This window comes from Streptomyces sp. NPDC053426 (assembly GCF_055585405.1).
Map to the genome: position 1 here is coordinate 230,687 of NZ_JBVJKE010000001.1, position 230,686 is coordinate 461,372.

Annotated in this window: 175 protein-coding genes, 3 tRNA genes and 4 pseudogenes (1 of these 182 only partly in view); 88 read left to right on the forward strand and 94 right to left on the reverse strand. The window is 72.6% G+C overall.

The genetic code is table 11. The annotated features are described in order from the left end of the window. The 4 genes from ACZ62B_RS00900 to ACZ62B_RS00915 all read right to left on the reverse strand — a co-directional run. A protein-coding gene (locus ACZ62B_RS00900; RefSeq protein WP_344559970.1) for a GH1 family beta-glucosidase crosses the window boundary here: on the reverse strand, positions 1–6 show its beginning. 1,431 nt of this gene lie to the left of the window's left edge; only the first 6 of its 1,437 coding nucleotides appear in the window; the start codon lies at positions 4–6; its stop codon lies beyond the left edge, outside the window. Between the two features lie 59 nt (positions 7–65). Next, positions 66–989, reverse strand: coding sequence for a carbohydrate ABC transporter permease (locus ACZ62B_RS00905; RefSeq protein ID WP_344559971.1), 924 nt, complete (start codon positions 987–989; stop codon positions 66–68). Positions 990–1,001: 12 nt separating this feature from the next. Beyond that, positions 1,002–1,997: a carbohydrate ABC transporter permease gene (locus ACZ62B_RS00910; RefSeq protein ID WP_468726114.1), complete on the reverse strand. Its 996-nt coding sequence runs from the start codon at positions 1,995–1,997 to the stop codon at positions 1,002–1,004. Between the two features lie 298 nt (positions 1,998–2,295). Next, positions 2,296–3,603: an ABC transporter substrate-binding protein gene (locus ACZ62B_RS00915; protein ID WP_344559973.1), complete on the reverse strand. Its 1,308-nt coding sequence runs from the start codon at positions 3,601–3,603 to the stop codon at positions 2,296–2,298. A 302-nt stretch (positions 3,604–3,905) separates the two neighbouring features. On the opposite strand from ACZ62B_RS00915, the gene ACZ62B_RS00920 reads away from it, so the two are divergent. The 3 genes from ACZ62B_RS00920 to qcrB all read left to right on the forward strand — a co-directional run bounded on the left by ACZ62B_RS00920 (position 3,906) and on the right by qcrB (position 7,116). Next, the gene (locus tag ACZ62B_RS00920; RefSeq protein WP_344559974.1) at positions 3,906–4,919 is read left to right on the forward strand and encodes a LacI family DNA-binding transcriptional regulator; all 1,014 of its coding nucleotides are present in this window, start codon (positions 3,906–3,908) and stop codon (positions 4,917–4,919) included. A 79-nt stretch (positions 4,920–4,998) separates the two neighbouring features. After that, complete coding sequence (locus ACZ62B_RS00925) at positions 4,999–5,319, forward strand: DUF2795 domain-containing protein (protein ID WP_073936819.1); 321 nt, start codon at positions 4,999–5,001, stop codon at positions 5,317–5,319. A 138-nt stretch (positions 5,320–5,457) separates the two neighbouring features. Continuing rightward, positions 5,458–7,116, forward strand: a complete 1,659-nt coding sequence (gene qcrB, locus ACZ62B_RS00930) for a cytochrome bc1 complex cytochrome b subunit (RefSeq protein WP_468882176.1) — start codon at positions 5,458–5,460, stop codon at positions 7,114–7,116. Here the strand turns inward: qcrB and ctaF are convergent. The 3 genes from ctaF to ACZ62B_RS00945 all read right to left on the reverse strand — a co-directional run bounded on the left by ctaF (position 7,077) and on the right by ACZ62B_RS00945 (position 9,640). Further along, a complete protein-coding gene (gene ctaF / locus ACZ62B_RS00935) occupies positions 7,077–7,496 on the reverse strand; it encodes an aa3-type cytochrome oxidase subunit IV (protein ID WP_344559976.1) in 420 nt (139 codons plus the stop codon). The genes qcrB and ctaF overlap by 40 nt on opposite strands. Next, positions 7,493–9,100, reverse strand: coding sequence for an aa3-type cytochrome oxidase subunit I (gene ctaD / locus ACZ62B_RS00940; RefSeq protein WP_468882469.1), 1,608 nt, complete (start codon positions 9,098–9,100; stop codon positions 7,493–7,495). Before ctaD ends, ctaF begins: the two co-directional genes overlap by 4 nt. Before the next feature lie 204 nt (positions 9,101–9,304). Further along, positions 9,305–9,640: a DUF6343 family protein gene (locus ACZ62B_RS00945; protein ID WP_468882172.1), complete on the reverse strand. Its 336-nt coding sequence runs from the start codon at positions 9,638–9,640 to the stop codon at positions 9,305–9,307. 146 nt (positions 9,641–9,786) lie between these two features. On the opposite strand from ACZ62B_RS00945, the gene ACZ62B_RS00950 reads away from it, so the two are divergent. Continuing rightward, positions 9,787–10,182 (forward strand): DUF2267 domain-containing protein, encoded by a 396-nt coding sequence (locus ACZ62B_RS00950; protein WP_344559978.1) that lies wholly within the window; start codon positions 9,787–9,789, stop codon positions 10,180–10,182. A gap of 14 nt (positions 10,183–10,196) precedes the next feature. Further along, complete coding sequence (locus ACZ62B_RS00955; protein WP_468726121.1) at positions 10,197–10,838, forward strand: dienelactone hydrolase family protein; 642 nt, start codon at positions 10,197–10,199, stop codon at positions 10,836–10,838. A gap of 51 nt (positions 10,839–10,889) precedes the next feature. Here the strand turns inward: ACZ62B_RS00955 and ACZ62B_RS00960 are convergent, their stop codons facing one another. From ACZ62B_RS00960 to ACZ62B_RS00985, 6 genes are all read right to left on the reverse strand, one after another. Further along, positions 10,890–11,882: a polysaccharide deacetylase family protein gene (locus tag ACZ62B_RS00960; RefSeq protein ID WP_468882486.1), complete on the reverse strand. Its 993-nt coding sequence runs from the start codon at positions 11,880–11,882 to the stop codon at positions 10,890–10,892. Positions 11,883–11,909: 27 nt separating this feature from the next. Then, the gene (locus tag ACZ62B_RS00965; RefSeq protein WP_344559981.1) at positions 11,910–12,917 is read right to left on the reverse strand and encodes a glycoside hydrolase family 11 protein; all 1,008 of its coding nucleotides are present in this window, start codon (positions 12,915–12,917) and stop codon (positions 11,910–11,912) included. Positions 12,918–13,250: 333 nt separating this feature from the next. Next, positions 13,251–13,874, reverse strand: a complete 624-nt coding sequence (locus ACZ62B_RS00970) for an Rv1733c family protein (protein ID WP_344559982.1) — start codon at positions 13,872–13,874, stop codon at positions 13,251–13,253. A 44-nt stretch (positions 13,875–13,918) separates the two neighbouring features. Next, positions 13,919–14,722: a rod shape-determining protein gene (locus ACZ62B_RS00975; protein ID WP_382054088.1), complete on the reverse strand. Its 804-nt coding sequence runs from the start codon at positions 14,720–14,722 to the stop codon at positions 13,919–13,921. Then, positions 14,719–15,090, reverse strand: a complete 372-nt coding sequence (locus ACZ62B_RS00980) for a TraR/DksA family transcriptional regulator (protein WP_201263131.1) — start codon at positions 15,088–15,090, stop codon at positions 14,719–14,721. The genes ACZ62B_RS00975 and ACZ62B_RS00980 overlap by 4 nt, the downstream gene beginning before the upstream one ends. Positions 15,091–15,133: 43 nt before the next feature. Next, on the reverse strand, positions 15,134–15,457 hold the full coding sequence (locus ACZ62B_RS00985) for a TraR/DksA family transcriptional regulator (RefSeq protein ID WP_344559984.1): 324 nt from the start codon (positions 15,455–15,457) through the stop codon (positions 15,134–15,136). Between the two features lie 303 nt (positions 15,458–15,760). Between ACZ62B_RS00985 and ACZ62B_RS00990 the strand changes: the two genes are divergently transcribed. The 4 genes from ACZ62B_RS00990 to secD are packed head-to-tail and all read left to right on the forward strand — an operon-like array spanning position 15,761 to position 20,183. Continuing rightward, on the forward strand, positions 15,761–16,738 hold the full coding sequence (locus ACZ62B_RS00990) for a HAMP domain-containing sensor histidine kinase (RefSeq protein WP_344559985.1): 978 nt from the start codon (positions 15,761–15,763) through the stop codon (positions 16,736–16,738). Continuing rightward, complete coding sequence (locus ACZ62B_RS00995; RefSeq protein WP_344559986.1) at positions 16,735–17,430, forward strand: response regulator transcription factor; 696 nt, start codon at positions 16,735–16,737, stop codon at positions 17,428–17,430. Before ACZ62B_RS00990 ends, ACZ62B_RS00995 begins: the two co-directional genes overlap by 4 nt. Further along, positions 17,427–17,825, forward strand: a complete 399-nt coding sequence (locus ACZ62B_RS01000) for a hypothetical protein (protein WP_469689072.1) — start codon at positions 17,427–17,429, stop codon at positions 17,823–17,825. Before ACZ62B_RS00995 ends, ACZ62B_RS01000 begins: the two co-directional genes overlap by 4 nt. A 42-nt stretch (positions 17,826–17,867) precedes the next feature. Further along, a complete protein-coding gene (gene secD, locus ACZ62B_RS01005) occupies positions 17,868–20,183 on the forward strand; it encodes a protein translocase subunit SecD (RefSeq protein WP_344559988.1) in 2,316 nt (771 codons plus the stop codon). Between the two features lie 76 nt (positions 20,184–20,259). Here the strand turns inward: secD and ACZ62B_RS01010 are convergent, their stop codons facing one another. After that, a complete protein-coding gene (locus tag ACZ62B_RS01010; RefSeq protein ID WP_344559989.1) occupies positions 20,260–22,143 on the reverse strand; it encodes an ABC transporter ATP-binding protein in 1,884 nt (627 codons plus the stop codon). Between the two features lie 156 nt (positions 22,144–22,299). Between ACZ62B_RS01010 and ACZ62B_RS01015 the strand changes: the two genes are divergently transcribed. The 3 genes from ACZ62B_RS01015 to ACZ62B_RS01025 all read left to right on the forward strand — a co-directional run bounded on the left by ACZ62B_RS01015 (position 22,300) and on the right by ACZ62B_RS01025 (position 26,847). Next, positions 22,300–23,199, forward strand: a complete 900-nt coding sequence (locus ACZ62B_RS01015; protein ID WP_344560071.1) for a lysylphosphatidylglycerol synthase transmembrane domain-containing protein — start codon at positions 22,300–22,302, stop codon at positions 23,197–23,199. Between the two features lie 183 nt (positions 23,200–23,382). After that, a complete protein-coding gene (locus tag ACZ62B_RS01020) occupies positions 23,383–24,480 on the forward strand; it encodes a mechanosensitive ion channel family protein (protein ID WP_344559990.1) in 1,098 nt (365 codons plus the stop codon). A gap of 147 nt (positions 24,481–24,627) precedes the next feature. Further along, positions 24,628–26,847 (forward strand): NADP-dependent isocitrate dehydrogenase, encoded by a 2,220-nt coding sequence (locus ACZ62B_RS01025; RefSeq protein ID WP_344559991.1) that lies wholly within the window; start codon positions 24,628–24,630, stop codon positions 26,845–26,847. 78 nt (positions 26,848–26,925) lie between these two features. On the opposite strand, the gene ACZ62B_RS01030 is transcribed toward ACZ62B_RS01025, so the two are convergent. Then, entirely contained in the window at positions 26,926–27,267 is a 342-nt protein-coding gene (locus ACZ62B_RS01030) for a DUF5713 family protein (RefSeq protein WP_344559992.1), read from the reverse strand. A 95-nt stretch (positions 27,268–27,362) separates the two neighbouring features. On the opposite strand from ACZ62B_RS01030, the gene ACZ62B_RS01035 reads away from it, so the two are divergent. Next, complete coding sequence (locus ACZ62B_RS01035; protein ID WP_344559993.1) at positions 27,363–28,184, forward strand: N-formylglutamate amidohydrolase; 822 nt, start codon at positions 27,363–27,365, stop codon at positions 28,182–28,184. Between the two features lie 133 nt (positions 28,185–28,317). Here the strand turns inward: ACZ62B_RS01035 and ACZ62B_RS01040 are convergent, their stop codons facing one another. Genes ACZ62B_RS01040 through ACZ62B_RS01050 form a run of 3 tightly spaced genes read right to left on the reverse strand, consistent with a single transcriptional unit; the run spans position 28,318 to position 30,847 of the window. Then, entirely contained in the window at positions 28,318–28,773 is a 456-nt protein-coding gene (locus ACZ62B_RS01040; RefSeq protein WP_468882792.1) for a hypothetical protein, read from the reverse strand. An 8-nt stretch (positions 28,774–28,781) separates the two neighbouring features. Next, the gene (locus tag ACZ62B_RS01045; RefSeq protein WP_344559994.1) at positions 28,782–29,357 is read right to left on the reverse strand and encodes an RNA polymerase sigma factor; all 576 of its coding nucleotides are present in this window, start codon (positions 29,355–29,357) and stop codon (positions 28,782–28,784) included. A 59-nt stretch (positions 29,358–29,416) separates the two neighbouring features. Next, entirely contained in the window at positions 29,417–30,847 is a 1,431-nt protein-coding gene (locus ACZ62B_RS01050; protein ID WP_344559995.1) for a S8/S53 family peptidase, read from the reverse strand. Between the two features lie 165 nt (positions 30,848–31,012). Between ACZ62B_RS01050 and ACZ62B_RS01055 the strand changes: the two genes are divergently transcribed. After that, positions 31,013–33,586, forward strand: coding sequence for a CHAT domain-containing protein (locus ACZ62B_RS01055; RefSeq protein ID WP_344560073.1), 2,574 nt, complete (start codon positions 31,013–31,015; stop codon positions 33,584–33,586). 895 nt (positions 33,587–34,481) lie between these two features. On the opposite strand, the gene ACZ62B_RS01060 is transcribed toward ACZ62B_RS01055, so the two are convergent. Together ACZ62B_RS01060 and ACZ62B_RS01065 are read right to left on the reverse strand one after the other, a co-directional pair. Beyond that, positions 34,482–35,711: an NADH:flavin oxidoreductase/NADH oxidase family protein gene (locus ACZ62B_RS01060; RefSeq protein ID WP_468727093.1), complete on the reverse strand. Its 1,230-nt coding sequence runs from the start codon at positions 35,709–35,711 to the stop codon at positions 34,482–34,484. An 82-nt stretch (positions 35,712–35,793) separates the two neighbouring features. Next, complete coding sequence (locus tag ACZ62B_RS01065) at positions 35,794–36,615, reverse strand: SDR family NAD(P)-dependent oxidoreductase (RefSeq protein ID WP_344559997.1); 822 nt, start codon at positions 36,613–36,615, stop codon at positions 35,794–35,796. A 191-nt stretch (positions 36,616–36,806) separates the two neighbouring features. On the opposite strand from ACZ62B_RS01065, the gene ACZ62B_RS01070 reads away from it, so the two are divergent. Beyond that, positions 36,807–37,238: a MarR family winged helix-turn-helix transcriptional regulator gene (locus tag ACZ62B_RS01070; protein WP_468727091.1), complete on the forward strand. Its 432-nt coding sequence runs from the start codon at positions 36,807–36,809 to the stop codon at positions 37,236–37,238. 733 nt (positions 37,239–37,971) lie between these two features. On the opposite strand, the gene ACZ62B_RS01075 is transcribed toward ACZ62B_RS01070, so the two are convergent. Further along, a complete protein-coding gene (locus ACZ62B_RS01075) occupies positions 37,972–39,663 on the reverse strand; it encodes a LuxR family transcriptional regulator AbsR2 (protein WP_469689073.1) in 1,692 nt (563 codons plus the stop codon). Positions 39,664–39,761: 98 nt separating this feature from the next. On the opposite strand from ACZ62B_RS01075, the gene absR1 reads away from it, so the two are divergent. Continuing rightward, positions 39,762–40,847 carry a beta-glucuronidase AbsR1 gene (gene absR1 / locus ACZ62B_RS01080; protein WP_469689074.1) on the forward strand — a complete coding sequence of 362 codons (1,086 nt, stop codon included), beginning with the start codon at positions 39,762–39,764 and terminating at the stop codon, positions 40,845–40,847. Between the two features lie 623 nt (positions 40,848–41,470). Here absR1 and ACZ62B_RS01085 read toward each other — a convergent pair. The 6 genes from ACZ62B_RS01085 to panD are packed head-to-tail and all read right to left on the reverse strand — an operon-like array spanning position 41,471 to position 62,429. Next, entirely contained in the window at positions 41,471–41,683 is a 213-nt protein-coding gene (locus ACZ62B_RS01085; RefSeq protein ID WP_344560001.1) for an MbtH family protein, read from the reverse strand. 23 nt (positions 41,684–41,706) lie between these two features. Beyond that, positions 41,707–56,274, reverse strand: coding sequence for an amino acid adenylation domain-containing protein (locus ACZ62B_RS01090; protein ID WP_469689075.1), 14,568 nt, complete (start codon positions 56,272–56,274; stop codon positions 41,707–41,709). A 9-nt stretch (positions 56,275–56,283) separates the two neighbouring features. Next, positions 56,284–59,457: an amino acid adenylation domain-containing protein gene (locus ACZ62B_RS01095; protein ID WP_469689076.1), complete on the reverse strand. Its 3,174-nt coding sequence runs from the start codon at positions 59,455–59,457 to the stop codon at positions 56,284–56,286. Between the two features lie 57 nt (positions 59,458–59,514). Next, the gene (locus ACZ62B_RS01100; RefSeq protein WP_344560004.1) at positions 59,515–60,681 is read right to left on the reverse strand and encodes a nucleotide disphospho-sugar-binding domain-containing protein; all 1,167 of its coding nucleotides are present in this window, start codon (positions 60,679–60,681) and stop codon (positions 59,515–59,517) included. Beyond that, positions 60,681–61,910, reverse strand: a complete 1,230-nt coding sequence (locus ACZ62B_RS01105) for a cytochrome P450 (RefSeq protein WP_344560005.1) — start codon at positions 61,908–61,910, stop codon at positions 60,681–60,683. The genes ACZ62B_RS01100 and ACZ62B_RS01105 overlap by 1 nt, the downstream gene beginning before the upstream one ends. 51 nt (positions 61,911–61,961) lie before the next feature. Beyond that, positions 61,962–62,429 (reverse strand): aspartate 1-decarboxylase, encoded by a 468-nt coding sequence (gene panD / locus ACZ62B_RS01110; protein WP_344560006.1) that lies wholly within the window; start codon positions 62,427–62,429, stop codon positions 61,962–61,964. Positions 62,430–62,601: 172 nt separating this feature from the next. Between panD and hppD the strand changes: the two genes are divergently transcribed. The 7 genes from hppD to ACZ62B_RS01145 all read left to right on the forward strand — a co-directional run bounded on the left by hppD (position 62,602) and on the right by ACZ62B_RS01145 (position 69,909). Then, entirely contained in the window at positions 62,602–63,702 is a 1,101-nt protein-coding gene (hppD, locus tag ACZ62B_RS01115) for a 4-hydroxyphenylpyruvate dioxygenase (protein WP_344560007.1), read from the forward strand. A 5-nt stretch (positions 63,703–63,707) separates the two neighbouring features. Continuing rightward, entirely contained in the window at positions 63,708–64,802 is a 1,095-nt protein-coding gene (locus ACZ62B_RS01120; RefSeq protein ID WP_344560008.1) for an alpha-hydroxy acid oxidase, read from the forward strand. Then, positions 64,802–66,124 carry an aminotransferase-like domain-containing protein gene (locus ACZ62B_RS01125; protein ID WP_469689077.1) on the forward strand — a complete coding sequence of 441 codons (1,323 nt, stop codon included), beginning with the start codon at positions 64,802–64,804 and terminating at the stop codon, positions 66,122–66,124. Before ACZ62B_RS01120 ends, ACZ62B_RS01125 begins: the two co-directional genes overlap by 1 nt. A gap of 77 nt (positions 66,125–66,201) precedes the next feature. Continuing rightward, positions 66,202–67,074 (forward strand): ATP-binding cassette domain-containing protein, encoded by an 873-nt coding sequence (locus tag ACZ62B_RS01130; protein ID WP_469689078.1) that lies wholly within the window; start codon positions 66,202–66,204, stop codon positions 67,072–67,074. Further along, positions 67,071–67,727, forward strand: a complete 657-nt coding sequence (locus ACZ62B_RS01135; protein WP_469689079.1) for a hypothetical protein — start codon at positions 67,071–67,073, stop codon at positions 67,725–67,727. The genes ACZ62B_RS01130 and ACZ62B_RS01135 overlap by 4 nt, the downstream gene beginning before the upstream one ends. Before the next feature lie 8 nt (positions 67,728–67,735). Beyond that, a complete protein-coding gene (locus ACZ62B_RS01140; protein ID WP_344560012.1) occupies positions 67,736–68,995 on the forward strand; it encodes a cysteate synthase in 1,260 nt (419 codons plus the stop codon). Positions 68,996–69,015: 20 nt separating this feature from the next. Continuing rightward, on the forward strand, positions 69,016–69,909 hold the full coding sequence (locus tag ACZ62B_RS01145) for a TIGR01777 family oxidoreductase (protein WP_469689080.1): 894 nt from the start codon (positions 69,016–69,018) through the stop codon (positions 69,907–69,909). Here the strand turns inward: ACZ62B_RS01145 and ACZ62B_RS01150 are convergent. The 3 genes from ACZ62B_RS01150 to ACZ62B_RS01160 all read right to left on the reverse strand — a co-directional run bounded on the left by ACZ62B_RS01150 (position 69,893) and on the right by ACZ62B_RS01160 (position 72,516). After that, positions 69,893–71,167, reverse strand: a complete 1,275-nt coding sequence (locus ACZ62B_RS01150) for an MFS transporter (RefSeq protein ID WP_344560014.1) — start codon at positions 71,165–71,167, stop codon at positions 69,893–69,895. The two genes, ACZ62B_RS01145 and ACZ62B_RS01150, sit on opposite strands and share 17 nt — an antisense overlap. Positions 71,168–71,179: 12 nt before the next feature. Then, on the reverse strand, positions 71,180–71,893 hold the full coding sequence (locus ACZ62B_RS01155) for a helix-turn-helix transcriptional regulator (RefSeq protein ID WP_469689081.1): 714 nt from the start codon (positions 71,891–71,893) through the stop codon (positions 71,180–71,182). Positions 71,894–72,442: 549 nt separating this feature from the next. Continuing rightward, positions 72,443–72,516 (reverse strand) — tRNA-Pro (locus ACZ62B_RS01160). Between the two features lie 270 nt (positions 72,517–72,786). Here ACZ62B_RS01160 and ACZ62B_RS01165 point away from each other — a divergent pair. Then, positions 72,787–72,948, forward strand: a pseudogene (locus tag ACZ62B_RS01165) (transposase); the annotation flags it as partial. A 204-nt stretch (positions 72,949–73,152) separates the two neighbouring features. Here the strand turns inward: ACZ62B_RS01165 and ACZ62B_RS01170 are convergent. The 6 genes from ACZ62B_RS01170 to ACZ62B_RS01195 all read right to left on the reverse strand — a co-directional run bounded on the left by ACZ62B_RS01170 (position 73,153) and on the right by ACZ62B_RS01195 (position 78,849). Continuing rightward, a complete protein-coding gene (locus tag ACZ62B_RS01170) occupies positions 73,153–74,478 on the reverse strand; it encodes an MFS transporter (protein ID WP_469689082.1) in 1,326 nt (441 codons plus the stop codon). Positions 74,479–74,650: 172 nt separating this feature from the next. Further along, positions 74,651–75,601, reverse strand: a complete 951-nt coding sequence (locus tag ACZ62B_RS01175) for a VOC family protein (protein WP_344560017.1) — start codon at positions 75,599–75,601, stop codon at positions 74,651–74,653. Then, positions 75,582–76,697, reverse strand: coding sequence for a 4-oxalomesaconate tautomerase (locus ACZ62B_RS01180; protein ID WP_344560018.1), 1,116 nt, complete (start codon positions 76,695–76,697; stop codon positions 75,582–75,584). Before ACZ62B_RS01180 ends, ACZ62B_RS01175 begins: the two co-directional genes overlap by 20 nt. After that, entirely contained in the window at positions 76,694–77,401 is a 708-nt protein-coding gene (locus ACZ62B_RS01185) for a 4-carboxy-4-hydroxy-2-oxoadipate aldolase/oxaloacetate decarboxylase (protein ID WP_344560019.1), read from the reverse strand. Before ACZ62B_RS01185 ends, ACZ62B_RS01180 begins: the two co-directional genes overlap by 4 nt. Further along, positions 77,398–78,150 (reverse strand): PIG-L deacetylase family protein, encoded by a 753-nt coding sequence (locus tag ACZ62B_RS01190; protein ID WP_344560020.1) that lies wholly within the window; start codon positions 78,148–78,150, stop codon positions 77,398–77,400. Before ACZ62B_RS01190 ends, ACZ62B_RS01185 begins: the two co-directional genes overlap by 4 nt. A 48-nt stretch (positions 78,151–78,198) precedes the next feature. Then, positions 78,199–78,849, reverse strand: a complete 651-nt coding sequence (locus tag ACZ62B_RS01195; RefSeq protein WP_344560021.1) for a GntR family transcriptional regulator — start codon at positions 78,847–78,849, stop codon at positions 78,199–78,201. Between the two features lie 188 nt (positions 78,850–79,037). On the opposite strand from ACZ62B_RS01195, the gene ACZ62B_RS01200 reads away from it, so the two are divergent. Next, positions 79,038–80,198: a Gfo/Idh/MocA family protein gene (locus ACZ62B_RS01200; protein WP_469689083.1), complete on the forward strand. Its 1,161-nt coding sequence runs from the start codon at positions 79,038–79,040 to the stop codon at positions 80,196–80,198. Positions 80,199–80,402: 204 nt separating this feature from the next. Here ACZ62B_RS01200 and ACZ62B_RS01205 read toward each other — a convergent pair whose 3' ends face one another. Next, a complete protein-coding gene (locus ACZ62B_RS01205) occupies positions 80,403–81,437 on the reverse strand; it encodes a LacI family DNA-binding transcriptional regulator (RefSeq protein ID WP_469689084.1) in 1,035 nt (344 codons plus the stop codon). Between the two features lie 107 nt (positions 81,438–81,544). On the opposite strand from ACZ62B_RS01205, the gene ACZ62B_RS01210 reads away from it, so the two are divergent. From ACZ62B_RS01210 to ACZ62B_RS01225, 4 genes are read left to right on the forward strand one after another with little or no spacing between them, the layout of a single operon-like run. Continuing rightward, positions 81,545–82,720: a phytanoyl-CoA dioxygenase family protein gene (locus ACZ62B_RS01210; protein WP_344560024.1), complete on the forward strand. Its 1,176-nt coding sequence runs from the start codon at positions 81,545–81,547 to the stop codon at positions 82,718–82,720. A gap of 18 nt (positions 82,721–82,738) precedes the next feature. Beyond that, positions 82,739–83,515, forward strand: coding sequence for an SDR family oxidoreductase (locus tag ACZ62B_RS01215; protein ID WP_468727431.1), 777 nt, complete (start codon positions 82,739–82,741; stop codon positions 83,513–83,515). Positions 83,516–83,567: 52 nt separating this feature from the next. Further along, on the forward strand, positions 83,568–84,572 hold the full coding sequence (locus ACZ62B_RS01220; protein WP_344560026.1) for a Gfo/Idh/MocA family protein: 1,005 nt from the start codon (positions 83,568–83,570) through the stop codon (positions 84,570–84,572). Next, positions 84,569–85,588 carry a Gfo/Idh/MocA family protein gene (locus tag ACZ62B_RS01225; protein ID WP_469689085.1) on the forward strand — a complete coding sequence of 340 codons (1,020 nt, stop codon included), beginning with the start codon at positions 84,569–84,571 and terminating at the stop codon, positions 85,586–85,588. The genes ACZ62B_RS01220 and ACZ62B_RS01225 overlap by 4 nt, the downstream gene beginning before the upstream one ends. Positions 85,589–85,724: 136 nt before the next feature. On the opposite strand, the gene ACZ62B_RS01230 is transcribed toward ACZ62B_RS01225, so the two are convergent. Genes ACZ62B_RS01230 through ACZ62B_RS01250 form a run of 5 tightly spaced genes read right to left on the reverse strand, consistent with a single transcriptional unit; the run spans position 85,725 to position 90,686 of the window. Further along, a complete protein-coding gene (locus ACZ62B_RS01230) occupies positions 85,725–86,744 on the reverse strand; it encodes a Gfo/Idh/MocA family protein (protein ID WP_382054115.1) in 1,020 nt (339 codons plus the stop codon). 28 nt (positions 86,745–86,772) lie between these two features. Beyond that, complete coding sequence (locus ACZ62B_RS01235) at positions 86,773–87,675, reverse strand: sugar phosphate isomerase/epimerase family protein (RefSeq protein WP_344560029.1); 903 nt, start codon at positions 87,673–87,675, stop codon at positions 86,773–86,775. Between the two features lies 1 nt (position 87,676). Further along, positions 87,677–88,588, reverse strand: a complete 912-nt coding sequence (locus ACZ62B_RS01240; RefSeq protein ID WP_344560030.1) for an ATP-binding cassette domain-containing protein — start codon at positions 88,586–88,588, stop codon at positions 87,677–87,679. A 5-nt stretch (positions 88,589–88,593) separates the two neighbouring features. Further along, entirely contained in the window at positions 88,594–89,670 is a 1,077-nt protein-coding gene (locus ACZ62B_RS01245) for an ABC transporter permease (protein ID WP_468882553.1), read from the reverse strand. Then, entirely contained in the window at positions 89,670–90,686 is a 1,017-nt protein-coding gene (locus tag ACZ62B_RS01250) for a sugar ABC transporter substrate-binding protein (RefSeq protein WP_344560032.1), read from the reverse strand. The genes ACZ62B_RS01245 and ACZ62B_RS01250 overlap by 1 nt, the downstream gene beginning before the upstream one ends. A 317-nt stretch (positions 90,687–91,003) precedes the next feature. On the opposite strand from ACZ62B_RS01250, the gene ACZ62B_RS01255 reads away from it, so the two are divergent. Genes ACZ62B_RS01255 through ACZ62B_RS01275 form a run of 5 tightly spaced genes read left to right on the forward strand, consistent with a single transcriptional unit; the run spans position 91,004 to position 96,103 of the window. Next, positions 91,004–91,606: a PfkB family carbohydrate kinase gene (locus tag ACZ62B_RS01255; protein WP_344560033.1), complete on the forward strand. Its 603-nt coding sequence runs from the start codon at positions 91,004–91,006 to the stop codon at positions 91,604–91,606. Between the two features lie 13 nt (positions 91,607–91,619). Next, on the forward strand, positions 91,620–92,495 hold the full coding sequence (locus ACZ62B_RS01260; RefSeq protein WP_469689086.1) for a Cgl0159 family (beta/alpha)8-fold protein: 876 nt from the start codon (positions 91,620–91,622) through the stop codon (positions 92,493–92,495). 28 nt (positions 92,496–92,523) lie between these two features. Beyond that, positions 92,524–93,417: a 5-deoxy-glucuronate isomerase gene (gene iolB, locus ACZ62B_RS01265; protein WP_468727419.1), complete on the forward strand. Its 894-nt coding sequence runs from the start codon at positions 92,524–92,526 to the stop codon at positions 93,415–93,417. After that, entirely contained in the window at positions 93,414–95,285 is a 1,872-nt protein-coding gene (gene iolD / locus ACZ62B_RS01270) for a 3D-(3,5/4)-trihydroxycyclohexane-1,2-dione acylhydrolase (decyclizing) (RefSeq protein WP_344560036.1), read from the forward strand. The genes iolB and iolD overlap by 4 nt, the downstream gene beginning before the upstream one ends. A 32-nt stretch (positions 95,286–95,317) precedes the next feature. Continuing rightward, a complete protein-coding gene (locus ACZ62B_RS01275) occupies positions 95,318–96,103 on the forward strand; it encodes a GntR family transcriptional regulator (RefSeq protein ID WP_344560037.1) in 786 nt (261 codons plus the stop codon). Between the two features lie 15 nt (positions 96,104–96,118). Here ACZ62B_RS01275 and ACZ62B_RS01280 read toward each other — a convergent pair whose 3' ends face one another. Beyond that, on the reverse strand, positions 96,119–97,099 hold the full coding sequence (locus ACZ62B_RS01280) for an aldo/keto reductase (RefSeq protein WP_469689087.1): 981 nt from the start codon (positions 97,097–97,099) through the stop codon (positions 96,119–96,121). A gap of 135 nt (positions 97,100–97,234) precedes the next feature. Here ACZ62B_RS01280 and ACZ62B_RS01285 point away from each other — a divergent pair, with 135 nt between their 5' ends. The 7 genes from ACZ62B_RS01285 (at position 97,235) to fxsT (ending at position 108,098) form a co-directional block, all read left to right on the forward strand. Then, on the forward strand, positions 97,235–97,957 hold the full coding sequence (locus ACZ62B_RS01285; protein ID WP_469689088.1) for an SMI1/KNR4 family protein: 723 nt from the start codon (positions 97,235–97,237) through the stop codon (positions 97,955–97,957). Between the two features lie 172 nt (positions 97,958–98,129). Continuing rightward, positions 98,130–98,504: a hypothetical protein gene (locus tag ACZ62B_RS01290; protein WP_468727410.1), complete on the forward strand. Its 375-nt coding sequence runs from the start codon at positions 98,130–98,132 to the stop codon at positions 98,502–98,504. Positions 98,505–98,617: 113 nt separating this feature from the next. Continuing rightward, a complete protein-coding gene (locus tag ACZ62B_RS01295; protein WP_382054124.1) occupies positions 98,618–99,607 on the forward strand; it encodes an endonuclease/exonuclease/phosphatase family protein in 990 nt (329 codons plus the stop codon). A 352-nt stretch (positions 99,608–99,959) separates the two neighbouring features. Next, positions 99,960–100,928, forward strand: coding sequence for an effector-associated domain 2-containing protein (locus tag ACZ62B_RS01300; protein ID WP_469689212.1), 969 nt, complete (start codon positions 99,960–99,962; stop codon positions 100,926–100,928). Next, positions 100,925–102,457: a VMAP-C domain-containing protein gene (locus tag ACZ62B_RS01305; RefSeq protein WP_344560041.1), complete on the forward strand. Its 1,533-nt coding sequence runs from the start codon at positions 100,925–100,927 to the stop codon at positions 102,455–102,457. Before ACZ62B_RS01300 ends, ACZ62B_RS01305 begins: the two co-directional genes overlap by 4 nt. Further along, on the forward strand, positions 102,454–103,560 hold the full coding sequence (locus ACZ62B_RS01310) for an AAA family ATPase (protein ID WP_344560042.1): 1,107 nt from the start codon (positions 102,454–102,456) through the stop codon (positions 103,558–103,560). The genes ACZ62B_RS01305 and ACZ62B_RS01310 overlap by 4 nt, the downstream gene beginning before the upstream one ends. After that, positions 103,557–108,098 (forward strand): FxSxx-COOH system tetratricopeptide repeat protein, encoded by a 4,542-nt coding sequence (gene fxsT, locus ACZ62B_RS01315; RefSeq protein ID WP_469689089.1) that lies wholly within the window; start codon positions 103,557–103,559, stop codon positions 108,096–108,098. Before ACZ62B_RS01310 ends, fxsT begins: the two co-directional genes overlap by 4 nt. Before the next feature lie 30 nt (positions 108,099–108,128). On the opposite strand, the gene ACZ62B_RS01320 is transcribed toward fxsT, so the two are convergent. Genes ACZ62B_RS01320 through fxsA form a run of 3 tightly spaced genes read right to left on the reverse strand, consistent with a single transcriptional unit; the run spans position 108,129 to position 110,937 of the window. Next, on the reverse strand, positions 108,129–109,394 hold the full coding sequence (locus ACZ62B_RS01320; RefSeq protein WP_469689090.1) for an aKG-HExxH-type peptide beta-hydroxylase: 1,266 nt from the start codon (positions 109,392–109,394) through the stop codon (positions 108,129–108,131). Further along, positions 109,391–110,641 (reverse strand): FxsB family cyclophane-forming radical SAM/SPASM peptide maturase, encoded by a 1,251-nt coding sequence (locus ACZ62B_RS01325; protein ID WP_469689091.1) that lies wholly within the window; start codon positions 110,639–110,641, stop codon positions 109,391–109,393. The genes ACZ62B_RS01320 and ACZ62B_RS01325 overlap by 4 nt, the downstream gene beginning before the upstream one ends. Before the next feature lie 2 nt (positions 110,642–110,643). Continuing rightward, entirely contained in the window at positions 110,644–110,937 is a 294-nt protein-coding gene (fxsA, locus tag ACZ62B_RS01330) for an FxSxx-COOH cyclophane-containing RiPP peptide (RefSeq protein WP_344560046.1), read from the reverse strand. A gap of 232 nt (positions 110,938–111,169) precedes the next feature. Between fxsA and ACZ62B_RS01335 the strand changes: the two genes are divergently transcribed. Next, on the forward strand, positions 111,170–112,858 hold the full coding sequence (locus ACZ62B_RS01335; protein ID WP_469689092.1) for a chloride channel protein: 1,689 nt from the start codon (positions 111,170–111,172) through the stop codon (positions 112,856–112,858). Here ACZ62B_RS01335 and ACZ62B_RS01340 read toward each other — a convergent pair. After that, positions 112,819–113,265, reverse strand: a complete 447-nt coding sequence (locus ACZ62B_RS01340) for a CU044_2847 family protein (RefSeq protein ID WP_344560048.1) — start codon at positions 113,263–113,265, stop codon at positions 112,819–112,821. The two genes, ACZ62B_RS01335 and ACZ62B_RS01340, sit on opposite strands and share 40 nt — an antisense overlap. Before the next feature lie 338 nt (positions 113,266–113,603). Here ACZ62B_RS01340 and ACZ62B_RS01345 point away from each other — a divergent pair, with 338 nt between their 5' ends. Both ACZ62B_RS01345 and ACZ62B_RS01350 read left to right on the forward strand, forming a co-directional pair. Next, on the forward strand, positions 113,604–113,987 hold the full coding sequence (locus ACZ62B_RS01345) for a peptidoglycan-binding domain-containing protein (RefSeq protein ID WP_469689093.1): 384 nt from the start codon (positions 113,604–113,606) through the stop codon (positions 113,985–113,987). A gap of 158 nt (positions 113,988–114,145) precedes the next feature. After that, a complete protein-coding gene (locus tag ACZ62B_RS01350; RefSeq protein WP_468727394.1) occupies positions 114,146–114,421 on the forward strand; it encodes a hypothetical protein in 276 nt (91 codons plus the stop codon). Positions 114,422–114,431: 10 nt separating this feature from the next. On the opposite strand, the gene ACZ62B_RS01355 is transcribed toward ACZ62B_RS01350, so the two are convergent. Next, positions 114,432–114,671 carry a hypothetical protein gene (locus tag ACZ62B_RS01355; protein ID WP_469689217.1) on the reverse strand — a complete coding sequence of 80 codons (240 nt, stop codon included), beginning with the start codon at positions 114,669–114,671 and terminating at the stop codon, positions 114,432–114,434. A 254-nt stretch (positions 114,672–114,925) separates the two neighbouring features. On the opposite strand from ACZ62B_RS01355, the gene ACZ62B_RS01360 reads away from it, so the two are divergent. Both ACZ62B_RS01360 and ACZ62B_RS01365 read left to right on the forward strand, forming a co-directional pair. Further along, a complete protein-coding gene (locus ACZ62B_RS01360; protein ID WP_469689094.1) occupies positions 114,926–117,706 on the forward strand; it encodes a DUF6603 domain-containing protein in 2,781 nt (926 codons plus the stop codon). Continuing rightward, positions 117,703–120,603, forward strand: coding sequence for a hypothetical protein (locus ACZ62B_RS01365; RefSeq protein ID WP_469689095.1), 2,901 nt, complete (start codon positions 117,703–117,705; stop codon positions 120,601–120,603). The genes ACZ62B_RS01360 and ACZ62B_RS01365 overlap by 4 nt, the downstream gene beginning before the upstream one ends. Before the next feature lie 52 nt (positions 120,604–120,655). On the opposite strand, the gene ACZ62B_RS01370 is transcribed toward ACZ62B_RS01365, so the two are convergent. From ACZ62B_RS01370 to ACZ62B_RS01400, 7 genes and pseudogenes are all read right to left on the reverse strand, one after another. Then, positions 120,656–122,269 (reverse strand): hypothetical protein, encoded by a 1,614-nt coding sequence (locus tag ACZ62B_RS01370; protein ID WP_469689096.1) that lies wholly within the window; start codon positions 122,267–122,269, stop codon positions 120,656–120,658. A gap of 3 nt (positions 122,270–122,272) precedes the next feature. Then, positions 122,273–129,076, reverse strand: a complete 6,804-nt coding sequence (locus ACZ62B_RS01375) for a hypothetical protein (protein WP_469689097.1) — start codon at positions 129,074–129,076, stop codon at positions 122,273–122,275. A gap of 303 nt (positions 129,077–129,379) precedes the next feature. Continuing rightward, entirely contained in the window at positions 129,380–130,168 is a 789-nt protein-coding gene (locus ACZ62B_RS01380) for a hypothetical protein (protein WP_468728975.1), read from the reverse strand. 157 nt (positions 130,169–130,325) lie between these two features. Next, complete coding sequence (locus ACZ62B_RS01385; RefSeq protein ID WP_469689098.1) at positions 130,326–130,826, reverse strand: carboxypeptidase regulatory-like domain-containing protein; 501 nt, start codon at positions 130,824–130,826, stop codon at positions 130,326–130,328. 889 nt (positions 130,827–131,715) lie between these two features. Continuing rightward, a pseudogene (locus tag ACZ62B_RS01390) lies at positions 131,716–132,680 on the reverse strand (alkaline phosphatase PhoX); the annotation flags it as partial. Positions 132,681–132,752: 72 nt separating this feature from the next. Then, a pseudogene (locus ACZ62B_RS01395) lies at positions 132,753–132,934 on the reverse strand (transposase family protein); the annotation flags it as partial. Between the two features lie 178 nt (positions 132,935–133,112). After that, positions 133,113–133,186, reverse strand: a tRNA-Pro gene (locus ACZ62B_RS01400). A 100-nt stretch (positions 133,187–133,286) separates the two neighbouring features. Here ACZ62B_RS01400 and ACZ62B_RS01405 point away from each other — a divergent pair. Together ACZ62B_RS01405 and cobF are read left to right on the forward strand one after the other, a co-directional pair. Then, entirely contained in the window at positions 133,287–133,811 is a 525-nt protein-coding gene (locus ACZ62B_RS01405; RefSeq protein ID WP_468882598.1) for a DUF309 domain-containing protein, read from the forward strand. 55 nt (positions 133,812–133,866) lie between these two features. Then, positions 133,867–134,640: a precorrin-6A synthase (deacetylating) gene (gene cobF, locus ACZ62B_RS01410; protein ID WP_344560059.1), complete on the forward strand. Its 774-nt coding sequence runs from the start codon at positions 133,867–133,869 to the stop codon at positions 134,638–134,640. A 149-nt stretch (positions 134,641–134,789) separates the two neighbouring features. Here the strand turns inward: cobF and ACZ62B_RS01415 are convergent, their stop codons facing one another. Further along, entirely contained in the window at positions 134,790–135,539 is a 750-nt protein-coding gene (locus tag ACZ62B_RS01415; RefSeq protein ID WP_468885974.1) for a cobalt-precorrin-6A reductase, read from the reverse strand. Between the two features lie 121 nt (positions 135,540–135,660). Between ACZ62B_RS01415 and ACZ62B_RS01420 the strand changes: the two genes are divergently transcribed. Then, positions 135,661–137,112 (forward strand): diacylglycerol/lipid kinase family protein, encoded by a 1,452-nt coding sequence (locus ACZ62B_RS01420; protein ID WP_469689213.1) that lies wholly within the window; start codon positions 135,661–135,663, stop codon positions 137,110–137,112. Here the strand turns inward: ACZ62B_RS01420 and ACZ62B_RS01425 are convergent. Together ACZ62B_RS01425 and ACZ62B_RS01430 are read right to left on the reverse strand one after the other, a co-directional pair. Further along, positions 137,098–137,871: a sulfite exporter TauE/SafE family protein gene (locus ACZ62B_RS01425; protein WP_468728966.1), complete on the reverse strand. Its 774-nt coding sequence runs from the start codon at positions 137,869–137,871 to the stop codon at positions 137,098–137,100. The genes ACZ62B_RS01420 and ACZ62B_RS01425 overlap by 15 nt on opposite strands. 75 nt (positions 137,872–137,946) lie before the next feature. After that, on the reverse strand, positions 137,947–139,134 hold the full coding sequence (locus tag ACZ62B_RS01430; RefSeq protein WP_344560062.1) for a thiolase family protein: 1,188 nt from the start codon (positions 139,132–139,134) through the stop codon (positions 137,947–137,949). A 417-nt stretch (positions 139,135–139,551) separates the two neighbouring features. On the opposite strand from ACZ62B_RS01430, the gene ACZ62B_RS01435 reads away from it, so the two are divergent. The 5 genes from ACZ62B_RS01435 (at position 139,552) to ACZ62B_RS01455 (ending at position 142,557) form a co-directional block, all read left to right on the forward strand. Beyond that, positions 139,552–140,034 carry a Dps family protein gene (locus ACZ62B_RS01435; RefSeq protein WP_344560064.1) on the forward strand — a complete coding sequence of 161 codons (483 nt, stop codon included), beginning with the start codon at positions 139,552–139,554 and terminating at the stop codon, positions 140,032–140,034. 40 nt (positions 140,035–140,074) lie between these two features. Further along, a complete protein-coding gene (locus ACZ62B_RS01440; protein WP_073936883.1) occupies positions 140,075–140,407 on the forward strand; it encodes a DUF3140 domain-containing protein in 333 nt (110 codons plus the stop codon). 5 nt (positions 140,408–140,412) lie between these two features. Further along, positions 140,413–141,069 (forward strand): HhH-GDP family DNA glycosylase, encoded by a 657-nt coding sequence (locus ACZ62B_RS01445; protein WP_344560065.1) that lies wholly within the window; start codon positions 140,413–140,415, stop codon positions 141,067–141,069. A gap of 116 nt (positions 141,070–141,185) precedes the next feature. Next, positions 141,186–141,998, forward strand: coding sequence for an SAM-dependent methyltransferase (locus tag ACZ62B_RS01450; protein WP_469689099.1), 813 nt, complete (start codon positions 141,186–141,188; stop codon positions 141,996–141,998). A gap of 31 nt (positions 141,999–142,029) precedes the next feature. Beyond that, a complete protein-coding gene (locus tag ACZ62B_RS01455; protein ID WP_344560077.1) occupies positions 142,030–142,557 on the forward strand; it encodes an NUDIX hydrolase family protein in 528 nt (175 codons plus the stop codon). Positions 142,558–142,567: 10 nt separating this feature from the next. Here ACZ62B_RS01455 and ACZ62B_RS01460 read toward each other — a convergent pair whose 3' ends face one another. The 10 genes from ACZ62B_RS01460 to ACZ62B_RS01505 form a co-directional block, all read right to left on the reverse strand. Next, positions 142,568–143,746: an ABC transporter ATP-binding protein gene (locus ACZ62B_RS01460; RefSeq protein WP_344560429.1), complete on the reverse strand. Its 1,179-nt coding sequence runs from the start codon at positions 143,744–143,746 to the stop codon at positions 142,568–142,570. A 25-nt stretch (positions 143,747–143,771) separates the two neighbouring features. Continuing rightward, positions 143,772–144,605 carry a carbohydrate ABC transporter permease gene (locus ACZ62B_RS01465; protein ID WP_344560428.1) on the reverse strand — a complete coding sequence of 278 codons (834 nt, stop codon included), beginning with the start codon at positions 144,603–144,605 and terminating at the stop codon, positions 143,772–143,774. After that, a complete protein-coding gene (locus ACZ62B_RS01470; protein ID WP_344560427.1) occupies positions 144,605–145,525 on the reverse strand; it encodes a carbohydrate ABC transporter permease in 921 nt (306 codons plus the stop codon). Before ACZ62B_RS01470 ends, ACZ62B_RS01465 begins: the two co-directional genes overlap by 1 nt. Before the next feature lie 5 nt (positions 145,526–145,530). Continuing rightward, positions 145,531–146,814 carry an ABC transporter substrate-binding protein gene (locus ACZ62B_RS01475; protein ID WP_344560426.1) on the reverse strand — a complete coding sequence of 428 codons (1,284 nt, stop codon included), beginning with the start codon at positions 146,812–146,814 and terminating at the stop codon, positions 145,531–145,533. A gap of 254 nt (positions 146,815–147,068) precedes the next feature. Next, positions 147,069–147,142, reverse strand: a tRNA-Pro gene (locus ACZ62B_RS01480). Between the two features lie 81 nt (positions 147,143–147,223). Next, a complete protein-coding gene (locus ACZ62B_RS01485; protein ID WP_468885968.1) occupies positions 147,224–147,610 on the reverse strand; it encodes an MmcQ/YjbR family DNA-binding protein in 387 nt (128 codons plus the stop codon). 30 nt (positions 147,611–147,640) lie between these two features. Continuing rightward, positions 147,641–148,186: a GNAT family N-acetyltransferase gene (locus tag ACZ62B_RS01490; protein WP_469689100.1), complete on the reverse strand. Its 546-nt coding sequence runs from the start codon at positions 148,184–148,186 to the stop codon at positions 147,641–147,643. After that, positions 148,183–148,770 carry a helix-turn-helix domain-containing protein gene (locus tag ACZ62B_RS01495; RefSeq protein ID WP_344560423.1) on the reverse strand — a complete coding sequence of 196 codons (588 nt, stop codon included), beginning with the start codon at positions 148,768–148,770 and terminating at the stop codon, positions 148,183–148,185. The genes ACZ62B_RS01490 and ACZ62B_RS01495 overlap by 4 nt, the downstream gene beginning before the upstream one ends. Positions 148,771–149,119: 349 nt before the next feature. Continuing rightward, positions 149,120–150,205 (reverse strand): FecCD family ABC transporter permease, encoded by a 1,086-nt coding sequence (locus ACZ62B_RS01500; protein ID WP_469689101.1) that lies wholly within the window; start codon positions 150,203–150,205, stop codon positions 149,120–149,122. After that, entirely contained in the window at positions 150,202–151,254 is a 1,053-nt protein-coding gene (locus ACZ62B_RS01505) for a FecCD family ABC transporter permease (RefSeq protein ID WP_344560421.1), read from the reverse strand. Before ACZ62B_RS01505 ends, ACZ62B_RS01500 begins: the two co-directional genes overlap by 4 nt. 177 nt (positions 151,255–151,431) lie before the next feature. Between ACZ62B_RS01505 and fes (ACZ62B_RS01510) the strand changes: the two genes are divergently transcribed. The 8 genes and pseudogenes from fes (ACZ62B_RS01510) to ACZ62B_RS01545 all read left to right on the forward strand — a co-directional run bounded on the left by fes (ACZ62B_RS01510) (position 151,432) and on the right by ACZ62B_RS01545 (position 162,391). After that, positions 151,432–153,006, forward strand: coding sequence for an enterochelin esterase (fes, locus tag ACZ62B_RS01510; RefSeq protein WP_469689102.1), 1,575 nt, complete (start codon positions 151,432–151,434; stop codon positions 153,004–153,006). Positions 153,007–153,028: 22 nt separating this feature from the next. Beyond that, entirely contained in the window at positions 153,029–154,015 is a 987-nt protein-coding gene (locus ACZ62B_RS01515) for an ABC transporter substrate-binding protein (RefSeq protein WP_469689103.1), read from the forward strand. Beyond that, a complete protein-coding gene (locus ACZ62B_RS01520; protein WP_468728864.1) occupies positions 154,012–154,794 on the forward strand; it encodes a 2,3-dihydro-2,3-dihydroxybenzoate dehydrogenase in 783 nt (260 codons plus the stop codon). Before ACZ62B_RS01515 ends, ACZ62B_RS01520 begins: the two co-directional genes overlap by 4 nt. A gap of 38 nt (positions 154,795–154,832) precedes the next feature. After that, positions 154,833–156,026 carry an isochorismate synthase gene (locus ACZ62B_RS01525; protein ID WP_469689104.1) on the forward strand — a complete coding sequence of 398 codons (1,194 nt, stop codon included), beginning with the start codon at positions 154,833–154,835 and terminating at the stop codon, positions 156,024–156,026. Beyond that, entirely contained in the window at positions 156,023–157,663 is a 1,641-nt protein-coding gene (locus ACZ62B_RS01530) for a (2,3-dihydroxybenzoyl)adenylate synthase (RefSeq protein ID WP_469689105.1), read from the forward strand. The genes ACZ62B_RS01525 and ACZ62B_RS01530 overlap by 4 nt, the downstream gene beginning before the upstream one ends. Positions 157,664–157,676: 13 nt before the next feature. Further along, positions 157,677–158,306, forward strand: a pseudogene (locus ACZ62B_RS01535) (isochorismatase family protein); the annotation flags it as partial. A 6-nt stretch (positions 158,307–158,312) separates the two neighbouring features. After that, positions 158,313–158,540, forward strand: coding sequence for a phosphopantetheine-binding protein (locus tag ACZ62B_RS01540; RefSeq protein ID WP_344560455.1), 228 nt, complete (start codon positions 158,313–158,315; stop codon positions 158,538–158,540). After that, positions 158,537–162,391, forward strand: a complete 3,855-nt coding sequence (locus tag ACZ62B_RS01545; protein WP_469689106.1) for an amino acid adenylation domain-containing protein — start codon at positions 158,537–158,539, stop codon at positions 162,389–162,391. Before ACZ62B_RS01540 ends, ACZ62B_RS01545 begins: the two co-directional genes overlap by 4 nt. A 23-nt stretch (positions 162,392–162,414) precedes the next feature. Here the strand turns inward: ACZ62B_RS01545 and fes (ACZ62B_RS01550) are convergent, their stop codons facing one another. Continuing rightward, positions 162,415–163,701 carry an enterochelin esterase gene (gene fes / locus ACZ62B_RS01550; RefSeq protein WP_469689107.1) on the reverse strand — a complete coding sequence of 429 codons (1,287 nt, stop codon included), beginning with the start codon at positions 163,699–163,701 and terminating at the stop codon, positions 162,415–162,417. Positions 163,702–163,916: 215 nt separating this feature from the next. On the opposite strand from fes (ACZ62B_RS01550), the gene ACZ62B_RS01555 reads away from it, so the two are divergent. Then, entirely contained in the window at positions 163,917–164,972 is a 1,056-nt protein-coding gene (locus tag ACZ62B_RS01555; RefSeq protein WP_469689108.1) for a YncE family protein, read from the forward strand. Between the two features lie 67 nt (positions 164,973–165,039). Here the strand turns inward: ACZ62B_RS01555 and ACZ62B_RS01560 are convergent, their stop codons facing one another. The 13 genes from ACZ62B_RS01560 to ACZ62B_RS01620 all read right to left on the reverse strand — a co-directional run bounded on the left by ACZ62B_RS01560 (position 165,040) and on the right by ACZ62B_RS01620 (position 182,482). Continuing rightward, positions 165,040–167,172 carry a cellulose binding domain-containing protein gene (locus ACZ62B_RS01560; protein WP_469689109.1) on the reverse strand — a complete coding sequence of 711 codons (2,133 nt, stop codon included), beginning with the start codon at positions 167,170–167,172 and terminating at the stop codon, positions 165,040–165,042. A 344-nt stretch (positions 167,173–167,516) separates the two neighbouring features. Further along, positions 167,517–168,206 (reverse strand): IMP cyclohydrolase, encoded by a 690-nt coding sequence (locus tag ACZ62B_RS01565; RefSeq protein ID WP_344560411.1) that lies wholly within the window; start codon positions 168,204–168,206, stop codon positions 167,517–167,519. Between the two features lie 230 nt (positions 168,207–168,436). Further along, complete coding sequence (locus ACZ62B_RS01570; RefSeq protein ID WP_468722670.1) at positions 168,437–170,356, reverse strand: ABC transporter ATP-binding protein; 1,920 nt, start codon at positions 170,354–170,356, stop codon at positions 168,437–168,439. Positions 170,357–170,852: 496 nt separating this feature from the next. Further along, positions 170,853–172,283, reverse strand: a complete 1,431-nt coding sequence (locus tag ACZ62B_RS01575; RefSeq protein WP_468722667.1) for an NADH-quinone oxidoreductase subunit N — start codon at positions 172,281–172,283, stop codon at positions 170,853–170,855. Then, complete coding sequence (locus tag ACZ62B_RS01580) at positions 172,280–173,788, reverse strand: complex I subunit 4 family protein (protein ID WP_468885950.1); 1,509 nt, start codon at positions 173,786–173,788, stop codon at positions 172,280–172,282. Before ACZ62B_RS01580 ends, ACZ62B_RS01575 begins: the two co-directional genes overlap by 4 nt. Before the next feature lie 5 nt (positions 173,789–173,793). Beyond that, positions 173,794–175,644, reverse strand: coding sequence for a proton-conducting transporter transmembrane domain-containing protein (locus ACZ62B_RS01585; RefSeq protein ID WP_469689110.1), 1,851 nt, complete (start codon positions 175,642–175,644; stop codon positions 173,794–173,796). Then, a complete protein-coding gene (locus tag ACZ62B_RS01590) occupies positions 175,641–175,946 on the reverse strand; it encodes an NADH-quinone oxidoreductase subunit NuoK (protein WP_344560406.1) in 306 nt (101 codons plus the stop codon). The genes ACZ62B_RS01585 and ACZ62B_RS01590 overlap by 4 nt, the downstream gene beginning before the upstream one ends. Further along, positions 175,943–176,506 (reverse strand): NADH-quinone oxidoreductase subunit J, encoded by a 564-nt coding sequence (locus ACZ62B_RS01595; RefSeq protein WP_344560405.1) that lies wholly within the window; start codon positions 176,504–176,506, stop codon positions 175,943–175,945. The genes ACZ62B_RS01590 and ACZ62B_RS01595 overlap by 4 nt, the downstream gene beginning before the upstream one ends. A 10-nt stretch (positions 176,507–176,516) precedes the next feature. Continuing rightward, positions 176,517–177,461, reverse strand: a complete 945-nt coding sequence (locus ACZ62B_RS01600; protein ID WP_469689111.1) for an NADH-quinone oxidoreductase subunit H — start codon at positions 177,459–177,461, stop codon at positions 176,517–176,519. Further along, a complete protein-coding gene (locus ACZ62B_RS01605) occupies positions 177,454–178,734 on the reverse strand; it encodes a hypothetical protein (RefSeq protein ID WP_469689112.1) in 1,281 nt (426 codons plus the stop codon). The genes ACZ62B_RS01600 and ACZ62B_RS01605 overlap by 8 nt, the downstream gene beginning before the upstream one ends. Further along, positions 178,725–179,075: an NADH-quinone oxidoreductase subunit A gene (locus tag ACZ62B_RS01610; protein WP_344560402.1), complete on the reverse strand. Its 351-nt coding sequence runs from the start codon at positions 179,073–179,075 to the stop codon at positions 178,725–178,727. Before ACZ62B_RS01610 ends, ACZ62B_RS01605 begins: the two co-directional genes overlap by 10 nt. Positions 179,076–179,495: 420 nt before the next feature. Then, positions 179,496–180,932 carry an MFS transporter gene (locus ACZ62B_RS01615; RefSeq protein WP_469689113.1) on the reverse strand — a complete coding sequence of 479 codons (1,437 nt, stop codon included), beginning with the start codon at positions 180,930–180,932 and terminating at the stop codon, positions 179,496–179,498. Continuing rightward, positions 180,929–182,482, reverse strand: coding sequence for a DHA2 family efflux MFS transporter permease subunit (locus ACZ62B_RS01620; protein ID WP_469689114.1), 1,554 nt, complete (start codon positions 182,480–182,482; stop codon positions 180,929–180,931). Before ACZ62B_RS01620 ends, ACZ62B_RS01615 begins: the two co-directional genes overlap by 4 nt. A gap of 133 nt (positions 182,483–182,615) precedes the next feature. Between ACZ62B_RS01620 and ACZ62B_RS01625 the strand changes: the two genes are divergently transcribed. Next, the gene (locus tag ACZ62B_RS01625) at positions 182,616–183,263 is read left to right on the forward strand and encodes a TetR/AcrR family transcriptional regulator (RefSeq protein ID WP_344560398.1); all 648 of its coding nucleotides are present in this window, start codon (positions 182,616–182,618) and stop codon (positions 183,261–183,263) included. A 754-nt stretch (positions 183,264–184,017) separates the two neighbouring features. Further along, positions 184,018–185,157 (forward strand): ABC transporter substrate-binding protein, encoded by a 1,140-nt coding sequence (locus ACZ62B_RS01630; RefSeq protein ID WP_382053475.1) that lies wholly within the window; start codon positions 184,018–184,020, stop codon positions 185,155–185,157. A gap of 150 nt (positions 185,158–185,307) precedes the next feature. Here ACZ62B_RS01630 and ACZ62B_RS01635 read toward each other — a convergent pair whose 3' ends face one another. Beyond that, positions 185,308–186,921, reverse strand: a complete 1,614-nt coding sequence (locus ACZ62B_RS01635) for a carbohydrate binding domain-containing protein (protein WP_469689115.1) — start codon at positions 186,919–186,921, stop codon at positions 185,308–185,310. Positions 186,922–187,032: 111 nt separating this feature from the next. Beyond that, positions 187,033–187,761 carry a lytic polysaccharide monooxygenase gene (locus ACZ62B_RS01640; RefSeq protein ID WP_469689116.1) on the reverse strand — a complete coding sequence of 243 codons (729 nt, stop codon included), beginning with the start codon at positions 187,759–187,761 and terminating at the stop codon, positions 187,033–187,035. A gap of 530 nt (positions 187,762–188,291) precedes the next feature. On the opposite strand from ACZ62B_RS01640, the gene ACZ62B_RS01645 reads away from it, so the two are divergent. Beyond that, entirely contained in the window at positions 188,292–190,016 is a 1,725-nt protein-coding gene (locus tag ACZ62B_RS01645) for a VanW family protein (RefSeq protein WP_469689117.1), read from the forward strand. A gap of 564 nt (positions 190,017–190,580) precedes the next feature. On the opposite strand, the gene ACZ62B_RS01650 is transcribed toward ACZ62B_RS01645, so the two are convergent. Continuing rightward, entirely contained in the window at positions 190,581–191,132 is a 552-nt protein-coding gene (locus ACZ62B_RS01650; protein ID WP_469689118.1) for a GNAT family N-acetyltransferase, read from the reverse strand. Between ACZ62B_RS01650 and ACZ62B_RS01655 the strand changes: the two genes are divergently transcribed. Further along, complete coding sequence (locus ACZ62B_RS01655) at positions 191,131–191,274, forward strand: hypothetical protein (RefSeq protein WP_344560391.1); 144 nt, start codon at positions 191,131–191,133, stop codon at positions 191,272–191,274. The genes ACZ62B_RS01650 and ACZ62B_RS01655 overlap by 2 nt on opposite strands. On the opposite strand, the gene ACZ62B_RS01660 is transcribed toward ACZ62B_RS01655, so the two are convergent. Further along, a complete protein-coding gene (locus ACZ62B_RS01660; RefSeq protein WP_469689119.1) occupies positions 191,261–192,259 on the reverse strand; it encodes an NADP-dependent oxidoreductase in 999 nt (332 codons plus the stop codon). The genes ACZ62B_RS01655 and ACZ62B_RS01660 overlap by 14 nt on opposite strands. Before the next feature lie 70 nt (positions 192,260–192,329). Between ACZ62B_RS01660 and ACZ62B_RS01665 the strand changes: the two genes are divergently transcribed. After that, positions 192,330–193,481, forward strand: coding sequence for a GlxA family transcriptional regulator (locus ACZ62B_RS01665; RefSeq protein ID WP_468882669.1), 1,152 nt, complete (start codon positions 192,330–192,332; stop codon positions 193,479–193,481). Between the two features lie 75 nt (positions 193,482–193,556). Here ACZ62B_RS01665 and ACZ62B_RS01670 read toward each other — a convergent pair whose 3' ends face one another. Next, a complete protein-coding gene (locus tag ACZ62B_RS01670; protein ID WP_469689120.1) occupies positions 193,557–194,195 on the reverse strand; it encodes a TetR/AcrR family transcriptional regulator in 639 nt (212 codons plus the stop codon). Positions 194,196–194,371: 176 nt separating this feature from the next. Between ACZ62B_RS01670 and ACZ62B_RS01675 the strand changes: the two genes are divergently transcribed. Then, on the forward strand, positions 194,372–195,145 hold the full coding sequence (locus ACZ62B_RS01675) for an ABC transporter ATP-binding protein (RefSeq protein ID WP_382053466.1): 774 nt from the start codon (positions 194,372–194,374) through the stop codon (positions 195,143–195,145). Continuing rightward, on the forward strand, positions 195,139–197,619 hold the full coding sequence (locus ACZ62B_RS01680) for an ABC transporter permease (RefSeq protein WP_469689121.1): 2,481 nt from the start codon (positions 195,139–195,141) through the stop codon (positions 197,617–197,619). Before ACZ62B_RS01675 ends, ACZ62B_RS01680 begins: the two co-directional genes overlap by 7 nt. Positions 197,620–197,680: 61 nt before the next feature. Here ACZ62B_RS01680 and ACZ62B_RS01685 read toward each other — a convergent pair whose 3' ends face one another. Both ACZ62B_RS01685 and ACZ62B_RS01690 read right to left on the reverse strand, forming a co-directional pair. Continuing rightward, positions 197,681–199,306 carry an alpha/beta hydrolase gene (locus ACZ62B_RS01685; protein ID WP_468885936.1) on the reverse strand — a complete coding sequence of 542 codons (1,626 nt, stop codon included), beginning with the start codon at positions 199,304–199,306 and terminating at the stop codon, positions 197,681–197,683. A gap of 209 nt (positions 199,307–199,515) precedes the next feature. Next, entirely contained in the window at positions 199,516–200,283 is a 768-nt protein-coding gene (locus ACZ62B_RS01690) for a class I SAM-dependent methyltransferase (protein WP_468722621.1), read from the reverse strand. A 457-nt stretch (positions 200,284–200,740) separates the two neighbouring features. On the opposite strand from ACZ62B_RS01690, the gene ACZ62B_RS01695 reads away from it, so the two are divergent. The 14 genes from ACZ62B_RS01695 to ACZ62B_RS01760 all read left to right on the forward strand — a co-directional run bounded on the left by ACZ62B_RS01695 (position 200,741) and on the right by ACZ62B_RS01760 (position 221,723). After that, entirely contained in the window at positions 200,741–202,618 is a 1,878-nt protein-coding gene (locus ACZ62B_RS01695; RefSeq protein ID WP_469689122.1) for a LamG-like jellyroll fold domain-containing protein, read from the forward strand. Positions 202,619–202,786: 168 nt separating this feature from the next. Continuing rightward, positions 202,787–203,425 (forward strand): HD domain-containing protein, encoded by a 639-nt coding sequence (locus ACZ62B_RS01700; protein ID WP_469689123.1) that lies wholly within the window; start codon positions 202,787–202,789, stop codon positions 203,423–203,425. A gap of 144 nt (positions 203,426–203,569) precedes the next feature. Beyond that, positions 203,570–204,658 carry a GlxA family transcriptional regulator gene (locus tag ACZ62B_RS01705; RefSeq protein ID WP_469689124.1) on the forward strand — a complete coding sequence of 363 codons (1,089 nt, stop codon included), beginning with the start codon at positions 203,570–203,572 and terminating at the stop codon, positions 204,656–204,658. A gap of 308 nt (positions 204,659–204,966) precedes the next feature. Next, positions 204,967–205,566 carry an EF-hand domain-containing protein gene (locus ACZ62B_RS01710; RefSeq protein ID WP_344560381.1) on the forward strand — a complete coding sequence of 200 codons (600 nt, stop codon included), beginning with the start codon at positions 204,967–204,969 and terminating at the stop codon, positions 205,564–205,566. 127 nt (positions 205,567–205,693) lie between these two features. Beyond that, entirely contained in the window at positions 205,694–210,958 is a 5,265-nt protein-coding gene (locus ACZ62B_RS01715) for a type I polyketide synthase (RefSeq protein ID WP_469689125.1), read from the forward strand. A gap of 7 nt (positions 210,959–210,965) precedes the next feature. Further along, positions 210,966–212,381 carry a hypothetical protein gene (locus ACZ62B_RS01720; protein ID WP_469689126.1) on the forward strand — a complete coding sequence of 472 codons (1,416 nt, stop codon included), beginning with the start codon at positions 210,966–210,968 and terminating at the stop codon, positions 212,379–212,381. A 27-nt stretch (positions 212,382–212,408) separates the two neighbouring features. Continuing rightward, on the forward strand, positions 212,409–213,890 hold the full coding sequence (locus tag ACZ62B_RS01725) for an acyl-CoA reductase (protein ID WP_469689127.1): 1,482 nt from the start codon (positions 212,409–212,411) through the stop codon (positions 213,888–213,890). Continuing rightward, entirely contained in the window at positions 213,887–215,146 is a 1,260-nt protein-coding gene (locus tag ACZ62B_RS01730; RefSeq protein WP_469689128.1) for a cytochrome P450, read from the forward strand. The genes ACZ62B_RS01725 and ACZ62B_RS01730 overlap by 4 nt, the downstream gene beginning before the upstream one ends. A 235-nt stretch (positions 215,147–215,381) precedes the next feature. Continuing rightward, positions 215,382–215,528 carry a hypothetical protein gene (locus ACZ62B_RS01735; RefSeq protein WP_468722606.1) on the forward strand — a complete coding sequence of 49 codons (147 nt, stop codon included), beginning with the start codon at positions 215,382–215,384 and terminating at the stop codon, positions 215,526–215,528. Positions 215,529–215,551: 23 nt separating this feature from the next. Further along, entirely contained in the window at positions 215,552–217,525 is a 1,974-nt protein-coding gene (locus ACZ62B_RS01740; protein ID WP_468885928.1) for an ABC transporter ATP-binding protein, read from the forward strand. 994 nt (positions 217,526–218,519) lie between these two features. Continuing rightward, positions 218,520–219,932 (forward strand): amino acid permease, encoded by a 1,413-nt coding sequence (locus tag ACZ62B_RS01745; protein ID WP_344560375.1) that lies wholly within the window; start codon positions 218,520–218,522, stop codon positions 219,930–219,932. A gap of 304 nt (positions 219,933–220,236) precedes the next feature. Beyond that, the gene (locus ACZ62B_RS01750) at positions 220,237–220,746 is read left to right on the forward strand and encodes a hypothetical protein (protein WP_468722603.1); all 510 of its coding nucleotides are present in this window, start codon (positions 220,237–220,239) and stop codon (positions 220,744–220,746) included. 89 nt (positions 220,747–220,835) lie between these two features. Next, positions 220,836–221,393: a pyridoxamine 5'-phosphate oxidase family protein gene (locus tag ACZ62B_RS01755; protein ID WP_344560373.1), complete on the forward strand. Its 558-nt coding sequence runs from the start codon at positions 220,836–220,838 to the stop codon at positions 221,391–221,393. Between the two features lie 138 nt (positions 221,394–221,531). Then, on the forward strand, positions 221,532–221,723 hold the full coding sequence (locus ACZ62B_RS01760) for a hypothetical protein (RefSeq protein WP_344560372.1): 192 nt from the start codon (positions 221,532–221,534) through the stop codon (positions 221,721–221,723). On the opposite strand, the gene ACZ62B_RS01765 is transcribed toward ACZ62B_RS01760, so the two are convergent. After that, the gene (locus ACZ62B_RS01765; RefSeq protein WP_468885927.1) at positions 221,684–221,986 is read right to left on the reverse strand and encodes a VOC family protein; all 303 of its coding nucleotides are present in this window, start codon (positions 221,984–221,986) and stop codon (positions 221,684–221,686) included. The two genes, ACZ62B_RS01760 and ACZ62B_RS01765, sit on opposite strands and share 40 nt — an antisense overlap. A gap of 249 nt (positions 221,987–222,235) precedes the next feature. On the opposite strand from ACZ62B_RS01765, the gene ACZ62B_RS01770 reads away from it, so the two are divergent. Next, entirely contained in the window at positions 222,236–222,535 is a 300-nt protein-coding gene (locus ACZ62B_RS01770) for a hypothetical protein (RefSeq protein ID WP_344560370.1), read from the forward strand. Positions 222,536–222,645: 110 nt separating this feature from the next. On the opposite strand, the gene ACZ62B_RS01775 is transcribed toward ACZ62B_RS01770, so the two are convergent. The 3 genes from ACZ62B_RS01775 to ACZ62B_RS01785 form a co-directional block, all read right to left on the reverse strand. After that, the gene (locus tag ACZ62B_RS01775; protein ID WP_468722596.1) at positions 222,646–225,018 is read right to left on the reverse strand and encodes an ATP-binding protein; all 2,373 of its coding nucleotides are present in this window, start codon (positions 225,016–225,018) and stop codon (positions 222,646–222,648) included. 175 nt (positions 225,019–225,193) lie between these two features. Next, positions 225,194–225,373, reverse strand: coding sequence for a hypothetical protein (locus tag ACZ62B_RS01780; protein ID WP_468722594.1), 180 nt, complete (start codon positions 225,371–225,373; stop codon positions 225,194–225,196). A gap of 40 nt (positions 225,374–225,413) precedes the next feature. Then, positions 225,414–225,884 (reverse strand): SsgA family sporulation/cell division regulator, encoded by a 471-nt coding sequence (locus ACZ62B_RS01785; protein WP_468722591.1) that lies wholly within the window; start codon positions 225,882–225,884, stop codon positions 225,414–225,416. A 375-nt stretch (positions 225,885–226,259) separates the two neighbouring features. Here ACZ62B_RS01785 and ACZ62B_RS01790 point away from each other — a divergent pair, with 375 nt between their 5' ends. The 3 genes from ACZ62B_RS01790 to ACZ62B_RS01800 all read left to right on the forward strand — a co-directional run bounded on the left by ACZ62B_RS01790 (position 226,260) and on the right by ACZ62B_RS01800 (position 229,783). Then, on the forward strand, positions 226,260–226,565 hold the full coding sequence (locus ACZ62B_RS01790; protein WP_468722589.1) for a hypothetical protein: 306 nt from the start codon (positions 226,260–226,262) through the stop codon (positions 226,563–226,565). Positions 226,566–226,658: 93 nt separating this feature from the next. Then, positions 226,659–226,784 carry a hypothetical protein gene (locus ACZ62B_RS01795; RefSeq protein WP_468722588.1) on the forward strand — a complete coding sequence of 42 codons (126 nt, stop codon included), beginning with the start codon at positions 226,659–226,661 and terminating at the stop codon, positions 226,782–226,784. A gap of 116 nt (positions 226,785–226,900) precedes the next feature. Further along, positions 226,901–229,783 carry an erythromycin esterase family protein gene (locus ACZ62B_RS01800; RefSeq protein WP_469689129.1) on the forward strand — a complete coding sequence of 961 codons (2,883 nt, stop codon included), beginning with the start codon at positions 226,901–226,903 and terminating at the stop codon, positions 229,781–229,783. A 101-nt stretch (positions 229,784–229,884) separates the two neighbouring features. On the opposite strand, the gene ACZ62B_RS01805 is transcribed toward ACZ62B_RS01800, so the two are convergent. Beyond that, on the reverse strand, positions 229,885–230,568 hold the full coding sequence (locus ACZ62B_RS01805; RefSeq protein ID WP_468885920.1) for a hypothetical protein: 684 nt from the start codon (positions 230,566–230,568) through the stop codon (positions 229,885–229,887). Positions 230,569–230,686: the final 118 nt, after the last annotated feature.

Sequence of the window (230,686 nt, forward strand, 5' to 3'; positions counted from 1 at the left end):
GACCACGTAAGTCCTTTCGGGGTGAGGGGATTCCGCAGGCGAAGGCCTGGCGGAGCGGGTGCGGGTCAGCCCTTGACGGCGCCGGCCATGATGCCGCTGACGATCTGGCGGCCGAAGACGATGAACATCGCCAGCAGCGGCAGCGTGCCGAGCAGCGCGCCCGCCATGATCAGCGACTGGTCGCGGACGTAGCCCGCGCTGAGCTGGGTGAGGGCGACGGGAACGGTCGGGTTGGTCATGTCGAGCACCACGAACGGCCAGAAGAAGTCGTTCCAGGCGTGCACGAACGTGATCATGAACAGGACGGCCATCGCGGGCCGCGCCACGGGCAGCACGATGCTCCAGAAGATGCGCAGCGAGTGCGCCCCGTCCACGCGTCCGGCCTCGACGAGTTCGTCGGGCAGCGCCTCGGACAGGTACTGCCGCATGAAGAACACGCCGACGGCGCTCACCAGCGTGGGGAAGATGACGGCGGGCAGCTGCTGCGACCAGCCCAGCTCGGACATCATCATGAACAGCGGTACGACGCCGAGCTGCGGCGGCACCATCATGGTGCCGATGACGAGCATCAGCAGGATGTTGCGGCCCTTGAACCGCAGTTTGGCGAAGGCGAATCCGGCCAGCGTCGCGAACATCACCGTGGACAGGGCGATCACGCCGGCCACGATCAGGCTGTTGACCATGGCCTTGCCCATCGCCGCCTCGTCCCAGGCCCGGGCGAGGTTGCTGAACAGGTTCGGGCCGGGCAGGAACGGCGGCGGGGTCTGGCTGACCCGGGTGTTGTCGGTGGAGGCCGCCACCATCGTCCAGTACAGCGGGAAGATCGACAGTACCGCCATGACGACGAGCAGGACGTAGGCGAGCGGGCCGGCGTGGTGCTGGCGGCCGGCGCCCTGGCGCAGCAGCCGGCGGGCGCCGCGGCCGGACGGCTTCTCGACGGGGGTCCGGACCGGGGGCTCCGTCCGGACCGGGAGGCTGTTGGTGGTCATGGTGACTCCAGGTCAGGACGTACGGGAACGCAGGCGCTTGATCAGGCGCTGCACCACGAAGGCGAGGACGAGCAGCATGAACATCGCCCAGGCGACGGTCGCCGAGCGGCCCATCTGGTAGTTCTTCCAGCCCTCCTCGTACAGCAGCAGGCCCAGCGTCTGGTACTGGTTGTCGGCGCCGCCGGTGACGCCGTTGGGGCCCTGGCCGAAGATCAGCGGCTCGCCGAACAGCTGGGTGGCGCCGATGGTGGAGAGCACGATGGTGAAGACGATGGTGGAGCGGATGCCGGGGACGGTGACGTGGGTGAACTGCTTCCACCGGGACGCTCCGTCGATGGACGCCGCCTCGTACCGCTCGGCCGGGATGGCCTGCATGGCGGCCAGGTAGAGCAGCGCGTTGTAGCCGGTCCAGCGCCAGATGACGATGGTGGAGATCGCCACCTGGGCGGGCCACTTGTCGGACTCCCAGTGCACCGGGTCGATGCCGACCGTGCCGAGCGCCCAGTTGATCATGCCGAAGTCACGCTCGAAGATCATGGTGAAGACGAGCGCGGCGGCGGCGACCGAGGTGGCGTACGGGACCAGCGAGGCGACGCGGAAGAACAGCGAGGCGCGCATCCGGTAGTTGAGCAGGTGCGCCAGGCCGAGCGCCATCATCAGCTGCGGCACCGTGGAGATGACGCCGATGGTGATGGTGTTCTGCAGCGCGTTCCAGAACCGTGAGTCGCCCCAGAGTTCGACGTAGTTGTCGAACGCCACCCACTCCATGACGTCGAGGGTGGCCAGCTCCACGTCGTGCAGGGAGATCCACGAGGTGTAGACGAGGGGGTAGAAGCTGAACGCGGCGAAGACGACGAAGAACGGCGCGACGAACGCGTACGGCGCGCCCTTGACGTCCAGCCGGTGCAGCCATGAGCCGCGCCGGCGGGCGGTCTTCCCGTCGCCCGTGGTGCCGGGCGGGGCCGGCGGCTCCTCGCCGGTCATGGCCTTGGTGGTGGAGGTGGCCACCGGACTTTTCCTTCCTGAGAGCGGATGTGTGAGGCGGGGCCCGGGCCCGTCGGCGGGAGGCCGGGGCCGTGGTCGGGCTGTCGTCGGGCTTCCGCCGGCCGCCCGTGGGGCGGGCCTTGCGGCGTCAGGTGCGCGCTCTCGGCGCGCCGGGCCCTGATCCCTGTACCGGACGTACTCGGGTCAGGGCCCGGTGCGGCGAGTGGGGGTACCTCTCCGGGGGGCGCGCACGGCGTCGTGAGACGGACGGGAGTCCGACGACAGGGCCCGACGGGCCCGGGTGGCCGCGGAAGGCGTCGGGTCAGCCGACGGCCTTCTCGATGCGCTCCGTGGTGGTCTTCCACGCCTCGTCGCGCGCGGTACCCTGCTCGATCAGGGCCAGGCCCTGGGAGAAGGTGTCCTTGATCGTGCCGTCCTTGCGGCCGAGGACCTGCTTGTCCGGGATCTCCTGCGCGGCGGCACCGAAGATCTGGCCGATCGGCGCGTTGTCGAAGTACTCCGACTTGGCGTTCTTCACGTCGTCGGCCTGGAGCGCCTTCTCGGAGGACGGGATGTTGCCGATCTCCTTGAAGATGTGGGCCTGCTGCTCCGGCGCGGTCAGCCAGGCGACGAGCTTCTTGGCCTCCTCCTTCACCGGGCTCTGCTCGATCACACCGAGGAAGGAGCCGCCCCAGTTGGCACCCTTGGGTGCCCTGGCGACGTCCCACTTGCCCTTGTTGGCCTCACCGGCCTTCTCGCTGATGTGGCTGAGCATCCAGGCCGGGCACACGGCGGTCGCGAACGTGCCGTTGGCCAGGCCCGGGTCCCAACCCGGCTGGAACTGCCGGAGCTTGGCGGTCAGTCCCTCCTCCGCGGCATCGGCGGCCAGCGCCCAGGCCTCCTTGACGGCCGGGTTCTTGTCGTAGATCAGGTCGCCCTTCTCGTCGTAGTACTGCTCGGGGTAGCCGTAGACCATGGCGTTGAACAGGCCGCTGGCCGAGTCCGTGAACGCCACCTTGTCGCCCTTGAAGTCCTTCTTGAAGGTGCGGCCGGCCTCGACGTACTTGCTCCAGTCGCCCTCCCACAGCTTGCCGACCTCTTCGCGGTCGGTGGGCAGGCCGGCCTGCTCGAAGTAGTCCTTGCGGTAACAGACGGCCATCGGGCCGATGTCGGTGCCCAGGCCCAGCACCTTGCCGTCCGCGGTGCTGATCTGGGACTCCTTCCAGGGCAGGAAGTGGTCGGTGCCGGCCACGTCGGAGAAGTCCGCGAACTTGTCCGCCTGGGTCTCGGTGATCTCCTTGGCCCGGCCGATCTCGATGCCCTGGATGTCCTTCAGGCCGTTGCCGGCGGCGAGGTGGGTCTGCAGCGCGGTGTAGTACGTCTGCTCGTCACCGGCGATGTCGGCCTTGATGTCGACATTCGGGTTCTCCTTCTCGTACTGCTCGAGAAGGCCGGTCTCCTTGAGGCCCATCACGCCGTACAGGCCCATGGTGATGGTGACCTTGCCGTCCTTCTTGCCACCACCGGTGACCGAGTCGTCGCTGCCGCCGCAGCCGACGACGAGTGCCAGCGCGCCGACGGCCGCGGCCGACGCCACCGCCTTCCTGCGCGACGAACCGTAAGTGCCCATGGATCTCCTCCTAGCGACGGCGCTGACACACCGAGGTGACGAGTTCTGCGATGACTACAGCGGCTCTGATAGGGATGGGTACGTACCCATTCCGGGGTGGGCACGTTCCCACCGCGCAACGAAGACTCATGGCTAGCGGATAGGTCTGTCAATAACTTGAAACCAACTTGTCGTTTCGTAACGGACCCCGTGTCCGCCGTCCCGCCCCCGGGGGGTGCTGGGCCGACGGCGGCGTCTGCAAGAATTGCCGCAGGTCATCTCCGCGGCGGGCATCGCCGCCGCGGCCGCCCAGGGGGGAGCACATGAGCGGCAACCGCCGTCCGACCATCAAAACGGTCGCGGCCCGCGCAGGCGTGGGCCGCACCACGGTCTCCCGCGTCGTCAACGGCTCGGACCTGGTCAGTGCCGACGCCCGTGCGAGGGTCCTGGCCGCGATCAAGGAGCTGAACTACGTTCCCAACTCGGTCGCCCGCGGCCTGGTGACCAACCGCACCAACGCGGTGGCCCTGGTGATCCCGGAGTCGGAGAGCCGGCTCGGTTCGGAACCGTTCTTCGCCGCGCTGATCCGCGGTGTCAGCGGCGCCCTCGCGGAGAGCCGGACCCAGCTTCAGCTCATGCTCGTCCGCGACCAGGCCGAACGCGACCAGCTCACCGAGACGGTGGCGACGCACCGCGTGGACGGCGTCCTGCTGGTCTCCGTGCACGCCGACGACCGGCTGCCGGGCATGCTGGAGGAGATGGGCCTGCCGACCGTGCTGGCCGGCCGCCGCGACGCGGGCGAACGGCTGAGCTACGTCGACTCCGACAACGCCGGGGGCGCGACCGCCGCGGTACGGCACCTGCTGCACCGCGGCCGGACCCGGATCGCCACGATCACCGGCCCGCTGGACATGGACGTCGGCCGCAGCCGGCTCGCCGGCTGGCACACCGCGCACCGGGAGGCGGGGGTGCCCGCGGACGAACTCCTGGTCGAGGAGGGTGACTTCACGGAGGAGGGCGCCTGCCGGGCCATGCGTTCGCTACTTGAACGCGCCCCGGATCTGGACGCCGTCTTCGCCGCCTCCGACCTCATGGCGGTCGGCGCCCTGGCCGAATTGCGCCGGCGGGGACTGCGGGTCCCCGACGACGTCGCCGTCGTCGGCTACGAGGACTCCGTCCTCGCCCGCCACACCGCCCCGCCGCTGACGACCGTGCGCCAGCCGGTGGAGGAGATCGGCCGCACCATGGCCCGGATCCTCACCGGCATCACCCAGCAGGGCGGGCCCCGGCAGCAGCGGACGCTGCCCACGGAGCTGGTGGTGCGGGAGTCCTCGTAGCGGGGCTTTCGCGGAGGTGAGGGACGGGCGACGGCGGTTACCCGGGAGGTTCCAGTACCGCGATGAGGGAGAAGGAGCCATGGCCCACAGGACGAGCGCCCGGGACGTGGTGAGCGCCATCAAGGACGTCGATTTCCCGGCCGGCAAGGACGACCTGGTCCAGGCGGCCAGTCGGTCGGGTGCCGCGCCGGACGTGGTCAAGGCGTTGCGCGGCATTCCCGCCGAGCAGTACGCCAATCGTGAGGAGGTGGCCCGGTCGGTGCGCGTGGACCCCGACTCCGACCTCGGCCTGAGCCCCGCGCAGCAGGCGGAGCAGGCCCGTGCGGGCGGCAGGCGGGGACAGTCCCAGCACCTGCGTGACGTGCCGAAACCGCCGGTGGAGGACGAACTGGACCGCTGACCCCGGCGGACGGCGCGGGTGAGCCGTTCGGGGGTGTGAGAGGAGGGCGGGTGTCCTCCGGCCGTTTCCGGCTGTTTCGGAGCGGCCGCTTCGGACTACCCATGCTTTGACTCCATCCCCCCATGGACGGCTCTCGACATGATCTTTTTTCCGGGTGGTCGGCGGAAGGCTCAGGCGGTCGCCGGGAAGGCACGGGGTGCCGCCGAGCGCGGTACCGGGGCGCTGGACGGGCGGCTGCCGGTCAGTGAGGGCGGGCGGCTGCTGCGGAAGGCGTTCCCGGACCACTGGTCGTTCTACCTGGGCGAACTGGCGCTCTACAGCCTGATCGTCCTGCTCGTCACGGGCGTCTACCTCACGCTCTTCTTCAAGCCGTCCATGGCGGAGGTCGTCTACGAGGGGTCGTACGTCCCGTTGCGGGGCATCCGGATGTCCGAGGCCTTCGCGTCCACCGTCGACATCAGCTTCGACGTGCGGGGCGGGCTGCTGATCCGGCAGGTCCACCACTGGGCGGCCCTGGTGTTCGCCGCCGCGATCGGGGCACACCTGCTGCGGATCTTCTTCACCGGCGCGTTCCGCAAGCCGCGCGAGGCGAACTGGATCATCGGGGTCACCCTGTTCATGCTGGCCCTGGCCGAGGGCTTCGCCGGTTACTCGCTCCCCGACGACCTGCTCTCCGGGACCGGGCTGCGGATCGCGCAGGGCATCATGCTGTCGATCCCGGTCGTCGGCACGTACGCGCAGATGTTCGCCTTCGGCGGCGAGTTCCCGGGGGACGACATCATCAGCCGGCTGTACTCGCTGCACATCCTGCTGCTCCCCGGGCTGATCGTCGCGCTCGTCGTCGTCCACCTGATCCTGGTCTTCTACCTCAAGCACACCCAATGGGCGGCGCCCGGACGGACGAATCGCAACGCCGTCGGCAAACCGATGTTCCCGCAGTTCATGACCACGTCCACGGGCCTGATGTTCATGGTGTCCGGGGTGCTGGCGTTCCTCGGTGCCGTCGCCCAGATCAACCCCGTGTGGACCTACGGGCCCTACCGCCCGGACCATGTGTCGACCGGTTCGCAGCCGGACTGGTACGTCGGCTTCCTGGAGGGATCGCTCCGGCTGATCCCGCGCTGGGAGACGGAGGTCGCCGGGCACACCGTGATGTGGAACGTGTTCCTGCCCGCCGTGGCGCTGCCGGCCGCCCTGTTCACGGTGCTGTACGCCTATCCGTTCCTGGAGGCGTGGGCGACGGGTGACCGGCGGGAGCACCATCTGTGCGACCGGCCGCGCGACCGGCCCGTGCGCACCGGCTTCGGTGTCGCCGGCACCTCCTTCTACGCCGTCCTGCTGCTGGCCGGCGGCAACGACATCATCTCCCTCGTCTTCGACGTCTCCCTCAACCTCCTGACGTGGATCTTCCGGATCTCCGCCCTCGTCGTGCCCGTGGCCGCCTTCATGGTCACCAAGCGGGTGTGCCTGGCCCTTCAGGAGGCCGAGTACGAGCGGATGGAGGAGGGCGAGGAGACGGGAGACGTACGCCAGTCGGTCGAGGGGGGATACGTGGAGAGCCGCCGGCCGCTGGAGGCGGCCGAGCGTCACACCGTGCTGCGCGGGAGCCTGCCGGTGCCGGCGCCGGCCGCCGACGGGCGGGGCGGACGTCTCGCGCGGCTGCGCGGGGTGCTGGGCACATGGGTCACCGGCCCGTCACGGCCGCGTCAGGCACCGCCCGGGGAGGACACGTCCGAGGTCACGGCCGGGGAACCCGCTCAGCGCGGCTCCTCTGCGGACGGCTCGCCCGGCTCCTGACGTCCCGCGTGCTCGAAGACCATGCCGAAGACACCCATTCCGAGCAGGCCGACCCCGATGAGCAGCAGCCACACGCCGTAGACCACGCCCACCGCCGCGACGCCGAAACCGCCGGCCAGTGTGATCGGCCAGGGGCTGTCGGGCGGGAAGAACTCCACCGGTCCGGCGGTGTCGGCCACCTCCGCGTCCCTCGTGTCCTGGGGCCGGCGCCCGCGCCGCCGGTACTGCACGGTGAGGAAGAAGGACACCAGTGCCGCCATCAGGAAGGCCACGATCAGGACGGCCGTACCGGCGGGGTCCCGGGCCCACGCCCCGTAGACGCTCGCCGTGACCCCGAAGAAGACGGCCACGCCGGCGAAGAGCACCGCCTCGGTCTTCATGAGCGCCACTCCTTCTCCGGGTGGTGCAGGTCGAAGGCGGGTGACTCGGAGCGGATGCGGGGCAGGGCGGTGAAGTTGTGGCGCGGCGGCGGGCAGCTCGTCGCCCACTCCAGGGACCTGCCGTACCCCCAGGGGTCGTCGGTGTCGGCCTTCCTGCCGTGCCGGGCGGTCTTCCACACGTTGTAGAGGAAGGGCAGGGTCGAGGCGCCGAGCAGCAGGGCACCGAGGGACGAGACGGTGTTGAGGGCGGTGAAGCCGTCGGCCGTCAGGTAGTCGGCGTAGCGGCGGGGCATGCCCATCTCGCCCAGCCAGTGCTGGACCAGGAAGGTGAGCTGGAAACCGATGAAGAGCGACCAGAAGTGGATCTTCCCGAGGCGTTCGTCGAGCATCCTCCCGGTGAATTTCGGCCACCAGAAGTAGAAGCCCGCGAACATCGCGAACACCACGGTGCCGAACAGCACGTAGTGCAGGTGGGCGACGATGAAGTAGCTGTCGGTGAGGTGGAAGTCGAGCGGCGGGGAGGCGATGATCACCCCGCTCAGACCGCCCAGCAGGAACGTCACCAGGAAGCCGACGGACCACAGCATCGGTGTCTCGAACGAGAGCGAGCCGTGGCGCATGATGCCGATCCAGTTGAAGAACTTCACCCCCGTGGGCACCGCGATCAGGAACGACATCAGGGAGAAGAAGGGCAGGAGCACCGCCCCGGTGGCGAACATGTGGTGCGCCCACACCACCGCCGACAACATGGTGATCGCGATCGTCGCGCCGACGAGACCGAGGTAGCCGAAGACCGGTTTGCGGGAGAAGACCGGCAGCACCTCGGTGATGATGCCGAAGAACGGCAGGGCGACGATGTAGACCTCGGGGTGTCCGAAGAACCAGAACAGGTGCTGCCACAGGATCGCCCCGCCGCTCGCGGGGTCGTAGATGTGCGCGCCGAGTTTGCGGTCGGCCTCCAGTGCGAACAGCGCGGCGGTGAGGACGGGGAAGGACGGCAGCACCAGGATCGACGTGAACAGCACGTTCCAGGTGAAGATCGGCATCCGGAACATCGTCATGCCGGGGGCGCGCAGACACAGGATGGTGGCGATGAGGTTGACCGCGGTCAGGGTCGTGGACACTCCGGTCACCACCAGGCCCATGGTCCACAGGTCCCCGCCCGCGCCGGGGCTGCGCACCTCGTCGGTGAGCGGCGCGTAGGCGAACCACCCGAACGAGGCGGCGCCGCCCGGTACGAGGAACCCGCTGACCACGATCAGCGCGCCGAACAGGTACAGCCAGTAGGAGAGGGCGTTGAGGCGGGGGAAGGCGACGTCGGGGGCGCCGATCTGCAGCGGCATGATCGCGTTGGCGAAACCGGCGAACATGGGTGTCGCGAACAGCAGCATCATGATCGTGCCGTGGATGGTGAAGAGCTGGTTGTACTCGTGCTCGGTGACGATCTGCAGCCCCGGACGGGCCAGCTCGCTCCGCATCAGCAGGGCGAGCACCCCGCCGAACAGGAAGAAGCAGAACGAGGTCACCATGTACAGGTTGCCGATGACCTTGTGGTCGGTGGTGCGGGTGAGCCGCACCAGTGCCCGTCCCAGGGGCGGGGCCACGGGACGGGCCGCCTGTACGCGGCCTTCCTGCAACTCGGTCACTTGCGACCGCCTCTCCGGTCGGCACGCCGTCGGCCGGTGACGGCCCTGTCACGGACGGCTGGGTCCCCTTCGTCCTCGGATCCGAAACGTGAGACTAGTCCGGTACGCCCACAACCGGCGTCCACGACACCGAAGGGACCGGGGGACGTGTGCGGGGGCCGCTCAGTGGGGGGTGCCGCGTTCCCGTCGCAGACGGCGCAGTACGACCGTCAGGTCCAGGAGGGCCGTCAGCGCGAGCACGCCGCAGACGACGGCGAGCAGGATCAGCGGGCCCCGGCCGGGGCTGTCGCCGGCGTCGGACCACGCGGCCCAGGTGCCGAACAGCGCGGTGCCCGCGAGGAAGAGGGGCAGGAAGACCGCGACGAGCAGCAGGCGCAGCCGCAGCGGGCTCCGCGCGGTGACCGGTTCGGTGCCGGTCCGCGGGAAGCGGCGGCCGATCGTTCCGGAGCGGGCCCGGGGGACCGGCTCGCGGGTGGGACCGGTACGGGGGTCACGCACGCCGGACACCTCCTCCCTCACGTTCGCGTCTGCCGGGTAGCCGCCGTCCCCGGTGACAAACCGGCGTTCGTTGGTGCGGACCCGTTCCGGGTACTCGTCCCCTGCCCGACCGCCGACCACCGCACCATGAGGAAGGACAGCGCCTCATGCAGCACGACGAGTTCATCGGAAAAGTGCAGGCTCTCACCCGGTTGCCGGACCGGGGAACGTCCGAGCGGGCGACCCGGGCCGTGCTGAGCACGCTGGCCGAGCGGCTGCCGTCCGGGCTGGCGGGCCATGTGGCCGCCCAGCTGCCGCCGACCCTGGCCGCGCCCATGCGGCAGACCACCTCGGGTGAGCGCTTCGACCTGACGACGTTCGCCGGGCGGATCGCCGGACGCGCGGAGACGGACGAGGACGCGGCCGTGCGCGAGGCCGCCGCCGTACTGGAGGTGCTCGACGCGGCCCTCACCCCGGAGCTGACGGAGAAGCTGGTCGCCGCGCTGCCCAGGGACATCGGCGGCCTGCTGCCCGTCGGCCGTGCCACCGACGACACCGACTGAGGAGGTGACCGGGCATGGTCTCCGAGTCCGTGACGGTTCCCTCGGGTGCGGCGGCCCTGTCCGGGGACCTCGTGGTCCCCGCCGGGGCGCGCGGGGTGGTGCTGTTCGCGCACGGCAGCGGCAGCTCACGGCTCAGCCCCCGCAACCGGGCGGTCGCCACCGCGTTGCAGGGGGCGGGGTTCGGCACGCTGCTGCTGGATCTGCTGACCCCGGAGGAGGAGCGCGAGGACGACGCGACGGGGCGGCACCGCTTCGACATCGGCCTGCTGGCCCGGCGGCTGGCGCATGCCGTCGACTGGCTGGAGCAGCGCCCGGACGGCATGGACCTTCCCGTGGGCCTGTTCGGGGCCAGTACGGGAGCGGCGGCGGCGCTGGTGGCCGCCACCGAGCGGCCGGGGCGGGTGTCGGCGGTCGTGTCGCGGGGCGGGCGCCCGGACCTGGCGGGCGACGCGCTCGGTCTGGTGGCGTGCCCGGTGCTGCTCGTGGTGGGCGGCGACGACGAGACGGTGCTCGGCCTCAACCGTGAGGCCGCCGTCCGGCTGTCCGCGACGCACCGCGTCCATGTGGTGCCCGGCGCGACCCACCTCTTTCCCGAACCCGGCGCGCTGGAGCAGGTCGCCGAACTCGCCGCCGGCTGGTTCCGCGACCATCTGTGACCGGGCGCGGGGCGGGCCGCGGCACGGTGTGTGCCGCGGCCCGCCCCGGTCTCAGCCCGTGCTGCAGGAGACGGTCGGCCAGTTCCAGTTGCCGTTGGCCATGATCGTCACCCCCCAGTTGTCGCCGCTGCCGTTGGGCTTGGCGACGAGGGTCTGGCTGTCGGGGTAGGACGCGCTGACGTTCCAGGTCGAGGAGACCTTCGCCGGGGACGGCACGTTCATGGTCACCGTCCAGTCGCTGCCGCCGCTGACCGAGACGTTGAGGTTGTAGCGGTCGCCCCAGCGGCTGCCCGCGGACAGGGTCGCGGTGCACGCGGTGCCGCCGCCACCGCCTCCTCCCCCGCCGCCGGAACCGTCGGGGGCGACGGCGCGGCCGGTCTGCGGGGAGATCATGCCCGCGCACAGGCCCCGGGAGGCCAGGTTCTGCGCGATGCGCGGGATCGCGGCGATGGTGTTGGCCGGCCAGTCGTGCATCAGGATGACCTGGCCGTTGGTGAGCCGGGAGGCGGCCTGCACGATGGCGTCGGTGCTCGCGTTGTTCCAGTCCTGCGAGTCGACGTCCCAGATGACCTCGGTCAGACCGTACTTGGCCTCGACCGCGCGCAGCGTCGAGTTGGTCTCGCCGTACGGCGGTCGGAACAGCTTCGGTGTGCCGCCGCCGGCGTTGGCGATCGCCTGCTGGGTGCGGGCGATCTCCGAGTCCATCTGGGACTGGCTCAGCTGGGTCATGTGGGGGTGGGTGTAGCTGTGGTTGGCGACCCACATGCCGGCGTCGACCTGGGCCTTGACCAGGGAGGGATTGGCGGCGGCGTACTGGCCCTGGTTGAACATCGTGGCCCGCAGCCCGTTCTGCTTGAGCGCGTTGAGCAGGTTCATGGTGCTGCCGGTCGACGGGCCGTCGTCGAAGGTGAGTCCGACGTAGCCGTTGCAGGCGGCGGCGTGCGCCGGTGCGGCGTCGAGGGTCGCGGTGGCGGTGCCGGCCAGGGTCAGCGCGGCGACGGCCAGCCCCGACACCAGGGACCGGGGGGCTTTTCCGGTGGTCATCTGCGGTGGTCCTCCTCGTGGTGGGGGTCAGCCTGCGCTGCAGGAGACCGTCGGCCAGGTCCAGTTGCCGTTGGCCATGATCGTCGCGCCCCAGTTGTTGCCGCTGCCGTTGGACTTGGCGACGAGGGTCTGGCTGTCGGGGTAGGAGGCGCTGACGTTCCAGGTCGAGGAGACCTTCGCCGGGGAGGGGACCCGCATCGTGACGGTCCAGTTGCTGGAGCCGCTCACCGAGACGTTGAGGTTGTAGCGGTCGCCCCACTTCTCGCCGGCCGACAGGGTCGCGGTGCAGCCACCGGTGTTGCCACCGCCACCACCGCCGCCACCGCCGCCACCGCCGCCGGAACTGCCTTCACTCACGGTGATGTTGGAGCTGCCGCTGCTCTGGTAGCCCTCGGTGGCCATGATCATGTAGTTGTGGTTGCCCAGGTTCATCCCCTTGCCGGCCCACGCGTCGAAGTGGTTGCCGCTGGTGATGGTGCCGCCCGTGCGCTTCGACTGCCGGACGCTCCAGTACTGGTCGAAGGTCCTGGTGCCCTCGATGGAGGGGGCGTTGTACCGGGTCGTCTTGTAGATGTCGTACGTGCCGCCGTCACTGGTGACGGTGCCCTTGTACTCGCCGGTGGGCCGGTAGGTGCCCCAGTTGTCGACGATGTAGTACTCGATGAGCGGGCTGGTGGTCCATCCGTAGAGCGTGAGGTACGCGTTGCCGGACGGGTTGAAGGAACCGGAGTAGTTGACGGTCTTGCGGCCGCCGGTGCTCCAGCCCTTGCCGGCCACGAAGTTGCCGGTGTTGCTCCACCGGGTGCTGTAGTTGCCGCCGGAGCCCAGGTCCATGGAGACGGTCCCCTGGGAGTCGGTCCAGAACGAGTACCACCAGCCGTTGTTGGTGCCGGTCTGGTTCGTGGTGACGGCGGTGGCGGTGGTGGCGGTCAGGAGCAGTGCGGTGACGGCGGCCAGCGCGATGGTCCAGGCGCTCCTGACGCTGAGCAGCAGGCGGCCGCGTCTGCGGCCCTTCGGATGTGCGGACACGTGCATGTGGTGCGCCTCCTGTGCGGCTCGGTGGGGGTTCGATGCCGGACAGTGTTGGTCTGCACGCGTCAACCGTCAACAGTTTCGGTGAATGTTTCGAAATCTTCGCTTGATCAAAAACTGGGCATGATTCACGTAAGCCCAGCTCAGCGGATGTACTTAACCGGTCAAATTCAGGGGTCCCGTACCGAGCGGCGGAGAGATGTCGAACTCTGATGCGAGGCAAGCGAAAGTTTCGTTCTCCCGGACGCGACCGGCGATGTCACCTGCCGGTCGCGGGCTCACGAGGGGATGCCGGGTCACGAGGGAATGCCGGGTCCGGAGGACGGTGGCCACGCCTCACGTGGGTGTCGTCCAGCGCGGGGCCGTCTTCGCCCAGGCCGTGTCCCAGTCGGCGAGGTTGCGGCGGCGCAGGGCCAGGCCGGTCAGGGCGTGGGCGGCGGCGCCGGTGAGGGCGACGCCGATGGCGGCGAGGAGGGCCCAGCCCATGGTGCGGCTGCGGACCTCCTCGCGGTTCAGCGGCCGGTCCGTCGCCTCGCCGTCGGCGGTGACCCAGATGCGTACGGTGCTGTCGGCGGTCAGCCCCGGCCGGACCTCCGCCCGGGTGGTGCGGGTCCGCCCCTCGCGGGTGACCACGCGGACCTCGACCGGGTAGCGGGTCTCCCTCTCCTCGTCCGAGCCCGGTTCGGGGTGGCGCGGGGCATCGTGGACGAGGGTCGCGTCCGTCTCGTACCGGGTCTGGTTCTGGTGGCGGGCGGTGTCCTCGTAATGCCGGCGGGCGGCGTCGCCGGCGAGGACGGCGGCCACGGGTGCCACGGCCAGTACGGCGATCAGCGCCCCGAGGCCGAGCCAGGCGTGGAGCGTGTCGGTGCGCCGGCGCAGGGGGTTGCGCCGCCAGCGCCACAGCAGGGGGCGCGGGGGCGGGCCCGGGGGCGGCTGTGCCGGAGGTATCTCGCCGGCCACGTCAAGGACTCCTTCCGGGGGCGGGGCGCGGGCGGTCGGGCCGGTCAGACGGTTCCGGTGACCGAGGGGTGGTGGTGCGCCGAGGCGAGGAGGCCGGCGGCGCCCCGGACGGCGGCGGTGTGCGGCGACGGGACCTGCTGGACCGCGCAGCCGAGGCCGGCGGGGAGGTCGCGGGTGATGTCGGGGCGCAGCGCGCCGCCGCCGGCCAGCAGGACGCCCCGGCGCAGGGCGGCACGGGTCAGCCCGGTGCGGTCCTGCCGCAGCATCGCGGTCACCATGTCGACCACCGCCGCGGTGATGTCGCCGGGCGACGTGCCGTCGGCCAGGTCGGCGGTGCCCAGCGCGGTGCGGCGGGCGTCGGTGACCGCGCCGTCCACGAGCAGCACCACCTCGGTGAGGTGGGCGCCGATGTCCACGACGAGCAGCGGCCGGACGTGGTCGGCGCCCGCCGCCAGGGCCACCGCGCGGGCGCCGGGGACGGTCAGTACGGCGCGCGGGCGGAGGATCTCGACGGCGGTGCGGGCGGCGGTCCGGAAGGCGAGCCCGTCCAGGACCGGCGCCGTGACGACGACCAGCGGGCGGCCGATCCGGGGCAGCCGGTGCCCGAGCAGCCGCTCCAGCATCCGTGCCGTACCGGGAGTGTCGACGATGGTGCCGCGCTGGATGGGGTGGATCGCGCCGGTGCCCGGGAAGGTCACGGTGGGCACGTCGAGGACCATGCCCCGTCCGGCGATCCACGCGCGTGTGCGGGCGCTGCCCAGGTCGAGAGCGATACCCGAGCAGCGCCGGCACAGCGGCCAGTGCCGGTGCCGTACCGGTGCCGGAAGGGAGCGCCGGATCACGGTCACCGGCCGGCCTCCCGCACCTGCTGGCAGCGCCCGCAGTAGCGGGCCTGGGGGACGATCAGCAGGCGGTGGCGTTCGACGGCGCGGCGGCACAGGTGGCAGGTGCCGTACTGCCCGGAGTCCATCCGGGCGAGCGCCGCCTCGACGTCGGCGAGCACCATGCGGGCGGACGCCGCGAGCTTGACGCCGACCTCGATCTGGGCGGCGTCCGCCTCCCGGCGCCGGTCGTCGGCACGGTTCGAGGAGTGGACGGCGAACTGCCGCAGCTGCTCCTGCCGGAACAGCCGCTGCTCGTGCAGGTTCTCGCGCAGCGCGGCGAGGTCCTCGTCGTCGAGGACCGTGTCGCGCTCGCCGATGGTCTGGTGGGTCACCACTGCACCCCTTGGGCAGAGCGGGAGAGAAGGACGACAGGATCTAGGAGCGGCCCTGGCAGGCGACGCAGTACCGGGTGTGCGGGAGGATTTCCAGCCGCTCCGGCGGTACGGCCTTGGAGCAGCCCAGGCAGGTGCCGTAGGTGCCGTCGTCGACGCGCGTGAAGGCCTCGTCGATCTCCTTCAGGACACGCTTGATGGCGTCCTTCTGGTTGGACATCAGGTGGTCGCCGGGACTCTGCCCCGTTTCGTCGAGGGCCTTGAGCTGTGCGAGCCGGGTCGTACGGGCGTGTTCGAGGCGCTGGCGGACCTCGTCGGCGGCCGGATGGGCGGTGCGGGTTTCGGTGCGGGGCAGGTCGAGCGACATGGCCGGTCCTCCTCGGGGACGGTGACGTACGGGGGTGACGTACGGGAGTGACGTACGGGTGTTGTCCCCACCCTCGCCCGTTCCCGTCCCGGTGCCCATCGGGCGCGGTACCCATCTGAGCGGGGTCCGAGGACCCACCCCGCCCGGTGTGGGTCGGGCGGGCCGGCGGAAATGGGTCGCGGGGCCCATCGACCGGGGGCCGCTCCTGGTGCAGGCTGGCCGGTGTCCGCCGGGACAAGGGGGCCGCAGCCGCACGGGATGGCGCGGTGACCGACAGTAGAGGCAGACGAGAAAGAGGAAGGCGTGACCTCCGTGTCCCTGTACTGGCGGATCTTCGGGCTCAACGCGGTGGTGCTGGGCAGTGCCACCGCGCTGCTGCTGTGGGCTCCGGTGACCGTGTCCGTTCCGGTGCTGCTGACCGAGGCGGTGATCCTGGTGGGCGGCCTCGGCGTCATGCTCGTCGCCAACGCGGCCCTGCTGCGCATCGGCCTCGCCCCGCTGGACCGGGTGACGCGGCTGATGACCACCGTGGACCTGCTGCGCCCCGGTCAGCGGCTGCCCGTGCGCGGTGGCGGCGAGGTCGCCGAACTGGTCAGCACGTTCAATTCGATGCTGGAGCGGCTGGAGGGGGAACGCGTCGCGAGCAGTGCCCGCGCCATCCTCGCCCAGGAGGGCGAGCGGCGCCGTATCGCCCAGGAGCTGCACGACGAGGTCGGACAGAGCATGACCGCCGTGCTGCTGGCGCTGAAGCGGGCGGCCGACGAGGCGTCCCAGCCGCTGCGCGGTGAACTCCAGCAGGCGCAGGAGATCACCCGGGAGAGCCTCGACGAGGTCCGCCGGCTGGTGCGCAGGCTGCGTCCGGGCGTCCTGGACGATCTGGGCCTGGTCAGTGCGGTCACCTCGCTGGCCACCGAGTTCGCCACGCACACCGGGCTGCGCGTGCTGCGCCGCTTCGACTCCGATCTGCCCGCTCTCGACCACGAGGCGGAGCTGGTGATCTACCGTGTGGCGCAGGAGAGCCTGACCAACGCCGCGCGGCACGCCGAGGCGCGGTGCGTGGAGGTGAGCCTGCGTGCCGCCGACGGGTGCGTCGTTCTGGAGGTGGGTGACGACGGCCGCGGCATCGGTGCCGCCCGCGAGGGCGCCGGGCTCCGCGGGATGCGGGAGCGGGCCCTGCTGATCGGGGCCGGGCTGGACATCTCCGGCCCCGGCGAGACCTCCGCGACACCGGCCGGTACCCGGGTCCGGCTGACCGTGCCCACTCTCAGGAAGCAGTCATGAACCACCAGGACACCCAGGACACCCACGACGACCGCCGGACGGACACCACGATCCGGATCCTGCTCGCCGACGACCACGCGCTGGTGCGGCGCGGTGTGCGGCTCATCCTCGACCGGGAGCCGGACCTGGAAGTGGTCGCCGAGGCGGGTGACGGCGCGGAGGCGATCGCCATGGCCCGCACCCACGACGTCGACCTGGCCGTCCTGGACATCGCCATGCCGCGGCTGACCGGTCTGCAGGCCGCCCGCGAGCTGACCGCGCTGAGGCCGGGGCTGCGCATCCTGATGCTGACGATGCACGACAACGAGCAGTACCTGTTCCAGGCGCTCAAGGCCGGGGCCGGCGGTTATGTGCTCAAGTCCGTCGCGGACCGGGACCTGGTCGCCGCCTGCCGGGCCGCGATGCGGGACGAGCCGTTCCTGTACCCGGGTGCGGTGACCGCCCTGATCCGCAACTACCTCGACCGGGTCCGGCACGGCGAGGAGGCGCCGGAGCAGTTGCTGACTCCGCGCGAGGAGGAGGTGCTCAAGCTCGTCGCCGAGGGGCATTCGTCGAAGGAGATCGCCGAGCTGCTGTTCATCAGCGTCAAGACGGTCCAGCGGCACCGCGAGAACCTGCTGCACAAGCTGGGGCTGCGGGACCGCCTCGAACTGACCCGTTACGCGATCCGCGCCGGGCTCGTCGAGCCTTGACCGCCGACCGGCGGGGACGCTCCGCCCGCCTTCCGTCCCGGGCCGCCGCGGCGGCCCTCGCCGCGTTCGCGGCCGTCCTGCTGACCCTCGGGTTCACCCACGGCGCGGAACTCTCCCCCGCCGCCTCCTCCTCCGCCGCCTCGGCGTACCAGTCCGACACCCGTCCTTACGGCGACGACGCCTACGTCGGCGCCCGCACCCCGCTCACCAGGCCGGAACGGGACGCCGGTGAGCGGACGGTGCCCGCCGGTCATCTGCTCTTCACCGCGGCGCACACGCCGCCGGTCCCGCCCCGGCCGGCCCGGCCCGCTCCGGCGGCCGGGCACGCGCCGCCCGCCGCCGCGCACATGCCGTCGGACCTGGGGCGCGCCCCGCCCACGGCCTCCAGCACCTGAGATCCCCTCTTCCTCTTTTCCGCGTGCCTGCTGGAGGCATCTGTGAAACGTCCCGCCCGCGTCAGGGCGTTGTTCGCGCTCGCCGTGATCGCCCTGTCCGTGTTCGTCGCCGTCACCGTCCCGGTCCGTCTGGGCCTGGATCTGCGGGGCGGCACCCAGATCGTGCTGGAGACCCGTTCCACCGAGACCGTGAAGGCCGACGCCGAGGCCACCGACCGCACCCTGGAGGTGCTGCGCGGCCGGGTCGACGCGCTCGGCGTCGCCGAACCGAGCATCGTCCGCTCCGGGGACGACCGGATCATCGTCGAGCTGCCCGGCGTACAGGATCCGCGCAAGGCCGCCGACGTCCTCGGCCGTACCGCGCAGCTCTCCGTGCACCCGGTGCTCGGCACCGCCACCGGGTCCGACAAGGCGCAGAAGGAGGGCGAACGCGTCCTGCCCGACGAGCAGTCCGGTGAACGACTCCGGCTGGCCGCCGCGGCGCTCACCGGCCAGGACGTCAAGGACGCCGAGGCCCGCTTCGACCAGCAGGGCGGCGCCGGCTGGCACGTCACCGTGGACTTCAAGGACGACAAGGGCTGGGCGAAGCTGACCGGTGAGGCCGCCTGCCACCCGGCGGGCGACCCGCAGCGCCGGGTGGCGATCGTGCTGGACGGCAAGATCATCTCCTCGCCGCAGGTCGATCCGTCCGTCGCCTGCAACACGGGTATCACCGGCGGGTCCACCCAGATCACCGGCTCCTTCACCAGCGACGATTCCAAGGAGCTCGCCCTGCTGGTCAAGGGCGGCGCCCTGCCGGTGCCGGTCGAGACGGTCGAGCAGCGGACCGTGGGCCCGACGCTGGGCGCCGAGGCCATCGAGGCCAGCGCCTGGGCGGCCGTCGTCGGCACCGCGCTGACCGCGCTCTTCATCATCGTCGTCTACCGGCTGATGGGCGTTCTGGCCACCCTGGCCCTGCTCTGCTACGGCCTGATCTCCTACGCCGGTCTGGCGGCCCTCGGCGCGACCCTCACCCTGCCCGGTCTGGCCGGTTTCGTCCTGGCCATCGGTATGGCCGTGGACGCCAACGTGCTGGTCTTCGAACGGGCCCGGGAGGAGTACGGCAAGCGCAACCGGCCCAGCGGCCGCTCGGCCCTGACCGCCGGTTTCAAGGGCGCGTTCAGCGCCATCGCGGACTCCAACGTCACCACGCTGATCGCGGCGGTGCTGCTGTTCCTGCTGGCGTCCGGTCCGGTGAAGGGCTTCGGTGTCACGCTGGGCATCGGTGTCATCGCCTCCATGATCAGCGCCCTGGTGATCACCCGGGTGCTCGCGGAGTTCGCGGTGGCCCGCCGCTGGGTGCACCGGCGTCCGAAGTTCACCGGTCTGGCCTCCATCGGCCGGGTCCGTACGTACCTGACCCGCCGCGACCCGCAGCTCATGCGGCGCCCGCGCCGCTGGCTGGCGGTGTCCGCCGTGGTGCTCGTCGTCGCCGGCGCGGGCATCGTGGTGCGCGGGCTGAACTTCGGGGTGGAGTTCACCGGCGGCCGTCTCATCGAGTACTCCACCGGTGAGACCGTCGACCCGGACCGGGCCCGGGAGGCGCTGGCCGACGCCGGCTTCCCGCAGGCGGTCGTGCAGTCCTCCGGGGACGACAAGCTGACGGTGCGCATCGAGGAGCTGACCAACGCGGAGGCGGTCGAGGTGGCCGACGCCATCGCGGAGGTCGGCGGCGGGGCGGAGAAGGTCCGCGACGAGCTGATCGGCCCGAGTCTCGGCGACGAGCTGCGGCGCAACGCGCTGATCGCGCTCGGTCTGGCGCTCGGCGCCCAGCTGCTGTACCTGGCGTTCCGGTTCCGCTGGATGTTCGGTACCGGGGCGGTGGCCGCCCTGGCGCACGACGTGGTGATCCTCGCCGGCATCTTCGCCTGGCTGGGCAAGCCGATCGACGGCGTGTTCCTGGCCGCGCTGCTCACCGTGATCGGTTACTCGGTGAACGACTCCGTCGTGGTCTTCGACCGGATCCGCGAGCTGTGGCGCAAGGACGGCAAGGCGCCGCTGGCCCAGGTCACCAACCAGGCGATCCTGCAGACGGTGCCCCGGACGGTCAACACCGGTATCGGTGTGATCTTCATCCTGGCCGCGCTGGCCCTGCTGGGCGGCGACTCGCTCACCGACTTCGCGCTCGCGCTGCTGATCGGCATGCTCGTGGGCACGTACTCGTCGGTCCTGACCGCCTCGCCGCTCGCCGTCGTGCTCGACGCGTACTCCGGTGGCGGCAAGGGCGGCCGGGGCCGTGGCCGGAGCCGTTCCGGACGGGCGAAGTCCGGCGCCGCGGAGCGCCCGGACCGGACCGAGGCCGCCGCGCGGGCACGGTAGGAACGGGCAGGAGCGGACGGAAGGGGCGGGCCACCCGGAGGCGGCCCGCCCCTTCCGTTTCCGTCCGGCGGCGCCGCTACGCCACCGCCGCCTCCCCCGGCTGCCGTTCGAACTGGGTGCGGTACAGCTCGGCGTAGCGGCCGTCGGCCGCCAGCAACCGCTCGTGCGTGCCGCGTTCCACGATCCGGCCGGCCTCGACGACCAGGATGAGGTCGGCGGCGCGGACGGTGGACAGCCGGTGCGCGATCACCACCGCCGTCCTGCCCTCCAGCGCCTCCGCGAGCGCCTCCTGCACGGCCGCCTCGGAGGTGTTGTCCAGGTGGGCGGTGGCCTCGTCGAGGATGACGACGCGCTGGCGGGCCAGCAGCAGCCGGGCGATGGTCATGCGCTGGCGTTCGCCGCCGGAGAGCCGGTAGCCGCGTTCGCCGACCACCGTGTCCGGGCCGTCGGGCAGGGACCGTACGAGGGCGTCGAGGCGGGCCCGGCGCAGGGCTTCCCACAGGTCGGACTCGCTCGCGTCCGGCCGGGCCAGGAGCAGGTTGGCGCGCACCGTGTCGTGGAAGAGATGACCGTCCTGGGTAACCATCCCGACAGTGGCGCGCAGGGAGGCGGCGCTCAGGTCGCGGACGTCGACGCCGCCCACGCGTACGGCGCCGGAGTCGACGTCGTACAGCCGTGGCAGGAGCTGGGCGACGGTCGACTTGCCCGCGCCGGAAGAGCCGACGAGGGCGACGGTCTGCCCGGGTTCGGCGCGGAAGGAGATGCCGTGCAGGACCATGTCACCGCCGCGCTGGTCGAGGGTGGCGACCTCCTCCAGGGAGGCCAGGGAGACCTTGTCGGCGGACGGGTAGCCGAAGCGGACGTCGTCGAACTCGACGGCGACCGGGCCCTCGGGCACCTCGCGCGCGTCCGGCCTCTCCCGGATCAGCGGTTCGAGGTCCAGGATCTCGAAGACCCGCTCGAAGCTGACCAGCGCGCTCATCACCTCCACCCGTGCCCCGGCGAGCGAGGTGAGCGGCGCGTACAGCCGGGTCAGCAGCAGCGCCAGCGCCACGACGGCGCCCGGCTCCAGGGTGCCGCCCAGGGCGAGCCGGCCGCCGAGGCCGTAGACCAGGGCGAGGGCGAGGGCGGAGACGAGGGTCAGCGCGGTGATGAACACCGTCTGCGCCGTGGCCGTACGCACCCCGATGTCCCGCACCCGGCGGGCGCGGACCGCGAACTCCTCCGACTCCTCCTCGGGGCGTCCGAACAGCTTGACCAGGGTGGCGCCGGGTGCGGAGAACCGCTCGGTCATCCGGGTGCCCATGGCCGCGTTCAGGGCGGCGGCCTCGCGCTGCATCCCGGCCATGCGGCGGCCCATGCGGCGGGCCGGGATCACGAACACCGGCAGCAGGACCAGCGCGAGCAGGGTGATCTGCCAGGACAGGGTGAGCATCACGGCGAGGGCGAGGACCAGGGTGACCAGGTTGCCGACCACGGTGGACAGGGTGTTGCTGAAGGCGCGCTGGGCGCCGATGACGTCGTTGTTGAGACGGGAGACGAGCGCTCCCGTACGCGTGCGTGTGAAGAACGCGACCGGCATCCGCTGTACGTGGTCGAAGACCGCTGTCCGCAGGTCGAGGATGAGTTCCTCGCCGAGGGCCGCCGAGAGTCTGCGGCCGAGTACGCCGAGGGCCGCCTCCACGACCGCGATCAGCGCGATGAGCAGGGCCAGCCGGACCACCGTGGCCTCGTCGCCCGCGGAGACGATGGTGTCCATGACGCGCCCGGCGAGTACGGGGGTGGCGACGGCGAGCGCCGCGGTCGCCGTGCCGAGGAGCACGAACAGGATCAGACGGCGGCGGTGCGGGCGGGCGAAGGCGCCGATGCGGCGCAGCGTCGCCCTGCTGAGGGGGCGGTGCTCGTCCTCGGCGGTCATGACGCTGCGCAGTTGTGTCCACGCTGTGGTCTCCATGCTCATGCGGACGAAGGTAGGACCTCGAGCATGATTGAGGTCAAGGGCGATCCGGCCTCGCCGCCCGGCCGTCAGCGGGCGTCCGGGCCGCCGCAACCCGCCGTTGGTGCCCGGCGGGCATCCTCGGTGGCCGTGACGGGGACGATCCGCCGGGTCCTGTGCGTGCTGCCGCTGCTGCTCGTGACCGTGGTCGCGGTGCGGCACCGGTCGGTGCTGGCCGAGGGGTTCGCCCAGCTGGCGACCGCCCGGTGGCCCTGGCTGCTGGCCGCGGCGGGCGTGACCTGTCTGACCTGGGTGGCGGCCGCGTGCACCCGGCAGGGCGCGGTGCTCGAACGGCTGCCCCAGAAGCGGTTGTTGGCCACCCAGTTCGCGGCGGGCGCGGCGAACCACCTGCTGCCGACGGGGCTGGGGGCGAGCGCGGTCAATCTGCGGTTCATGACGGTGTGCGGGCTGCCGCCGGCCCGCTCCTCGGCCGCGCTGGCGCTGTATCTGCTGGCGGAGTCCGTCGGCCGGGTGGGGCTGCTGGCGGCCCTGCTCGTGGCGTTCCCCGGCGCGCTGCGGTTCGGTTCCCTGCTGCCCGAGGGGGCGTTCGGCCCGCTGCTGCTCGCGGTCGGCGCGGTGCTGGTCGTCGCGGCGGGCGCGCTCGTGGCCGTACGGCGGCTGCGGCGGGCGGTGGGGGCGTTCCTGCGGACGGCGCTGGGCGAGGCGCGGTCGGTGCACGCGCTGCCCTCCCGGGCGCTGGCGCTGTGGGGCGGGGCGCTGGCCTTCCCCGCGCTGCAGGCGACCGTGCTGGTTCTGGTGGGCCTGGCGTTCGGGCTGTCGGTGCCGCCGGCGCACATGGCGGTGGCGTATCTGGCGGCGACGGTCGCGGTGGCGCTGGTGCCGACTCCGGGCGGGATCGGCTCGGTGGAGGCGGCGCTGGTCGTGGCGCTGGTGGCGGTGGGCGGGGCCGCCGCGCCGGCCACGGCGGTGGTGCTGGCCTTCCGGGTCATCACGGTGTGGCTGCCGCTGCTGCCGGGGGCGTTGACGCTGGGCGTGCTGGTGCGGCTGAAGGTGATCTGACCAGCGGGGAGAGGCCGTGGCCGGTACGAACTGCCCTGCGGGATACGGCAGGATGAGCGATCGCGCCGACCGCCGGTCAGGGACGGCCGGCGCGACGTACATCCCGTAGAAATCGAGCAGGTGACGACACGTGACACGACTTCGCATACGGCCGTCGGCCAGGGCGTTCGCCGGAGGTGAGCGGTGACCCGCGCGCTCACCGGGCACGACCTGCTGTACGCCGGCATCGCCCTCGCGGCCGGTCTGCTGGCCGCCTTCCTGCTGCGGATGCTGCTGCGCTGGCTCGGCCGGCACGCGGACCGCACCCGCTGGCGCGGGGACGACGTCCTCGTCGACGCGCTGCGCATGATCGTGCCGTGGGCGGCGATCGCGGGCGGTGCGGCCTCCGCGGCGGCGGCGCTGCCGCTGACCCGGACCGTGCAGCACAACGTCAACCAGACGCTGACGCTGATGGTCATCTTCGCCGCGACCATCTCGGCGGCCCGGGTGGTGGCGGGGCTGGTGCGCTCGGTCACCCAGTCCCGCTCCGGGGTCGCCGGGTCGGCGACCATCTTCATGAACATCACCCGGATCCTGGTCCTGGCGATCGGTTTCCTGGTGGGGCTGCAGACGCTGGGCATCTCGATCGCCCCGCTGCTCACCGCCCTCGGCGTCGGCGGTCTGGCGGTCGCGCTGGCGCTGCAGGACACGCTCGCCAACCTGTTCGCGGGCATCCACATCCTCGCCTCCAAGACCGTGCAGCCCGGGGACTACATCCAGCTGAGCAGCGGCGAGGAGGGCTACGTCGAGGACATCAACTGGCGCCAGACGACCGTCCGCAACCTGTCCAACAACCTGGTGGTCATCCCGAACGCGCAGCTCGCCAAGACGAACATGACCAACTTCATGCGTCCCGAGCAGCGGCTGACCATCCTGGTGCAGGCCGGGGTGTCGTACGACAGCGACCTGGAGCAGGTGGAGCGGGTCACCATGGAGGTCGTCGCCGAGGTGATGACGGAGATCACCGGCGCCGTGCCGGAGCACGAGCCCGCGGTGCGTTTCCACACCTTCGGGGACTCCCGCATCGGCTTCACCGTCATCCTGGGCGTCGGCGAGTTCAGCGACCAGTACCGGATCAAGCACGAGTTCATCAAGCGCCTGCACCGCCGCTACCGCGAGGAGGGCATCCGCATCCCGTCGCCGGCGCGGACGGTGGCGCTCCAGCAGGGCTCCGTGGTCTTCCCCCAGCAGCGCGACGCGGACGCCGCACCGGACGACATGACCGCCACCCGGCCGATCTGAGCGCACCGGCCGGGTGATCTCCCGCCACGCCGACGAGGATCGTGGCGGGAGGTCGGCCGGAACTCGGCGCGGACCCCTGTCGAGCCCCGGTCGATCACGAGATATCTTGATGTCGAGCAATGTTGCAGACGTGGAGCGGAGCACCCGGTGACTGACTCGACCATCATCTATACGCACACTGACGAGGCCCCGGCCCTGGCGACGTATTCCTTCCTGCCGGTGGTCCAGGCGTACGCCTCGCAGGCGGGTGTCGCCGTGGAGACGCGTGACATCTCGCTGGCCGGGCGCATCATCGCCCTGTTCCCGGAGTACCTGGCCGAGGACCAGCGCATCCCGGACGCCCTCTCGGAACTCGGTGAGCTGGCCAAGACGCCGGCGGCCAACATCATCAAGCTGCCGAACATCTCGGCGTCGATCCCGCAGCTCAAGGCCGCGATCGCCGAGCTGCAGGGCCAGGGCTACGCGCTGCCGGCCTACCCGGACGACCCGAAGACCGACGAGGAGCGCGACATCCGCGCCCGCTACGACAAGGTCAAGGGTTCGGCCGTCAACCCGGTGCTGCGCGAGGGCAACTCCGACCGTCGCGCCCCCGCCTCGGTGAAGAACTACGCCAAGACCCACCCGCACCGCATGGGCGCCTGGACCGCCGAGTCCAAGACCAACGTGGCGACCATGGGCGAGAACGACTTCCGCTCCACCGAGAAGTCGGTCGTCATCGCCGAGGACGGCGCGCTGCGCATCGAGCTGGTCGGCGACGACGGCACCACCACCGTGCTGCGCGAGTCCGTGCCGGTGAAGAAGGACGAGGTCGTCGACGCCTCCGTGATGCGCGTCGCCGCGCTGCGCGAGTTCCTGACCGCGCAGGTCGCCCGCGCCAAGCAGGAGGGCGTGCTGTTCTCCGTGCACCTGAAGGCCACGATGATGAAGGTCTCCGACCCGATCGTCTTCGGCCACGTGGTGCGCGCCTTCTTCCCGAAGACGTTCGCCCGGTACGGCGAGCAGCTCGCCGCGGCCGGCCTCACCCCGAACGACGGCCTGGGCGGCATCTACAAGGGCCTGGAGTCCCTGCCCGAGGGCGCCGAGATCAAGGCGTCCTTCGACGCCGAGCTCGCCGAGGGCCCGGAGCTGGCGATGGTCGACTCCGACAAGGGCATCACCAACCTGCACGTCCCCTCGGACGTCATCGTCGACGCCTCCATGCCGGCCATGATCCGCACCTCCGGCCACATGTGGGGCCCCGACGGCCAGGAGGCCGACACCCTCGCGGTGCTGCCGGACTCCAGCTACGCCGGCGTCTACCAGGCCGTGATCGAGGACTGCCGTGCCAACGGCGCCTACGACCCGTCCACCATGGGCTCGGTGCCGAACGTCGGTCTGATGGCGCAGAAGGCCGAGGAGTACGGCAGCCACGACAAGACCTTCGAGATCCCCACCACGGGTACGGTCCGCCTGGTCGACGGCAACGGCGACGCGGTCCTCGAGCAGACGGTCTCCGCCGGTGACATCTTCCGTGCCTGCCAGACCAAGGACGCGCCGATCCGCGACTGGGTGAAGCTGGCCGTCACCCGTGCCCGCGCCACCGGCGACCCGGCGGTGTTCTGGCTGGACGCCACCCGCGCCCACGACGCCAACCTGATCGCCAAGGTCGAGCAGTACCTGCCGGAGCACGACACCGAGGGCCTGGACATCCGCGTCCTGTCCCCGGTCGAGGCGACCAAGCTGTCGGTGGAGCGCATCCGCCGCGGCGAGAACACCATCTCGGTGACCGGCAACGTGCTGCGTGACTACCTCACCGACCTGTTCCCGATCCTGGAGCTGGGCACCAGCGCCAAGATGCTGTCGGTCGTCCCGCTGATGGCGGGCGGCGGCCTGTTCGAGACGGGTGCCGGCGGCTCCGCGCCGAAGCACGTGCAGCAGCTCGTCAAGGAGAACTACCTGCGCTGGGACTCCCTCGGTGAGTTCTTCGCGCTGGTGCCGTCCCTCGAGCAGTACGCCGCGACCACGGGCAACAGCCGTGCCAAGGTCCTCGCCGACACCCTCGACCGCGCCACGGCGACCTTCCTCAACGAGGACAAGTCCCCGACCCGTCGCGTCGGCGGCATCGACAACCGCGGCAGCCACTTCTTCCTGTCCCTGTACTGGGCGCAGGAGCTGGCCGCGCAGAGCGACGACGCGGACCTGGCGAAGGCGTTCGCGCCGCTCGCCGAGACGCTCGCCGCGAACGAGCAGAAGATCGTCGACGAGCTGATCGCCGCGCAGGGCAAGCCGGCCGAGATCGGCGGCTACTACCAGCCCGACCCGGCCAAGGCGGCCGAGGTCATGCGCCCGTCCACCACGTGGAACGAGGCGCTGGCGTCCCTGAGCTGACGCGAGCGGTTCCCCGGTGCTCCGCCCCGGCCGGCCGTGCGCCCGGCCGGGGCGGAGCCGTCCGTGCCGCGTGGCGGCTCACCAGTCGCGCGGGGCGATGAGCTCCTCGACGTCGGCGTCGGCGAAGCCGTAGACCCGGGCGACGAACCAGAACTCCTCGGCTATCTCCTCCCGGGCCACCGTCTCGATCTCGCTGCCGGCCTCCACGAAGACGTCCTGGAGGTCGTTGAACTCCTCGGTGGCGGCGTGGGTCAGCGCGTAGAGCGCGGTGAGGTCGGCGGGACGGTCCGTCTCGATGCGCTCGCAGAGGGCGAGCAGGACGGCCCGGCCGCGGTCCACGACGTGGTCGGGGTAGTAGGCGTCCCGGTACAGGGCGCTCAGGAACGGGTGGGCGGTCACCTGCTCGTCGCTGATCGGCATGGTGCTCCTCGGTCCTTCGGTGGTGGGCGTTGTCAGTGCCGTATGACACGGTTGATCATGTCGTGAACCACTGACAACGCCTTTGGAGCAACTGCATGACCGATGTGTCGTCGTCCTTCGCTTTCCTTTCCGGTGATCCGGACTCCCCCGTGATCCTGCACGTGCCGCACTCCTCGCGGGAGATACCGGGGGATGTGCGCTCCGGGATCGTGCTGGACGATGCCGGGCTGGAGCGGGAGCTCGACCACATCACCGACTCGCACACCGCGTCGATCGCCGAGGCGGCGGCGCGGGCGGCCGGGGTCACGCCGTGGCGGTTCGTGAACCGGCTCTCGCGGCTGGTCGTCGACCCCGAGCGGTTCCCGGACGAGCGGGAGGAGATGCTGGCCGTCGGCATGGGCGCGGTCTACACGCGGACCACGCACAAGGACGTGCTGCGGCCCGAGGGCTTCGACGCCGAGCCGCTGGTCGAGCGGTACTTCCATCCGTACGCGCGGGCGATGACGGAGGCCGTCGCCGACCGGCTCGCCGCGACCGGGCGGGCCGTGATCATCGACGTGCACTCGTATCCGAGCGCGCCGCTGCCCTACGAGCTGCACGGCGACGGGCCACGGCCGGAGGTCTGCCTGGGCACCGACTCCTTCCACACCCCGCCCGGGCTGCTCGCCGCGGCCCGCGAGGCGTTCGCGCCGTGCGGGGAGACGGGGCTGGACAGCCCGTTCGCCGGGACGTACGTACCGCTGGAGTTCTACGGCAAGCGGGCGGAGGTGTCCGCCCTGATGGTGGAGATCCGCCGGGACACCTACATGACCGAACCGGGCGGCCCCGCGGGCCCGGGCCTGCACGGGCTCGCCTCGTCACTCACCGCCCTGATCGACGCGGTCTCCAGCAAGATCAGCCCCTCTGGGGGAGTCTGAGGAGCGGGGGTCCGGGGGCAGCGCCCACCGGAGACGGGAAGGGCCGGCGGGGGCGAAGAACCGGCCCCGGCACAACAGCCGCTGCCGGGAGCCGGGGAGGCGTGGCCGCCCCTCGGCTCCCCACCCGGAGGGGTCAGGCGCGGAGCCACTCCGTGACGACCACGTCCGCACCCGTGTGCAGGCGGAGGGCGAAGGGGCCGGTGGGCGCGACCGTGGTGGTGAAGCGGCCCAGGTCGTCGGCGGTGAGGGAGGCCGCCTGCTGCGGGCCGACGAGCACCTCGACGCGGGCCGGCCGGGGCGGCAGCACCTGGCCCATCAGGCCCTCCGCGGTCACCTCGACGTCCAGCGTCACCTCACCGGCGGTGAAGGTGAGCATGCGCGGCACGTCCGTCGCGCCCCTGACCGGGATGGCGTCGACCAGCGAGTCGAAGGTCAGCTCGGCCACACGGGCGTCGAGGTCGTGCAGCGCGTAGGCGTCGACGGCGATCTGCAGCAGGGCGGGGGGCAGCGGGTCCAGTACGGCTGCCGCCTGCCGGAGTTCCTCCTCCAGCAGCCCGCTGTCGAAGTCGTCGTTCATGTCGTCGTTCATGTCGTCGTTCACATCGTCCCCCGTGCCTCGAGCCGGGCCCGCAGCCGGCGCAGACAGCGCTGGCGCAGTGGCCCGATGCTGCCCACCGCGATGTCGAGCGCGGCGGACACCTCCTGATAACTGGGCGGCGGCGAGGCGATCAGCACGCGCAGCAACTGCCTGCACCGCTCGCCCAGTTCCTCGAACTCCTGCCACAGCCGCCGCACGCGTTCGCTCTGCGCCGCCGCCTCCTCCGACTCCAGCAGCGACTGCTCCGGCACACCGTCCTCGCTGACCCGGTCCAGCAGCTGCGGATCGTCCGTCAGCATCAGCCGGCGCGCGTTCCTGTGCACCTTCAGACACTCGTGCCGCGCGGTACTGGCCAGCCAGGAGCCCGTCTTGTCGGGTTCCCGGATCCGCCCCAGATGCTGGGCGAAACGGAACCACACGGTCTGGTAGACCTCGTGCGCGTCGGCGTCGGAGAGCCGGTGCGCGCGCACCACGGACCACACCAGTGGGCCCAGCCCTTCCACGATCGCCTTCCAGGCCGCCGCGTCGCCGTCGACAGCGGACCGGACCAACGCGCCGACTTCAGTACGCTCCACGGTCCCACCCCTCGTGTACGGCACGTCATCGTACGCCGTGGAAGGGAGAACTCCGCTCCTCATGCCCGGGCCGAGGGTGGTGAGACCCGCTCGGGGCGCCAGGTGGGCGGAAGGAGCGCCGGAACGTGCGCCCCGCGCACTTGGGCGTACTCGGTGTTGGCGTCGAGCAGTTGCCGGCGGGCCTTGCGCGGGTCGGTCTCCGTCTGTGCGGTCATGTGGGCGGCGACCATGCCGACGGCGACGGGAGTGGCGAACGAGGTCCCGCTCCACTGGGCGAGCCCCTCGAACATCACCTGGTCCGGCTTGCCGGAGCCCTCGTCCTCGCTCAGCACGCCGGTGTGGCGCGGGTGATGACACGTGCAGGCGTACGTGAAGCCGTAGCGGCAGGCGTCGTAGGTGGAGTGCTGGTACACGTACGGTACGGGGCTGTCGAAGCCGGTGAGGGCGCTGACGAGACGCTCGCCGGGCGCGTAGGCCTTCACCCAGCCGCCGTGGTTGCTGAAGCAGGCGCCGAACTCGCCGTCCCCGCGCAGCGCGCCGACGGACAGCACGGCGTTCTCGTAGCCGGGCAGATCGGCGTAGGCGGCGGGCCAGAAGGGCGTGGCGCTGCCGTTGTTGCCGGCGGCGGCGACCAGCAGGGTGGGCCGCTCGCGCAGTTCCCGCATGAAGGCGTCGACACCGAGGAGTCCGTCGGTACGGCCGTTGGAGGTGCCGGCGGAGAGGCTGATGACGTCGGGCCAGCCGTCCTGGTCGACGGCCTCGAAGAGCTTCTCGCCGAACTCGGACTCCAGGATCGCGCCGGCGTCGTTCAGCGTGCCGCGGACGGTGATGTCGGTGTTGGGGGCGACGGCGGCGACGAGTCCGGCGATGAACGTGCCGTGCCCGCAGTACTGCCGGAGGATCCCGTCGCCGTCGCACTCCTCGACCTGGGCGTCGCCCCGGGTGTGGGCGAGCAGCGGGTAGGAGCGGTGGTCGTGCATGAGGCCGGTGTCGATGACGAGGACGCCGACGGCGGTGTCCGGGTCGTGGGCGGTCTCGGCGGCGGCCGGGTTGGGCCGTCCGCCGGGCGCCACGGGCACGGGCTCGTCGCCGGGGCAGGCGTTGACGGCGATGGACACCACGTGGTTGCGGCTGATCAGCCGGCGCCCGGCGCGGCCCTCGGTCGCCGACAGCGCGCGCAGCGCCCCCGCGACCGCCGGGTCGCCGCTGCCGTCTCCCCGGCCCGGGTCGGCGACCTGGATGCGGGTGATGCCGGAGCGGTTGGTCTCCGGGCTCGCGCGGCGCACGTGGTCCGGGGTCAGACCGGCGAAGGTGGTGAAGTGCTGTCGTACGGCGTCCTCGACGACGCGGGCCTCTTCTCCGTCACGGGCGAGGACGACGCCCTTCTCGTAGAGGAACTCGCCCGCGTCGTCCGGTCCCATCGCCAGGGGGACGTCGGGCATCGAGCGCTGGATCTGTGCGAACTGCTCGCGGAATCGCTGTGGTGCCATGGCGTGTCCTCCACTGGTGCGACGGCGGCCGGTGCCGCGGAGCTGTCGTGATGAAGAGCCTCCGGGCGGACGTTTGATACAACGTCACACCTGTGAGGCGTGGTGATGGACCACTACCATCGTGGGGTGACAGCGGGAAGCGACACGGTGCTGGAACTGCTGCCGATGGTGTTCGCCGCCCCGGGTGAGGCGCTGGCGAGGGCGGAAGAGGTCCTGGGTGACCGTCCCGCGCCGCTGCACGCCTCCGTCGCCCATCAGGTGATCGGCATCTGGCAGCGGGACTTCGGCGACATGCGGCTCGCCCTGAGCCATCTGCGGCGGGCCAGGGCCTGGGCGGCGCGCGCGGACTCGGCCGAGCGGGAGGCGGACGTCCTCGCCACACTGGGGGTCGCGCTGGTGCACGCGGGGCGCACCCGGCAGGGCATGGACGCGCTGGGGCGGGGCGTCGAGCGCGGCACCGGGCACACCCGCGCGCGGGTGCTGTTCCGCCGGGCGTACTCGTGGTGGGTGCTGGGCCATCACAAGGAGGCGCTGGAGGACGTACGGCGGGCCATTCCCGTACTGCGGCAGGCCGAGGACGTGATCTGGACGGCGCGGGCGCTGACGCTGCGGGCGACGGTGCATCTGGCGCTGGGTTCGGTGGAGCGGGCGAACGCCGACTTCACGGCGGCCGAGGCGCTGTGGGACACCACAGGGCAGGAGCACGACAAGGCGGACGCGGTGGAGAGCCGGGGGCTGGCCGCGTTCCGCGCGGGCGACGTCCCGGCGGCGCTGCGGCTGCTCGACGAGGCGGAGGAGCGGTACGCCAAGCTCGGCACGCCGACGTTCATGCTGGACATCCGGCGCTGCGAGGTGCTGATGGCGGCCGGTCTCGCCGCGGAGGCGCTGGCCGAGGCGGACGCGGCGCTCCGGGCGCTGGACGGGATCGGCGGGCAGTCCACGCGCAAGGCGGAGCTGCTGCTGGCCGCCGCGCGGGCGGCCCGGCTGGCCGGCGAGCCGCAGACGGCGATCGCCCGCGCGGCGCTCGCGGTGCGGCTGTTCGCGGGGCAGCGGCGCACCTGGTGGGAGACGCACGCGCGGCTGGTGCTGATCGGGGCCCGGCACGCGGCCGGGCGCGGTTCGGGCCGGCTGGTCGCGGACGCGGCGGCGGTGGCGGAGCGGCTGGCCGCGCTCGGCGCCCCGGCCGCCCCGGAGGCGTCGCTGCTCGCGGGCCGGATCGCGCTGGACCTGGGCTGGACGGCGGACGCGGAACGGCATCTGGCGGTCGCCGCGCGGAGCAGACGCGGCGGGCCGCCGCTCGCGCGGATGACGGGCTGGGCGGCGCAGGCGCTGCGCGCGCAGTCCGCCGGCTCCGCGCGGGGCGTGCTTGAGGCCTGCCGGCGCGGTCTCGACGTGCTCGACGACCACCGGATGACGCTGGGCGCCTCGGAGCTGCGGGCCCGCGCCACCGCGCAGGGCGCGGAGCTGGCCGCGCTCGCCCAGCGGGCCAGTCTGGTCTCGGGCGGGCCGCGGCGGCTGCTGGTGTGGAGCGAACGCTGGCGGGCCACCGCGCTGTCCGCACCGCCCACCCGGCCGCCGGCCGACCCGGCGCTGCTCAGCGGCATGACCGCCTACCGGGAGATCGCCGCCCGCGCGGAGGAGGCCCGCATGGAGGGCAGGCCCGTGCCGGCACTGGAGCGGGAACAGCGGCGCCTCGAACGGGAGATCCGCTCCCGGACGCTGCACATGCGCGGCGAGGCCCCCGACGACGGCGACCGCTTCGACGTCGGCCGGCTGCTCGCGCGGCTGGGCGACAACGACGACGGGCAGCTGGTGGAACTCGCCGTGCTCGACGGGCGGGTGCAGGTGCTGCTGTGCGGGCAGGGCAGGGTACGGCGGTTCGAGGCGGGGCTGCTGGCGGCGGCGGAGACCGAGGCCGAGCACGTACAGGCGGGGCTGCGGCGGCTGGCGCATCCGGGGGCGCAGGCCCGGCTGCCGGTGGTGGAGGCCGCGGGCCGTCGGCTGGAGGAGCTGCTGCTGGGTCCGGCCGCGGCGCACCTCGGTGACGGCCCGGTGGTGATCGTGCCGCCGGGGCGGCTGCACCGGGTGCCGTGGGCGCTGCTGCCCTCGCTGCGGGAGCGGGTGCTGAGCGTGTCGCCGTCGGCGAGCAGCTGGCTGCGCGCGAAGGAGACGGCGCCGCCGCCCGGGGGCCGCCAGGTGCTGGTGCGCGGTCCGGGTCTCGCGACGGGCGGCGCGGAGGTGCCCGAGCTGGCCGACCGCTACGGCGGCGCGACCGTCCTGGAGTACGACGACGCGACGGTGCCGCGCGTGCTGCGGGAGCTGGACGGGGCGGGGCTGGCGCACATCGCCGCGCACGGCGCGTTCCGCGCGGACGGCCCGCTGTTCTCGTCCCTGCGGATGGCCGACGGGCCGCTGATCGTCCACGACTTCGAGCGGCTGGACCGCAGCCCGTACCGCATCATCCTGTCCTGCTGCGACACCGCGCGGTTCGCCACGGTGGGCGCGGACGAACTCCTCGGCCTGGTGACGGCGTTGCTGCCGTTGGGTACGGCGGGGGTGGTGGCGTGCAGCGCGCCCGTCAACGACGCGGCGGTCGTCCCCCTCATGGTGGCCCTCCATGAAGCCCTTGGTACGGGGCTCTCCTTGGCGGAGGCCCTGCGCGACGCGCGTGCCGGCCTTCCGGCCGACGCGTTGCACCGGGCGACGGGGTGGGCCTTCACCGCGTTCGGGGCGGCGTGAGCCCGCCGTGGGCGGCTGCGGGTGGGTCGTGGTCGCTCGCGGCGGAGCCGCATATCGATACAGTCCCGTGCCCCTTTGAGGTTGGTGCGGTGGACGTGCCTGAAGGGGCGCGGGCGTATGCGCGGTTGGAACGGACACACTGCCAAAGCGGCCCCCGCCCCGCGTCGGCGTACGGGCAGGGGCGGTCTCAGCGGCTCAGAACCGCTTGGCCGCCGGCTTGATCATGTCCTCGAGCATGTCCGCCATGGGAGACGGCATCGCGGCCGGTTCATCCGCCGTTGACGCCGTCTCGGCCTCCTGAACAGCACGCACGAGGGCCGGCAGGGCAGTGGCCGGCCGGCTTGCCTCAGCTTCGTCCGCCGCCCGGGAGGGGAACCCGCCCTCGTCCCCGGTGGACGGATACGCGGGCCTCCCGTCCGGCCCGGACCACGGCAGCAACCGCAAGGCGCTCCTGCGCTCGGCCCCTCATGGTCGATTCCCGCCGTGGCCGGCACAAGGACCGTACGGCGCCCACGCCGCCTCTGTCGCTCCCGCTTCCGCTTCCGTTCCCACGCCACGACGCAGGGGCGAACCATGGCCGCCTCGTCGGCGTCCAACGGGGCGGTCTCCTCGGGTGTGCGAACACACGGCGCAGGGCGAGGCGGTACAGGCAGAGGTGCTTCCTCGCCGCGGTGCCTCCCCCTCCCGGGGAACAGCAGAGTGCCTTCCTGAGCTGGGGCGACGGACCTTGTCCAGGGGTTCCGTCGTCGCCGGAGGAAGGCACTTTCCGCATGAAGGAAATCGGTTCGCGGCCACGGCTCGTGGTGTCCGACTGACGGGTCGGGGGTGGTCGGGCACGCCGGAGCACGTTCGCTGACCGAATTCGTACGCGGGGCCGACCCGGTCCCGTCCGGCCTCAGGCGTCTGTACGCCATTTCAGATAGGTGCGCCGGCGCCGGGCGCGGACGAGCCGTTCGAGGAGGAGGGCGACGGCCGGAGAGTAGGGCGTCTTCGACGGCTTGCCCGCACCGAGGCGGGCGAGCTGCCGCGACGTGACGGCCTGGACGGCCGCGGCGGCCAGCATTTTGTTCCGGAAGCGGGTGCGGGGCGGGCGGGCCTGCGCATCGCCGCCGGCAAGCCACTGTCCCGGCAGAGCGGGGTCGATTGCCAGCGCCGTGGCCAGGCCGGCCATGGCGACTCCGGAGTCGATCACCTGTTGGGCGACTGCGCGTCGCCGGATCCCTCCGGTCAGCAGCAGTGGCAGCGGCGAGGTGGCGACGAGCCGCTCGGCGAGTTCAAGGAAGTACGCCTCGCGGGCAAGGGTGCGGCCGTCCGCGGGGAAGCCCGCCGTGGCCAGGCTCTCGATGCTGCCGCCGGACAGCTCGACCAGGTCAGCCCCCACATCGGCGAGCATCTTGATCACGTCACGTGCGTCGTCGGTGTCGAATCCGCCGCGCTGGAAGTCCGCCGAGTTCAGTTTCACTCCCACGGCGAAGCCCGTGCCGACGCGCTCGCGGACCGCGCCCGTGACATCGAGCAGCAGGCGGGCGCGGTTGTGCAGGCTGCCGCCCCAGCGGTCGTCGCGCCGGTTCACCAGGGGAGAGAGGAACTGGGAGAGGAGGTAGCCGTGGGCGGCGTGGATCTCGACTCCGTCGAAGCCGGCCTGCTGGGCCCGCTGCGCGGTCACGGCGAAGCGTTCCACCGTCTCGTCGATCTCCTGGGCGGTCATCGGCCGGGGTGTCGGGTACATGCTGGAGAAGCCGCCGGCGTCGATCGGCACCGCGGAGGGGGCCCAGGTGGTGCCGGCGAGGTCTTCGGGGATGACGCGCCCGGGGTGGTTGATCTGCATCCAGATCCGTCCGCCTGCCGATTTACCGGCCGCCGCCCAGCGCCGGAACGGCTCCAGCGGCGTGTCCTGTTCCAGGACGACGTCGCCGGGCTGGGCGACTGCTCTGCCGTCGATCATGACGTGTCCGGTGATCAGGAGCCCGGCGCCTCCCGCGGCCCAACGGCGGTAGAGCGTGAGGAGTTCGTCACCGGGCAGCTGGCCCGGCGCGGCGAGCAACTCTTCCATCGCGGCCTTCGCGATCCTGTTGGGCAGCGGAGCGCCGTTGCCCAGGTGCAGCGGCTCATTCAGCGTGGTCATCTCTTCTCCCATGACGTCGGCTCCGGGCGGCCTCGGTGGGCTGTCGGCGCCGTTGTTCGTCTTCGCGCCGCAGGTTGTGGCGTCACGAGGTGGCGGGGTCGAGGTCGCTCACGTCGTCGAATCCGGCCTTGCGGTTGAGGTTGCCGGTGATGCGGGCGACCGTGGTCCGGGGAAGCAGGCGCGACGCCCAGGTTCCAGCGCGGTTGGAGGCGCGTCCGGGGTAGGAGACGGACCGGCCGCGTGCGAAGTCGTCGAGTGTTCCGGCAGCGACGTCGGCGGGGGTGTCCGTGGTCTTCGGGTCCATGGACGCGGTCGTACGGTCGAAGAATCCGGTGTCGGTGGCTCCCGGGTGGGCCGCCATCACACGCACGCCGGTACCCCGGACCTCCTCGGCGAGCGCCTCGGTGAACGAGAGCACGAATGCTTTGGTGGCGGCGTAACTGGCCTGGTACGGCATGGGCTGGAAGGCGGCGGTGGAGGCGACGTTGACGATGCCGCCGCGGCCGCGTTCGACCATGCCGGCGCCCAGGAGGTGGACCAGGCCGATCAGCGCGGTGACGTTCACGTCGACGGACTGGAAGTTGGGTTCGAGAGGACGGCCGAGGAAGGGCCCCACCGACCCCGTCCCGGCGTTGTTGACCAGAAGGTCCACGTCCAGGCCGAGTTCCTCGATGGCGTTGACCACCGTCTGCGGGGACCGCCGGTCCGAGAGGTCCGCGGCGATCACGTCGACCCGGACGGAATGGGCCTTCCGGATCTGTGCGGCAAGGGTGTTGAGCGCGTCGGCCGAGCGGGCGACAAGGATGAGGTGTGCGCCTCGGGAGGCGAGTTCCCGTGCGTAGGCCTCGCCCAGTCCCTTCGAAGCGCCGGTGACCACGGCGGTGGTGTTCGTGTAGTCGTGCATGAGTGAGTGCTTCCTGTTCGGCTGGGCGCCGGGCCGCGCCGGAGTGGACGGGCCTCGGGAAGGACGGGACGCGGGGAGCGTCCCGCTCCGGGGACGGCCTCGTGTCCGCAGCGGGAACGAGGACCGATTACTTCGAGTCTCGAAGAAACATAACACTTCGAGGCTCGAAGTAAAAAGGCTAGGATGAGGCCATGACGCGAAGCACCCTTGAGGCAGCGGTGGTGGCGAACCATGAGATCTTCATGCAGACCAGCGACCGGATCGAGACCGTCCTGGCTGAACACGGTCTGACGCAGGCGACCGCTCAGGCACTCTGGGCGATCGACCCGGCCGAGGCGCCGCCCTCGATGAAGGAACTGGCCGGCCGGCTGTACTGCAACGCGCCCAACCTCAGCTTCGTCATGAATCAGCTCACCGGCCGGGGACTCGTCGAACGTTCCGCCGACCCCGCCGACCGCCGTTCACGCGTCGCAGCGCTGACGGAGGACGGCCGACGGGTACGGTCCGCGCTGATCGAGGCGACACTGGCCCTGAGCCCGTTTGCCCGACTGGACGCCGACGACCTGCTCAAGCTGGTGAGTCTCCTGGAGAAGGCGCTCGAACCGACGGCGGGTCCGGCGTGAGATTCGGCAGACTTCAAGGCGCAGCACACGGACTCGCCGGTCTGCCGGCAGGGGTGGACCCCGGCGACTGGTCGAGCACGAAGGGGTGTCCGGGTTTCCGGGGTGCCCAGCCCTCGGCCCCGGCTGCGCGGATGGCACCGGCAACCCGCTACGGCCAGTGCTGTGACCGGCATGGTTCGCCGGGGTGACGGGCGGGGCAGTGGCTGTGCCCGTCGGGCGGCGTTCCGAGCAGCCGCTGCGCAGGGTCCGCCGGACGACGCTCCCTCATGATGCGGCCGGAGACGGTCCGGTGCCGGTGCTGTCGCCTTCCGGGGTGTGACCGGCGGATGCGGGATGCCCGGCGGCCGGCCTCGATCGACGCCGGTCACCGGCTGGTGCGCTGTGTTCTTCCGCCGACCACGTCGAACTGCCGTGGGCGGACCCCGGCACTGCCGGCAGTGATCAGGCTGAGCCGGCCGCGGCCCGCAAGCGCGTCGCCGAACTCGAGGCCGGACCGAACTCGTCACCGGGACCCGCCGGTTCTTCCGCAGACGCCGACGTCAGCCGCACCTCGTCCGCGGCTGCTTCGGCGGCCCCGCCGTCCGCTGCGTCCTGGACGAGAACCCCATGAGTTTCTGATCGACAGGGAGTCGGACGCCTGAGGACCGTGACCGTTCAGGTCAGAACCTCGGGGAACCGCGCGAGCGACCACGCCCCACCCGCAGCCGCCCACGAAACAGAAACACCCGAACCGTCAGGCGATCTGGCGGGGCAAGGGGGCGCCCAGCCGGGTGTACGCCCCGTACAGGTGGTTCCCGACCGTGCGGACGGAAAGCGTGAGGCGTTCCGCGATCTGCCGATTGCTCAGCCCCTCCGCGGCCAGCGCGACGATCTGCCGCTGACGGGCGGTGAGTTCGCCGGAGGCAAGGCCCGCGAGCGCCGGCGTGCGGGCACCCTGGCAGCGGCGGGCGAGAGCGACCGCACGCGTGCGCGCGGTGCGGGCGGCGTGCGGTTCCCGGTGGGCGGAGACCGCCTGCGCGTGCGCCTCCGCGGCGAACAGCAGGAAGCCCCGCCGCTCGAACTCCTCGCCCACCCGGTCCAGTGCGGGCCCGTCGGCCCGCGCGAGGGCGTCGGCGTGGTCGGCGAAGACGCCGGTGAGCCGGCCGGCGGCACGCGCGGGAGTGCCGAGGCGTACGGCGTCGTAGGGGTCGCCGTACGCCTCGGGGGTCCCTTCCGCGAGGGTGAGTTCGGTGCGGCAGGACGGGTCGGCGGGGGCGGTGCGCAGGCCCTCGCGCGCCCATGCGGCCGCCTCCCGCAGTGCGCCGCGCAGCCGCGCGTACCGGGCGCGCAGGGCCGCGTACCCGGCCGGGACCGGTGTCCCCTCGCCCACGAGCCAGTCCCCGACGGGCGCCGAGTCCGCCGTCACGTCGGCCCGTTCGATCCGCCGGGTCAGTTCCGCCGACTCGGCGGCCAGGGCGGGGGCGCAGTCCTCGGGTGTACGGGCGAGGCGACGGGCGCGCAGCCGGCCCGCGGCGGCCCGCAGGACCGGGCCGTGCAGGGGGTGGGCGAGGCGGATACCGCCGTGGTCGTCGACGTGGACCAGGCCCTCGGTCTCCAGGCGTTCCAGGACGGTGAGGTCGAGGCCGTCGCCGTCGAGCGGGAGGGGTTCGGCGAAGGCCAGGCGGTCGAGGGCCTCGCGCTCCTCGGGTCGGGCGCGGTCCAGGAGGGGGGCGGTGCGTTCGCGTACGGCCGGGGTCAGGGGCAGCGGACCCCGCCCTTCCCAGGTGCCCGGGACCTCGGTGGGCCTGCCGTGTTCGCGTACCGCGTCCGACAGGTCGCGCAGCAGCCGCAGATCTCCGTCGCACAGCCGGTGCAGCCGGTTCGCGGTGAGCGGCTCGGGGGCGGGATCCGCGCCCGCCGCGAGCAGCCGCGCGGTGTCCTCCCGGGGCAGCGGCGGCAGGGCGAGCCGGGGCAGCAGTTCCCCGGTCCACAGCCGGAACACGGCGGCGGGCACCGGTTCGCCGTCGGTGACGACGACCAGCAGCCGGGTGCGTCCGTGCACGGCGAGCTGGTGGACCAGGGCGGCGGAGGCGTCGTCGAGCAGATGGGCGTCGTCGACGAACAGTGTGCGCACACCGGACAGTCGCCGCAGCGCGAGGTGCAGGGTGGCGGGCTCGGGCAGCAGCGGGGCGAAGGCGGCGAAGGGCAGGTGCCGGGCCCCCGGCGTCCCGGTGACCCGGGCGAGGTCGGTGCCCCGCACCGCCTCGGTGACGAGGCGGGTCTTGCCCCGCCCCGCCGGCCCGGTCACCACGAGGCCGCGCCCCGCGCCGGCCAGCGAGCGCCGTACCAGGTCGAGTTCGTCCTCCCGGCCGGTGAACGGCCAGGGCGTTCGCAGTGTCGTCGTGTCCTTCTCGTACGGACCGGTGGCATCGCGTCGCAAGGTCATCACAAGAACAGGAGCACGGGTACTCAGGTCTGATACAGGGCCACTTGAGCAGACCCCGACTCAGGCGCCCGGAGCGGCGGCAGGGCAGCCTGTGAGCCATGACCGTCCGCCACTGCTCGCTGCCGCCGCAGCCGGCCCCCGCGTATCCGCCGGGCCTGGCCGCCGAGCGGCTCGGCGCGCTGATCGGCGGGCGGCGGCTGTGGGTCGACGGCACCGTGCTGCACTACTGCTTCTTCGGCGACGACACCGCGGGGTCGGAGATCGCCGTGCCCGGGACCGGGCGGACCCGGTGGGTTCCGTGGGGCGGGGCCGAGGAGCAGCGGGACGTGGTGCGCGAGTGCTTCGAGGAGTGGCGGGGGCTCGGGCCGGGCCTGACGTTCACCGAGGTCCACGACCGCACCGAGGCGGAGCTGCGCATCGGGTTCCAGCTCGGTGACGGCTCCTGGTCGGCCGTGGGCAGGGACGCGCTCCGGGTCGGCGTGCACGAGCGCACCATGAACTTCGGCTGGGACCTGACCGCACCGGGTGAACGCGCCACCGCCCTGCACCAGATCGGGCACGCGCTGGGAATGCTGCACGAGCACCAGAGCCCGTACGCCGGTATCCACTGGGACGACGAGGCCGTGTACGCCGAGATGGCGGGCCCGCCGAACCACTGGAGCCGGGACAGGACGTACCACAACATCCTGCGCAGGCTCGGTCCGGACGAGGCCAACGGCTCCGTCTGGGACCCTCAGTCGATCATGCAGTACGCGTTGCCGCCGGGGCTGGTCCTGGAGCCGGAGCAGTACCACAGCGGTGTGCATCCGCCCGGCACCCTCTCCCCCGCCGACAAGGAGTTCGTGCTCCGCCGGTACCCGCCGGCCGATCCGCCGCTGCCACCGCCGCTGGTGCCGTTCCGTTCGGTGCCGCTGGGCCTGGGCCCCGGCGAGCAGGCGGACTTCCGTGTCGATCCGCCGGAGACCCGCGACTACACGGTGGGCACCTTCGGCGAGGCCGACCGGGTGGTCGTGCTGTTCGAGGAGCGGGACGGGGAGCCCCGCTTCCTCGCCGGCCACGACGACGGGGGGACCGCGCACAACGCGGCCGTCACGGCCCGGCTGGTCAAGGGCCGCCGCTATTACGTCCGGGTCCGCCTGTACTCCGCGTGGGGTCCGGGTGAGACGGCGGTCATGTGCTGGTGACGGCACCGACCGCGCACACCAGAGCCATTTCCGGCGCCGGGGGAGCGGCCGGGGGGCGTCGGTCTCCTTCGGGGGAGGGTGACCGACGCTCCCCGGCCCAGGCGTGACGTGGGGAGCCGCACCGGATGATTCCGGTGCGGCTCCCCGCCGGCTTCCGTCGGGACGACAGATGCGAACCCGCGCCCCCGTCCGGAGGACCTCTCCGCGGCGCCGCACTGCCCGTACGGTCACCGGCCCGGTGGCCGTGCGGCGCGAGCCGGCCGAGTGCCGGCGCACCGGAACGGCGGTGGTCCGTGAGGAGCTGACCTCGGGGGCCGATTCGATCGCCGTCCGGCGCCGTCCGGGTCTTCGACGCGCGGGGCCGAGTGGTCGCGGCGCCGTCGGTGGTGGTGCGTCCCGGCTCCGTCGGTCCGCAGGCCGTTCTGCCGTCGGTGCTCAGCACCGGGCTCGCCGTCTCCCGGCGGCCGGGCCGCCTGTCCGGTGGGCGGCGTCCCGCGGGCCCGCGGGGTCTCGTCCGGACCGGAAACGGTCAGGGGCCGGTCCCGGACGGCTCCGGAACCGGCCCCTGGGGCCCGCCACTCGCCCCCCGGCGGCCGCCGGGGGGCGAGTGGCGGACGTGCCGGCTACGCCTCCCCCATGGCCGCGACCAGGCCGGCGGGGCGCATGTCGGTCCAGTTCTTCTCGATGTGCTCCAGACATTCCTGGCGGCCGGCCGGGCCGTGCGCCGTGCTCCAGCCCTGCGGGACGTCGATCGACATCGGCCACAGCGAGTACTGGCCCTCGTCGTTGACAAGGGCGAGGTACTGGGCGTTCTCGTCCTCGAAGGGGTTGCTCATCTTTCCGCTCCTATGGTCGATGTTCATCCGAGTTCGGCTAGGCGGGCGGCCAGGACGGGACCGATGGCGGCCAGGGACTCGGGCCGGGTCATGTCCTCGTGGCCGCAGTGGACGAGGTGCTCCTCGACGCTTCCCACCACGTGCGGATGCCACAGCCGCGCCGTCAGGCCGTGGCCTTCCGGCTTCCGGGTGGCACGGAAGAGCAGCAGCGTTCCGTGGAAGACGCCGGGGGTGAAGTGCGCGGCCGCCCTGGTGTTGCGTTCGTAGGCCCGTGTCAGGCGCTCCGCGAGGTCGGCCGACCACTCGGCGTCCGAGGAGCCCGCCATCTCCCTGCGCACCGCCTGGCCGGGCGACCCCGACGGCAGTCCCCCGACGTCGTGGAGCGGGTAGGCGTCCAGGACGGCGAGCAGGCCGACCCGCTTGCCCCGGCGCTCCAGCCGCACGGCGATCTCGTGGGCGATCAGGCCCCCGACCGACCAGCCGACGAGGTGGTACGGGCCGTCGGGGCACACCTCCAGCATCCGGGCGAGGTGGTCCTCCGCCATCTCACCGATGCTGTCCGGACCGTGGGCCGGAGGGTCGGCGACGGCCCGCGACTGCAGACCGATGACCGGACGGTCGGCCGGTATGTACGCCGTGAGCCCGGAGAACGACCAGGCCAGACCGCCCGCCGGATGCACGCAGAACAGCGGTGGCAGGCCGCCGCCCGACCGGAGGGGATGCACCGCCTCGAAGTCTCCCCCGGCACCGCGCACCTGGTCGGCCGTCGCGGCGAGCCGGGCCGGCGTGGGCGCCTCGAACAGTTGCCGCAGGCCCACCTCGACGCCGAGGACCGAACGCAGCCGGCTGATCAGCTTGGCCGCGAGCAGGGAATGGCCGCCGAGTTCGAAGAAGTCGTCCTCGACCGAGACCGCCGGCACCCCCAGCACCTCGGCGAACACCTCGCACAGCGCCTTCTCCCGCTCGTCCCGCGGCTCACGCCCGCCGGCCGTGCCGAGGTCGGGCGCCGGCAGGGCCGCGCGGTCGAGTTTGCCGTTCGGGGACAGCGGAAGGGCCTCCAGGACGACGATCGCGGTGGGCACGAGATAGCCCGGCAGCCTCGAGGCGAGCTGCCGCCTCAGCGCCGACGGGTCGGGAACGGCGCCGGGCCCGGGCACCACGTAGGCCAGCAGCCGGTCGTCCCGGACGACGGCGGCCGCCTGGGCGACGCCGGGCAGCGCGGCCAGTTCGGCCTCCACGTTGCCGGGCTCGACCCGGAACCCCCGCACCTTGACCTGGTCGTCGGACCGCCCGAGGAAGTGCAGCCGGCCGTCGCCGTCATGGCGTACGAGGTCTCCGGTGCGGTACATCCGCGTCCCCGCCGGGCCGTACGGGTCGGCGACGAACCGCGACGCGGTCAGGGCCGGCCGGCCCAGGTAACCGCGGGCGAGTGCCGGGCCGCTGACGTACAGCTCTCCCGGAACACCGGTCGGGACCGGGCGCAGCGAGGGGTCGAGGACGCGCAGCCCGACCCCGTCGACGCCCGTGCCGATCGTGGGAGGTCCGTCCGGGTCCAGCGGCTCGCTCATGGTGGCGCAGACCGTGGTCTCGGTGGGTCCGTACGCGTTGAGCAGGCGGACCCGGCCGGCCAGCCGGCGAACGGCGTCGCGGGGAAGCGCGTCGCCCGCGACGGCCAGGGTGGTCAGGGCCGCCAGGCTGTCGTCGGACATCAGCGGCAGGGCGGCCGGGGGCAGGGTCAGATGGCTGACGGAACGCGCTGCGAGCAGTTGTGTCAGCGGGGCGCCCGGCATCAGTTCCTCCTGCGGGGCCACCACGAGCGCGGCGCCGGCGAGCAGGGCCATGCACAGTTCGGAGAAGGCGGCGTCGAAGCTCGGTGACGCGAACTGCAGGACCCTGCTGCGTTCGTCCACCGCGAACCCGGCGATCTGGCTCCCGGCGAGCCCGGCGATCCCCGCGTGCGTCACGACGACGCCGTTGGGGCGGCCCGTCGAGCCGGAGGTGTGGATGACATAGGCCGGGTGACCGGGCGTCAGGGACGCGAGCCGGTCGCCGGGGGCCAGGTCGGCGCCGGACTCCCGGGCGATCCGGGCGGCCGTCTCCGGGTCACCGAGCAGGGCCGGGTCCACGACCAGGCCCGGCCGGGCGTCGTCGAGCACGAGCCGGACGCGCTCGGCGGGGTATGCCGGATCGACCGGGAGGAAGGCGGCACCGGACTTCAGCACCGCCAGCGTCGCCACGACCTGCTCCACGGACCGTGGCAGGCGCAGCGCCACCAGGCCCTCGGGTCCGGCGCCGGCCGCGACGAGGTACCGGGCCAGCCGGTTCGCGCGCCGGTTCAGCTCGGTGTAGCTGATCTCGTCGTCGCCGCAGACCAGCGCGGTGCGGTGCGGAGTGCGCCGCACCTGTGCCTCGAACAGGTCGGGGAAGACCGCCGGCCGGGGGCCGGCCGTCCCGGACCGCAGGGTCTCCAGCAGCGCGCCCTCGCCCGGCAGCAGGATGTCGGCCGAGCTGATCGGGGCCTCGGGCCGGACGGCGACGTGCCGCAGCAGTCCGACGAACCGCTCGGCCATGCCCTCGGCCGTGGAGCGGTCGAACAGGTCGCTGCTGTACCGGAGCACACCGCGCATTCCCCGGGCCCCGGTGGCGTCGCGCTCCTCGACCAGATCGAACTCGAGGTCGAACTTGGCGGCGGGCACCTCGACCTCGTGGGCCTCGGCCCGGATACCGGCCAGTGCGGGGGGCGTCGCCGAGCCGTTGCGCAGCGCGATCATGACCTGGAAGAGCGGGTGACGGGCCGGGGTCCGCTCGGGGTTGAGCGCCTCGACCAGCATCTCGAAGGGCACGTCCTGGTGGGCGTAGGCGGTCAGCGCGGTCTTGCGCGCCCGCTCGACCAGCTCGCCGAAGCCGGGATCGCCGTGCGCGTCGAGGCGCAGCACCAGCGTGCCGGCGAAGAAGCCCACCAGGTCGTCCAGCGCCTCGTCGGTCCGCCCGGAGACCGGTGTCCCCACGGGGATGTCGGCGCCCGCGCCGAGGCGGACGAGCAACGCCGCGACCGCCGCGTTCATCACCATGAACGTGCTGGCACCGAGGGTGCCCGCCAGCTCCGTGAGCCGCCGGTGCGTCGTGGCGTCCACGTCGAAGCGGACCGCGCCGCCCCGGTGGCTGGGCACCGCCGGCCGGGGTCGGTCCGCCGGGAGCGTGAGCTCGGCGGGCAGCCCGGCCAGTTCGTCGCGCCAGAACGCCAGTTGGCGCGCCAGGGGGCTGTTCTCGTCGGTCTCGGTGCCGAGGCGGTCGCGCTGCCAGATCGCGAAGTCGGCGTACTGCACCGGCAGCGGCGGGAACGGGGGTTCACCGCCGTTCGTCCTGGCGCGGTAGGCGGTCGACAGATCGCGCAGCAGCACCTCGGTGGACCCGCCGTCCGTCGCGATGTGGTGGAACACGAACAGCAGCACGTGCTCGTCGGGCTCCCGGACGATCAGGGTCACGCGGACCGGGATCTCCCGGGCCAGGTCGAAGCCGCGGGCGGCGAGGGCGGTCAACTCCCTCTCCAGCGTGGCGTCGTCGGCACCGTCGTGGTCCACGACGTCCAGGTCCGGCCAGGTCTCGGCCACGACCTGCCGCGGCTCGCCCTCACTCTCCGGGAAGACGGTCCGCAGGCTCTCGTGCCGCCGGATCACGTCGCGGACCGCGTCCGCGAGCGCCGTACGGTCGAGGGCACCCGACAGCCGGACGGCGACCGGCACGTTGTAGGTGGCGGACGGCCCCTCCAGACGGTTCAGGAACCACAGGCGGCGCTGGGCGAACGACAGCGGGACGGTCCGCGGGCGCGGCATCGGCGCCAGCGGCACGCTCGTGTGGTCCGACTCGCCGATGCGGACGGCCAGTTCCTCGACGGTCGGTGCTTCGAAGACGGTCCGCAGCGGCAGGTCGACGCCGTACCGGGCCCTGATCCGGTTGGTGAGCTTCACCGCCATCAGCGAGTGGCCGCCGATGTCGAAGAAGCTCTCGTCCACGCCGACCGCGCCGGCACCGGCGAGCTCGGCGAAGACCGCGCACAGTTGCTCCTCCAGCGGGGTGCGGGGCTCGCGACGGGGGCGCTCGCCGGACCCGGGGTCCGGTGCGGGCAGCGCCTTGCGGTCGAGTTTGCCGCTGGACGTCAGCGGCAGCGATCCCACGGTCACGATCACGCCCGGCACCATGTGGTCGGGCAGCATCGAGGCCAGTTCGCGGCGCAGCCGCGCGGTGTCCGCCGAGGCGTCCGGGGCGGGGACCACGTAACCGACCAGCCGCTGGTCGCCGTCGGCCGTGCCACGCACCGCGGCGGCCGCCTCGGCCACGCCCGGCATGCGGCGCAGCGCGGTCTCGACCTCGCCCAGTTCGACGCGGAACCCGCGGATCTTCACCTGGTCGTCCACGCGCCCCAGGTAGTCGATCTGCCCGTCGGTGGTCCACCGCACCAGATCGGCGGTGCGGTACATGCGGGTCCCCGGCTCGCCGAACGGGTCGGCGACGAAGCGCTCGGCGCTCAGCGCGGGCCGGCCGAGGTAGCCGCGGGCCACGCCGGAGCCGGCGATGTAGAGCTCTCCGGGGACCCCGGCCGGCACCGGCTGCAGACGGTCGTCGAGGACGTACACCCGGGTGTGTGTCAGCGGGCGGCCGATCAGCGGCCGGCCCGCGCCGCCGTCCGAGTACCAGGCGGTCGAGTAGACCGTGGCCTCGGTGGGGCCGTAGATGTTGGCCACGGCGCAGCCCGGGACGGAGCGCCGGATCTGCTCCACGACCTCCTCGGTCAGCGCCTCGCCCGCCAGCACCATACGGTCCACCGCCAGCACCGGCTCGTCCGTGGCCGGCGCCGGTTCCGCCGCGGCCTCCCGCAGCAGCACCGATACGACCGACGGCACGCCGCTCGCCAGGCTTCCGGTGAACGGCCGGTCCGCGACCGCCAGCAGGTCCCGCGCCACCTCGATGCTGCCGCCCGCGGCGAGCGGGGCGAAGATCTCGAAGACCGAGACGTCGAAGCTGAGCGAGGTCGCGGCGAGCACCCGGGCCAGGCCGTCGCGCCCGAAGGCGGCCACCGCCCAGGCGACCAGGGCGGCCATGCTGCGTCGGGAGACCACGACGCCCTTGGGCCGGCCCGTGGAGCCCGAGGTGTGGATGACGTAGGCGGCTCGGTCCGGGTGCTGCCCGGCGTCGCCGAGGTGGTCCGGGGAGAGGGCGTCGACCGTGGCGCGTTCCCCGGGGTCGTCCAGTACGAGCCTGGTCACGCCGTGGGCCTCCGGCAGGAGTGCGGCGGCGTCGGACGTCGTCACGAGCAGGACCGGTGACACGTCCGCGAGCACATACGCGTTGCGCGCCGCCGGGTAGCCCGGGTCGACGGGCAGGTAGGCCGCTCCGGTCTTCAGCACCGCGAGCAGCACGGCGATCGTCTCCGCGGAGCGCGGCACGGCGACCGCCACGAACCGCTCCGGTCCCGCGCCGAGGCGCACGAGCCTGCGTGCCAGCCGGTTCGCCTCGGCGTCCAGCCGGGCGTAACTCCACTCGACTCCCCGGCACACCACCGCCACGGCCTCGGGCCGCTCGGCGACGCGGGCCTCGAACAGGGCGACCGGGTCCCCGCCGGGAGGGGTGGCGGAGCCGGCCGGCGGTGCCGGCAGGGCGTTCCCGTGGTGCAGGAGCCTCTCCCGCTCCCCCGGTTCCAGGATGTCGACGGCCCCGATGCGGACCTGCTGGTCCCGTGCCACGGCCGCCAGGAAACGCACCAGCCGGCCGGTCAGGCGCTCGACGCTCTCCGGGTCGAACAGATGGGTGCGGAACACCACCCTGCCCTGCATCCCGTCGGGCGCCCTGTCCGGCGTCAGCCGTTCGCGCAGTTCGATGTCGAGGTCGAACTTGGCCCGGTCCGGGCGGACATCGAGGGCCTCGGCGACCAGGCCGGGCAGCGCGAGGTCCGGCTCGACGTTGTTCTGCATGGTGAGCATCACCTGGAACAGCGGGTGGCGCCCCATCGACCGCGGCGGGTTCAACACCTCCACGAGCCGCTCGAACGGCACGTCCTGGTTCGCGTAGGCGGCCAGGCTGTTGCGGGAGACCCGCTCCAGGAGGTCGGCGAAGGCCGGGTCCCCGCCGGTGTCGACGCGGTGGACCAGGGTGTTGACGAAGAAGCCGACCAGGTCGTTCAGGGCCGCGTCGCCGCGCCCGGCGATCGGGCCGCCGAGGGGGATGTCGGTCCCGGCGCCGAGCCGGGTCAGCACCGCGGCCAGTGCGGCCTGGACCACCATGTAGAGGCTGACGTTGTGGCGGCCGGCGAGTTCCCTGAGTCCGGCGTGCAGTTCCCGGGGGACGGTGAACGTGGTCACCGCGCCGGCGTGGTCGGCGGCCGCCGACCGGGGGCGGTCCGCCGGAAGCGCCAGCTCGGCGGGCAGCCCGGCCAGCGTCTCGGCCCAGTAGGCGGTCTGACGGGCGAGCTCGCCGGCCGGGTCGTCGTCGGCACCCAGCAGCGACCGCTGCCAGAGGGTGTAGTCGGCGTACTGCACCGGCAGCGGGGGGAAGTCCGGGGCGCGTCCGGCAAGCCGTGCGGTGTACGCGGTGACCAGGTCGCGGGCCAGCGGAGCCATCGACCAGCCGTCCGCCGCGATGTGGTGCACCACGACGAGCAGTACGTGCTCGTCCGCACCGGTCTTGAACAGGGTGGCCCGGATCGGCACCTGGTGTGCGAGGTCGAAGCCCTCGGCGGCGGCCTCGGCGAGCACCCGGGCGAGATCCGCTCCGGCGGCCCGCGTCGGCGGCAGTTCGACGGCCGCGTCGTCGAGGACGACCTGGCACGGTTCTCCGTCGCTGTCGTGGAAGACGGTGCGCAGGCTCTCGTGCCGTGCGACGACGTCCCGGAGCGCGGCCTCGAGACCGGGCCGGTCCAGCGATCCGGTCAGGCGCAGCGCCATCGGGATGTTGTAGACGCCGGTCGGTCCTTCGAGGCGGTGCAGGAACCACAGGCGGCGCTGGGCCGGGGACAGCGGGACGACCGCGGGGCGCTCGGCCGCCGTCAGCCGCGGCCTGCCGGCCCGCTCCGCGGACGCGATCACGCGGGCCAGGTCACTGACGCGGGGCGTCTCGAAGACGGCCCGTACCGAGAGTTCGGCGCCGAAGACCGAACGGACGGAGTTGACCAGGCGGATGGCGAGCAGCGAGTGGCCGCCGAGGGCGAAGAAGTCGTCGTCGGCACCGACCCGCGGCAGTCCGAGGACCTGCCCGAACAGCGTGCACAGCTGTTCCTCGTACGCGTCGCCCGGAGCCCGGCCCGAGGCCTCGCCGGCGAAGTCGGGCGTGGGCAGCGCGGCCCGGTCGAGCTTGCCGTTCGCGGTGACCGGGAGGGCGTCCAGGACCACGAACATGGACGGCACCATGTAGTCGGGGAGCCGCCCGGAGAGGTGGCCGCGGAGCAGCAGGCCGAGTCCGCCGGACTCGCGGAACGTCACCGGGCTGTTGATCAGCGGGCCGGTCCGGGGCCTCGGAGGGGCCTGGGGCGGCCGGGTCGGGACCGGCATGTCATCGGGGAACGTCTCGGTGTCCAGCAGGAGATGGTCGAGCGCGCCGTGGTCGGCGTCCGTCGCGGACCAGGTGGTGACCGTACGGAAGCCGTGTCCGGCGGCGAACCTCTCGACGTCGGCGGGGTCGACGCCCGTCGGCCGCGCGAGCGCCGCGCGGACATCGTCGAGGCTGTCGCCGGCGAACAGCACGTGCGCGGCGGCGGCCTCGTGGGCGACCCTGCGGTTCGGCACCCCGACCAGGCGCAGCGCGGCGGGCCGTTCGCGCTCCAGCAGAGCGGCGATCCCTTCGAGACCGCCCGCCTCGGTCCACGGCACCAGGCGGGCGTCGACCGGCGTGACGGTCCTCTTGTGCAGCACGACGTCGTAGCGGTACCGGCTCAGCTCGTTGTGGAACTCCGCGCGCTTGGCGCGGACGTCCACGCAGCCGACGTCCGGGAAGACGTCGCCGAGGGTGTGGAAGTACTCGGGAGTGACCAGGAGTTCCTTCTCGCGTACCACCCGGCGGTCGACGGCGCGCCGCAGTGCCGCGGCGTCGCCGGCCGTCGCGCCCGCGGCCTCCACGGCGGTGTGGAACGGCCTCAGCAGTCCCAGGTGGCGGATGTCGCCGAGGAAGACCGCACCGCCGGGAACGAGCAGTTCCACCACCTGGCGCAGGACCGATTCCAGGTACTCGGCGTTCGGGAAGTACTGGACGACGGAGTTGACGATCACCGTGTCGAAGAACCCCGTGGGCAGGCCGGACATGTCGTCGGCGCCCTGCTGCCGCAGCCGTACCACGTCCGCCAGCTCCGGCCGGGCCGCGACCTCACGGCGCAGCGTCCCGATCGCCTCGGCGGAGAAGTCGGTGCCCCAGTACGCCTCGCAGCCGGCGGCGAGCTGCGACAGGATCAGACCGCCGCCGACGCCGATCTCCAGCACCCGCCGGGGCGTCAGGGACCTGATGCGCCCGACCGTGGCGGCCTGCCACTCCGTCATCTGCTCCAGGGGGATCGGCTCGCCGTCGTAGCTGCTGTTCCACCCGGAGAAGTCCTTGCCGAACGCGGCCTGCGGCGCGGCGCCGTACATCGTGTCGTAGATCTGCTGCCACTCGGCGACCTGCGCGCGCTTGCCCTCCTCGAGCCGGTCCTCCTGCCCGGCCCAGTCCGGCACCACGTATCCGACGAGCCGGGTCTGCCCGGTGTGGTCCTCGCGGGCCAGCACCTCGACCTGGGCGACCGCCGGGTGACGGCTCAGTTCGGCGGCCACCTCGCCCGGTTCGACCCGGAAGCCGCGCACCTTGACCTGGTCGTCGGCGCGGCCGGCGAACTCCAGCTGCCGCGCGCGGTTCCAGCGGCCGAGGTCGCCGGTGCGGTACATCCGGGTGCCGGCGGGGCCGTACGGCGAGGCGACGAACCGCTCCGCGGTCAGGTCGGGGCGGGACAGGTAGCCTCGCGCCAGGCCCGCGCCCTCGATGTAGATCTCGCCGACCACTCCCGGCGGGACCGGGCGCAGCCGCTCGTCGAGCACATGGATCCGGGCACCCGCGAGTGCGTGGCCGAGGGGCAGCCGGCTGCCGGCGGTGTACGGCGCGCCGACCTCGAACTGCGCGGCGCACAGGGTGGTCTCGGTCGGTCCGTAGAGCTGCCGGAAGACCACGCCGGGGCAGGCGCGCAGCAGGTTCTCGACTGCGGACGGCGGGACCACGTCGCCGCCGGCCAGGACCTCGGACACCCCGGCCAGGCATTCCGGCGCCTCCTCGGCGACCACCCGGAACAGGCCGGCGGTGAAGTGGACGGAGGTGATCCGCTCGGCTTCGATCAGCCGCGCCAGATCGTCGACGCCGAGCCTGCCGCCGGGTGCGAGGACCACGCAGCCGCCCTGGGTGAGCGGGACCCACAGTTCGTAGTCGGAGATGTCGAACGCGTAGGGGGCGTGCATCAGCACCCGCTCGTGCCGGCCGCTGTGCCAGCCGGGGTCCTCGACGAGGGCGAGCAGCCCGGAGTGCGGGATCGCGACGCCCTTCGGCGTGCCCGTCGATCCCGAGGTGTACATCACGTAGGCCAGCTGCCCGGGGTCCGTGACGCCGGGCGGCGGGGCGGCCGCCGGACCGGCCGGCGGGTCCGACGGCGTGACGAGCAGGACCTGCCGGTCCCCGGCCACGTCGTGGACGTCGCCGGTGCCGTCGGCCAGCACCAGGCCGACGCCCGCGTCGTCCAGGATCCACCGGAGCCTCTCCGCCGGATAGGCCTCGTGCAGCGGGACGTGGACGCATCCCGCCTTGAGCACGCCGAGGACGGCGACGACGAGTTCCGGCGAGCGTTCCAGGAACACCCCGACCGGGGTCTCGGGCCCCGCCCCGGCGGCGGCGAGACGCTCCGCGACCGCGTCGGACCGCGCGTCGAGCTCCTGGTACGTCAGGGCGCGTGGCCCCGCCTTGACGGCGACGGCCCGCGGCCGGGACCGCACCTGGTCGCGGATGAGGTCCAGTACGGTGCGCCGCGGCGGAGCGGGGAAGGCGCCGCGGGCGGCCAGCCACTCGCGTTCGGAGTCCGACAGGACGTCGAGGGCGCCGATCCTGGCCTGCGGGTCGGCGGCGAACGCTTCCAGCACGGCCACGAGCCGGTCCGCGATCTCCGCGACGGTCCCGGTCTCGAACAGGTCGGCGGCGAACTCGACCGCTCCCCCGATGCCCAGCGGCCGGCCGTCCTCGCCGAACCGCTCGCGCAGGTTGAACGCGAGGTCGAACTTGGCGGACACCGTGGCGTCCGGCTCGACCGTGGCGTCCAGGCCGGGGAAGTCGAGCGTGGCCGCCGCGTTGTTCTGCAGGGCCAGGAAGACCTGGAAGAGCGGGTGGCGGGCCAGCGAGCGTACCGGGTTGAGCACCTCCACCAGCCGCTCGAACGGCACGTCCTGGTTCGCGTAGGCGGCCAGGTCCGTCTCCCGGACGCGGGCCAGCAGCTCGGCGACGGTCGGGTCGCCGGAGGTGTCCGTCCGCAGCACGAGGGTGTTGACGAAGAAGCCGATGAGGTCGTCCAGAGCGGCGTCGGTGCGCCCGGCGATCGGTGTGCCCAGCGGGATGTCGCAGCCGCCGCCCAGCCGGGTGATCAGGGAGGCGACGGCGGCCTGGAGGACCATGAACAGGCTGACCCCGTGTTCCCTGGCGAGGTGGAGCAGGCGCCCGTGCAGCTGAGCCGGGACCCGTACCTCGACCGTGCCGGCGGTGGAGCCCAGCACGGCCGGCCGGGTGCGGTCGGCCGGCAGGTCCAGGTCCAGCGGCACACCGGCCAGTGCCTGCTTCCAGAACCCGGTCTGCCGGGCTATGGGGCTGTCGGGGTCGTCCTCCGTCCCGAGCAGGTCCCGCTGCCACAGCGTGTAGTCGCTGTACTGCACGGGCAGCGGACGCCAGTCGGGCGCCCGTCCGTCGACGCGCGCCGCGTACGCCGTCGCGAGGTCACGTGACAGGGGGAGCATCGACCAGCCGTCGCCCGCGATGTGGTGCATGACCAGCAGCAGCAGGTGCTCGGCCGGGGCGACTTCGAAGACGTGGACCCGGATCGGCAGGTCGGCGGCCAGGTCGAAGCCGCGTCCGGCGATCTCGGCCGGAGCGGTGCGCGACGCCTCCTCGCCGAGGGGGAGGAACTCGACCAGCGGCCGGGCGTCCTCCGCTTCGACGATCCGCTGCGCCGGGATCCCGTCGGCCTCGACGAACAGAGTGCGCAGCGACTCGTGGCGCGACACGAGGTCGTGGACCGCAACGGTCAGCGCGTCACGGTCGAGGTCGCCGCGGACCCGGATCACCCGGGAGACGTTGTAGGCGGAGGAGCCGGGGTCCATCTTCTGCAGGAACCACATGCGCCGCTGTGCGTAGGACAGCGGTACGGCCGCGGGACGGTCCTGGGCGCGGCGCAGGGCCGTGCGTGCGCGGCCGGCGCCGGCCAGCCGCGCGGCCAGTCCCTCGGGCGTGGCCGTCTCGAAGACGGCACGGATCGGCAGCTCGGCGCCGAAGGCCACGCGGACCCGGCCGACCAGGCGGGTGGCCAGCAGGGAGTGCCCGCCGAGGCGGAAGAAGTCGTCGTCGGCGCCGACCCGTTCGAGGCCGAGCAGCTCCGCGAAGATCGCGCACAGGATCTCCTCCTGCGGCGTGCGGGGGTCGCGTCCGGTGCGCCCGCCGGCGAGGTCCGGTGCCGGCAGTGCCGCGCGGTCCAGCTTTCCGCTGAAGGTCAGCGGGATCGCGTCCAGGCTCACCACGGCCGTGGGGACCATGTATTCGGGCAGCACCTCGGCCGCCCCGCGCCGGATGCCGGCGAGGTCGGGTGCCGCGCCGGCCGCGGGCACGACGTACCCGACGATGCCGGGTCCGCCCGGCAGGTCGTCACGCAGCACCGCGACGGCGGCCAGCACCTCGGGCTGTTCGGCCAGGACCGCCTGGATCTCGCCGAGTTCGATCCGGAACCCGCGCAGCTTCACCTGGGCGTCGACGCGTCCGACGTACTGGAGCTGCCCGTCCGGCCGCCAGTACGCCACGTCTCCCGTCCGGTACATCCGCTCTCCGGGCGGGCCGAACGGGTTGGCGACGAAGCGTTCCGAGGTCAGCCCGGCGCGTCCCAGGTAGCCGCGGGCGAGGAGGGGGCCCGACACGTACATCTCGCCGGGGACGCCGACGGGTGCCGGGCGCAGCCATTCGTCGAGGACGTAGATGCCGGTGTTCCAGTACGGCCGGCCGATCGGGACGGGGCCGCCGGGGAGCTCGGTGCCCGCGGGGATCCGGTGTTCCGCACAGTTGACCGTGGCCTCGGTGGGACCGTAGGCGTTGATCAGCTCCACCTCGGGGTGGGCCGAGCGCCACGCGGTGACGGCCTCGCCGTACAGCGCCTCGCCGCCGAGCATGAGGGTGTCCGAGGGCGAGAAGCCTGCCGGGAGTTCGTCGAGGATCGGCAGATGGCTGGGGGTGGCCTTCAGGAAGCCCGGTGGGGAGGGGACCTCCTGGTCCCGTGTCCCGGCGAGGTCGAGCACCCCGACGCGGACGCTGCCGCCGCTCACCAGCGGCGGGTAGATCGATGTGACGGTGGCGTCGAAGGAGATCGACGCGTGCAGCAGGGTGCTGCCGGTCGCGCTGGGTCTGCCCGCGGCCGGGTAGGCCGCGCCGGCCCAGGAGGCGTAGGCGGCCAGCGCCGCGTGCGGGATGCCGACGCCCTTGGGGCGTCCGGTCGATCCCGAGGTGTAGATGACGTAGGCCAGCTGCTGCGGTCGCGGCGACGCGGGCGGTGGCGTCGGCTCGTCGGCGGCGAGCCGGCGGGCGGTCCCGGGGTCGTCGAGCAGCAGCACCGGCGGGCAGGACCGAGGCAGCCGGCCGGCGAGGGAGGCCACGGTGACCACGACGGCCGGGCGGGAGTCGTCGAGCAGGTAGGCGATGCGCTCGGTGGGGTAGTCGGCGTCGACCGGGACATAGGCCGCGCCGGACTTCAGGGCTGCCAGCGGTGCCGCGACCAGATCGGCCGTCCTGGGCAGCATCACCGCCACGAACCGCTCCGGTCCGGCACCCCGCTCCGCCAGGATCGCGGCGAGCCGGTCGGTCCGGGCGTCCAGTCGGGCGTATGTCAGCGTTTCGGGGCCGCAGACCACCGCCGCGGCGTCGGGGGTGGCCGCCGCCTGGGCGCGGAAGCGGTCGACGACGCCTTCGAAGGGGACGTCGCGCGGGGCGCCGTTCCACTGGCGCAGCACCAGGTCGCGTTCGGCGGCGTCGGTCAGCTCGGCCCTGGAGAGGGCCAGGTCCGGACGGAGCGCGAACGTGGTGAGCAGCCGGGTGAACCGGGTCGCGATCGCCTCGGCCGTGGCACGGTCGAACAGGTCCGACCGGAAGTCCAGACGGCAGCGCAGTCCGGCGGGCTCGCCCGCGTCGGTGAACCGCTCGTGGACGTGCACCGCCAGGTCGAAGCGTGCCACCGGGAGCTGCCGCTGCTCGGCCGTGACCGCCAGGCCCGGCAGCTCCGGCGTCACCGCCGTGTTGTTCTGCACGGCCAGCAGCACCTGGAACAGCGGGTGACGGGACGTCGAACGCCGCGGGTTGATCGCCTCCACCAGCCGCTCGAACGGCACGTCCTGGTGGCTCAGGGCACCCAGGGCGAACCGGCGGACCCGGCCGACGAGGTCGGCGAAGGCCGGGTCGCCGGAGGTGTCGGCGCGCACCACCAGGGTGTTCACGAAGAACCCGACCAGGTCTTCCAGCGCTTCCTCGGTGCGTCCGGCGACCGGGACGCCGATCGGGATGTCGTCTCCGGCGCCGAGCCGGGTCAGCAGAGCGCTGAGGCCCGCGTGGAGCACCATGAACATGCTGGCTCCGCGCTCGCGGGCCAGCGCGGCGAGACCGCGGTGGGTGTCCGCGTCGACGTCGAACGGCACGAAGCCGCCCTCGCGCGCCGACCGGGTACCGCGCGGACGGTCGAACGGCAGCGCCAGTTGGTCCGGCAGGCCGGCCAGCGCGGTCCGCCAGTGGGTGAGCTGCCGGGACAGGCGGCTCGACGGGACGTCCTCGTCGCTGAGGAGGTCCCGTTGCCAGAGCGCGTAGTCGGCGTACTGCACCGGCAGCGGCTCCCAGTCGGGCGCCGATCCGTTCCTGCGGGCGGTGTAGGCGGTGGCGACGTCGCGGGCCAGGGGGGCCATCGACCAGCCGTCGCCCGCGATGTGATGGACGACCAGCAGCAGCACGTGCTCGGTGGGGCCGAGTTCGAACAGGGTGGCCCGCAGGGGGATCTCCCGCGCGAGGTCGAACGGCTGCGCCGCGGCCTCGTCGAGGAGCCGTTCCAGTTCCCCGGCGCCGGCCGGCACGACCGGCAGCCCGACGTCCCGCGCCGGTTCCAGGATCACCTGCTCCGGCTCGCCGTCGTGGTCGTGGAAGACCGTGCGCAGCGCCTCGTGCCGCTCGACCAGGTCGGTCAGGGCCGCCCGCAGCGCGGCACGGTCCAGCTCACCGCTCAGCCGCACCTGGAGCGGGAGGTGGTAGGCGACGCCGCCCTCTCCCATCTGTTCCAGGAACCACAGCCGGCGCTGCGCGAACGAGAGCGGGATCATGCTGTGCTCCTAGGAGACTCGTCGGGCGCGGGGCACCAGGGCGGGGCGGGGCGGTTCGGCGGCGGCCGCCTCGAGCGCGGCGGCGACGTGCTCGTCAAACAGCCGTGCGACCGTCTGGGCGTCGAACAGCGCGCGCAGGTCGAGGTCGATGCCGAGCGCGGAACGCACGCGGCTGATCAGCTTGACCGCGGTCAGCGAGTTGGCGCCGAGGGCGAAGAAGTCGTCGTCGATGCCGACCTCCGGCAGGCCCAGCAGGTCGGCGGCGATGGCGCAGAAGGCCGCCTCGGCCTCGGTCCGCGGGCCGCGGCCGGCCGCCTCGGGGGCGGTACCGGGGTCCGGCAGGGCGCGGCGGTCGAGCTTGCCGTTGGGGTTGAGCGGCAGCCGGTCGAGGACGACGCCCGCCGAGGGGACCATGTAGGGCGGGAGCTCGGCGCCGAGGCGGGCCGCGAGTTCGGGCCACTGCGGGGCGGCCCCCTCGTCGGGGACCACGTAGGCGACCAGCTGCTTGACGTCGGCGGATTCGCCGCGGGCCAGGACGACCGCGTGGCGGACGCCGGGCAGCCGGCCGAGCACGGTCTGCACCTCGCCGGGCTCCACTCTCAGACCTCTGACCTTGACCTGGTCGTCGGCCCGCCCGAGGTGTTCCACCACACCGTCGCGGGTCCACCGGCCCAGGTCGCCGGTGCGGTACATCCTGGCGCCGGGGCCGCCGAAGGGGCTGGCGACGAAGCGGTCGGCGGTCAGGTCCGGGCGTCCCAGGTAGCCGCGGGCCAGACCGACGCCCTCGACATAGATCTCGCCGACCGCGCCGACCGGCACCGGCCGCAGCCGGTCGTCGAGAAGGTGGACCCTGGTGTTCGGCAGGGTCCTGCCGACCGGCGGCGCGCCCGTCTCCTCGCCGTCGGAGAACCACGCGGTCGCGTAGACGGTGACCTCGGTCGGGCCGTAGAGGTTCGCGATCCGGCAGCCCGGCACGGCCTGCCGGACCCGGGCTGCCAGGGACTCGGTCAGCGCCTCGCCCGTGAAGCCGATCGTTCTGGCGTCGAGGCCGACACCGGGCCCGCTCAGCAGGGTCGACATCACGGACGGCACCGAGCCGGCGTATCCGCCGGACAGCTCCCGCCCGCCGAGGGCCAGCGGTCCCGACAGCAGTTCGACGCAGCCGCCGGCCAGCAGCGGCGCGAAGATCTCCAGCGTCGACGGGTCGAAGCTGAGCGAGGTCGCCGCAAGCGTGTGTGCCAGGGTGTCGGCGCCGAGGGCCTCGACGGCCCAGCCGATGAAGTTCACCATGCTGCGCCGCGAGACGACGACGCCCTTGGGGCGTCCGGTGGAGCCCGAGGTGAAGATGGCGTAGGCCGGGTTGTCCGGACGCAGGGGCGTGGTCCGGTCGGCGTCGGTGAGGCGTCCGGCGGGACGGGCCGCGAGGTCCCGCGCCACCTCGGGATCGTCCAGGAGCAGCCGGGTGGTCTTCGGCGCCGCCCCCAGCACGGACTCGGTGTCCCGGGTGGCGATGGTCAGCACGGGGTCCGACAGTTCGAGCATGTACGCGATCCGCTCGGCCGGATAGGTCACGTCCAGCGGTACGTACGCCGCGCCGCTCTTGAGGACGGCGAGCAGGGTGACGAGCATGTCGGGGTTGCGCGGCAGGGCCAGGGCCACGAACCGCTCGGGGCCCGCCCCCGCCTCGACGAGCCTGCGGGCCAGCCGGTTCGCGCGGGCGTCGAGGTCGGCGTAGCTGACCGACTCGCCGTCGTGGAGCACCGCGACGGCCCGGGGAGCGCGGTCGGCCCGTGCCTCGACGAGTTCCGAGATGTCGGCGTCCGGGACCGCCCGCTCGGGTCCGTACCAGCCGCCGAGCAGGTTCGTACGCTCGTCCGGCAGCAGGAAGTCCAGTGCGCCGACCGGTGTGTCGGGGTCGGCCTTCGAGAGTTCCGTCAGCAGCACCGCCAGGCGGTCGCGGTGGGCTTCGAGCACCGGCGTGTCGTACAGCCGCGGGTTCGCGTCGAGGCACACGCGCAGCCCCGGGACGCTGGCACCGCTGTAGACCGCGAGGTTGAAGTCCTCGACGGGACCGTTCGACAGGATGTTGACGCTCGAGCGGGCCTGCCCGAACATCAGGTCGTCCTGGAAGCGCAGGACGTCGACCGAAGGCCCGTACAGCCGCTGTCCGCCGGTCAGCTTCAGGTCGCGCCGCAGGTCCTCGAAGCGGTAGCGCTGGTGGGCCAGCGCCTGTTTGATCTCGTCGGCGGTGCGTCGCAGGAAGGCACCCACGCCCAGGTCCGGGTCGATGTCCAGCCGCAGCGGCACCACGTTCGCCGCCATGCCGACCGTGCGCTTCTGGACGGCCCCGAAACGGGCGGCGACCGGCAGGCCGATGACGACCTCCCGGGTCCCGCGCATCCGGCCCAGGTACACCGCCATCGCCGCGCAGATCGCCACCGAGTGGGTGGTGCGCACGCCGCGCGTCAGCTTCTGCAGCCCGTCCAGGACCTCGGCACCGATCTCCGCGGTCACGCGCAGGAAGGTGTGCGCGGGCAACGCCGTGGTGTCCGCGAGTCCCTGCACCTCGCCGGCTCCGGCCATCCGCTCCGTCCAGAAGGCGCGGTCGGCCGCGAACCGGTCCGAGGCGCGGTATTCGGCGTCCGCGTCCAGCAGGCTCGCGGCCGGGCCGAGGGCGGTGTCCTGGACCGGCTCCCCGGCTTCCATGGCGTTGTAGATGTCCGCGACCCGGCCGGCGACCAGCGAGGAGGAGTAGCCGTCGCAGACGATGTGGTGGGCGCGGTTGAACCAGAACCAGCGGTCGTCCGCGGCGCGGAACAGGAGGCAGGAGTAGAGGGGGTCCTTCTCCAGGTCGACGGGCCGGGCCATCTCCTCCCGCATCACGGCCTCGGCCGCGGCCTGCGGATCGGTCTCGCCACTGACATCCACCAGAGGCATCGACCACTCGCGCTCCGCCGGGACCTGCATCGGGCCGTCCGCCGTCTCCACGAAGCCGACGTGGACGGCCTCGCTCTCCTCGACCGCCCGCGCCACGGCCGCCCGCAGCAGGTCCGGGTCGACCGGACCGGTGATGTCGAGGTACTGGCAGCCGGAGAAGATCGGGTTCGCCCGGTCCAGCCGCTGGGCGAACCACATGCCGGCCTGAGCCCCTGATACGGGAAGCGGAGTCGTCGTGCGGGTCATCTCATCTCACCTTCGGTGGACGCTGAGCGGATCAGGTACGACGGAAACGGCCGGTGATCAGGCGACGAGGGAGGCCAGGCGGTCGACGACCTCGGCGGGGCTGGGCATGGCCCGTATCTCTTCCCGGACCTCGTGGGCCGCGGTCCGGAAGGCCGGCTCGTCGAGCACCCGGGCCAGGTTCTCCCGCACCTCGGCCGCGCTGATCCGGTCCGGGGGCACCAGGGCCGCGACCCCACGGGCGGCCAGCACCCGGGCGTTGGCGGGCTGGTCGGCGGTCTGCGGCAGGACGACCTGCGGCACGCCGAGGGCGAGGCTCGTCATGGAGGTGCCGGCCCCGGCGTGGTGGACGACGGCCGAGCAGGTCGGCAGCAGCGCGCCGAGCGGCATCCAGCCGACGACGCGCACGGCCTCCGGCAGCTCGCCGATCCCCTCCAGGTCGCTCTCCCCCATCGCCACGACGACCTCGACGCCCAGACCGGCGAGTTCGACGAGGATCTCCCGGACCACCGCGACATAGAGCTGCTTGAGCTCCGAACCGGCCGGGAGGTTGCCGAGAACGCTGCCCATCGTGACGCAGACCCGCGGTCTGCCGGGGGCGGCCAGCACCCAGTCCGGGAGGACACGGCCCTCGTTGTAGGGCACGTAGCGCAGCGGCCACTCGGTACCGGTGTCCCGTCCGCCCAGGCCGGCGGGCCTGATGTCCAGCACGGCGGCCGGTTCCCTCCATGGCTCGCCGATGCCCAGGCGTTCACGGGTGGGCAGCAGGTACTCCGCGACGGCCCTCCGGTACGTCACCGCCTGCTCGTCGGGGCCGGCCCAGGCGAGCCGGACGCTCTGCTCGACGTACGGGATGCCCAGCCGGGTCGCGACCAGTTCGCCGGCTCCCTGTTCGAGGGTGGACACCACCAGGTCCGGCCGGAAGGCCTCGGCGGCCCGCAGCAGGCCGTCGGCCATCGCCTCGCCGAACATGCCCATGCCGCTGCGCCGGGGCCGCTGCCCGTCGGGGGCGGCCAGGACGGCCTGACTCGCCGCCAGGAAGTCGGCGTGCACGTCGGTGTCCGGGGCCGCGTCCACGGTCCAGAAACCGCCGGCGGCCACCGACCGTGACGTGCCGCCGGTGTTCATCACGAGGACCTCGTGTCCCGCGGCCCGCAGGGCCCAGGCCAGGGGCACGGTGGGCAGGAACAGCCCGGCTCCGGGCGCGGCCGTCGACAGGACGCGCATCAGCGGTCCGCCACGCGGCAGGCGACGGGGAGCTGGACCGGACCGATGAGGCCGACCGCGGGGTGCAGGACGGTGCCGTCGAGAACCCTGATGTCCCGGGTGCGGCCGAGGACGCCCTCGACCGCGATCCGGCTCTCCAGCCGGGCCAGCGGCGCGCCGAGGCAGAAGTGGATGCCCTTGCCGAACGCGCGGTGCGGATTGGGGTCGCGGTGGATGTCGAACCGCGCCCCGTCGGTGAAGACCCGCTCGTCACGGTTGGCGGAGGCCAGCCAGACGCAGACGTTCCCGCCGGCCGGGATCTTCGTACCGCCCAGCACGGTGTCCACGGTGGCCACCCGCTGGTCGCGGACCAGCGCCGGACGCCAGCGCAGCACCTCCTCGATGGCCGGCTGCAGCAGACCGGGGTCCGCGCGCACCTCCGCCATCGCCTCGGGGTGTTCCAGCAGGCACGTCACGGTGTTGCCGACCATCAGGGAGGTCGACATGTGACCCGCGATCAGGAACATGGCGATGACCCCGAAGATCTCGTCGTCGGCCAGTCGCCTGCCCTCGACCTCGACACGGGCCAGCGTCGAGGTCAGGTCGTCGCGGGGGGTGGTGCGCCGGTCGGCGATGTGTGCCATCAGGTAGTTGCTGGCCTCGGTGAGCAGCTCGCCGATCCTGCGCATCGCGGCCTCGTCGACCGTGCCCAGCTCACCGAACGGCCGTGAGCCGATCAGGCCGTCGGACCAGGTCCAGAACACCTTGTGGTCGGCCTCGGGGATGCCGAACAGCTCGGCGATCACCGCGGCGCTCAGCTGGCTGGCGAAGTCCTGGGCGAGGTCGAACCGGACCTCGTCACCGGGTCCGGCCTCGCCGAAGACCGTGTCCAGCAGGTTGTCGGAGAGTACGCGGATGCGTGGTTCGAGGCGGGTGATGACGCCCGGGGTGAAGGCCTTGTTGACCAGGCTCCGCATCTTCGTGTGCAACGGCGGGTCGACCCCGATGAAGTTGCCGCGGGCGGCCTGTGCCAGCCTCTTCTGGTCCTCCGGGATCAGCGCCGTCTTGTCGCTGCTGAAGGTCTCGTGGTCCGAGAGGACCGCCATCGCCTCGTCGTAGCGGAAAACCTCCCAGACGTTGGGCTGGCTGCTCGCTCCGGCCGCCTCGTGGGCACGGCGGTCCTCGAAGTAGGCGAACAACTCCTTGATCCGTGCGTCGGCGGGCAGCTTGGTCAGGGCTTCGAAGTCCATGGCGGGTTCCTCCACGGCGACGCGAGGACGCGTCCGGTCGATGAATGACGTTCAGGTGCGCGTGGCGGGACCGCTCTCCGCGGATCGGGCGACGACCGTGTCGCCGCGTACCAGGCCCGATCCGTCCGGGGCCCCGGCCGGATCGGCGCCCACGGCGTCGATCCGGTTGCCGGCGTCGACGAAGACGATGCGCGGCTGGAACGAGCGCGCCATCTCCTCGGCCACGGCCGAGTAGGAGATGACGATCACGAGGTCCCCGGGGGCCACGAGGCGGGCCGCCGCTCCGTTGACCCCGATCACGCCGCTGTCCCGTTCCCCGGTGATGACGTAGGTGGAGAACCGGTTGCCGTTGTCGATGTCGACGACGTCGACCTTCTCCCCGGGCAGCAGGTCCGCCGCCTCCATCAGCGCGGCGTCGATGGTGATCGAGCCGACGTAGTGCAGGTCGGACTGAGTGACCGTGGCTCGGTGGATCTTGGACTTCAGCATGTCCCTGAAGGTGACTGGCGTCGCAGCCATCAGGACGGCCTCCCCCGTGAGTTGGTCTCGATCGCCTGGGCACGCTACGGGCGGTGGATCAATGCAGGCAGCACCGATCGGGTACACCGATCGGGCACCCCGGCCGGCGCAGTGCCCGGCCGTCCCCGCTTGGGATAGTCGAGTGATCGTTCTGGCGTAGAGACGGAGAGCAATGAGCACTCACGTGACCGCGGGCGAGGACCTGGATCTCGCGTATGTCGAGTTGTACGTGGACGACCTGGAAGCCGAGCGCGACGCCTTCGTGGAGCTGTACGACTTCGAGGTCGTCGGCACGGCCGGCTCGGCCGCGCAGGGCTTTCGGAGCGTGGCACTGACGCAGGGCGGCTCCACGCTCGTGCTCACCCAGGGCCTGGCCGACGAGCACCCCGCCTCCTTGTACGTCCTCTCCCACGGTGACGGCGTGGCCGACATCGCGATGCGCACCGCCGACGTACCCGGCGTCTTCGCGGCCGCGGTGGCGGCGGGCGCGACGCCGGTGGCGGAGCCGCGCGCCGGCGCGGACGGCCTGTTCACCGCGACGATCCGGATGCTCGGCGATGTCACCCACACCCTGGTGCAGACGTCCCCCACCGGGCAGGGCGGTCCGCCGCCGGGGTTCACCCCCGCGCCGGCGCCCGCGGCACAGACACGGACGAGGACGCCTCGGCGCCCCGGGGACGCTCTGCACCTCGACGTGGTGGACCACTTCGCGGTCTGCGTGCCGGCCGGGACCCTCGACCGGACGATCTCCCTGTACGAGTCCGCCCTCGGCTTCCGGCAGACCTTCGAGGAGCGGATCACCGTCGGCGCCCAGGCGATGGAGTCCAAGGTGGTGCAGAGCGTCTCGGGCACCGTGACCTTCACGATCATCGAGCCGGACCCGGAGCTCGAGGCCGGGCAGATCGACGAGTTCCTGAAGAACCACGGCGGCGCGGGCATCCAGCACGTGGCCTTCGCCACCGACGACATAGCCCGGACCGTCGCTTCGATGCAGCGCCGCGGCGTTGAGTTCCTCTCGACCCCGGGCGCGTACTACGACCTGCTGCCGGACCGGATCCTGCCCGGGACCCACGGCGTCGATGAGCTGCGGGAGCTGAACATCCTGGTCGACGAGGACCAGGGCGGGGAACTGTTCCAGATCTTCACCCGCTCGAGCCATCCCCGCCGCACCCTGTTCTACGAGGTGATCGAGCGGGCCGGCGCCCGGCTCTTCGGTTCCAACAACATCAAGGCCCTGTACGAGGCGGTCGAACTCGGGCGCTCGGGGAACTAGCGCCGATGGCACCGACAACGGACGCGGGCAGCGTCGCGGATCTCGAACCCGCGGCCCGGGAACGGCTGGCCGGGGACATCTGGGACTTCATCGCCGGCGGCAGCGGCGACGAGACCACCCTGGCCGCGAACCGCGCCGCGCTGGACCGCATCACACTCGTCCCGCACGTGCTGCGCGACCTGTCGGAGCGTCATACGCAGTGCGAGCTCTTCGGGTTCCGCGCGTCGGTGCCGGTCGCCGTCGCACCCATCGCCTACCACCGGCTCGTCCACCCGGACGGTGAGATGGCCACCGCCCGTGCCGCCAGGCGCGCCGGTGTCCCCCTGACCGTGTCCACCATGAGCAGCACGTCGCTGGAGCAGGTCACCGAGGCCGGGGGGACGGTCTGGTTCCAGCTCTACCCGCTGCGGGACCGGCAGCGGACCCGCGCGCTCGTCCGCCGGGCGGAGGACGCCGGCTGCGCGGCGCTGATGGTCACGGTCGACGTGCCGTGGATGGCGCGGCGGCCCCGGGACATCCGCAACAGCTTCAGCCTCCCGCCCCATGTCAGGGCCCCGCTGCTGGGGGACGAGGACGGGGCGCCGGACGCCCGCAGCAGGGTTCCGCACGCCTCGGCGGTGGCCGAGCACACCCGGGCCGCCTTCGCCCCGTTCACCTGGGCCGACCTGGCCGAGCTGCGCCGTGCGACGTCGCTTCCGTTGATCGTGAAGGGTGTTCTCGCGCCCGACGACGCCGTACGGGCCGTCGAGGCCGGCGCGGACGGCGTCGTCGTCTCCAACCACGGTGGCCGCCAGCTCGACGGCGCGATCCCCACCGCCGACGCGCTGGGCGCGGTGTGCGAGGCCGTCGGCGGGCGCGGGACGGTCCTGTTCGACAGCGGAGTGCGTTCCGGGACCGACGTCCTGCGGGCCCTGGCCTGCGGCGCCGACGCCGTACTGGTCGGCCGCCCGGTGCTGTGGGGCCTGGCCGTCGAGGGCGAGGCCGGCGTGCACCGCGTACTGACGTTGCTGCGGCGGGAGTTCACCGACGCCCTGGGCCTCGCGGGATGTCCCGACCCGGCCGCGGCCCGGGAACTGGCGATATGGAGGCGACCGGCGTGATGGCGACAGCCGCCGTGGCGGATCTGCACGCGTCCTTGGCCGACCCGGCCCTGGACTCGATGAACTTCCTGAACGAGATCGCGAACGACTACCCCGACGCCGTCTCGTTCGCCCCGGGACGGCCCTACGAGGGGTTCTTCGACACCGCGCTCATCCACGACTACCTGCACCGTTTCGAGCAGCACCTGCTCGTGGAGCGGGGGTTCACCCCCGAGCAGGTGTGCCGGGTCCTGTTCCAGTACGGGCGCACCAAGGGTGTCATCGACGACCTGGTCACCAGGCATCTGGAGATCGACGAGGGGATCCACGCCGAGCCGGAGTCCGTCGTCGTCACCGTGGGGTGCCAGGAGGCGATGTTCCTCGTCCTTCGGGCGCTGCGGGCCGACGACCGGGACGTCCTGCTCACGGTGACCCCGGCCTACGTGGGCATCGTCGGCGCCGCGCGACTGGCCGACATGCCGGTGGTCGGCGTGGACGGCGGGCCGGCCGGGATCGACCTGCCCGCGCTGGCCGGGACGGTACGGCGGCTGAGGGCCGAGGGCCTCCGTCCGCGCGCCTGCTACGTCGTGGCCGACCACTCCAACCCCTCCGGTGTCAGCCTCTCCCCCGCCGACCGCCGGGCGCTGCTCGACCTGGCCGCCGCCGAGGACTTCCTGATCCTGGAGGACAATCCGTACGGGCTCTTCTCGGCCGACGACGAGCGGCCGCCTACGCTCAAGGCGATCGACTCGGGGCGGCGCGTCGTCTACCTCGGTTCCTTCGCCAAGACCGGCATGCCCGGGGCCCGCGTGGGCTACGTGGTCGCCGATCAGCCGGTGGCCGGTGGCGGCCTGCTCGCCGACCAGCTCGCCAAGATCAAGAGCATGCTGACCGTCAACACCTCTCCGATCGCCCAGGCGGTGATCGCGGGCAAGCTCCTGGCCCACGGCTGCAGTCTGGTGAAGGCCAACCAGCCCGAGATCGCCGTCTACCGGCGCAACCTGACGCGTCTTCTGGAAGGCCTGGCCCGCCGCTTCCCGGCCGACGGCCCCTCGGGCATCGGCTGGAACCGCCCGCGCGGCGGTTTCTTCCTCGTGCTGTCGGTGCCGTTCGAGGCGGACGACTCCCTGCTGGAGCGGTCCGCCCGCGAGTTCGGCGTCCTGTGGACGCCCATGCGGCACTTCACCACGGGTGCGGCCGCCCGGTGCGCGATCCGCCTGTCCTTCAGCGTCCTCACCCCCGAACAGATCGACGAGGGACTGGACCGCTTCGCTGCCCTGGCGGCCTCGATCGCCCGAAGAGGTGACGTGCGACCTCGCGACACGGACACTCCCCTTCGGTGAGCCGGACAATGGCTCGACACGCGACGCGTGTCGCAGGCGAAGAGGGAGGAATCGAGCAGGTGCTGACTTTGAGGGCAGTGAGCAAACGCTACCGGCGCGGCCGCCCGGTGCTCGTCGACGTCGACTTCCGGACGTCGCCGGGTGCCGTCCAGGCCGTCACCGGGGGCAACGGCTCGGGCAAGTCGACGCTGCTGCGGATCCTGGCCGGCGTCTCACGGCCGACCTCCGGCACCCGCTCCGGTGATCCGGGGGTCATCGGCTACGTACCGGACCGCTTTCCGGCGGGCACCCGGCTGTCGGCCCGTTCCTACCTCGCGCACATGGGACGCATCAAGGGGCTGCCGAGCAGGCGTTCCGTGTCCCGGGGCACCGAACTTCTCTCCCGCCTGGATCTGGTGGGCGGATTCGAGACGCCGATCCGTGACCTGTCCAAGGGCAACGCGCAGAAGGTCGCCGTGGCGCAGGCCCTGCTGGTGCCACCGCGGCTGCTGATCCTCGACGAGCCGTGGTCGGGCCTGGACGCCTCGGCGCACGGGGTGCTGGCGTCGGTCATCACGGAGGTCGCCTCCGGCGGCGGGACCGTGGTCTTCACCGACCACCGGGAGGCCGTGACCCGGTCCGTGGCGACCGAGGTCTACCGCATCGAGGCGGGACGGCTCGGCGAGGCGTCGGCCGTGACGCCGGGCACGGCGGATCCTCGGACCCCGATGTCGGAGGTCGTGCTGCGCGCGCCGGGCTCCTCCCCCGCCGCCGCGCTCGTCGACGCCCTGACGGGGGTGGAGGGCGTGCGGTCGGTGACCCCCGAAGGGGAGCGCGGTGTCCGGGTCCGGGTGCTGCGCGGCCACTGCGACACGCTGCTGCTTACGGCGCTCCACGCCGGCTGGTCCGTCGACGCGCTCCGGCACGACGCCGTCGTCCCCGCCCCGGCGGACGGGTGGGTGACCCGATGACCGCCCTGTACCGCTACAACATGGCCACCGTGCTGCACTCCCAGCGTTATGTGCCGCCCATGGTGTTCTTCCTCGGCCTGCTCGCCATTCTCACCAGCAGCGGCAGCGGCCCGCTGCTGGGGGCGTACCAGGCCGCCGCCGGGTCCGTGCTGGCCTGCGCGACCTGGATCGCCGCCGCGGTGGTCAACGTGGAGGAGCCCGTCGGACGGGCCATGGTCGTGGTGAACGCGCGCCGTTCGCGCGACGTGCTCGTCGCCGCCGTCGCCACCTCGGCCACGTTCTGCGTCGGCATGATTCTGATCGGCCTGGTCTATCCGGTCGTCTCCGGCTCGCACACCGTCACCTGGCAGGCGGTGGCGCTCGGCGCCGCCGCACAGCTGATCTGCGCCTGCGTCGGTATCGGGCTGGGGCTGCTGTGCTCACGGCTGGTGATCGGCCGGCCGGGCTTCTCGGTGGCGGCCGGGCTCGCGCTGGTGCTCGCGGTGATCCTCGCCAAGCCGGTACCGCCGGTCTATCCGATGCTGCACTCCATGGCCGGCGACCGCAGGCCGGCCGACCTGGTGCTGCCGTTCGCCGGCTACGGCGTGGCCGGCCTTGCCGTACTGGCCGCGGCCACGGCAGTGACGCAGTACATCGCCACCCGAGGGGACTGAGGGGAAACATGAGGGCGTATCGCCTGGTGTGTTGCGCGTGCGGCACCGAGTACGACGACGACGGGCTGAGGCTCGCGTGCGATACGCCCCATGAGCCCTCGCTGCTGCGCACCGTGTACCAGGCGTCGGGTCTGCACGCGAAGGATCCGGCTCCGGCCGGCAGCGTCTTCCGCTTCGCCTGGCTGCCGGTGGTCCGCGCGATACCCGGCTCGCCGGGGCCGGTCGCCTGCCGGGCCGAGGAACTCGGCCGTGCCCTCGGGCTGTCGGACCTGTGGATCTCCTTCAGCGGCCACTGGCCCGAGCGCGGCGCGCTGCTGCCGACCGGCACGTTCAAGGACCTGGAGGCCGGCGTGGTCCTGGGCCGCCTCCCGGACGATCCGCCGGTGCTGGTGCTCGCCTCCGCGGGCAACACCGCCGCCGCCTTCGCCGCCGCGTGTGTCCGGGAGGGGGCGAGGTGCCTGATCGTCGTTCCCTCGTACGCCGTGGGGGCGGTGTCCGCCGCGGCCGGACGGGCCGACGGCGTGGGGCTGGTCGTGGTCGAGGGCGGGACGTACGACGACGCGATCGCCCTGGCCGAGGCGGTGGGTGCCCTGGACGGTTTCCGGCCGGAGGGCGGGATACGCAACGTCGGGCGGCGTGACGGCCTGGCGACCTGCCTGTTGTCGGTCTTCGAGGCGTCGGGACGGCTGCCCCGCCACTACGTCCAGGCGGTGGGCAGCGGCGCGGGAGCGGTGGCCGCGCACGAGGCGGCCGGACGCCTGCGGGAGCACGGCTGCCCCGACCCGCTGCCCCGGCTCCTCCTGTGCCAGAACGCCCCTTACGCACCACTGCACGACGCCTGGCACGGCCGGCGGACCCCGGCGCCCGCCGGCCCCGTCGTCGCCCCGGAGCTGACGAACGGCCGGCCTCCTTTCGCCGTGCGCGGCGGTGTACGGGAGGCGCTGGTCGAGAGCGGCGGAACGGTGGTCGTCGCGGGGGGCGACGAGGCCCGGCACGCCATGGCCCTGTTCGAACGGGCCGAGGGCGTCGACATCGAGCCCGCGGCCGGGGTGGCGCTGGCGGGTCTGGCCAAGGCCGTCCGCGCCGGGCGCATCGGCACGGACGACATGGTGCTGCTCAACATCACCGGTGGCGGCCGGCGCCGCCTGTGCGCCGGGTCCGGGACCGTGCCGGTGCGGCCGGACCTCTCGGTCGACGTCGTCGAGACCCGCGACCCCGCCCTGCTCGAGATCGCCGCGAAGAGCGTCGCCGACGCGTTCCTGGCGTGACGCGACCCTCTGGAGGAACTGTGAAGATCGCTGTCGCCGGAGCCGCCGGCGCGCTCGGTTCAGCCGTCGTCGGGGACCTGAGGACGGCCGGTCACGACGTGTCCCGGCTGGTACGGGGCCAGGCCGACGCCGCGGACGAGATGGGCTGGGACCCTTCCTACGGCCGCATCGCCCCCGGGACCCTCGACGGCTTCGACGCGGTCGTGAATCTCTACAGCACCGGGCTGGCCGGCAAGCGCTGGAACGCGGCGCGGAAGCGGAAGATCCACGACAGTCGTGTGGTGGCCGCTCGCACCCTGGCCTCGGCCGTCGCCGAATCGGGTGTGCCGGTGTTCCTGAGCGGATCGGAGACCGCCTACTACGGGGACACCGGAACCGTCGACGTCGACGAGAGCGCCGGGAGCGGAACCGGTTTCCACGCGGAGCTGTGCCGCGACTGGGAGGCCGCCGCGAGAGAGGCCGAGGGCTCCGGCACCCGCGTCGTGCTGCTGCGTCTGGGGACGGTGCTCGCGGCGGACAGCGGCATCATCAAGGTCATGACACCGGCGTTCCGGGCGTTCCTGGGCTTCCGCTTCGGGCGGGGCGACCACTGCCTGTCGTGGGTGGCCGAGGACGACGCGGTCGCCGCGGTGCGGTTCGTCCTGGAGAACGAGTCGGTCGCCGGGCCGGTCAACGTCACGGCGCCCGGGGCCGCCGTTCAGCGCGAGTTCGCCGCCGCGCTGGGCCGGGCCCTCCGCCGCCCGGTGCCCTGGAGCCTGCCGCGCCCGGTGCTGAGGGCCGCGCTCGGCGAGTACGCGGACGGCTTCTTCACCGGCCGGCGCGCGGTTCCGTCGGTCCTCACCGCCGCGGGGTTCGGCTTCCGCCACCCGGACCTCGACGGCGCGATCGCGGCGCTGTTCAGGGCAGGGACCTGACGGTCCGGCGCAGCAGGGCCAGGGTGCCGCTGCCGGCTGCCAGCCCGGACACCGCGAGCGTGAGCGCGAGCCCGTCCCTGGTACCGAGCGCGGCCGACAGGCCCTGGGCGGCCAGACCGCCGAGCAGCGCGCCGAACGGGATGGCCGAGAAGTTGAGCGTTCCCGCTGTCGCGCTCACCCGTCCGAGCAGCCCCGCCGGGACCGCCTCCTGACGGAGGGTCACGACGGTCGAGTTCCACAGCGGGAGCGAGAACGACGACACGACCCGCAGCACGAGCAGTGTCGGCAGCGGGGGCAGCACCAGTGCCAGCGGGGCGAACACCCAGACCGCGGCAGCCGCGTTGGCCCCCAGCAGTGCCCGCCCGGTTCCGGCCCGCCGCCGCATCGGCACCGTCAGCCACGCCCCGAGCACCGCCGCCACGGTGCCGGACGCGAACAGGATCCCGGCGACGCCCGCGGACAGTCCCAGGGCCCGGTAGGCGAAGAGCAGCAGGACGGTGTTGACGGCCGTGTTGCCGAAGTTCCGCGCCGCCGACGCCAGGGTCGTGCGGCGGAGCACCTCGTGGTGCCACAGCACCCGCACGCCCTCTCGCAGGTCCTGCCAGAGCGAGTTCCGGCTCTTGGCGTCCGGCGGCGGCTCCGGTGTCCTGATCACGAGGATCCCGGCCACCGAGAAGCAGAAGGACAGCGCGTTCACGGCCAGCGCGGTCGGGCCGCCCCACCACTGCACCAGCCAGCCTCCGAGGGCGGGCCCGAGTACCAGGGCCAGGGTGTTGGAGATCTCCATGCGCGCGTTGGCGGTGCCGAGGAAGTCCGGTCCCACGAGCGTCGGCAGGTGCGACTGGCTCGCCACGTTGAAGAAGACGGCACAGACCCCGGCGACCACGGCGACCGCGTAGAGCATGCCCAGGTGGCTGTCCCCGCTGAGGGTGAGCAGGGGCACGGCACCGAACGCGAGCCCGCGCACCACGTCGGAGGCGACCATCACGGGCCGCCTGCGCCTGCGGTCCATGAGCACCCCGACGAACAGCCCGAGCAGGCTGTAGGCGCCGGTGTTGAGCATGTTGAGGACACCGACCTCGAGCGACGAGGCGCCGAACGCGGTGATCGCGATGGTGGGCAGAACGAAGGCGGCGACCTGGTCGCCGACGACGCTCACGCTCTGGCCGGCCCAGTACCACCGGAAGTCCCGCCGCCCCGTTCGCTGCCCCTCGGCGTCCCCGACGCCCTCGGCGGTCAGGTCCGTCCGTCCCGGCATCGCAGTCCCCGCTCAGTCCATGACCCGGCTCGCGCCGAGGAAGTTCTGCTGAAGCGCGTACGACACGGCCTCGGTCCGGTTCGAGCAGTTCAGCTTCGCGAGGATGTTGCTGATGTGGCGCTTCACCCCGTGTTCGGAGATGCCGATCCGCGGTGCTATCTGCTTGTTGCTCAGCCCCTGCGACAGCAGCCCCAGGACGTCGATCTCCCGCTGGGTCAGCGGGTTGCGGTGCCACAGGGAGGACAGGCGCCCCTCGGCGGAGCGGTGCGCGCGCCGGGCGAGACGTCTGGACGCGGGGGCCGCTGTCCCCGCGGGTGGAGGAGTCGCTGCCCCCGCGGGCGGAGCAGTCGCTGCCCCCGCGGACGGAGGAGTCGCTGCCTCGGCCCTCCGGTGGAGGCGCAGGACGCTGCCGAGCCGTTCGGACGTCAGCCCCTGCAGCGGCACGATGCCCTCGGGAAAACGCTGGACGAGCCGGGCCAGCCGCGGATCGAGGGTGTCGCGCAGCAGGAGGAGCACCGTGCTCCCCGCGCCGGCCGCCCACGCCTGGATCCGCTCCAGGTCGTCCTCCGGCAGGTCGCTGGAGACCAGCACGATGTCGGCATGGCCGGCCGCCAGGGTGTCACAGGGGTCGCCCGCCTGCGTCACGGTGATGACCTGCGAGACGGACTCCATCGCCCAGAGCATCGCCAGCAGTCCGAAACGGACCACCTCGTTCGGCTCGACCACCGCTATCGCACGGGGCGCCGGCCTGTCGTGGCCCGGCCCCGCCTCGCCCCTGTCGGATAAGCAGCCGGTCGCGGCGTACCCGTTCCCGCCGGCTTCACCTACAACGTGTACACCGTTCATTGGCCCCCGCCTACTGTCGTTCTACGACAGCAGCATCCCCGAAATACGTAAGAAACTTCGTATGAATAGAACAAGCGCGCTTTATTTTTTACCTTCCCGGGCGCTCGACGTCGACCCCCACCCGGTCCCGGGCAACACTCAGGGCCGGTTTCACCCATCCGCGAAACCGGCCCTGAACTGCGTCTTCATAAGTCGTGAAGCTTCCCCTCACGACTGGACACCCGGAGACTGGGACATGAGGCTCCAGAGGAAGTGGTGCCAGGTGGGCAGTCAGTACCCGAAACGGTATTCGGAGGAGTCCTAGCGGGACGCGATCGTCGCGGCCCGCCGGCCTCGGTCAAGGACGCCGGTCCCCAAGTGGTCCCCAGGAACGGTCAAGGGCCGGTTTCGGATCTCTCCGAAACCGGCCCTGACCTACGACTTCCTCAGTCGGGACGACAGGATTTGAACCTGCGACCCCTTGACCCCCAGTCAAGTGCGCTACCAAGCTGCGCCACGTCCCGATGCGTTTCGCGCGGTGAACCGCGTGATCACGCAGGTCAACAGTACCTCATCGGGACGCTGGGGTGGTCAGCCCCGTACGCCGGAGCCCTCGGCATCGCGGGGTCGGTGGTGGGGGTGCCGTCCTCGGTGGCGGTGGCCATGTCGAGCAGCGGCGGCGCACGGCCGGGGGGCCGCGGGCGAGGCCGTGGGACTCGACGCCGCGTGTCTGCCCGGCCTTCCCCTTGCCCTTCGGCATCATCTGCCGCCTGGCGTGCGAACAGTTCCACAGAGTGCGGGCCACGTGCGCCCGGTCGTCGATCACGAAGCGGTTCGACGGCGAGGGCGATCACGTACACCTGCTCGCGCACCACCCGCCGAAGGCCCAGTTCCCCAAGCCGGTCGACTCCCTCAAGGGCGTCTTCGCGCGCCTGTTGCGCAAGGGGTACGACGCGCACGTGCGCCGGCGTCTGCGGGAGCGGACGCTTCCGGTCCGGCTCCCACTTCGCCGGAGGCCGCGGCGGGGCGCCCCCGGGCCGAGCCGAACACCGCGGACCCGTACTCATGCGCGGGCCGGATCGGACGAGGACCGAGCGGCCCCGAAACAGCCGCGCGCGGTTCCCCGGGGATGCGGGGAACCGCGCGACGGGGAGCCGGGATCAGCCGGTGGCGACCATCTGCCGCGGCTCGCCGTCCCGCCGCTCCGACCGCGCGGTCCGCAGCGCCGCGATCCCGATGAAGGCCATCGACGCCGTGCCGGCCATGGCGAAGGCCGTGAAGCCCCAGTCGCCCTTGTCCGCGGCGAGCAACTGACCGCCCAGCCACGGTCCGAAGACCGCGCCGAAGCGGCCCATGCCGGAGGTCCAGCCGACCGCCGTGGCGCGGTTGGCGGGGGCGGAGCCGATGGACACGGTCGCGTAGATCATCGTCTGGGCGCTGTTGAGGAACACGCCGGTGAGGAAGACGACCGCGAAGGTCAGCGTCAGCGGCATGTGGACGCTGAGCAGGAAGACGCCGCCGGCGGTCAGCGCGAACCAGATCGCCGAGATGCGCGGGGCGCCGAAGCGGTCGGAGGCCCGGCCGGCGACCAGCATGCCCACGATGCCGCCGAGGTTGAACAGCACGACGAAGGTGAGCGCGGAGCCGAGTTCGTAGCCCTCGCCGCGCATCAGGGTGGGCAGCCAGGTGGCGACGCCGTACACGAGGAGCAGGCCGCCGAAGGAGGCCAGCCAGTACAGCAGGGTCTGGACCCACTCGCCGCCGCGGAACAGGTTGAGCAGGTTGGCCCAGGGGGCGCCGGCGGCGGTCCGGTCCTTGGCGGCGGGCAGTTCGACGTCGTAGCGGCCGGCCAGCGCGCGGGCCTCCTCCGCGCGGCCGCGGGCGACCAGGAAGCTCAGCGACTCGGGCAGGAACCGGGCGAGCACGGGAACGAAGAGCAGCGGGACCACGCAGACCCAGAAGGCGGCGCGCCAGCCGAGCGGCTCGACGATCCACAGGGCCACGTAGGCGGAGAGGATGCCGCCGGCGTGGTGGGCGGTCATCAGCAGGCCGATGGTGAGGGCGGCGCGGCCGCGCGGGGCGTAGTCGGAGACCATGCTGATCGCGGTCGGCAGCAGGCCGCCGAGGCCGATGCCCGCCAGGGTCCGGCCGAGGCCGAAGACGGCGACGCCGTTCGCGACCGCGCAGAGGCCGGAGGCCAGCGAGAAGAGCGTGACGCAGGAGACCATCAGCTTCTTGCGGCCGACGCGGTCGGCGACCGTCCCCGCGGCCAGCGCGCCGACGAGCATGCCGAAGGTGGCGTAGCTGCCGAGGTCACCGGCCTGGGCCGAGGTGATGCCGAGGGCCTTCTCCTCGAGCATGTGGGGCAGCACCGAGCCGTAGATGAACATGTCCAGGCCGTCGAAGAGGACGGCGAGCCAGCACAGGCCGACGACCAGCAGGGCCAGTCCGCTGCCGCGGGCGGACAGCGCGGAGGAGGAGGACATCGTTGTTTTCCTCTCGTCCAGGAGGAGTTTCCCTGGAGGGGACGTGTGATGGGGCGACGCTAAGGACCCCGCTCACCTAGTGTCAACACTTTTGTTGACAATCTCAGCGACAATTTGGGGGGTGGGTCGCGCGCACATGTGTGCGCGACCCACCCCCGGTGTGCGGTCCTCGTCAGGCGGTCGGCGGTGTCCCGTGGGTGTGGAACGACGCGATGGTCTTCAGGCCCCAGGCCTGCCCCTTGGCCCGCTCCGCCTCGGTCCAGGTGACCAGCGGCCAGTCGGGCGCCAGCACCAGGCGGGTGAGCGGGTTGCACAGCTCGACGCGGTTGCCGCCCGGCTCGTAGACGTAGAGGAAGAACGTCTGCTGGATGGCGTGCTTGTGCGGGCCGGTCTCGATGAACACGCCGGTGTCGACGGCGAGGTCGGCGGCGCGCAGGATGTCCTCACGGGTGTCGGCCGCGAAGGCGATGTGGTGCAGCCGCCCGGAGGAGCCGGTCCAGTCCTCGGTGTAGACGACGTCGTACGACTTGTCGGTGAAGGTCAGCCAACGGGCGGCGACCTTCCCGGAGTCCAGCCGGATCTGCTCGGTGGGGCGGGCGCCGAGGAGCTGTTCCTGCCACTCGGCGTTGGCGAGGACGTCGGCGGCGAGGAAGTTGATGTGGTCCAGGCGGCGGACGCCCACGCCCCGGTTGGGTTTGGCCTGCGGCTGGTTCTTCAGCGCCGGCTTCAGCTCCTCGGGTGCCCGGTAGTGCTCGCTCTCCCAGTACAGGGCGTGTTCGTGGCCGTCCGGGTCGGCGGTGAGGTAGAGCCTGCCGATGCCGGGCTCGTCCTCGACCCACTTCCCGGACCGTCCCGCCGCTTCCAGGGCCGCCACCCGGCGCTGGAGGGCCTCCTCGCCGGAGGTGCGCAGTGCGAGCCGGCCGAGGCCGGGCCGTTCGCGGGCGGTGAGGACCAGGCTGTGGTGTTCGTAGTCGTCGTAGGTGCGCAGGTAGACGGTGTCGCCGTCCTGGCCGTTGACGGTCAGGCCGAGGTAGTCGGTGAAGAAGGCGACGCTGGCGTCCAGGTCGGGCGTGAAGAGCTGGGCGTGGCCGACATGGGCGATGTCACCGAGCGGCGGAGTCATGGGTGCCTCCAGGGCGTTGTGCGGGGATCGGTGCCGTCTCGGCGGACCGGGGGAAGACGGTGCCGTCGAAGATCTTGCGCGCGGTGCGTACGACGGCGGTGCGGCGGACCACGGTGGAGCCGGGGTCGACGTGGACGTCGACCTCCAGGAAGCCGGTGGGGTGTTCGACGCGCACCCGGTCGCCGGGGGCGGGGAGTTGCGCGATTCCCTCCCCCACCCCGCCCGGGACGCGCAGTCCGGCCGCCACGCTCGCGGCGCCCAGGACGCCGATGGAGGTGTGGCAGCGCACCGGGACGAAGGTGCGGGTGGTGACCGCGCCGCCGTGCCGGGGCGGGGCGAGCAGGGTCGGCTTGGGCACGGTGGCGCCCTCGACGTCCCCGAGGCCCATCAGGTGCCCGGCCGCCAGCCGGATCTCCTCGAGGCGCCCGGCGAGACGCACGTCCTCTTCCAGTTCCCCGGGCGTCTCGTACCCGGTGATCTTCAGCGCGGCCGCCGGGATCAGCACCACCGGCATGCCGTTGTCGACGCAGGTCACCTCGGTGCCGGCGATCGTGTCGCGGACGTTGCCGGTGGGCAGCAGCGGGCCCTCGCCCTGCGGGAACTCGATGACGACCGGGGCCGCGGTGCCCGGCACGCCGGATATCCCGGCGGTGCCGGTGGGGTCGACGCGTCCGCCCGGGGTCGGGAAGGTCGCGACGGCGCGTTCGCCGGTGTTGAGCATGCGGATGCGCACCGACGTCTCGTCGTCCCCGGCGGCCACCAGCCCGCGCTCGACGGCGAACGGGCCCACCCCGGCGAGGATGTTGCCGCAGTTCTGCCGGTCGGTGACCTCAGGGGTGTCCACGGCGACCTGGAGGAACAGGTAGTCGACGTCCGCGTCCGGGTCGGCCGAGCCGGAGACCACGGCGACCTTGCTGGTCAGCGGGTGGGCGCCGCCCAGGCCGTCGATCTGGCGCGGGTCGGGGCTGCCCATGATCCGCAGCAGCAGGTCGTCGCGGGCGCCGGGGTCGGCGGGCAGGTCTTCGGCCAGGAAGTAACCGCCCTTGGAGGTGCCGCCGCGCATCAGCGTGCAGCGCACCCCGTCGGAACCGGTCACGACCGATCCCCGGCCGCGTACTCGTCGTACGACTGGTAGACCACGCCCAGTCGCCTCAGCTTCTCGCGCAACCCGTAGCGGTCCAGGCCGAGCTGGCCCTCGACGAAGGCGGCGCGGGAGGCGGCCTCCTTGTTCTCCCGCGCCTCGGACGCCTCGGCCGTCCGCCGGGCCTTCTCGCGGGGGACGACCACCACGCCGTCGTCGTCGGCGACGATCACGTCACCGGGACGGATCACCTGCCCGTCGACGGCGACCGGTACGTTCACCGAGCCGCCGGTGGCCTTCACCGTGCCCTGTGCGGAGACCGCCCGGGACCAGGCGGCGAAGCCCATCTCGCGCAGTTCCTGCGTGTCGCGGATGCCCGCGTCGATGACCAGGCCGCGCACACCGCGCCGTCGCAGCGCGGTGGCGAACAGCTCGCCGAACATGCCGTCGGTGGACGGGGAGGTGGTGGTGACGACCAGGACGTCGCCCTCGCCGCACTGCTCCACGGCGGCGTGGATCATCAGGTTGTCGCCGGGCCAGGAGAGCACGGTGACCGCGGTGCCCGCGACCCGAACGCCCTGCTGGACCGGCCGTATACCCGGTCCGAGCAGCCCGGTGCGGCCCATGGCCTCGCTGATCGTGGCCACGCCGTACCCGGCGAGCGCCTCGACGTCCTCGGCGGCGGCCTTCGGGGGGTCGGTGACGACGACGCCGCTCATGCCAGCTCCTTCGCGATCTGCGGGTACGGGCGCATGAACGCCTCGGCCATGGTCTTGTGCGGCAGGCCCAGGTTGGGGCCCGCGTTGCGCTTGAGCTGGACGCCGCGGCGGACGGCCAGGTCGGTGTAGTAGTCCCACAGGTGCCGCTGGGCGCCGAGGCACTCCATGGCCTCGCGCTTGGTCTCCCACACCTCGGTGACGTCGAGCAGCACCTCCGGCCTGAAGCCGCTCATCTCGGGCTGGTGCGGCTCGAAGTAGAAGACGGGCGGGGCGCCGATGATCTCGCCCTCGCCCGGGTAGCCGATGGCCTGGGCGAGGACACGGGCCTGAAGTGCCATGCGGTTGGCGGCCGGGTGGTCGCCGTTGTACGGGTCCTCGACGGGATGGGTCAGCACCACGTCGGGCTGGGTGGCGCGGTAGGCCTCGACGAGCCGGTCGGTCAGTTCGGGGGTGGCGGTCAGCGGGTAGTCACCGGCGTCGAAGAAGCGGACCTCGGCGCCGAGGACGGCGGCGGCCTTCTCGGCCTCCGCCCGGCGGATCGCCTTGATCTCCTCCAGCTCCTTCCCCTCGCGCCAGGCCTTGGCCGACTCACCGCGCTCGCCGAAGGTCAGGCACGCGATGGTGACCTTCTCCCCGCGCGAGGCGGCCAGGGCGATGGCGCCGCCCGCCCGCCACACGAAGTCCCCCGCGTGCGCGGTGACGACGAGCGTCGAACGTGGGGCGGCGGCGGGCGCGTTGGCATGCGTCATGACTGAAGATCTCCTTGGTGACAGGTGACGCCCGCCCCGGTGCGTGTGTCAGTCGCGCAGCGCCTCGATCACGCTGGTGAGGTGGGCGCGGACGGCCGCCTCGGCCGCCTGCGGGTCCCTGGCCGCGATCGTCTCGATCATGGCCAGATGCTCGTTCAGGGATTGCTGCGGACGCCCCGGCCGCAGCGCCAACTGGAAGCGGTGCCGCACCAGTTGGGCGTTGAGCCGCTCCAGGAGTTCCACGGCCGTCGACTGGCCGGAGAACTCCCGGATCCTGGCGTGGAGTTCGTGGTTGAGCTCCGAGTAGGTGAGCGGTTCGCCGTCGGCCACGGCCTTGCGCATCGACGTGCCCAGGTCCTTGAGCTCGGTGACCTGCGCGTCGGTGACGGCGGCCGCCGCCTTCGCCGCGCAGAGACCTTCGAGGACCAGGCGGCACTCGGTGATGGCGACCGCTTCCTCCACGGTCACCACCCGCACCCGTGAACCACGGTTGCGGATCCGCTCCACCAGCCCCTGGGACTCCAGCTCGATCAGCGCGGCCCGGATGCTGGCCCGGGTCACGCCGAACTGCTCGGCGAGTTCGTTCTCCACCAGCCGCTGCGCCGGCGCCATCTCGCCGTGCAGGATCGCCTCCCGCAACTGCCCGAGCGCAAGCTGTTTGGCCTGCTCCCCGGTGCCCGGACGGGCTTGGTTCGGCATGGTCGCCCTCCCTGAGTGAGTGCCTGTCGAACGTAAATCTAGCCAAACAAGATTGTCAACAATTTTGTTCGCCGTATTGCGGGTGCCGCTCCCGGCGCATTGATTGTCCTGTCAAAAGGTTGACATGACGCCGGATCCCCGCAGAAGGTGAGCGGACAGGACACGGACCGGGCCGGAGAGAGGCTTTCATGGTGGACGCACTGGGTGTCGCCGTCGTCGGATTCGGCTGGATGGGGCGGGTGCACACCCAGGCGTACGCGCGCGTACGGCACCACTATCCGCAGCTCGCCCTCCGCCCGGAGCTGGTCACGGTCGCCGAGGAGGTGCCGGGCCGGGCCGAGGAGGCCGCCGCGCAGTTCGGGTTCGCCTCGACGACCCGCGACTGGCGGGAGGTGGCCGCCGACCCCCGGGTGCGGGCCGTCAGCATCACCGCGCCGAACTTCCTGCACCGCGAGATCGGTGTCGCGATGGCCGAGGCCGGCAAGCACATCTGGATCGAGAAGCCGGTGGGCCTGGGCGCGGACGACGCCCGCGCGGTCGCGGACGCGGTCGCCAAGGCCGGGGTCCAGGGGACGGTCGGCTTCAACTATCGCAACGCGCCCGCCGTGGAGGCGGCCCGCGAGCTGATCGCCTCCGGTGAGATCGGCACGGTCACCCATGTCCGCATCCGCCTCTTCAGTGACTACGCGGCTCACCCGGAGGGTGCGCTGACCTGGCGCTACGAGCGGGAGCGCGGGGGCAGCGGGGTGCTCGGCGACCTGGCCTCGCACGGTGCCGATCTGGCGCGCTTCCTGCTCGGTGACATCACCTCGCTGACCGCGGACACGGCGGTCTTCCTGCCCGAGCGGGCCCGGCCCGTCGGCGCCACGGCCGGTCACTCCCGCGCGGCCGGCGGCGAACTCGGCCCGGTGGAGAACGAGGACTACGTCAGCTGTCTGCTGCGGTTCGCCTCCGGTGCGCGTGGGGTGCTGGAGGCGTGCCGGGTGTCGGTCGGCGAGCAGAACAACTACGGCTTCGAGGTGCACGGCACCGAGGGGGCGGTGTTCTGGGACTTCCGCCGGATGAACGAACTCGGCGTCAGCCGGGGCACCGGCTACCAGGACCAGCCCGTCAGCACGGTTTATGTCGGGCCGGGGCACGGGGAGTTCGGGGCGTTCCAGCCGGGGGCGGCGAACGCCATGGGGTACGACGACCTGAAGGTGATCGAGGCGTACCGGTTTCTGCGCTCCGTCGCGGAGGGGGTTCCGTACGGGGCGGGGCTCGCGGACGCCGTGCGCAGTGCGGCGGTGCTGGACGCGATGGCGCGGTCGGCGGAGAGCGGCGCCTGGGTGACGCCGGAGGCGCCCTGACGTTTTTTCCTCGCCCCCGCCGCCCCTTCCCTCCCCCACTCTCGGCTTCGCTCGAGCGGGAGGTACCCCCATCGTCCCTGGGGGCTCCGCCCCCGGACCCCCTTCGCGCAGTTCCCCGCGCCCCTGAAGGGGCGCGGGGAACTGCGCGAGCAACCACCCACCCGCCCGAGCGTCGGGGGCGAGGAATCAGTGGCCGTCCGGCCGTCACCCCGCCGTCGTCGGGGGCGGCATGTTGTAGGGGGTCACCACCTGGACGGCGGAGGGGAGGGTGGGCCCGGCCGGCGGCAGGGCGCCGTGGGCGCGCATCACCAGGTGGCAGGCCTCCCGCAGATCGTGCCGCAGATCGTGGTGGAGCACGGCGGACAGCCGGTGCTCCCGCAGCAGCCGGGTGTTGTCGTGGTCGAGATCGTGCGCGACGAACACCGCGCACTCCCGCCCGGCGTCCTCGAAGGCCCGCAGGGTCGCGATGTTCCCACCACCGATCGAGTAGACCGCGCGGATCCCCGGATCCCGTTCCAGAGCGGCCCGGACCAGGTCGTACTGCGTGGCGTCCAGCCCCTGCCCCTCCGCGATCTCGACGAGGGCCCGCCCGGGGAACCGGGCGCGCATGACGCTGCGGAAACCCATCTCACGCTCCTCCTCGTTGCGGAAGGAGCCGCTGGAGAGGCTGGTGAGCACATTGCCGGGCCGGTCGCCCAGCCACTGCCCCATGAGGTAGGCGGCGGTCGCGCCCGCCGCGCGGTTGTCGCTTCCGACGTGCCCGATCCGGGCGCTCGCGGGCAGATCCGTCACCAGGGTCACCACCGGAACCCCGGCCGCCGCGAGCCGGCCGACGGCCGCGGTGACCTCGGGGACGTCGGGGGCCTTGAGGAACACGCCCTGCGAGCCGCGTCGGCCGATCCGGTCGAGGACCGCGACCAGCTCCCCCGCCGGGCCCGTCTCCCGGAAGTGGAAGCGGGAGCGGACCACCGCCGGGTGCAGGGAGGGCAGTTCGGCCTCCAGGGCGGCCCGTACGGCGGTGGAGAACCGCTCCGGCGACTGCATCACGATGTCCACCATGAACGTCCGGCCGACCAGCCGGACCTGGGTGCGCTGCCGGTCCAGGTCGGCGATCGCCCGGTGCACCTCCCGCGCGGTGCTCTCCCGTACTCCGCCCCGGCCGTTGAGGACCCGGTCCACCGTGGCCTCGCTCAACCCGGCCTGACGTGCGATTTCCCGGATCGGGAAGGGGTGGCCCACATCCGCTCCTGAGGGGTTTTTGATGGCTTGCCGCTGGTTGTTCGAAGGGTTTGTACTGACAAGAATGACATCAGCCGCGTCGCTCCGTGACCCGAAGGGACGACCTCATGTCAGCCTCCACCCACCAGCGGACGCCCGCGCCGGCCGCCTGGCTGTCCGAGCGGGACTGCGACCTGGACGCCTTCCGCGCACTGGTCGAGCAGCCGACCGAGGCCGCCGCCTACCCGCACGCCAGTGGTGTCGAGCGGAACGTGCCGCTGTACGACGCCGACCGGCTCGCCCTCGCCGACCGCCGTGCCGTACAGGCCGAGCTGGTGCGCGCGTTCGCGGACGGCCCCGGCGTCGTGGTGGTCCGCGGCGCCTTCGCCGATCCGGCGGTCGTGGACCGGACCACCGCCGTGTTCGACGCCCTGATCGCCGAGCAGCGCGCCTCGGGCACCGGCGCCGGCGACCACTTCGCCCGGCCGGGCGCCAACGACCGGGTGTGGAACGCCCTGGAGAAGGCGGCCCTGTACGACCCCGAGGCGTTCGCCGAGTACTACGCCAACGACGTGATCGCGCTGGTCTCCTCGGCCTGGCTCGGCCCCGGCTACCAGGTCACCTCCCAGGTCAACGTGGTCAACCCGGGTGGCGCGGCGCAGACCGTGCACCGCGACTACCATCTCGGGTTCCTCTCGAACGAGGCCGCCTCCGCCTACCCGGCGCACGTGCACCGCCTCTCCCCCGTGCTCACCCTCCAGGGCGCGGTGGCGCACTGCGACATGCCCGTCGAGTCCGGGCCCACGCTGTACCTGCCGCACTCGCAGAAGTACGAGCCGGGCTATCTCGCCTGGCGGCTCCCGGAGTTCCGGGCGTACTTCGAGGAGCACCACGTGCAACTGCCGCTCGCCAAGGGCGACGCGGTGTTCTTCGACCCGGCGCTGTTCCACGCCGCCGGCGCCAACCACTCGGCGGACATCCGGCGCATGGCCAACCTCCTCCAGGTGTCCTCGGCGTTCGGCCGGGCGATGGAGACGGTGGACCGCGAGGCGGTGGTGGACGCCGTCTACCCGGTGCTCCTCAAGCGCAAGGCCGAGGGCGCCGGCGAGCGGTGGCTGGAGAACGTGATCGCGGCGAGCGCCGAGGGGTACCCCTTCCCCACCAACCTCGACCGCGACCCGCCGGTCGAGGGCCTGGCCCCGCCCTCGCAGGCCGACGTCGTACGCCGGGCCCTGCGCGAGGGCTGGACCGCGCGGACCCTGCGGGGCGAACTGCGGGCCGGCGCCAAGCGGCGCGAGAGCTGAAAGGACCCGGACACAGGCATGGGACTTCTCGACGACAGGATCGTCCTCGTCAACGGCGGCAGCCAGGGCGTCGGCGCGGCCGTCGCGCGGGCCGCGGTCCGCGCGGGGGCGGTCGTGGCCGTGAGCGGGCGGCGCCCGGAGCCGGGTGAGGCGCTGGTGGCCGAGCTGGCCGCCGCGGGCGGCAAGGCGATGTTCGTACGGGCCGACCTGGCGGACGCCGAGCAGGCCAAGGCATGTGTCGCACGGGTGGTGGAGGCGTACGGGCGGGTCGACTGCCTGGTCAACTCCGCGGGACTCACCTCGCGCGGGACGCTGCTCGACACCACGCCCGAACTGTTCGACCAGCACATCGCGATCAACCTCAAGGCGCCCTTCTTCGCCATGCAGGCCGCCGTCGCGGACATGGTGCGGCGCGCGGCACCCGGCACGATCGTCAACGTCATCACCTCCTCCGCGCACGGCGGGCAGCCGTTCCTGGCGCCGTACGTCGCCGCGAAGGCCGGTCTGATCGGCCTCACCCGGAACGCGGCGCACGCCCACCGCTGGGACCGGATCCGGATCAACGGCCTGAACATCGGCTGGACCGCCACCGAGGGCGAGGACGCCACCCAGCGCGCCTTCCACGGCGCCGGGGACGACTGGCGCGAACAGGCCGCCGCGCGGCTGCCGATGGGCAGGCTCGGCCGGCCGGACGAGATCGCCGACTTCGTGGTCCTGCTGCTCTCCGACCGTTCCGGGGTGGTCACCGGCTCCGTGATCGACTGGGACCAGAACGTCCTCGGCGGCCTCGACTGACCTCCCCGCACACCCCGCTCGTACGCCCCCGCAAGCAAGGAGCACCGCCCCCATGCGCATCGGAATCCTCGGCCTCGGCCGCATCGGCGCCTTCCACGCCGAGACCCTCTCCGGGCTCGGCGCCGTCGAGTCCCTCGTCGTCTCCGACCCGTTCGCGGACGCCGCGAAGGCCGCCGCCGAACGGTTCGGCGCCGAGGTCGCGGACTCCCCCGAGGCCCTGCTCGCGGCCGGGGTGGACGGCGTGGTCGTCGCCGCCGCGACCGACGCCCACCCGGCGCTGATCCTCGCCTGTGTGGAGGCGGGCGTGCCCGTCTTCTGCGAGAAGCCGGTGGCCCGCACCATGGCCGAGGGGGTGGAGGTGCTGAAGGCGGTCGAGGGCCGTGACGTGCCGGTCCAGATCGGCTTCAACCGCCGCTTCGACGCCGGCTTCGTCGCCGCGCGGGCCGCCGTACGCTCCGGTGAACTGGGCAAGCTGCACACCGTGCGCTCGACCACGCTGGACCCGGCGCCGCCGCCGGCCGCGTACATCGCCGCGTCCGGGGGCATCTTCCGGGACTGCTCGGTGCACGACTTCGACATCATCCGCTGGGTGACCGGCCGCGAGGTGACCGAGGTGTACGCGGCCGGCGGCAACCGGGGCGCCGACTACATCAGGGAGGCGGGCGACGCCGACACGACCGGCGCGGTCCTCACGCTGGACGACGGCACCCTCGCGGTGGTCTCCAACAGCCGTCACAACGCCCGCGGTCACGACGTCCGTATGGAGCTCCACGGCTTCGCGGACTCCGTGGCGGTGGGGCTGGAGGACAAGCTGCCGCTGCGGTCGGTGGAGCCGGGCGTGACCTTCCCTGCGGGCACCCCGCACGACTTCTTCATGGACCGGTTCACGGCCGCCTACCGTGCCGAACTGGCCGCGTTCACCGAGGTCGTGGCCGGTACCCGCCCCTCGCCGTGCACGGTCGCGGACGCCCTGGAGGCGGGCTGGATCGCCGAGGCGTGCACACTGTCGCTGCACGAGCACCGTCCCGTCACCATCGAGGAGGTACGGCGGACATGAGCGAGCCGGGCCGTCAGGAACCCCTGCGCATCGGAATCCTGGGAGCCGCGCGGATCACCGAGCGCTCCCTCGTCGCCCCGGCCCGGGCGAGTGGCCACCGCCTGGTCGCGGTGGCCGCCCGCGACCGCGCCCGCGCCGAGGCGTTCGCCGCGGCCCACGGCGTGGAGCGCACCCTCGGCTCCTACGCCGAGCTGCTGGCCGATCCCGAGGTCGACGTCGTCTACAACCCGCTCGCCAACGGCCTGCACGGTCCGTGGAACCTGGCGGCGCTGGCGGCCGGCAAGCACGTCCTGAGCGAGAAGCCGTCGGCGAGCAACGCGGCGGAGGCGGAGGAGGTGCGGGAGGCGGCGGCGAAGTCCGGCACCGTCTTCATGGAGGCCTTCCACTACCTCTTCCACCCGGTCACCCGGCGGCTGCACGAACTCCTGGCCTCCGGCGAACTCGGCGAACTCCGCCATGTGGAGGCCATGGTGGCGATCCCCGCCCCGGAGGCCACCGACCCCCGCTGGTCGCTGCCTCTGGCCGGCGGTGCCCTGATGGACCTGGGCTGTTACAGCGTGCACGCGCTGCGCACGCTCGCCCCCTGGGCGGGTGGCGCGCCGCGCCCGGTCTCCGCGCGGGCGGGTGAGCGGGAGGGCGCTCCGGGCGTGGACGAGTGGCTGGACGCCGACCTGGGGTTCCCGTCCGGCGCGACGGGCAGCGCCCGCTGCCACATGGCGTACGACCGGCTGGAGATGAGCATGCGGGTCGTCGGCAGCCGGGGCGAGGCGACGGCCCCGAACTTCGTGCTCCCGCAGCGGGACGACCGTGTCGTCGTCCGCACTCCGGACGGCGAACGCACGGAACGCCTCGGCACGCGGTCGTCGTACACGTACCAACTGGAGGCGTTCGCGGCCCGGGTGCGCACCGGCACGCCGCTCCCGCTGGACGCGGACGACGCGGTGGCGACGATGCGGCTGATCGACGCGTGCTACGAGGCGGCGGGGCTTGCCCCGCGACCTCGTAGCACGGTCTGACAACTACGCGTGCGCAGTGGGCCCTTGTCGGGCGGTGACCCGCGTTGTCGGCTGTGCCCACCCTCCCCCGCTCTCGGCTTCGCTCGAGCGGGGGGACCCCCATCGCCCTGCGGAACGACTGCCCACAGCCGGGCGATCACCGGTACAGCGCGGGTTTCTCCACCAGGTCGACCTCCACCCGGCCGCCCGCCTCCAGCGCCCGCACCCCCGCCTCGCACACCGCCGCCGCGGCGTAGCCGTCCCATGTGCTGGGGCCGGTGATCTCGCCGCGGCGGGTGGTGTCGACCCAGGTCTGGATCTCGTCGTCGTAGGCCTGGGCGAAGCGTTCGGTCCAGTCCTGGGTGATGGTGCCGCCCCAGCGGCCTGCCGTGTGGGTGACCAGGGCGTGGCCGTCGCCGATGCGGGCGGTGCCGCGTTCGCAGACCACCTCGGCCTGCACCTGGTAGCCGAAGCCGCAGTTGACGAAGATCTCGACGTCGCTGAGCGCGCCGCCGTCGGTCTCCAGGACGACGAACTGCGGGTCGGTCAGTCCCTCGGGGGCACCGGCCGACGGGGTGGGGCGCAGGACCGTGACAGCGGTGATCTCGTGGCCGAGGAGCCAGCGGGTGGCGTCCACCTCGTGGGCCACGGAGTCGCTGATGAGCATCGCACTGGTGAAGAAGGGCGGGCTGGACACGTTGCGGTGGCGGTTGTGCAGCATCAGCGGGCGGCCCAGTCGCCCGGTCTCCAGCAGGGATTTCAGGCGCACGTACTCGGTGTCGTAGCGGCGCATGAAGCCGACCTGGACCCTGCGGTGGCCGAGGGCCTGTTCGGCCTCCATGACGCGCAGGGCGGAGGCCGCGTCGGGGGTGAGCGGCTTCTCGCACAGGACGGGCAGGTCGTGCTCGAACGCGGTGAGCAGGGCGGCCTCGTGGGCCGGCCCGGAGGAGGCGACGAGTACGGCGTCGACGTCGGCCGCCGCCATCGCGGCGGCCGGGTCGGTGTGGGCGGTGCAGCCGTCGACGCCCGCGGCGACGGCCTTGGCCCGTTCGGCGTCGATGTCCACGACGGCGGTGACCCGCGCGCCGCTGACGACCCGGTCGATACGGCGTACGTGGTCCGCGCCCATGCGGCCGGTGCCGATGACGGCGACGCGCAGTGGCTCGCGCCGGTTCATGTCTCCCGCCTCCCTTTCGTCGGGCTCGTCAGGCGCCGCAGGAGCGGAGGAACTTGCGGGTCCGTACGGCGATGGGCAGCGGCTTGTCCGGCTCGCAGGGGTACATGTCCTGCTCGACGATGGCGAACAGGTCCACGCCCAGTCTCTGCGCGGCCGTGAGGACCGGGCCCAGCTCGGGGACGCCGGCGGGCGGTTCGCACATCACCCCGCGCTGCACGGCCGGCCCGAACGGGACCTCGTTCTTGACGACGTCGGCGAGGATCTCCGGGTCGACCTGCTTGAGGTGGAGGTAGCCGATGCGTTCGCCGTAGGTCTCGATCAGCTTGACGCTGTCGCCGCCGCAGTAGGCGTAGTGGCCGGTGTCCAGGCAGAGGTTGACCAGGCCGGAGTCGGTGGAGTCGAGGAAGCGCTCGACGTGCTCCTCGGTGTCGATGTGGGTGTCGGCGTGCGGGTGGACGACGATGTCCAGGCCGTACGTGTCCCGCACCTCGCGGCCGAGGCGTTCCATGCCCTTGGTGAGGTGGCCCCACTGCTCGGTGGTGAGCTCCGGGGCTTCGAGGATCTCGGCGGTCTTGTCGTCGCGCCAGAAGGACGGGATGACGACGAGGTGCTTCGCGCCCATGTCCCGGGTGAGCGCGGCGACCCTGCTGACCTGCTCCCAGGTGGTGTCCCATTCGGAGGGGCCGCGGTGCAGTCCGCAGAAGATGGTGCCGGCGGAGACCTTGAGGCCGCGCTTCTTCACCTCGTCGCCGAGGCGGGCCGGGTCGGTGGGGAGGTAGCCGTAGGGGCCGAGTTCGATCCAGGAGTAGCCGGCCTCGGCGACCTCGTCGAGGAAGCGCTGCCAGGGCACCTGCCGCGGGTCGTCGGGGAACCAGACGCCCCAGGAGTCGGGGGCGGAGCCGACCCGGATGCGGTCGAGCGCGACTGCCATGTCAGGACTTTCCTTCCGGAGTTGCGGCTGCGGGAGTCTGGAGGTCGCCCTCCTCGGGGAGTTCCTCGGTGTCGACGCCGCCGACCTGTGCCAGCTCGTGCTTGAGGGCGGCCAGTTCGGCGCCGCCGGCCATGTGGTTGGTCAGCTCCTCGAGGCCGACCTCGCTGCGGGGGGCGGACAGTTCCATGGTGCCCAGGCGCAGCACGCTGAAGTGGTCGCCGACCATGTAGGCGTGGTGCGGGTTGTGGGTGATGAAGATGACGCCGAGGCCCCGGTCGCGGGCCATCGCGATGTACTTCAGGACCACGCCGGACTGCTTGACGCCGAGGGCGGCGGTCGGCTCGTCGAGGATGAGGACGCGGGCGCCGAAGTAGACGGCGCGGGCGATGGCGACGCACTGGCGCTGGCCGCCGGAGAGGGTGCCGATGGGCTGCTCCAGGTCGTCCAGGACGATGCCCATGTTGCGCAGTTCCTCGTCGGCCGTCCTCTTCATCCGGTCGATGTCGAGGCGGCGGACGGGCCAGGGGCCCTTGGTCATCTCGGAGCCGAGGAAGAAGTTGCGCCACACCGGCATCAGCGGGACGACCGCGAGGTCCTGGTAGACGGTGGCGATGCCCTTGTCGAGGGCCTCGCGCGGGGTGGAGAAACGCACCGGCTCGCCGTCGACGAGGAATTCGCCCTCGGTGTGCTGGTGCAGCCCTGAGATGATCTTGATGAGGGTGGACTTGCCGGCGCCGTTGTCGCCGAGGACGCAGGTCACCTCGGAGGGGTGGACGGTGAGGTCGACGCCGTGCAGGGCGCGGATGTTGCCGTAGGACTTGCCGGCGGCGCGGAGTTCGACCAGGGGGCGGTCGCCGTCGGGTGCGGTGTCCTCGCGGACGGAGCCGTGGGTGCCGGGGGTCTTGTCGGTCATTGCGGTCACCTCCGGGTCGCCTGGCGCTGGACCCACAGATTGATGAGGACGGCGCCGAGCAGCATCACGCCGAGGAAGGCCTTGAACCAGTCGGGGTTCCAGCCGGCGTAGACGATGCCCTGCTGCACCATGCCGAACATGAAGGCGCCGAAGACCGGGCCGATCGCGCTGCCGGCGCCGCCGGTCAGCAGGCAGCCGCCGATGACGGCCGCGGCGATGTAGATGAGCTCCTGGCCCACGCCCTCGCCGGACTGCACGGTGTTGAAGGAGAACAGGTTGTGCATGCCGACGAACCAGGCGCCGAAGCCGACCAGCATGAACAGGGAGATCTTGGTGAAGGTGACGGGGACGCCGACCGCGCGGGCGCTTTCCTTGTTGCCCCCGACGGCGAAGACCCAGTTGCCGTACTTGGTGCGCAGCAGCACCCAGGTGGCGAGGGCGGCGAAGACGAGCCACCACACCACGGTGATCTTCACCTGGACGCCCGCGACGTCGAAGCTGGAGGCGAAGAGGGCCTTGGCCTGGTCGAAGCCGTCCATGTCGCTGATGTCGTCGGTGGCGACGTTCCCGGTGACCAGCTTGGTCACCGCCAGGTTCACGCCCTGCAGGATCAGGAAGGTGCCGAGGGTGACCAGGAAGCTGGGCAGTCCGGTCCTGACCAGCATCCAGCCGTTGAACGCGCCGATGCCCAGGGAGACCGCCAGGGCGACGATCACGCCCATCCACACGTTCAGGGTGAGCTGGTAGCTGAGCATGCTCGCGGTCAGTGCCGAGGTCACGACGGCGACACCGGCCGAGAGGTCGAACTCGCCGCCGATCATCAGCAGGGCCACGGGCAGCGCCATGATCCCGATGACCGACGACTGGTACAGGATGTTCGCCATGGAGCCGCCGTCCCGCACCGGCGGAGCGGCGAACAGGAAGAACACCATGACGGCCACGGCGCCGAGGAACACGCCGACCTCGGGACGGGCGAGGAGCCGCAGCGCGAGCGGGCGCCGCACGGTGCGGCCGTCGCTCTGTTTCGGGCCGGGGGCCGGCGGTGGACTCACCGCCGGCTCAGCCTGTTGGGCCATGCTCATCACCGAGTGCCCTTCGCGGCGTACTCGGAGACCGCGTCGACGTTGGACTTGTCGACGAACGCCGGGCCGGTCAGCACCGGCTGCTCACCGCCGCCGCTGTAGTTGCCGTTGTTCTCGTAGAGCCACAGGCCGTCGATGGCGAGGTAGCCCTGCAGGTAGGGCTGCTGGTCCACGGCGAACTCGATGTCGCCGGCCTCGATCGCCTTGGTCAGCTCCTTGTTGAGGTCGAAGGTGGCGACCTTCGCCTCGCTGCCCGCGTCGCCCACCGACTGCACCGCGGTCGGCGCGAAGGGCGCGCCGAGGGTGACGACGTAGTCGATGGAGGAGTCCTGCTTCAGCTTCGCGGTGATCGTCGACTTCACCGACGGCATGTCGGTGCCGTTGACGTTGAGGATCTGGGTCTCGCCCTCGAAGGTCTTCTTCACCCCGTCGCACCGCTGGGTCAGGCCGACGTTGCCCTGCTCGTGGATGACGCAGACGGCGTTCTTCGCGCCGACCTCGTTCAGCTTCTTGCCGAACGCCTCGCCCGCCACCGACTCGTCCTGGCCGAAGAACTCGAGCAGGCCGAGTTCCTTCCAGTCGCTCAGCCCGGAGTTGAGGCCCACGACGGGGATGCCGGCCGCGTTCGCCTTGGCTATGACGGCCTTGAGGGCGTCCGGCTTGGCGAGGGTGACCGCGATGCCGTCGACCTTCTGGTCGATCGCGTTCTGCACCAGGGTGGCCTGGGTGCCGGCGTTCGGGTCGTTGCTGTAGACGAGGTCGACGTTGTCCTTGGCGGCGGCGGCCTCGGCGCCCTTGCGGACGATGTCCCAGAAGGTGTCACCGGGCGCCTGGTGGGTGATCAGGGCGACCTTCATGCGGGGCGTCGACGCCTTGCCCGCGGAGGCGTCGGCTCCGCCCTCCTCGGACTCCTTGCCTCCGGAACCGCTGGAGCAGCCGGCGAGGGTCAGGGCGGCTGCCGCCGCGACCGCGACGAACGCGATTCTGCGGGGGCGGGTGTGAGAAGAGCGGTCCATCTGTCCTGCACCTCACTGTGCTACGCGGGGAAAGGGCGGGAGTCCGAGGATCCGGTGCCCGGAGCCTCGGGAGTCCGGGGGTGTGCCGTGGAACACGGCCGTTGTGCTGGGACGCGATCCAATCCCCAGAAACGCCCGCTGTCAATACTTTGTTAAGACATCATTTCACGTACTAGTCCGAATGTAAGTACAAACTATTGACATCGATGCCCTCCGAGACCTACACCTGTGAGGCGGCAGGTCCCTGGAATCCACGCCCCCACCGTGGCAGGGCGCCCCGGGACCCGCATCCCCAGCAGTTCGAGGAGCGTCGCTCAATGGCCGGCTCACCACAGTATTTCGACTTGATCACCATGGGTCGCATCGGGGTCGATCTTTATCCACTGGAGACCGGCGTTCCGTTGGCGCGGGTGGAGACGTTCGGGAAATTCCCGGGCGGATCGGCCGCGAATGCCGCGGTGGCGGCCGCGCGAAAAGGCCGTTCCACGGCGGTGATCGCCCGCACCGGTGACGACCCTTTCGGCACGTTTCCGCACGAGGCGCTGAAGGAGTCCGGCGCGGACGCCCGCCCGTACTGCCGCGAGGCGCTGCCGGAAGCCGGGGTGGAGCCGGCCGTGGTCGAGCAGGGCTCCAGGGGCGTGTTCGCCGTGCACCGCGACGGCACCCGGGCCGAGGTGCCCCCGGTGCCGGTCGGGGTGGTCACCGGCCTCGGCGCGGGCGACGCCTTCGGCGGCTCGCTCTGCCACGGTCCGCTCGCCGGCCGGGACCCGGAGCGGACCATGCGCCACGCCCACGCCGCCGGTGCCCTCGTCGCCTCGCGCCTCGCCCGTCCGTCCGCCACGCCGACCGGGCCGGAGGTCGCGGACCTCCTCGCGCGGGCCGCGTCGCCGGATGCGGCGGGCCTGCCGAGCCAGTCCTGAACGGAGCCCTTCCTTGAACCTCAGCATCCCCGACCTCACCACGGTCCGGGCCCGCAACCCGGAGGCCGTCGCCGAGGCCGCCGCCCGCCGGGCACGGCGCCCGCTGATCGGCGACAGCGGCCGGCTGATGATCGTGGCCGCCGACCACCCCGCGCGGGGCGCGCTCGGCATCGGCGACCGCCGGCTGGCCATGGCCCACCGCGCCGACCTGCTGGAACGTCTCTGCATCGCGCTGTCCCGGCCGGGCGTCGACGGGGTGCTGGCCACCGCCGACATCCTGGAGGACCTGCTGCTCCTCGGAGTGCTGGAGAACAAGGTCGTCATGGGCTCGATGAACCGGGGCGGCCTGGCCGGGGCGGCCTTCGAGATGGACGACCGCTTCACCGGCCACCGCGCGGAGGACATCGCCCGGCTGAACTTCGACGCGGGCAAGCTGCTGGTCCGTATCGACTACGACGATCCGGGCTCGCTGACCACCCTGGAGTCCGCCGCCCGCGCGATGGACGCCATGGCCGGACACCGGCTGCCGGTGTTCGTGGAGCCGTTCATCTCGCGCCGGGTGGACGGCCGGGTCCGCAACGACCTGTCCGCCGAGGCCGTCACCCGCTCCATCGCCATCGCCTCCGGTCTGGGCGGCACCTCCGCCTACACCTGGCTGAAACTCCCCGTCACCGACGACGTCGACGCCATGCCGGAGGTGCTGGGGGCCTCCACGCTGCCGGTCGTCCTGCTCGGCGGCGAGGTCGGCGACCAGGAGGCGGCGTACGAGCGGTGGGGCAAGGCGCTGCGGCTGCCCACCGTGATGGGGATGGTCGTCGGCCGCTCGCTGCTCTACCCGGCCGAGGGCAGTGTGGAGACGGCGGTCGACACGGCCGTCGGCCTGTTGTGAGAAGCCTGTTGCGACCCGGAGGCACGCCATGACACATCACCTTCCCGCGGGCAAGGCCCTCGCCGGCCCCTACGCCGTCGACGTGAGCCCGGAGAACGCCGGCTGGGGCCACGCCGGCCTGCGCGTCCTCGATCTGCCGCCCGGCGGCGCGCACACCTTCGACACCGGCGACAGCGAGTGGATCGTGCTGCCGCTGAGCGGCGGCTGCACGGTCACCGCCGACGACGACTTCGGCCACGACACCTTCGAACTCACCGGCCGCACCAGCGTGTTCGACGGCGTCACCGACTTCGCCTACGTCCCGCGCGACGCCCGCGCGACGGTCGCCTCGGCGGGCGGCGGACGGTTCGCGCTCACCGGCGCCCGCTGCACCCGCCGCCTGCCCGCCCGCCACGGACCGGCCTCCGGCGTGCCCGTCGAGCTGCGCGGCACCGGGAACTGCTCACGGCAGGTCAACAACTTCGGCGCGGCGGGCACGTTCGAGTGCGACAAGCTCATCGCGGTCGAGGTGCTCACCCCGGGCGGCAACTGGTCGTCCTTCCCCCCGCACAAGCACGACGAGCACCGGCCCGGCGAGGAGTCCGTGCTGGAGGAGATCTACTACTTCGAGTTCGCCGCCCACGACGGCACCCCCGGCCTCGGCTACCAGCGGGTCTCCCCCTCCGGTCCGGGCCGCGAGACGGACGTGCTGGCGGAGGTGCGCGACGGTGACGTCGTCCTCATCCCGGACGGCTGGCACGGCCCGTCCATGGCCGTGCCCGGCCACCACATGTACTACCTCAACGTCATGGCGGGTCCCGAGCCGGAACGCGCCTGGCTGATCTGCGACCACCCCGACCACGCCTGGATCCGCGACACCTGGCCGGACCAGGCGGTCGACCCCCGACTCCCCCTCTACACCGCACCGGAGAGGTCCGTATGAGCGCCGCCACCCGCCGACTGACGACCGCCCAGGCACTGGTGCGGTTCCTGTCCGCCCAGTACACCGAACGCGACGGCGTGCGCCGCCGGCTGATCGCGGGCACCTGGGGCATCTTCGGCCACGGCAACGTGGCGGGCATCGGGCAGGCGCTCGTCGAGTGCGCCGACGTCATGCCGTACCACCAGGGCCGCAACGAGCAGGCGATGGTGCACGCCGCCGTCGGCCACGCCCGACAGCTCAACCGGCTCTCGGCGCAGGCGGTGACGACGTCCATCGGCCCCGGCGCCACCAACCTGGTCACCGGCGCCGCGCTCGCCACCGTCAACAGGCTGCCGGTGCTGCTGCTCCCCGGCGACTACTTCGCCTCCCGCGTCGCCGACCCGCTGCTCCAGCAGCTGGAACACCCCGTCGAGGCCGATGTGTCGGTCAACGACACGCTCCGCCCGGTGTCGCGCTACTTCGACCGCGTCACCCGCCCCGAGGCCCTGATCCCCTCCGCGCTGGGCGCCGCGCGGGTGCTCGCCGACCCGGCCGAGACCGGCGCGGTGACGCTGGCCCTCCCCCAGGACGTGCAGGCGGAGGCGTACGACTGGCCGGAGGAGTTCTTCGCCGAGCGCGTGTGGTCCGTACGACGTCCCGCCCCGGACCCGGCGGAGCTCGCGGCGGCCGTGGCGGCCGTACGGGCCGCGCGGCGGCCGCTGATCGTCGCGGGCGGCGGGATCCACCACAGCGAGGCCGAGGAGGCGCTGAAGGCGCTGGTGGACGCCACCGGCATCCCGGTCGCCTCCACCCAGGCCGGCAAGGGCTCCCTGCGCCACGACCACCCCGCCGACCTCGGCGGCATCGGCCACACCGGCACGGCGGTGAGCGACGCACTCGCCCGCACCGCCGACCTGGTGATCGGCGTCGGCACCCGCTACTCCGACTTCACCACCGCCTCCGGCACCCTCTTCCAGAACCCGGACGTCCGCTTCCTCAACCTCAACATCACCGGGTTCGACGCCCACAAGCTGGCGGCGCGCACCCTGGTCGGCGACGCGCGCACCGGTCTGGAGCAGCTCGCCGGGGCGCTGACCGGCCACCGCGTGGAGCCGTCGTACGAGGCGGAGTACCGGGCCGGCAAGGAGCGCTGGGAGCGGGTCGTCGAGACCGCCTACCGCGCGGACGACGACACGGCGGTACCGACGCAGACGCAGGTGCTCGGCGCGCTCGACGCGGTCGTCGGCGACGAGGACGTGGTGATCAACGCGGCCGGTTCGCTCCCCGGCGACCTGCACAAGCTGTGGCGCTCGCGCAGCCCCCGCCAGTACCACCTGGAGTACGGCTACTCCTGCATGGGATACGAGATCCCGGCCGCGCTGGGCGTCCAGCAGGCCGCTCCCGGCACCCCGGTGTGGGCGCTGGTCGGCGACGGCACCTATCTGATGAACCCGACGGAGATCGTCACCGCCGTCCAGGAGAACCTCCCGGTCAAGCTGGTCCTGGTCCAGAACCACGGGTACGCCTCCATCGGCGGCCTGTCGGAGTCGGTGGGCGCCGAGCGTTTCGGCACCGCCTACCGTCACCGGGCCGCCGACGGCACCTTCACCGGCGCCCCGCTGCCCGTGGACCTCGCGGCGAACGCGGCCAGCCTCGGCATGGACGTACTGCGCGCCAAGACCGTGCGGGAGCTGCGGAACGCGCTGGCCGAGGCGCGTGCCTCCTCCCGTCCGACGTGCGTGTACGTCGAGACCGACCCCGCTCCCACCGCTCCCCCGGCCGAGGCCTGGTGGGACGTGCCGGTGGCCGAGGTGTCCGCCCGCGAGGCCGCCGTCCGGGCCCGCGCACGGTACGACTCCGAGGCCGCCGGCCGCCGCCGGCACCTGTGAACCCGCCCGCGCTGCTACAGGAAGGTACGTCCATGGCGAAGACCGGCGACCCCGCACGTGCCGCGACCGGACCCGCGCTGAGCACCCTGGACTTCGCCCTGGACCGGGGCAGTCCGGTGCCGCTGTACCACCAGCTCGCGCAGCAGCTGGAGGCGGCGATCGAGCAGGGCGTCCTCGCCCCCGGCAACCTGCTGGGCAACGAGGTCGACCTGTCCGTGCGGCTCGGCCTGTCCCGGCCCACCGTCCGCCAGGCCATCCAGTCCCTCGTCGACAAGGGGCTCCTGGTCCGGCGGCGCGGGGTGGGCACGCAGGTGGTGCACAGTCAGGTCAGGCGCCCCCTGGAGCTGAGCAGTCTCTACGACGACCTGGAGACGGCCGGGCAGGGCCCGACCACGCGGGTGATCCGCAACGAGACGGTGCCGGCGCCCGCGGACGCGGCGGTCGCCCTGGGGCTGGCCGAGGGCGCCGAGGTGGTCCTGCTGGAACGCCTGCGCCGCACCCACGGCCAGCCGGTCGCCCTGCTGTGCAACTACCTCCCGTCGGGCCTGCTCGGCCTCGACAGCGCACGCCTGGAGGCGACCGGTCTGTACCGGATGATGCGTTCGGCCGGCGTCACCCTGCACAGCGCCCGCCAGACCGTCGGCGCCCGCGCGGCCACGGCGGCGGAGGCCGCCGATCTGGACGAGAAGGAGGGTGCCGCCCTGCTCACCATGCAGCGCACGGCCTACGACGACACCGGGCGGCCGGTGGAGTACGGGACCCACGTCTACCGTGCGTCCCGGTACTCGTTCGACTTCCAGTTGCTGGTCAGACCGTGAGGCGGGGGCGGCGGGTCAGTGCGCCGCGTCCAGCCGGGCCCGCTGCTCCGCCGACAGTTCCAGGTCCACCGCCGCCAGGTTCTCCTCCAGTTGGGCCGGTGACGACACTCCGGCCAGCGGGAGGACCGGCAGCTCGTGGCCGATCTGCCAGGCCAGCACGACCTGGCCCGGCGTCGCCCCGGTCTCCCGGGCGACCTCGTGCAGCACGGTGAGGCGGGCCGGGGTGCCCGGGTGGTCGTAGTCGGCGGGCAGGCGTTCGGGGCGGGCGTAGGCGCCCTTGAGCAGCGGCGAGTAGGCGACCAGGGTCAGGGCGGGCTCGGCGCGCAGATAGCCGGCCAGCTCCGCGCCCGCGTGGCCGAGGCTGCCGTCGGGGAAGAGGTCGTCGGGGACATCGAAGCGGGGGCGCAGATAGCTGTGCTGGTACTGCAGGACCTCGTAGCCGGGCAGACCGGCCGCCGCCGCGAGGGCGCGGGCCCGCTCCACCCGCCACACGGCCTGGTTGCTCACGCCGAGCAGCCCCACCACGCCCTCGGCGACCAGCGCCCCGAAGCCCTCGACCGTCTCGCGCTGGGGGACGGTGTGGTCGTCGATGTGCGCGTACAGCAGGTCCAGCCGCTCCACGCCGAGCCGTTCGCGGCTGCGTTCGGACGACTCCCGGATCACCTTCGCGGACAGGCCCTCGGGGTTGTCGGTGTAGCTCGTGCCGGGGGCGAGGGGGCGGGCGCCGAGCTTGGTCGCGAAGACGATCTCGTCGCCGGCCCCCCGGCTGCGGCGCCAGCGGCCGAGCAGTTCCTCGCTCTGTCCGCCCTGGCCGCCGTCGGTCCAGAAGGCGTAGTTGTCGGACGTGTCGATGAAGTTCCCGCCGGCCTCGACATAGCGGTCGAGCAGGGCGAAGGAGGTCTTCTCGTCGGTCACCGACCCGAACAGCATCGCCCCGAGCGCGAGCACACTCACGCGGCGGCTGTGCGGACCGGTGCCGATGGTGCGGTACTTCATGCCTGATCCCTCCCGTTTCGCGCCCCGTCGTCGGGGCACGGAACGGGAGTCTTCCTGTTGAAGCGCGCTTCAAGTCAAGCGCGCCCACGGGATCACGCGGAAGGCCGGCCGTTTCGTGAAGGATGGGTTCGTGTCATGTTCGACGTGGCGGATGCGTTGAGGGGCGGCGTCCAGGGCCCCGAGCACGCCTGGCGGTTCGTTCGTTCCTTCGCCGCGGAGTGGGTCGGTGTCCCCCTCGCCGAAGGGCACGGTTCACGTGCGGAGGAGCTGGACGAGGCCGAACAGGAACTGGGCTTCGTCCTGCCGTCCTGTCTCCGGGCGGGTTTCCTCCTGCTCGGCTCCCGCGACGACCTGACGAGGAACCAGGACCCGCTGGTCCGGCCGGCGGGCCTGTTCGTCGAGGACGGGGTACTGGTGTTCCGCCGGGAGAACCAGGACTGCGCCTTCTGGGGCATCCCGCTGGACGAGGCGGAGCAGGACGACCCGCCCGTCGTCGTGCAAACACCCGACGGGTGGATCCCGTTCCTGGACAGGATGTCCACCGCCTGGGTCGAACTGGTGCTGAGCGAAACCCTGTTCGCCGACGCCGCACCGGGGCGCGGAATGCACGACGCCTGCGAGCCGCCCTTGAGCTCCCTGCCGGCCCTGGAGACCGCGTTCACGCGGGTGGACCTCCCCGACCACCCGATGTGGGTGGGCCCCGACGACTCGCCGGTGCGGTGGTACGCCGGACCGGGCTGCCTGCTGCGGCGCGACGGCGTGGAGGACCTCAGTTGGCTGTACGTCCGCGGCTGCACCGATGAAGCGACCGAGGGCATCCGCCGGAGCATACCGGTCCGCTGGGAACGGGGCTCCTGAGAGGAGGATTCCGGTGGAGTACACACCTCGGTGGCTGACGGCGTCCTCGTGGGAGGAGGACGGCGTTCTGTAACTGGACGCCGACGCGCTCTCGGACTCCGGCAGTCGGCCGCAGGCCGTGCGCGAGGCTCTCGGGACCGCCCGGAGGTTCGGGCTGCCGCGGGAGGCCGCCATGTTCCACCCGAGCGCGGGCGGCGCTCCCTTCACCGCCGTCTCCGGCCTGTCGGGTGACCGGTGCTGGAGGCCGGGCGGGCACGACGCCCAGCCGGATCCCGGCCACCACGTGTCCGAGTACGCCCTCGACGACGACGGCCGGGTGCTCCTGCCGGACCCGTCGCTGCCGGGACCCCGGTTCGTGAACTCGTCGCTGATCGCGTTCCCCGACGCGCTCGACCCGCCGGCGTTCGCGATGGACACCTGGTGGGACCGGGTCCACGAGGAGGTCGGACTCGACGTCATCCGACCGGCGCCGCCTGGTCCGGCGGCGGCACCTCGTGCACGACCGCACGACCGCACGGCCTGCCGGCCGGGCCGCGGCACGCGCTGACGGGGAAGCGGAAACTGATCCATCCGGTGATTCGTCCTGGACAATGAGCCGAGCGGACGGGAAACCAGGTGGAGCGAGAGAACAACGGTGTGACGCCGACGGGAAGCGCGGCAGTGCCCCGACGGGCAGGGCGGTGGACTCCTGGTGCGGGCGGAGAGGGGGATGCCGGGCGCCGGTGGGTCCGGACGCGGGGACGGGCGCTCGCCACGTTCGCGGTACTGACCGCCGGGCTGCTGGCGTGCCACCGGGCGGTCCCCAACTCACCGGGCCGCCTGGGCAGTCTGCTGGAAGTGTTCCTGCCCTGGCTGGGGCTGGTGGTCGTCGTGCTGTTCGGCTGGGCCCTGCTGCGCCGTTCGGCCGCCGCCCTGATAACGCTGCTCCTGCCGACGGCGGCCTGGACGTGCCACTTCGGCGGGCTGCTCCTGCCCGGCGCGAAGCCGGGACCGTACGACCTGGTCGTGGTGCAGCACAACGTCAGCGACGAGAACACCGACCCGGCCGGCACGGCCCGCGCCCTGGCCGGCGCCGGACCCGATCTCATCGCGCTGCAGGAGCTGGTGCCCCCGGCGCTCGCGGTCTACGAGAAGACGCTCGCCCCGGACTACCCGTACCACGCTGTCCGGGGCACCGTCGGGCTGTGGTCGAAGCATCCGCTCACCGACGCCCGGCTCCTGGACATCAGACCGCAGGACATCACCGAGCCCTGGAGTCGCGGGCTGCGGACCGTGGTGCGCACGCCGCACGGCGAGATCGCGGCGTACGTCGCGCACCTGCCCTCGGTCCGTGTGGGGGCGGGCGGCCTCGCGTCCTCCCGGCGCGACGAGAGCGCCGGCCTGCTGGGCAGGGCCGTCGCCGCCGAGCCGCTGGAAACGGTGATCCTGCTGGGCGACCTCAACGGCACGGTCGACGACCGCGGGCTGGCCCCGCTCACCTCACGGATGAACGTGGCGCAACGGGGCTTCGCCTTCAGCTTCCCCGCCGCCCTCCCGGTGGCCCGGATCGACCAGGTGATGGCCCGCTCGGCGACCGTCCCCCACATCCGCACCCTGTCCGCCACCGGCAGCGACCACCTGCCGGTCGCGGCTCGGATCGCACTGCGGTGAACGCGTACCGGACTCGATCGGGTGGTGCCGGGCCCAGCAGGTCCGTACCGGCGCCCCGTCACCGGCCGTCCGGGCCCGCGGAGAACCGCGACGGCGGCATTTCGGCCACCCTTCGGCCCTCCTGTCCGATTCAGACGTCTTGTCGGGACGCCGACCGGGTATTGCTGCTTAGCATGGCCGTAACACGCGCGCCTTCAGCACCTGGTTCACCGCGGCCGTGCCCGACCCCGGCGGACGGGGTGCGTGGCGGAGGCTCGCGGAGGGGGAAACGGGGGCAGGGGTGGAACATTCGCTCGCGGAGTCATGGCGCGCAAGGATCCTGGACGCACGGGGGACGCCGGTCGGCGCGGGGGTGCTCGTGGCCGGTGGCAGGGTGGTGACCTGCGCGCACGTCGTGGAAGGGGCGCTCGGTCCCGATGCCGGGGACCCGCGGGAGGCGGAACTCATGGTGGACTTCCCCGGCTCCCTCGCACCCGGTGCCGGGCCGGTGCGCGCCTCGGTCGCGCCCCGGGGATGGGCTCCGCCGGACGAGGAGCGGGCCGACGTCGCGGTGCTCGGCCTGCACGGGGACGCCCCGGTCGACTGCCGGCCCGCCGGGCTGCGGCCGTGCGGCCCCGCCCGCGACCGGATCGTCCGGGCCTTCGGGCAGGTCGTCGGCGCGCCCGCCGGGCTGTGGCTGCGGGCGCGGCTGGTGGGGTCCGGCGGGCTGAGCCCCGAGTGGATGCAGCTCGAGGCGGCGAGCGAGGCCGGGGACCGGTTGCGGCAGGGCTACAGCGGGGCGGGGGTCGTCGACGGCTCCGGGTACGTGATCGGCCTGGTGGTCGCGGAGGACACCCGCGCGGAGCGCCGCACCGGCTGGCTCATCCCGGTCGAGGTCGTCGTACGGTACTGCCCCGACCTCGCGGACGCGGTGACCGGTCCCGCCGCCGGGGCGGACGGCGGCCCGGACGGCGGCCCCGGTCCGTACGGACCGGACCGCGGTCCCGGCGCGGAAGGCGTCCTTCCGCCGCCCTGGCCGCCCAGCGCCGAACGGGATCTCGCCCGGGTGCTCGTGAAGGTGCGGAGCTTCGCCGATCCGCACCGCCGCGAGCGGGTGCTGCGGGACACCGGGGACCACATCGCCTTCCACGTCGAGCGCACCGGGGTCCTGATCAACGACGCCCGGGCGGTGCTCGGGCTCTGCCTGGAGTACGAGGACGGCATCGACCGGTTCGCGGCGGCGTTGCGCTGGTACGAGCCGGGCTCGCTGCCGATGCGGGAGTTCGACCGCGAGGTCGCCCGGCTGCGCGCGCGGGGGGCCGGCGGCGGGGCCGCCCGATGAGCGGCTCCCGCGATCCGTACTGGGCGCTGGCCAACGAGATGCTCCGGCTCCAGCGCTCGTCCACGGACACCGCCTCGGCCCGGCGGGCGGCGCTTCAGCGGGTCGCGTCGGAGTACGGGGCGGCCCCGCGCTCGCCCGAGGGCGCCACCGTGGAGGCGCTCGCCCTGGAGCTGGCCTACTGCGCCGACCATCCGGGCGGGCTGGCCGTCTATCTGGAGGAGTTCTCCCGCGGCCACCGGAAGACGACCAGCTGGCGGGCGGTGGAGCGGCTGCACCGGCAGCTCTTCCCCTCGGACCTCCTGGAGCCGCACCACCGCCGGACCCTGTGCGAACTCCTGGAATCCTGCGATCAGGCGCCCCGGCTGCGCCCCCTCGCCCTGCGCGTCCTGCACGAGACCGGCGCCGGCCCCGTCTCCCCCGGGGACTGGGGGTCCGGCCGGGGCCACGACGAGCGGCACGGCGAGGTCCCGGCCCTGCTGGCGGTCTTCGAGGACCTGCCGTACGGCTGGGAGAACGAGCCGCACCCCCTGCTCGTCTTCGTCGAGACCGTCGCCGTCCTGGAGGACACCCCGCTCCGGGCCCGGCTGCACGCCTGGAGCGGGCGGGTCGCCGCCCATCTGGGCTGCCGCAGTCCACTACGGCTGACCCGGCTGCGCGACGAGGTGGCCGCCCGGGCCGGCCGGCCGCTCTCCCCGTACCGGCTCCTCCTGGAGATCACCGCGCGCACGCCCGTGCCCGACCTCTACACCGTGCGGTCCTGGGTGGTGCCGCCCGGCCCGGACGGGGCACGGCCGTACGGCGAGCCGGTGCAGCTTTCCTCACGGGCCGCGATGGAGGACGAGGTCGCGGGCCGCTATCTGTCCTGCGTACAGGAGCTCGGGGAGCTGAGCGCGGGAATGGTGGTCGAGTTCCTGCTGCCGAGGCCGCTGCTGTGGCTGCCGGTGGACCAGATCATGGCCCGGCCGCCGGACTCGGTGGCCCGGCCGATCGGCGCCGACCACACGGTCCTGGTCCGCAGCCGGGACCGGTGGGCGAAGCCGCACTGGCGTCCGCGGCTGCACGCCCGGTCCGACCTCCTCACCACCGCCCCGGAGACCGCCTTCGAGTCGGCCGCCGTGCGCGTGGTGCCGTACGGCGAGCGGCTGCGGCCGGTCGAGCTGCTCCGGCAGCTGCGTCACGACCGCGAGCAGCTGGGCTGGCTGTTCCTCGAACCTCCCCCGTACACCGGCGGTCTGGAGGGGGACGCGGTCAACGTGCTGCTGGAGATGGGGATGCCGGTGATCGTGGCGGTGCGCGAGGTGGGCGGCCATCCGGAGGCGGAACGAAAGACACGGAAAGTACTGGCCGGCAGGCTCATGGAACTGCCCGAGCGGGTAAGGATGCTGAGGGGGGAAGTGGGGCCGGACGCGGAGGTCTTCTCCGTTCTGGACCTGCATCGGCACATCAGCCTAGTGTGGGACGGCCGTGACGGACTGGAGGGGGCGGACTCCGCGCTGGGGCATCCGTCGACCGGGGGTGGCTTGCGATGAGCGGGACCGTGCACCGCGTGACGGGCGGCACGAACGGCGCGGGCGGGACCGACGGATCCTCCGTCCCCGGCTGGTGGGTCTTCCGGGACACCGGTGAGCACCGCTCACCGCAGGACGAGGTGCTGCCGAAGCTCCCCCCGCCGCCGGCCTGGCGCCGTTTCCGGCCGGAGTCCGAACGCGGTCCGCTGGACGTGCCGCTGCCCTCCGACGACCAGGACACCCGGCGCCGGCTCGGCAGGCGGCGCGGCGGCACGCTGGCCCCGAAGACGCTGCACGTCGTCAACGCCGCGATCCATCTGCGCCGCCCGCTGCTCGTCACGGGCGCGCCGGGCACCGGGAAGTCCTCCCTCGCCCACCAGATCGCCTCCGAGCTGGGGCTGGGCAGGGTGCTGTGGTGGCCGGTGGTCAGCCGCACCACGCTCCGCGACGGCCTGTACGACTACGACGCCATCGGCCGGGTCCAGGACGCCCCCCAGCCGGGACGCCGCTCCCCCTCCGGGGACGGCCCGCTGCCCGGCATCGGCCGCTACCTCACGCTCGGCCCGCTGGGGACGGCCCTGCTGCCGTGGCGGCGGCCCCGGGTGCTCCTCGTCGACGAGCTGGACAAGAGCGACGTGGACCTGCCCAACGACCTGCTGCACATCTTCGAGGAGGGCGAATACCACGTCCCCGAGCTGGAGCGGCTCGCCCAGTCGCGGCGCCAGGTGGAGGTGGCCACCGCCGACCACGACCACCGGGTCACCGTGACGGCGGGCCGGGTGCGCTGCGCCGAGTTCCCCATCGTGGTGATCACCAGCAACGGGGAGCGCGACTTCCCACCCGCCTTCCGCCGCAGGTGTCTGGAGGTGCGGATGCCCGCACCGGACGGGCAGCGGCTCGCCGCGATGGTCGCCTCCCACTTCGGCGGGGCGCTCGACGAGCGGACGCGGGAGCTGGTGCGGGAGTTCGTGGAGCAGCGGGGCGACAGCGCCGACCTCGCCATCGACCAGCTGCTCAACACCGTGCACATGCTCACCAACGGCGCCGCCGAGGCGGACGACACCTCCTGGCTGCAACTGCGCGACGCCCTCTGGCGGAACCTGTCCTCGGACACCTCACCATGACCGGACCCGAGGGCTCCGCAGAGCCCACGGCCCGCGAATGGGCGGAGGCGCTCTGGCTCGCGGAGGTGATCGGGCAGGAGGAGGGGCCGCCGGGTCCCGGCCGGGAAACGGGCGACCGGGAAACGGGCGGTCCGGGCGCCGACGGCCGCGGAACCGGCGCGGCCCCCGGCAGTACTTCCGGAGTCTCCCCTGCGCCGGAGGACACGTCCGGGACAGCGGACACCGACACCGGAACGGATGACGGGACGGATCCGGGGAGCGGCGCGGACGGAACGGCGACGGCGACGGCGACGGCGACGGCGACGGCGCACGGTCCCCCCGCTTCCGGCGCCGGCGCCACCGGTCCGGCCGTCCCCGACGGCCCGCTGCCCGCCCTCCCCCGGATCTCCCACACGCTCTCCTCCGGCCGGGGGGCCGTCACCGGGGAGGAGTTACCCGGTGCGCTCCGCGATGCCCGGGGCCTGGCCCGGGCCCTGCGGCCGCTCAATCGCCGGCTGCCGGGCGGCGCCCGGCGACGGGTGCTGGACGAGGAGGCGACCGCCGTACGGGCGGCCGAGACCGGCCAGTGGCACCCGGTGCTCACCCGGCCGCCCGACCGCTGGTTCGAAGTGGCCCTCGTCGTGGAGCGCAGCGTGTCCATGACGGTGTGGCAGCCGGTGGCCCGCGCGTTCGCCGAACTGCTGCGCACGCAGGGCGCGTTCGCCGACGTACGGCTCTGGTCGCTGGACACCCGGGACGGCAAGCACGCGGTGCTGCGCTCGGCCGACGGGGGGCTTCGGCACAGCCCCGCCGAACTGTTCCATCCGGACGGGCGCCGGATCGTCCTGGTGATGAGCGACTGCGTGGGCGACGCCTGGGCGGGCGGGGCCGTGCCCCGGCTGCTGCACACCTGGGGCAGACGCGCGCCCGTCGCCGTGCTCCAGCCGCTTCCGACCCATCTGTGGGACCGCTGCGACGGCGTGCCGATGGACCTGCGGGTGCGCGCCTTCGCGCCGGGGCTCCCCAACTCCCGTCTCGAACTGCTGCGGTACGGCCGGTGGGAGCGGCCCCGCGACAGCGACCCGGCCGATCCGCTGCCCGTGCCCGTGCTGGAGCTGGAACCCGGCTGGTTCGCGGGCTGGGCCCGGATGGTGACCGGGGGCGCTCTGCCGTGGGCCGAGACGACCTCGCTGCTGGTGGACGAGCAGGGGCTCACGCCGCACTGTCTGCCTCCGTTCACCTGGGAGGAGCGGCGCCGTCCGGTGCCGCCGGACCTGGCGGTGCGGCGGTTCCTGCGGCACGCCTCCCCGGCCGCGCGGCGGCTGGCGGCCCGGCTCGCGATGGTGCCGCTGCGGCCCGAGGTGGTGGAGGCGGTGCGGCAGGGGCCGGTGGCGGCCGGCGGGCCGCTGCCGTTCGCGGAGATCCTGCTGGGCGGACTGCTCGCGTTGCGCACCACGGCCGCCCGGGGGCGGACCGGCGAGGAGTACATGTTCGAGTTCCTGGACGGGGTGCGCTCCCGGCTGCTGCGCGGGCTGGGCCGCACCGAGCTGCTGCGCGCGCTCCAGGAGACCTCCGCGCTGGCCGGACGTGCGGTCGGGGCCCGGCCGGACCTGTTGCGCACCGTGATCGGCAGCCGGGAGAAGCCCGACGCGGACACCCTCACCGATCTGGACCGCGAGCTCCTCGACGCCGCGGGGCCCGCGCTCAAGGCGCTCGGTCCACCCTATGGTGCGGTTTGGGACCCGGTCGGGGGCACGGCTCCGTTCGGTCCGGTCACCACCGGGGAAGGGGTGACGGCGGAGGAGGACCCGGCACCGGACCCGGCGGGGAGCGCTCCGGCGGACGGCGGGGCGGACGGAGAAGGAGACGGCCCTCACCCCGGAAGCGGGGCCGGAACCGGAACCGGCCCCGGCATCCCCCAGGACAACGGCACAACGCCCCCGAACGCAAAGGACACCACCACCATGGAACCCCCAGCGGCGGGAGGCACCGCACCGGGTGTCACGCCCCCCGGCCCCGACGACACCAACACCGGCACCGGCACCAAGGGACCGGCCCCTTCCGGCCAGTCCCGCTCACCCCGTTCCGTACCCCTGCCCAATCCGCACTTCGCCGGACGCGAGAGCGAACTGGCCGAGCTGCACCGGCAGTTGGGGACGAGCACACGGGCCGCCGTCCTGCCGCACGCGCTGCACGGTCTCGGAGGCGTCGGCAAGACGCAGCTCGCCCTGAAGTACGTCCAGCTGCACCGGCACGAGTACGACCGGGTGTGGTGGATCGACGCCGAGCAGCCCGCGGTGATCCGCGCCCAGCTGACCATGCTGGCGCCGGAACTCGGCCTGGTGCCGGACCGGCAGAGCGACACGGTGGCGCGTGTGCTGGCGGCGCTGGCCTCGGGCGCGCCGCACAGCCGCTGGCTGCTGGTGTTCGACAACGCGGGACAGCCCAACGAGGTCATCCCGTACCTGCCGTCGCTGATCGGCGACTCCGAGGGAACCGGACGCATCCTCATCACCTCGCGCCACGCCGGCTGGTCGGACCGGGTGCTCGCGACCAAGGTGGACGTGTTCACCCGCGCCGAGAGCCTGGACTTCCTGCGGACGCGCGCCCCCTGGGCCGGCCCGGAACAGGCGGACCAGCTGGCCGAACTCCTCGGCGATCTGCCGCTCGCCCTGGAGCAGTGCGCGGCGCTGCAGCGGCAGACCGGCATCGCGGTGCCGGACTTCCTGACGATGATCGAGCGGCGGCGGGCCGAGGTGCTGGCCGAGGGGGTCGACTCGATCACCCTGCCGGTGGCGGCGGTGTGGCGGGCCTCCATGGAGACGCTGGCCACGCAGGCGCCGGGCGCGCTCGAACTCCTGCGTCTGCTGGCCTTCTTCGGCCCCGAGCCGGTGGCGCTGGACTTCCTGCACGACGCCAGGATGCTGCCGTTGCCCCCGGCGCTCATGCGGCTCGCCCGCGACCCGCTGTCCCGGGGCCGTGCCATCCGGGCGATCAACCAGTTCTCGCTGCTCACCGTCGACAACGTGGCCGGGACGGTGCAGATGCACCGACTGGTGCGAGCGGTCCTCCAGGACGAACTGCCGGCACAGGAGCAGAGCGAGATGCGGCACCTGGTGCACCAGGTCATCGCCGCGCACGACCCGGGCGACACCCAGCGGCCCGAACACTGGCAGAACTACGCCGACATCCTCCCGCACCTGGAGCCGACGGGGCTGCCTCGCTGCGAGGACCGGCACATCCGGGACACCGCGATCAATCTGATCACCTATCTGCTGGCGCGGGGCGTGCTGCGCGGAGCGGCGCAGCTCGGCGAGCGGATCAGCACGGACTGGCAGTCGTTCCTGGGCGCGGACGACCTCCAGACCCTGTGGGCGACGCGGCACCGGGCGAGCGCCCACTGGCAGCTGGCCGAGTTCGCCGTCTCGCGGCCGCTGAGCGAGGAGGTGCTGCGGCGGCTTCGGGAGACGGTGGGCGACGACCACGAGTACACGCTCACGGCCGCCGGAGTACTCGCCGCCGACCTGCGGACCGCGGGCCGGTTCGCGGACGCCATGGAACTGGACGAGGACGCGTACCGGCGCAGCGTGAACATGTACGGGACGGAGGACCCGTTCACCCTGCGGGCCGGGCACAACTACGGGGTGAGCCTGCGCGTCAACGGGCGCTACGGGGAGGCCCTGGACCTCGACCGGCGCGTCTACCAGGACCTCCGCACGGTCCTCGGTCCCACCGCGCTCTCCACCCTCTTCTCCGTCAACAACGTGGCCCGCGACATGCGCGAGTGCGGCGAGTACGCGGCGGCTCTGGAGCTCCAGGAGCAGACGCTCGCGCAGTACCGCGCGCAGTACGGCGACCGGCATCCGCACACCATGCGGGCGATCAAGAACATGTCGGTGACCTGCCGCAAGGCCGGTCGGTTCGACCGGGCGCGGGCACTGGCCGAGGAGGTGCTCGACCTGTACGTGGCGATCCTCGGGCCGATGCACATCGACACGCTCGCCGCGTTCGCCAACCTCGCCAACGACCTGCGGCTGACGGGCGACGCCGAGGCCGCCGAGCGGCAGGGCGCGCAGGCCCTGGAGCGGTACCGGACGGTGCTCGGCGCCGGGCATCCGCTGACGCACGTGGCGGCCGTCAACCACGGTGCCGCGCTGCGCGCGGTGGGCAAGTTCCCCCAGGCGTTCCGGCTCGACCAGGAGACCGCGCCCGGTCTCGAACGGGTGTTGCACGAGACGCATCCGTGGCCGCTGCTCGCGCACGTCAACCTGGCGACGGGGCTGGCCAGGACGGGCGATCACGAGGCGGCGCGCGACCTGGGCGAGCGGTGCGCCCGGACCCTGGAGGGGCTCTACGGGGACCGGCATCCGGCAACCCTGGCCGCCCTGCGCAACGTGTCGCTCGACCTCGTGTCCTGCGGGGAGGAGGAGCGGGGCACGGAGCTGCTGGCCTCGGTGGTGCGCCGCTACCACGAAACCCTGGGGGCCGATCACTGGGAGACGCTGTCGGCGGAGGCCGGGCGACGCGCGGAGTGCGACATCGAGCCGCCCCCGCTGTGACGCTCCGGCACCCGTGGGCCGGCGGTGGCCTCACGGGAGCGGGCGGCGGTCCCGCTCTTCCCACGAGGCCAGGACGGCGCGCAGGGAACCGAGCAGCCGCCGCCCCTCCTCCGTCGTCCAGTCGTCGTGGGCGGTGAGGGTGGTGAGGGCGGTTGCGGCGGTGCGCCGGCAGTGCTCGTACAGCCGCCGGGCGGCGGGGTTGCCGAGCCGCAGTTCGGTGCGCCAGAAGCCGGCCGTGACGAGGAAGGCGGAGCCGCCCTGGAGCAGCGCGGCAGGTGGGCGGGGCCGATCGCTCCAGGGGGCGTCGGCCCGGGCTCCGGGCGGGGAGTCGAGCAGTTCGACGAGGTCCATGGCGGCGTAGAGCAGCGAGTGCTGGGTCTCGTGGACGAGGTCCGCGGCGAGTTCGGCCGGGTCGTCGACCGGGGAGAGCGCGACCAGTCCGGTCGCGTCGCCGAACGAGGCGCTGTGCCAGCCGGTTCCGTCCTCCTCCGTGAGCGGCACGAGCACCCGCAGCACCTCCGCGACCGTCTCCGCCCGCTCGGGGTGGCGTGCCGTCAGCAGGCGCCACGCGGCGTCGAGTCGACGGGCCCAGCCCGCGTGCCCGGCGGGCGTCAGGGGGCGGGGAGGCAGGGGCGCGGGACCGCCGAGCCGCAGCGGGTCGAGGGTGTCGAGCCGTACGGCGGCCCGGCCGCCCAGGCGCAGCCGCGGCACGGGGAACCAGCCCCCGGTGCCGTCGGGCCCGGCCGCCGGGGCGCCGTGGATCGGTACCGGCCGCTCCCCGTCCCGTACGGCCGCGGCGCCGCTCCCGTCGCACAGGACGGTGGCGGCACCGGGGCCCGGGGCCGGGAAGAGGACGGCGCCGAGCCCGGGCAGAACCAGCGCCGTACCGTCCGCGACCGGCACCCGGATCCGGAAGCGGAGCCCGGCGCGGAGGGCCGCCGCGGCGGCGAGACGGGCGAGTCCGGCAGCGGGTTCGCGATCGGTGCCGCGCGCGGCTCCGCACTCGGGGACACCGGGAGGGGCGTGCCGCGCGAGCCAGGCGCCGGCCTCCGGGTCGCCGAGCAGTTCGGCGAAGACCTCCGGCCGGGCGCGTCGGACCTCGGCGAGCAGGGCCACCGCCGCCGCCCAGTGCGGGTCGGCCCGGTGACACCGGTGGGCGACGCGGAGCAGCAGGAGGTTGCGGTTGCGGCGGGCGGTGCGCAGGGCGGCGAGGACGGCCGGACCGGGGGTACCGGCGGCCAGGGACTCCCAGAAATCCTGCCGGGAAGCACGCGGGGACAGGGACCGGGTGCTCATCCGCCGTGCCCCGCGCCCCGGCGGCCCGGAGTCCGCCCCGCCATCGCCTTCGCCTTCGTCGCCGCCTCTGTCCTCGTCGCCGCCTTCGCCGTCGTCGGGAAGTCGGCGGCGACGGTCCGTGCCACGTGGCCGATGAACCGGGCGAGGTCGGGGCAGTACACGGACGGGTTGTCGTGACCCGCGCCGCCGGATCCCGCCCGGTAGCGGTGCGGATAGTGGCCGCCGCCGCACACGGCGACCAGCGGGCAGGCCCGGCAGCCGGCGCAGAGTCCCGCCCGGCCGGCCTGGCGGGCCGCGACGCCCGGGTGGCGGAGCAGCGCGTCGAACGGGTCGCGGTGCACGCTGAGTCCCGTACGGTCGGCCCCGTCGTAGGTGGTCTTGAGGTGGTCGGAGAGCGTGAGCGAACCGTCGGTGTCGATCACGGCGAGCCGGCTCGGGCCGCCGCCGATCACCTCGCTGCCGGAGGCGCCGCCGAGCAGCAGGTCGATCACCGACTCGAAGAGGGTGACGCGCGGTGCCCGGCCGGCGCTTCCGTACCAGCGGTCGAAGACCTGGACGAGCCAGTCGGCGTACGGGGTCCGGGCCGGGTCCGGGACGCGGCCGGGCGGGGGGACGGTCCAGTTGCCGAGCGGCAGGATGAAGGTGAGGGCGGGCGGATCGTACGAGAGCAGGTGGTCGTACGTGGCGAGCGGGTCGGTCGTCGGGTCGACCGTGGTGAGCAGTCCGCTCCAGAGCGGACGGTGCTCGGGGCGGGCGAGGAGTGCCAGCGCGGCGGCCACCCGGGCGTGGCTGCCGCGGCCGGCCGGGTCGCGGCGGTACCGGTCGTGGACGGCGGGCGGGCCGTCCAGGCTGACACCGATCCGGATGTCCTCCGCGTGGCAGAGCCTCAGGACCGTCTCGTCGAGGAGGGTGCCGTTGGTCTGGAGGGCCACCTCGGCACGGGTGGCGGCGGGCAGCGCGGCCCGCAGTCCGCGGACGAACCGGGCGAGGAACTCCCCGCCCGCGAGCAGGGGTTCGCCGCCGTGCAGGATCACCCGGACGGAGCGGAGGGAGTGGTGGCGGGCGTGCTCGGCGATCCGCAGGACGAGCCGCCCCGCCGTCGCGGGGGCCATGCCGACCGGCTGGGTGCGCCAGCCCCGGTCCTGGCTCTCGTACACGTAGCAGTAGCGGCAGGCGAGGTTGCAGCGGCTGTGCACCTTGACCAGGAACTCCCGGAACGGGAGCGGCGGCCGGGACCGTTCGGGCACGGTCACACCGGGGGGTCGTCGATGGGCACGGCGGACGAGTTGTAGGCGGCGAGCGGCGCCTCCTCGGCCATCAGCCGGTCGAGGACGCGCCGGGCGGCGCGGGCGAGCACCGGGTTCGGCGCGTCGAGGAGCTCCTCCAGCGGAAGTCCCGCGAGATCCGGGAGGTCCGGAAGATCCGGGAGACAGGGGACCCCCGGGAGATCCGGCAGGTCCGCCGGTTCCGCCCGGTCCACCGGTTCCGGTGCCCTCGCGGGCGGTACGGTGTCCGGACCTCGCTCGAGTGGACCGGCCCTCATGCACTCCCCCTGTCGCACGCGTGTCCCACGGCCCGCCCGCCTCCGGTGTCCCCGCGCTCCGTCCCGCGCGGAGCCGTGCGGGCTCCTCTCCATGTCATGGCCATCCATCGCCCCCGCCAAACGGATGACCGATTCGTCGACGGCGTGATCGAGGCGGCGCGGCATTGGCGCGGACCTTCCCGTCCCTGGGCCACAATACGTGCGACGCGGCCCGAACAGCCAGGGAGTTCCGATGAGTTGGAAGCGAAAGACCACAGGCCCTCGCTCCACCGCCGAACGCCCTCTGCCACGGTCCGTGGCCAGGCTGTTCCCCGCTCCGGAGGCCTCGGCCGACCCGCTGTCCCGCTGGATCGTGCCGGCGCTGCTGATCGGCGCGGTGGCGGGGCTGGGCGCGGTGGCGCTGTTCGGACTGCTGCATCTGGGCACCGAGTTACTCCTCGAAAACATCGCCGGTTTCCGCCCGTACCGGACCTCCGCCGAGGGCGGCTTCCGTGAACTGGTCCCGTCCGAACGCCCCTGGGCCGTTCCGCTGGTGGCCGCCGGGGGCGCGCTCCTCGCCACCGCGTTCGCCGTCTGGCTGGCCCCCGAGGCGCGCGGGCACGGGACGGACTCGGCGATCGCCGCCGCACACCACGATCCGTCCGGGATGCGCGGCCGGACGACCGTGGTGAAGCTCGTCGCGTCAGCGCTGACCCTCGGTTCCGGCGGTTCGGGCGGTACGGAGGGGCCCGCCGCGCAGATCTCGGCGGCATTCGGCTCGGTGATCGCCCGCCGTACCGGCATGTCCCGGCGACAGGCACGCACCGCCCTGGTGATCGGCCTCGCCTCGGGCGTCGGCGCGATCTTCCAGGCCCCGCTGGGCGGGGCGCTGCTCGGCGCGGAGCTCCTGTACCGCAGGGAGATGGACGCCCGGGTGCTGCCGAAGGCGCTCCTGGCGGCCTGCTCGGGCTGGCTGGTCTTCGGCGCGTGCTACGGCTTCGCGCCCGTCCTCGGGCGGCACTCGGCGGACGGACCGGGCTTCGGAGCCGGCGACTTCGTCCTGATCGCCGTGACCGGGCTGCTGTGCGGACTGGCCGGCCGGCTCTACACCGGCGCCTTCTACGCCGTGCACCTGCGCACCGAGGACCGCGTCCGGTCCGTACCGGCCAGGATCGTCGCCCCGGCGGCGGCCGCCCTGCTCGTGGGCGTCCTCGGGCTGCTGGTGCCCGGTGTGCTCGGCACGGGGTACGGCCTGATGGAGGCGCTCACCGACCGCGAACTCGTCGCCGGACTTCCCGTACTGATGTTGCTCGCCATCCCGCTCGCGAAGATCGCGGGCACGGCCCTGACCGTCGGCTCCGGCGGCTCCGGCGGCATCTTCGGACCGTGCATGGTCGTCGGCGCGGGGACGGGCGCGCTCGCCTGGCGCCTCGGCGAGGCGCTGCACCTGCCGTCGGCCGGGCCGCTCCCGTACGTGGTGGTGGGCATGGCGGCCTGCCTGGGCCCCGTGGCCAACGCGCCGCTCGGCGTGCTGGTCATGGCGACGGAGATGGTCGCGGACGCCTCCCTGCTGGGGCCGGGCATGCTGGCGGTCCTGTGCGCGTCGGCGGTGACGGGACGCACGACGCTGTACCGGAGTCAACTGGAGCGCCGGCCGCGGGAGACGGCCGAGGAACAGGACGAGGCGACGGAGAGCCGGTCCGGGACGGCGCACACCCCGAACCCGGTCCCGGTCCCGGCCGCGGCCCGGCCCCCTGTCCGGGAACCCGGGCCGCCCCCGGAGCCGAAGCCCACACCCGCGACCACCAACGGGACGACGATGGCGGCGGCCGGCTCCACCACGGACCCGGTGGCCGACCCGGCGGCCGGGCCCGTCGCCGGTCCCGCGGTCCCGCCGGCGGCTCAGCCCTCGTCGTCCGCCCCCGCCTGCGCGCCCGACTGACCCCCGGCCGTGCCGTTCCCGTTCCCGCCTCCGGCCGGGGGCGCTTCGTCCTCCTCGGGCCGTCGGTCCCGCTCGCCCCGCTCCCAGACCACCTTGACCTTGAGGTGCCCCTCGACCCCGGTACGGGCGATCACCGCACCGGTCTCCACGTTGAACTTCACCCCGAACTCGAGCTCCACCGTCGACGGCGGTGCGGGCAGCGACACCATCCGCTCCAGTGTCCGCCCGGCCATCTGCCGGACCTGGTCGAGCCCTTCCTCGAACCGTCCCGCCGCGACGTCCACGGCACCGTTCCCCGACCGGTCACGGCTCCGGGCCCGCACGATCTCCGGGTCCTGGTCCTCGAAGGCCACGTACACCGCGGCGTCCCCGCCGCCGAGTCCGAACCGCGCCAACTCCTCCGGCATGTCCCCTCCGCCCGCTCCGGACCGGGCCGTGCGCCCGGCGGCGTCAGCCTACGGCGCGAGGCGCCGGAGCACACCGAAACGGACCGCCCTCGAACCCCTCACCGAGCAGGCCCGACGGAGCGCGCCCGGAAACAGTGAGCCTCGCTCGTCCTTCACCACGCCTCGAGCTGAGGCCGGAAAGGGCTGAGTAATTGAATTCCGAACTTACATTTCTGGAGGTGCCGCGGCAGAGATGCGCCCCTCAAGACACGGGTGTAGGTTCGAAGTGCGCACCATTCAATACCATTCCCCTCCGGGCGCGAGACCGACTGGCCACCGCTTCCCACCATGCTGCCGCCTTGGAAAGCATCCGTGAATATCGCTTTTCACGCCACGCGATCAGGAGATCCGGAATGTCGAATCCAGTACTCAGAAAAGGTGACAGCGGCCCCTTCGTTACACGCCTGCAGGGCGACTTGAATACCCACGGGTACTCGGTCGGGCAAGTGGATGGAATATTTGGAAATAAGACCGATGCGGCTGTCCGCCAATTCCAAGCTGATCACGGTTTGTCCGTTGACGGGATCGTCGGTCCGGCCACTTGGAATGCGCTCGAAGGCCCGGTTCCTGGCGCGGAGGTTACTTTCGACCTCTCCGACTTCCCGTCACTCGCGCTCATGTTCCGCCACGGAGCCGGCGAAGACATAGATGGCTACTTGGCCGAGCTGGGTATCGGCTCGTGAGGTCATGGCGAACACGGGAATGGCTCCTCGGTCCGCCTCGGGAACGGCTCATGACCGCTCCGACAAACCGTTGGCGGGTCAGGGCTCGAACGCGAGAGAGTCATCCCGTGCTCGTCGGCGGGCCTGCTTTTGCGTACCCAATCGAACGGAGGGTCATCATGGCATGCGAACTGCAGAAAATTGCCGCTGCCGTTGCCTTCGCGAACGCCGTGGCCTCGACGCCGGGCGTCGCGTTCGGCACCGTCGCTCCTCCTCTGGAACCACTACTAGCGGCCAAGATGTGGCTGTCCTGGGTCGGCGCATTGGTCGCCCTCGGCTCACTCGTGAAATGCCTTGATGACGCGGGACGACACCAGGATGCCGAATCGCTGAGGCGGGAGATCGACAAGCTGAAAGGTGAGATGGAAACGATAAAGAACAGCGTTCCCCACTGATCTGACTTCGTCACCGACCGGCACTGACCTGAGCGCCTTTTTCGCTGTTATCGATCGGGACGGCCTTGTTGATATCGCCGAGATCGAAACCGACGCCGACCGCGGTAACGCCACTTTCACATGGGCAGGCCCCCATATAAGTTTTGGTGAAACTGGGCAGCTGCGGCGAGCCGCTGCCCCGGCGCACGATCCGCTGCAGCCTCTGCCCCTCCTGGTCAGTCGGTCTGCGCACACGGACAGGATCGGCCACCGCGCCTCCAGCGGTCGGAGCGGACGTCACCCACCGAGTCGCCGAAGCAGCCGCCTGCGTCGATGCGCGGTGCTCCACCAGGAGTCGCCATCTCCAGGACGGGGTCATACGGTTGAAGAACCGGGGTTCCCCTGTGGCGCCGAGCCGGATCCCGTGCCGCGCCCTGCCGAAGGGTCGCCATCACCGGAGGAAGCCTCGCGGTCACCAACGGTCGTGGCCCAGCCCGTCCGACCGGCAAGGAGGCGTCAGTGGCAATGGACCCAAGGGCACTCCTGGAGAAGACGGCGCTGCTGCTGTGGCGCCTGGCCGACGACGCCGTGAGCTCCCTCGCGGATCCGCTCGCAAGCCTCCAGCCCCTGGCAGGGGAAGACGAAGCCCTGCAGGACAGGTTGCTGGAACCCCTGACGGACCTCCCGGCTCATCACGCACTTCTTGGGCTGCTGCACGACATGCTCGGCGACGTCGCGGACGCCGGATCGGTCGTGCGCGCACACGGGTGGCACCGGGCGGCGGGATCGGCCAGGGGACTGGCCCTCGTGCTGGGGGAGACAGGATCACGCGCCGTTCTGGCGATCACTCCCGGGCCGGACGGTCAGGGGCCGACCGTCGACGTCGTCGTGACGCCTGGTGCCGCCTTCAACCATGCGGTCGGCAGTGCGAGTTCGGACTGGCAGGTGACCGTCGACGTCCAGTCCCAGCAGCTCTGGGACGCGGCGTACTCACCCGGTTCCGTGCCCATGGGGCCGACGGGGACCGCGACAGTCACCGCCACTCGCCGGGGACAGCTCGGCAGCGGCCCTGCCGACGGGCCACACGTCTCGACGGACGGCATCACTGTGCGGCTCACCGCGACGCCTGCCGCGCCGGTTGTGGCCGAAATCCGGGTCAGGGACTTCCAAGCCGGGGTGCTGCCGGCCGCGCTGGCCTCCTTTCTGGGCGACGGCGGCGGTGCGGCGACCGAGAAGACCGACATCGAGATCCAGGCGACCCGGGCGGACGGTCTACGGTTCAAGGAGGGCGGTGCGCGCCTCCAGCGTCCTGTCGGCCTGAACCTGCCCGGTGTGACAACCCGGGGGTTCGCGCTCGAGCTCGACCACGACGAGCGCGGACTCGTCCTCAGGCCCACGCTGTCCGCCCTCGCCAGGCCGCCCGTACTGCCGCTCAGCGCGGCGCTCGACGGTCTGGGTCTGCAGGCGCCGGTGAGCCTGTCGAACGACCGCATCGGCATCAACCCCGACCTCCTCGAGGCGCAGTTCCCCACCGCCATGGGCATCGCGCTCCAACTGGGCGCGGTCGCGGGCGGCGGCGCGGTCCAGCAGCGTGGCGCGCCCGGTGGCGGCGCGTACGCGGGCGTCCTGGACATCGATCTCGGCGTCGTGCAGGTGCAGGCGTTCGGCCTGCTGCAACTTCCGGTCGACGGCAGGCAGCTTTCCTTCCTGGTCCTGCTCGGGGCCGAGTTCGGCTATCCGGGCATCCAACTGGGCTTCGGCTTCGCCCTGGACGCGGTCGGCGGGCTGGTGGGGCTCAACAGGCGGGTCGACGAGAACCGGTTGCGCGGCCTTGTCCTCGAAGGAAACGCCGACCGAGTTCTGTTCCCCGGCAATGCCGTCGCACGCGCCGACGAGATAGCCGGTTCCCTGGAAGCCTGCTTCCCCGTCGCACGCGACAGGTTTGTCGTCGGCCCGATGGTCCGGATCACGTGGGGCGGGCGGATCGTGAGCCTGTCCGCCGCCCTCGTGATGGATCTGCCGGAACCGGTGCGCGCTCTGCTCGTGGGGCGCCTCGTGATCTCCATTCCGGATCCCGTGGTGCCGCTCATCCGGCTCCAGGCCAACGTCTTCGGTAAGGTCGATCCCGGCGTTCCGGCCGTCGAACTCCTCGCGACGCTGACGGGCTCGTGGATCGTCGGAACCCCAATGAGCGGCGAGTGCTGCCTTCTCTTCCGCGGTGGCCGGGACGCGGCGTTCGTGCTGTCCGCCGGCGGCTTCCACCCGCGCTTCGTCCGGCCTCCGGGAGTGCCCGCACTGCGCCGGCTCTCCATGGAACTGGGCAGTCCCGTTCTGCGCCTGCGGGCGGAGGCTTACGTTGCGCTGACCTCCAACTCCTTGCAGTTCGGTGCGCAGCTGCACCTCGACGCGACGATCGCCGACTGCGGCGTCGAGGGCCACCTCGGCCTCGACGCCCTGTTCGTGTGGGAGCCGACGCTGTCGTTCGCCGTGCACGTCCACGCCGGCGTTGCCGTGCTGGCCTTCGGCGAACGCCTGGCCTGCGTCGGCCTCGACTTCACCCTGGAGGGACCCGCTCCCTGGCACGCGTTCGGCACGGGCAGCATCTCCGTGCTCTTCTGGGACGTCTCCCTCGACTTCGACGAACGATGGGGCGACGCCCCGGCGGTCGCGCAGAAGGCCGAGGACATCCTGGCGCTGCTCCGGACGGCACTGGAGCGGCCCGGTGCCTGGACGGCGGAACCCCCGACCGCCCGGCGGTCCGGGCTGCGTTTCACCGACGCGGCGAACACGGCTCTGGTCAAGGGGGACGTGGCCCTGCCCGACGCGACGTTCCGGATGACCCAGCGGATCGTGCCGCTGGAGACGACCATCCACCGATTCCACCGGCTCGGCGTGCCCGGCCAGTCGTGGCGGATCACCCCGGTGAACAAGGCGACCGGCACGCCGCTTCCCTCGTTCGGAACGGTCCCCGAACGGTTCGTGCCCGGTGAGTTCTTCGCGCTGACCGACGAGCAGCAGCTCACCAGCGCGGCGTTCGCGGACCTTCCCGGCGGCGTACGGCTGGCCGACAGCGACGTACGGCAGGGCGAGCGGCATCTCGTCGACGACAGTTACGAAACCGGATACCAGGTGGAGCCCGAGTGGTTCACCGGATTCCCGGTGCCGGACAACGGCAAGCCCCTGCCCGGCACAGGCGTGTTCGGGCTGGAGAGCTTCGCCCGGCCAGTGGGCGCCGCAGAGCGGGCCGACCGGTGGCGCGCCGCGCAGCGGCCGATCGGGACGACACGAGTGGAGATGCGCACATGAGCCGACGCTGGTTCCTCTCCTCCGTCGCATTCGGCGCCGCGGCCGACGCCACGTCGGTGAAGGACGCACGCCCGTTGTTCACCCCGGCCGCCCAGATCACCAGATCGGTCGAGGGCCTGCCCGCGGAGACGTTCCCCGACCGCCCCGGCTCGAGCCTTGAGCTGCTCGGCCCCGGCGACACGCTCGGCTTCGACCGGTCGGTCGTCGTCCGCCATGAGCCGCCGGAGGGCGCGGTGAACGCCGTGCCCGGACACCTCGCCCACGTGGAGTTCTCAGACGCGAGTCTTCCCTGGCTGCTCAGCCTTCCGGCGGCGCGGAGACTGCCCTGGCTCACCCTGCTCGTGCTCCGTGACGACGAGGGCGACCTCGCCCCGAGCACGGTGCTGCGCGTCGTCACCGCGCCGGGCAGCGCACTGCCGGACCTGGCGGAGTCGTGGGCGTGGGCCCACGTCGAGGCACGAATCGAGGACGGCGAGACGCCGCAGGGGGTCGTGGAGCGGGACGTACGCACCGGTGTCGACAACGTCGTGTCCCGGCTCGTCTGTCCGCGCCGCCTGGATCCGAATCGGGGCTGGCTGGCCTGCGTCGTGCCCACCACGAAGGCGGGCCGCGCCGCCGGGCTCGGCGAACCGCCGCCGGCGGACGGGGCAGCGGCGGCCTGGTCGCCGGGACAGCCACGGGTCACGCTGCCCGTCTACCACGCGTGGCGGTTCCGCACCGGGGAGGCCGGCTCTTCTTTCGAGGACCTCGCCCGCCGGATCCACCCCGTGGCGACGGCGACGCTGGAAGGACTCGGATTCGGCGCCCGCACGGTCGACGTGCGCCACCCGTGGCCGCATGAGGATCTCCTCCAGGGCATCGCCCCCGATCGCGTGACCGTCCCCGTTCACGGTGCCCTGAGACTGCCGGGCGCGGACACCGTGGACGAGTCGTGGAGCGACTTGCCGAGCATGAACAAGTTCCGCGAACTCCTCGTCGCCCACGTCGACGCCCCCGCGTCGCGGTGGGCGCCCGACCGCGTGGGAACCCCGCCCGACCGGGACGAGAAAGCGGTCGCCGCCCCGCTCTACGGAAGCCACCACAGCGGCGAGCAGACGGTGCCCGCCGACGGGTGGATGAGGCAGCTGAACACTCAGGTGAAGTACCGGATCGCCGCCGCCCTCGGCGCCCGCTACGTCCAACTGGAACAGGAGTTCCTGATGGCGCGCGCCTGGGAGCAGATCGGCCAGGCCCAGGAGGCGAACCAGGCGCTCGCGGCGGCGGAACTGGCAGCCGCGGCCGCCGAGACGGCGCAGGCCAAACACCTCCGCACGATGAAGACGGCGCCCCTGACGGAACTCGCCATGCTGTACGGCGACGCCGTGGAGCGACCTGAGGGAGGCACCGTACCCGTCGGCCGGGCCCTCGCCCCGTCGGCCGTTCCCCGGGGCGCGGCCTCGGCGTCCTTCGTACGGCTCACCCGGCCGGGCGGCGCGCTCCGCCGTCGCGGCGGACGCGTGGCGGGACAGCGTGACGACGCGGCGGTGACGACCGCGCCCTTCCTCGACAAGGCGATGGACGCCACCAAGACCTTCCTGCCGGTCTCCTGGCTCGCCGGAGTGGACGACTCGGATCTGCCGGCAGCCGCCGGGGCGGTCCAGGGGCCGCTGACCTCGACGACGGTGTTCGGCGACCCGGCCGCGGCCTTCTCGACCCGCACCCTCGGCCACTTCATCTACACCATGTGGATGGTGTCCGTCGACTACTACGCGACGGACAATGGCGGGTCGCGGTTCTTCCCGGAGTTCGGCGACCCCCGGGGCCGACTGCGCGCCCTCGCCGAGAAGGCGCAGCAGACCGCGGCCGACCGCACGCCGCGCACCGCGCCGCAGACCGTGCTCGTGCGGGGACTGCGCCGACTGCTCAGCGCCGAGACACGCGCCGTGCCCCTGCTCGCCGAGGCCGGACTGGGTATGACCGGCGGCGAGTTCGTCAGCCGTATCCGCAGCCGGGTCCGCCCCATGCCGCGGACCATGGACCACGTGACGGCGCTCCTCGGTGAGCCGCTGATGTCCGGCCGGACCGCGGAGGACCCGCGTCCCCTGCGGCCCCTGATGTGGCACCCGGAGTTCGGCTTCCCGGTCGCGGCGGAACTGCTCGCCCGCTGGCCGGAGTGGGCCGTCCCCGGCATCACCGACTTCCCCGACGACTCCTCGGCCCTCCTCGAACCCAACCCGGCGTTCGTGGAGGCCCTGCTGGTGGGACTGAACCAGGAGTTCAACCGCGAGCTGCGCTGGCGGGAGTATCCGACGGACGAAGCGGGCACCCCGTTCTCGCGGTTCTGGCCACCGGGAGGCGCGGCACCGGGCTACGGCGAGATCGCCCGTTGGGCGACCGCCGACCGGCTCGGCGACCACGACCCGAGCGCCGACACGAAGCTCCTGGTCCTCCTGGTCCGTGCCGAGGTGCTGCGGCGCTTCCCGGGCACTGTCGTACTCGCGGCGAAGTCCGTGAACCGAACCGTGGAGGGCCCGGATGTCACCTGGCGGGAGCCGAGGTTCGTCCTGCCCGTGGACGAACGGACCAATCTCTACGGCTTCGAGGGCCTGACCGCGGACCAGGCCGCCGCCGAGCACTGGATGTTCGTGATGCGTGAGCCCATGGCCGCGGCTCAGTTCGGTTTCGACGAGCGGACGGAGTTCTCGCCGGAGTTCGATTCCTGGCCCAACCTGACGTGGGACGAGGTGCCGAGAGTGAACGGTTTCGTCGTGCCGCGCGTGGTCGACGGGCTGCCGCCGGCGCTCGCGCCGCCGGCGGATCCTCCTCGGTGGGAGGGCCTGGACGCCGGCGACTTCGCGCGGATCCTCTTCCAGAGGCCCTTCCAACTGGCGTTCTCCGCGAAGACGATGACCGGATGACCGGATACCGCTGATGCCGGGGAGCCTGGAGGGGCGGCGCGGCGTCAAGGCATCAGGGCCAGCTCTCCGAGGGCCGCACGATGTCGAAGTGCAGGCCGCTGGAGCTCTCGCCGCTGCCGGGGTTCTTCTCGCGCCGGACCCACGCGTGCCAGGAACCGTCGAACCACCGCGCGAGCACCGGGCGTCGGGTCACCAGCGCTCCCTCACGCGGCACCTCCTCCTCATGCACCCAGTGGTCGGTGTGCAGTAGCCGGCCCTGCGGCTTCGACTCCGCTCCGGGCTGCTGCAGCGGCACCAGCGCGAACCGGATCGCGTCGGGCGTCAGCGCATGCGGGACGAGCGGCAGCCAGTAGTCCGGTACGACGGTCTGGACGGCGTAGGAGCCGATGTCGACGGGCGGCGGTCCCTCGGGGGCGACGCGCAGCCAGCTCTCCCTGCGGTCGAGGAGTTCGCCACGGACGGTGACCGTCTTCTCGATGGCCCAGGCCAGGTTCGCCAGTTCGTCGCGGGCGAGCGCCACGGACTCCAGGGGATCGCCGACGGCACTGCGCCCGGACGGCATCATCAGCAGACCGTCGTCGGTGCCGGTCACTGTGAACATGTTCCAGCGTGGATCGTCGCGCCCGGCGCGTTCGACGGTGTGCGTGCCTCCGAAGGAGTCGGTCACCACGATGCCGTCGAGCGTCGTGATCGAACCGGCCGCGACCTCCAGCGGGAACAGGAACCAGTCGTTTCCGTAGACCTCGGCGAACGAGATCAGCAGCAGTCGTCCGGTGTCCAGGCTCGACACGTCGGTCGCGCCCAGATCGATCTGCGCGTCCTCCATCTCCCAGAAGCGGTCGGCCGGGATCCCGCCGAAGCGCACCGTCGCCGGCACCACCTCCCGGGTGAAGTGCTGTACGGGCGCCGCTGCCGCCGGCACGCCCGACGGGTCGAGGTCGACGCTGTACCAGTCCAGACCGTCGCCGAGGTACTCCTCGGCATGCAGGACCTGGTCGCCGAACGAGAAGTCCGAGCGGTGCTCGAAGCGGTGCGGATCGAATGCGTCCGGCCCGGGCGCCTCCGACGGCGCGACGCCGTTCCACCAGGCGAGCCAGAGCGCGCCCACCGCCGCGAGGCCCGCGACCCGCGGGTTCCCCTCGGACAGGTCCCTGGCGAGCTCGCGGGCGTCGGGGACCCTGGGCGCGAGCAGGGTGACCAGCCCCGTCGGCCCGGTCGGCAGGGGACTGAAGCCGTACTCGGAGAGCACCTGCGGCAGCTTCGAGGACAGGCCCGCCTGGTCCAGCAGGCGCACGAACTGAGCCCCGCCCTCGACCCGCAGGCACTCGTCCGGGCCCGCGTCGTCCTCCGACTCGACCACCGCGTCGAGCGGGCCCGACGTCGGGTCGTACGGCACCCAGGGGGAGACCGCCGCCGGGTCGGCCGCGGCGTCGACGCTCGCGGCCGGGCGCCATGCCGACACCGGGGAGCTGCGGCCCTCGATCCGGGCCAGTACGGGCGACCCGGCGTCCTGGGCGGCGAACTCGCCGAACTGCCACTGGCGGGCCAGCGCCCAGGCGGGATCGTGGACACGGGCCGCGAGCCCGGAGGCCACCTCGTTCACGCGGGACAGGGGTTCCAGCCGGAACCGGAAGAACCCGCTGTGTTCGAAGTTCCTGCGAGGCATCGCCTACTCCTCGGCCAGTTCGATCCAGAAGTCCCGGATCATGGACGCGAGGGCCGTCGTTCCGGCCTCGCCCACCCGCAGCCCGGGGAGCACGTCGGAGAGCAACGGCAGGTCGGCCAGGTCGACATTGCGCATCTTGGCGAGCTCCAGGGTGTCGCGCACCACCAGTGCGAGGCCGTCCGCCGTCCAGCCGCGTACCGGATCGGGCGGCACGGCGACGAGCACGGCGTGCGGTGCCTTGGCGTCGGGCCGGTCGAAGTGGAACGACACACCGGTCAGTTCCGACTCCGGGGAGACGCCGTCGTCGCGCGTCCTGTTCGTGGCCAGCGCGTCCGCGCCGGGCACCACCTCCACCCACTCGTCGCACACGATGCCCGCGAGCTGCTGTGAGCCGGTCGGCGGGACGGGCGTGTGACAGACCAGGTGCCGACGGGCGGGTGGCCGGTCGGACGGGTCGAAGGGGCCGCCGATCCAAGCGCCTCCCGCGGGCGTCTGCGAGGCGGACAGGCGGCTGGGCCGTCCGGTGCGGGCTCCCGCCAGCAGCAGCGTCTCGTGCCAGGTGCGGACGGCGGGGCGGACCGCTCCGTGACGGCGCAGCCAGTCGGCCACGTCCGCGCCGGTCGTGTCCGGCACCGTCGGGGGTGGGGACACGCCCGGGAGCGGCGGAGCCAGCGGTAGCCCGGTGCCGAGGAACTCCGCGAGCACGCGCGTCACCTCCGCCAGCCAGCCCGGGGTCGTCGAGTTCCGGGCCAGTTCGGCGAGGCGTGCCGGGTCGCCGTCGATTCCGAGGGCCTGGCGCCGCTGGGCGTCCTCGACCTTCTCGGCGAAACCGGCGACCCGTAGGCGGACACTCTCCACGTCCGGCGACGGAAGCGTGTTCCCGTCGTCGAGCACATGGGCCGGCAGCAGTGGTGCCGCGCCGACCAGCAGGCCCTGGATCCGGCCGGTGACCGCACGCAGTTCGTCCCATCCCTCGCCGATGGCGACCTCACCTCCCGGCACCCCGGCCAGTTCGGCGATCCGGCGGTGCAGTCGGCGGTGAACACTGCCCGCCACGTCGAGCACCACGCCCAGCGCGCTGAAGCCGACCTGCTCCAGCGTGAACGCGAACGACTGCGCCTGCGTCCCGCCGGCCCGGACGGTGCCGACCAGCCGCCACGTGGCCGCGGGGCCCAGCAGATGGGCGACCCACGCGTCCACCCGTGGCTCAAGGGCGGAGAAGGCGTCCGCACCCCACCCCGCGGGCCGCGAGGACGCGGGCGGGAGGAGTGCCGCCACGCGGTGCGTCACGGCCCGCCCCCGGTGTGGGGTGCGCAGTACGTCGAACCGGTCCGGTACGTGCCGGCCCGCACCCAGTGAGTCGGCCGACAGCCCCGCCCGCAGCGGATTGCCGCCGACGAGCTGATGCACGCTCTCCGCCAGCAGCAGGTCGCTCACCGCGTCGAGGGCGTCGACCAGGTCGTCCAGCGCGGGAAGCACCCGGGGGTCGGCCGGAGGCAGCCCGTGCGCGGCCAGCACCGTGTGCACGGTGCCCGCGGAGTGCGCCCGCGCGAGCGCGATGCCGTCGACGACGTTGCGCGCGGCGATCGCCTCGGTGCTGCGTTGCCAGAGCTCCGGCTCGGGTTCGTCCGCCGTGGGCTCATGGGCGACGGGCGCCGGGAAGGCGCGACGGAAGGGGTCCTTCTGTGCGTCGAGGGCCGCCTCGTGCAGCGCGCGCTCGAAGCGGTAGCCGAGAAGCGAGCCGAGGCTCTGCCCGCGCCTGATCCCGCCCAGCAGCCAGCGCGCGATCCGAGCGCGCCGCGACGTCAGGTCGACGGCCAGCGGCGAGAGCGCGTCGGCGGCGGCCGCGGACTGCGCGTCGCGGTGGGCGAGGTATCCGGACCGCAGCACGGCCGCGGTCGCCGCGTGGTGCAGGGAGGGCGCGTGGACGAACCCGTCCGACGGTCGTGCCGAACCCGGGTACAGGTTCTCCACCCAGCCGTATCCGCCGAGTCTCGTTCCGGTGGTGCCTGTGGCCCGTGTGTCACTGAGCCGCTTGGCGGCGAGGGAGGTGGCCCAGGCGTCCCACCGGTGGGAGCAGACGTCGAACAGCTCGAAGGCGAGCGGCAGGTACCCGTCCGCCGGTACGCCGGCGAGCGCGCGCAGACCGGTGGTCAGCAACCCCACGGACGGGAGCCCCTGGCGCGCGTTGTCCAGGAACTGGTTCGCGTCCGCACTGGCCGGTCCTTCCTCCAGCCGCTTGCGGATCGCGGCATCCACTGCGTTCGGGAGGTCGAAGGCCAGGTCGAACCCGTCGCCTACGAACCCGTCGCGACGGGTGTGGAAGACGTCTCTGCCGTCGCCGTTCACCATCAGGGGGACCAGGTCGGTCGCCCTGTCCGCGGTGCCGAAGCGGAAGTGCCCGAAGATCGTCGGCGGACGGTCGAAGGAGGCGTCGCCCGTGTTCGTCAGCGGCCACCGCGCCAGATACTGCTCCTGCGTCAGCTCGTCGCGCAGGAACGCCACAGCGTCGGTGAGCTGACGGCGGCTGTCGTCGAACAGGGCCGCGTACTCGGTCGCGTTCGGCGCGAGGCGTTTCGGGACGAAGGCGTAGTCGGGTGCGGTGGTGTTCGAGGTCCAGGCGATATTGCTGGTCTCCTCCGACGGAATCGTCCACCGCAGGCCCGAGCGGACGCCGCAGAGCGCCACGGCCGGGCTCGGCGCGCGCTTGCTGATGCCGTCGAACTTCTGCAGCCCGCCCCGGGAGGTGGTCTCGCGCCTGATCACAAGGTCGTTCGACACGGGGAGCCGTGTCAGGATGTCCACGGCCAGCCAGTCGGCCGGTGTGCCGTCGGTGACCCGCGGGACCCAGCCCGGTGTGAGCGCGGCCCGCCAGTGGTGCCGCAGACGCTGCAACCAGGGCAGCAGCAACGCGTCCGCACCGTCGTCACGGTCGGGCACCCACTCGTCGAGCGCCGTCACCGGAAGGATTCCGTACGGCTGGCGCCCGGCGCGCACGGTCGGCAGCGGGCCGCGACTGCGAACGTGGTCAGCCAGGTGGTTCCTGATCCTCACCCACCGCTCGTGGACGGCCCGGCGTTCGTCGTCCGGCCGCGGCGCACCCGAGTCGGGCAGGATGCTCTCGCTCTGGAACTCGTACGCGAGCGACCACCAGCTCAGCAGGGACAGCGCGGCGATCGGTCCGTCGCCGTCGTTCGCGGCGCCCGTGCATTCGGCCAGGAAGCCCGCGTCGCTCAGGCCGAGGGCCCTGGCCAGGCGGAAAGCGTCGGTGTGTTCCGTGAGGGCCGGAGGCGGGCCGGGCGGCATCGGGCTGGGGCGCGACGACCAGGCGGACGTGGTCTCGGGCGTGTTGTTCGTCGGGGTCCCCGGTGCGAGGAAGCCGAACCCGTCGCTGAACGCGTGACCGTGCAGACAGCGGCGCAACTCCTTCGCCGCGTCCTGGGGGGACAGATCGCTGACGCCCACGACGAACAGCTCGTCGAGGTGGTCGAATTCGGGCGGGAGCGTCAGTACGGTGCCCATGCCGGCGGCGACCGCCGCGTCGAAGTCGATCGCCCACTCCGCGTGCTCGTGATCCTGCGCCGACTCGTCGGCGGCGAGCAGGCCGAGCGGCAGCGGGTCGGGGATGTCGGCTCCGGTTCTGTCGACGGCGACCTTCCCGTCGACCAGACCGAGGAAGCGCCAGCGTGCGGGGAGACTCGTCACCTGAGGAGCACGCCGCCGGCGCGGGTCACGCAGCCGCGGCTCGGGCGCGCCGGGCCGCGCCGCCCGCGTCGCCCAAGCGGCCCTGGACGGGCTGACCTTGCGCACCAGCTCCCGCCAGGCGTGGTCGCCCGGATCGGCCCAGTAGGCGCGGGCCGCGTCCAGCTCATCGCGGGTCAGCGCCGGATCGAACGCATCGATGTGGATGTCGTCGGGATACACACGCACCTTGATGCTGCGGGCGTCGGCCGTCCACTTCGTCTCGATGCGCGCGGGCAGCAGGGCGATCGGCACGGTGTTTTCCACGCCGAAGAGCGCCTCCTCCGCGTCCAAGGATGCCCTGAGCCGCTGCCCGGCATCGGCGAAGTCGGCCTGCAGCTTGGCCAGTTCCTCCAGCAGATCCGCCTGGAGTTTCTCCGCGAAGCGAACGACCGCGAAGGGCGTGGGCAGCTGCCCCGGAAGCGTTTCCGCTCCAGGGGCCCAAGCGTGGATACGTGCGAGGGTGACCGCTCTGGCGTCCACGTCCGCCTGCTTGGCGTCGTGCCACAGCCGCGCTTCGTCGAGCGCCCGCCGCAGGGCGAAGGGGTCCTCCCGGCTGACGGCCGAGCCGGACAGGAAGATCAGCAGCCCTTCAGGTGCGGCGAGGACGGTCACCGTGCCGTCCGCACCGAGACCGAACATCACCGGGATACCCGGCACTCCTACGCCGGTCATCGCATACTGCGCCGACGGGATCAGCGTCAGCTCGTGAATCGTGGCCCGGGACAGAGCCCCCGCCGTCCACCCCAGCAACTCGGGAATCAGATCGTGCGACAGAGCCCGCCCGTCGACGGTGACTTGGTACCCATGAATGGTCAGGGTCCGCCAGGACACCGACGCAAAGCCGACGAAGCGGGGATCGAGCGTGATCTGGCCGTCGGTGGTGAGAGCGTAATGGAAGTCGGCAAGCCCCCTAGCCAGAAAGAACATGTACTGCCGACTCGGAATAAGCGTAAGTTCGTGCGTGGTGCCGCGACTAAGCACACCGGACCTACCAAGAAGCTCAGGCGTCAGATCATGCGACAGCGCCCGCGCGTTGAGCGTGACGGCGAAGCCGCGGATCGTCAGTGTGCGGCCGGCGGCCTCGGCGAAGGCCCCGTATTCGGCAGCCACCGTGACGACGCCACTTCTGGTGAGAGCGTAATGAAAGTCGGCAAGTCCTCGCGCCAGAAAGAACATGTACTGCTGACTCGGAATGAGCGTGAGATCGTGCGTGGTGCCGCGACTAAGCACACCGGACCTACCAAGAAGCTCAGGCGTCAGATCATGCGACAGCGCCCGCGCATCAATGGTGACCTTATATCCACGGATGGTGAGTGTGCGACCGTCGGCTTGAGCGAAGGCATTACAGTCCGGCGGAATGGTGACCTGGCCGTCAGTGGCGAGAGCATAATGGAAGTCAGCGAGCCCCCTAGCCAGAAAGAACATGTACTGCCGACTCGGAATAAGCGTAAGCTCGTGCGTGGTGCCGCGACTAAGCACACCAGACCTACCAAGAAGCTCAGGCGTCAGATCATGCGACAGCGCCCGCGCGTTGAGCGTGACGACGAAGCCGCGGATCGTCAGTGTGCGGCCGGCGGCCTCGGCGAAGGCCCCGTATTCGGCAGCCACCGTGACGACGCCACTTCTGGTGAGAGCGTAATGAAAGTCGGCAAGCCCCCTAGCCAGGAAGAACATGTACTGCTGACTCGGAATAAGCGTGAGATCGTGCACGGTGCTGCGACTAAGCACACCGGACCTACCAAGAAGCTCAGGCGTCAGATCATGCGACAGAGCCCGCGCATCAATGGTGACCTTATATCCACGGATGGCGAGTGTGCGACCGTCGGCTTGAGCGAAGGCATTACAGTCCGGCGGAATGGCGACCTGACCGTCGACGGTGAGAGCGTAATGAAAGTCAGCGAGCCCTCGCGCCAGGAAGAACATGTACTGCTGACTCGGAATAAGCGTAAGTTCATGCACGGTGCTGCGACTAAGCACACCAGACCTGCCGAGAAGCTCAGGCGTCAGATCATGGGACAAAGCCCGCGCATCGATGGTGACCTTATGGCCGCGGATCGTCAGTGTGCGGCCGTCAACTTGGGCGAAGGCATTACAGTCCGGCGGAATGGCGACCTGACCGTCGACGGCGAGAGCATAATGAAAGTCAGCGAGCCCCCTAGCCAGAAAGAACATGTACTGCCGACTCGGAATGAGCGTAAGTTCATGCACGGTGCTGCGACTAAGCACACCAGACCTGCCAAGAAGCTCAGGCGTCAGATCATGGGACAAAGCCCGCGCGTCGACGGTGACCTTGTATCCGCGGATCGTCAGGTTGAGCCCGCTCGCCTCCGCGAAGCCGACGTGGTCGGAATGGAGACTCACCTGGCCGTCGGACGTCACGGTGAAACGGAAGTCCGCGAAGCCTCGGGCCAGGAGGAATCCGTAGCCCTCGGCAGGGATCAGGACAAGTTCGTGGGCGGTGGCGCGCGGAAGCACCGCGTCGTTTCCGTTGAGGAACGGCCGAAGGTCGTGGGAGAGGGCTCGGCCATCGACAGTGACGGTGAATCCGTGGATGGTGACGAGGGGTGTGCCGTCCGCGGAGACGCCGACCGAGCCGCACTGCGCCACGGTTTCGGTCAAGTGCACCGCTCCGTCGGCACCCACGCCGAACAGCGGCACCACCACCCTCGGGCCGGGGACGAATCCGTACCCCTCGGCCGGCAGGAGCGTCAGCCCGTGGGCCGTGCTCCTCTCGAACCGTGCCGCGCTGCCCTTCAGGAATGCTTCCAGGTCATGCGACAGCGCCCGCCCGTCGAGCGTGACAGGGAAGCCGCGGAGGATCAGCGTGCTGGTGCCGCGCCCTCCGAGGAAGGCGTCGTTGGCGGCGTCGTACTCGACGAACCCCTCTTGTGTGACCTGGAATTCGAAGCTCGCCGGCCGACCGGGGACCTGCTCAATGCCATAGACCCCGGGGGCGAGGGAGAGCACCGGCGCGCCCGCGCCGTCGACGAGATCAGAGCTGTGTCCTGAGACGGAGAACTTGGTGCAAGTCAGACCACTGCTGTCGATTCTGATCTCGGCCATGTCGTTTCCCTGGTGGCTCTGAACATCCTGGAAGACGTTCCGACGACGGAGACGTCCCGACAACTCCGTATCGCCAAAGGAAGGGGAGCACGGAGCCGGGGTTCGGGTGTTTGCACCCAGCCAAGACGGTGACTGCACGCGCCGGTCTGCTCATGTCCCCGCATTCCAGGATGTCACGGTGGCCTCCGGTCGCAACACCGATCCGGGAACAGCAGGTCGACCATGACGCCGAGCCGCGCGAGTGACCCCGTCGGCGCGTCCGCAGCCCACTCGCTCGAGGCACCTGACTGGTGGCACGGTTGTTCAGAACCGTGGGGCGTGCTGGACGTGCACGACGGCTCCGGTCGGGCCGTACGTCAGCACGGTGCCCTCCCAGCGGCCGAAGTCGAGGCCCGACCCGGCTGAGCCCAATGTGTAGTACTGCGTGGCAGTCGAGGCCCGGACGAACGTGTTCAGCGTCTGCGCCATGCGGTAGCAGAACACGTTGCCATCGCTGTTGCCGGGGCCGATGAACGCCGCCGAGCAGGAGAACAGGTCCACGCCCGCTGCGAACTTGTTCTTCAGCACCGCAAGTCGCGGAAGGTTGGCAGTGGACAGGTTCTCCTTGCAGAACCGCACGAAGGCAGGCGCGCCGTGGGCCATCAGCTTGAGGCGAACCGGATCCGCTGTGTGCTCGGCGGTGTGGGCAGAGCTGTCCAAGAACCACTGCAGCGGGGTGTCGGCGTCGACCTCGATCACGGTGTCACCCGCCGGCTTGTTGCCGGCCAGTCGCACGTCCCGGTACACGAGACGGTGCGGGCGGAACCCGCCGTCACCGGCGATGAGTTCGTCCGGAAAGGCTTCCGGTGCCCGGAAGAATCCCTTGAGCGCTCTGAAGGTGTTCTTGCCGGGCTCGACCAGCCCGTCCTGGAAGCCGAGTTGCAAGAGCTGGAAGCGGCGGATCCCCCCAATGGTCTTTGGGCCGACCAGACCGTCCACGTCCAGCGGAGGGGTGGGCCCACCTGCCGCCGAATCCACGTGGTTGAGCAGCATCTGAACGGTGAAGACATCGTCGGGGGCGTTCGTTCCACCTTCACCGACGCTCTCGGACAAGTTCCGAACACTCACTGCATGCTCCGTTCCCCGTAAACCCGCCCTGCCGCAAGGGGAAACAACATGGTGACCGGCAACCCGACCGTGGTCGGTTGCGGCTGCCACACCTGGGAAGACCACCGGGGGCAGCGCTGAACCGTGCGCGCGAACTGGCCGGCTAGGCCGTCCTCGCCTTGAAGTACTCCTGGAGATTTCGCTGGATTCCCTGGAGAACCTCGCTGGTTTGTTTCAGTCTTGACAGACGGGACTCTGCCGTTCGAGCGTAGTCCTCGTCCTCCCATTCTGTAGCGAACAGGTACCCGCTGAGAGCATCCATGGCCGATTCAGGGTCGACGCCATGACCGCTCTTGAGCAAATAACGATCCAATGGACTCTCATCGTCAGCAATCACATTGGCGACCACCGACGGGTGCCATTCTTCGGCATTGGTCAGCGAATGGTGTGTATCGAACCTCACTGTGACCAATTCACCTTTGGGGACATCCACGCCGTACCGACCCTCATCGTCGGTATACGCTTTCTCGATGAGAGTCCGATCGCGATAGACGCTGACCTTGATCATCGCGATCGGTTCCTTGTCGATGACTGCTCGCACTCGCCCATGCATGACGCTTTCCTCGCAATTGCGCTGTCTGCCGTCCGCTGCAATCGTGACCACAGGTCATCTTGGACTGGTCTGCCGCGCGAGCTCCAATTCCAGTATCCTCTGGATGCCGCGGTTCGCAACGCGTGCCAGGTACGGAGAGTTCACGGATGAAGCTCCTGGCGTCGACGGACCGGCCCGAGGCCCCGCCGCGGTCAGCGAGTTGTAAAGCGTTCGTCGCGCAGGGGTCCGCCCCCCGGCGTCGTAGAAGAAAACGTCGCTCGGGAACTCACCGTCGGGGTCGGGGAACTCCATCCTGCCGAAAGCCCGGACCCGGATCGGCGACGGCGCTGCGCGAACCCGTCCGGGCCGCGGCGTCGTCGAGCGTCGGATTCAGGGCCAGCCGGTGTGCGAGCCCGTCCAGCCCGCCGGGTGCCCCCAGCCTCCGTGCGACCAGGTCGAGCCCTGCGATCTCCGTCTGGTCGCGGGCGTGCGGACCGCACCACCCCACTCGGGTTGCGGCCCGCAGGGCCGGGCCCACCGATTCGGGCCGCCCACTCCCACGACCTTCCCTTCCACGACACCGACTGTCCGCCGGCGCCTCCAGTCCGATGGCGGCAATCTCGCGCAGGCCGGTCGTCGTACACCTCGTGTTCCCGCGCGCGGATCTCCGATACGCGGATGCTCGATGCCGGTCACGGCCTCCGGTTTCCGCACCGTACCGGCGCCCCGGAGCGTGATGGCGTCGGTCAGGCCACCGGGATCCTCCTGCGGGATCAGCGCGTCCGGCGAGGACTCTCCCGTGATCACGGCTCCCGTGGCGGCGTCCCGCGCCCCGGTGCGGAAAGTGATCACCGGACCCGGCTCGCCGGTCTCGGAGGTGGTGAGGCCGGACCCCCGTAGCGCCGCCGGCGGCGGGGTGCCTCCTGGGACGGGCCCGGTTGCCTGCCGGGCCCGTGGGGCCTCAGTGGCGGAACGGCCCGCGGACCTCGTACGTCACGCCGCCCGAGCCGCTGATCTCGCCGCTCGTGCCGCGCTGTGAGGAGAAGTAGGGGCGGCTGCCGTCCGGGGAGAAGGCCGGGCCGGTGATCTCGGAGTCGGGGTGGCCGTCGACGCGCAGGACCGGGGCGACCACGCCGTCCCGGGTGATGATGTTGATCTCCATGTTCCCGCCGTCCTCGGCGACGTAGAGGTCTCCGGCGGCCGTGCCGGTGATGTTGTCGACTCCGGTGAGGGTGCCGTCGCTGTTGCAGACGGACGTGATCGTCGAATCCTGGGTGTCGTACGCCCAGACCTGGCGGTCGCCCTTGGCGGTGAAGTAGCAGATGCCCTCGGCGTAGTGGCAGCCCTCGCCGCCGTCGAAGCGGCGGGCGGCGGAGAGCTGCTTGCGGGTCTGGACCAGCGGCGCGGACGGGTTCGGCACCTCGCGCCACTCGGCGCCGTCGCCCGAGGCGGCGCACGCCACGTCGAGGCGGCCGGAGGACAGGTCACCCCAGGTGTCGGGCGTGAAGCGGTAGAAGCAGCCGTCGTCCTCGTCTCGGTGAGGTGGACGACCCGGTGGTCGGGGTCGCAGGCGGCCGCCTCGTGCTTGAAGCGGCCCATGGCGTGGTGCGCGACGGCCTCGTTCCGCCCGTACGGGTCGGTCTCGAAGACCCTCCCCCGGAAGGTCTCCTCACAGGACAGCCACGTGTTCCAGGGAGTCGCGCCGCCCGCGCAGTTGAGGTTGGTGCCCGACAGGATGCGGTAGGCGCGGTCCACTGAGCCGTCGGCCCGGAAGCGGATGGCGGAGGCACCGCCCAGGAGCGGTATCTCGGAGTTGGAGACGCAGATCCAGCCGTCGCCGTCGGCGTAGCAGGCGCCGCCGTCGGGCGCCGAGTGCCAGACGGTGCCGCCGACGGGCCGCAGCGAGCGGGCGACGACGCGGCTGGACCGCCTACCACCTGGGCACGACCATGTGCCGGCAGGAGCTGTCCACCGGCGCCCACTCGCTGCGGGCCGCTAGCGGGGCCGGAGTGCGAGCAGGGTCCGAGGCGGTCGACGACTCGGCCGGCCGTCGACTTCGAAACGCCGAACGGCGGAGCGGGCTGCCGCGACGTCAGATCAGTGCGTCGGCGGGCCGCGGCCGGCAACACCCGGTCCTCCAGCGGCGGTCTCCACGGCCGCCGTCGGCGGACCACCGACGAATCGCCGGCCACGGATCACCGACCACCACCCAGCGCCGTCTGCACCCGGACGTACACAAGATCGCGGCCGCTGGGGCAGCGCTGTCCAAGGACACCGGTCCCCGACTGGTCCCCGAGAACGATCAAGGGCCGGTTTCGGATGGCTCCGAAACCGGCCCTGACCTACGACTCCGACGAGTCGGGACGACAGGATTTGAACCTGCGACCCCTTGACCCCCAGTCAAGTGCGCTACCAAGCTGCGCCACGTCCCGGTGCGATCGCGTGGGGTGAATCCTCGTGATCGCGCGAACAGCACTTTACCCCACGCCCCCGGCGCGGCCCGAATCGGACCGGGCGCGGGACAATCGGCGTATGGGCAGCATGGAGAGCACGTCGTCGGGCCGGACGGCCGCCGCGCGGGACCGGGACAGCGAGGGGCGGGCGCGCAACGCCCGGCCGCGGGACGGGCTCGGGCGGCCCCTGCCGTACGGCGCGCCGGGGGTGCCCCGGCAGCCCGAGGGGGTGGTGCGGCGGCCGGAGGAGAGCGTCGCGGAGGCGCAGCGGCTGCTGGACGAGGGGAAGCCGTTCCACGCGCACGAGGTGTTCGAGGACGCCTGGAAGTCGGGGCCGGAGGAGGAGCGCGAGCTGTGGCGGGGGCTGGCCCAGCTCGCCGTGGGGCTCACCCATGCCGCGCGCGGGAACGCCACCGGCGGGGCGCGGCTGCTGCGACGGGGCGCCGGTGCGGCGGAGGCGTGGGCCTCGGGAGCCGGCCGCCGGCCGCACGGGATCGATCTTCCGGGCGTGATCGCCTGGGCCCGCGGGCTGGCCGCCGAGGTGGAGGCGGGCGTTCCGGTGGACGCGGGGGCACGGGCGCCCCGGCTGCGGGGGGCCTCCTGACGGAGGGACCGGGTGCGGTGCGCGCACTGTCGGTGGCGTGCGGCAGACTCGGGGCGTGCGAGAGATTCATGTCATCGGTATCGGCGCGGGCGACCCCGACCAGCTGACCCTGCAGGCGGTCAGGGCGCTGCGGAGCACGGACGTGTTCTTCATCCTGGACAAGGGCGAGGCGAAGGCGGACCTGACCCGGCTGCGCCGGGACATGCTCGACACGCACGTACCGGGGGGTGCCTATCGCGTCGTCGAGGCACGTGACCCGGAGCGGGACCGGACGGCCGGCGGGCCGGCCTACTCCCCCGCCGTCGGGGACTGGCGCAGTGCCCGCGCGGACATCTACGAGCGGATGATCTCCGAGGAGCTGGGCGAGGACCAGACCGGGGCGTTCCTGGTGTGGGGGGATCCGGCGCTGTACGACAGCACGATCGGCATCCTGGAGGAGATCCTGGAGCGCGGCCGTGTCGCCTTCGACTACGACGTCGTACCGGGCATCAGCAGTGTGTCGGCGCTCGTCGCCCGGCACCGGACCGGGCTCAACCGGGTCGCCCGCCCGGTGCAGATCACCACGGGGCGACGGCTCGCCGAGGGGTTCCCGGAGGGCGTGGACGACGTGGTGGTGATGCTGGACGCCCACCAGAGCTTCCGCGCGTACGCCGACCAGGACATCGACATCTACTGGGGCGCCTACATCGGCACGCCGGACGAGATCCTCGTCTCCGGGCCGCTGGCCGAGGCGGCTCCCCGTATCGAGCGGCTCCGCGCGGAGGCCCGCGAGCGCAAGGGCTGGATCATGGACACGTATCTGCTGCGCCGCGGACCGGCCGAGGGCTGAGCATCCGGTCGGGTGCGTCCCGGCCGCCGACCCTCCGGGGCGCACCCCGGCGGAGTGCCGGGCCGCCGGTCACGGCCGGCGCGGGGCCCCGGGACGCCGTCGACGGCGGTCACGCCGCACGGTGGAGGCGGGCGGTGCACGACGGCGGCTCAAGGCCGAACGAGAGCGTCCAGTCGGCGCAGGGCCGTCGGCACGTCGGGGACCGCTGTCACCCCGTCCGGCAGGGGCGGGCGGCGTACGACGACGACCGGGAGGGCGAGGTCGCGGGCCGCGGTGAGTTTGGCGGCGGTCGCCGCGCCGCCGCTGTCCTTGGTCACCAGTACGTCGACGCGGTGGTCGCGCAGGAGGGCCGTCTCGTCGGCCACGGTGAAGGGGCCGCGGGCCAGCAGCACGCGCGTGTGCGGCGGCATGGGCGGCTCGGGGGGCTCTACCGACCGGACGACGAAGCGCAGGTCCGTCAGGTGGGCGAAGGCCGCGAGGCCGAGGCGGCCGGTGGTGAGGAGGACCCGATGTCCGAGCCGGGGCAGCAGGCCGGCCGCCGCCGCCAGTGACGGGACCGGGTGCCAGTCGTCGCGCGGGTCCGGCTGCCAGCCGGGGCGGCGCAGGACCACCAGGGGCAGCCCGGTGGCGGTCGCGGCCCGTGCCGCGTTCGCCGTGATGGTCTCCGCGAAGGGGTGCGTGGCGTCGACCACCGCGTCCACGCGCCGCTCGCGCAGCCAGTCCGCCAGCCCCTCCGCACCACCGAAACCGCCGACGCGCAGTTCGCCGGCGACCGCGCCCGGCCGGGTCACGCGTCCGGCGAGGGAGGTGGTCACCCTGAGGCCGGGGCGGCCGGACAGCTCGCCGGCCAGTGCGCGTGCCTCGGTGGTGCCGCCGAGGACCAGGACGTGGGGGGACATGGTGCCGAGGGTACGAGGCCCGGACGCCGCGACCGGCACCGGCCCGCCCGACGAAGATCGGCATCCGGCCGCACACACGTGCCCACACGCCCTACGATGACGCCGGGTGACTGGAGGAAGCATGGCCGTGGACTGGAGCAGGCGGGGCTATCACGCCCAGCGATGGGCGGCGCGGGGGGCGCTGACCGCCGCCGCGCTCGCGGTGTCGACCCCCCTCGTCTACGGCGGGCTGCGCGGTCTGCTGCTGCTGGTGTGCGGGATCGCGGGAATGGGGCTCAGCGCGGCCGCCGTGTGGTGGACGCTGACCCTGCGGGGCCCGCTGCGGTGGGTGTCCGCGCTGGTCGCCGTGTGCGTGCCGGCCGGGCTGATCGCCCTGTTCGCCGTGACCCTGTTCTGGTCGCTGCCGGTGTCCCTGGCCCTGTGGGGGCTGGCGGTGTGGAGCGGACGGTTCGCCCTGCGCGGCACGGGCGGCGGGCAGGCCCAAGTGCGGGAGCGGCGGCTGCCGCCGCCCCGGCGGCCGGTGCTGATCATGAATCCCCGGTCGGGCGGCGGCAAGGTGGGCCGGTTCCGGCTGCGGGAGAAGGCGGAGCGCCTGGGCGCCCGGGTGGTACTGCTCGAACCCGGCAGGCAGCACGACGTCACCGCGCTGGCCCGGGCCGCCGTCGCGGACGGCGCGGATCTGCTGGGCGCCGCCGGCGGCGACGGCACCCAGGCGCTGGTGGCGGCCGTGGCCGCGGAGCACGACATCCCGTTCCTCGTCATCAGCGCCGGGACACGCAATCACTTCGCCCTGGACCTCGGTCTCGACCGCGGCGACCCGGCCGCCTGTCTCGACGCGCTCACGGACGGCGTCGAGCTCCGTGTCGACCTGGGTTTCGCGGGTGAGCAGCCGTTCGTGAACAACGCCTCCTTCGGCGCGTACGCGGCGATCGTGCAGAGCCCCGCCTACCGCGACGACAAGATAGGCACCAGCCTGGAGATGCTGCCCGACCTGCTCACCGGTCAGCAGGGGCCCCGGCTGGTCGCCCGCGCGGGAGGCACGACGCTCACCGCGCCGCAGGCCGTGCTGGTCAGCAACAACCCGTACCGCACCGGCGACCCCTTCGGCCTCGGGCGGCGGGAACGGCTCGACTCCGCCGCGCTCGGCGTCCTCGGAGTGAAGCTGGAGGGCGCCATCAGCGCCGCCGCCCTGCTGCTGAACCCCGAGCCGAGCGGGCTCACCATCCTGACCGCCACCGAGGTCGTCGTCGAGGCGGACCGCGCGGAGATCGAGGCCGGGGTCGACGGGGAGGCCATGATCCTGCCCGCCCCCGTCCACTGCCGCATCGCACCCGGCGCGCTGCGCGTCCGGGTCCCGCGCAGGCGGCCCGGCGTCACACAGGCCCCGCCGCGACTGGACTGGCGGCGGCTGCGCAAGCTGGCGGCGACGGTCGGCCGTACCGCCGCGCCGAGCCGGCTCCACCGCCCGTACGAGGCACCCCACGGACCGCGGCCGCCGGCCGGACCGCACGCCGGTCCGGCCGGTCCGGACGGGCGGAACGAGCCGGCCGGGCCCCGCTCAGGGCACCAGTAGCTGGACACCGCCCACCACCGTCGCCGCGATCACCAGCCGTTCGAAGAGCCGCTGGTTGATCCTGTCCACCGCCCATCTGCCGAGGAGCGCGCCGGGCACCACGAACAGCACGAGCGCCGCGTCGAGGAGGAGCGAGTCGGCGTCGATCAGGCCGAGACCGGCGCTGAAGGGCAGCTTGGAGGTGTTGACGATCAGGAAGAAGAACGCCGATGTGCCCAGGAAGCCGAGCTTTCGGAAGCCCGCGGAGAGCAGGTACATCGACATCACCGGGCCGCCCGCGTTGGCGACCATGGTGGTGAAGCCGCCGAGGACGCCGTAGGAGCGGGCCTTGGCGCGGCCGGCGCGGGTGGTGACCCCGTCGGGCTCCTTCTCCGCGTCGGCCGTCCGCCGCCGCCACACCGTCACCCCGGCCATCAGCAGCAGGATCGCCCCGATGGAGATCCGTACGAGCCCGTCGTCCGCCCACACCAGGAACAGGGTCCCGGCGACGACGCCCGCCGCGACCGCCGGGAACAGCCGCCACAGCGTGGGCCAGTGGGCGTGCCGGCGGTAGGTGAGGACGGCGAGCACGTCCCCGGCGATCAGGATGGGCAGCAGGACGCCGGTGGAGGCCTTGGCGGGCAGCATGGCGGCGAAGATGGCGAGACTGACCGTGTTGGCCCCGCTGACGGCGGTCTTGGAGAAACCGACGAGCAGGGCCGCGAAGGCGAGCGCGGCGAATTCCCAGCCGTTGAGGTGCCAGAGCGTCATCATGTTCATTGCGAGAACAGATGCTATGCGCAGGCAATCGACGCCGGTGAGGAGCGTCTCGCCCGACGGCGCCCGGGGCGCTGGTCAGTGCCTCTCGACCAGCACCGCGCTGCCCTGCCCCACGCCCACGCACATGGTCGCAAGGCCGCGTTCGGCGCCGGTGCGGCGCATGCGGTGCAGCAGGGTGGTGAGGATGCGGGCGCCGGAGCAGCCCAGCGGGTGGCCGAGCGCGATGGCGCCGCCGCTGGGGTTGACCAGGCCGGGGTCGATGCCGAGCTGGTCGACGCAGGCCAGGGCCTGTGCCGCGAACGCCTCGTTGAACTCGGCCTCCTGGAGGTCGCCGATCGCCCAGTCGGCGCGGGCGAGCACCTTGCGGGTGGCGGGGACGGGGCCGATGCCCATGACGTCCGGGTGGACGCCGGCGGAGGCGCCGGCGACGTAGCGGCCGAGCGACTCCAGGCCCAGCTCGTTCAGGGCCTCCTCGCTGACCAGGATCAGGCCGGCGGCGCCGTCGTTCATCGGGGAGGCGTTGCCCGCGGTGACCGAACCGCCCGCGCGGAACACCGGCTTCAGCCGGGCCAGCTTCTCGAGGGAGGTGTCCTCGCGGACGCACTCGTCGGTGTCGACGACCACCCCGTCCGGGCGGGTCACGGGCAGGAGTTCGTCGTCGAAGTGACCGTTCTTGCGGGCGTCGGCGGCACGCTGGTGGCTGCGCAGGGCGAACTCGTCCTGGCGTTCGCGCGGGATGCCGTACCGGGCGGCGACCTCCTCGGCCGTCTCGCCCATGGCCAGCACCCCGTGCAGGTCCTTCATCGCGGGGTTGACCAGTCGCCAGCCGAGGCGGGTGTCGGCGGTCTCCATGCGGTGCGGGAGGGCCTCGTCGGGGCGGGGCAGGACGAACGGGGCGCGGCTCATCGACTCGGAGCCGCCGGCGATGACGATGTCGGCCTCGCCGGCCGCGATGGCGCGGGCGGCGGTGGTGACGGCCTCGAGGCCGGAGGCGCACAGCCGGTTGACCGTGGCGCCCGGCACGGACTCGGGGAGCCCGGCGAGCAGCGCGGCCATGCGGGCGACGTTGCGGTTGTCCTCGCCTGCCTGGTTGGCGGCGCCCCAGTAGACGTCGTCGACGCGGGCCGGGTCCAGCTCGGGCACGTCGGCGACCAGGCCGCGGATCACGGCGGCGGCGAGGTCGTCGGGCCGTACGGTGGAGAGGGCTCCGCGCAGTTTGCCGATGGGGGTGCGGCGGGCGGCCGCGAAGTGGACGGGACGCACGAGGGGACTCCTGACCGATGCCGGTGGCTGTGCTGTGGGTCGGCGACTACTCTTAATTAGCACCGCTAGTTTTTGACTATAGACCGCCGGGCCGCTCCCTGGGAAGCTCCCCACCGGCCACGGGCCGGGTTTGCGCCCGGGGGCCAGGGGCACCCGCGCGTTCATGGAGTGGTTGCGGAGCGCGGCCCGTGCGGGAGAGGACCCGGAGCCGTTCTTCCCCGTCGGCTCGACGGGGCCGGCGTTGCGGGACCTCGCCGCCGGGCGCGTCCGCGCGCGGCGCCGGGTGACCCCGCGGTGTCCCGGCTTCGCGCCCGACAGCGGTCCGGCCCCGGGCTTCCGGGGCGGCACCGGCGAGGACGAGCGCGAGGCACCGCTCCGTCGGACCACGGACGATTCGAGAAGGAGGAACAGCACCCCATGACCGTTGTGAGGAGCACCCTGCCCGACGAGGCCCGCCGGGTTTCCTGCGAGGCCCTCCAGGACACCCTGGTGGACCTGCTCGGGCTGTCGCTGATCGGGAAGCAGGCGCACTGGAACGTCGTGGGTCCGCGGTTCCGTTCCATCCACCTCCAGCTGGACGAGGTGGTCTCCGCCGCACGCACCCACGCCGACACGGTGGCGGAACGGGCCGCGGCGCTCGGCGTGCCGCCGGACGGCCGCCCGGAGACCATCGCCAAGGTCTTCTCGCTGCCGGCCCCGGACGAAGGCTGGCTGCGCGACTCCCGGGCCGTGGAGGTGATGACGGAGGCGCTCGGCGCGGCCGTCACGCGCCTGCGCGAACGCATCGACGCCACCGAGAAGGCGGACCTGGTCACCCAGGACCTGCTGATCTCGATCACCGCGGAACTGGAGAAGCAGCGCTGGATGTTCGAGGCGGAGAACTTCCCCGGCGAGTCCTGACCGTCACGGCACCGAAGCACACGCACGTAAGGGGCACATCATGAGCGACGCCCTCGAGATGGACGCGCTGTGGGACGACTTCCACCGCGTGGTGAACATGACCTCGGCGGAACTGGCGGCCTGGCTGCGGGTGAGTGACGCCGACGAGACGACCGAGCCGCTGCCGGACCGGGCGGGCAGCGAGACGGGACAGCACGTCCTCGCCATCCTCCAGAAACGCCGCACCGACCTCACCGAGGACGATCTGCGGGTGATGGAGGAGGTCGTGGACACCGTCACGGCGCAGACGGACCTGGAGAACGAGCCCGTGGCCGAGGACACCCCTCGCCGGCACCGTCTGATGACGCTCGGCCACGACCCGCTCAAGCCGTAGCCGCCGTGGCCGGCCGGGACGAGCGGGTGGTCCGTGCCCTCGTCGACGCGCACGGCCGGACGTACGCGGAGGAGGCCGGCATCGGGCTGAAGGACACCCCGCAGCCGCTGTACCGACTGCTGGTGCTGGCCCATCTGCTCAGCGCCCGCATCAAGGGGTCGATCGCCGTGGCCTCCGCCCGTGCCCTGTACGAGGCGGGGCTGCGCGATCCCCGCCGCATGGCCCGGGCCGGCTGGCAGGAACGGGTGGACGCGCTCGGCCGGGGCGGCTACCGGCGCTACGACGAGCGCACCGCGACCCAACTGGGCGACGGGGCCGAGCTGCTGACCGAGCGCTGGGGCGGAGACCTGCGCGGGCTCCGCGAGGAGGCGGACGGCGACATCGGTGAACTGCGCCGTCTGCTGCGGGAGTTCCCCGGTGTGGGTCCGGCCGGTGCCGACATCTTCCTGCGCGAGGTCCAGCGGGTCTGGCCGGAGGCGGCACCGCTGCTGGACGCCAAGGCCCTCGAAGGCGCACGGCGGTTGGGACTGCCGCAGGACCCTGACCGGCTCCTCGCCCTCGCTGGGCGTACCGAACCGGCCGTCCTGGCGGCGGCTTTGGTCCGCGCGGCGATCGACGAGCACGTGGCCGAGGACTCGTTGCGCCGGGCCGACGCCCCGTGACCCTGCGTCAACAGGGCTTTTCCACTCCCCCGTTCGCGGGACAACGTGATCACCACGCGGCACAATGGCCGCGGCGGCCCGATCACGGCCGTACGGGCGAGGGAGAGGGAGAGACCGTGAGTGAGAGCCACACCCCGCCGAGCGGCTCGGCGAGGCTGAACACCGGTGTGGCGCACAACGCGCGCGTGTGGAACTACTGGATCGGCGGCAAGGACAACTACGAGGTCGACCAGCGGGTCGGCGACCACGTCGCCTCGATCAACCCGGTGGTCCGGGACGTAGCCCGCGCGGACCGGGACTTCCTGGGCCGGGCGGTGACGTATCTGACCCGCGAGCGCGGTGTGCGGCAGTTCCTCGACATCGGCACCGGCCTGCCGACGGCGGACAACACCCACGAGATCGCGCAGCGGATCGCGCCGGACTCGCGGATCGTCTACGTCGACAACGACCCGATCGTGCTCGTCCACGCCCGCACCCTGCTGACCGGCACGCGCGAGGGCGCCACCGACTACATAGACGCCGACGTGCACGACCCGGACGCCATACTGGAACGCGCCGCCAAGACCCTGGACCTCACGCGGCCCGTCGCGGTGATGATGCTGGGGATCCTCAACTTCGTGCTCGACACCGACAAGGCCCGGGAGATCGCCCGCCGGGTCATGGCGGCGGTGCCCTCCGGCAGCTTCCTGGCCCTCACCCACCCCACGTTCGACCCCGAGGTCGGCGGCGAACTGCAGGTTCCGGCCATGGAGTTCTGGAACGCGAACGCCACTCCCCCGATCACCGCCCGGAGCGCCGCGGACATCACCGCGTTCTTCGAGGGTCTTGAACTGGTGGAGCCCGGTCTGGTGTCCTGCTCGCAGTGGCACGCCGCCTCCGACTCCGCCGTCGCGGTGCCGCAGTACGGCGCGGTGGCCGTGAAGCCCTGACCGCTGAAAGTATGATCAAGCAATGTCTGACATGACCGAAACCACGCCGGGCTGGCTGTCCTCCGACGAACTGGAGATGGCACGCGCCCAGATGCCGATCCTGTACGTCGAGGCCGTGCCCGTGCGCGTCGACGACAGCGGTGAAGTCACCAGCGTCGGTCTGCTGCTGCGCATCGGGCCCGACGGAACGGTCAGCCGGACTCTGGTCTCCGGCAGGGTGCTGCACCACGAACGGGTCCGGGACGCCCTGCTGCGCCACCTGGAGAAGGACCTCGGCCCGGTGGCGCTGCCCCGCGTCCCGGCGTCGCTCCAGCCGTTCACGGTCGCGGAGTACTTCCCCACGCAGGGCATCACCCCCTTCCACGATCCCCGTCAGCACGCGGTGTCGCTGGCGTACATCGTGCCGGTGACGGGTGACTGCCGGCCCCGGCAGGACGCCCTCGACCTGGTGTGGTTCAGCCCGCAGGAGGCCGTGTCGCAGGCGGTGCAGAGCGAGATGCCGGGCGGTCACGGGGTGCTGCTGAAGCAGGCCCTGGCCCACGCGGGCTGCGTGATCTGACGCGGGGGCGCTAGCTTTCCGCGTGGGTGAGGTTGGTGCCGGTCGACGGGTCGAAGACATGGGCCTTGCCCATGTCGACCCGGAGTTCGACGGGGGCGCCCTCGCGGGCCCGGGTGGCGGCGTTCAGCCGGGCCACGATCTGCTGGGCTCCCCGGGCCCCGGTGTCGCGCGCGCCCGAGTCCGTGGCGAGTTCCTCCAGTTCGGCGGTGGTCACCGGACCGCCCTCCGCGCTGAAGTAGACGTACGCGTCGGAGCCCAGCGACTCCAGCACGTCCACGGTGGCGGTGACGACGGGGCCGCCCGTCTCACGCGCCAGGCTCGCGTCCTCGAAGGCCTCGGGGCGCAGCCCGACGATCACCTCGCGCGGCGCGTCCCGCCGTTCCAGCACCCGGCGCGTGCGGTCGTCGAGCGGCAGATCGCCCAGCGGGGTGCGCAGGACGCCGCCGGACAGGGAGGCGCCCACGAAGTTCATCGCCGGGGAGCCGATGAAGCCCGCGACGAACAGGTTGCGCGGCATGTCGTAGAGCCGGGCGGGGGTGCCGACCTGCTGGACCAGGCCCTGCCGCATCACCACGACCCGGTCGCCGAGCGTCATCGCCTCGGTCTGGTCGTGGGTGACGTACACGGTGGTGGTGCCCAGGCGGCGCTGCAGCCGGGAGATCTGGGTGCGCATCTGCACCCGGAGCTTGGCGTCCAGGTTGGACAGCGGCTCGTCCATGAGGAACGCCTTGGGATCGCGGACGATCGCCCGCCCCATCGCCACCCGCTGGCGCTGTCCGCCCGAGAGGTTGGCGGGCTTGCGGTCCAGGAACTCGCCCAGGTCGAGCACCCGGGCGGCCTCCTCGACCTTGCTGTCGATGACGGCCTTGTCCACCTTGGCCAGCCGCAGCGGGAAGCCCATGTTCTCCCGCACGCTCATGTGCGGGTACAGGGCGTAGCTCTGGAACACCATGGCGACGTCGCGCTCCTTGGGGGCGAGGTCGTTGACGACCCGGCCGCCGATGCGCAGGGTGCCCTCGGTGATGTCCTCCAGCCCGGCGATCATGTTCAGGGTGGTCGACTTGCCGCAGCCGGACGGGCCGACCAGGATCACGAACTCGCCGTCGGCGATGTCGAGGTCCACCTCCCGCACGGCGAGGGAGCCGTCGGGATAGCGCTTGGTGACTCCCTCTAGGACGATCTCGGCCATGGGCGGCGCCTCCTTGCCTTCACGCTCATCCCTTGACCGCCCCGGAGGTCAGTCCGGCGACGATCCGCCGCTGGAAGAGCAGGACGAAGATGATGATCGGGACGGTGATCACCACGGCGGCGGCGGCGATCGACCCGGTGGGCTGCTGGAACTGCGAGCTGCCGGTGAAGAACGCGATCGCGGCGGGGACCGTGCGCGCGGACTCGGTGGAGGTCAGCGAGATCGCGAACAGGAAGTCGTTCCAGCAGAAGATGAAGACGAGGATGGCGGTGGTGAACACGCCGGGCGCGGCGAGCGGCACGATGACCAGCCGGAAGGCCTGCGCGGGTGTGGCCCCGTCCACCTTGGCGGCCTTCTCCAGGTCCCAGGGGATCTCCCGGAAGAACGCCGACAGGGTGTAGATCGCCAGCGGCAGCGAGAAGGTCATGTACGGGATGATCAGCCCGGGCCAGGTGTCGAAGATCCCGATGATCCGCTCGATGTCGAACAAGGGGGAGACCAGGGAGATCGGCGGGAACATGGCGATGAGCAGCGACATGCCGATGAGGAGCTGCTTGCCGGGGAACCGCAGCCGGGCCACGGCGTAGGCGGCCATGGTGCCGAGGATCACCGCGATCACGGTGGCGATCAGGGCGATGCCGATCGAGTTGATCAGCGCCCGGGTGAACTCGGAGGTCGCGAAGATGCCCCGGTAGTTCTCGAAGGTCCAGTCCCTCGGGATGTAGTTGCCGTCGGTGAGGGTGCCGGGGTCCTTGAACGACAGTGCGGCGATCCACCACACCGGGAACAGGGCGTACAGCACCACCACGACGTTGACGAAGCCCCACCGGGTGGCGTGCGAGGTGCCCGCGGCGGCCATCAGCGTTTCACCTCCGCGCCCGGTGCGGCGGCGCCGAACAGCTTGACGAAGGTGAAGGCGATGATCCCGACGCAGAGGAAGATCAGGACCGAGATCGCCGACCCGATGCCCAGGTTCAGCGCGGTGAACAGGTTGTCGTAGCCGAGGATGGACAGGGAGCCGGTGCCGTGGGCGCCCGAGGTCAGGACGTAGATGTTGTCGAAGATCCGGAAGGCGTCCAGGGTGCGGAAGAGCAGGGCGACCAGGATGGCGGGTTTCATCAGCGGCAGCGTGACCTTGGTGAACCGCTGCCAGGGGGTGGCGCCGTCGACCATGGCCGCCTTGAGGGTCTCCTCGGGGACGAGGGCGAGGCCGGCCAGCAGGAGCAGCGCCATGAACGGGGTGGTCTTCCACACCTCGGCGAGGACGATCAGCCACAGCGCGGGCCACTGCTCGGTGAGCGGGGCGTCGCCGCTGGGCAGCAGCTCGGCGAGGTAGCCGAGTTCGGGGGTCCAGGCGTACTGCCAGGAGAAGGCGGCGACGACGGTGACGATGCCGTACGGGACGAGGACCGCGGTGCGCACCGTGCCGCGCGCGAAGAGCGTGCGGTGCATCACCAGGGCGAGGCCCATGCCGAGGACGAGCTCGATGGCCACGGACACGACGGTGAGGAACACCGTGACCCAGAAGGCGTCCCACCAGAACGGTGAGGACAGCACCGCGCCGTAGTTGCTCAGGCCCACGAACTCGGCGCGTGCCGGGAAGCGCAGGTCGTAGCGCTGGAGGGACAGGTAGACCGCGTAGCCGATGGGGTAGGCGGTCACGGCGACCATGACGAGGACGGCCGGTGCGCACAGCAGCCAGCCCAGTCGGCGCTCCTGCCTGGCGCCGGCGGAGAGGGGCTTCCCGCCCTTCGCCTTGTCCTTCGTCGGCTCTGCCATGGTGCTCACGGGATCACGCCCTCGGATCGCAGGGCCTGGCCGATCTGTTCCCCGATGGTGTCGACCGCGCTCTCGGGCTCGATCTCCGACGGCGGGGACAGGGTGTGGGAGACGGTGATCGACACGTTCTGGTAGGCGGGGGTGAGCGGCCGTACGCTCGCCCTCTCCAGGGAGGACAGGACCTCCTCGGAGAAGGGGTACTGCTTCATGAAGGCGGGGTCGTCGTAGAGGGCGCGCAGGGTGGGCGGGAGTCCGCCCTCCAGCGCGGCGGTGAGCTGGTTCTCCCGGTTCCGCAGGCACAGGGCCGCCTCGAAGGCCAGGCCGGGGTGGCGGGAGTAGGCGCTGACGGCGAGGTCGATGCCGCCGACGGTGGGGCGGGAGGGACGGTCGGCGTCGACGCGGGGGTAGGGCGCCCAGCGGAAGTCCTCGAACAGCCGCGGGTTGTTGCTTCTCATCGACGGATAGACGAACGGGTAGTTGAGTTCGAAGGCCGCGACGCCGGACTCCATGGCCAGGCGGTTCTGGTCCTCCATCTGGTTGGGCAGGGAGGGGTCGGCGGCCGGGGAGTTCGCGAGGTCGCGCATGATCGAGGCGGCCCGTACGGCGGGCGGGCCGAGGGAGGGCTCGGTGGCGCTCGGGTCGAGGATGGAGCCGCCCGCGCTGTTGACCAGGGAGTTGAACCAGACGGTCAGGCCCTCGTACTGGGCGCCCTGGATCTCCACGTAGTGCGGTTCGCCCCGCCGGGCGAGCTCGCGGGACATGTTCAGCATCTCGGACCAGGTCTTCGGCGGGGTGGGCACCAGGTCCTCGCGGTACCACAGGAGCTGGACGTTGGTGTTGTACGGGACGGCGTACAGCTTGCCCTTCCAGGTGGCGGTCTGCAGGGGGACGCGGAGCGTGCCCTCGGTGGCCCGGCGTTTCGTCTCGCCGGTCCACTCCCGGATCCAGCGGGCCTCGGCGAACTCGGCGGCCCAGGTGACGTCGAGGCCCAGGATGTCGAGGGAGTCGTCCTCGGCGGCGAGCCTGCGCACCAGTTGCTGGCGCTGGCCGTCGGCGGCGCGGGGCAGTTTGTGGTAGCTGATGCGGTAACGGCCGCCGGACGCCCGGGTGCAGCGGTCGGCGGCCTGCTGCAGGGCGCCGGAGTCGTCGGGGAAGTTGTACCAGTCGAGGGTGGGCCGGGAGGTGTCCTCGTCACCGCCGCAGGCGGCGAGCGTCGATGCCAGCAGGGTCAGCGCGACCAGCGCCCGCGTCCGTCGCGGTCCTCCGGTACGTCCGCGCCTCGCGTGCACGCGCTCCACACCTCGCTTCCGGGATCGCGGCGCGGGTGTCCGACCCCGCGGCGGCGCCTACCCGGCGAACGTTAAACAGGACATAGGGCGACATCAAGGACATCCATCAATGACTCACCCGTGGCGCCCGATGCGCGGGGGCCGGTTCGGTCCAGGCGCGACTGCCGGGGACCGGCTCAATCATTGTGCGGAGAAATGACGAAAAGGCCGTACCGGGTATCCCCGATACGGCCTCCGACCCGCTGTTCGGCAAGTCGGGACGACAGGATTTGAACCTGCGACCCCTTGACCCCCAGTCAAGTGCGCTACCAAGCTGCGCCACGTCCCGTTGCCCGTCTGACCTGGGGATTCCCCCGGTTGAACGCGCACGGAAACCATACCGCACTCCGGGCGGTGATCGCGCACCCGTTTACGGCCGCGGGCTCTTCCCGGAGTGCGCCTCCTCGGGCGGCAGGCCCAGCCGGGGGTGCGCCTCGACGAGCCGGGGCGGGGCCGCCTGGCGCCAGGAGTCGGCGAGGATGTCGCGCAGCTCGCCCTCGTCCTCCAGGGCGGCGAGGCGGACCCTGACCCAGGCGAACTGCGCCTCGTGGCCGGCGATCCAGAACTTCTCCGGTTCGGCGAGGGCCAGTTCGTCGCGCTCCTCCTTGGGGCAGCGCACGGCGATGGAGGTCTCGTCCTCGGGCAGGGTGGCGAACATCTTCCCCGCGACCCGGAACGTGGGCATGTTCCAGGCGACCTTCTCCGTGGTGTCCGGCAGGGACAGGGCGATCCGTCGTACGTCTTCGGCATCCGGCATGGCAGGCACCGTAGCGGCCGGCACTGACACTCACCCGGTTGCGGGCGGTACGAGGCCCGCTCCAGGACGCTTGTAGTAGATCGTCGTCGGCCGCAGCACCCCGGCGGGGTCCGCCGCGTAGTCGGGAATGGTGCCGACGGGGGTCCAGCCCGAGGAGCGGTAGAGACGCTCGGCCGGGCTGCCGGTCTCGGTGTCCAGGTGCAGCAGGGTGAAGCCCCGCGCGGCGGCCGCCTCCTCCGCGACGGTCAGCAGCCGCCGTCCGAGGCCCCGGCCACGGGCCGCGCGGTGCACCATCAGCTTCACCAGTTCCGCGCGGTGGGCGCTGTTGGGCTTGTCGGGGAGGGCGAGGCTCACGGTGCCCAGCGCCCTTCCGGGTCCCTCGTACGCCGCCCACACCGCGAGCCGGCCCTCGGTGACGGCCGCGGACCGCTCCTTCCACCAGCCGGCCGCCTCCGCGCGGTCGAGCGGGGCCAGGAAGCCGACGGAGGCGCCGCCGTCCACCGTGTCGGCGAGCAGTTCGGCCAAGGACGGGGTCAGGTCGGCCAGGTGGGCCGCGTCCAGCCGGACGATGTTCACGGTCGCACCACCGCCAGTACGTAGCGCACGCCCTCGGGGCCGGGGCAGCGGAACCGGGTGGGGCCCCAGACGCGGAGTCTGAGGCAGTCGCCGTCGCCGAGACGGTGCTCGACGTCCCGGTCCGTCACGGCGAGGGCCCCTTCCAGGACCCAGATGTGCTGCTCCAGACCGGGTACGGGCGGCCGGTCGTAGGTGATGTCCGCACCGGCGTCGAGCCGGCCCTCGACGAGTTCACCGCGCAGCCCGCCGTGCGGCGGGGACACGGACCGGCGGACGAAACCGGAGGCCCTGTCCTCCCACACCGGCTGGTCGGCGGCCCGCACCAGCGGCGCGGGCTCCGCCTCGATCTCGCTGAGCAGTTGGGACATGGTCCGCCCGTAGACGGCGCACAGCCGGTTGAGCAGGGAGGCGGTGGGACTGGTCTCCGCGCGCTCGGCCCTGGACAGGGTGGACCGGCTGATCCCGCTGCGCTCCGCCAGCTCTCCGAGCGACCAGCCGCGCTCGCTCCGCAGCTCGGCCAGGCGCCCGCCGAGCCGGACGTCGACAGGGTCCGGGGAGGCGTCCCCGGTCTCATCATGTTTCACATGTGGGATTCTATCCCGTATCAGAGATGGAGGGGAGTGGTCACCGGCCGGCTCTGGCGAGGTTGTTGTGGAGCCGCCTCAGATGCTTGGCCACGGGGCACTGTGCGCCGTCCGCACCGCATTGACGGCAGCTCCGAAGGTGCTGCTCGTAGTCCTGGCGGGCCTGCTCGAGGCTGTCGTACGACGGTTGCATTCGACTTCCTGAAGGTCGTCCGGGCACCACGGATCACGGGCGCCGCAAGGGGATGGGGGCCGCCTCGACTGGTTGCCTGAGGCGCACACATCAACTTTGATCTTGTTACTCGCAGTACGGCAAACCGGACCGGCGAGTTGTGGTCACGCGGGTGTTTCACAGCCGGGCGCCGCGGCGCTCACCGCGCAGCAGCCACGCCAGATAGGCGCCGCCGGCCACACCGGTGAGCACGCCGACCGGCAGCAGTGCCGAGCCGGTCAGCCGCTGGGTGACCAGGTCGGCGGCGGTCACCAGGAGCGCCCCCGTCCATCCGGCGGGCAGCACGTTCGGCCCCGCGGCCCGGGTCACGCGGCGTGCCAGCTGGGGGGCCGCCATCGCCACGAACGGGATCGGGCCGGCCGCCGCGACGGCCATCGCCGTGAGTCCCGTACCGGCGGCGAGCAGGACCAGGCGGCTGCGCTCGGGCGGCACCCCGAGCGCGGCGGCGGTGTCGTCGCCCATCTCCAGCATCGTCAGCCGCCGCGCGTGCACCAGGACGACCGGGAGCAGGACCAGCGGTCCGAGCGCCGCGACGCGCACGTCGGTCCAGTCGCGGGCGTTGAGGGAGCCGATCATCCAGCTCGCCGCCTGGGCCGCCTTGCCGATGTCCGCGCGGACGTACAGGAAGCTGGTGGCCGCGCCGAGCACGGCGGAGGCGCCGATGCCGACGAGGACCAGCCGGTAGCCGTGCACGCCGCGCCGCCAGGCCAGCAGGTAGACGGCGGCGGCGGTGGCGAGGCCTCCGCAGACTGCGCCGGCCGCGGTCTGCGCGGCACCCGTGTCGAGGACGATGATCGCGACCAGTGCCCCGGCCGAGGCGCCGTTGCCGAAGCCGATGACGTCCGGGCTGCCGAGCGGGTTGCGGGTCAGTGACTGGAACACCGCGCCCGCCGTGCCCATGCCGAAGCCGACCAGCGCGGCCACCAGGGCGCGCGGCAGGCGCAGACCGAGCACCACGAAGTCGGCGCCCGGCGGCCCGTCCCCGAGGAGCGTGCGCACCACTTCGGCCGGGGACAGTCCGTAGCTCCCGGTGCCGAGGGCGAGCACCGCGGTGCCGGCCGTCAGGAGGGCGAGCGCCGCGCACACCAGCAGGGCGCGGGTGTCGTACCGCAGCGACCAGCGGCCCGTGCGCAGCAGGCCGTGCCGGACGCGGACGCGGACGCGGACGCGGGGCCGGACTCCTCCGTCCTGCGCGAGGCTCACAGTCGGCCCACCTTCCGCTGCCGTACCAGATGGATGAAGACGAGACCGCCGAGGAAGGCGCTGACCGTGCCGACCTCGATCTCCGACGGCGGCACGAGGACCCGGCCGATGACGTCGGAGACGAGCAGCAGCACCGGCGCGTACAGCGCGCAGAACGGCATGAGCCGGCGCGGGTCGGGGCCGCAGAACGCCCGCGCGGCGTGCGGGACCATCAGGCCGACGAAGCCGATCGGCCCGCACAGGGCGGTTGCCCCGCCGCACAGCAGGGCGACGGAGACGACGGAGAGCACCCGCACGCGCCGGACCCGGGTGCCGAGGGCGCGGGCCTGGTCCTCGCCGAGGGCGACGGCCCCGAGCGGCCGGGCGAGGGCGAAGGCGAGCAGGGCGCCGGCCGCGAGCAGCGGCGCCACGGTCAGCAGCAGGGACACGTCGCGTTTGGCCAGGGTCCCGACGGACCAGTGGCGCATCTCGTCGAGGGTGCTGAGGTGCCAGAGCTGGAGCCCGCTGACGTAGCCGAACAGGGCCGCGTTGACGGCGGTTCCGGCCAGGGTGAGCCGGACCGGCGTGGCGTGCCGGCCACCGCCCAGGGCGTGGACGCCGGTGGCGGCGAGGGCGGCTCCGGCGAGCGCGAACCACAGGTGTCCGGTGAACGAGGTGATGCCGAGGACGCCGATCGCGGTGACGACCGCGGCCGAGGCGCCCGCGTTCACACCGAGCAGTCCGGGGTCGGCCAGCGGGTTGCGGGTCAGCGTCTGCATGACGGCGCCGCCGAGACCGAGGGCGGCGCCCACGGCGGCGCCGATGAGGGTGCGGGGCAGTCGCAGGTCCCGGACGATCGCGTCGTGCTCGGTCCCGGACGGGGCGAACAGGGCCGTCCAGACCTGGTCGAGGGGGATCCGTTCGGTGCCGACGGCCAGGGACAGGGCGACCGCCGCCGCGAGCAGGAACAGGCCGATCGGCAGGCTCGCCGAGCGGGCTGCCGACCGGGTACGGGGCCGGTTCGCGGGGCGGGTTCCGTCCGGTGGCGCCGGGACCGTCGTGGCACTCATGAGACGACCGTCGCGGCGGGGCCGCGTCCGCGGACAGGGGCCGAACGGCCCATGTGTGGGGCAGGCGTTCCGAGGATCATGTTCTTAGCTTAGGCTAACCTAAGTGCAGCTGTTGACGATTTCGTTGACAGTTCATGGGCGCGCCTGCCCTCCGACCAGCGGTTGACGGAGAACCCGATGACCACCCTCCCCACTGCCCGACGGCGCGGTGCCGCCGTGCCGGACGACGTCCGTCCGGTCCGGGTCACCGGTCCACGCGTCGCACGCCTCCTGGACGAGGTCGAAGGGGCCGACGCGCCACGGCGCACGGCCCTGGCGGACGCGTTCTGGAACGAGGTGGAGGAGCGGGGCACTCCCCTGGTGGAGGCCCTGGACGGCCGTCCCGGCCACCGCGCGGTCACGTTCCTGTGGCGGGGTCACCGGGCCACCCGGCGGGTGCTGTTGTCCGCCAACCGCCTCACCGACCGCGACCGGCTGGCCGGTTCGCTGCTGGAGCGGGTGCCCGGTACCGACGTGTGGCACCTGGGGCTGCGGCTGCGCGCCGACCACCGCGGCTCGTACCGGCTGGCCGCGGACCTCTCGCCGAAGGAGCCCGCTTCGGGTCCGGACGGCCTCCAGCAGCGGCTGCGGTCGCTGACCGCGCACGCCGCGGCCGACCCGCGCGGCCGGCTGTCCGTCCCCGCCCGTTGGCGGCCGGCCGGCAGTTCGGTCTTCGCCCTGCCCGGTGCCCCGCCCCAGCCGTGGGCCGGGCGGCGGGGCCATGTGCCGGCCGGACATGTGGAGCGGCACCGTGTGGCGGGCGCGGCCCCGGTCGGTGACCGGGACGTGTGGGTCTATCTGCCGCCCGGCCCGGACCGGACGGGCGCCCCGCTGCCGGTGGCCGTGATGTGCGACGGCGACATGTGGTTCGGGCGGATGGGTTTCGGCGACACGCTCGACGCGCTGATCGCCGACGGGGCGCTGCCGCCCCTGGTCGTGGTGGCGCCGGACGCCGTGGACCGGCGCACCCGCTGGCGCGACCTCGGCGGCCGGGAGCCGTTCGTCGCCTTCCTGGCCGATGAGTTGCTGCCCTGGGCGGCGGGCCGCTGGCCGCTGACCACGGACCCGCGCCGGACCGTGGTCGCCGGGCAGAGCCTCGGCGGGGTGACCGCGCTGTACGCGGCGCTCCTGCGCCCCGAACGGTTCGGCAACGTGCTGGCCCAGTCGGCCTCCCTGTGGTGGCGTCCGGGGCTGCCGGCGCCGGCCGGCGCCAAACCGGCGGTGTACGGCACGCCGTGGCTCGCCGGGCGCTACGCCTCCGCCCCCGCACGGCCGGTGACGGTCCATCTGGACGTGGGTCTGCACGAGGGGGTGACGGTCGACCACCACCGCGCCCTGTACGACGTGCTGCGCTCGACGGGCCACCGAGCCACCTACGACACGTACAACGGCGGCCACGACCACGCCTGCTGGCACGGCGCCCTGGCCGACGGCCTGGTCCGTCTGCTGCACGGCACCACCACTCCCACGGACCCCCGCACCACTCCCGCGAGCACCCACACCGCCGCTCCCGCCGCTCCCGCGGGCAGTCGTGCCTCCCCCAGTGCCTCAAGGGCCTGGGAGGTACCCCCAGGGCGGCACGGGTGGGCGCGACGGCACCCCGCAAACGCCGGGCAGCGCGACCCACCCCCGCCCAGCACCAACACCGGGACCCCCCGTAACCCGCCGGGCCCGGCCCCCGCACGTCCCGTCTCCCCCCTGTCCCCTCCCTGACCTTCCGAGGAGTTCCACTCACATGTCCTCCGTACGTGCCCCCCGCAGAACCGTCCTGGCGTCCGCCGCAGCCGTCGTGGCGGGAGCGCTGCTCCTGACCGGCTGCGGCGGTGACGGCGACGGCGACGACACCGCCGCCGCGGGCGGCAAGGAGTCCGGCACCCGCCAGATCACGGACGCCACGGGCCGCGAGGTCGACGTACCGGCCGCCCCCGAGAAGGTCGTCGCGCTGAGCGAGCCCACCCTGGACGCCGCCCTCGCCCTCGGCGTCGAGCCGGTCGGCACCACCGCGGGCCGCGGCCAGCAGGGCGTGTCCACCTACCTGGCCGACAAGGCCGGCGAGGCGCAGGTCGTCGCCACCGTCGCCGAGGCCGACCTGGAGAAGGTGGCCGCGCTCCGGCCGGACCTGATCCTGCTCGACGAGACCACGGGGGCGAAGCGCGAGATCGCCAAACTGGAGTCCATAGCCCCGACCGTCGTCACCGCCAAGCTCAACGAGGACTGGAAGAAGGCGTTCACCGCCACGGCCGACGCCCTGAACAAGAAGGCGCAGGCCGAGAAGCTCCTCACCGGCTTCGACGCCGACGTGACCGCGGCCAAGGGGAAGTTGGGCGACAACGCGGGCACGGTCGTCAGCGTGATCCGCTGGCAGAACAAGGCGCCCTCCGTCGTCGGCCGCGGCGTGGGCCACGTGGGCTCCACCCTGACCGCCCTGGGCCTGGACCGGCCGAAGGACCAGCAGGGCGTCGGCACCGGCCACAGCGAGCCGGTCAGCCTGGAGAAGCTGTCCACCGTCGACGGCGACTGGCTGTTCCTCGGCACCCTCGGCGACAAGGCCGACGGCGAGAAGGCGTACGCCGAGGCGAAGAGGGTGCCCAACTTCGGTGAGCTGGAGGCCGAGCGGGCCGGGCACGTCGTGGTGGTGCAGGGCTCCGCCTGGAACAGCGCCGGCGGCCCGCTCGCCGCACGGATCGTGCTGGACGACCTGACGAAGGCCCTCACCTCATGACCGCCGGACTCGGCGGCAGGCTCGCCCTCGTGACGGGGGCGGGCCGGGGCATCGGCGCGGCGGTCGTCACCGCGCTCGTCGAGGAGGGCGCCCGCGTCGTCGCCACCGACCTCGCGGCCGACGGCGTCACCGCGCTCGCCGGCCGGTACGGGGACCGGGTGACCGCGCGCCCCCTCGACGTCACCGACGCCACCGCCGTACGGACCCTGGTGGACGAGGTGGAGGACGGTCTCGGACCGCTGGACATCGCCGTCAACGTCGCCGGCATCCTGCGCCCCTCGGATGCCGTGGACCTGACCGACGAGGACTGGGCCGCCACGTTCGCGGTCAACACCACCGGCGTGTTCCACGTCTCGCGCGCCGTCGCCCGTCACATGGCCGGCCGCGGAAGCGGCTGCGTCGTCACCGTCGCCTCCAACGCGGCCGGCGTCCCCCGCGCGGGCCTGTCCGCGTACGCCGCCTCGAAGGCCGCCGCCGTGATGTTCACCAAGTGCCTGGGCCTCGAACTGGCCGGACGGGGCGTGCGCTGCAACACCGTCTCCCCCGGCTCCACGCTCACCGACATGCAGCGCGCCCTGTGGCCGGACGGCGACGAGACGGCCGCCGCCCGGCGCGTGATCGACGGGGACCCGGCGGCGTACCGCACGGGCATTCCGCTCGGCCGGATCGCCGAGCCCGCCGACATCGCCGACGCGGTGGTCTTCCTCGCCTCCGACCGCGCCCGGCACATCACGATGCACGACCTGTACGTCGACGGCGGCGCCACCCTGCGGGCCTGACCCCGCCCCGCTCCACGCCTCCCCCACTGGAGACAGCCATGCCCCTTTCCCTCGACGAACCCACCGCCGCGACGGTCTCCCCCGGCGCGGCGACCGCCCTGCTGGAGGCCTACCGCCCCACCGCCGACCGCTTCCTCGCCACCCCGCTCGGAACCCTGCTCGGACGCGGCACCGCGGCCGTGGTGCCCCACGATTCGCGTCCGCCCGCCCTGCGGGTGCGGGAGGTGCTGGACGCGCTGCGCCGACCGGGCGCCCCGCCGCCGGTGGCCGTGGGCGCACTGCCCTTCGCCCCGGACGCGCCGGCCGCACTGGCCGTCCCCGGACAGGTGCGCTGGGCGCCGCCGCTGCGCGAGGACCCGCTGATCGCCCTGCCCGTGCCGCACGACGGCGACCGGGCCGACTGGCGGGTGCGGGAGGTGCCGGCGCCGGAGCGGTACGGCGAGGCGGTGGCCGCCGCGGTCGCGCGGATGCGGGCCGGGGAGTTCGACAAGGTCGTCCTCGCCCGCACGCTGGAGCTGACGTCCGCCCGTGAGCCGGACCTGCCGGCCATGCTGCGCCGGCTGGCCCGCCGGGATCCGGCCGGCTACACCTTCGCCGTGCCCAGCGGTCCGGGCCGTACGCTGATCGGCGCCAGCCCCGAACTGCTCGTCGCCCGGCGGGGCGGCCGGCTGACGGCCAACCCGCTGGCCGGGTCCGCGCCGCGCAGCGACGACCTCGCCGAGGACGTCCGGCACGCTGCCGCGCTCCTGGAGTCCGGGAAGGACCTGCACGAGCACGCCGTCGTCGTGGCCGCCGTACGCGAGGCGCTCGCCCCGCTGTGCCGCTCGCTGGAGGTGCCCGAACGGCCCACGCTGGTGCGCACCGCCGCCCTGTGGCACCTGTCCACCACGGTCACCGGCGAGGTCGCCGACCCGGACGTCACCGCGCTCGACCTGGCCTCGGCGCTGCACCCCACACCGGCGGTGTGCGGGACGCCGGCCGGCACGGCCCGCGCCGTGATCGCCGAGTCGGAGCCCTTCGACCGCGGCCCGTACACCGGCATGGTCGGCTGGCAGGACGCCGACGGCGACGGCGAGTGGGTCGTGACCATCCGCTGCGCCGAGGCCGAGGGCCGCACCCTGCGGCTGTTCGCCGGCGCCGGGGTGGTGGCCGCCTCGACGCCCGAGGCCGAGACGGCGGAGACGGCCGCCAAGTTCCGTACGTTCCTGCACGCCGTGGGAGCCGCCCTGTGAACGCCCTCACCCCGGGGGCGGACTCCCCCACCTGGCCCGCGGAGTTCGCCGGGCGCTACCGCGCGGCGGGTCACTGGCGCGGCGAGACGATCGGCGGCGTGCTGCGCGAACGCGCCACCGCCCATCCCGACCGGATCGCCCTGGTCGACCCGGCACCCGGACGCCGTACCTGGACGTACCGGCAACTGGACGAGCGGGCCGACCGACTGGCCGCCGGGTTCCTGGCGCGCGGCATCGGCAAGGGCGACCGGGTCGTCGTCCAACTGCCCAACATCGGCGAGTTCTTCGAGGTGGTCTTCGCGCTGCTGCGCATCGGCGCGCTGCCGGTGTACGCGCTGCCGGCCCACCGGGAGACGGAGATCTCCCACTTCTGCTCCTTCACCGAGGCCGTGGCGTACGTCGTCCCGGACGTGCACGACGGCTACGACCACCGCGTGCTCGCCTCGCGCGTGCGCGAGCGGACACCCGGCCTGAAGCACGTGTTCGTGGCCGGTGATCCCGGCGGACACACCGCGCTGGCCGAGGTGGAGTGCGAGCCGTCCGACCCGTTCGACGGGCCCGCGCCGCACGAGCTGGCCTTCCTCCAGCTGTCGGGCGGAACGACCGGCGTGCCCAAGCTGATCCCGCGCACGCACGACGACTACCTGTACTCGGTGCGGGGTTCCGACGAGATCTGCGGCGTGGACGCGGACACCCGCTTCCTCGTCGTACTGCCCGCCGCGCACAACTTCCCCGCGAGTTCGCCGGGTTGGCTGGGTGTGCTGTACGCCGGGGGCACGGTGGTGCTGTGCCCGGAGCCGGACCCTGCCACCGCGTTCGGGCTGATCGAGCGCGAGCGCGTCACGATGACCGGGCTGGTCCCGCCGCTCGCCCTGGTGTGGACCGATGCCGCGCCCGGATCCACGTACGACCTGTCGAGCCTGGAGCTAGTGCTCGTCGGCGGCGCCAAGTACAGCGAGCGGGCGGCACGCAGGCTGGAGCCCGCGCTGGGCTGCCGGCTGACGCAGGTGTTCGGGATGGCCGAGGGACTGGTCAACTACACACGTCTTGACGACGACACCGAGACCGTGGTCACCACACAGGGCCGGCCGATCTCCCCCGACGACGAGATCCGCGTCGTCGACGACGCCGACGAGGACGTTCCCGAGGGGGAGTCCGGGCATCTGCTGACCCGCGGCCCGTACACGATCCGCGGTTACTGGCGGGCCCCCGAGCACGACCGGCGGGCCTTCACCGAGGACGGCTTCTACCGCACCGGCGACATCGTGCGGCGCACCCCGACCGGGCACCTGGTGGTGGAGGGGCGGGCCAAGGACCAGATCAACCGCGGCGGCGAGAAGATCGCGCCGGAGGAGATCGAGAACATCCTGCTCGCCCATCCGTCCGTCCACGACGCGTCGGTGGTCTCCGTGCCCGACGCGTACCTCGGCGAACGCTCCCTCGCCTACGTGATCCTGCGCGAGGGCGCCGAGCCCCTGAGGCCGGCCGCGGTCAAGCGGTTCGTGCGCGAGCACGGCGTCGCCGCCCACAAGGTCCCCGACCTCGTCGAGTTCGTCGGCGCCTTCCCGCGGACCGGCGTCGGCAAGGTCAGCAAGAGACACCTGCGGTCCGCCGCCGAGCAGCCCGAGAAGCACTGAAAGGCCCCTCCCCATGACCCTGCCCGCCATCACCCCCTATCCGCTCCCGGCACCGGACGAACTCCCCGCGAACCGCGTCCCCTGGCGCGTGGACCCGGATCGCGCCGTGCTGCTCGTGCACGACCTGCAGCGGCACTTCCTGTCTGCCTACCCCGCCGGGGAACAGCCGCTGACCGGCATGCTCGCCAACACCGCCCGCCTGCTGACGGCGTACCGGCGCCTCGGTGTGCCGGTCGTGTACTCCGTCCAGCGCGGCGGCCAGACACCCGAGGAGCGCGGCCTCCAGCTCGACTTCTGGGGCCCCGGCGCCGCCGACGACCCCGAGGCGCTGGCCGTTCCCGAGGCGGTGGCGCCCGCGGACGGGGACACGGTGCTCACCAAGTGGAAGTACAGCGCCTTCGTCCGCACCGACCTGGCGGAGCTGCTGCGCCGCGAGGGCCGGGACCAACTGGTGATCACCGGCGTGTACGCGCACATCGGCGTGCTGATGACGGCCGCCGACGCGTGGATGCGGGACGTGCGGGCGTTCGTGGTCGGTGACGCCGTCGCCGACTTCTCCCGCGACGACCACGACCTGGCGCTGCGCTGGGCGGCCGGCCGGTGCGCCGTCGTGACCACCGCCGACGCGCTCCTCGAGGAGATCCGGGTCATGCCGCTCACCAGGGAACGGATCCGCCACGACGTCGCCGGCTGCCTCGGTGAGGACCCCGCGGACATCCCCGTCGACGAGAACCTCGTCGACCACGGCCTCGACTCCGTCCGCGTCATGACGCTGCTGGAGGGCTGGCGCCGCGACCACGCCGTCACGGCCGGCTTCGCCGACCTCGCGGAGCAGCCCACGGTCGAGGCCTGGGCACGTCTGCTGGGGGCCGAATGACCGCCCTGCCCCTGACGGCGGCCCAGTCGGGCATGTGGTACGCGCAGGCACTCGATCCGCTGAGTCCCGCGCAGAACACCGCCGAGTGCCTGGAGATCGACGGGCCGCTCGATCCGGAGCTGTTCGCCGAGGCGCTGCGCCGGGTGGCCGCCGAGACCGACGCGCTGCGCGTCCGCGTCGAGGACACCCCGAACGGGCCCCGTCAGCACGTGCGGCCACTCGGTGAGTTGCCGCTGACCGTGGACGACGCGAGCAGCCCGGCGCGGGCCGAGGCGTGGATGCGCGCCGACCTGGCCGAGCCGTTCGGCCTGGCGCGCGGACCGCTGTTCCGGCACGCCCTGTTCCGCGTCGGTGAGCGGCGGTGGCTGTGGTACCAGTGCGTCCACCATCTGGTGATGGACGGTTACGGATGCTCGCTGCTGGTACGCCGTACCGCCGAGGTGTACTCGGCGCTGGCCCGCGGTGCGGAACCCGCCCCGTGCGCCTTCGGGAGGCTGGCCGAGCTCGTCGCGGACGACGCCGCGTACCGGTCGTCGCCCGCCTTCGCCGCCGACCGCGCCCACTGGAGCGAGGCGTTCGCCGACCGGCCCGAACCGCCCCGGCTCGCGGGCCGCGGCGCACTGCCCTCCCGTACGTTCCGCCGCCACGGCTCCCCGCCGGCCCCGGAGACGACACGGCGGCTGAAGGACCTCGCGGTCCGGCTGCGCGCGACCTGGCCGGACGTGCTCGTCGCCGCCCAGGCGCTGTACACCTCCCGGGCCACGGCACGGGAGGAGGTGGTGCTGGGCCTGCCGATGATGGGCCGTATGGGCTCGGTGGCGCTGCGCGTGCCCGGCATGGTGATGAACGTGCTGCCGCTCCGGCTCACCGTCTCCCCCGGGGCGACGTTCGCCGAGCTGGTCCGGCAGGTGGTGCCCGGCATCCGCGAGGCGCGCCGCCACCAGCGCTACCGCTACGAGGACATCCGCCGCGACCTGGGGCTGCTCGGCGAGAACCGGGGGCTGGTCGGTCCGCTCGTCAACATCATGCCCTTCGACTACGGCGTGGACTTCGCGGGCGCCCCCGCCCGGGCCCGGAACCTGTCCGCGGGGCCGGTGGACGACCTGACCGTCAACGTCCACGACCGTGCCGACGGCCGGGGTCTGCGCATCGACCTCGACGGCAATCCCGCGCTGTACGACGACGCGGAACTCGCCGCGCACCAGCAGCGGTTCCTGTATGTGGTGGAGTGCCTCACCGACGCCGACCCGCACCTCCCGCTGTCCGCGCACGCGATCGCCACCCCGGCGGAACAGGCCCTGGTCCTCGACGAGTTCAACGACACGGACCGGGAGCTGCCGGCGACCACCCTGATCGGCCCGATCGAGGCGCAGGCCCGCCGCACCCCCGGCGCGACCGCCCTGGTGTGCGCGGACCGCACCCTGACCTACGCCGAACTCGACGCGCGAGCCAACCGGTTGGCGTGGCACCTGCAGTCCCTCGGCGCCGGTCCTGGCGCGGTGGTGGCGGTGTCGGTGCCGCGCTCGGTGGAGCTGGTCGTGGCGCTGCTCGCCGTGCTGAAGGCGGGGGCGGCCTATCTGCCGCTCGACCCGGACTATCCGGCGCCGCGACTGGCGTACATGCTCCGGGACGCGGCCCCGGTGTGCGCCGTCACCGACCGTGCCGGCCGCCTCCCGGACGGCACCGGCACGCGGGTGGTCGCCCTGGACGGACTCGACGTGTCCGGGTGGCCGGGGACCGTCCCGGCCCGCGCCCTGACCCCCGCCCACCCGGCGTACGTCATCTACACGTCCGGTTCGACGGGCCGCCCCAAGGGCGTGGTCGTACCGCACCGGGCGATCGACAACCGGCTGCGCTGGATGCAGCACGCGTACGGGCTGACCCCGGCGGACCGGGTGCTGCAGAAGACGCCGTCGTCGTTCGACGTGTCGGTGTGGGAGTTCTTCTGGCCGCTGCGCGAAGGCGCGACGCTGGTCGTCGCCGAGCCCGGCGGTCACAAGGACCCGGTGTACCTGGCCCGGCTGATCCGCGAACAGGCGGTCACCACCTGTCACTTCGTGCCGTCGATGCTCCAGGTGTTCCTGGCCGGGCGGGAGGCGGCCGGGTGTGCCGGTTCGCTGCGCCGGGTGTTCTGCAGCGGCGAGGCCCTGCCCCGCGAGACCGCGCACGCCTTCGCGCGCACGCTGCCCGGGGTCGGGCTGCACAACCTGTACGGGCCGACGGAGGCCGCGGTCGACGTCACGTACCACGCCTGCGACCCGGCGGACTCGGGTCCGGTGCCGATCGGGCGGCCGGTGTGGAACACCCGCCTGTACGTGCTGGACGCGGGCCTGCGGCCCTGCCCTCCCGGTGTGCCGGGCGAGTTGTACCTGGCGGGTGCGCAGCTCGCCGACGGCTATCTCGGCCGGCCGGAGCTGACGGCGTCCCGGTTCGTGCCCGATCCGTTCGGGCCGCCCGGCACCCGGATGTACCGGACCGGCGACCTGGCGCGCTGGACGCGGAAGGGCGAGGTCGAGTACCTCGGCCGCACCGACCACCAGGTCAAGCTGCGCGGCCAGCGCATCGAACTCGGTGAGGTCGAGGCCGCGTTGGCGTCCCGGCCCGGCGTGGACGGCGCCTGCGCGGTGGTGCTGGAGGACCGGCTGGTCGGTTATGTGACCGGCGACGCCGACCCGGCCGGGGTGCGGGCGGCGCTGGCGCGCGAACTGCCCGAGCACATGGTGCCGTCGGCGGTCGTCGCCCTGGAGGCGTTCCCGCTCGGCCCCAACGGCAAGCTGGACCGCCGCGAGCTGCCCGCCCCGGTCTTCACGGGCGGTACGGCGGGGCGGCCCCCGGCGTCCGCCGGCGAGGAGACGCTGACCCGGCTGTTCGCGCAGGTACTGGGCGCGGAACGGGTCGGTCCCGACGACGCGTTCTTCGACCTGGGAGGCACGTCGCTGCTCGCGGTGCGCCTGGTGGGGCGGATCCGGGAGGAGTGGGGCACCGAGCTGACGATCGGCGCGCTGTTCGAGGCGCCGACGCCCGCCGCGCTCGCCGCCCGCCTGGAGGCCGCCACCCCGGCCTCCGGGGCCGCGCTGGACGTCGTACTGCCGCTGCGCGCCGAGGGCGACCGGCCGCCGCTGTTCGCCGTGCACCCCGCCGGGGGCATCGCCTGGTGCTACGCCGCCCTGGCGGCCCGGCTCGGACCGCAGCAGCCGGTGTACGGCATCCAGGCCCGCGGCCTGACCTGCGACGAGGCGCTGCCGCGCACGCTCCTGGAGGAGGCGGAGGACTACGCCGAACGCATCCGCGCGATCCGCCCGCACGGCCCGTACCGGCTGGTGGGCTGGTCGGTCGGCGGGGTCCTCGCGCACACCGTCGCGGTGCTGCTCCAGCGGGTGGGTGAGGAGGTCGAACTCCTCGCGCTGCTCGACGCGTTCCCGTCCGAGCAGTGGCGAGGCCGCCCCGCGCCCGAGGAGGGCGACGCGCTCACCGCGGTGCTGCGCATGGCGGGCTTCGACCGCACCGGTGAGCGCACCCGCGAGGACGTGCTGGCCACGCTGCGCCGGGCGGGCAGCCCGCTCGCCGGGCTGCCGGGACACACCCTGTCCCGGATCGTCGACATCGTGCCCAACCACGCCCGCATGATGCGCGAGCACACACACGGCAGGTACGACGGCGACGTGCTGTTCTTCACCGCCGCCGCCCCGCGCGCCGAGCACTGGCTGACCCGCGAGGCGTGGCGGCCGTACGTGAGCGGCCGTCTCGTCAACCACGACCTGGACTGCACCCATCCGCGACTGATGCGGGGCCGCCACCTCGACGACGTCGCGGCGGTCCTCGCCGCCCGGCTGAAGGAGCTGGACGCATGACCTGCGCGATGCGCGGCCGGGCGTCAGCGGGCGGCCAGCAGTTCCACCAGTCCGTCGGCCAGTTCCGTGCGCCAGCACAGGTAGTCGTGGCCGCCGTTGAACTCCCGGTAGGAGGAGTCGTGGTAGCCGGCGGACGCCAGGGTGTCGCGCAGCCGGCGGGCCGCGGGCAGGGCGACCCATTCCTGCTCGCCGCAGGAGAGCCACAGGCGTACCGGCAGCCGCGGTGTCGTGGCGAGGACGCGGGTGAGCCATTCCGCGTCCTCGCCGACCGGCCACCAGAACGAGCCCGACTGGACGAGGGCGTTGCCGAAGCGGTGCGGGGCCGCCACGGCGGCGTAGGCGGCGGTCAGCCCGCCCAGGCTCTGCCCGGCGATCACGGTGCGCGCCGGGTCGGCGGTCAGGGGCAGGTGCCCGGCCGCCCAGGGCAGCAGGTCGTCGGCGAGGAAGGCGACGTACTCGGGGTCGCAGGTCAGCTCCGCCCACCGGGTGGGCTCGTCCACGGCCTCCGGCAGCACGGCGGCGACGGGCGGGACGCGGCCGTCGGCGATCAGGTTGTCCAGCAGGTGCGACAGGCCCAGCCGGGGCCCCCAGTGCTCGCCGTCGAGCAGGACCAGCACGGGCAGCCCGGCCGTGCGGTTCCCGGTCCCGGCCGGCGCGTACAGCCACACGCGCCGGCTGCCGCCGAGACGCCCGGCGGGCACGCGGTGCCCGGTGACGGTGCCGCGGGCGACGTCCGGGCGCGGTTCCCAGTCCACGGCGCGCGGTGCGGCCGGGAGTTCGGCGTACGGCACCGGGTCGCCGCCCCAGCGGCGGGGCAGGGTGCGGGAGTTGAACGGGTCGGTGCGCCGGTGGGTGCGCGGTCGGCGCCAGTGGTCCGGCGCGTCGGGGTCGAGGCCCGTCCCCTCGTCGACGTGGAAGTCGTAGGTGCCGCGCCAGTCGTGGCGCAGCCGGAGCGTGAAGTGCCACACGTCCGTCCCCGGGACGTGCTCCATCAGGTTGCCCTCGGGGGCGTGCGGGTCGCCCAGCTTGTTGGGCAGCACCTCGACGGCCCGGGTGGCGGTCGTGCCGCGCCACAGGAACGTCACCGCCCGGTGCTCGGCGCTGCCGTACGGGTCGGGCCCCACCAGGGGTGTGCCGTGCGCGCGGACCTCGGCCCAGAACTCCTCGGTCCCGTCCGGACCGGGTGGCTCCCGGACGGGCTCGGCCAGCCGGGGCACCGGGTGCGGCCGGGGCGTGCGGGGCGGGTGGCGCGGGGTGTCGCGGGGAGGCACGGCCGGTTGGGTGTATACGGAATCCAATTGACTGTCCATGATCTCTAAGTTAGGTTAGCCTTACCTTACTTGATCATACGTCGGCCGGGGAGACCCTGAGCGTCAGGTTCGACGACAGCGCCCTGCCGGAGCAGTTCCCCATCGGTGCGGACGGCAGCCCGCCGGGCGACCGACACGCCGCCACACGCGGCCCGAAACCACTTCTCCCCTGCGACGACACCCCGTCGGTTCCCGAGAAAAGGAGTCCCACCGCCATGTCCGTTCCCACCACCCGTACCTCCCGCCGTACCGCGGTCGCCGCGGCCGTCGCCGTGGCGGTCGCCGCCGGCGGCACGCTGACGCTGACCGGCACCGCGTCGGCGGACACGAGCGGCTCGCGGGTCACCACCGCGAAGCTCACCAAGGGCCTGTACCAGTCGTCGTACTCCGAGCGGAACGACGTCCTGTGGGTCACCGCCGCCGTCGGCCGCCCGCCGGTCACCGAGTCCCACCTGCTGGAGGTCGACCCGGAGACCCTGGAGATCGAGGCCGACCACACCCCGCCGGTCACCGACACCGCCACCGGTGCCGTCGAGGCGGTCTACGGCGTCGCCGTGGACGACGAGCACAACACCGTGTGGACGGCCAACACCCGCGACGACACCGTCTCCGTCTACAGCCAGCGCACCGGCGAGCACCTGGCCACCCTGCCGGACGTCGCCCACGCCCGCGAACTCGTCGTGGACGAGCGGCGCGACACGGTCTGGGCGAGCGGCTTCGGCGCCGGCACGCTGGTCGCCTTCGACTCCAGGACGTTCGAGGAGAAGAAGCGCGTCACCGTCGAGGGCGCGAGCCCGGCCGGCCTGGCCCTCGACGAGAGGACCGGCGCCCTCTACGCCGCCGACCTGAACAACGACCGGCTCATCGAGCTGAAGCGCGGCTCCACGACCCCGCGCTTCCTGCCGGCCGGTGACGGCCCGATCTCGGTCTCCCTGTCGAAGAACGGCCGGACGGCCTACACCGCCGACCAGACCTCGGGCACCCTGTCCGTGATCGACCTGCGCGAGGGCACCGTGACCGAGTCCGTGGCGACCGGCACCGGCGCCCTCTCGGTGGCCACCGACGAGCGCTCCGGCGACGTCGTGGTGGTCAACCGCACCGCCGCCACCGTCACGGTGGTCGACCCGCGCGAGGGCGTGGTCGAGGAGACCGTCGCCACCGGGGCCAACCCCAACCACGTGGAGATCGCCGACGGCACCGCCTACGTGACCGACAAGTCCGGTGCCACGCGGACCGAGGACACGCTGACCCGGATCCGCCTCGCCCGCTGAGGCCCCGGCGGGGGCGGCCGGTCCCGCCCGGCCGCCCCCGTTTCCCGCTGCGCGGTCTCCGCGGGCGTCAGCCGCCCGAGCAGACGGCGCCGTTGAGGCGGAAGACCGTCGGCTGCGGGTTGGGCCCGTCGTTGGCGCCGACGAAGCCGAACGAGGCCGTCGACCCACCGTCCGGGGCCAGCGCCCCGGCGCCCTCGGGGGCGGTCACCCGTACATGCGTGCCCGTCTGGTGGAACGTGGCGTTCCAGCCGGAGGACACCGACTGGCGGTCGGTCGGCCAGTCCCAGTCCACGGTCCAGCCGGTGATCGGGGTGTCCGAGAGGTTCCGGACGGTGACCGTGGCCACGAAGCCGTTGCCCCAGCTCGTGTCGCGGTGGTAGGTCACCGCGCAGGGGGCGTCCGGCGGGGTGCCGGTGGTGAAGGTCAGCGGAGCGGACGGGGCGGAGAGCCGGCCCGAGGCGTCGGCCGCCAGCACGTTGACCGTGTGGGTGCTGCCCGGGGGCAGGTTCCGCAGGGTCACGGACGTGCCGGTGGTCTCGCCCACCACGTGGGTGTGCGCGCCGTCGCGCTCCTGGACCAGGTAGCGGGTGGCGCCCGCCGCGCCCTCCCAGGACAGGCTCGCGGTGGTGCCGGTCACCGCCTCCAGCCGCGGTGTCCCCGGGGCCCCGGCCTCGGACGCCCCCGGCCCGGTGCCGGCCTGCGGGGTGAGGGTGAGGGTGAGCATCCCGTACGGCGGCACGGTGACCCGGGAGGCGGACGCCGTACCGTCGGTGACGTCGGTGATGTCGCTGTCGCCGCGCGCGTAACGGCTGACCTCGGGTGCGGCGGCGGACGGGGTGAAGCCCTCGTAGTCGAGGGCCACGGTGCGTGCGGTGTCCGGGTCCTTGTTGATGAGCAGGACGCTCAGCCGTCCGTCGCGACGGTGCACGGCGTGGGCGGAGACGTCCTGCGCGGAGGACGCGGCGGCGACCAGGGTGTCGCCGGCGGTGCCCAGTTCGCTGGTCATCTTCATGCCGTAGTAGGGGTGGAACGGCGTGTTGGGCGCCGGCTCGCAGACGTCACCGGTGCAGGCGCCGCTGGAGAGCATCCCCATGTCGCCGTAGTCCGTCTCGCCGTCGACGGTGGTGATCCGGCCCGCGCCGTTGTGGGTGTTCCACCAGTCGACGGTGAAGACACCGTTCTCCAGTGCCGTCATGAACGCGTCCGCGGCGAACAGGCCGTTGGGGCGGGCGGTGAGCATGGCGCCGCCGGTGTTGGTGTTGATCTCGGTGAGGGCGATGCCGATGCGCGGTGAGTCGGCGCCCGCGTACCGGTCGAGCTGGCTGCGGACCTCGCGCAGTTCGCCGGGCAGCCTGGTCAGCCTCGCCATGGCGTCCTCGGCGGTGGTGTCGGCGCCGCCCGCGTACCAGTGGACGCTCACGAAGTCGATGACGTCGGTGACTTCGGAGAGCACGGTGTGGTTCCAGTCACCGGGATCGCCCTCGCCGACGACACCGTCCGGCCAGTGGCCCGGGGTGGTGAGCACCGCGCCGATCCTGACGGTGGGGTCGACGGCCTTCATGGCCTCGGCGTAGGCGCGGACCTGACGGGCGTACTCCCGGGGGCTCTTGTCCTCGTGCTCGTCGTGCTCCCAGCCGTTGCCGTAGTGGCCGTTGCCGTAGATCTCGTTGCCGATCTCCCAGTACTTCGCGTCGTAGTCCTTGGTGACGTTGGCGTACCGGACCCAGCCGGCCGCCTCCTCGGGCGTGCCGGAGCCGTAGTTGGCGATCAGGATCGGCTGGGCGCCGGTGGCGCGGACGGTGCCCATGAAGGCGTCGAAGTCGGTGCCGGGGGCGACGTATCCGCCGGGCGCCGTGTGCGTCTCCCAGTGGTAGATGTCCGCGTACGAGCCGCCGGGGTAGCGCATCGCCCCGACGTCGGCCGCCTTCATCAGGTCGGCGACCTCGGGATCGTTCATGTGCGAGTCCCAGACGGCCGCGTTGACCCCGCGCGCGGTGTCGGACATGCGGCCCAGCGACGCCTGCGCGTTGACCCGGACGTCGACGTCCGCGGCCGGGGTCCCGGGCGCGGCGGCCGACGCGACACCGGTGGCGTTCAGCGGGGACAGCAGGGCGAGCGCGGCGGTCAGGGCGGCGGCGGCGCGTACGAGGTGACGGGTGCCGGTACCGGCCGGCCGGCCGGATCTCTGCGGTAAGGACATGGGGGATCCTCCCTCGGGGTCCGGCGGCACGGGCGGGGCAGCGGGTGCCGGACCCGGGCGGCCGGACAGGCGGAGTGCCGGTGCGGCAGCAGGACGTTCCGCGCCGGTGGCACAGGAAACGGTGCGTGGATGCGGTGCGGTCGTGCACGGGCGGCGCGCGGCGGATCACACGGGTGGGAGCGCTCCCATGATGGGAGTGGTGTGACCTTCTGTCAACAGGAGTGACGGGCTCCGGGGACATCGGTGTGCCCGTCCGTCCGGAGGGGAGCCCTGGGGGCGCAGGCCGGCGCGAGACGGCGGGCGCCCACCACGACCGGACGTGCCGGGTGTCCTGACGGACGTGCTCAGAGGTCCTGACGGACCTGAAGGGCCTTGGCCGGGCCTTCGGCGGGGTCGACGACCGTGGCGGCGACGCGGAAACGGCTGTCGAGCGCGGACCAGATCTCGTCCAGCAGGTCCTCGGCGGTCTTCGCCTCGACGGCCGTCTCGGCATAGGGCGCGGCGACGGAGACCCGCTCGCCGTCGGACGCGTACGTCGTGAGCAGAACGGCCTCACCGGGCTCCAGGTCCCGCACCGCGAGGGTCATCACGTTCGTCGACGGACGCGAGGCACGGCTGGGGCGCGCGGCGCCGAGCACGGCGGCACGGCCACCGTCGAGGCTGATCAGCGCGGTGATGCGGGAGGTGCGGATCGGCGGGTCCGGCTCGTACTCCAGTCCGCCGAGCGCCACGGTGGGCTCGGCCCCGTCGCGCAGCCGCTCGGCCACCTGGGAGACCTGCTCGCCGTTGCCGAGGACGAGCCAGTCCCGCGTGGTCGTCACGGCGGCGTAGTGCCGCAGCGGGTCGTGCTCGCCGGGAGCCAGCGGGCCGACCACCAGGTCGCCGTCGACCAGACGCAGCGCACGGTCCCGGGACGCCGCACTGCGCCCCGTGAGGAAGTAGCCGCCCAGAACGGCTCCGGAGTGCGTGCGGGCGTACAGGACGCCCCGTCCGGGGTAGGGGTTGGCGGCCAGCAGTTCGTGCAGTGTGAGCATCCGGTCGGCTTTCTGATCGATCGGTCCGAGGAGACACCTGAAGATACCGTTCGGCCGTCCCCGCGCCGCGACTTGATGCCGTTCGGTTCGCCTCGGACCTTCGAACGTTCCCGGGGGCGTCCGCCCTCGGGCTCCCCCCGCCGTCTCTCCGGCGTTTCACGGCCGGCGGCATGCGGCGGACGCGTCGGCGTGACACCACCGGCGGTCGGGGACGGCCGGAAACCCGCTCGTCACGTGGACCCGGTGCTCGTACGAACGTGCGCCGACGTCCTGTGGTCCCCGTCGAGCACCAGGTGTCCGGGGGCGGACTCGGCGGACTCGGCGGACTCGGTGCTCTCGGTGCTCTCGGTGCTCTCGGTGCTCTCGCCGAGGAAGCCGCCCGACTGGTGCCGCCACAGCTTGGCGTAGGCGCCGTTCGCCGCGAGCAACTCCTTGTGGGTGCCCTGTTCGACGACGCTTCCGCGGTCGAGGACGACGAGACGGTCCATGCCGGCGACGGTGCTCAGGCGGTGGGCGACCACCAGGGCCGTACGTCCGTCCATCAGCCGCCACAGGGCGTCCTGGACGAGGAGTTCGCTCTCCGAGTCCAGCGCGCTGGTCGCCTCGTCGAGCAGCAGGACCGGGGCGTCACGGAGGACGGCCCTGGCGAGGGCGACGCGCTGGCGCTGGCCGCCCGAGAGTTTCACCCCCCTCTCCCCCACCAGGGTGGCGAAGCCGTCGGGGAGCTGATCGGCGAACTCCGTGACGTGCGCGGCCGCCGCCGCCGCGTGGATCTCCTCGTCGGTGGCGCCGGGCCGGGCGAAGGCGATGTTGTCCCGCAGGCTGCGGTGGAACATCGCGGGTTCCTGCGGGACGTACGCGATCAGTGAGCGCAGGTCGGTCTGGCGCAGCCGGCTGATGTCCTGACCGCCGATCAGGACGCGTCCGCCGTCGATGTCCGACATCCGCAGCAGGAGCCGGGTGAGTGTGGTCTTGCCACCGCCGGACCTGCCGACCAGGCCGATCCGCGCGCCGGCGGGCACGTCCAGGTCGAGGCCCTGGAAGATCGGCTTCGCACCTGCGTGGGCGAACGTCACCGCCTCGAAACGGACGCCGGTGTCCCGCGGTGCGAGCGGTTCCGGTTCCTTCGGATCGAGCACGGTGGGCGGGTCCAGCAGCAGTTCCGTGAACTGTGCGGCCTCGGTCATCGAGCTTTCCAGCCGCCGGTAGATCTGGTTGAACTCGAACATGAGCTGGGTCGCGTTGAAGTAGTAGGTGAAAGCGACGACGATCTCCTCCACTCCCTGTCCCGGGCCGCCGAAGGCGACGGCGACCAACAGGCCCAGCACGTTGGTCAGCACGAACATGGGGGCGATCAGCATGTCGACGCGCAGGTTGCCGTAGTCCCACGACTTCAACGTCAGGCGCCGGGAGTCCGCGACACGGCTGCGGTGTTCCTGGGCCTCCCGCCGCTCGGCCGCGAACGCCCGGATGGTCTCCATGTTCATGAGGCTGTCGGCGACATGGCCGGAGACCCGGGCGATCGCCGCCTCACGGTCGTTGACGAGCCTCTGCCGGCGCCGGATCAGCGGCGTCGCGACCACCATGGTCAGCGCGATCATCACCAGGAGGCCGGCGACGAGCATCGGTTCGTAGCTCCACAGCACCACGGCACCGAACACCAGGGGGACGAGGCTGCCCACGATCCGGTACGTCATCGTGTCGACGAAGTCCTCGAAGCGCTTGCCGAAGCTCAGCACCCTTTTGGTCAGGGAGCCGGCGAAGTTGTCGTGGAAGAACGCCGCGTCCTGGGCGAGGAGTTCGTCCATGCCGCTCACGTACAGGTGCTCCATGCCGAGGGCGTCCACGCGGTTCAGGCAGTGCTGCCCGATCCGCCACACGGCCTCGGCGAGCAGCAGCACCACGCCGAAGCCCAGCACGTACGGCAGGGCCGAGGCGAGGGTGAGACCACCGTCGTCGGCGGCCTGCCCCGCCAGTTTGGCGATCAGCAGGGGGGCGATGTAGTGGATGCCGATGTTGCCCACGGCCGGCAGCAGCAGCGCGGGCAGGGCCAGCAGTCGTAGTCGCAGCAGTTCCCGGACGTAGCGGCGCAGCGCCAGAACGACCGCGCTCCTGCCCGGCGTCGGCCCTCGCGTATCTGTTGTCCCCATCACACTCCCGGAGGTTCGGAAGTCGGCAGTCTCCCGTCGGGGGAGGTTTCCGGTCCAGGCATTTAACGCGGACTGGCGAGAACCGGACACTGATGCGTTCAACGCACACAGCGGACGTATCCGCTGGTGGACTTCCGGTGTCCGATGCGGCCGTTTCGGCACGGGATTCGGCACGGCGACTGCGCGCATACCCGGTCCCCGAACCATGGTGTCCCACCACATGTGCGCCTGACCTGTGTATTTCCACGGTGTGCCGACACGCACCCGTCCCCACCGCACACGGGGAAGTGGCGCACACGCCCTCCCCGGCACCCGCTCCTCCGCCCCTCGGCAACCTCGAGCGCATCGTCACCGCGTCCCTCATCGGCACCACCGTCGAGTGGTACGACAGCTCACTCGATCGGGCTAGGGCCCGCGGTTCTCCAGGGTTCCGGCCGCCGAAGCCGGCAAGGAGCACCTCACCACACTTGATCAGCGGCGATGACGCGCCGGTCCGTCAGCGCGCGAGAGGTGCGCCCAGCACGTCCAGGACGGTGCCGCCGAGCACTCCGAGTACGACGGATCCGGTGGCCGCCCCGTAGGCGAAGACGGCGGCCGATGCGGACATCGCACCCGGATCTCCCCCGGGTCCGCGTGCCAGGAACGCCGGGGCGATCCAGCGCAGGTAGTAGAAGAGGGAGGCCACCGTGTTGACGGCCGCGACGACCGCGAGCCATGCGCAGCCGCCGTCGAAGGCGGCGCTGAAAACTTCCAGCTTGCCCAGGAAGACGGCGGTCGGGGGCGTGCCCACCAGGCCCAGCAGGCAGACGACGAGTGAGGCCAGCAGGGCCGGGTGCTTCCGCGCCAGGCCCCGGTAGTCGTCGATGGTGCGGGCGCCGGGGAGTGCGCAGACGACGGCGAAGGCGCCGAGGTTGGTCAGCGCGTACCCGGCCAGGTAGTACAGCAGCGCCTCCTGGCCGAGATCGGTGCGCCCGGCGACCGCGACGGGGAGCAGGAGGTAGCCGACCTGGCTGACGGTGGAGTAGGCGAGGAGCCGTTTGACGTCCTGCTGGAAGAAGGCCGCCAGGTTGCCCAGCGTCATCGAGGCGACCGAGAGCACCGCCACGAGACCGGCCCACGGCAGGCCGGCGTCGGCGAGCGGCACGGCGGCGAGGCGGTAGAACGCCGCCAGGGCTCCGATCTTGGGGATCGTGGTGAGGAAGGCGGCGACCGGCGCCGAGCTGCCCTGGACGGCGTCCGGCACCCAGAAGTGGCCGGGCACGGCCCCGGCCTTGAACAGGACACCGGCGAGCAGGGCCGTCGTACCGGCCGCCACCGGTCCCGGGGGTGCCTCGGCGAGTCCGGTGCGCAGCACCGGGTACGACGTCGCCCGCCCGGCGGCGAGGAGGACGGTGATGCCGGCGAGCATGACGGCGCCGAGGAGGGCGCCCACGACATAGAACTTCAGGGCCGCCTCGGTGCCGGGGCCGTCCTTGCGGAACCCGGCGAGCGCGTAGGCGGGCACACTGGCCAGCAGGTACCCGGCGGCGAGGAGGAGCAGGTCCTGGGCACCGGCCATGATCAGGGCTCCGGCGGAGGCGAGCTGGAGCAGGACGTAGAACTCCGTCTCGCGTGGGTCGGCGTACAGGCGCGGCATCGCGAGCGCGAGGACCAGCAGTGTGGCGCCGAGGATGACGACCCGGCTGGTGGCGGTGAGCGTGTCCAGGGCGAAGGACGCACCGAAAGCCGTCTCCACGGGGCCGGCCGCGGCGATCGCGGCGGCCACGACCCCCACGGTGCAGGCCGCTGCCGCCAGGGCTCCGGTCAGCCACTGGCGGCGGCGCGGCAGCCACGCTCCGAGCAGCAGACCGAGCACGGCCGAGGCGGCGAGCAGCACCTCGGGCAGGAGGTCGAGGGGGTTCTCGTTCATCCCGGTCGTCCCGTTCATCGCGCGAACAGCTCCAGCACGGTGCGCGAGGCGGGCTCGATGACGTCGAGGACGAACCGGGGAGCGAGGCCGAGGACGACGCCCAGGATCAGCAGGGGAACGATCGCGAGCCCTTCGTGGACGCGGATGTCCGGGAACGGCCGGTCGGTGCCCGGCGCGGCGACCGGCAGCCGCAGCGGCCCGAGGAAGACCTGTTGCAGGGCGCGCAGGAACAGGCCGGCGGTGAGCAGGATCCCGAGCACGGCCAGGCCGGTGGCGACCGGCTCCGGGCCCAGGCTCCCGGTGAGGATCTGGAACTCGGCGATGAAGCCGGAGAAGCCCGGCAGCCCCAGCGAGGCGAAGGCGGCGACGCCGGTCAGCGCGGCGAGGACGGGCGCCCGCCCGGCCACGCCGGAGTACGCGGACATCTCGTACGTGCGCCCGCGCTCGTACAGCACGCCGGACAGCAGGAACAGCGCGCCGGTCAGCAGCCCGTGGCTGACCATCTGGAAGACCGAGCCGGTGACCGCGAGGCGGCGGGCCTCCTCGTGGTCCGCGCCGACGGCCCCGGCCGCGCCGATCGCCAGGACGATGTAGCCCATGTGGTTGACGGAGGTGTACGCGACCATGCGCTTGAAGTCGGTCTGGGCGAGGGCGACCAGGGCGCCGTAGAGCACGGAGACCACACCGACGACCACGAACACGCGGGCGTGGTCCCGCCATGCGCCGGGCAGCACGGGCATGGCGATGCGCAGGAAGCCGTACGTCCCCATCTTCAGCAGCACCCCGGCGAGGATCGCCGACCCGGCGGCCGGTGCGTCCGTGTGCGCGGGTGGCAGCCAGGTGTGGAAGGGCACGGTCGGGGTCTTCACCGCCAGCCCGACGGCGATGGCGAGGAGGACGAGGGCGCCGTACGCCGCGCGCCCGGCCAGCGGGTCGGCGTTCGTCAGCTCGACGATGTCGAAGGTGTGCGGATCGGCTGCCAGGTAGAGGCCGATGAAGCCGAGCAGCAGGGCGAGGGAGCCGATGAAGGTGTAGAGGAAGAACTTCAGCGCGGCGCGGGCGGCGCCCTGGTGTCCCCACCCGGCGATGATGAAGTACATCGCCACGATGGACAGGTCGAAGAAGACGAAGAACAGGATCAGGTCCAGGGCGACGAACAGGCCGAGGCACGTGGTCTGGAGGAACAGGAACAGAGCCGCGAACTCCCTCGGCCGTCGGGTCTCGCGCCACGCGTACGCGGCGCAGGCGAGGAACAGCACGCACGTGACGGCCACCAGGGGCAGGGACAGGCCGTCGACGCCGACGTGGTAGCTGATGCCGGCGCTGGGGATCCAGCGGGCCCGGGTCTCGTACCGCATGCCGCCGTCGGGCTGGTGTCCCGCCCAGACGATCACCGTCAGGATCAGTTCGGCGGCGGTGGTCGCCGCCCATGCCGTCAGGAACAGCGTGCGGGGCGCGCCGCGCGGCACGCACAGCAGGAGGGCCGCCATGGCGGCCGGGAGCAGGACGATGGCCGTGAGCACGGCGGTCACCTCACGAGGACGAGGACGACGGCGAGGACGGTGAAGGCCGCGACCGCCTGGGCGAGGTACTGGTGCAACTGCCCGGTCTGCGGCCGTCGCGCCAGGCGGCCGAGCACGCGGGCACCGCCCGCCACGCCCTCCACGACGCCGTCGACGAGCCGCTCCACCCGGGCGTCGGTCCACTTCGCCAGCCGGACCGAGCCGCGCGCGACGCCCTCGACGGCGCGGTCCAGTACGCGGTCGTCGAGGACGGCGAGCGCGTCGGCGAGGCGCAGCACCGGACGTACGAGGAGCGTGCGCGCGGCGGTCTCCAGAGCGAGCCATTCCGACGCCGGGGCGGTGATCCGGCCGGGGAGGGCGAGAAGCCGGGGACCGCGGATCCAGATCACGGCCGAGGCGGCGACCGCGAGCGCGCCGGACAGGGCGAACTCCCATGCGTACGGGGTCGGTTGCGCCACGTCGCCGATCACGCGCTCCACCGCGTCCCTGACGGGCGGGAAGGACGTGACCGTCAGGGCGGCGCACGCGACGGCCAGGATCACCAGAGGCAGCCGGGTCGCGTACGACAGCGGCTCCGCACGGTCGTCCGTCACGGGAGCGGGCCGCCAGACGAACCAGAGGGCCTTGGCGCTGTAGATCGCGGAGATCACCGCACCCGCCAGCCCGACGGCGTACAGCGCCGCGTTGTCCTCGAGGGCGCCGGCGAGGAGTACGTCCTTCGCCGCCCACAGGGCCAGGGGCGGGACCCCCGCCAGAGCCAGGGCCGCGACGCTGAAGGTGATCCCGGCGGTACGGTGCCGCCGGGCCGCACCGCGCAGGGCGGGCAGCGCCTTGGTGCCGAGAGCCGTCAGCCACACGCCCGCGACGAGGAAGGCCAGGCTCTTCGCGGCGGCGTGGGCGATGAGTTGCAGGGTTCCGCCGGTGACCGCACCGGCCCCGGCGGCGAGCACCATGAAGCCGATCTGGGCACAGGTCGAGGCGGCGAGCAACTGCTTGAGGTCGGCCTGCGCCACGGCGACCAGGCCGAGCACCACCGCGGTCACCGCTCCCGTCCACGCCACGACGGGCCCGCCCCAACCGGACCGGGCGAGAAGCGGCTCCAGCCGCAGCAGCAGATACGCCCCGGCCACCACCATGGTCGCCGAGTGCAGCAGGGCGGAGACCGGACTCGGTCCCCGCATGGCCCGGGACAGCCAGAAGCTGAACGGCAGTTGGGCCGACTTGCCGAACGCGGCCACGACGACGCCGGCGGTGACGAGCGCCGACCACGCGCCGGTCGTGTCCGGGAGCTCGTCGAGGGCGAGGGAGTCGGCCTGCCCGCTCGCCAGCGCCGCCCCGGCGGCGAGATAGAGGCCGAGGTCGGCGGCGCGGGTGGTGAGGAAGGCCGTACGGGCGGCGTCGGCGCGCTCGGGGTCGCGCCACCAGTGGCCGATCAGGGCCCAGGAGGTGGCGCCCATCACCTCCCACGCCATCAGCAGGACCGTCAGCGTGGTCGCGGTGACCGTCGTCAGCATCGCGCCGCCGAACAGCAGCATCAGCCCGAAGAAGCGGGCCCGCGCCTCGCCCGGTCCGATGTCCGCGACGCTGAACAGGAGGACGGCCGCGGTCACCGCCGTGACGGTCACCACCAGGAGGCCCGACAGCCCGTCGACCGCGAGCCCGGCGGGGAGCCCTTCGAGCAGCGGCGCCTCGACCCGCGGGTGCTCGAACGCCACCGCGACGGCCAGGCCGAGCGCGGCGACGGCCGTACCGACCGCGACAGCGGGGGCGTACCGGTCCGCCGGGCGGCCGACGACCGCGAGCAGCGTGCCCACGGTCAGCGGCAGCGCGACGAGCGCCCACAGCAGGGCGCTCACTCCTTCAGCTCCGCCGCCATGTCGGTCATGTCGACCTCACGGGTCCGGAACAGCGCGGTCACCACGGCGAACCCGACGGCCATCTCCACCGCCATGACCGTGACCGCCAGGACGACCAGCACCTGCCCGTCGGCGGCGGCCGGGGCGATGTGGTGCCAGACGGCCGCCGCGCCGGCGATGACGCCGCCCAGCATCAGTTCCAGCCCCATCATCAGCATCACGATCGACTGCTGGGTGAGCGCGCCGAACAGGCCGACGCCGAACAGCGCGGCGGCGAGCAGGAGGAAGAGTTCGAGGCTCACCGGCCCGTCCCTCCCCGTACCGCGTCGTCGGCGGTACGCGCCTTCAGGTCGTCACCGAAACGGTCGTACCGGCCCCGGCGGGTGGCCAGGACGACGGTCGCGACGATGGTGGCGAACAGGGCGAGGCCCAGGGTCATCATGGTGAGCATCTGCGGTCCCATCAGTGACAGGCCCAGGTCCATGGTCGGATCGGCCGGTGGTCCGCCGCGCCGGGAGGGCCATGGGGCGAGCAGGATTCCCGCGGCGAGGACGGCGAAGACCGCCGCGCAGATCGCGGCCGCGCCCTTCTTGTTGTGCACCATGGCCATCGGCATGAGCCCGGCCGGGTTCATCATGTACATCACCATGAACACGGCCATGACGGCCATCTCGATGGTCATCATCAGCACGATCACGACGCCGAGGTAGTCCAGCCCGAGCAGCAGCACTTCGCCGCCGACGCACAGCAGCGACGTCAACAGGGCATACGTGGCCCGGGCCATGGAGTCGAACCGGAAGACCATGACTCCGGCGGCCACGGCGATCAGGGCCAGCGCCCAGAAGATCACTTCGTCAAGCATGGCCTCTCGCTCATCGGTCGAGGACGACGACGGCCACGAACAGCGCCTGAAGCAGCGTCAGCGGCACCAGCACCATCCAGGCCACCTCCATGTACCGCTCCATCCGCAGCACGGGCAGCGCCCGGCGCCCTGCCACGAGCAGCGCCAGGACGGCGGCGGTCTTGATCAGCGTCCACGCCCAGCCCGGCAGCGACGGGCCGTGTCCGCCGCCGAGGAACAGCGGCACGCTGAAACCGGCGGTCACCACCAGCAGGAGCCACCGCCCGCCCAGGAACACCAGCCGGTCCACGCCCGCCAGTTCGGCGGCCGCGCCACCGGCCGCGTCCTTCGCCAGCGGGTGCTCGAACGGCCCCCAGAAGGCCATCGCGAGCGCGCTCAGCAGATAGACGACGAAGGCGGCCGGCATCCACACCGCGAACCACAGGCCGTCCTGCGCCGCGACCACGTCACCCACCCGCAGGGACTCGGCCCCCAGGGCGGCGGTGGTGATCGCGAACATGTGCGGCAGTTCGTACGCCAGACCCTGCGCCAGGAACCGGTACCCGCCGATCAGCGACAGCGCCGAGTTCGGCCCCCAGCCCGCCAGCCACACCGCCGCCCAGGCCAGCGCCTCCATCGCGTTGAACCACACGATGCCGACGGACGGATCGCTCACGGCACGGAAGCCCCACGGCAGTACGGCGCCCGCGAGCACCGCAGCCACCGGGACGAGCACCACGCCCAGCCTTCCGAGGAGCCGGTCCGCGGCCGTCGTGCGGCGCGGCTGCTGGACGAGCAGCCGAAGGGCTTCGTGCAACGGGGCCAGCGCCCGGAGCCCGGCCTCCCGGACGCTTCGGGCGGGACCGCGCTCGGCCGCCCCGGACAGCACCGCGTCGAACCCGGCCGCGACCACGGCCGCCACCGCCAGAGCGACGGGGAGGACGACGGTCGCCCACAGGGGTGCTGCGTCAGGCATGGGCCGCTCCGGGCACGGGCGCGGGGGCGAGTTCGTCGAGGTCGGGGTCCAGGCTGGCCACGATGATCCGAGCGCAGGCGAACTCGGCGCCGGTCAGCAGCTCGGGGAGGACGTCGAGCAGCACCCGCGACGGCGCCCGCGGTCCGCCGATCCGGCCACGCGGGCCGGTCCGGTCGTCCGGCGCCAACGGCCGGCCGTCGTCGAGCCCTTCGACGCCGCGCTCGGCCTCGCTCAGCCACATCAGCAAGCGGTCGTACGCGTCCCCGTCCGCGGCGAGCGCCGGCCCGGTCACTCCGGCCGCCCTCGCCCTGTCCGCCGGCAACTCCCCCAGTCCGGCGATCGACCAGCGCAGGGTCCGGGACCGCCCGATCCTGCGAACCGTCCCGCGCAGATCACCGCCGACGCCGTATCGCGACGCCCCTGAAAGCACTTCGTCCCGCAGCCGACGGCACCGCGCCGCGACGTCGTCCCAGCCGACGACGGCAAGGAGCCGTCCCGCGCTGTCCAGGTGCGCGGCACAGCGCCGGCGCGCCGCACGGTCCCTGGTGACCTTCTCGCCCCGCGCGGCCCGCAGCCACGGCTCGTCCCAGAAGGGCGGTCGACGGCCGGGCGGTACGGGAAGGTGATCCACCTCGACGTCCTGTACGACGTCTCCTTGCAGGGTGAGCCGGAGAACGAGCCCCGACGGCCAGTCGGTCAGTCCGGGACCGAACGGCACGTGCAGCCGGTCGAGCCTCAGCCCGTCCCGGTCGTCGCCCCTCCCGGCCGTCGGAAGACCCGCCACCTCGCCCATGGCGTGCGGGTCGTGACCCATGTGATCCATACGGCCGTCATGGCCTTCGTGGTCCATGTGGTCCATGTGCGCCTCGTGGTCGGCCGGCTGGGCGTGGCCGCGCCCCTCGTGATCGCCGTGCTCATGGGCGCCGGACTCGTCCGCCACGTCGGCCCCGCGCCGAGTCACCGCCCTGTCGATCAGGTCGTCGCGGGCCATGTCGAGCACGCCGGCGACCTGCCCGTTCCCCCCTGCCACGATGCGCAGGGCGGGCGCCGGCATCGACCGCTCGATGCCGTCCAGCCACTTCGCGTCCTCCGGCGCCGGGACGCCGCAGACGACCAGCAGATCCGCGGCGGCCGGAGCATCCGCGACGGGCCACCCCCGCCGACGTACCTCCGCCTCGGCCTCCAGCCGGAGTTCCGTAGCTCCGGGCAGCGTCACCGCCAGCACCGCCGGGCGGGTCATCGCCGTGCGCCGTAGAGCGCTTCTCAGGTCCACCTCAGAGCCCCCTCACGCCAGGCGTACGCCACCGCCGCGAACAGGACGCCGAGGAAGAGGAACATCTCCACGACGGCCGGAGTGCCCACCTCCGAGACGACCTTCGCCCACGGGTACATGAAGAGCATCTCCATGTCGAAGGCCAGGAAGATCATGGTGATCGGGTACCAGCGCACGTGGAACCGGGACACGGCGTGCTCGCCCGGCTCGAGACCGCCGGCGAAGGGACCGCACTCGAGAGGGGCCCTCGCCGCCGCCAGCCACAGGCCCAGCCCGTAGAGGGCGGCCAGGCCGGCCCCGGCCACACCGAGAAGGACCAGCACCGGCTGCCATGCGTCCATCCCGCCCGACCTCCGTTCTCGGTGACCACCGCCCATGGTGCGCGACCGGCCGGTTCAGGTCCTGGAGGCGGGGCCCAAGCCGTCGGGAACATCCCACCCGGAGATCTGATCGCCCCGGGGGATAGCGGCGCCTGGCTTTCGGGAAAGGGGCGGCACACGGTCCAGAAGGCGTACGACGTCCGGGGCATGACGTGCGCTCGCGGAGACGGCGACCGCGGACGACCATGCGAAGGTCACTCACGACGAGGACGCCGGAACGAGGACGCCCGGCGCCTCACCCGGCACCGAAGGCACCGGGTGAGGCGCCGGGCACCGAGTCGGAGGTACGCGGTCGGGAGCCGTCAGACGGGTGAGCTCCGGCGGCCCCCGACACAGGGAGGAAGAACCGGGCCGGTCGCTCTTGGCCGGCGGCCGGCCCTCTCAGTGCACGTGCGGTCCACCGGTCGACTGCGGCCTGCCTCGCGGTACGAGGCCCAGGGCGATGACGGCACCGGCAGCGGCCGTCACCGCGCACAGGGTGAACGCGTCGGCGAAGCCGCCCACCGAGCCTCGCTCGAAGCCGGATGCCGCGACGGTGGAGACGACGGCGACACCGATCGAGCCACCCACCTCGTGGAAGGTGTTGACGACGCCGGAGGCGAGTCCCGCCTCCCGGTGGCCCACCATGGCCAGGGCGGTGGTCGTGGCGGTGACGAAGACCGCGCCGAGGCCGAGGGAGGCGATCACGAAGCCCGGAAGAAGCCCGGCGTACACGCTGCCGGTCTCCGACAGCCGGGTCAGCGGGAGGGTTCCGACGGCGGCGACGGCCATGCCGGCGACAGCGGTCGGACGGCTGCCGATCCGGCCGACGAGCCGGGACCCGAGGTGGGCGCCGACACCGGTCGCCACGGCCACGGGCAGGAACACCAGCCCGGTACTCAGCGGGCTGAAGCCACGGAGGTGCTGGAGGTATACGGACCCGAGGAAGAAGTACGCGATCAGCAGGGCCGTGGCGATCAGCATCAGGAAGGCACCCGCGAGCACCGGCCGCCGGGTGAACATCCGCAGATCCATCAGCGGGGCCCGGGCTGCTCGCTCGACGGCCACGAAGGCCGCGTACGCCACCGCCGCGCCGAAGAGCGGCATCAGGGTCGAGGGGGCCGTCCATCCGGTGTCGCCCGCTTCGACCAGGCCGTAGATCAGCGCGGCGGTGCCCGTGGTGACGAGCAGCGCGCCGGGGATGTCGAGCCGTGCGGGCTGCGGCGCGCGGGCCGGGACGAGGGCGGGCAGGGCGATCAGCAGGAGCAGCCCGACGGGCACGTTGACGTGGAACACCCACTGCCAGCCGGGTCCGTCGGTCAAAGCTCCGCCGAGGAGCACGCCCGCCGCGGAGCCGGTGCCGCCGATCGCCGCCCAGACGCCGAGCGCCTTGTTGCGTTCGGCACCGTGGAAAGTGGTGGTGACGATGGACAGCGCGGCCGGTGACAGCAGGGCCGCGCCGACGCCCTGGCCGATCCGGCCACCGAGCAGCGTCGGGGCGTTCTGGGCCAGACCGGTGGCCAACGAGGCGGCGGTGAAGAGCGCGAGTCCGGCGAGCAGGGTGCGGCGGGCGCCGAGGGCGTCGGCGAGTCGGCCGCCGAGCAGCATCAGCCCGCCGAAGCAGAGGGTGTACGCGGTGACCACCCAGGTCAGCGTCTCCCGGCCGAGGTCGAGGTCGGCCGCCATGCCGGGCAGGGCGACGTTCACGACGGTGACATCGAGGATCAGCATGAACTGGGCGACGCAGATCAGTGCGAGGGCCGCCCAGCGGCGTGGGTCGGTGGTCGGGTGGGGAGCGTGTTCGGCCGTGTGCGGGGCACCGGCCGCGGAGTGGGTCATGGCGAGTCCTTCGGGTGCGTTGTTCCGGTCGGGTCCGCGCCACGGGACGGCGCGACGAGAAGGGCGAGGAGCACGCCCGCCGCGGTGACACCGGCCCCGGCGGACATCGCCGCTCCCATGCCGTCGACGAAGGCGCGGCGGGCGGCCTCGGCGAACGCGGCTCCGGCCTCGCCGGGCAGGTGTTCGGCAAGGGCGAGCGCGGTGCCCAGGGACTCCTTGGCGGAATCGAGGAGTTCCTCGGGAACGGGAGCGGGGGCGGCGTCGAGTCCGCTGCGGTAGCGGTCGGACAGCAGGCTGCCCATGACCGCGACTCCGGTGGCCGCGCCGAGTTGGATGGCGGCGCTGTTGGTGGCCGAGCCCACGCCCAGGTCGGCTTCGGGCAGTGAGCCGACGATGGCGTCGCTGGTGGCGGTGATGACGAACCCGGCGCCCGCCCCGAGGAGCAGCACCGCCACGAGGGCCCGGTCGTAGCCGTCCGTCGGCCCGGTGGTGGCGAGCACCGCGGCGGACGCGGACAGCAGGGCGAGCCCGACGGCCGACACCGAGCGCATGCCGAGGCGCGGCGCGAGCACGCCCGCCAGTGGTCCGGCGACCAGCAGCGCGAGCGCGGCGGGACCGAGCCGTACGCCGGTCTGCCCGGCGCTGTGTCCGAGCACGAACTGGAAGTGCTGCACGACCACGAAGAGCGTGCCGATCAGCGCGAACGCGCCGAGCAGGACCAGCAGGTCACCGGCCGCCAGCGCGCGGTGCCGGAAGATCCGCAGCGGCAGCATCGGGGAGGCGGCCCGGCGCTGCCGGGCGAGGAAGGCGACCAGCAGGAGCGCGCCCGCCGCGAAGGCGGCCGGTACGGCGGAACTCGTCCAACCGCGGTCGGGCCCTTCGATGACCGCCCACAGCACGCTCGCCACGGCCGCGACGGACAGCAGCGCCCCGGCCGGATCCAGCCGCCCGCTCTCGGGAGCTCGGGAGTCGGGCACCAGCAGGGCGGCGGCGACCAGGCCCGCGATGCCTATGGGGAGGTTGATCAGGAACACCGATCCCCACCAGTAGTGGCTCAGCATCCAGCCGCCGACCATCGGCCCGATCACCGTCCCTACACCGACCGCCGCGGACCAGATACCGATCGCCTTGGTGCGTTCGGCCCCACGCGGGAAGACATCGCCGATGACGGCGAGCGTGGCCGGCATGATGAGCGCCTCACCGACGCCCATGGCCCCGCGGGCGAGCACCAAGGTGGTGACGGAACCGGCGTAGGCGGCGACGACGGACGCCACGGTGAACACCGTCAGGCCGGCCATGAAGATCCATTTACGGCCGAGCCGGTCCGCCAAGCTGCCGCAGAACAGCACCAGGCTGCCGGACATCAGCGCGTAGCTGTCGACGATCCACTGCAACTGGCTGGTGGAGGCACCGAGTTCACCGACGAGGGTCGGCAAGGCGACGTTCAGCACGGTGGTGTCGAGTCCGACGACCAACAGGCTCACGCTCACGACGGCGAGGGTGAGCCATCGCCGTACCGGCGGGTCGCCGGTCCGCGGTGAAGCGGTCATCCGATGAGTCGCAGAAGGCACGAGGTCCCCTTTCTCGCGCACGGCCTTGTCCGGCCGACGCCGCGATCTGAACCATACAGTTCAGTTCACATGAACTCAACCGTACAGTTCAGGTGGGTGCTAGGGTCGACTCATGAGCGTGGACGGCGTCAAACAGCCACCCAGTGGACCCCGGGCGGAGCTCAAGCGGCAGGCCATCGTGCGGGCCGCCCGCGAGCTGTTCCTGCGGGAGGGCTTCGGCGTGGGAATGGACACCATCGCCGCCGGGGCAGGCGTGTCGAAGGTGACCGTCTACAACCACTTCGGCAACAAGGAAGCACTGTTCACGGCGGTCATCACGAGCGCGCTCGACGAGCCGCTCGCCGGGGAGTCGTCGGCCGCGCTGGAGGGCCTGGCCGAAGCCGAGGACCTGCGGGCCGCCCTTGTCGAGGCGGCCCGCACCTGGGTGCACGCCGTGCGCACCAACCACGAGGTCACCGCCCTGCGCAACCTCGTCGCCGCCGAACTCCACCGCTTCCCCGAGCTGGGCGAGGCCTGGAGACACCGCGGCACGGAAAGCCACCACCCCGCGGTCGCGGGCGCCCTGGGCACCCTCGCCGAGCAGGGCCGCCTGGAGATCCCCGACCTACAGGTGGCGATCATCCAGTTCTACGGCCTTCTGACCTTCCCCCACATGGTCTTCAGCTCCTACGGCACGCACATCGACGAGGACCTGACGGACCGTCTCGTCGTCAGCGGCGTCGACATGTTCCTGGACCACTACAGCCCACAGAGCACATAGCGGCGCATCCCCGTCGAGGGCACTGGAACGGCGCCACGACAGCCCCCGCACGCGCATCGCCGGCCCGGCCGTCGGCTCGGGACCGAACGAGGTGGACTCCCGGGGCGACAGCACTCCGGCACCGGCGGGGAGTTGCGCCCACCGGCTGGGACGATCCGCCAGGGCTTCTCGCAGGTCCCCAGGGTCGGGAGCGGTGACGCTCCAGGCCCCCTTCCCCGGTCCGTACGAGTTCGCCGCTCCCGGGCTCGTGGAGGCACTTCGCGTCGCGGAGGCCGCACTGGCGCCGATGTCCTCCGTCGCCGTCGTCGACGGCCGGGTCGTCGGGCATGTCCCGCTGAGCGCGACGCGGGACGTGTCGTCCCGATGGGCCCGTACGGCCCTGTCTCGTTCTGTCTTCACGGGCCTGTCGCGTGCGCATCTCGGCGACCCGATCGAGGAGTCGGCCGCGCCTTGGTCGCCCTCGCGCACCTGCGGTCGGACGGCACCGAGATCCGGGTCCGGTCGGCCCGGGCCAGGACGGAGCCGCGGGTTTCCTCATGAGACATCACGAAGTCCGGTGAAGGACCGCTACCGCACGCTCCTGTCGTTCCGAGCTCCGGCAGGGGCTCATGTCACCCGTCCGGCCCCCTTGGCCGTCTCCCGTCGGGGGGAGCCTGGCTATGCACCGGTGGCCTGGAGCCGACCGGGACGGCAGGGAAGGATCATGATGAGCGGGTTGAGCGACGGGCGAGGACTTGGTGCGACGATCGGGGTCGTGGTCGCCCGTTCGGGACGGCTGGCGGGCCTGGGCGACCCCCTGAGCTTCGCCATGGCCCTGCTGGAGTCCGAGCTGGCCGACCGACCCGGGATCCGGCTGGTGAGCAGAGACAGTCGCTCGTGTGCGGAAGGCGCCCGGCAGGCGGTGGAGGAACTCGCCCGGGACGAGAACGCGACGATCGTCGTGACACTCGCCGGCACCGAAGTGCTGCCCGCCGTCGCGGACGCCTGCGAGGGACTCGGGGTGCCGTGCCTGTCGAGCACCTTTCCCTGGCAGGTCTACTACTACGGGCGCGGCGCGGACGACGACCGCCCCTTCGACTGGACGTACCACTTCTGCTGGGGTCTGGACGACATCGCCGAAACCTTCGCCGACCTCTGGGACCGCGTGGACGGCTCCTCGCAGACGGTCGGCTGTCTGTGGAACGACGGGCCGCAAGGCAGTTGGTCCAGGCACCCGCAGCGGGGTTTCGCCCCGGCCGCCCGCGCCCGGGGGCACCGGCTGGTGGACCCGCGGCCCTACCGTGAACCGGCTGTCGGTCTCGGCGCCCAGGTCCGGGCGTTCCGCGACGCGGAGGCGGACGTCGTCACCAGTGCGGCCACCGGCCAGGACCTGGCGCTGTTCCGCGCTCAGGCCGCCGAGGACGGCTGGCGCCCCCGTCTGATCACATGCTCGCGCTGGCTGGCCTACCCTCCGTCCGTCACCCGCGGCGGCGTGCGGCCGGCCCAGGCAGACGTGGCGACACTGGCCTACTGGACGCCCGGCCACCCCTACGCCTCGTCGCTCGACGGTACGACCGCGGCCGAGCTGGCCGAGTCGTACGAACAGGCCACAGGCCGTCAGTGGTTGCAGCCACTCGGTTTGGCGTACGCGTTGTTCGAAGTGGCCGCGCACGCGCTCCGCACGGCCGGCGACCCCGCCGACCGCCGCGCCGTGGCCGCCGCTCTGGGCGGTACACGGCTGCGGACGATGGCAGGCCTACTGGACTGGACCGCCGGTCCGGTCCCCAATGTCTCCACCGTTCCCCTGGCCGGCGCGCAGTGGCAGCAAGGCACGCGCCACGACTACGAACTCACCGTCGTCACCCATGGGCAGGTCGACGGACTCGCGGTCGGAGGCGACCTCGTCACGACGTGAACCGCGGTTCGGACGACGGGCGGAGAGTGAAAACGCCGCTCTGGTTCGGGCCGATGTCCCACAGTGACTGCAGGGCAGTGGTCCCGGGCGGCGGCCGGGGCACCGTGCGCCCGGGCACGGCGGCGTCCGCCGTGCCCGGGCGTGGACGGGTCAGCCGGTGAAACCGGCCGTGATGGAGGTGAACTCCCAGTCGGGGCGGTCGCGGTTGACCGACCAGAAGGCGAGCCGTCCGATGTGGTGGGAGTTGGCCCAGTCGCGGATCTGGGTCCAGATCCGCGGGGTGGTGATCTCACCGGTGTCGCTGCTGTTGTTCATGCCGGAGATGCCGATGTGGGCGTACGCCTGCGCCTCGGTCCAGCCGAAGACGGACATGAGCTTGCCCTTCAGACCCTCGGTCGCGTTCACCGTACTGCCGTACATGTCGGCGCCGCCGCCGAAGTTGAACGGCATGATGGTGAAGTTGTCGATGTCCGCCCCGAGGGCGTGGGAGCGCTCGACGAGGCGGTTGCCCCAGGAGTTGGGACCCGTGTTGAGCGTCGGGAAGGTGAGGATCGTCCGCAGGCCCGGGTTGTTCTCCTTGACGATCTTCAGGGCGCCGAGGATGCGGTCCTGGACCACCGGGTTCTCGAACTCGTCGGTGTTCTCGATGTCGACGTCGATCGCCTTGAGGTCGTAGGCGTCGATCACCTTCTGGTAGGCGCCGGCGAGGGCTTCGGGAGTGGCGCAGTTGGGGCCGAGCTTGTTGCCGCTCCAGCCTCCGATGGAGGGGACGATGTCGCCGCCGGCCGCGCGGATCGCCTTGATGGTCGACTCGTCCACGCCTCCGGTGAGGGGGCGCTGGCTGTCCCAGGCGGGGTTGCAGCCGTTCTGCGCGAGGATGAAGGCCATCGTGTACCACTTGATGCCGGTGGCGTTCATGACCTCGGTCGCGCTCGGCGGATTGCCCCAGCCGAGATAGAGGTAGGGCGCGGCCTGGACGAAGCGGGTGTCGTCGCCCTTCTCGTCGGTGGTCGCGGTGACGGCCTGGGAGTCCGGGGACGCGTTGCCCGCCCGGTCCTTCGCCCGGACCGTGAAGCGGTAGTCGGTGCTGGGCGTCAGGCCGGAGACCGTCGCGGTGGTTCCCGTCACCGAGGTCGCCAGGACACCGTCGCGGTAGACGTCGTAGCCGGTGACGCCGACGTTGTCGGTGGAGGCGTTCCAGGCGAGCGAGACGCTGGTCGCGGAGGTGCCGGTGACGCGCGGGGAAGTCGGGGCGGTGGGGGCCTCGGCGTCGTCGCCGCCGCCGGGGCCGTCCAGGCTGACGTCGTCGGCGTGGTAGGTGCCCTGGCCGTACCAGCCGTGCAGGTAGACCTCGGCGGTGCGCTGGGAGGCGCCGGTGGTGAAGGAGACGGTCAGCTGTTTCCAGTCGGAGGCGGAGGCGGTCCACGTGGACGCGCCGCCGTCGACGCCGAGGTACACGTAGTTCCCGCGCACCCAGGCGGACAGGGTGTACTCGGTGCCGGGCTGGACGGAGACCGTCTGGGCGCACCGTGCGTTGTCGGCGGCGCTCGCGGCGCCCGCGAGCGCCTTGGTGCCGCCGTGCACGGGGCTGCTCACCACGGATCCCGTACCGCCCGAGCAGGACCAGTCCGACAGGATGCCGGACTCGAACCCGGGGTTGGACAGCAGGTTGGCGGCTTGCGCGGCGGAGGGCGTGGTCAGTGCGCCGGCGCTGCCGATCAGGACGGCGGTGGCGCAGGCGAGGATGCGGTGTCTGGTTCTCACACTGTCTCCCGGTGGGGTGGAGGAGAGCCGATGCGGTGGGGGTGTGCGGGGACCGGCGTACGCTCCTTCCGGGGCGTACGCCGGCCGGTCGCGATCGGGTGGTGCGGCGGTTCAGCAGGCACCGAGGTCTTCCCAGACGCCCCATTCGCCGGTGGTGCCGGGCTCCTCGCCCGTCACCCACCACTTGGCGCGCCAGGTGTGGCCGCCGTGGGAGACGGTCTCGCCGCCGGTGTAGACGCTCCCGGCGTTCCAGACCGGCGCGACGCAGTCGCCCGGCTCGCCGTCACCGCCGCCGTCGTCACCGCCGCCGCCGCCGTCGTCTCCACCGCCGATGTTGACGTCGATGCAGGCGTAGAAGGCGTTGGCGGTGTCCGCGATGTTCCAGACGGCGAGCACCTTCTGCCGGCCGGTGAACCCGCCGAAGTCCAGCTGGTGGCTGACCGAGGCGGGGGGCTGGGCGCCACGACCGTCGAACTGCGCGATCTTCTGGTCGCCGATGAAGTACTGCCAGTTGCTGGTGGCGTGCCGTGCCTCGATGGTCCAGGTGAAGGTGTGCGTGGAGCCGATCGGCGTGACCCGCCAGCCCTTGCCGTCGTCGTCCAGGTCGGCCCACCGGGGGTCCCCGCCGCTGCAGTTGCGCAGTCCCTTCGGGCCCTCGACGCTCGCCGGTTCCCACTTGATCTGACCGCATTGCACCACGCGGTTGGCGCACTGGTCCTGCCTGCTCCCCGGCGAGACCACCCAGCCGTGGGCGCTCGCCGTCGGCGCCGGCAGGCTGATCGCGACCATGGGGGCGACCAGCGCTCCCACGGCGACAGCCACTTTTCTTTTCATGCTCATGACATTCTTCCCCTTCGGTCTCCGTCGAACCAGCCCGCCCCGGCGTACGACGTTGCCGATCAGGCAACCTCACAGCACAGGTCTAGACCTGCGCATGTCAGGTCTAGACCTTAGCGACCCTGCGGGTGCCGTCAAGGGGGTGCGCACGAGGGAGTGAACGGCCGCGCGACCGCGCCGACTTCGGCCGGCTCCCGAAACGACGGCCGGCACGAAGCAGACCGCCGGCCGGACGACGGTCATCACGGACGGTGGCCACCGCGGCACCGGCCCGGTCGCCCGGCACACCGAAGATCATTCACGGGACGAGCCCCAGGGCGGGGCGGCACCCGGAGCGGCCGCCCGTTCGCGGGAGGGCCGGGCGCCGAGCACGCCGGACGCCGTCGAGCCCACCCCTCAGGCCGGTGATCCAAAACGTCCGGTGTGACCTTGGATATACCCTTTGGTGCCCGGTTGTGCGTAGCCTGACCAACTGCTCTCGCACGCAGTGCCGCGATATCGGGTGCACATCACATCGATCGTTCAGGAGACCCATGCGCCCCCGGATAGCCTCTCTCCCGCCCGTCGCCCTGGCGGGCAGTGCCCTGACCGTCGGCATCGGCGGCCTGTATCTCACCGGGCTGCTGCTCACCGGCGGTGAGATCGAGGCGGGTACGACGGTGCGCGGCATGGACATCGGGGGCCTGACCCGTGAGGAAGCCGCCCGGAAGCTGGAACAGCACCTGGCGGAGGCCGGCCCGCGGAAGCTGGCCGTACAGGTCGGCGACCGCAAGGGCGCGGTCGATCCACGGCAGGCGGGGCTCGCCTTCGACATCCGGGAAACCCTGGACCGGGCGACGTCCACCGGCGCCGATCCGGTCAGTGTGATCGGCGGGCTGTTCCGCTCGGGCGGTGACATCGAGCCGGTCCTGCGAGTCGATGAGGACAAGGCCCGTGCCACCCTCGGGAAGCTGGCGAAGACGCTCGACCAGAAGGTCCGCGACGGCGCCGTCTCCTTCGCCGGCGGCCGTGTCGAGCAGACCGCGCCGCGCACCGGATACGCGCTGGACGTGGACGCCGCGATCGGCTCACTGCGCACCTCCTTCCTGCGCGGCACGACGGACTCGGTCACGGTGCTGCCCGCACACGAGACCAAGCCGAAGGTCACGGCGGAAGAGACGCGACGGGCAGTGCGCGAGTTCGCGCGGCCGGCGATGTCGGCACCGGTCACGCTCACCGCGGGCGGCAAGCGGTTCACGCTCACCCCGGCCGTGCTCGGCGAGTACCTGACCATGCGGCCGGACGACGCCGGCAGGCTCACACCGGACCTCGACAGCAAGGGCCTGCGCGCCGCCCCCGCGGTGACCGGCGCCCTGAACGGCCTCCCCACCACGCCCCGGAACGCACGGCTGGGACTCCAGGGCGACAAGGCCGTGGTGACCGCCGACGCCACACCCGCCGTGGAGGTCACCGACAAGGCCCTGGGCAAGGCCGTCCTGCCCCTGCTCACCGGGGCGGGCACCGCCCGCACCGGTGAGGTGGCCGCCCGGCGGATCCAGCCGGAGGTCACCCGCGAGAACGCGGCCCGGCTGGGGCTCACCGAGAAGATGTCCTCCTTCACCGTCGACTTCGAACCGGCCGCCTACCGCACGACGAACGTCGGCCGGGCCGTGGAACTCATCAACGGCTCCGTCGTCATGCCGAACGAGACCTGGAGCTTCAACCGGACCGTCGGCGAACGCACCGAGGCCAACGGTTTCGTCGACGGCATCATGATCTACGACGACCAGTACAAGAAGGCGCCCGGCGGCGGTGTCTCCGCCGTGGCCACGACCGTCTTCAACGCGATGTTCTTCGCCGGGGTCAAGCCCGTCGAGCACGGCGCCCACTCCTTCTACATCGAGCGCTACCCCGAGGGCCGCGAGGCGACGGTCGCCTGGGGCAGCCTGGACCTGAGGTTCACCAACGACTCCGGCAAGGCCATCTACATCCAGGCCGAGTCCACCGACACCTCGCTGACCGTCAGCTTCCTCGGCACCAAGAAGTACGACGAGATCACGTCGGTCAAGGGGCCGCGCACCGACGTGCGGCAGCCGGAGACGAAGGTGAGCACCGACGAGCAGTGCGTGCCGCAGACCCCGCTCGAGGGCTTCGACGTCACCGTGGAGCGGGTCTTCCACGACGACGGCCGGGAAGTGAAGCGGGAACCGTTCCGCACCCACTACACCCCACGCAACGAAATCACCTGCGAAGAGACGCCGAGCACACGTCAGCCCTGAGGAACGCCGCCCCATCGACTCGCCCGGCAGGACATCGTCCCGGCCTCGCCCTCCCGTACACCCCGACCGGCCCACGGGTGCCACGAGGCCGCGCACCCGAGGGATTCCCGCTCACGCCCACAAACGCGGGACCGCAGATCGGGCTCTGTCCCGTATTCCCCGGCGTGCGGGAGGCCGACGGAGCGGATGCGCGGTTTCCACCGGCGTGTGCTCGCGGACGCGCCGACTTGCCGACCGGCTCGGCCCGGTGGTCGAGGAGTCGGTGGAAGAACCTGTGCGCCAAGACGCCGGCCGAGGTTCGCTCCCACGGCTCGTGCCGGGCCACCGTAAACCCTTCCCGCCCCGCGAGAGCATACGAGCGGACCACCCGCGAGCCCGAGGCCCCGCGCCGGTTCGCCCGCCTGCTCCTCACCCGCCCCGACAACCTGCGGGACAAGGACATCGGCCTCCTGCGGGAACTCACTGCCGTCCGCCCTGAGATGACCGGACTCGCAAGGCCCGTTCGGAGGTTCGCCGAACCACTCACTCCCGCCGTCGGCAACGACACCAGGCTCACAGAGTGGATCACAGCCGTTCGTTTCGACGGACCCCGGCCGGGGACCGCAGGCCGAGCCACTGCTCGGCGTCCCAGGCCCGGAACCGCTCCACCTCGGTGAACCCCAGTCTTGCCGCGAGGCGCATCGAGCGGGCGTTGGCGGTCTGGGTGGCGAGCACCACCGGCTCGCCTGGAAGGACGTCCTCGAGCCAGTCGAGTGCCGCCGAGCACGCCTCGGCGGCATACCCGAATCCCCACGCCCGTGGCAGGAAGAGGTAACCGAGGTCGACCTTCCCCGCAGCAGCCGGGCGATGGTGCTCCGGCGCTCTCCTGAGCAGGATCTGGCCGATCATCGCCCCGTCGAGATCGACGACGAAACTCCCGGGCCACCGCTCGGGCGCCCCGGGCATCCCACTCTCGAGCTCGTGACGCGGGCGGGGGCCGCCGAGGTAGGTGTGCACCTCTTGCGACGCCAGCAGCTCGACGAACGCCGCACGGTCCCGGGCCTCGGACTCACGGAGAAGGAGCCTCTCGGTCCTGATCGGGGCGGGCGGCCAGGCGACGGGCCCGAGTTCAGTCATGTCGGCCAGCCAATCAGCAGGCTCGGCAGCGATCAAGACGCGGGAGGAGTCCGGCTTCATGGCCACCGTGGTCGGCATCGTCGGGATCCACGTGCGCCGGGACGCGGGAACCCCCTCGATGACGACCATCAGCGCATGGTGATCACCAGCTTGCCCGTGGTGCGCCCCGTCTCTCCCAGAGCGTGGGCCCGGGCGCCTTCGGCGAGGGGGAAGGTGCCGGAGACATGGGCGCGGAGCCTGCCACGGTCGACGAGTTCGGCGACGGCGCGCATCCCGGCCTGGTCGTGCTCGACGAGGAGACCGACGGCGCGGACCTGTGCCTTCTCCGCCGCGGCCTGGGTGTCCTCGGCACCCGGCAGCAGGGAGACGACGACGCCACCGGGGCGGAGCACGCTCACGGAACGGGTGGCGGTCTCCCCTCCGAGGGCGTCCAGGACGACGTCGTAGCGCTCGTCGGTGTCGGTGAAGTCCTCGTAGCGGTGGTCGATACAGGCATCCGCGCCGAGTTCGCGCAGGAAGTCGTGCTTGGGGGCGCTCGCCGTACCGGTGACGTGCGCGCCGCGCTCCTTGGCGATCTGTACGGCGAGATGACCGACACCGCCGGCCGCGGCGTGGATCAGCACCCGCTGCCCGGCCCGGAGGTCCGCGGTGTCGACGAGGGCTTGCCAGGCGGTGAGCGCGGCCAGCGGCAGGGCGGCCGCCTGGACGTGGTCGATCCCTGCGGGCTTGGCGACGAAGGCACGGGTGGGGCCGGTGACGTACTCGGCGTGGGAGCCGACCCCGTACGGGTAGGGCAGCATGCCGAACACCTCGTCACCCGGCCGGAAGAGGGTGACACCGAAGCCGGTCCCCACCACGGTGCCGGAGACGTCCCAGCCGAGGGTCAGCGGCGGGGGCGGCAGGAAAATGCTCAGGGCGCGGTGCTTGAAGTCCGTGGGGTTGAGTCCGGCCGCGTGCACGGCGACGAGGATCTCCCCGGGGCCGGGCGTCGGCCGCAAAAGCTCGGTCGGCCGCAGCACCTCGGGGCCGCCGAGGGCCGTCTGGTGCAGGGCGAGCATCACGGGGGCGCCGCCCGTGGCGGCGGGGTCCGAGGGGCTGAGGTTCTCAGGGATGTCGGTCGAGGTCATGCCTCGATCCTGGCCGTACGGTCACGGCGGGCGCGATGGCAAGAAGGTCATCCTCCGATACATTCCTGCCATGACCGTCGAGACTCCCACCGTCCGTTCCACGTCCGCCGGGCCCTCCCGGGTCCGTGGCCTCGCCGAGCGCACGGCCGAACTGGACCGTCTGATGCGTCCGGACCCGCGGCCCGGCGCCCACAAGGTCGTCGTCCTCGCCCTCGACGGCGTCTACCCCTTCGAACTCGGCATCCCGCACCGGGTCCTGGGTTCCGCCGACGGCCGCTACGAGGTGCTGTCCGCGAGCGCGGACGGGCAGCCTGTGCGCACCGACTCGGATCTCACCGTCACCCCCGGGCACGGCCCTGAGGTGCTGGCGGAGGCGGACACCGTGGTCATCCCTCCGTACGCGATCTCCCGGGCCTCGGTCACCGCCCCGGACCCGCGAGGCCTCGCCGCCCTGGCCCGCGTCCGCCCCGGCACCCGTCTGGTGTCCATCTGCACCGGCGCCTTCCTGCTGGCCGCCGCCGGTCTCCTGGACGGGCGCCGGGCCACCACCCACTGGGCGCTCACCGACCACTTCAAGGAACTGTTCCCCCGGGTCGAGCTCGACGCCGGCGTGCTCTTCGTCGACCACGGTGACGTGCTGACCTCCGCGGGGGCGGCGAGCGGTGTCGACGTCTGCCTGCACCTGGTGCGCCAGGACCACGGCAGCGAGGTGGCCAACCAGGTCGCCCGTCGCTGCGTCGTGCCGCCGTACCGGGACGGCGGGCAGGCGCAGTACATCGAGCAGCCGCTGCCACCGGCGAGCAGAACCGGCACCGGGCCGACCCGCGACTGGGCACTGCAGCGGCTGCAACTGCCTCTGTCGCTGGACGAGCTGGCCGGGCACGCGGCGATGAGCACCCGTACCTTCGCCCGGCGCTTCCGGGAGGAGACCGGTCTGAGCCCCGGCCGCTGGCTCGTCCAGCAGCGGTTGCGGCGGGCGCGGCAGCTGCTGGAGACCAGCGACCTGCCGGTGGAACGGGTCGCCCACGAAGTGGGCTTCGCCACCGCGACCTCGCTGCGGCGGCACTTGGCGGCCGAGGCGGGGGTCGCCCCGTCGGCGTACCGGCGCACCTTCCGTGCCTCCGGTGCGGCCGCGGGCGACGTCAGTGCGCCGGCAGCACCCGGACAGAGAGGCTCCACCGGCCTGCCGCCCTCACGGACGGCGGGCCGTCCCGTGCGCTGACGCCCAAGGCACCCGTACCGACCCGCGGGTGGAACACCGAGCTCGGCTTCTGACAGCGCGCTCCGGCCCCCGGTGTCAGAGTCCTCGCTCGATGGCCCGCAGCAGCCTCTGCTCGGCCTCTTCCGCCTGACCGGGGAGCAGACCTCGCAGGGGTCCCTCGATGAGGAGTACGGCCATGCCGTGCACGGCCGCCCAGACGAAGTACTCGGCGTCCGGGCGGCGTTCAGCGGGCAGAACGCCGCAGGCCGACAGGTCGTCCAGGGCGTCCGACAGCAGCCGGAAGGCGGTGCGGCCGCCGGTTCCGGCGGCGGCCTCGGTGTCGGTGTCCTGCAGGTCCGAGGTCACGAACGCCGCGCGGAACAGCCCGGGTTCGGCCCGTGCGAAGGCGAGGTAGCCGCGGACCAGGGCCCTCAGGCGCGCGCGGGCCACGGCGGGCTTCTCGGCTTCGTCCCCCTCCGGTCGCTCGTCGGCCTCTTCCGCCACCCGCACCTCCATGGCACGGGCGAGTTCCGCCAGGGCGGCCTGGGACACCGCGCTCAGCAGGGCGCGGCGGTCGTCGAAATGGCGGTAGGCGGCGTTGGGGACGACACCCGCCTGCCGTGTGGCCTCCCTCAGGACGACCGCGTCCGGGCCGCCGGTGCGGGCGAGTTCCACGCCCGCCGCGATCAGCGCCTGCCGCAGGTTCCCGTGCCGGTAGGTGTCCCGGGTCGCCATCGGTGCTCCTCGTTCCTGTGACCGTCTCCCGCTGGATGTGGACGGCGTACACAACTGGGGGTACTGTACGACACCTCCCCTCGCCCGCGCCTCGACGGGCGCGGCCCGCGAAATGTGGACGGCGTACACAAAGGTCGGGAGGGGGCGTGGAAGACATCCATCAAGGGGGCGGAGCGTTGGAAGAAGCAGTGCGTCTCGAAGCCGTGTCCAAGCGATACGGTTCCGGGCGATCGGCGGTGACCGTGCTCGGCCCGGTCGATCTGTGCTTCACCCGGGGGAGCTTCACCGCGGTCATGGGGCCTTCAGGCTCGGGCAAGTCCACCCTGCTCCAGTGCGCCGCGGGGCTGGACCGGCCCAGTGCCGGCCGCGTCGTCCTCGACGGCACGGACATCTCGTCGCTCGGCGAGACGGCACGGACCGCCCACCGCAGGAGGGCCACGGGTTTCGTCTTCCAGGCGTACAACCTGCTGCCCTCGCTCACCGCGGAACAGAACATCGCACTGCCGCTGCGACTCGACGGACGGCGTCCGGCTCGTGGGGAGATACGGCGGGCGCTGGAACGGGTGGGCCTGGCGGACAGGGCCGGCAGCCGTCCGGGCGAACTCTCGGGCGGCCAGCAGCAACGCGTCGCCGTGGCCCGTGCCCTGGTCACCCGGCCCGCCGTGCTCTTCGCGGACGAGCCCACCGGGGCCCTCGACCTGGCCACGGGGCGCGAACTCCTGCGGGACTTGAGGGACTTGGTGGAAACGCCGGGCCAGCAGGGGCTGGGAACGGTGGTCATGGTCACCCACGATCCGCAGGTCGCGGCCTTCGCCGACCGGGTGGTGTTCCTCGCCGACGGCCTCGTCGCCGGGGAGCTGCACCGCCCGGCTCCGGAGGCGGTCGCCGCCCGGATGGCGGCGCTGGGCGGAGCGCGGGGCAGGGCGGTGCCGGAGGCCGCGCGATGCTGAGGGTGGCGCTGGGCACGGTGAGTGCCCGATGGGTGTCGTTCCTGGGGGCGTTCGCGGCGCTGGTCCTGGCGGTCGCCCAGCTCACCGCGCTGGGTGTGGCACTGTCGGCCTCGGCCGAGAGCCCGGACCGTCCGCCGCGCCGCTTCGCCGGCGCCCCCGCCGTCGTCCTGCCCGTCGACCCGCGGTGGGACCCTGCCCGGCACGACCTGGGGGTGCGGTCGCTGCCGGAGTCACGAGGGCTGCCGCCGCGCCTGGTGCGGGCGGTGTCCGGCACGGGGCACACGGTGGTGGACCGGTCCTTCTACGCGCAGGTGGCCGACGGCCCCGGCGACCAGGTCGGTCATCCCTGGCCGGTGGCGCGTTTCGGCGGGTACCGGCTGAACGACGGCCACCCGCCGCGCGCCGCGCACGAGATCGTCGTACCGGCCGACCGGGCACGTGTGGGGGCGGAGGTGACCGTGTTCACGGCGGCCGGACCGGAGCGGCGCACCGTGGTGGGGACCGTGGCCCCGGTGCCCTGGGAGAAGGCCGTGTTCTTCACGGAGGCCGAGGCCGCCAGGCTCTCGCCGCGTGTCGACGCCCTGGTCGCCACGGGTCCCGTCGGCCGGGTACGGGAGGCCGTGGCGGACGGCGCGGCGGTGCTCACCGGGCAGGACCGTCACCGGGCGGACGCCGACGCGGGCACCGACCGGAAGGCGCTGGACAACACGCTCACCCTGCTGCCCGTCATGGCCGCGGTCGCGGGCACCACCGCGGTGTTCGTGGTGGCGTCGACCTTCGCCTTCGCGGTGGTGCAGCGTCACCGGGAGATCGCGCTGCTGCGCACCCTGGGCGCCACCGGCCGACAGGTGCGGCGCATGGTCCGCGGTGAGGCGTTGCTGGTGGGCTGGTGCGCGTCCGCGACGGGTGTCCTGCTGGGCCTGCTGGGCACCGGATGGCTGGCGGCCCTGCTCGTCGCGCTGGACATCGCACCGCCTTGGTTCCGGGTGGAACTGTCGGCACGTCCACGGGTGCTGGCGCCGGTCGGCGCGGCGTTCGTCACGGGTGTCCTCGTGGCGCTCTGCGGAGCCGTCGGGGCGTCGCGCAGGGCCTCGCGCGTCGAGCCCGTGGAAGCGTTGCGGGAGGCGGCGGTCGACGACACGCCGGGGCGTGGGCGGATGCTGCTGGGCGGGGTGGGGTTCGCCTGCGCGGTGGGCACGGCGGGCTGGATCGCACTGGGGGCACCGCGCACGGTCCTCTCCCCCACCGTGTACGTCGTCACCCTGCTCGTGCCCGTGGTGGCCACCGCCCTGCTCGCTCCCCTCCTCGTGGGTCCGGTGGTCCGGGCGCTGATGCGGCCGCTGCGCCGCCTGCCGGGGCCGGCCGCCCTGCTGGTGCGGCAGAGCGCGCTCACCGCGCGCCGTCGCACGGCGGCCACCGCCGCCCCCGTCCTGCTGACGGTCGGCCTCGCCCTGTCCCTGCTCACGGCCACCGACTCACTGGGGGCGGCGCGGAACGAGGGGCTGCGCGAGACGGTCGGCGCACCGTACGCCCTGGTGCCCGACGGCACACCGGGCATCAGCGCACAGGTCGCGGAGCGGGTGGCCGGCATCGACGGCGTACGGCTGGCCGCGCCGGTGCTCACCACGATCCATCTGCCGGACGGCGACGGACGGTTGGAGGAGAACGACGGGCTGGCCGTCGATCCCGGGGCGCTGCGCCGGACGACGCGGCTGAGGGTCGTCGGCGGATCGCTCGCCGACCTCGACGGCAACAGCATGGCTGTCGCCGAACGCTGGGGCAGACAGGTCGGCGACCGGATCCCGGTGGTGCTCGCGGACGGCCGGCGTGTCGTCCTCACCGTGGCCGCCACGTATGCCGCCCTGCCCGGCGAGGACGTGGCCTACCTGCCGCAACGACTCGCCTACACAGGGCTGTTCGCGCGTGACGGTCTGGTCCGTCGCGCCTACCTCGCCCTCGATCCCGGCACCGACCGTGCTGCCGCGCTCGCCGCGGTCCGGGCCGCGGTCGAGGGCGGCGGAGCACGGCTTGCGAGCCGGCGGGAACTGATCGCCACCGAGGCCGCCCTCGGCCAACGGCTGACCGAGAGCCGGCAGCGTGCCACCGGGGTGATCGTGGTGCTGTTCTGCTTCGTGGCCATTCTGAACACCCTGTTGATGGCCACCGCGGACCGCCGCCATGACATGACCGCGCTCCGTACGGCCGGGGCGACTCCCCGGCAGACCCTGTGGTTCTTCGTCGCCGAGTCCTTGCTGGTCGCGGCGGTCGGGGTGGTACTGGCGCTGCTCGCCTTCGGCGTCAACCTCATCGGGCTGGTGGGCGCCCTCGGGCAGTTGTTCCCGGCCGCTCCGGTGTCGGTCCCGTACGCGACGGTGGCCGCCGTCACGGGTGTTTCGGGACTCCTGGTGGTGACCGGCACGGTGGTGCCCGTGGTGGCGGCCCTGCGCACGGGCGGAGGCAGCGGGGCCCGTTGAGCGCCGCGTGAGACGGGAGGCGTGGTCGCGGTGCGTGCCCGGGCCGGGGGCCGTCGCGCGGTCAGGTGATGGTGGTGGCCGTCGCGCCACCGCCGGTGGCGATGCCGCCGCCGGGCTTGGGTGCGGGGAAGGGGAGTCTGTCCGGTCGGCACGTTGTTCCGGTCGGCGGGAGGGTGCCGTCGATCAAGTAGCGGCTCTCGTGGGCCTGGACGCAGGTGCTGGGGTTGAGCAGTGCGGTGTGCCCGTGTCCGTCGACGGTGAGCAGGCGGGCGTCGGCCAGTTCCTCGGCCATGGCCTGTGAGGCCGAGTAGGGGGTGGAGGGGTCGTAGCGGGTGCCGACCACCAGGACGGGGTGTGCCGTCGGCTTGTTCCACGGGCCGCGGTAGCGGTCGGCGGCCACGGCCGGCCAGGTGGCGCACCCCTCGCTGGCCCAGGTCCAGAAGCGTCCGGCGTCGCCCGCGCGGGCGGCGGCGGCCTCCTCCAGGGCGTGGTAGACGCCCGGGTCACGCGGATTGGGGCTGTCGCCGCAGAGCACCGCGGCGCCCTGTTCCTCGCCCAGGTACGGATTCGGGTTCGGGACCGGTGGCGGGGGCGGGAACGGGGACGGCTCCGCGACGCGGCCCTGCCACAGGTCCTGGAGTCTCCCGGCGAGTTCCGTCCACCCCGGGTGGACGACGTAGAGGCTGTTCACCACGTCGGCGAACGTGCCGGCATACGTCCACGCGCCTACGGGCTGCTCACGGAGTCGGCGCATCAGCTGGTCGAACTTGTCCCGGGTGGCTTTCGGGCCGCCGGCGGAGAAGGCGCAGTGGGCGGTGGTGGTGGACCCGCACGAGGTGAGGAACTGGTCCAGGGTCGCCGCCGCGGAGCGGTCGGAGCCCATGCGCAGGAAGCTCGTGAGCCGGGGGTCGTCGTCGGAGGCGTGGTTCGTCCAGGCCTGCGGGTCCCAGTTGCTGTCGAGGATCATGGCGCGGACCTTGCCGGGGAACATGTTGGCGTAGGTGGCGCCCAGGATCGTGCCGTAGGAGATCCCCTGGTAGGTGAGGTGCGGATCGCCCACCGCCTGGCGGAGCCGGTCGAGGTCGCGGGCGGTGTCGGCGGTCGACACATGGCGCAGGAGTTCGGGGGCCCGCTGCTCGCAGCGCCGTGCCAGGTCCTGGTACGCGGCGATGAAGGCCGCCCGCTCCTCTTCGCCCACGGGGAAGCCCGCCGCGTGGTTCGCGTTCCAGTCGGCGGCTTCCTCGGGGCTCCCGAAGCAGTCGACCGCGGTGCTGTTGCCGACTCCGCGGGGGTCCCAGCTGACGATGTCGAACCGCTCCCGCACCTCGCGTGGGAAGGACTCGTAGTTCTGTGGCATCTGCACGGTTCCGGGGCCGCCGGGCCCGCCGGGGTTGAAGAACAGGGTGCCGATGCGCCGACCGGGGTCGGTCGCCTTCCGTCTCACGACTGCCAGCTCGATGGTGCGACCACGTGGATCGTCGTAGTCCAGCGGCACCTTCGCGGTCGCGCAGTCGAACTCACTGCCGGGTACGCACCGGCTCCAGTCCAGCTGCGGGGCGGGCACGGTGGGGGCACCGCCGGCCGAGGCGATGTTCGGCCCGGTCACCATCGTCGAGCAGGTCAACAACGCCGTGATGACGGCCGTACGACGTCGGCGGCCGGCTACGGGTCCGCGTATGGGGGGCATGGGCATACTCCGTCCCTCTCGCTCCGTGGCTGAGCGCCCGAGTCCACCGCTGCGCCGGTCCTCGGCACGCACCGTTTCAACGACACCGCGACGCGGCGGGACGTGCGAGGCAACCGCAGCCGAATGGCCGAGCGGCAGCGGCCGGAGACGCTCACGGTGGTGGCTGTCCTGGGTGCCAGGAGGCCACAGCCAAGGGTGAGGTGCCGTGATCAGTCCTCGCGGCGCCGACGCGCGAGATGGACGGTGATGTCGGCGGCCATCTCGACCCTGTCCGGCAGTACCCGCATGACCTGGCCGAGCACCTGCTCCCGCTCAGCGGTCGGCAGGACGAGACAGGCCGAGATGGTGGAGAGATGACCAACGTAGTCGTGGGCGCTCATCGTCACGCGTCGTCCGATCGCGGACTGCCGGACGTCGGTGAACCACTCGGACCGTCGCAGCTCCGTACCCGGCCACTGCATCTCATGCCCCGGAGGCGTCCCGTCGGGCGACGGAATCTCGTCACTCTCCAAGAACGGCGCTCGCGCCGCGCGGACGGCCTCCTCCACAGCCGGGTCGGCCAGTCGGAACGGCCCGCCCCATGAGGCGAATACGCCACCTGGTGCCAACAGCGCGGCCATGCGCGGCCACCGGCCCTCCGGCTTCGTCCAATGCAGCGCTGCTGCCGCATAGACCAGCCCATACCGTGCGCCCGGTCGCAAGTCCTCGAACGCGGCTTGCAGTGGCCTGACGTTCGTCGGCACGTGCTTGCGCAGCTCGGCGAGCATGGACCCGTCAGGATCGGTGGCGGTCACCGTGACCCCCCTCTGAGCGAACAGGCGGGTCGCCTTGCCTGTCCCGGCGCCGATCTCGAGGGCGGTCCGAACCGGATGGCCCGCGTATGCCATCACCATGTCGAACAGCTCCACGGGATATCCCGGCCGGAACCGTTCGTATGCTTCCGCCACCGCTCCGAAACTCAGCGCGCGACCAGACATGCCCAACATCGTGACACGGAGAACGAGTCCCTCGTTCCCGGAGTCCGTGGCCGACGTGCCGGAGCCACAGCGCTGAGAGCCTCTCTGCCTCCGGGCCCGACGATCGGTCGCTGCTCGATCTGCCGGGCGGTCCGCGTCGCGGTGAACCGTTCGGCGGCGTTCCGGAGTCCGCGCTCGCGCTGCGGGTCGTGGGGCTCCTCCGACGAGCGGGTCGCACGGCTGGTGGCGAACGGCGTGAGGACCGTCACCGGCGGGATGCGCCGCATCGCGAACCGGGCCACGGGTCCCGTTCCCGTGATGCCCTGAGCGCCGGTGTCCCGCGGTGGCCGAGGCGGGGAGCCCGCCCCCCGGCTCGTCCTTCGTCGAGCGGCGTTCAGCCGGCTGTCCCGGCATGGTCACAGCAGGTGGGGAGAGTGGCCTCCAGCCCCCCACTCACCACCTGTGACAAGGAGCGGGAATGACCCCTGCCGATTCCTCTCACCCCGACAGACGCGGTCTGCTGCAGGCCGCCGTCGCGATCCCCGCCGTCGGGGCCATGAGCGCCGCCGCGCTGGCCGCCGGCGTCGGGCCCGCGCACGCCGCCCCGGACGCGGCACGCCCGGGTCGCTTCGACCCCGCCTCGCCGCGATTCGGCCTCGCGGTGCTGCCCGACACGCAGTACCTGTTCGACGCCGACAGCGCCGACCCCGAGCCGTTGCGGGCCACGTTCCGGTACCTGGTGGGCCGGCGCGGGGACGCCAACCTCGCCTTCATGACGCACCTGGGCGACATCACGGAGCACGGCACACGCGAGGAGATCGCCCTCGCCGCCCGTACCTTCCGCTTGATCGACGGCCGACTGCCGTACAGCGTCCTGGCCGGGAACCACGACATCGCCTCCGGTGACGACCAGCGGGGTGACACTCCCTATCTGGACGCCTTCGGCCCGCACCGGTTCGCCTCCGCGCCCACCTTCGGCGGCGCCTCCCCCGACGGCTACAACAGCTACCACGTCCTGCGCGCGGCCGACCGCGAGTGGCTGGTCCTCGCCCTGGACTGGCGGGTGTCCGAGGCTGGCCTGCGCTGGGCCCAAGGCGTGCTCGACGAGCACCGCACCTTGCCCGCCGTACTGACCACCCACGACCTGGTGTGGGCCGGGGACGACGGCGCGGCCCGTCTGTCCGACAACGGCGCCCGCATGTGGGACGAGCTCATCCGCCGCAACGACCAGATCTTCCTCGCGCTCGGCGGGCACTACTGGCCGCCCGGCCGCACCGTCCTGGCCAACGATTTCGACAACGATGTCCACCTGCACGTCACCAACTACCAGGACCGCTACTACGGCGGCGCGGGGATGATCCGCCTCTACGGCTTCGACCTCGTCCGAGGCGTCATCGATGTGGAGACGTTCTCCCCGTGGTTCCTGGCCCGCGACGCGTCCGACCGCACCCCGCTGGAGGCCGAGACACTCGAACTGACCGGTCCCGTCGACCGGTTCAGCCTGGAGATCGACTTCGCCGACCGCTTCCGGCGCTTCGCTCCCCCTGTGGTGCCGAAGCCTCGGCCGGCCCCGGCCGTCATGCCCCGTGGCACGGTCGCCTACTGGCGGTTCGACTCCTCGGGCGCGGTCCTGCCGGCGGCGGGCGCCCCGGTCCCGGACGGGACCGTCGTGCGTGACCTGTCCGGCAACGGCAACGACCTCACCGTCAGCCGGCTGCACGACAGTGACCCGAAGGTGCTCACCGTCTCGGCCGAACACCACCCCGGGCAGCCCGCACACGCCAGTCTCCGCTTCGACGGGGGCAAGAACCCCGACCGCGGAGCCATCCTGACCACCGGCCCTCGCGCGCGCCTCAACAGCGAGAAGTTCCCGCGCGGTTACACCATCGAGACGTTCGTACGGCTGCCCGAGCCGTTCGAGGGCGACCACGCCTGGATGGGCATCCTCAGCTGGGAGGGACGCAACGGCGACATCGGCAAAACCACCGGCTGGTCTCCGCTGGAACCCACGTGCAGCCTCAACGTCTCTCCGGAACGCTTCCTTCAGTTCGTGGTGTATCCGGACCGCCAGGACGCCGACCCGACCTCGTGGAGCCATGCGATCCCGGTCGGACGCTGGACCCACATCGCCGTCGTCAACGACGCCCGCCGCACCATCGTGTACGTGGACGGCTCGAAGATCGCCCGCAATCCGGCCCAGCCGTCGACCGGCATCGCCACGCTCGGCAAACCCTTCGTGCTCGGTGCCACGCAGTTCGACGAGCGGTTCGGACAGGGCTTCTACGGCTGGATGGGCGACACCCGCATCGTCGGCCGCCCGCTGTCCCCGGCCGAGTTCCTGGCCCCCGTCGGCTGATCGCAGCGGTACGGTGTCGCCCCGCATCGGCCACCACCCCGCACCCGCATGTCCGTATCCGTGGGCCGGCCGTCCATGAGGACGGTTCCGAGTGAGGGGCCGGCCGGGGAGGGTGGGACGAGCCGGGACGTGACCCGGCGCTCCGATCTTCCTCGTCGAGGAGGCACCGTGCCCGAAACGATCGCCGGGATCGCCATCCCGGACACCGCCCTGGTCCGCGAGGCCGGCGCGCTCGCGCGCCGGGCGGCGGACGACACCTTGTTCCACCATTCCCGCCGGGTGTTCCTGTGGGGAGTGCTCAAGAGCGCCGCCCGGGGGCTCGAGGTGGATCCCGAGCTCGCCTACGTCGGCGGGCTCTTCCACGATCTCGGCCTGACGGACGGCCACCGCACGAAGGACCGCCGGTTCGAGCTCGACGGTGCGGAGGTGGCGTACGGGTTCCTTCGGGACCACGGCCGCTCCGAGGAGGAGGCGCGCAACGTCTGGCTGGCGATCGCGCTGCACACCACGCCGGAGGTTCCGCTCCACCTGGCGCCCGAGGTCGCTGTGGTGACCCTGGGCGTCGAGACCGACGTCCTGGGCCTGGGGCTCGACGAGATCACGCCGGAGCAGCGTGCGGAGGTGGTGGCCGCCCACCCGCGGCCGGACTTCAAGAGGCGCATCCTCCAGGCGTTCCACGACGGCATGTCCGACCGGCCCCGAACCACGTTCGGCACGATGAACGACGACGTGCTCGCCCACTTCGACCCGTCGTTCCGGCGTGAGGATTTCGTCCGGATCATCCAGGACAGCGCCTGGCCCGAGTGACCTGATCGGCGGCCTCGCAGCGGTGACGCGGAGGGGCGTCGGCCGGCGGGGCGCTCCGGCCCGGCGGTCCTGGGCCGGCGCCCGAGCCCCGAGGCCCCGCTTTCGGACATCCTGGGAGGGAGCGAGGAGAGGAGCGGACGGCCCATGACGGATCACCGTGTGGCGTTCCTGGTGTTCGACGGCATGAAGATGCTGGACGTGTCGGGCCCCGCGGAGGTGTTCGCCGAGGCGAACACGTTCGGCGCCCGGTACACGCTGTGCTACGCCTCGCCGTCCGGCGGGCCGGTGCGCACGTCGATCGGCACACGCCTGGCGGTGGACACGAGCGCGGCCGGCCTCGAGGACATCGAAACGCTCGTGGTCACGGGCGGGGACTCGCTCGTCACCGAGCCGATCCCCACGATGCTGACCGACGCCGTCCGGCAGCTGCGTCCCCGCGTGAGCAGGCTGGTCTCCATATGCACGGGTTCATTCGTTCTCGCTGCCGCCGGCGTACTGTCGGGGCGTCGCGCGACCACCCACTGGCGACACGCCCCGCTGCTCGCCCGCGCCTACCCCGACATCCGGGTCGAGCCGGACTCACTCTTCGTCCAGGACGGTGACGTCATCACGTCGGCCGGCATCAGCTCCGGGATCGACCTGGCGCTCTCCATCGTCGAGCACGACCACGGAGCGGACCTCGCCCGCGACGTCGCCCGCAATCTGGTCATGTTCATGCAGCGCCCTGGAGGCCAGTCCCAGTTCTCCGCGCCGCTGAAGGTCCGGGTGCCGCGCACCCCTGCGCTGCGTGCGGTCACCGACCTGGTCGCGGCGCAGCCCGCGCTCAAGCACAGCACCGACTCGCTGGCGGACCTCGCCGGGGTGAGCCCCCGGCACCTCACCCGGCTGTTCAGTGCCGAACTCGGCACGACACCCGGCAAGTTCGTCGAGACCGTGCGACTGGACCACGCGAAGGCCCTGCTCGACGCCGGTCACGGCGTGACCGAAACCGCTCGGGTGGCGGGTTTCGGAAGCGCCGAGACATTGCGGCGGACGTTCGTGGCCCGGTTCGGCGTCCCGCCGGCTCACTACCGCGCCCGGTTCGCGACAACGCGTCCCGACCCCCGCCCTCGGCAGGACCCGGCCCGCAGCAGGTCCAGGCGTGTCCGGCGGCAGGGATCACTCGCCGCCGGCTCCACCGGCCCACGTCCGTGGCGGAACGACAGGCCCGGAACCGATTCCCGCAATCAATAATACTTTCATTTGAGAATACGAAAGTGCCGCGTCCGGAAAGACTGGAAAACACCGACGTCGACAGGTTTCCCGACTGCTCCTAATTACCTGTTGACCGCTCGTGAACCGCTGGACGTCCACAACGACCGTCCCGTGTTCCCACTCGTCCGTGTGTGACGCATCGGACCAGGTCAGAGATGCCTTATAGCCAAAACAAAGGCGTTCTTCGTCAGCTCTGTGCATCCCCTGCCGTGTCGCTTAATTTCATATGGACGCGTCCGGGCCGGCTTTACGGGCCCGGAACTCCTCGGTACAGGAAGGTCCAGCGAATGAGTCCTCACGACGTCGACCAGCTCCTCGACCGCAAGCTCGACGTGTGCTTCGGACACGGCGACCAGAACGGCGACGGCGTCCTCGAAAGCGCCGACGCCCTGGCACTGGCGGCCCGGATCGTGGCGTACATCGGCGAGCCGTTCGGCTCCGACAACGCGCAGGCTCTCTTCAAGGCGTTCGGGCTGTTCTGGCAGCACGTCAGCTCGGCCGTCGACTTCAACCAGGACGGCCGGATCACCCCCCTGGAATGGCGGACGGGCCTGCGCCGCGCGTTCGCGGAGGACGAGGCGGGCTTCACCGAGGGCTTCCGGCCGCTGGCCGAGGCGCTGTGGGCGATCTGCGACCGGGACGGCGACGGCAGCGTGGACGCCGGTGAGTTCGCCTGCTTCCAGAAGGCGTTCGGCACCTCCGCGGAGAACAGCCGGATCGCCTTCGAGAAGCTCGACCGCGACGGTGACGGGAGTCTGTCCGTCGACGAACTGCTGACCGCCTGGAAGGAGTACTACACCAGTCCGGACCCGGACGCGCCGGGCAACTGGCTGTTCGGCGACATCTGGCAGAAGGACATCTGGGAGGGCACGCGCGTCAAGCTCTGACGCCGTCCGCTCGCCGGCCGGCCGCACCGCCCTCGGTGCGGCCGGCCGGTCCGCCGCCTGCCGCGAGCCGCCCGCGAGGGGCGCCCGGGCAGGACCGTCCACGCGACCCCAGGAGGAAGTGCGGCTCATGCCCGACGTCCCGGCACATCCCGAACACGAGCCCGTCGCGGTGATCGGCATCGCCTGCCGTCTTCCGGGCGGCATCGACTCGCCGGAGCAGTTGTGGGAGCGGTTGTCGAACGGCGAACCCGTGGTGGGCGACCTGCCGGCCGGCCGGTGGGCCGAGGCGGCCGACCGGGGCGGCGCCGCCGCCCGGCGGATCCTCGACGGCACGCCGTCCCGCGGCGCGTACCGGGCCGACATCGCCGGCTTCGACGCCGGGTTCTTCGGTGTCCCGGCCGACGAGGCGGCGATGATGGACCCGCAGCACCGCATGGCCCTGGAGGTGGCCTGGGAGGCGCTCGAGCACGCGGGCGTCCCGGCCCGCGGCCTGTCCGGCTCGGACACCGGCGTCTACGTGGGCGTCGGGGCCGACGACTACGGCCGCCGGGTACTGGAGGACCTGCCCGGCATCCGCGCCTGGAGCGGGATCGGCGCCTCGCCGTGCGGCGCGGCCAACCGCGTCTCGCACGCGCTGGACCTGCGCGGCCCCAGCGCCGTCATCGACACCGCCTGCTCCTCCTCCCTCGTGGCCGTGCACACCGCCTGCCAGGCGCTGCGCGCCCGCGAGTGCCGCCTCGCGCTGGCCGGCGGCGTGATGCTGGTGGCCGGCCCCGGCCTCGCCGTCACCCTGGCCCGGGCCGGAGCGACCTCCCCCGACGGCCGCAGCAAGCCCTTCGACGCGGCGGCCGACGGGTACGGACGCGGTGAGGGATGCGTCATCGCCGTACTCAAACCGCTCGCCGACGCCCGTCGCGACGGCGACCGCGTGCTCGCCGTGATCCGCGGCAGCGCCGTCGGCCAGGACGGCCGTACCCCCGGCATCATGGCGCCGAGCGCCTCCGCGCAGGAAGCCGTGCTGCGGGCCGCGTGCCGTGCGGCCGGGATCGCGCCCGGCGACGTCGACTACGTCGAGGCGCACGGCACCGGCACCCGCGCGGGTGACCCGGTGGAGGCGGAGGCGCTGGCCGCGGTCCACGGCGCGGTGCGTGCGGCCGGCGATCCGCTGCTGATCGGGTCGGTGAAGGGACTCATCGGCCACCTGGAGGCCGCCTCCGGCGCGGCCGGCCTGCTCACCTGCGTCCTGGCGCTGCGCCACGGGCGGCTGCCGGCGACACCCGGCGTCGCCGGACCGAGCCCGGCGATACCGTGGGCGTCCTCGGGGCTGCGTCTGGTCACCGAGGAGCGTCCCTGGCCCGCGCGCGGCCCCCGGCGACGGGCCGGCGTGTCGAGCTACGGCTACGGCGGCACGCTCGCCCACCTGATCGTGGAACAGGCTCCCGTCCCGTCCGGCCGGACTCCCGGTCGGCGCGCCCGCGGCCTGTTCCCGCTCTCCGGCGCGTCGGCGGGCCACCTGCGGGCCAACGCCGAACGGCTGGCCGGGTACACGGCCGCCCGCCCGGGGCTCGCGCTCGCCGATGTCGGCCGCACGCTCGCCGTGCACCGCTCCCATCTCGCGCACCGGGCCGCCGTGGCCGCCGGCACCGGCGAGGAGCTGCTGACCGCCTTGCACGGCCTGGCCGGGAAGGACGAGCGGGAGTGCGCGCCGGCCGCGCCCCTCGGGGACGCGGTCTGGGTCTTCTCCGGGCACGGCGCCCAGTGGCCCGGCATGGGACGGACCCTGCTCGCCGAAGAGCCCGCCTTCGCCCGCGTACTGGACCGGATCGACGCCGTCTTCCGCCAGGAGGCCGGGTTCTCACCGCGTGGGGCCCTCGAGGCGGCGGACCTGGGCGGCACGGGGCGCGTCCAGGCCCTCACCGTCGCGGTGCAGCTCGGTCTCGCGGCCGTGTGGCGCTCCTACGGGTTCCGGCCGGCGGCGGTGATCGGCCACTCGGTCGGTGAGATCGCCGCCGCGGCCGTGGCGGGCGTGCTCGACGAGGCGGACGCCGCCCGGCTGGCCTGCCGACGTGCCGCCCTGGTGCGGACCGCCGCCGGAGACGGCGCCATGGTCCTCGTTCCCCTGTCCTTCCGGGACGCCGCGCGGCGCATCGCGTCCGAGGGGGTGACGGACGTGTGGGCGGCGATCGACGCCTCGCCCGCCGGCTGCGTGCTGTCGGGCCGGGCGGACGCGCTGGCCCGCCTGACGGCCGCCTGGGCCCGGCACGGGACGTCCGCCCGGACGGTGGCCAGTGACACGGCCTTCCACACCCCGCTGCTCGACCCGCTGACCGCACCCCTCGAATCCGCCTGCGCGGACCTGACCGTCCGTCCGCCACGGCTGCCGCTGTACACCACCGCGCTGCCGCGACCGCGCGACGGCGCCCCTCGCGACGGGGCCTACTGGGCCGTCAACCTGAGGGCCCCCGTGCGGCTGCGGCCCGCGGTGGAGGCGGCGTGGCGGGACGGGCACCACGCCTTCGTCGAGGTGTCCACCCATCCGGTGGTCGCCCACTCGGTCGCCGAGACCCTGGCGGGCGTGCACGCCGGGGGCCGCCCGCGTCCGGTCGTCGCGCACACGCTGCGCCGCGACGCCCCCGAGCGGGCCACGCTCCTCGCCAACGCGGCGGCGCTGTACGGCGCGGGCGTCGAGCTCGACTGGACGGCCCACCACACCGAGGGCGGCCTCACCGACCTGCCGGCCACCGCCTGGCGGCGGACGCGGCACTGGGCGGCGCCCTCCGGGACGCCCGGCTCGTCCCGGGCCGGCCACGACCCGGCCGGGCACACCCTGCTCGGCGAGCACACCGCCGGACCCGGCCTCGGCCCGCTGCACCTGTGGCAGACCCGGCTGGACACCGCTGACCGCCCCTATCCCGGCGACCATCCCGTGGCGGGGACCGAGGTGGTGCCGGCCGCCGTGCTGCTGCACACCCTCGCGCGGGCCACGGCGGCGGCCGGCGAGAGCCCCGGCCCGGGCTCGCGCGCCACCGCGCCGGACGGCGAGAACCCGGGCCTGGGCTGTCTGACCGGGGTACGTCTCGCGGTGCCGGTCGCGGTGGAGGCGCCCCGCGACGTGCGGGTCACGCTGCGGTCCGATGTGCTGCGGCTGTGCTCGCGCCTGGCCGCTCGGGAGGACGGTGCCGGGCCCGGCGCCTGGCTGACCCACACCACCGCCCGCGCCACCTCGTGCGCCCATGACGCGCTGCCGCCGCTCACCGGCCCCGGCCCGCAGGCCCGCGTGGAGGATCCCTCACTGGTGACCGGCCGGCTCGCGGAACTGGGCGTGCCGTCCATGGGGTTCGCCTGGACGGTCAAGGAACTGGTGCGCGCGCAGGAGTCGGCGTACGCCGTGGTCACCGCGCCCACCGGACGGCCCCGCACGTGGGCCGCGCTGTGGGACGCGGCCTTCTCCACCGCTTCGGTGTGTCTGCCGGGTCCGCCACGCCTGCGGATGCCCGCCGCGCTGGCGACCGCGTGCCTGGCGGACCACGGCACGGTCCCCGAGGAAGCCGTGCTCGTGATCCGGCTGCGGCCCGGTACGGACGACACCGTGGACCTCGACCTCGTGGGCCCCGAGGGGCGGATCCGCGTCCGGATGCGCGGGCTGCGCTACGCCTGCCCGGCGCCCGACCAGTCCCGGGACGGCGGCACCGTGTTCGTCACCGCCCGCCGCCCCCTGCCGCCCCAGCCGGACGCCCGGCCCCCGCGGCGAGTGGTGGCGGTGGGGTCCGAACCCGGCTTCGCCCGGGCCCTGGGCGCCGAGCGCCTGCCCGGACCCGAAGGGCTGCGCGCCGGGCCCGGCGACGTGGTCCTGGTCGCGCCGCCGCCCGACGGCGGTCCCGGGTGCGACCGGGCCGCGCTGGAGCAGGTGCGGCTCCTGGCCCGCACCGCCGCGGCGCTCGCCGGGCACGGCGCCCCGGCGGCCCTGTGGGCGGTGACCCGCGGGGCGCGGACGCCCGGTGACGTGCGCGCGGTGGCGCAGGGCGCCCTGTGGGGCCTGGGCCGCACGCTGGCCGGTGAACTCCCGCACCTGTGGCGCGGGGTGATCGACCTGCCCTCCCGTCCCGGCCCGGACGACCTGGCGGCGCTCACCGGACTCCTCGGCCGGACCGGCGTCGAGGACGTCGTCTCCGTCGAGGCGGGCACCGCCTGGTCCACCCGGCTGGTGCCGGCCCCGCCCGTCCCGGACGGCGGGCCGCAGTGCCGCCCGGACGGCACCTACCTCATCACCGGCGGACTCGGCGTGCTGGGCCTGCGCACCGCTGCCTGGCTCACCGGACGCGGCGCACGCCGGCTGGTGCTCCTCGGCCGCGCGGGGCTGCCCGCGCGCCGGGACTGGGACGGCCTGCCGCCCGGAGCGCGGTCCGGACGCGTCGCCGCCGTACGGGACCTGGAGCGGGCCGGCGCCACGGTGCGGGTGGTGGCCGCCGACGTGTGCGACGAGGCGGCCCTGCGCCGGGCGCTGGACCCCGACGCGCTCGGCCTGCCGCCGGTCCGCGGGGTCGTCCACGCGGCGGGCGTCACCGCCGGCGGCCCTCTGCCGGACGCCGACGGGCCCGTGTGGGAGAGGGTGATGCGGGCCAAGACGACCGGCGCCCTCGCCCTGCACCGTCTGTTCCCTCCCGGCAGCGTGGACTTCTTCGTCCTGTACTCGTCCGCCGGCCAGCTGCTGCACCTGCCGGGTCAGGGGCCCTACGCCGCGGCCAACGCCTTCCTCGACGCGCTCGCCCGGCACCGCCGGACCGGCGGGCACCGCGACACGCTGTCGTTGGCGTGGACGAGCTGGCGCGGACTGGGGATGGCCGCCGGCGCCGACACGGTCACCGCCGAGCTGCGGGCCCGGGGCACGGACGCCCTCGACGGCGAGGAGGCACTGGAGGCGTGGGGCGGCGCCGACGCCGGCCTCCACGGCGAGCTGGCCGTGTTCCGCCTGGCCGAACAGGACCCGCCGTTGGTGCCTCCGCTCCTGCGCGAGCTGCGGTCCCGGACCGGACACGCGGCGGGCCCCGCCCGGAGCGCCGCCCCCGGCCCGTCCTGGCGGCAGCTGCCCGCCGGACGCCGGTACGAGGTCCTGCTGGAGGAGGTCAGGAGGTCGGCCGCCCGCGTCCTCGGCGGCGAACCCGCCGGCGTCGCCGCCCATCACGCCCTGTCCGAACTGGGGCTGGACTCCCTGCGCGCCGTGGCCTTCCGCACCGACCTCGAACGCCGTCTGGCCGTCCCGCTGCCGCCCACGCTGCTGTGGAACCGGCCCGCCGCCGCCGACATCGCGACGTATCTGACGGAACTGGCCGAACAAGCCGAACCGGCCGAACAGACCGAGCCGCCCCAAGGCCCCGCCCGTGCGAAGGAGTGATCCGCCGATGACCACCACACCTGCGCGCCCCCGGCCCCCTCACCACCCCGGCGACGACGTGCGGCGGTTCGCCGACGACCCGCTGCGCTGGTTCGGCGGTGACCGCGACGCCATGCACCGGCTGCCGGCACCCGACCTGACGGCGCTTCAGCTCGCGGCGCTGCGGCTGCGCTTCACCGAACTGGCGGGCCGGCTGCCGGTGGTCGGCACGCTCGCCCGCGAGCAGCACCTGGACCACATCGGCACGCTCGACGACGCGGCCCCGCTGCTCCTGCCCCACACCGTCTACAAGTCCTACCCGGCCTCACTGCTGTCCCAGGGCCGGTTCGACCAGCTCACCCGCTGGATCTCACAGCTCACCACCGTCGACCTCGGCGGCCTCGACACGGCCGGCTGCGACAGCGTCGACGCCTGGCTGGCCCTCATCGACGACGGCACCCGGCTGCGCCTGGCCCATTCCTCCGGCACCTCGGGCACCATGTCCTTCGTGCCGCACACGGCGGAGCAGTACGCCCTGCTGTACGAGACGGTGCGGCAGGACACCGTGCCCCCCGGCACCGACCCGGACGAGCCGGTCCACGTCGTGTGGCCCTCCCACCGCAGCGGCCGCAGCGGCATCGCCCGGCACGCCACGGCCATGTCGGAGCAACTCGCCCGCCACAGCCCCGACCACTTCCACACCCTTGACCCCGGCCACCTCAGCGCCGACCTGATGCTCCTCGCCGCCCGCGTCCAGGCGGCCGGCAAACGCCCGGGCCAGGCCGAGATCCCCCCGGCCCTGCGTGAGCAGCGCGACCGCTACCTGGCCGCCCGCCGCTCGGCACCCCAGGCCATGCGCCGGTTCACCGCCGACCTCGCCGAACGGCTGCGGGGCGAGCGCATCGTCTCACTCAGCCTGTGGGAGACCTCCTACCAATGGGCCCGCGCGGGCCTGGACCAGGGCCTCGACGACGTCTTCGCCCCCGACTCCGTCGTCATGCCCGGCGGGGGCACCAAAGGCTCGGTACTGCCACAGGACTGGGCCGCCCAGGTGGCCCGGTTCGCCGGAGTGCCGTCGGTACGGCTGTGCTACGCCATGGTGGAACTGATCATGCTGAGCCTGGTCTGTCCCGCGGGCGCCTACCACGTCGAACCGTGGATCGTCCCCTACGTACTGGACCCGGGCACCGGCGGGCCGCTCCCCCGGCAGGGCACCGTACGCGGCAGGGCGGCCTTCTTCGACCTCACCGCGGACGTCTACTGGGGCGGCTTCGTCACCGGCGACCACGTCGCGGTGTCCTACGACTCCTGTCCCTGCGGCCGCACCACACCGCGCGTGGAACCCGGCATCTCCCGGTTCGAGGACGACGACAAGATCACGTGCGCGGCCACCGCGGACGCTCTCGACGACGCCCTGGACTACCTGGCCGACGCCGCCCTGTGACCCCGCCGACCCGCGAGGAAGCGCCCCATGACCGCGCCCACCCTTCCGCCTGACACCACCACCGGATCCCTGACCGTACCGGCCCATGTGCGGGGAACCACCGTCACCGGCCCGCTCGTCCCCTTCGGGGGCCGTCCCGGGCGCCCCGCCTTCCACGCCCCCGACCCGGCCGCCCTCCTGCCCCGTCTGGTCCTGCGGGACCCGGGCGGCCTGCGGGAACTGCACGGCCTGAGCACCTCCGAGATCATCGACCAGCTCGCCGCGCTCCGCCCGCGGCTGACGCTGGAGGCCAATCCGCTGCTGCGCGAGGCGCTGCACACCGCCGCCGCCTGGTCCGACATGACCGAACCGGTCCTGCGCGCCGCCTACGAGGGCCTGCCCGAGCTGTTCACCCCTCAGGCACTGCACGACGTCGCGGAGCACACCATCGGCACGCGGTTCCTCGACGGATGGGCCCCCGTGCCCGGCCGCGGCGGACGCCGCGCGGCGGTCCGCGCCGTCGGGGCACGAACGGTCCACGTCATCGCCGGCAACCACCCGATGATCGCCGCGCTCACCGTCATCCGCAACGCGCTCACCCGCTCCGACGCCATCATCAAGACGCCGTCCAACGACCCCCTCACGGCGGTCGCGATCGCCCGCACGCTGACCGACGCCGCGCCCGGCCACCCCCTGGCCCGGCACCTGGCGGTGGCCTACTGGAAGGGCGGTGCCGAGGGCTTCGAGCAGGCCCTCTACCAGCCCCGCAACCTGGACAAGATCATCGCCTGGGGCGGCATGGCGGCGATGCGGCACATCACCCGCTACGTCCGTCCCGGCCTCGAACTCGTCGCTCTCGACCCCAAATCCAGCGGCACGGTGATCGGCCCCGAGGGCTTCACCCACACCGCGGCCATGGCCCGCACCGCCAGGCTGGCCGCCGCCGACGTCGGCGAACTCAACCAGCTGGCCTGCTTCAACGCCCGTGTGGTGCACGTGGTCACCGGAACACACGCGGCGGGACTGAAACGGGCCGAGGAATGGGCGGAGCTGCTGCACACGGAGATCCAGGCGCTTCCCGCCCACCGCAGCACCCCGGCCCGGCACTTCGACCCCGCCCTGCGCGAACAGCTGCGCGCCCTGCGCGCCACCGGCGGCCCCTGGTACCGGGTGATCGGCGGCAGAGCCGACGAAGGCGCCGTGGTCCTCTCCCGCACCACGGACACCGTGCCCTTCCACACCGCGCTGTCCGGGCGCGTCGCCAACGTGGTCCCGGTCGACGACGCCGAGCAGGCCCTCTCCGCGATGGACGCCTCCACCCAGACCCTCGGCGTCTACCCCGACGGCCTCAAGGAACGGCTGCGCGACCTGGCCCCCTTCCACGGCGTGCAGCGCCTGGTGCCGCTCGGACGGGCGACCGACTACCGCCCCGACCTCCCGCAGGACGCGACCGAACCACTGCGGCGGATGGTCCGCTGGATCACCGACGAGACCCATGACCCCGACACCGCGCCCGGAGGCCGACCATGACGCGGACCGCACCGGGCGCCCACGACAGCACCCCCGACCGCGAGGCGCCCTGCCGCTCCCACCTGGCCCGCCTCGCAGCCGACTTCGACGCCCACGACCCGCATCTGAGCCCGGACCTCGCCGTGGACGTGCACCGGGCGATCCGCACCGCCACACCCGTCACCCGCTCCCGGGCCCACGGCGGCACCTGGATCGTCTCCCGCTACGACGACGTCCGCGCCGCGCTGGCCGACCACCGAACGTTCAGCTCCGCCTCCGGCGTCTTCTTCCCGCGTGCCCCCGGCACCCCCCGCTTCGCCCCGCTGGAATACGACCCGCCCGAGCAGACCCGCTTCCGCACCGCGATGAAACCTCCCCTCCAGCGGTCCCGGGTCCGCCAACTGCACGGCGCGCTCGCCGACTTGGTCCGCCGGCACATCACGCCGATCACCGAACGCGGCCACGGCGACCTGATCGCCGAGCTGGCGGTGCCGCTGCCGCTGGCCGCCGTGGGACTCGCGGTCGGCTTCACCGAACACGCCCAGCGCAGCATCCGGGACCTCACCAGCAACACCTGGGCCCGCATGGCCACGGACAACGGACCCGCGGGCTTCTGGCCCGCCTTCACCGAACTGTTCGACCACGAGATCCGCCGGGCGCGCCGGCAGCCCGGCGACGACCACCTCAGCGCCCTCGTGCGCGCACCGTTCGACGGGCGGCCCGTCAGCGACGAGGACCTGCACGTGATGCTCGTCGCGTACGCCATCGCCGGCCACGAGACCACCATGAACACGCTGGCACACCTGCTGTGGCAACTCGGCACCCGGCCCGAACTCCAGACCGAGCTCAGGCGCGATCCCGGCCTCATCCCCGCCGCCGTGGACGAGACGCTCCGGCTGTGGACACCCGTCGACCACGGCACCCGCGTCACCACCCGCCCGGCCGTCCTCAGCGGCACCGGGATCCCGGCCGGCGCCCGAGTGATCCTGCTGACCGGCGCCGCCAACCGCGACCCGGATGTGTTCCCCGACCCCGACACCTTCCGCCTCGACCGCGGCACCAACCACCATCTCACCTTCGGCCACGGCATCCACTACTGCCTCGGCGCCCACCTCGCCCGGACCGAACTCACCCACGTACTCCAGGAGTTCACCCGCCACCCCCCATTCATCCTCACCCGGCAGCCCACCCGCTCCTACGAGAACGGACGACACATCTGCCTCGACCGGCTGCCCGTGCGGTTCGCCCCCGCGCGGAGCAGTGGGCCTTGTCCGTGACGACTCGGCCGGTGCGCGCCGGCACGCCCCCTCACGACACCACGGGCCCGTCGTCGGCGTTTCGGCCAACCGGCACCCTCCATGGACCTGTTGGGGGGAACGGGTCCATGCATCCTCCACGTGTCGCCACACGCTCCGTCCCAGGGTTCCGGGACCGGCCGAAACACATGTGTTCGATATCCCGGCCGGGTCGTTGAGCCCCATGACCACGATGGACGACCGTCAAGGGGGACCCATGCCGACCGCCACCGCCCGCGCCGTGAGGCCCGCCCGCGCACCGGGACAGTTCACTGCCGTGGGAGGCGCTGTCGTCTTCCGTATGCCCACCGGGGGCCCGTCGTACGGGGCGCTCAACCGGCCCGGCTCGGGCGGCGACCGGTGAAGCGCTTCTTCGGACGAGTGCGGATGGCCGAACCCCGGGTCTCCGACGCCGAACGGGAACTGTTCGGCGGCCCCTTGCGCTACGACATGGGCTGGTCCCAACACGAGCACGCCACTCTCGACCTGACCATGATGTCCGCGCTGCGTTCCATGCCGGCGCTGGTCGGCGCGACACTGCGGATGGCCTGGACCGCCGACCGCCGAGCGCTCGTCGCGGTGGCGGTCAGCGAGGTCGGGCAGGGCATCGCCGCGGCCGTCGGCCTGCTCGCCGTCAACGCCGTCATGCACGCCCTGCTGGGCGGTACCGGCAGTGCGGTGGAACGCCTGCACGCCCTGCTGCCCGGTCTGATCGCCGCCGGCGCCGTCGCCGTCGTCAATTCCGCCCTCGCCGCCTGGTCCACCTCCCGGGCCGGGCGCCTGGAGCCCGTCGTCGAACGGATCGCGACCACCCAGTACCTGGCCGCCGCGACCTCCGTCGAACTGGAAGCCATCGACGACCCCGACTTCCGCCGGCTCGTCGACATCGCCCAGTACGGGCCGGCCTCCGCCCGCCGCATGATCGGGGCCTGCGTCGCCGCGCTGAACGGCGTCATCTCGCTGCTCACCACGGCCGGCGTGCTCACGGTGCTGCACCCGGCCCTGCTGCCCATGCTGATCCTGATCGCCGCCCCGCGCGGCTGGGGCGCCATGCGCGTGGCACAGGAGCGGTACGTGTCGGTGATGAGCTGGATCGAGCACGTCCGGGCCGGCCGTCTCATCGGCAACCTGCTCACCGAGCGCAGCGCCGCCCAGGAGGTGCGCGTCCACGCCGTCGGCGCCTTCCTCCTCGGCCGGTACCGGCGGATGGCCGAGAGCGCCGAGGCGGAGCAGGAGCGGCTGGCCTCCAGCAAGGCCCTCACCGAGTGGGTCGCCGCCGCGCTGTCCGGCCTGGCGATGACGGCGACGTACGGCACCATGTTCTGGCTGATCACCGGCGGGCACATGAGTCTGGCCGTCGCCGGTACCGCGGTGATCGCGGTGCGGACCGGTTCGGCGAGTCTGGGCGCGCTGGTGATGAACGTGAACCAGCTGCACGAGGAGTCCCTGTACGTCCGCGACCACGGACGCTTCCTGGAACAAGCGGCGCGGCGGGCCATCCCGGAGGGCGGCGCCCCGGTCCCCGACACGATCGAGGAGATCGTCCTCGACCGCGTCACCTACCGCTACCCCGACCGTGACACCCCCGCTCTGGACCGGGTGACACTCACCCTGCCCATGGGGACGGTCACCGCCGTCGTCGGCGAGAACGGCTCGGGCAAGAGCACACTGATGAAGATCCTCTCGGGTCTGCTGCTGCCCCAGGACGGCACGCTGCGGTGGGGCGGCGAGGACATCCGCGACCTCGACCGCTCCCAGGTCTTCGACCGCGTCTGCCTGCTCACCCAGGACTTCCAGCGCTGGCCGGTGACGGCCGCCATGAACATCCGCCTCGGCCGCCCCGGCCACGACGCCTCGCCTCATCAGGACCTGCGGTCATCGGTGGACTACGCCGGCGCCGGCCCCGTCATCGCCAAACTCCCCGACGGACTGCGGAGCCTGCTGGCCCGCGTGTTCCGCGGAGCGATCGAACTGTCCGGCGGCGAATGGCAGAAGGTGGGCCTGGCCCGTACCCACTGGCGCAGCTCGACGTCCCGGGCCGACGGCGTCCTCATCGTCGACGAACCCACCTCCGCCCTCGACCCCGAAGCCGAGATCGAGGCCTTCGACCGCATCCGCCGGCTCGCCGCCCCGAACCGGGCCGTCGTCCTCGTCACCCACCGGATGTCCGGCGTCCGCCACGCCGACCGCATCTACGTCCTCGACCACGGACACCTCGCCGAGCACGGAACCCATGACGAACTCATGGCGGCCGAAGGCCGTTACGCCGCGATGTTCGCCGCGCAGGCCGCCCAGTACGCCCCCGCGGGGAGCATCCCGAACCCCGCCTCGCCCACCGTCGCGGATCCCTCGGGACCCTGATCGCGAAGGGCTGACCGTGACGGCTCGCGCCGACCGGCTTCCGGGGTGCGGTCGTCGTCGTGACCAGGCCCCGGCACGACGGCATCCGTGTCGCGACATGGCGCCGGTCTTCTCCTCGTGTCGCCGCCTGAGCGGCAAGGACGTCGCCCGGATCGAGCAGGTGTTCAGTGGCGCGGTCGAGCGGACGGGCCGCTGGGTGCCGCCGCGGCGGTCGGAGCTCGAGGTGACGTGGTGTGACGTGACGCTCGACTTCACCGAGGCCGTGATCGCGCAGGGCACCCCGCGAATCGACGTGGTCATGGCGGGGAAGAGCCTCACACCGGTCACGGCGCCGGCATCGAGGTCGATGCCGACGGCCTGCCCCTGGTCCACTGCGAGCTCGAACAACGTTCCGCCGGGACACCCTCGGACACCCCGACCACGCCGCGCGTGGAACCGGCCGGCCGGAAGCCCCACGGCACGGTGGTGGTGCGGCCCCGCGCCGGACGTCCGGGCAGTGGCCGCCGCGCAGGTCCGAACCCGGACCCTGAGACCCGATCCGGCCCCGCCCCGGCTGTTCAGGCGGGGCCGGACTCCACGTCGGCATCGTCAGAGCCGACGTACGCCCGGTGCATCAGCCTGGGCCGAAGCGCGGGCACCTGTCAGTTCGCCGACCGGTCCGACGCCGCGGTGCGGCCGCACATCGACGGCGGCCCGGGCGCCAGGACCAAGGAGGTGGTCCGCGGGGGCGTCCCCGAGCACCTGTCCGGGGAGGCGCACAAGCCCGGTCGTCCCCGAGCACGTCCGTCAGGTCCGCACCGACGACCGGACGGGCCCGGCCCCCTGGCGCCCGGACGATTCCCGGTTCCGAGCCCTCGACATCGCACCTTTTACGGTGCCGGACGGGTCAGGACAGGACAAAAGCGTCTGATTTGGAGCGGTCCCGGGCCATGCCCGACCATGGGCGCCGTCCCGGCGATCCCGGGCAGCAGTTCGAAGAGAGGCGCACCACCCCATGCACGTCACCGGAACCGTCCCCCCACCGGCTCCGGCCCCGCAGGAGACCCCCGCGGCCCCCGCCGACACCACCGGTCACCCCGGCCGGCACGCCCGCCGTTTCGGGCTGCCCGTCGCCACCGCCCTGGTCATGGGCAACATCATCGGCGGCGGCATCTTCCTGCTCCCGGCCTCCGTCGCCCCGTACGGCACGATCAGCCTGCTCGCCTTCGGTGTCCTGACCGTCGGCGCCATCGCCCTCGCCCTGGTCTTCGGCCGGCTCGCCGAACGGGACCCGCGTACCGGCGGCCCGTACGTCTACGCCCGTGAGGCCTTCGGCGACTTCGCCGGCTTCCTCGCCGCCTGGGCGTACTGGATCACCACCTGGGTGTCCAACGCGGCCCTCGCCGTCGCCGCCGTCGGCTACCTCGACGTCCTGATCCCGGTGAACGACCACCGCTGGACCGCCTGCCTCGCCGCCCTCGTCCTGCAGTGGCTGCCCGCACTCGCCAACTTCGCCGGCACCCGGTACGTCGGCGCCGTACAGCTGGTGTCCACCGTGCTGAAGTTCGCGCCGCTGCTGCTCGTCGCCGTCGGCGGGCTGTTCTTCTTCGACCCGGACAACCTCGGCCCCTTCCACGCCGGAGGCGGCAGCGCGATCGGCGCGGTGTCCGCCTCGGCCGCCATCCTGCTCTTCTCCTACCTCGGCGTGGAGTCCGCCGCCGTCAGCGCGGGCGAGGTCAAGGATCCTCGGCGCACCGTGGGACGCGCCACCGTCATCGGCACCGCGGGCGCGGCCCTCGTCTACCTGCTGGGCACGCTCTCCGTCTTCGGCACGGTCGCCCACGACCGCCTGGTCGACTCCAGCGCGCCCTTCTCGGACGCCGTCAACACCATGTTCGGCGGCGCCTGGGGCGGCTGGGCCGTGGCGCTGGCCGCGCTCGTGTCGATGACCGGCTGCCTCAACGGCTGGACGCTGCTCAGCGCCCAGACCCCGTACGCGGCGGCGAAGGACGGGCTGTTCCCCGCCGCGTTCGCGCGCAGGCGGCGCGGGGTGCCCACGGTCGGCGTCGGCGTCACCGTCGTCCTCGCCTCACTGCTGACCGTCTACAACTACACCTCCGGCTCGGCGAAGGTCTTCGAGGTCCTGGTCCTCGTCACGACGTTCACCGCGACCGTGCCGTACCTGCTGGCCACCGCCGCACAGCTCTTCCACCTCCTCTCCGGGCACCGCGACCGCGTCGACCGCGCGCGGCTGGTACGCGACGCCGTGATCGCCTCGGTCGCGGCCGCGTTCTCGCTGTGGCTGGTCGCGGGCGCCGGATACGCGGCCGTCTACCAGGGCGTGCTGTTCCTGCTCGCGGGCGTACTGGTCTACGCGGTGATGGCGGCGCGCAAGCAGCGAACGAAGGCGCCCGCCGGCGGGGAGTGACGGGTCACCGCACGGTCATGAGCACCCGGCTCATGCCGGGACCGTTCCTGACGTGTCTCAACGGACCCGTGCGTCGTCGGCTGGTCGGAGCCTGTGCACCCCACCGCCCTCGAGGAGCCCTCGTGGCCAGTTCGGGCCCGCTGCCCGTCGCCCCTGACGAGGGCCGGCCGCCCCTCCGGTGTCCGTGTGCCGAAGGCGCGCACGTCGTCCGAGCCGTAGGCCACGGTGCCGCCGTGACGCGGCGGACCTGCGGACTCGGTGTCCACGCCGGCGCCCGGCCCCGGACGTGAGGCGGCGGCCGGCGGTGGTGCTGCGCGTGACGGCGGTCCGCAAGGGCTTCGGGTCCCGGCAGGTCCTGCGCGGGGTCGGCTTCGAGGCGCGGGCGGGGCAGCTGGTGGGCACCCGGGGCTACCGCCCGCAGCACCCGGTCCTGGACGAGGAGCTGACCGTGCGCCAGCACCTGCGCCTCTTCCAGATCGCCTACCGTCTCCCGGACCCCGGCCGCGCGCTGCGGCTGATCGACGCGCTCTCCGCGGCCGGCTGTCTGGACACGCCGGTGAAAGTCCTCAGCGGCGGCACCCTGCAGAAGCCGGACCTGGTCCTCGCCTTGCTGACCATGGCGAAGACCCTCACCGCACCCAGGACGTTCCCCTTCCGGCTGCGCGCCACCGGCACCTGGCTGCGCGCCGGCGGGGACGAGATCACGATGATCAGCGGCTCCCTGAACGCCGTGTCCCTCCTGGTGGGATTCCTGATGTTCAGCGCCGCACGCCGCACCGACCAGCCGCCCGCACGTCCCCGCCCTCACGGGTGATCGGGCGGGCGGCGGGACACGAACGGGTGCGGTGCGGGTTTCGGCCCGGACCGCCGGTGGTTAGGAGGGGGTGGGAAAGGAGATCCGTCATGCCGACACAGGGATCCGAAAAGCAACCCACTGCCGAGCTCGACGCCCGCTACAGCTCCGCGCTCAACCCCCGCCCGGGTGCCGCGGAGGTCGCCGCCACCGAGTGGGCCGAGGCCCGACGGCAGCTGGAGACCGCGGAGATCTTCTGGGTGTCCACGGTGCGGCCCGACGGGCGGCTGCACGTCACACCCGTGATCGCCGCCTGGTACGGCGGTGTGGCGTACTTCTCCACCGGCCGGGGTGAACAGAAGGCGAGGAACCTCGCTCATGATGCCCACTGCGCCCTGACCACCGGCGGGAACTCGCTCACCGAGGGGCTCGACCTCGTGGTGGAGGGCAGGGCGGAGCCGGTCACGGATCCGGCGCTGCTGGAGGAGGTGATCGCCGCGTTCGAGGCGAAGTACGGGCCGCACATCACCTCGCCCGAAGGCACCTTCCACGGGATCGGGGACGCGTTCCGGAAGGGGGACGATGTGGTGTACGCGGTGGCCCCGGTCACGGCGTACGGCTTCGGGCGGGACAACGGGGTCTACAGCCATACCCGTTGGGTGTTCTGAGCGGCCGTCGGGACGGCGGAAGTCCACGGATCCTTCCGCCCGGGGCGGGAACCATCCGGCCGGCACCACTCGTCACCGATCACCACCTGCCGCCCGGAGCGGCGGGAGACACCGGGCGAGGGAACAACGGGGGATGTCATGAAGCGTGCGTCTGCGGCGAGAGCGGGCCTGACGGCCGTGGCGGACACCCCTGTCGGCCCCGGCGAGATGCGGGACGGCATGACGCCGGTCACCGGCGACTACGGGAAGCCGGACGGGCAGGGCAAGCCGGTGCTGTTCGAAGGCGTCGATCATGTCCCCCGAGGACACCTGCGCACGCCGTTCGGGTAGGTCTCGCGCCGCGTGGGCTCCAGTCCCCGATCAGCGATGAGGGCGACGCGAGTGTCGAAGTCGTCGACGAAGACGGTGTGCAGGGCGTGGCCGGCGTGCTCGGGCCGCTGTTCGACGGCGAGGGACCGGTGTTCCGCGAGTTCCCATACGGCCTCCGTGTCGCTCGCGACGAACGTCGGCGGGGAGCCGGGCAGTCGTTCGTACCAGGCCGGCGCCGCCGCGTAGTCGTTGACCGGGATGCCTGCGAAGAGGTCGACGGCCATGCCGTCATGACAGGTGCGGCGTGCTCCGGTCCGGGCGGAAGCGGTGATGCACGGGGTGAGGGCTCGCTTCTGGGGTTGCGTCCGTGCCGACGCCCGCCACGCCGCTGTCCGCGTGTCCCCCGTTGAACGTGCAGGTTCACACGCCTCGGCTGTCCCTGCCGGGAGCGACCGACGAGCTCCTGGAACCGTCCGGTCCCGACGGCGCGCAAGGGGGCGGCCACGGGCCCTCCCCGGCCGTTCGACGATCCGATGTCCCCGTACGAGGACAGTCCGGAGCGCGAGTGGCGCCGGCTGCGGGGAATACGGTCCGGCCGGGGCCGGGTCAGTGCCGGCTCATGGCGTCTCTCCTTCGTCGTGGTCGTCGACGGGGAGCCGGTGGGCGTGCAGGATCTGATCGGCGTCGACTTCGACGGATTCGGAACGGTCACCGCATTCTCCTGGCTCAGCCCCGATGTACGCGGTGCCGGGTTCGGGAAGGAGGTGCGCCGAACGGTGTCTCCCGGGACAGCCGGCGGGGCGAGCGGGCGCAGATCGGATGCCGGCGGCTGACCCGTGAGGAGTGGGTCGAGCTGCGGCGGGACGGCATCGAACTCGTCGCCGTCGCCGAGTGTCCGCCGGTCCTCGGGATCGACCCGCCGCCGCAGGCACAGGCACAGGCACTAAAGGTTGTTCGAGGAGAGGGCGGCGGAAGGTGAATCGTCCGCGGGGGCGGGGCGTCCGGGAGAGCCGGCGGGCGCGGCGTGCAGGACGGCGGCGATCTGGCCGCGCCGGGAGACCGCCAGTTTGTCGAGGATGTGCTCGACATGGGAGTCGGCGGTGCGTTTGGAGATGACGAGCTGCTCGGCGATCTCGCGATTGGACATCCCCTTGGTGATGAGCTCGGCGACCTCGCGCTCGCGCTTGGTCAGTGTGTCCACGCCGGTGGCGGCGCCGGGCCCGGCCGGCTGTTCGGGGGTGGGCTCCTCGGCGTCCTCGGCGGCGAGGGCGACCGCGAGGTCCTCGTCGAGTTCCGCCCCCTGCCGGAAGAGTTCGCTGAACCGCGCCTGGCCGAGCTGCCCGCTGACCTGTCCCATGATCTGCTCGTGCGTCTGGGCCAGGCTGGGCCGGGACCACATCAGAACGACGTCTCCGGCGCGGAAGTAGGCGTCGGCCGCGCCCAGCAGCCAGGCCGCCCGCACCGGCCGGTTGGCGGCCGCGGCTTCCCAGGCGAGGATCTCCAGGCACGTGGCGATGCCGTCCGCCTCGTCCTGGCCGGCTTTGAGGCGGACGGCCCGCCGGATCACGGGGCCGCATTCGGCGTGCCTGCCCTCCACCCACAGGGCCAGTCCGATGAACTCCTGGATGAAGGAGCGGTAGAAGGACTCTCCCGTGGAGCCGAACGCTTCCTGGTAGGCGCGTTCGGCGGCCAGCGCCCGCCGGGAGTCTCCCGTGAAGCCGGCGATCATCGCGTCGTGCATGTGGACGAAGCCGATTCCGAGTTCGTAGCCGCTGGGCAGCAGCAACTCGCGGGCTTCGGCGTAGTGGGCGTCGGCCGTGACGTCCTGTCCGGCCAGCATGTGACCCAAGCCGACGATCTGGAGGGCGTAGCCGCGGAGCCGGTCGTCACCGAGCCCGTTCGCCAGGTCGAGCGACTGCCGGTTCGCCTCCTCGCCGACCGTGCGGTCACCTTGCACGAAGGAGAAGTGGGCGTAGTGGGCCAGGGCTTCGGCGCGTTCCGGCACCGGGTCGGTGACCAGTTCCAGTCCGCGCTCCAGCCACAGCCGGGCCTCGCTGAAGCGGGAGGTGCACAGCCAGTACGGGACGAGACAGAGTGTCAGTCGCAGCGCGTCGACCGGAGCGGCGTGACCGCGGTCGTGGGAGCGTTCCAGTGCCGTACGCACATTCGCCCAGTCGCGGGCCAGCGCGTGCACCAGGCCCACTTGGCGGTCGGTGTAGGCGGCGCGGTGGAAGTGGGCGGCCAGGTCGGTGTAGTGGGCGAGATGGCGGTCGCGGGTGGTGTCCTCCTCGTCGACGCGTTCCAGCCACTCGGCTCCGTATTCCCGCATCGTGTCCAGCAGCCGGTATCGCGTTCCCGAGCCGGAGGGGTCGTCCACGCGCAGCACGATCGACTTGTCGACCAGGCTGATCAAGTGCTCGACGACCTCCTCCTCGTAGATGTCGCCGCCCGCGGTCACACGCTCCGCGGCGGTCAGGTCGAAGGTGCCCGCGAAGACCGACAGCCGTGACCACACCAACCGCTCCTCCGGGGAGCAGAGTTCGTGGCTCCAGCCGATGGTGGTGCGTAGCGTCTGGTGGCGCGGCAGGGCCGTGCGGCGGCCACCGGTCAGGACGCGGAATCGGTCCTCCAGGCGGGCGGCGAGCTGCTCCAGCGGGATCGCGCGCAGTCGCACGGTCGCGAGCTCGATGGCGAGCGGAATGCCGTCGAGCCGGCGGCAGAGCGCCCGGACGTCGTCGCGGTTGTCGTCGGTGACCTGGAATCCGGGGACGACGGCCGCGGCACGTTGGGCGAACAACTCGGCGGCGTCCCCGGACTCGACGTTCAGGGGCGGGACGGCGACGGTGTGCTCGCCGGGGACGTCCAGCGGCTGACGGCTCGTCGCGAGCAGCCGTACGTCGGGGGTCTCCCGCAGGACCAGGTCGGCGAACAGCGCGCAGGAATCCACCAGATGCTCGCAGGTGTCCAGCACCAGCAGCATGCGGCGGCCGCGAAGGTGGGCCACGACGGCGTCGAGCGGATCGCCGGTCCCGAGGTCGCGGATGCCGAGCAGGTCCGCCAGGGACTGCGGGAGCAGGTCACCCTGGTGCAGTCCGGAAAGCTCCGCCAGGCAGACGCCGTCGGGGTACTCGGCGGCGAGGTCACTGGCGACCCGTAGGGCGATCCGGCTCTTGCCGACCCCTCCGGGACCGGTCAGGGTGACCAGCCGGGCATCGTTCAACAGGCGTCGCACATGACCCAGTTCGACGCTGCGGCCGACGAACGACGTCACCGCGCTCGGCAGTCCGCACCGGGTCTGGGCGTACCCCATGGCCATGCCTCACCTCCTCGTTCCTCGTTCGGCGCGTGTTCTGAGCCACGCGGTGCGGTGGATCATCGTAGGAACCGTGGTGCCGCGCGGGAACGCATGACGTGAATCCGTCGCGCGTAACCGGAAATTGTTCGCCGGCTGACCGGTAGTGCCCATGTGCCGTTCGGTCTCCCGATCGAGGTCACGTTCCGCACTGGTTGCGGCGATGGGTGAGATAGGCGTCCTGAAGGCGGCTGAACGCCTCGTAGAGCCGGGTCCCGGTCGTGCAGTGGAAAACGGTGGTGCACTGCGCGCAGGTGCGGGTGTGCCGGCGGTGAGCGGTGGAAGCGGCCATGTACCGCGTGTACAGGTCGTCAGGCACGCAAGCGACTTTCGTGGGCTCGGGAAGGGGGTGCGACCGGTCACGCGCCGGGACCGTGGTCCAGAAGGTGCCCGATGAGCGTGTCGAGGTCGAGGTACTCGCCTTCCCGGCCGGGCGGGACGACGTGCTCCGTCCACTGGAGGAAGGCCTCGATGTCCGGCGTCCGGGCCCGCAGCAGGACCGGATCCCCGTCGGGTGTTCCGCCGTGGCCGGCGAGCAGGAGGTGGACACTGCCCGCGTCGCCGTCGTGGCCGGGGTAGACCGACACATCACCGCCACCGGCCCGGCCTCTGATGCCGGCGGTGAGCAGATCACGGGAGACGGCCCAGGTGACCTGGGTTTCCGCACGGGCGTGGCTGTCCAGGTACACGGTGTACGGGTCTTCGGTGGAGTAGGCCAGGCAGATCGGGACGGGAACTCTCCGACCGCCGGTCATGTCGTGCATCAGCAGGTGCGTCGTGCACAGCGACACGCTCGAGCGCCGCGGGGGGACGCCGGAGGGCTTCTTCATGATTTACCCCAACTATTCGAGAGCGGCCTTCCCGAAGACCTGAACGCCTCTCCCGAAAGTAACGTGCGGGAGGAAGGCGACGTCACCGCGACACCGAGAGATGGGTATACCCACATACCGCGCCGACTGCCGGACATATCAATGCGCGGCGACAAACGCACGCGACTTTCCCTTGGTTCGGCCGACCCTCGGGTGAAATACGTATACGGATCTGCCGGGCCCGGCATACCTAGCCGGCAGCCGAAATGCCGATATCTGCACGGTCCGGCATGCGAGGGCGCCACCATGGGAACCGGTAGGGCGTTGTGATTGCCGTGGTACCGCGGGAAAGACGTCTCTTCTCTTTGATTACCGATGAGCGACAGGAGTTTGCGCGTGTGGACCACCGGAGCCGATCGAATCGCCAGTGGCCATGTGTATGAGAAACCGAAAGGAGGTGCGGCGGCCTTCGACCCACCGGAAGAAACCGACGAATATCGCGACTGCCCATGGTGTCCGGACGTGCCGCACGGCCCTGAAGGCGCTCCCGGAGGCTCCGGGAATCACGTGCCGGAAGATCATCCGATGTCGGCGGCCCGGGACGACCGCGCGCTCCGATCGGTGATGCTCGGTCTTGCCCTGGTCGTCATGTGGCTGGCCACGGTGCTCACCGCCTCGGGTGGTTGTGGAAGTGGGCGTTGAGCCGCTGACCGTTGAGCGCGAACGGTGGCCGGACCTTCGGCGAGATGCCGTGCGGTCCACCGGACAACGAGAGACACCGGCGCGGTGAATCAAGTGCGGGAGATCGTGGGCCTGGTCGGCGGTGTGCCGGGCCAGGAGGTCATCGGCGGCCGCCTCCACGGCTCCTCGGTGCTCGGCGGACTCCGGCCGGCCGACGACGCCGGGGCCTGGGCGGACTGACGCGCCGTCGGGTCGGCGGGGCCGCCATCAGCTGGTGACGGCCCCTGCTCGCACCGTTGCTCCGGGCGGGTGACATACGGAGCGCGGCCCGGCACCCGGGCGGGGATGCTGGCGTCATGACCCCCTCCGCGTCAAGGCGGCTCGCCGTCGCGCTACTCGTCTGGCTCACCGTCGTCCCCGGAACGGTCGCGTTGTCCCCGGCCGGCGGGGGGTCCGCGGTCTCAGGCGGCCCCGTCCCGGCCGGCGACGACCCACTGCCGGCGCTCGAGAAGGCCGCCCGGCCGCTGCGCACCGTCGAGCCCTCGGGCCCCTTCGAGGACCTGCGTGCCTTCGGGAAGGCGGTCGGTGACGCCGTGGTGGTCGGCATCGGCGAGGCCGCCCACGGCTCCCACGACTTCGTCACCTTCAGGCACCGGGTGCTGCGGTACCTGGTCGAGGAGAAGGGCTTCCGCTCCTTCGTCCTGGAGGCCAACTGGAGCGCCGGCGCCCGCCTCGACCACTATCTGCTCACCGGTCGGGGCGATCCCGCCCGGATCATGTCCGAGGAGTTCCAGAACGCCTTCGTGCTGCTGCACAGCCAGGAGTACCTGGACATGATCCGCTGGATGCGCGCCTACAACGTCGCCCACCCCGACGATCCGCTCAGGTTCGCCGGCAACGACAACGGCTACGCCGGCCCGGAGCTGTACGACCGGGTCGTCGACCACGTCCGGCGGACCCACCCCGACCTGCTGCCCTCCGTCACCGAGCTGTACCGGGGCCTGCGTCCGACCCTGCCGGTCGGCGAGTGGATCCGCGCCACCACCGCCGCGCCCCTGGACGAGCGCCGTGCGCGGGCCGAGCGCACCGGCCGCGTGCTCGCGCTGCTCCGCGCCCGCGACGCCGCCGGGGCCGGGGACGAGCACGCCTGGGCGGTCCGGCACGCCACCGTCATCGACCAGGTGGCGCGCCTGTACGCCTTCGACTTCACGGACCCCGACGCCGTGCCGGAAGCCATGATCTACCGGGACACCGTCATGGCGGACAACACCTTGTGGTGGCAACGCCGTACCGGACACCGACTGGTGCTCGGCGGGCACAACAGCCACCTGTACACCGCCTCCTCCACCCCCAGCCTCCCCCTCGTACAGGGACAGGTGCTCCGGCGGCGGCTGGGCGACGGCTACCTGGCCGTGGGACTCTCCTTCGACCGGGGCGCCGTGCACGCCACCGGACAGGGCTTGCAGCATCCGGTCGACGAGGATGTCAGGCGGTTCGAAGTCGAACCCGCCGCTCCGGGCTCGGTGGAACACACCCTGGCCCGGGTGAGTCACCCGAACTGGTACCTCGACCTGCGCACCGCGCCGCCCGCCGCCCGCAACGGGCTGGACGTCACCCGGCCCAAACGGGAGATCGGCACGGACTTCCCTCCGCCCGGCGACCAGGTCGACCTGCTGAGATCGGCGGACGTGGTGGTGCACCTGGACGAGATCCGGCCGAGCCGAAGGCTCGACCGGGACGTGTCCGAACAGCGGCCCCACGCGCCCGTCGGGTCCGCCGCCCCGCTGCCCGACCTGCGAAAGGCCGCGCACCCCCTGCGCACCGTGGAGCCCACCGGTCCCTTCGACGACCTGCGGCCCCTGGGAAGGACGGTGGGCGACGCCCGACTGGTCGGCATCGGACAGGCCGCCCACGGCGGACACGAGTTCCTCGCCTTCCAGCATCGTGCGTTCCGGTACCTGGTCGAGGAGAAGGGCTTCCGCTCCCTCGTCCTCGAAGCACCCTGGAGTGCCGGGCTCCGCCTGAACGACTATCTGCGCACGGGGCGCGGCGATCCCGCCCGGATCATGTCCGAGGAGTACCACAACGCCTATCTCTTCATGCACACCCGCGAAGTCCTGGACCTGATCCGCTGGATGCGCGCGTACAACATCGTCCACCCCGACGACCCGCTCGAATTCGCGGGCAACGACAGCAGTTACGCGAGTCCCGATCTGTACGACCGGGTCGTCGGGCACGTCCGCGAGGCGCACCCCGACCTGCTGCCGACCGTCACCGAGCTCTACCGGGGACTGCGTCCCACCCTGCCCGCGGGCGAGTACATGGAGGCCTACATAAAGGCGCCTCCGGCCGTGCGGCGGGAGAAGGCCGAACGCACCGGGCGTGTCCTGGAACTGCTGCGCGCCCAAAAGCCCGCCGAGCGCGGCGAGGCCGGGGACGACCACGCCTGGGCGGTGCGGAACGCGGAGGTCGTCGACCAGGTCGCGCGCCAGTACGCCTTCGACTACGACGACCCGGCCGAGGAACGCGAGGCCCTCGCCCACCGCGACTTCGCGATGACGGACAACACCCTCTGGTGGCTCCGGCAGACCGGCGACCGGACGATGCTGGCCGCCCACAACGGCCACGCGTACCTGGAGGGCTTCGACCCGGACTACCCCGTCACCCAGGGCGGCCTGCTGCGCGGCGTGCTCGGAGACGGTTACCGGGTCGTGGGTCTGGCGTTCGGCCACGGGTCCTTCCTCGCCACCGACCGGGGTGTCGCCGAACCCCGCGACGAGGACGTGAAGACGTTCCACTCGGGGCCCATCGCCGCCGGCTCGGTCGAGCACACCCTGGACCGGGTGAGCCACCACGACTGGTATCTCGACCTGCGCACCGCACCACCCGCCGTCCGCGACTGGCTGGGCACGACCCGGCCCAAGCGCGAGATCGGCACGCACTGGCCCCGGGACCCGGACCCGGTCAACCTGCTCAGGGCGGCGGACGCGGTGGCGTACCTGCACGACATCCGACCGAGCCACCTGCTTCCGCGCACCTGCTCTCCCGCGACGAGGACCCCGGCAGCGCTCGACCGCTGGACGCGGGTGGCGGGGTCCCTTGTCGGCATCGGATCGATGGTGTGTCGGGGAGAAGAGCGCGCAACGCACCGGCGAGCGAGCCAGGGGCAGTGCTCCTCGCTCTCCGGCGGGTCGCCGCGGGTCTGCGTGTCGCGCAGTGCGGCGGTGATCTCCGAGTAGTACTGCCGGTGCACCGTCGCGGCCCACGATCAGGATCGCGCGGTCAGTGACCACGAACGTCGCCACCGGCAGTGGCTTCGGCGTCCTCGGCCAAAGTCCCCTCAGGGCTTCTCGCCGCGCGCGTACGGGCCGAGGAGAGCTCGGAACTCGGCGTCACCGGGGGGCTCGAACTCCTTGGTGTCCGGGCCGCGTTCGACGAACGGTGTGCACTCGGCGGCGGTGCGGCCGACCATGCCGTGGGTGCCGAGCAGGCGGCCGGTACGGGCCTCCAGGACGCGTACCTCGTACCGGCCCTCGTAATGGGAGATCTTCCGGCTCGCCTCGGCGGGCTCCTCGTACCGGCACACCCTGAGGAGCTTGCCCATCCCCATGTACTGGGCGCAGGCGACGAGTTGTACCCGCTCGGGCAGCGGAGTGAACGGGTCGGCGCGGTCGTGGCCGCCGGAGCCCTCGAACTGGTGCAGCAGCCCGTTGACATGGACGACCATGGGGTGGGGTCCCGACGCGGACACGCGTGCCGCCCGGGGGACCGGGCGGCTCCCGTCCTCCTGGCACAGGCCGCCGAACGAGAAGAGGCCGAGGCGCGTCTCCACGGGTCCTTCCGGCACGGAGGCCGTCGGAGTGACCGGCCGTCCGGAGGATCCCGGGGCGATGGAGAAGGCTGGGGTCGCGGCGGATCCGCCGGTATCGCCGTCGCCACCCGAGGACCGTGCCAGCAGCCCGATCAGGACCGCGACCCCCGTCAAGGCCACCACCCCGGCCCAGTAGCGCGCCCGTCCGGCCACCCCGTCCGCCCCTTTCCGGCATCGCCGCCCTGCCCCTGATCCGTCCCGGGAGGCGGTGGGACCACCGTAGCCGCTCGGCGCGAACCGTACGCCGGCCCGGCGGTCAGGGTTCGTCCCG

Excerpts from the sequence above, each read along its gene's own strand:
- ACZ62B_RS01140 (WP_344560012.1), top strand. The coding sequence starts at position 67,736 with ATGAGGGCGTATCGCCTGGTGTGTTGCGCGTGCGGCACCGAGTACGAC.
- ACZ62B_RS01405 (WP_468882598.1), top strand. The coding sequence starts at position 133,287 with ATGGGCAGCATGGAGAGCACGTCGTCGGGCCGGACGGCCGCCGCGCGG.
- ACZ62B_RS01625 (WP_344560398.1), top strand. The coding sequence starts at position 182,616 with ATGAGCGTGGACGGCGTCAAACAGCCACCCAGTGGACCCCGGGCGGAG.
- ACZ62B_RS01470 (WP_344560427.1), bottom strand. The coding sequence starts at position 145,525 with ATGGCAGAGCCGACGAAGGACAAGGCGAAGGGCGGGAAGCCCCTCTCC.
- ACZ62B_RS01705 (WP_469689124.1), top strand. The coding sequence starts at position 203,570 with ATGACGGATCACCGTGTGGCGTTCCTGGTGTTCGACGGCATGAAGATG.
- ACZ62B_RS01775 (WP_468722596.1), bottom strand. The coding sequence starts at position 225,018 with ATGGCCATGGGGTACGCCCAGACCCGGTGCGGACTGCCGAGCGCGGTG.
- ACZ62B_RS01725 (WP_469689127.1), top strand. The coding sequence starts at position 212,409 with ATGACCGCGCCCACCCTTCCGCCTGACACCACCACCGGATCCCTGACC.
- ACZ62B_RS01655 (WP_344560391.1), top strand. The coding sequence starts at position 191,131 with ATGTCGGCCAGCCAATCAGCAGGCTCGGCAGCGATCAAGACGCGGGAG.
- ACZ62B_RS01595 (WP_344560405.1), bottom strand. The coding sequence starts at position 176,506 with ATGCTTGACGAAGTGATCTTCTGGGCGCTGGCCCTGATCGCCGTGGCC.
- ACZ62B_RS01645 (WP_469689117.1), top strand. The coding sequence starts at position 188,292 with ATGCGCCCCCGGATAGCCTCTCTCCCGCCCGTCGCCCTGGCGGGCAGT.
- ACZ62B_RS01455 (WP_344560077.1), top strand. The coding sequence starts at position 142,030 with ATGACCGAAACCACGCCGGGCTGGCTGTCCTCCGACGAACTGGAGATG.
- ACZ62B_RS01245 (WP_468882553.1), bottom strand. The coding sequence starts at position 89,670 with ATGAGCATGGCCCAACAGGCTGAGCCGGCGGTGAGTCCACCGCCGGCC.
- ACZ62B_RS00905 (WP_344559971.1), bottom strand. The coding sequence starts at position 989 with ATGACCACCAACAGCCTCCCGGTCCGGACGGAGCCCCCGGTCCGGACC.
- ACZ62B_RS01210 (WP_344560024.1), top strand. The coding sequence starts at position 81,545 with ATGTCAGCCTCCACCCACCAGCGGACGCCCGCGCCGGCCGCCTGGCTG.
- ACZ62B_RS01690 (WP_468722621.1), bottom strand. The coding sequence starts at position 200,283 with ATGTCTGGTCGCGCGCTGAGTTTCGGAGCGGTGGCGGAAGCATACGAA.
- ACZ62B_RS01240 (WP_344560030.1), bottom strand. The coding sequence starts at position 88,588 with ATGACCGACAAGACCCCCGGCACCCACGGCTCCGTCCGCGAGGACACC.
- ACZ62B_RS01520 (WP_468728864.1), top strand. The coding sequence starts at position 154,012 with ATGACCGCCGGACTCGGCGGCAGGCTCGCCCTCGTGACGGGGGCGGGC.
- ACZ62B_RS01505 (WP_344560421.1), bottom strand. The coding sequence starts at position 151,254 with ATGAGTGCCACGACGGTCCCGGCGCCACCGGACGGAACCCGCCCCGCG.
- ACZ62B_RS01290 (WP_468727410.1), top strand. The coding sequence starts at position 98,130 with ATGTTCCACCCGAGCGCGGGCGGCGCTCCCTTCACCGCCGTCTCCGGC.
- ACZ62B_RS01185 (WP_344560019.1), bottom strand. The coding sequence starts at position 77,401 with ATGAGCGGCGTCGTCGTCACCGACCCCCCGAAGGCCGCCGCCGAGGAC.
- ACZ62B_RS01305 (WP_344560041.1), top strand. The coding sequence starts at position 100,925 with ATGAGCGGCTCCCGCGATCCGTACTGGGCGCTGGCCAACGAGATGCTC.
- ACZ62B_RS01740 (WP_468885928.1), top strand. The coding sequence starts at position 215,552 with ATGGCCGAACCCCGGGTCTCCGACGCCGAACGGGAACTGTTCGGCGGC.
- ACZ62B_RS01715 (WP_469689125.1), top strand. The coding sequence starts at position 205,694 with ATGCCCGACGTCCCGGCACATCCCGAACACGAGCCCGTCGCGGTGATC.
- ACZ62B_RS01085 (WP_344560001.1), bottom strand. The coding sequence starts at position 41,683 with ATGAGCAACCCCTTCGAGGACGAGAACGCCCAGTACCTCGCCCTTGTC.
- ACZ62B_RS01285 (WP_469689088.1), top strand. The coding sequence starts at position 97,235 with ATGTTCGACGTGGCGGATGCGTTGAGGGGCGGCGTCCAGGGCCCCGAG.
- absR1 (WP_469689074.1), top strand. The coding sequence starts at position 39,762 with ATGACCGTCCGCCACTGCTCGCTGCCGCCGCAGCCGGCCCCCGCGTAT.
- ACZ62B_RS00985 (WP_344559984.1), bottom strand. The coding sequence starts at position 15,457 with ATGTCGCTCGACCTGCCCCGCACCGAAACCCGCACCGCCCATCCGGCC.
- ACZ62B_RS01610 (WP_344560402.1), bottom strand. The coding sequence starts at position 179,075 with ATGGACGCATGGCAGCCGGTGCTGGTCCTTCTCGGTGTGGCCGGGGCC.
- ACZ62B_RS01030 (WP_344559992.1), bottom strand. The coding sequence starts at position 27,267 with ATGCCGATCAGCGACGAGCAGGTGACCGCCCACCCGTTCCTGAGCGCC.
- ACZ62B_RS01105 (WP_344560005.1), bottom strand. The coding sequence starts at position 61,910 with ATGGACTTCGAAGCCCTGACCAAGCTGCCCGCCGACGCACGGATCAAG.
- ACZ62B_RS01540 (WP_344560455.1), top strand. The coding sequence starts at position 158,313 with ATGCCGCTCACCAGGGAACGGATCCGCCACGACGTCGCCGGCTGCCTC.
- fxsA (WP_344560046.1), bottom strand. The coding sequence starts at position 110,937 with ATGAGGGCCGGTCCACTCGAGCGAGGTCCGGACACCGTACCGCCCGCG.
- ACZ62B_RS01310 (WP_344560042.1), top strand. The coding sequence starts at position 102,454 with ATGAGCGGGACCGTGCACCGCGTGACGGGCGGCACGAACGGCGCGGGC.
- ACZ62B_RS01600 (WP_469689111.1), bottom strand. The coding sequence starts at position 177,461 with ATGCCTGACGCAGCACCCCTGTGGGCGACCGTCGTCCTCCCCGTCGCT.
- ACZ62B_RS01465 (WP_344560428.1), bottom strand. The coding sequence starts at position 144,605 with ATGGCCGCCGCGGGCACCTCGCACGCCACCCGGTGGGGCTTCGTCAAC.
- ACZ62B_RS01695 (WP_469689122.1), top strand. The coding sequence starts at position 200,741 with ATGACCCCTGCCGATTCCTCTCACCCCGACAGACGCGGTCTGCTGCAG.
- ACZ62B_RS01745 (WP_344560375.1), top strand. The coding sequence starts at position 218,520 with ATGCACGTCACCGGAACCGTCCCCCCACCGGCTCCGGCCCCGCAGGAG.
- ACZ62B_RS01735 (WP_468722606.1), top strand. The coding sequence starts at position 215,382 with ATGCCGACCGCCACCGCCCGCGCCGTGAGGCCCGCCCGCGCACCGGGA.
- ACZ62B_RS01195 (WP_344560021.1), bottom strand. The coding sequence starts at position 78,849 with ATGCCGAACCAAGCCCGTCCGGGCACCGGGGAGCAGGCCAAACAGCTT.
- ACZ62B_RS01415 (WP_468885974.1), bottom strand. The coding sequence starts at position 135,539 with ATGTCCCCCCACGTCCTGGTCCTCGGCGGCACCACCGAGGCACGCGCA.
- ACZ62B_RS00950 (WP_344559978.1), top strand. The coding sequence starts at position 9,787 with ATGCAGCACGACGAGTTCATCGGAAAAGTGCAGGCTCTCACCCGGTTG.
- ACZ62B_RS01250 (WP_344560032.1), bottom strand. The coding sequence starts at position 90,686 with ATGGACCGCTCTTCTCACACCCGCCCCCGCAGAATCGCGTTCGTCGCG.
- ACZ62B_RS01730 (WP_469689128.1), top strand. The coding sequence starts at position 213,887 with ATGACGCGGACCGCACCGGGCGCCCACGACAGCACCCCCGACCGCGAG.
- ACZ62B_RS01100 (WP_344560004.1), bottom strand. The coding sequence starts at position 60,681 with ATGCGCGTCCTGTCGACGGCCGCGCCCGGAGCCGGGCTGTTCCTGCCC.
- ACZ62B_RS01785 (WP_468722591.1), bottom strand. The coding sequence starts at position 225,884 with ATGAAGAAGCCCTCCGGCGTCCCCCCGCGGCGCTCGAGCGTGTCGCTG.
- ACZ62B_RS01275 (WP_344560037.1), top strand. The coding sequence starts at position 95,318 with ATGGCGAAGACCGGCGACCCCGCACGTGCCGCGACCGGACCCGCGCTG.
- ACZ62B_RS01755 (WP_344560373.1), top strand. The coding sequence starts at position 220,836 with ATGCCGACACAGGGATCCGAAAAGCAACCCACTGCCGAGCTCGACGCC.
- ACZ62B_RS01150 (WP_344560014.1), bottom strand. The coding sequence starts at position 71,167 with ATGCCGGGACGGACGGACCTGACCGCCGAGGGCGTCGGGGACGCCGAG.
- fes (WP_469689107.1), bottom strand. The coding sequence starts at position 163,701 with ATGGACAGTCAATTGGATTCCGTATACACCCAACCGGCCGTGCCTCCC.
- ACZ62B_RS01050 (WP_344559995.1), bottom strand. The coding sequence starts at position 30,847 with ATGGCACCACAGCGATTCCGCGAGCAGTTCGCACAGATCCAGCGCTCG.
- ACZ62B_RS01680 (WP_469689121.1), top strand. The coding sequence starts at position 195,139 with ATGCTGAGGGTGGCGCTGGGCACGGTGAGTGCCCGATGGGTGTCGTTC.
- ACZ62B_RS01340 (WP_344560048.1), bottom strand. The coding sequence starts at position 113,265 with ATGCCGGAGGAGTTGGCGCGGTTCGGACTCGGCGGCGGGGACGCCGCG.
- ACZ62B_RS01575 (WP_468722667.1), bottom strand. The coding sequence starts at position 172,283 with ATGAACGGGACGACCGGGATGAACGAGAACCCCCTCGACCTCCTGCCC.
- ACZ62B_RS01175 (WP_344560017.1), bottom strand. The coding sequence starts at position 75,601 with ATGACTCCGCCGCTCGGTGACATCGCCCATGTCGGCCACGCCCAGCTC.
- ACZ62B_RS01075 (WP_469689073.1), bottom strand. The coding sequence starts at position 39,663 with ATGACCTTGCGACGCGATGCCACCGGTCCGTACGAGAAGGACACGACG.
- ACZ62B_RS01515 (WP_469689103.1), top strand. The coding sequence starts at position 153,029 with ATGTCCTCCGTACGTGCCCCCCGCAGAACCGTCCTGGCGTCCGCCGCA.
- qcrB (WP_468882176.1), top strand. The coding sequence starts at position 5,458 with ATGATCTTTTTTCCGGGTGGTCGGCGGAAGGCTCAGGCGGTCGCCGGG.
- ACZ62B_RS01545 (WP_469689106.1), top strand. The coding sequence starts at position 158,537 with ATGACCGCCCTGCCCCTGACGGCGGCCCAGTCGGGCATGTGGTACGCG.
- ACZ62B_RS01565 (WP_344560411.1), bottom strand. The coding sequence starts at position 168,206 with ATGCTCACACTGCACGAACTGCTGGCCGCCAACCCCTACCCCGGACGG.
- ACZ62B_RS01280 (WP_469689087.1), bottom strand. The coding sequence starts at position 97,099 with ATGAAGTACCGCACCATCGGCACCGGTCCGCACAGCCGCCGCGTGAGT.
- ACZ62B_RS01255 (WP_344560033.1), top strand. The coding sequence starts at position 91,004 with ATGGCCGGCTCACCACAGTATTTCGACTTGATCACCATGGGTCGCATC.
- ACZ62B_RS00925 (WP_073936819.1), top strand. The coding sequence starts at position 4,999 with ATGGCCCACAGGACGAGCGCCCGGGACGTGGTGAGCGCCATCAAGGAC.
- ACZ62B_RS01620 (WP_469689114.1), bottom strand. The coding sequence starts at position 182,482 with ATGACCGCTTCACCGCGGACCGGCGACCCGCCGGTACGGCGATGGCTC.
- ACZ62B_RS01560 (WP_469689109.1), bottom strand. The coding sequence starts at position 167,172 with ATGTCCTTACCGCAGAGATCCGGCCGGCCGGCCGGTACCGGCACCCGT.
- ACZ62B_RS01125 (WP_469689077.1), top strand. The coding sequence starts at position 64,802 with ATGGCGACAGCCGCCGTGGCGGATCTGCACGCGTCCTTGGCCGACCCG.
- ACZ62B_RS00965 (WP_344559981.1), bottom strand. The coding sequence starts at position 12,917 with ATGCACGTGTCCGCACATCCGAAGGGCCGCAGACGCGGCCGCCTGCTG.
- panD (WP_344560006.1), bottom strand. The coding sequence starts at position 62,429 with ATGGCTGCGACGCCAGTCACCTTCAGGGACATGCTGAAGTCCAAGATC.
- ACZ62B_RS01760 (WP_344560372.1), top strand. The coding sequence starts at position 221,532 with ATGAAGCGTGCGTCTGCGGCGAGAGCGGGCCTGACGGCCGTGGCGGAC.
- ACZ62B_RS01485 (WP_468885968.1), bottom strand. The coding sequence starts at position 147,610 with ATGCCGGATGCCGAAGACGTACGACGGATCGCCCTGTCCCTGCCGGAC.
- ACZ62B_RS01190 (WP_344560020.1), bottom strand. The coding sequence starts at position 78,150 with ATGACGCATGCCAACGCGCCCGCCGCCGCCCCACGTTCGACGCTCGTC.
- ACZ62B_RS00920 (WP_344559974.1), top strand. The coding sequence starts at position 3,906 with ATGAGCGGCAACCGCCGTCCGACCATCAAAACGGTCGCGGCCCGCGCA.
- ACZ62B_RS01365 (WP_469689095.1), top strand. The coding sequence starts at position 117,703 with ATGAGCCGACGCTGGTTCCTCTCCTCCGTCGCATTCGGCGCCGCGGCC.
- ACZ62B_RS01055 (WP_344560073.1), top strand. The coding sequence starts at position 31,013 with ATGGTGTTCGCCGCCCCGGGTGAGGCGCTGGCGAGGGCGGAAGAGGTC.
- ACZ62B_RS01660 (WP_469689119.1), bottom strand. The coding sequence starts at position 192,259 with ATGACCTCGACCGACATCCCTGAGAACCTCAGCCCCTCGGACCCCGCC.
- ACZ62B_RS01215 (WP_468727431.1), top strand. The coding sequence starts at position 82,739 with ATGGGACTTCTCGACGACAGGATCGTCCTCGTCAACGGCGGCAGCCAG.
- iolD (WP_344560036.1), top strand. The coding sequence starts at position 93,414 with ATGAGCGCCGCCACCCGCCGACTGACGACCGCCCAGGCACTGGTGCGG.
- ACZ62B_RS01320 (WP_469689090.1), bottom strand. The coding sequence starts at position 109,394 with ATGAGCACCCGGTCCCTGTCCCCGCGTGCTTCCCGGCAGGATTTCTGG.
- fes (WP_469689102.1), top strand. The coding sequence starts at position 151,432 with ATGACCACCCTCCCCACTGCCCGACGGCGCGGTGCCGCCGTGCCGGAC.
- ACZ62B_RS00960 (WP_468882486.1), bottom strand. The coding sequence starts at position 11,882 with ATGACCACCGGAAAAGCCCCCCGGTCCCTGGTGTCGGGGCTGGCCGTC.
- ACZ62B_RS01010 (WP_344559989.1), bottom strand. The coding sequence starts at position 22,143 with ATGAGCATGGAGACCACAGCGTGGACACAACTGCGCAGCGTCATGACC.
- ACZ62B_RS01235 (WP_344560029.1), bottom strand. The coding sequence starts at position 87,675 with ATGGCAGTCGCGCTCGACCGCATCCGGGTCGGCTCCGCCCCCGACTCC.
- ACZ62B_RS01670 (WP_469689120.1), bottom strand. The coding sequence starts at position 194,195 with ATGGCGACCCGGGACACCTACCGGCACGGGAACCTGCGGCAGGCGCTG.
- ACZ62B_RS00955 (WP_468726121.1), top strand. The coding sequence starts at position 10,197 with ATGGTCTCCGAGTCCGTGACGGTTCCCTCGGGTGCGGCGGCCCTGTCC.
- ACZ62B_RS01065 (WP_344559997.1), bottom strand. The coding sequence starts at position 36,615 with ATGCACGACTACACGAACACCACCGCCGTGGTCACCGGCGCTTCGAAG.
- ACZ62B_RS00915 (WP_344559973.1), bottom strand. The coding sequence starts at position 3,603 with ATGGGCACTTACGGTTCGTCGCGCAGGAAGGCGGTGGCGTCGGCCGCG.
- ACZ62B_RS01800 (WP_469689129.1), top strand. The coding sequence starts at position 226,901 with ATGACCCCCTCCGCGTCAAGGCGGCTCGCCGTCGCGCTACTCGTCTGG.
- ACZ62B_RS01525 (WP_469689104.1), top strand. The coding sequence starts at position 154,833 with ATGCCCCTTTCCCTCGACGAACCCACCGCCGCGACGGTCTCCCCCGGC.
- ACZ62B_RS01090 (WP_469689075.1), bottom strand. The coding sequence starts at position 56,274 with ATGATCCCGCTCTCGTTCGCGCAGCGCCGGCTGTGGTTCCTGGAACAG.
- ACZ62B_RS01375 (WP_469689097.1), bottom strand. The coding sequence starts at position 129,076 with ATGGCCGAGATCAGAATCGACAGCAGTGGTCTGACTTGCACCAAGTTC.
- ACZ62B_RS01770 (WP_344560370.1), top strand. The coding sequence starts at position 222,236 with ATGTCCCCGTACGAGGACAGTCCGGAGCGCGAGTGGCGCCGGCTGCGG.
- ACZ62B_RS01335 (WP_469689092.1), top strand. The coding sequence starts at position 111,170 with ATGAGTTGGAAGCGAAAGACCACAGGCCCTCGCTCCACCGCCGAACGC.
- ACZ62B_RS01425 (WP_468728966.1), bottom strand. The coding sequence starts at position 137,871 with ATGAACATGATGACGCTCTGGCACCTCAACGGCTGGGAATTCGCCGCG.
- ACZ62B_RS01720 (WP_469689126.1), top strand. The coding sequence starts at position 210,966 with ATGACCACCACACCTGCGCGCCCCCGGCCCCCTCACCACCCCGGCGAC.
- ACZ62B_RS01225 (WP_469689085.1), top strand. The coding sequence starts at position 84,569 with ATGAGCGAGCCGGGCCGTCAGGAACCCCTGCGCATCGGAATCCTGGGA.
- ACZ62B_RS01200 (WP_469689083.1), top strand. The coding sequence starts at position 79,038 with ATGGTGGACGCACTGGGTGTCGCCGTCGTCGGATTCGGCTGGATGGGG.
- ACZ62B_RS01650 (WP_469689118.1), bottom strand. The coding sequence starts at position 191,132 with ATGACTGAACTCGGGCCCGTCGCCTGGCCGCCCGCCCCGATCAGGACC.
- ACZ62B_RS01170 (WP_469689082.1), bottom strand. The coding sequence starts at position 74,478 with ATGTCCTCCTCCTCCGCGCTGTCCGCCCGCGGCAGCGGACTGGCCCTG.
- hppD (WP_344560007.1), top strand. The coding sequence starts at position 62,602 with ATGAGCACTCACGTGACCGCGGGCGAGGACCTGGATCTCGCGTATGTC.
- ACZ62B_RS01220 (WP_344560026.1), top strand. The coding sequence starts at position 83,568 with ATGCGCATCGGAATCCTCGGCCTCGGCCGCATCGGCGCCTTCCACGCC.
- ACZ62B_RS01060 (WP_468727093.1), bottom strand. The coding sequence starts at position 35,711 with ATGACCACGCTGAATGAGCCGCTGCACCTGGGCAACGGCGCTCCGCTG.
- ACZ62B_RS01360 (WP_469689094.1), top strand. The coding sequence starts at position 114,926 with ATGGACCCAAGGGCACTCCTGGAGAAGACGGCGCTGCTGCTGTGGCGC.
- fxsT (WP_469689089.1), top strand. The coding sequence starts at position 103,557 with ATGACCGGACCCGAGGGCTCCGCAGAGCCCACGGCCCGCGAATGGGCG.
- ACZ62B_RS00995 (WP_344559986.1), top strand. The coding sequence starts at position 16,735 with ATGAACCACCAGGACACCCAGGACACCCACGACGACCGCCGGACGGAC.
- ACZ62B_RS01350 (WP_468727394.1), top strand. The coding sequence starts at position 114,146 with ATGGCATGCGAACTGCAGAAAATTGCCGCTGCCGTTGCCTTCGCGAAC.
- ACZ62B_RS01420 (WP_469689213.1), top strand. The coding sequence starts at position 135,661 with ATGGCCGTGGACTGGAGCAGGCGGGGCTATCACGCCCAGCGATGGGCG.
- ACZ62B_RS01035 (WP_344559993.1), top strand. The coding sequence starts at position 27,363 with ATGACCGATGTGTCGTCGTCCTTCGCTTTCCTTTCCGGTGATCCGGAC.
- ACZ62B_RS01685 (WP_468885936.1), bottom strand. The coding sequence starts at position 199,306 with ATGCCCCCCATACGCGGACCCGTAGCCGGCCGCCGACGTCGTACGGCC.
- ACZ62B_RS01040 (WP_468882792.1), bottom strand. The coding sequence starts at position 28,773 with ATGAACGACGACATGAACGACGACTTCGACAGCGGGCTGCTGGAGGAG.
- iolB (WP_468727419.1), top strand. The coding sequence starts at position 92,524 with ATGACACATCACCTTCCCGCGGGCAAGGCCCTCGCCGGCCCCTACGCC.
- ACZ62B_RS01440 (WP_073936883.1), top strand. The coding sequence starts at position 140,075 with ATGAGCGACGCCCTCGAGATGGACGCGCTGTGGGACGACTTCCACCGC.
- ACZ62B_RS01435 (WP_344560064.1), top strand. The coding sequence starts at position 139,552 with ATGACCGTTGTGAGGAGCACCCTGCCCGACGAGGCCCGCCGGGTTTCC.
- ACZ62B_RS01370 (WP_469689096.1), bottom strand. The coding sequence starts at position 122,269 with ATGCCTCGCAGGAACTTCGAACACAGCGGGTTCTTCCGGTTCCGGCTG.
- ACZ62B_RS01710 (WP_344560381.1), top strand. The coding sequence starts at position 204,967 with ATGAGTCCTCACGACGTCGACCAGCTCCTCGACCGCAAGCTCGACGTG.
- ACZ62B_RS01555 (WP_469689108.1), top strand. The coding sequence starts at position 163,917 with ATGTCCGTTCCCACCACCCGTACCTCCCGCCGTACCGCGGTCGCCGCG.
- ACZ62B_RS01665 (WP_468882669.1), top strand. The coding sequence starts at position 192,330 with ATGACCGTCGAGACTCCCACCGTCCGTTCCACGTCCGCCGGGCCCTCC.
- ACZ62B_RS01230 (WP_382054115.1), bottom strand. The coding sequence starts at position 86,744 with ATGAACCGGCGCGAGCCACTGCGCGTCGCCGTCATCGGCACCGGCCGC.
- ACZ62B_RS01460 (WP_344560429.1), bottom strand. The coding sequence starts at position 143,746 with ATGGCCGAGATCGTCCTAGAGGGAGTCACCAAGCGCTATCCCGACGGC.
- ctaF (WP_344559976.1), bottom strand. The coding sequence starts at position 7,496 with ATGAAGACCGAGGCGGTGCTCTTCGCCGGCGTGGCCGTCTTCTTCGGG.
- ACZ62B_RS01095 (WP_469689076.1), bottom strand. The coding sequence starts at position 59,457 with ATGACCCGCACGACGACTCCGCTTCCCGTATCAGGGGCTCAGGCCGGC.
- ACZ62B_RS01070 (WP_468727091.1), top strand. The coding sequence starts at position 36,807 with ATGACGCGAAGCACCCTTGAGGCAGCGGTGGTGGCGAACCATGAGATC.
- ACZ62B_RS01615 (WP_469689113.1), bottom strand. The coding sequence starts at position 180,932 with ATGACCCACTCCGCGGCCGGTGCCCCGCACACGGCCGAACACGCTCCC.
- ACZ62B_RS01120 (WP_344560008.1), top strand. The coding sequence starts at position 63,708 with ATGGCACCGACAACGGACGCGGGCAGCGTCGCGGATCTCGAACCCGCG.
- ACZ62B_RS01765 (WP_468885927.1), bottom strand. The coding sequence starts at position 221,986 with ATGGCCGTCGACCTCTTCGCAGGCATCCCGGTCAACGACTACGCGGCG.
- ACZ62B_RS01640 (WP_469689116.1), bottom strand. The coding sequence starts at position 187,761 with ATGAGCATGAAAAGAAAAGTGGCTGTCGCCGTGGGAGCGCTGGTCGCC.
- ACZ62B_RS01135 (WP_469689079.1), top strand. The coding sequence starts at position 67,071 with ATGACCGCCCTGTACCGCTACAACATGGCCACCGTGCTGCACTCCCAG.
- ACZ62B_RS01570 (WP_468722670.1), bottom strand. The coding sequence starts at position 170,356 with ATGGGGACAACAGATACGCGAGGGCCGACGCCGGGCAGGAGCGCGGTC.